This window comes from Paenibacillus aestuarii, assembly GCF_027789125.1.
GTDB lineage: Bacteria > Bacillota > Bacilli > Paenibacillales > NBRC-103111 > Paenibacillus_E > Paenibacillus_E aestuarii.
This window is the reverse complement of sequence record NZ_JAQFVF010000022.1, coordinates 1-230,686: the sequence shown is the minus strand read 5'-3', so window position 1 is coordinate 230,686 and position 230,686 is coordinate 1. Positions and strand designations below refer to the sequence as shown.

Here is a 230,686-nt window from a genome sequence, read left to right as displayed (position 1 = left end):
AGACCAAGTAATCGCCGGTATCCTCATCCAAAAAGGAGGCAATACCCAGATAGATTGCTTCCTCTCTGCGCTCTCCTCGCTCGACAAAATCGATCCGCCCAAAATAGGGCGTGCGATACAGCCGCTTTAGCTTCATGAGCGCGGCTGACGAATGCCGGTGGCTCCGCTCCCGTTCCGAAAGCATCTCCGCTTGCTGCTTCAAACTGGCGATCGTCTCAACCGCACCGTCCGTCGTACTGAAGTCGACCGTAACCTCATCCCAGAAATGTTTGCGAATGCTAACCACGTCCGACCGGACCAGACCGACTTCCGCTTCAAGCCGCTCCATATGCACGCCGATTTTCTCCGTGACCTTATGAACACGCTGCTCTTCCTGGGTCCAATCCTGTTCACTCAGACTCATCCTATCGCCTCTTACGTCTCATTTTGGGGCATCCTTGACACGCGACTCATTTGTTGATATAATTATATTAGGATAAAAATGTTATTATTTCCTAATATAAACAATCACTCTTTATTGTAACAAGTTCTTGTGAGAATGACAATATGGAAATAAATAGGGCTGTCTACGGCGCAGATCATCTGCTCCATGGACAGCCCTTTTGTATGGTTTAACGATTCCTTGCTTTCACTCGTATGCGTGCGATGGCGCGCTGATGATGCGCCGCATGCCCAGACATCATGCTCAGCAGTCTGGCAACCGACTCCTCGCGAGTCGAAGTCACGACGGTCCGCTGCAGCGCTTGCGGCAGGTGTTTGCACAAGCCGACGATATGCTGCCGCATGGCACGGAACATCGCCAGCTCCGCGTCAATCGGGCGGTTCGCATAATCGAGACCTGCACACCAGTCATCCTGGGAGAAGGCGTTGCCTTGGTACAAGCGGCCAGGCTCGGCCAGAGCAAACTTCACTTTGTGGATCGTCACCAGCTCCAGGTCAATGACATGCAGCACATGCTGGCGAATCGACCATTTGCCGGGCGCTTCAGCCGCATCCAAGTCCTCTCCCGTCGCCTCCTTGAGCGAATCGATAAACTCCTCGGCACCGCTCGCGTAGATCGCCAACGTTTCTTCATCAGTCTGAAACAGTTCCTCCCAATAAACGATCGTATATCCGTCCGTGGCCGGCACAAATAATTTGCGGATTGCCCCAGCATCGTCTTCATCGTAGAGAGGCCCGAAGCCGCGTTCCTGCAAGTCACGCTGCACATCGGCAACGGAGGCGGCACGCATGTAGACAAGCCCCCCAGGCTTCGGGCAGTGGGCTTGCTTGCTGAGCCAAGAGCTGAGATTCAGCCGTCCACCGGACGCCTTCAGCATGACGTAATAATCCGGCGCCGCTTGCAGCATGACGGCCTGCCCAGAAGGGTCTTCGAATACCTTCTCCCATTGCAGATTTACGGCATAAAAGGCCAAAGCAGCCTGTAAATTGTCAACTTGCAGCAGCAATTTTGCCTGCTTGATTCTCACGCAGCGGTTCCCCCTTACCTCCCCGCGATTAAAAAAATACGCTCCACCTTATTTCAATGGAGCGCATGCTGATTCCTACTTCTTGGCTGCCCGGTAGGCCTCGATATATTGAGCGGCCTTCTTCGCTACAAGGCCGTAATCGCCGGTTTTGACCGCTTCGCTGGTCAAATCGGATCCAATGCCGACGGCAACAGCGCCGGCTTGAATCCATTCGCCCAGGTTACTCAAGGAGACGCCGCCTGTCGGCATAATGTTCGCCTGTGGCAGCGGACCTTTAATGGCCTTAATCATCGACGGCGAGTACAGATTGCCTGGGAACAGCTTCACGATGTCGACGCCAAGCTCCAGCGCCGCCTGAATATCCGCAATCGTCATGCAGCCCGGCATGACGGGTACACGGTAGCGGTTGCAGAGCGCAACCGTACTAGGGTTCAGCGATGGGCCGACGACGAACTCGGCCCCGCTCAGAATCGCTGCCCGCGCTGTCTCCGGGTCGAGTGCCGTGCCGACCCCGATGATCGCGTACTTGGCAGCGTCCTGCGCGCTGCTGGAGTAGCGCTTCGCCAGCTCCTCGATGGCGCGCAGCGCGAACGGCACGGTCATCGTCACTTCGATGACCTTGATGCCGCCGGCAATGGCTTGCTCCGCCATTTCCACGACTTCCTCAGGCGTCTCGCCACGCAGTACGGCGACAACGCCTTCGCTCGTTATTTGTTGAAGCAATTTAATTTTTTTCATCGCAATGAACACCTCTTTCGTAGATTGGCCAATATTTATCGTTCGATATGTTTAACGTCGTTAAGGATAGCCTCGACCTGTTCCCATGTAGGCGCGCCTTCCCAGTCGCCTTCTGTCTGCACGATGAGCGAACCGACGAGATTGCCGAGACGAACCGCTTCGGTGTAATCATAGCCTTTGACCACACCGGTCAAAAAGCCTGCACAGAAGCCATCCCCTGCGCCAACTGTATCCACAACCTGATTCGCCTTGAAATAAGGCACCGCTTGAATGGAATCGGCATCCACGACATACGTCTCGTCGTCTCCGCCCTTCACAATGGAGATCGCCGGCAGTTCGCGCAGCTTGGCGACGATTTCATCCCAATCCTCGGTCTGGTACAGCAGCTTCAGCTCGTCCAAGCCCGGCAGGAATATATCCGCCAGCTTCGCCATTTCCAGCAGCACCTCACGCGCCTCGTCCAAGCTCCAAAGCTTTAGCCGAAGGTTCGGATCAAAGCTGACTTTCACCCCATGCTTGCGCGCCATACGAATCGCTTCGAAAGCGCTCTCCCGGCACGACTCGCTCAGCGCCGGCGTAATTCCCGTTACGTGGAGGATTTTGGCCTGGGCGATATAAGCCTCATCCACATGCTGCGGGGTCATGCGGCTGGCCGCCGAGTTCCTCCGGTAATAGTAGACGGATGTCTTGCCCATCAGCACCTCGCGCATCATCAGTCCCGTCGGGGCTTCCGTCGTTAGCTCAGCACGGGAGACGTCGACGCCTTCACCACGAATTTTCTTAAAAATCATCCGGCCAAGCGGATCTTTGCCCAGGCGGCCGAACCAGCCGGCGCTCACGCCGAGACGGGACAAGCCGATGGCCACATTGCTTTCCGCTCCACCAAATAAGCTGTGCAGCTCAGATGAATATTCCAGACCCTTGCCGCCCGACGGCATGAGCAGCGCCATCGTTTCGCCAAAAGTTATAACTTCAGGACCGTATTCCAGGTGATTCTGCTTATTCATCTCAGGACCTCTCCATCCATTTGTTTGTCAATCACGCGGGTGCGTGCCCAGTTAATTGAAACGTTTAAATTAAGCATATTTCCTATTATAGAGCATGTATTACGATTGTACCAGACTTGTCTGCACGCGGATGATTTAAAAAAGAGCCGCGTCCAAGACGCAGCTCCATGCACACTTAAGCGGTCTGTTCCCGCTTCTGTTTATAGCCCATTGTCGCTTGCACAGCGGCCTGCCACCCGTCATATAACTCCTTGCGCTCGGCCGCTTCCATCTCGGATTCAAACGTCCGCTCGATGACTTTGTTTTGCACGATTTCCTGCTTGCTTAACCAGAAGCCGACCGCCAAACCAGCCAAATATGCCGCACCTAGCGCCGTCGTCTCCAGCACGCGCGGACGGTCAACGGCTGCCCCGAGCAGATTCGCTTGGAACTGCATCAGAAAGTTGTTCGCGACCGCTCCGCCGTCAACCGCAAGCTTCCGGATTTCGATGCCGGAGTCCGCTTCCATCGCCTTCAGCACATCAATCGTCTGGTAAGCCAGCGATTCTACAGCTGCGCGGATCAGATGGTCCTGTGTCGTGCCCCGCGTCAGGCCGAAAACGGCACCACGAGCGTCCATGTCCCAGTAAGGCGCGCCCAGCCCGACGAAAGCCGGCACGAAGTAGACGCCATCTGTGCTCGGCACGGACTCGGCGTGCTTCGCGGAATCGGATGCTTTCTCAATGAGCTTCAATCCATCCCGCAGCCATTGAATCGCAGCCCCGGCCACGAAAATGCTGCCTTCCAGCGCATACTCCACCTTGCCGTCGATCCCCCAAGCAATGGTCGTCAGCAGCCCATTCTGCGAAGCTACGGCTTGCGATCCTGTGTTCATCAGCATGAAACAGCCGGTGCCGTACGTATTCTTAGCCATGCCTTCCTCGAAGCAGGCTTGGCCGAACAAGGCCGCCTGCTGGTCGCCGGCAATCCCGGCGATCGGAATCGGCGCGCCCAGCAGCGCTTCCGCCGTATGTCCGTACACTTCGCTGGATGGCCGAACTTCAGGCAGCATGGACGCCGGTACGCTTAGCATGTCAAGCAGTTCCTGATCCCACTTCAGCTCATGAATGTTGTACATCATCGTTCTGGAAGCGTTGGAATAGTCCGTGACATGCACGCTTCCTCCAGTCAGCTTATAAATCAGCCAAGTATCCATCGTTCCAAACAGCAGGCTGCCGTTCTCCGCAAGCGCTCTGGCCCCTTCCACATGGTCCAGAATCCATTTTACTTTGGTGCCTGAGAAATAAGCGTCAATGAGAAGGCCTGTCTTCTGGCGCACTTTGGCGTCGAAGCCCTGCGCTTTCAGCTCGTTGCAAATATCCATCGTTTGCCGGCTCTGCCATACAATCGCGTTGTATATCGGCTTGCCAGTATGCTTATCCCATACGACAGCCGTCTCGCGCTGATTCGTGATGCCGATGGCTGCGATTTGCTGCGGCTGAACATTCGCTTGGTTCAGCACGTCTTGGACCACGCTTAGCTGAGTCTCCCAAATCTCTTCAGCATTATGTTCGACCCAGCCCGGCTTCGGGTAGATCTGTGTGAACTCTTGCTGCGCAATCGCGATAATGCTCCCTGCTTTATCGAAAATAATGGCACGACAGCTTGTCGTCCCCTGATCTAATGAAAGTATGAAATGATTGCTCATGGCCAATCCGCCTCCCAACATGATCTTGTCTACTGCTATTTTATATGTCTTTCCCTTGCAAGACTATAACAAAATTTCAACGCTTCTAGAGAGCTTATAGAAAGGATTCATTCCGTAAAAAAGAAAAGAGCAAGCCGCTCCCACGGCTTGCTGCGGCGAACAGCTTGCTGCTGCGCTAGCGGTTGGAACGAACTTGCAGATGAATGCTATTAAATTGAAATCAGATCTTTAACTTCAAATTGCACGATAACCTCATAGTCGCTAGCCAGCGGCTCATATTTCATGCGCGCTGTCTTGCTTTCCATGTCATAGTACCAGCCCGCCTCAGCGTTGCCCCACTCCTGCTGGCTCAAGAACATCGGCAGTTTGCGGCCGTCCAGCTGAATTTGCACCGGAGCAATCGTTTTGCATACGACATCCACCACCATTTGCTCCACAGTTGAAGTGTGGCTGCCTTCGCGTGTAAAGCTCAGCTTCGTTTGCTTGCCGGCTTGCAGTTGAATGGTCGTTTTCAAGTATTCACCGTTCTTGTAGTTGTTCGTCACACCGTCATCCTCGTACAGCTCGAAGCTGCCATGCTCCGAAGCCTCGACCAGCAGATGAAGCTTCTTCACCGTCTCTTGGTGAATGTTTTTCAGCTGCGGGGTCATCGGGATGATCGCCCCGCTGCGGATAAACATCGGAATCGAACCCAGGTCGACCTCGACTTCAATCGTTTGCCCGCCGCTGTAGCGCTTTTTGCTGTACCAGTCGATCCATTCGCTGCCTCGCGGCAAGTATACCTTTCTCGTCGTCGCCCCTTCTTCAATCACGTTAGCAACGAGTAAGGACCTGCCCAGCATGAAATCAAAGCTCTCTTCCCACACTTTATCGTCTTGCTGAAACTCATAAACAAGCGGACGCATCACCGGTGAGCCTTCTACGGAAGCTTCGTAGAGCAACGAGTAGAAGTAAGGCACCAGCGTGTAGCGGAGCTGGATCGCATCGCGTATGTAGCGCGTGTAAGAAGGATACATCCATGGCTCAGTCACGGTGTTGTCCGTATTGCAGGAATGAATGGAGAAGCGTGGCTGGAAGATACCGTTCTGCACCCAGCGGACGAATAGCTCCGGCTCCGGCGCAGGTCCGAAAAATCCGCCGATATCGCAGCCCTGATTCGCCACGCCCGACAATCCTAAGCCGAGAATCGTTGGGATATTGAACTTCAAGCTCTTCCAGCTTGTATTATTATCGCCGGCCCATGTCTGCGCGTAGCGCTGAATGCCTGCAAAACCTGCACGGTTGACGATGTAAGGCCGTGTATTCGGCTCCACCTCGCCGATCGCTTCTTTGGCCATCTGAGCCATTAAGTTCGGCATGATCGGACGCAGCGCGCTGATCGCTTCTCCCTTACCCTCGAAATCACACTGCGCATTGGCGTTATTGATTTCGTATTCATTGTTGTCGTTCCAAATGGAGGTAACTCCCAGTTCAATGAAGGAAGCTTTCAGATGCTTCTTCCACAGCTCTCTGCCCTTCGGATTCGTGAAGTCCACGAACGAGGCCGGGCCTCCCCAGTAGCGGTCCTTCTCCGGCTGATCGCCGGTTTCATCCTTGATGTAGGCGCCACTAGCCGCAAACTCCTGATAATGCGGATGGGTCAGCAGCATGCCCGGCTTAATATTCGGAACGAGCGCTGCGCCTTTCTCCATCAAATCGCCGATAAACTGCTTCGGATCCGGAAAGCGGTCGTAGTTCCAGTTAAAGACGTAGCGCTTACCGTCTTGTCCGGTTGTATACCCGGAAGACATAAAGAAACCGTCGCACGGAATGTCTTCTTCCCGGCACTTATCCATAAAGCCGAGAATCGCCTGATCCGAGTTGTGCTCAAGCTCCGTATAGAACATCGTCGATCCCATATAACCGATGGAATAGCGGGTCGGAAGAATCGTTTTGCCAGTCAAATCCGTGTAGCGGCTCACGACATGCTTGATTTCAGGCCCGTAGATGAAAAAGTAATCCAATTCCCCGCCATCTGCGCAGAAGTAGCTATAAGGCGTCCAATAGCCGCTGCGCTCGCAGCCCATATCGAAGACGGAATCGTAAGCATTATGGTAGAAAATTCCAGTAGCCGCTTGGCTGCCGCCATTCATTTTGATATAGAACGGAATGTGCTTGTAGAGCGGATCCGCCAGTTCAGCATCATAACCGATCGTGTCTACGTTGTGCATGCGCATTCTGCGTTTCTTCTTGTTCAGCTGGCCGCTTTTTTCTCCGAAACCATAGAAATAATCATCGTCCAGCATGCACGCGTAGTGGTAAAGCCGGCCGTGATCGTCCTTGACATAGGAGCGTTCCTTCACATCCGCATGCAGAACGCGACCCTCTTTGTCCTGAATCTCGATGGCAAAAGGCGCCTTGTGGATCACGACGTTCAAACGCTCTGTCGCCAGCAGCACATGTGTGCCGTGATCCGTATAATCCGGTGCCAATGCTGTAATGCGGCGGCGGTCAGGGACAATCCCGTCCAGCTGATCGGCCCATGCCGTTGTTGCTAAAATGTAGGAGGCTTCCTCGCCGAACTGTTCCTCGAACGTGCAGCGCACGCGGATAACGTCATGATTCATCACGTAAATGCGATACAAGGCCGCATCTGTTTGAATATCCAGGTAACCCTCGCCTGCGATAACTTGTTGTAGTGTTTTACTCACTTTCATTGCTGATTACCTCTCTCTCCTAGCGTCTTACTTCATTCCGGAAGTAACCATGCCGCTTACAAAATAACGTTGGAAAATCAAGAATACGATAAAGACAGGGATCATGGTGATGACGGACATTGCCAACAAGCTGCCCCAATCCACATTAAACTCACCGATAAAGTTAGAAAGCGCCAATTGAATCGTGTACTTCGACGGATCGCTGATCCCGATCAGCGGCCATAGGAAGTCGTCCCAGCGCCACATGAAGGAGAAGATCGCCAACACGGCCAGAATTGGTTTACACAAAGGCAAAATAATTCTGGAGTAAATCCGCCACTCCGAAGCTCCGTCCATTCTTGCCGCTTCCAGCAGCTCGTCAGGCACGGACAGCAGGTACTGTCTGAGCAGGAACACCCCGGTCGGTGTTGCCGCTGGCGGAATAATAATACTGAGCAGATTATTATAAAGCCCGAGGAAACTGATCACTTTAAAAATCGGAATCATAATAACCTCAAGCGGAATCATCAACGTTGAAATAAAACCGATCAACAGGACGGTGTCGCCTTTAAAACGATACTTCGCAAGAGCGAAGCCGGCCATCGAGTTGATGAACAACAGCAAGAGCGTGGAACTGATCGTCACGATCGCACTGTTCAGGAAGTACTGGCCGAAATTCCCTTTTTCAAAGGCTTGAGCAAAATGCTCGAAAGTGACCGGCTCCGGCCAAAATTTTGGAGGGAAGGCATATAAATCGTTATTGGTTTTAAACGCCGACAGAATGACCCATAACACCGGGAACACCCAAATGACTGCAAGAACGGCTAGCAGCAGGTACACAGTAACCCGCATGGAAGGCTTTAGTTCCATTAGTTCTCGCCTCCTTTAGAAACCTTGAATTGAATCACGGTAAAGATCGTAATAATCGCAAACAGAACCACGGACATCGCGCTGGCCATACCCAGCTCCTGCTTCATAAAGCCTGTTTCATAAATGTACTGCACGATAAAGGTCGTTTCTTTGCCCGGACCGCCTCCCGTCAGGGAGAACATCAGCGGGTAAGCTTTGAACGCATCGATCAATGCGATCATGATGACAAGCAAGCTTGTCGGTTTCAGCAGCGGCACCGTAATCTTACGGAACACGTGCCACTTCGATGCGCCTTCCAAGAAAGCCGCTTCATAGAAATCTTTAGGAATGACTTGCAAGCCGGCGACGAAAATAACCATGAAGAAACCGACTCTGGACCAAACCGTAGCAATGATGACAGACATGTTGGCGAAAAATGGATCAGATAAAAAATGAACGGACGTGATGCCAAGCAAATTCAATACATGATTCAAAATACCGAAATCGGCGAAAATCCACTTCCAGGACAAACCGACAATGATAAAGGAAAGCAATGTCGGCAGGTAAAACACCGAACGGAACAAGCCTTTAAGCTTGATGTTCTGCACCAACAGCACGGCGACCGCCAAAGAAACACAGTAGATCAAAGGAACTACGATTAGCGCATAGAGACCTGTCTTGCCTAAAGCCGTCCAGAACTCGCTGTTGCTGAGAACTTCTTTATAGTTATCGAACCCTGTGAATTCCATCGGATTGAGACCATCATACTCGTTAAACGAATAGACGAAGCCAATGATTGTGGGAATGACGATAAACACGGAGAAAATGAGGAAATTCGGCAATACGAACAAATAAGGAGCTACTTGAAATTTTTTCACCTTCGGCTTTGCAGCTTTCTTAGCAGCCGTTTGTACAGTATGGGTAGACATCTCGCATCCCCTTTCTTGTGAAAATCAAGGGCTGCCCATCTAGCAGCAGCCCCTGTTTTCATCTATTTTTTATCGGCAATCGCTTTATCAATCGTTTTCGCTACTTTATCCATCGCATCTTTAGCTGTTGCTTTACCGCTGATAACATCAACGATTGCGTTCTTCAGATCATTGCTGAATTTAGGCACAACATCTTGCTTGGACCAGTCTTCTGCAGCTGCAGGAACGGTATTGCTTAATTCATTTGAAAATACTTCGAACATCTCTTTGCCGTAAGCGTAATCCAGCTTCGCGCTGTCTTTACGAGGGCTCATGAACAAAGCTTCTTGGTTGTACTTGGAGTTCACTTCTTTGCTGGACAGATATTGAATGAAATCTGCCGCTTCTTTTTCTACACCGCTTTTATTAAACGCCATCACGAATTTACCGCCCGGTACGGAGGAACGTTGCTTCGCTTTAGGCATGTACGTTACGCCCCACTCAAAGTTCGTAATGTCTTTGTAGTTGCTGATCATCCAGTTACCGGCAAAATGTGCGGCAACTTCACCAGAGCGGAACAGGTTGTTCGGATTCTCGCCGCCCAGCCATACGGAAGCCGGCATTACACCATCATCATGCAGTTTCTTGAAGTATTGAACCGCGGCTACACCCGCATCATCATTAATCGTTGCTTTCGTGCCATCTGCATTCATCATGCTGCCACCGTACTGATAAAGAAGCGTGGACCAACGATGCGGTGTGAAGTCCCAAACGAGACCGTATTTAGCGCCGCCTTTTTGCATAACTTGCTTCAATGCTGCAGAGAACTCATCCCAAGTCCATACGTTGTCCGGAGAAGTAGGCACTTGCACGCCTGCTTTGGCAAACAAAGTCTTGTTGTAGATCAAACCGTTTGCTGTAACATCCATCGGTGCTGCAACGACTTTATTTTTCACTACATAGTAAGGTTTAAGGGAATCCAAGAATTGCGAAGTGAACGCGTCTACGCCGCCCAGCTTCTCAGCCAAGTCAACCGCGGAATTGGAGAATGCGCCAATTTCCGTTGTGCTGATCCGCGCCAATGCCGGCGGCTTGCCACCGGAGACCATCGTTTTCAGCTTTGTGGACAAATCTTTATAGGCAACTTCTATCAAGTTGATTTTGACATTCGGATTTTTCGTTTCGTAGTCTTTAATGATCCCTTTCATGACATCGCCTTCATTGCCATCAGAGAACCATACAAAGTCTAAAGATACATTTTTCTTCGCTTCAGATGCACCCTTCGTCGCGGAATCGCTTCCTTTGGAGGAGCAAGCAGCCGCCATAATAGCGAACATTACAAGAACGAGCGTCAGGGAAACCCATTTAAATCCTTTTTTCATTAATCATTCACTCCTTTGTAATTCTACAAGTGTCTGTCACTAGCCGCTTTTCTAAACGCTTGCGGGGATGCCCCGGCAAACTGCTTGAATGTTCGGCTGAAGTGTACGGATGTGTTGAACCCAAGCTGCTCGGAAATGCTGCCAATCGCTTGATCGCTAGAGATCAGCAGACGTTTGGCTTCTTCTACACGCCGGCTCATAAGGTAGTTGTTAATCGTGTAGCCCGTCACTTCCTTGAAACTGTGACACATGTAATATTTGTTTAAATGAAGCGCTTTCGACAAGCCGGCAAGACTAATCGTTTCTGTAAAATTTTGATTCAAATACTGCAAAATCCGTGTTACATTCGCTTGGCTGTGTGTCGGCTGCCGCGTGATGGAGAGATCCAGCAAATGCTTCGATTTGCGGTAAATCCGAATCAGCATCTGGATCAGATGCGTAGCTACCATCCATTCGAATCCAAACGTCTCTCTCTCCCGCTCGGTACATATGGTTTGAAAAAAACGCTGTATTTCTTCTCTCTCGTCTGGAGACCACCGAATTAATAAACCGCTTGCAGATTCGAATAAGGCTAGCAATTTTCTCGACATTTCTTCAGGCAAGTGCTGTTCAATCAGTCGCGGCATGAAATTCACATAACTGCGGACGTAAGGAACGTCTTGGGACGGGTTCACACGGTGAATAGTATCTCCGCGGAACAAAAGCATGTCTCCCGGCTGCAAATCGAAGATATTATCTCCGATGACATAATGGGCTTTGCCTTGCGTGAAATAATAGATCTCAAGCCCCTCATGCGTGTGCAAGGGCCATTGAAATTGCCAATCCGTTGCATTCGCACGTGCGTAAACACCGGACTCCTTAAGAGCAATATTCGTCGGTGTATGTATCATCAACGAAACGGGAATCCCCTCCTTAAGAACTATTTTACGCCATAATATCAATGTTTTCGACAAATATCCGCCTTACGAATTAGATCTTACCACACATATCGTGCTGTTGTTTATCAAATATTGCTGTTAATTTATACAAAATTGCTGAAAGGCTGCTTTTCCTTTTTTCAAAATAAAAAACAAGCCCGCACACTGCGCCCTCTTGGACTGCGTGTGTGGACTTGTTCTGTTGGTTGAAAATGCTGTTAGAACTGGCTATCCCGCTGCTTCCGCATCGGCAAGCTCACGCAGCAGCTCATCGTGGATATGACCGTTGGTAGCAACAACATTGCGCACCCCGAGATGGTACGGCGTGCCTGACGTGTCGCTTACCTTGCCGCCGGATTCCTGGATCAGCAGAGCGCCTGCCGCAATATCCCATGCATTGAGGCCGATTTCCCAAAATCCGCTTAATCGGCCTGAAGCGACATAAGCCAAGTGAAGCGCGGCAGAACCTGCGACACGAAGATTTCTAACCTTCGGCGCCAGCGCCAGCGCACCTTGCATATTGGTCTTCAAAGCGTACTCCCGCTCCGCGGGAAATCCGGTGGCCAGTAGGCTCTCCGACAGGCGTCCATCCAGCGAGACTACCGTCTTCTTGCCGTGCATGTAAGCGCCTTTGCCGCGCTCCGCCACGAACAGCTCATCGCGGGTCGGATCATAGACGACACCGACGATCACTTCGCCTTTATGCGCAAGGGCAATGGACACCGAGAAAAACGGAAACCCATGGACAAAATTCGTCGTTCCGTCAATCGGATCCACGATCCATAAGTACTCGGCATCGCTGGCTTCCTTCAGCGCTCGGGCGGAAGCCTCCGGTCCGGGCTCGACACCCTCTTCACCTAGAAAAGAGTGTGACGGAAAATGCGTCATGATCAAATTGCGAATCAGCTTCTCTGAACCTTTATCTACTTCTGTAACAAGATCATGTGAAGAGTACTTCGTGTTCACGTGATTGATATCGCCAAGCTTGCTCTTAATCCATTCCCCCGCTTTCGCAGCTGTATTAATTGCCACTGCTGTGAAGCTTTTGCTGCCGACTACAAAAGACTCCTGTGTGCCATTCGCCATTTATATCAACTCTTTCTTTGTCGTTGGTTTTTGTCACCAGTTTCAGTATAGTAAATTATACGCTTTAAATTCTAGAGAGTTTCATCCCAAAATATTCGTATACTTTTACATATCTTACAAAAGATGAGAGCTCCGTAGTCTTCAAAGACTCACGGAGCTCCTCTTTTATCATGCCTTATGGTCTTTTGCTTAAACGCCGACGATATGGTACCCGCCATCCACATAGATGACTTCGCCGGTAATGCCGCGGGACAAGTGGCTCATCAGGAACATCGCTGTGTCGCCGACCTCTGCGGTCTCCGTTGTGCGGCGAAGCGGCGCTTTTTCCTCCACTTGGCGAAGAATGGAGTTGAAATCTTTGATGCCTTTCGCAGCCAGTGTACGGATCGGACCTGCCGAGATGCCGTTCACGCGAACGCCGTATTGGCCGAGATCTGCGGCCAGGTAGCGCACGCTGGCTTCCAGCGCGGCTTTGGCAACGCCCATGACATTATAGTTCTTCATCGCGCGCTCAGCACCGAGGTACGTCATGGTCATGATGCTGCCGCCTTCTGTCATCAGCGGGTAGATGCGCTGGGACACCGCAACCAGCGAGTACGCGCTAATGTCATGCGCCAGCGCGAAGCCGTCGCGGGACGTGTCTACATATAAGCCATCCAGCTCTTCCGTTCTAGCAAAGGCAATGCTATGTACTAGGCCGTGAACGACGCCCAACTGGTTCTTCAGCGTTTCGGCCAGCGTATCGATTTCTGCATCAACCGTCACGTTGCAAGCCATCAGCGTCGATCCCGGGATCGTATCGGCTAATTTGCGCACGCGCTCTTCCACACGTTCGTTTTCATAAGTAAAAACCAGCCTAGCGCCTTGCGCGGCCAGGGATTGAGCTATTGCCCAGGCGATGCTGCGGTCGTTGGCGACCCCCATCACCACAATATTTTTTCCGGCTAACAGTTGACTCATCGTACAAAAAACCCCTCTCACCATGGTTTGTACTACGATCTTTCCACTTTTGAAAGTAACCCATTTTGGCAAACATTTCAAGGGAAAAATCTAGTGAGTGGCTTCGCTGATAGAGTCGCTGCTTATAATTCAAAAGAGGCTTGGTTCAGGACCGTGACCCCAGGCAGCTGCTTCATATCTTCCATAAGCTTAAATAGAGCGCCATCCTTCATTTTCGCTTCGATCATAATGTCGAGCTTTGGCGTGAGCGGTGCAATTTCCCGTAAAAATGCATAAAGTGGCCCCGCCTCTACATAATCGGCATGGCTGCGCGGGGAAGACTCGCTCTTAGGGCTAGAGACGTGAATTTTCGGGGGCAGTTCAGGAGCGCCCGGATCCGCCTGTGACAGCTCTTCCGCCTTGGGCTCCCAAGTGCGCAATATTCTCGGCCATAGCTCGTGCGCCTCTTCGCCGTTATTGTTCACTTCGTGATGATGGATGTCCAGCACCATCGGCGCACCGACTCGCTCGGCAATCTCCAGCGTTTCCAGCGAGTTGAAGGTTTTATCATCATTTTCAAGAGTGACGCGTTTCTGAATTTCAGGGCGCAGCGATTGAAAATTAAGCACGAACCGTTCGCCCGACTTCTCTTTATCGCCGTAGGCGCCGCCGACGTGGATATTGCTTAGTGCCTCAGGACCGAGCCCCATCGCGTCCAGCATGGCGGTGTGCCTTTCCAGATCGGCGATGGAATTCGTCAGGACGTCCTCGCGCGGCGTGCTAAGCACAGTAAAATGATCGGGATGGAAGCTGACACGCATGCCATGCTGCTTGACGTAGTCGCCGATCTCCCTAAATTCGTCGGCCAGGATTGCGATCGGCTCCCAGCCTTGAAGCAGCTCATGACCGATTAGCGGAATGAGCTTGGATGAGAAGCGGAACACCATGATGTCATGGACGCGATTGTGCTTTAACAGCCTCAGCGAATTGTGCAAATTTTCCGCGCCGAGGCGCTCCAGCTTGCGGATGGCCGCTTCGCGATCCGCGATTTTGCTGAAGTTAGTGGCCGTCATCGTTCTGGACGGGGACGCATTTTCGATTACCGTGGACATTGCCACGTAGCCAAGTCGAACGATCATGGGCGTCATACCTCCGAAGTATAGGTAAAAGTACTCCCATAGCGTTCCCGAGCGGGAACGGGAGCATTCGCTTGAGCGGGGTATCAAGGGACCTGTTCATGCCGCGCGTGACGCAAGAATGCTTCCTGCGATTATTCTGCAAAAACAGTAGGATAATCGCGCAAAACTCACCAATTTGACTACAATGGTCTGGAAAATCCTACAGACAGTGCAGGATAAGCAGTTCCCTCACATACGGCGCGCTGGAAGCACAAAAAAGAGGAGGATGTCCTCAGCCAAATATCTTGGCTTATGGACACTCTCCTCTTTCCCTCTATATCACGCCTGCGCGCGCTCACCGAAAAACATTTCATCCGCCAGCGCCGTCTGAATGCGCGCTTCCTCTTCAGTCAGCCTGCGCACCAGCTCCATCTCCACCTGGGTCACTTCCTCGCCCTGGAAATTAATTTCCGCGATGGAAGCAACGATCTTGACGATGGCGATCGCCTCATTCTGCGGCGTATAGGCAATTACCTTCTGTCCCGCAGGAAATACGCGGAAGCCGCTTTTCACCATTTTACCGCGGCCGTACTCCAGCAGTTCATAGAGCTCCTGCTCGGATTTGAACTTGCAAACGGAATTGAATTCGGTTTGGAATCCCATCGTTATCTACTCCACATCAAACGTATATTGGATGGATTGCTTCGCTGCATGCCGCTCGATCGCCAGCTGGATCAAATTGTCCAACAGCTCGCCATAAGGCTTGCCGGTTTCTTTCCACAGCAGCGGGTACATGCTAAACGGTGTAAAGCCAGGCATCGTATTAATTTCGTTAATGTAGATCTTCTGATCCGTCTTGCCGAGGAAGAAGTCCACACGGGATAAGCCGCTGCCATCAATCGCCAGAAAAGCTTTAATCGCCAGTTCTCTGATTTCGTCCGCGATTTCATCCGGAATCTCTGCAGGGATAATCATTGCTGACTTACCGTCCAAATATTTTGCCTTATAATCGTAAAATTCATTCGAAGACACGATCTCGCCAGCCACAGAAGCAATCGGCTCATCATTGCCCAACACCGCAACCTCAATCTCTCTGGCGTCGATATTCTCTTCCACAATCACCTTGCGGTCGAATTGGAAGGCCAGATCAACAGCGTCGATAAGCTCCTGCTGGTTTCTCGCTTTGGAGATCCCCACGCTTGAACCCAAATTCGCCGGTTTGACAAAGCACGGATAGCCAATCGCAGTTTCTAGCTCCAACAAATGATACGAACGATTCTTATTCCATTCCGTACGGGTGAAATGACGGAATACGCACTGCGGAAGCCCTTCCTGCGCGAAAACCTTTTTCATCATCACTTTATCCATACCTACTGCAGACGCTAATACGCCGCCCCCTACATAAGGGACATTAGCGATTTCCAGCAAACCTTGAATCGTGCCATCTTCACCGAATGTGCCATGCAGCAGCGGGAAGATCACATCCAGCCCGGCATCCGCTGCATTAGCAGCTGCTCCGCTCGTGGAAATGCTGACTTCGCCTTGAGGCTGAACAGAGCCGAAGATCGGCGCCAGCGCGTTGGAAGCATGCGGCTCCGCGTCTGACGATGCGCTGAACGTCAGCGCATCCTTGGACTCGGCTGGTGCCAGCAGCGGCGCGCCGCTCTTCCATTCCCCTTTTTTGGTAATATAGAACGGGGTCACTTCATATTTATTGAAATCCATAGCCTTCATTACTGCAAGTGCGGTTTGCAAGGACACGTCATGCTCTCCGGATTTGCCTCCGTAGATGAGTCCTACTCGAATTTTGCGGTTCATTACGTACCCTCCGTCTAGTGGTTCTATCCTTCATGTCTTACATTTCATCGATTACGCGAACGAAAATATATTTGGTCCGCTCCGTGTAAGCGGGTGAATCTTTATACGCCCAATACCTGTGCCGGGCGTTGTACGTATGCGCGTTCACGAGAGGCATTCCGTTCGCATCTTTGGCCGTCACGATGACATTATGCTGGTACCGGCCATCGCCGTCCCAATCGTAGCTGATCGTGTCGCCAGGCTGAAGTTCACGCGGATCTTGGACAGCATGACCGCGAAGCCCTCTGCGGCTATGCGAGATATAAGATTGGAGGCTATTGGCAACTGCCCAGCTGAAGCTCCACAGCTCATGCGAGCCCTGCTTCCCGGCATACCACCAGCCCAAATCTCTTTTCCCAGTATAGTCCATCGGAGCCCCGCCTGCAAAGAGGCACTGAGACACAAAATTAGTGCAATCGACTTCAAATTGTTCATATCTAGGGTTGTAACTATTCCACCAAGTTTCCGCATATTCGACAACTTTCTCGCGGTTGTACTTAATTTTTCTGTGTGTGGATTCCGATGCACCGCTCTGGAGAATACTATGATTAATGAAAGGAAGCGACGGTGTTCTCCGGATCATACCGGAGTCTTCCCCATCACTTGGCATAAAGATACCCCGCGGCTTGACGGGGAGCGATCTTTCCGGTGAGAGGGTCTCTGCGCGACTGACCAGCCATCTGCCGGATGATGTTTCTTCTATTAATATACGCTCCGGTTCTATGCGTTCCTCGATATGATCAACGGATCCAATCCGGTAATGAATGGCGCGGCGAAGCTGAATATCAGCCAGGATCCCTTGTGTGGTCTCTTTCACGCCGTTTAGACGCAATTTCGTTTCACTTCGTCCAGGCTTCACTTCGCGCTCCAGGTTGCTCAACTTCAGCCTGCTCAGCCGGGCCTCCTGCTTCCGTATATAAGCGCTGTCTGAGACGTGAGCTTCCATCGGTGCAGACGAGCCTTCGAGCTCCGCCTGATTTTTGGCGTGAACGTAGTTATAAAGCGCTGTTTTCCAGGACATCGGGATGACCTCCTATGCTGATTTGGCTGTTCAACAAGTTTAACTTGTTTCAACATAACAAGCTTCCTAACAATATTCGGGCAATTTTTAGTCAAGGCGTACAAGCATGATCCGACAATCTTGAAGGCATTATAATCTAGTAAATGAATTGTGCAGCGACGATGACACACAGGACAGGCTTTTACGGGCTCTTAATTGTTTCAATATATGACTTCACGGCGGTAAAAATGATTGAAATAAATCTTTACGGAAGCATAGGGAGAAGGTATACTTGGAGTAGAGGGATTAATGAAATTGAGTTTCACTAGTTGAAACCAATGGAATGAAGATATTTTAAGGAGGAACTCACATGTCTAACAAAGACAATTTTTCCGTTCGTAAGCAGTTAAACGTCGGAAGCAAGTCTTTCCAGTACTACAGCCTTCCTGACTTTGAAGGTCAAGGCCATGGCGCAATCAGCAACTTGCCTTTCTCCATCAAAGTTTTGCTGGAAGCCGCTGTTCGTCAATTCGACGGCAGAGCTATTACTAATGAACACGTAAGCCAAATCGCCGGTTGGGCTAACAACCGTGATGCAAATAAGGAAATTCCTTTCATCCCTGCTCGTATCGTTCTTCAAGACTTCACAGGCGTACCGGTTGTCGTTGACCTTGCGGCCATGCGTGCAACCGTTGCTCGTGAAGGCGGAGATCCGAAACAAATCAACCCGCTAGTTCCAGTTGACCTGGTTATTGACCACTCCGTCATGGTTGACGCATTCGGTTCCCCAGACGCGCTGGAAACGAACATCAACCTTGAGTTTGAGCGTAACGAAGAGCGCTACCGTTTCTTGCGTTGGGCACAAACAGCGTTCGATAATTTCCGCGCGGTTCCACCATCAACAGGTATCGTTCACCAAGTTAACTTGGAGTACTTGGCTTCCGTAGCCGCTACCAAAACGGTTGACGGCGAAACTGTCGTATACCCGGATTCACTCGTAGGTACGGACTCCCATACAACGATGATCAATGGTCTTGGCGTAGTAGGCTGGGGCGTTGGCGGTATCGAAGCAGAAGCTTGTATGTTGGGGCAACCTCTGTACTTCGTAGCTCCTGAAGTTATCGGCTTCAAATTGACAGGCAGCCTGGCAGAAGGCGCAACAGCAACGGACTTGGCTCTGACAGTTACACAAATGCTGCGTAAAAAAGGCGTAGTTGGTAAATTCGTAGAGTTCTACGGTCCTGGTCTGAGCAACATCTCCTTGGCTGACCGTGCAACTGTAGCGAATATGGCTCCTGAGTACGGCGCAACAGTCGGCTTCTTCCCGGTTGACTCCGAAACATTGAACTACTTGAGAGGCACTGGCCGCGAAGAAGAGCAAATCGCCCTGGTTGAAGCTTACTACAAAGCACAAGGCATGTTCCGCACAGATGCAACTCCAGATCCAGTGTTTACAGACGTGATCGAGCTTGATTTGAGCACAGTTGTACCAAGCTTGGCAGGCCCTAAACGCCCTCAAGACCGCATCGAGCTGACGAACATGAAGGAGTCCTTCAACTCCATCATCCGTACGCCAATCGACAAAGGCGGATACGGCTTGACAGAAGAGAAAATCGCAGAAGTTGTGGATGTTAAATATCCAAGCGAAACTGTGAAAATGGGTACAGGTGCCGTTGTCATCGCAGCGATCACATCTTGTACAAATACATCTAACCCTAGCGTTATGCTTGGCGCAGGACTTGTAGCGAAGAAAGCTGTCGCACTCGGCCTGAAAAAACCAGCATACGTGAAGAGCTCCCTGACTCCAGGTTCCCTGGTTGTTACCGACTACCTGGTCAAAGCTGGATTGCTGGAGCCGCTTGAAGCGCTTGGCTTCCACGTTGCAGGCTACGGCTGCGCAACTTGTATCGGTAACTCCGGTCCGCTTCCAGATGAAGTGAGCAAAGCGATCGCTGACAACGATATGACGGTAGCGGCAGTTCTGTCCGGTAACCGTAACTTCGAAGGACGCGTTCACGCTCAGGTTAAAGCGAACTACCTAGCATCTCCTCCACTGGTTGTAGCTTATGCGCTGGCTGGTACAGTGAACATCGACTTGGCGAAAGACCCTATCGGTTACGACCAAAACGATAAGCCTGTCTACCTGAAAGACATCTGGCCTACGAACCAAGAGGTTCAAGAAGCACTTGGCATCGCTCTTAACGCTGACATGTTCCGTGAGAAATACAGCAACGTATTCCGTGCGAACGAGCGATTCAACCAAATCGCAGTTCCAGAAGGCGACCTGTACGAGTTCGACAAGAACTCCACATACATCCAAGAGCCTCCATTCTTCACTGATTTGGGCACAGTGCTTGACGATATCGCTGATATCCGCGGCGCGAAAACTTTGGCACTCATGGGCGATTCCGTAACAACGGACCACATCTCCCCTGCGGGTAACATCAAAGTTGACAGCCCTGCGGGTAAATACCTGATCGAGCATGGCGTGAAGAAAGAAGACTTCAACTCCTACGGTTCCCGTCGTGGTAACCACGAAGTGATGATGCGCGGAACGTTTGCGAACATCCGCATCCGTAACCAAGTGGCTCCAGGTACTGAAGGCGGCGTAACAACTTACTTGCCAACAGGCGAAGTCGAGTCCATCTACGATGCTTCCATGAAGTACCAAGATGCAAACACGAACCTGGTTGTTATCGCTGGTAAAGAGTACGGTACAGGAAGCTCCCGTGACTGGGCGGCTAAAGGTACGTTCTTGCTGGGCGTTAAAGCTGTAATCGCAGAAAGCTTCGAGCGTATTCACCGCAGTAACTTGGTGGGCATGGGCGTTCTGCCGCTTCAATTCGTGAATGGCGAAAGCTGGAAGTCCCTGAACATCACAGGCCGTGAAACATTCGATATCACAGGTCTGAGCAACGATGTTCAACCAGGTTCCACAGTTCAAGTAACAGCGACTCGCGAAGATGGTTCCACATTCGAGTTCAGCGCACTTGTACGTCTGGACAGCATGGTGGATGTAGACTACTACCGTAACGGCGGTATTCTGCAAACTGTTCTTCGTCAAATGATGGCTGAGAAAAAATAATGCATACCGATCTGGAATTGCCCCTGCGGCAGTTCCAGATTTTTTTATTGCCAATAACTGCGGGTTGAGACCAGTCCCCCCTGCCCCTATAATAGACAGGAGCGAAAGGGGAGATGATGATGAAATCTTTAAACAAGTTCGTCCTTATCATGCTGATCGCGGTTATTGGGATAACCTCTGGTTTTGGCAGCTTTACGACGCAGACTACACACGCGGCAACGGCGATCCTTAAACGTGGAAGTCAAACCGGCGATGTGTGGGACCTTCAATTCCGGCTAAAAATGCTCGGTTACTATACCGAACAAATTGATGGCATATACGGAGCTTCAACAACGGCTGCTGTGCAAAACTTTCAGCAGAACTACGGTTTAACACCGGATGGTATCACTGGCACCAATACGTGGAACGCTTTATTCAAATTCTCGGCGAATCAAGCCGAATTGGATATATTGGCCAAAGTTATCTACAGTGAAGCACGCGGTGAATCCTATGAAGGGCAAGTCGCGGTAGGCGCTGTCGTCATGAACCGTTTGAAATCAGGCAATTATGGCAAAACCATTCAAGATATCGTCTTCCAGCCTGGCGCCTTTACCGCTGTCAGCGACGGCCAATATTGGCTTACGCCAGACAGAACTGCGTATTTGGCTGCACAAGATGCTGTGAAAGGCTGGGATCCAACCTATGGCTCCCTCTACTACTTTAATCCCAATACAGCGACTAGCTCATGGATTTGGTCGCGTCCGCAAACTGTGAAGATTGGCAATCATATTTTTGCAAAATAACAAAGAGAGGTTACCTGCCCCTTATGGGGGTGTGGTAACCTCTTTTTGTGCATCAGGGACATAGGGCGGCTGCGTGTCTGCATACCAAGGATTCAAGTGGACGAGCACCTCGTCTACATCCGTATACGTATCTTTAATTTTTTGCTTAATTTGGCGGCTGATATCATGCCCTTCCTGAATGGTGAGTGTGCCGGAAACACCAATCCTCGCATCGACCAAAATATAATGGCCATGCTCACGGGCCCGCAGCCGGTCAATTCTTTTTACTTCAGGTACAGTACGGATCATGGAGGCGTACTGGGCGATATGCTCGCTGCTGACACTTCGCTCCATCAACACATCGAAGGATTCTTTTCCCATTTCAATAGCTAATTTCAAAACCAATATAGAAACAATGATGCCCGCAACAGGGTCACCGTAGGCCAGAATGCCGATCCCGTACAAATCGCCGAGCAGCGCCAGCCCGATCCCTACCGAAGCGGCAATCGAGGCATAGACATCCGCCAGATGATCATAGGCGGTAGCAATCAGCCCTTTGCTGTTCATGCTCCGACCGATCCGCATCGTATACACATAAAGGACCTGCTTCCAGATCAGCGATACCACCGCGGCGAAAAAAGCGATAAGGTGCGCTGGCTCCGGCGGCTCAAAAAGCGCATGAATAGCATGATACCCCATATAAATGGACGCGCCGCCCAAGATAATAGCGACAATGAAGGCACCGAGCACCTCGGCTTTGCCATGTCCGTACGGGTGGTCTTCATCCGCGGGCTTGTTGGACACCCTCATGGAGCTGTAAGCCGTCGCTGTCGCAATCACATCCCCGGCATTATGGATGCCGTCGGCGATTAGCACTTGGCTCTTAAATAAGAAGCCAACGACAATTTTCATGGCCGTCAGCACGACATTGCTGGCCAGACTGATCCAGATGGCTAGCATCGAGGCCGTTTTGCTCATCGGGCCTGCCCCCTTTCCTTCTAGTAGTATGACCGCCTAGAAGCAAAAAATCCCCCGATCCGCGAGGGATCGGGGGACGTGCGGGACGATGCGCTTAACGCAGCATCGTGCCCATGCGCCGCGCCGCTTCCATAATGTGCGGCGCCTGCTCTTGCATCACTTCCAGCGTCAGCCTGTTCGCTGGACCGGAAACCGCGAGCGCGGCGACAAGCCGCCCGCCGCGGCCGATAATCGGCGCGGACACGGCTGCCGCGCCGGGCTCGCGCTCTTCGACGCTCGTGGCGTAGCCCGCGCGTCTTGTTTCGCTGAGCTGCTGCACGTAAGCCAGCATGTCTAGCCCGCTCGGCCAGTCGGCAGAGGCCAGCAGCTGGTCTTGCACGGCGGGCTCGGCGAAGGCGACGAGCACCTTACTCGAGGCGCCGACGTACAACGGCATGCGCGACCCAACAGGAGCAACACGGCGGATCGCGTGGTTGCTTTGCACCGCTTGGATGCGCACGCGCTCCAGGCCGTCCTGTACGTACAGCGAGATCGTCTCGCCGAGCTGATCACGCAGCCGTTCCATCTCCGGCAGCAGAATGATGCCGGGGTCGCTCTCCTTCGACAGGTTCGCAGACAGCTCCCAGAGCCGGTAGCCGAGCCTGTATTTGTCCGTAGCATTGTCGCGCATGATGAAGCCCTTGCCTTCCAGCGAAGCCAGCAGGCGGTGCACCGTGCTCTTGTGCAGCTCGACACGGCTCGCAATCTCCGTTAAGGTGAGCTCGGTCGTGTCTGTAAAACAAAGCAAAATATCTAAAGCACGCTCCACTGCGCGAACCGTAAGCTTAGCATCTTCCATAGCGCCACCACTCTCATTGTGCGGGTCGGTCACGAGCTGCCGGCGTGTGCCAACCCTAGTTTGTCAGTTATTCGGTTAACCGTATAGTTTCACCTTGTGAAACTGAGTTACTATCAGTATAACGAAACTGGCACGTATAGTAAAGGATGCCAGTCGTTTTTTTAATATTACAGAATCTTTACAGCGACCTTACAAATCTTGCACCACGATTGACTTGTAAGCGCATACAGTATACCATTAAGATAACGGGTTACTTATCTGAATATTCCGTCAAATTTCCTATTTTTCCCTGATACCTCGTCTTGCACCAGGGTACATGAGCTGTTTCGATTCTATGAGGGAGGGATATGCATGTCAACAACATCACTTACACCCGGATCTAGTTCACTGCAAACGCCACTGGATCAAACTGCGGCCGCGCCGCTCATTCGCAAGAAGAGGCTGGTTCCCACCATCCTGATCTCATTTCTTGTATTATGCACATCTCTGCTGCTTTCGTTCCATGCTTACATCGCCTGGACGCTGGCAAGACCGCATATCGATCCGCTGCACTCGAATCCGCTGCAAGCTGTCGGCCTTCCTTACAGCAGTGTTACATTCCCGAGCCGCAACGGGGAATCCAAGCTGGACGGCTGGTTCATTCCGGCGCACTCGGACAAAACGGTCATTTTCTCACACGGTTACGGCGGCAATCGCGAAGAGCTGTGGGTTCCGCTGTACAGCCTGGCCCGTGAGCTGCATCTGCAAAACTACAATGTGCTGATGTTCGATTACGGCTACGTTCATCCTGGCAGCGAACGTCTTATGACAGGCGGCATCCAAGAGTCGCAGGAGCTGCTGGGCGCTATCGATTATATCAAGAGCTTATCGAACGGTTCCATCTATGTTTGGGGATTTTCCATGGGCGCCGGGACTGCGCTGCAAGCCGCATTGCAAAGCGGCAGCGATATCGCCGGCATGATTCTGGATAGCACCTTCCTGTTAAATCCGGATACCCTTTACCATAATATGAAACAGTACGTCAATGTGCCGAAGTTTCCTTCACTTCCGCTCGTCCGGCTGTTCTTCCCGCTTCTGAATGGCGTCAGCCTCCATGAGGTGCCTTATCAGAAAGTAACGGACACCGCTTACTCCATGCCGATCTTCTTCATCCACGGCACAGATGACAGCAAAGCTCCTTACGAGCTCATCTATGATATGTTCCAGAAGCAGACCGATTCATTCGATCAACTCTGGATTATCCCGCAAGCGCAGCATGAGCTGCTCTACCGCGCAGAACCGCAAGCGTACTTAAGTCGTACTCTGAACTTCCTGCAGGAGATTGGCTCCACGGCCCATACCGACCTTGGTATTCCCTCCTCCCTATAAAATCGGCCCCTCGCGGGGCCGATATTTTTTTGCCATTTGTCTATTTAGTCCATTTCGTAAATCGAGCCTGACTTGCTGGCAAACAGCTCCGCGTACACTTTCTCCGCATAAGCGTCGGTCATGCCGGAAATATAGTCGGCGATGAAGCGCGGCCACGTCCATTTCCCTTTGTGCCGCTCATAGCTATCCATCCAATCCGGCGGCAGAATCCATTGACCTTTATCGGGATTGATAAAAGAGTCCCACAGCCGCTCAACGATGATTTCGCTGCGCTTTTGCAGACGCTGCACGCGAAAATCTTTAATCAGCGTCACCCACGCCAGCTTTTTCAATATTTCCATCGTCCGCAACAGGTCGAGATCTTCAGCTTCATTCCTGACTAATGTAACTTTTTTCCATCCTCTATCCAAATCATCGATGATGTCCACTCGGCTTGCGAACAAGCTCACCCAGCGCGCTTTCATCTCGCGGCGCGTCCTAGACGGCTCGCGGTTGCATTCGACGAAAATTTGCTGCCATTGCTCCAAATAATCGGACAATACCCGGCGGACCATCTTTTCCAAGTCCACCTGTTCCCATTCGAACTTGGCATTGTTCGGGTCGTTCAAAATCTCCATCACCAAGTGCCGCAGCAGCCGGCCATCTTCGAAGAACGTGGCGTTCATCTGAATTTTCCCAGCACGAATGCCGTCCTCGATATCATGCGTCGAATAGGCGATGTCATCGCAAAGATCCATCAGCTGCGCTTCCAGCGTGGAACATCCGGCCGGCATGTTCCACAACCTGCGGATCTCACGGATTGTCTCCCACTCCGCTCCATAGACCCCCTTCAGCCTGCCTTCTTCCTCGATCAGGAACGGATACTTGTTGATGCCTAGCAGCACCGCCGCTGTCAGATCCAGGCCGCTGTCGCTGCCTGCTCGCTTCTCCAGGAACATGAGGATGCGGAAGTTTTGCGCGTTGCCTTCATACTTGAGGCCATAATCTTTCATGAGGAGATGGTTTAGCACTTCCTCGCCTTTATGCCCGAACGGCGGATGGCCGAAATCATGCGCCAGCGAGGCACATTCGACGACCGTCGGATCGATAATCAAGCCGGGATGTTCCCGCTTTTGCAAAAAAGGATTTATGCGTTCCAGCCGCTTGGCCACTTCACGGGCAATCTGCGCCACCTCTAACGAGTGTGTCAGCCTCGTCCGATAATAGTCCCCTGAGCCAGCGCCAAAAACCTGCGATTTCCCCTGCAGCCGGCGAAATGCAGGCGATTGTATCAATCTGGCATAATCTCGTTCAAATTCATCCCGTTCTTCGTTCGCTTTTGAGGAAACGGCCTCTCCAGGACGCATTTTTCGGATATTATTCATTGGTAAGCCCCCTCTAGCTACGACATTCCTAGTAACAGTTTATGCCAGAGCATGTTCGATGTTTCAATCAATTCCATGTGATTCTATGATGATTATGTTAAAGAATACTATATACATCCGCTCGGCAACAAGTTATCTCGTGCCGATGGTAAGAAAAAAAGGGATGCTGCACAAGACGGTTGTCAGTGCTCACATCCCCGGGATCGCTCCCTTATTTAATTAGCGACAGAAACTCCGCTCTGGATCTGTGATCACTGCGGAACGTTCCGCGAACCGCGGACGTTACCGTTTTACTGCCGTACTTCTTGACGCCTCTGGAGCACATGCACAAATGCTCGCCCTCTACGACGACCATCACGCCATGCGGCTGGAGCACGTCTTGGAGAATATCGGCAATCTCGGACGTGATCCGCTCCTGGACCTGCAGCTTACGGGTCACGACGTCAACCAGGCGAGCGAATTTGCTCAAGCCGGCGACTTTGCCGCTAGGCAGGTAACCCACGTGCACTTTGCCGAAAAACGGCGCCATATGATGCTCACATTGGCTGTAATACACGATGTCTTTGATAATGACAAGCTCTTCATGCTGCTCATCAAATGTGACACCGAGGACGTCGCGCGGATTCGCCGAATAGCCGGCGAAAATCTCCTCATACATCCGGGTCACGCGCGCTGGTGTATCCAGCAGTCCTTCTCGATCCACGTCTTCACCGATCAAGCGCAAAATTTCTCTGACATGCTTCTCGATTTCTGCGCGATTCTCGGCGACTCTCTCATTCTTATATTCTATAGATGCCATCTTGTTCACTCCTCTTCGTCTAAACCATGCAGGTCATCAGCATCTTCATGCTGCTGCGAAGCGCTTTGCTGTCCTTGTGCGCTTTGGCGAGCAGGAGACTGCCCTGCAGCATCGATACGATGGGAAGGGCCGCTTCCTCAGGATTCAGCCCGTCAAGCACAAACTCGCCTTGTCTGCAGCCTTCCTGCAGGCAGCTGGCCACCCGCGCTTCCATTTCCGTGAAAAAGCTGCTGAGCGGCTTGCGCAGCTCCTCAGAGCGGTCGCTGAGCTCGAGGGCCAGGTTGCCGAAGAAACATCCTTTCCGGCATTCCTGCTCCTCGATGAACGCCAGCATCCGCTCGAACAAAGCGAGCACGCGCTGCTTCGGCGACAGCTGCACGTTTCCAAGACTCGGGTCCATGACCGTATCCCGCATCTCCTGCAGCTTGCGTTCGATAACCTTGACGCCAAGCTCTTCTTTGCTTTTGAAATGATAGTAGAAATTGCTCTTGCACACGCCGCTGGTCGATAAAATATCTTCAAGCCCCGTACCTTGAAAGCCGTAATCATGAAACAACTCCATTGCAGCATTCAAGACGCGGTCCTTATTGTTCGCCATGATACGCCACCTCTGGATAGTACTGGTACGTCCTAATCAGGCCCGATCACTTCCGGGCGCTACGAGAGTCGAGCGGATGGATCAAGTCTGCTATTCCGCTTAAGCAGAGCCTTGCTTCCTGGAAGGTGCACATGAACGGAAGGGCTCTTGCACCCTCCGTATGTACGGTCCGACTGCAAAGCCCTTTTGAACGATTCGTTATGGTGTTATTTCCACTTTTGATTCTTCATCATGCTTTGTACTTTAGCCATTTGCTGCTTATTCATGTTGTAGCCCATTTGCTTGGCCATCTTTTGCAGCATTTCCGGATTACTCTGCATTGCTTCCAGCTGCCTTTTCAAATAGAATACCCCGATGAAGAAACCTCCGACTAGGCCAACGATCAGCGTCAGAATCGGAATAATAATACTCCACATACCTTAGCCCCCTGCAACTACAATGTTTGAAAATAATTCTTTGGCTACATCATAGCATGTCTGTTCATGCCTTTACAAATGAGAATAAGACCAATTCACGGGCAATTCAATCTCGAATTATGTCAACACTTGGTCAATAAAAACTGTCGTATGTTTGGCCAAGTCGATTTCTTTCACATCCAGATCCTTCACGCCTGCTTCCTGCTTAATAATTCTGACGATCGGACGGCTTGGCAATCCGCGATGCTGCCCTACGACCACACCTGACTCCCGCGTAGTCAGCCTGACGGACGTGCCCGTCGGATAGATGGACACGATCTTCAAGAACTGGATCAACACGTCCCTGTCGAGCTTCGTTCCCGCCAGCGCCATCATATGCTCGCAAGCTTCATGCGGCTGCATGTGCTGTCCTCCGGCCACATGGGCCACGAGATTGTCGTACATATTCGCGACGGCGGTAATCTTTGCGTACAGATGTATCTCCTCGCTGGTGATGCCCCGCGGAACGCCGGTTCCATCCAGCGCTTCATGATGCTGGAATGCCACATGGGCGATCAGCAGGCTGAACTCCCGTTTGTTTTTCAACGTTTCAAACCCACGCCACGTATGATGCTTCTTCGGATCATCCGCCTCATCGTCGGTCAAGGACTCGATTTGGCCGATATCGTGAAGCAATGCGCCTACGGCCAGTTCTTTGAGCTGACTGGGATTCAGCCCCATATTTATACCGACCAGGATCGCCATCATGCTTACGTTCGTCGCATGAACATACTTCTCATTATCCTGAGTGCGGATATCGGATAATTGGACCAGCACATCTTTGTTTTTCATAACCTCATCCAACAAGGTGTTAATGGAAACATTGATCGCCCGGGTATCAAAATCTTTGCCGGAACGAATGGATGCGAACGTTTCTCCCATCTGTTTCATCACGGTCCGCTTCGTCTCCTCGGAGATTACTTCCGGAATCTCCACATCCTCCAAGTTCGGATCCTTGATATAAACCATCGTGACGCCAATTCGATTAAGCGTGCTAATCATATATACCGTTAATTGTACGCCTTCCGACAGCAACACAGCCCCATTGCTGGAAAATATCGTACGACCCAAGTACTGACCGGGCTCTACGGAGTCCATATGCACGTATTTCATAGGAATCACTCCATAACTATAGTTGTTTGCACTTGCACCACGATGCCCTCTAATTCCAACAGAAATACTTTGATATCGAGTCCTCCGCCATATCCGACAAGTTCGCCGCTTGCTCCAATAATCCGATGGCAAGGGATCAGAACGGGGATCGGATTGCGATTATTGGCTCCGCCCACGGCTCTGACCGCTTTAGGCGATCCGATCGCAGCGGCGATGTCCTTGTAGGAGGCCGTATGTCCGTAAGGGACTTTGAGCAGCGCCTGCCATACTTTTTTTTGAAATTCGGTCCCTTGAAGGTCCAGTTCTCCCTCGAAAGCAGCGCGCTTTCCTTGAAAATATTGCTCCAGTTGCTGCACGACAGGCGTAAGTCGCTGCCTGTCCTCTTGGAGCGTAAATTCCCCATACCACCGCCCGGCCCATGCCTCCAGCTTCTCCTTGTTGTCAATTAACGTGCCGAACTCAACCGCACACAGCCCCTGACTGCTGGCGACGAGTACGAGCGGGCCGATCGGCGAATCTATTTCCGCATAATGCAGAGCTTGTACACCTTGATCACGTGTCATGACTGCTTCTCCTCGGGTATCCATGCATGGTCTTTGATGAGCTCGACAGCCTTCTGTATTTCCCGCAACACCTCAGCCTCCAGCTCCTTGGCCGCAGCGGCCTCCAGAGCGGCCAAACTGTCTGTGCCGCCGATTCTCCCCAGCGCCCAAGCTGTCGTCGCCCGAATCTCCGGGCGCGTGTCCGTGCGCAGCAGCTCTGACAATACAGGTACCGCACTGCGGTCCTTGAAATTGCCCAAAGCGATGATCGCATTGCGCTGAATCGGCTTCTTGCCTCGCCATGAGGCGGAAATGCTGCCGTATTGTTCTTTAAACTCTTTATTCGTCATCGTTAACAGCGGAATGAGCAGCGGTTTGACCTTCTCCGGATCCGGCTGAAACTCGGGTTGGTGCGTCCAGTTTTTCCCTTTATTTTTCGGGCAGACGATCTGGCACGTATCACACCCGTACAAACGATTGCCGATTTTCACTTTAAATTCGTCGTCCACATAGCCTTTGGTTTGCGTGACAAAAGAGATGCAGCGGCTAGCATTGAGCTGCCCGGGACCGACCAGCGCCCCCGTTGGGCAAGCGTCGATGCAAATCGTGCAATCTCCGCATTGATCCATAATAGAATTATCGGCTGGAAACGGGATATTTGTAATGATCTCCCCTAAAAAAACCCACGAGCCCCACTCCGGCGTTATAATCGCGCAGTTCTTGGCGCTCCAGCCGATGCCGGCACGCTCGGCGACGGCACGGTCGACCAGGGCACCTGTGTCGACCATGCTCTGCATCCGCGCGTCAGGCACGCGCTCCGCGATGAATGCTTCCAGCTTCGCGAGCCGATCGCGCAGCACGTCGTGGTAATCGCGCCCCCATGAGGTGCGCGATATGATCCCGCGGTAAGCCCCCGGCTCCGAGCGCGGGGGATCCGCCAGCTTCGACGGGTACGCGATGGCGATCGCAAGAATCGATTGCGGCGCTTCAAGGCTGAGCTCCGGGCGAACCCGCTTCTCGATATCCGGTTCCTCGAAGCCGGATTCATACCCCTTCTCCCGGTGCTGGAGAAGGATGTCTTTCAGTTCTATGAACGGCTCTGCCGAAGCGAAGCCGATTTTATCAATGCCCAGCGATGGCGCGGCTTCCACGATTTCTTGTTTGAGTTTGCGCCAATCCGCATTTGTTCCTGCTGTTAGGGAAACCGCCATACCTTCACCTTTCACCTCATATTTAAAGCTTTCCCGCCACGGCTAACGGCCAAATGACATACTCCGCCCGCCCCTGAATCAGACTGGACGGCACAGAGCCGAACCTGCGGCTGTCAGTGCTCGACGCCGGATGGCGATTATCGCCCATCACAAACACCTGCTCCCGCCCGACTTCCAGCGGGCCGAAATCCCCGTCGCCGATGGGCGCATCGGTGTACGGCTCCTCAACTTCGTCGCCGTTCACGAACAGCGCTCCGCCGCGGCCCTCGACTTTATCGCCGGCTATGGCGACCACCCTTTTGACCAGAAAAGGGTGGTCCTGGGCGAACCGCTCTTCCGGCTCGGCCAGAATCACGATCTCTCCGCGCTTCGGCGGCGCCAGATAGGTGATCGCTTTATTCACGAACAGCCAGTCGCCTTCCTGAAGTGTCGGCTGCATCGAACTACCCTGCACGAGGGAGAGGTTAAAGCCGAATTCATGTGCCAGAATGACGACCAACAACGCCACCAAAATGGATTTGGTCCAGTCCCACAGTTCATGGCTCAAGCTCTTTGTTTCCAACAGTGCAGCCTGTGCAGCTGCGGATCTGCGCTTTGTCTCGCGTTGTACCAAGAAGCTCAAATCAGGCCCCTCCGCTCTTTTGCTTTTCCCATTGCTCGTAATAGTAAAGCACATGCGCGTCGTGAAACGGCGGTCTGCTCTCATTCGCCAGCTCCAGCACGGCAGCCAGTCCTTCCTGCACTTTCTCTTCGACGAGCGGGGAATAATGATAGTTCAACTTGTGCCGTTCATATTCTTCCTCATCGACGAGATGCACGGATCCATCCGGCATTCGAATCACATCCAGATCGTAATCAATGTAGGTCAGCACTGTGCCTGACACATACATGGGAGAGGCCACATTGCAGTAATAGCGGATGCCGTGCTCCTCAATGAGCGCTACAATATTAAACCACTGATGCGGTATGAAAAAAGAAACCCCAGGAATGCGGCTGACCCATTCTTTGCCGTCTGCTTCCTGAATTTTTGTTTGGCTGTTGATGAATACCATCATGTGTTCCTTCTGATGATCGGGATGGAGCAGCTTCTGCGGCACGCGCCAATTGCTTAACCACATACGGTGAAGATGCCCGTCGTGTTTGAAGCTTTTTATCACATACGGTGTAAATACATCCATGTCCAAAGCCCCTCTATATCTTCCTGCCGATAAAAGTACCGATTATATATAGAAAAGCATATCTCCTCCCCAATTGCAACGGCGGAAAAGATATGCTTTCATCTTATGCTGTCAAAAGATGGCGAACCATCTGTCGACGGGCTATACGCTAATTTTTTTCACGATGCTGAGACGGTGCGCAGCACGAGAGAAGTCCGATGTGCTGTAACCTGCGGATTCATAAACAGGAAGCACCATTTCGTTGTGAACGTCGACGGTGACCATAATTTTGTGCACGTTCCGTTGAAGGAACCGCGACTTCATGGCTTCGATCAATGCTTTGCCGATACCTCGGCGTTGATGTTCTTTGGCTACCGCGATGCGGTAGTAGTATCCATTGTTATTATCAATCGTGCCGATAATCATACCTGCAAGCTGCTCTTCTACTTCGGCGATAAGGACGAGATCAGTATCCCAGGAAAGCTGCCTGGCGAAAGCCTCCATCGTTTCTTCATAGCAAACTTCGGATAAAACGTCTTGCAAAAGCATAGTTACCGATGAGGTATCTGAAAGCTGAAATGAACGAATGCGCATACGGTTCACTCCTATTATCCTATTTTTTCGACTCTTTTTCTGGTAACTTATTAAATACGACAAAAAAAGCCGAAATCCTGCTGAAAAAGTGTTAAATTTCACAAAAAACTGCGTTTTTTTATGGTTTTTCGTGAAAACGCTTTAATTTAAGCGTTTTCATGGATGATGCTGGCGAAATCCCATTTCTATCCGTGCTTTCGGTGTGCCTCTCGGATGATCCGGAAAGCAAAAGGGGGCACCTCCGCCCGCTTCGGGATGTGCCTGGACCAACTTTTGCTGTAATCCGATCTGGCCGAACTAATTAGCCGCTAGAAGCTCATCGCGTGGCTGCAGTCCGAATTTGCCCAACTATTTCGCGCTTTCGGTTTCAATGGCGGGGAAAGCCCACACTAGAACGGTAAAACCGGACTGCAGCTTCCTCAAGTAGGCGGCGTACCTCTGTAATTGGGCAAAGCCGGACTGCAGCAACTCCAGCACGATCTGCCCCTCTTCTCGTCAGTCCAAGACGCGCATACTCCCACCTTTTGCTGTAATCCGAATTTGCCCAACTAATTAACCGTTAGAAGCTCATCATGTGGCTGTTGTCCGAATTTCCCCAGCTATTTCGCGCTTTTCGGCCCCGCCAGCGGTCAAACTACGCTCTAAGTCCGCGAAATCGGACTGCAGCTGCTTCTAGTAGTCGGTGTGCCTCTGTAATTGGGCAAAACCGGACTGCAGCAACTCCAGCACGATCTGCCCCTCGTCGTATAACTATAACTACCATCCTCAGCCCACTTCTTGTCGATCTCGGCTGCATCCTCACGCACGCATCGGGGCATTCGCCTCTCCAGGTCCCTCTGCGCCAAATGCCCAATCGATGAATAAAAAATGTCAAATCTTCCAAGCTTAAAATAAGTATGCAAATTTAACAATGAAGGAGGTGAAACCATGGAACACATCCGCCAGCCAAGAAGCTATGAATCCCGGGATTTCCAACAGCTTAGCTCCGTTAAGCCAAGCGAATGGTCGGATATCGAACTTCGCACCAATCACCGGATTATGAGCGACTTATCTCCTTGGCTCAACGAACAAGGCACACATATTCACAGTCAGATCATCCAGGAAATCGAACGGCGCGGGCAACTGACTTAGTAAACATAAATGTTGATTTATTAGGTGCATTCCTTCATAATGAAGAAGTTGAAACTACATAATTTTGGGAGGTATTTTGAACAATGGCACATCAATTACCAGCTCTACCTTATGCACACAACGCGCTTGAGCCGCACATCGATGCGACTACAATGGAAATCCACCATGGTCGTCACCATAACGCATATGTAACTAACCTGAACGCTGCTCTGGATAAGCACCCTGAGCTGCACGAGAAATCCCTGAACGATCTGATCGCTGACCTGAACAGCGTTCCTGAAGATATCCGCACAGCTGTTCGCAACAACGGCGGCGGTCACGCGAACCACTCCCTGTTCTGGGAAACGATCGGTCCAGAAGCTGGCGGCGCACCAACAGGCGATTTGGCAGCAGCAATCGAAAGCGACCTTGGCGGTTTCGATAACTTCAAAACAACTTTCGCCGCTGCAGCAACAACTCGTTTCGGTTCCGGCTGGGCGTTCCTCGTTGTTGGCAAAGACGGCAAATTGAAAGTGTACAGCTTGCCGAACCAAGACAGCCCAATCATGGAAGGCGAAACGCCAATCCTTGGTCTGGACGTTTGGGAGCATGCTTACTACCTGAAATACCAAAACAAACGCCCTGACTACATCGCAGCGTTCTGGAACGTTGTGAACTGGGCTGAAGTTGGCAAGCGTTTCGCAGCAGCTAAATAAGTTGCAGCCTTCTAATAAAGAAGCGATCCTTAGGGATCGCTTCTTTTTTTAGGTAAATCGACAGAACTAGTCATTTTTCACTAAAGGTTTTGTTGCCTGTGACAAAGAAATATCATAAGGCTTACTTCATCTTCATAGATGCCGATGAATTGAAAGAGGGATAACGAGATGCGAATCATTCCAACTGCTCTGTGTCAGCCGGGCATGAGGCTGGGCAAAGCGATCTTTACAGAAGAAGGACAAATTCTGATCGGGTATCAAGTCGAGCTCTCCAGCCTAATGCTCAAAAAACTGAAGCAGCTAGGCATCCACCACTTGTACATCGAAGATCCGCGCACCGATGATATCGTCATCCAAGATCCGATACAGGAAGAAACTAGGGCGACCGTCCGCTCTTCACTCGGCAAAATATTTGAAAAGTTCAGCCCCACTGCCGGACTATCCTCGTCCTCCTCCAAGAACTCCGCTTCGTTGGCCAAAGCTTTTACGGATAGCATGTCACAAATCCTCGACGAACTCTACGAACGCAAAAAAGATCCCGTTATGCTCACCATGCTGAATATGCTGCCGCCTACGAATATGGAACAGCATTTTTGCCAAAATGCGTTGAACGTATGCCTGTATGCGACCAAGCTCGCGATGGCGCAAGGTTCATACAACTATGACGAACTCATGGCCATCGGCCTGGGCGCGCTGCTGCATGATGTAGGCAGCATTCATGTCCCTGTTCAACTGCTGCAGAAGAGCTCCGGGCTCACATCCAGCGAATACGTCGAAGTGCAAAAGCACGTCATGTACGGCTACCATATGCTAAAGAACGAAACCAGCATTCCCGCGATTGCCGCACAATGTGCACTGCAGCACCACGAACGGATGGACGGCAGCGGCTATCCTTACAGCTTGCAAGGCGAGCAGATCCATCCTTACGCCCGCTGGGTCGGCATGCTCGACTCTTACGATGCCATGATACATGCCCGCACCTACCGCCAAGCAATCCCTCCGCACCATGCGCTCGAGGTTCTTTACGCCAACGCCGGAAAGCTGTACGATATAAATATGGTCAAGCTGTTCCGAAACAATGTCGCGATCTACCCGTTAGGGTTGAGCGTTACTTTGAGCAACGGCGCTGAAGGCATCGTCTCCCGGCTTAACAGCCACAGTATGCAGCGGCCCGTTGTCCGCATCTTGAAGACGCCTTCCGGCCAAGAGCTGAAGGAGCCTTATGAGGTGGATCTATCAAGTACGTTGAACGTGATGATTGAAGGAATCGGAGAAGCAGCTGGTCGAGTCCTATGACCGAAAAGAGATGAACCCCATTGGTATCTATTGCTCCTCTACTCCAACATGTGCCTCTCTTTCAGGAATTATCCGAAGAGGAACGGCAAGGGCTGGCCCCGCTGTTTACTGAAAAAAAGATTAGAAAAGGCAGCGTGCTTTTTCTTGAAGGCGATGCCGGCGAGGAATTATTCATTATTAAATCAGGCGTTGTCAAAATCTATCGTTTGGACGAAACCAAGGAGATCATTCTCGCTTTATTCCGTGAAGGAGACTTTTTCGGGGAGATGTCGCTGATTAGCGCCGGGCTTACAAGATCGGCCACAGCCGAAACGCTGGAAGCCTGTACGCTCTATGCTCTGAAGCGCTCCGCCTTCGTGGAATACATGGAAAAGAGCCCTAAGCTATGCTTAAAGCTCTTAGAAACCACGATGGAACGCTTGCGCAAAGCCAATGAGCAGATCTACGATCTCACGTTCTTAGGCGTACGGTCGCGCGTGATGAAAACGATTATCCGCCTGGCTGAGCAGCACGGTGTTCCCAGTGAGGAGGGCTTGCTCATCAACATCAAGCTTACGCACCAGCAGTTAGCCAACATGGTTGGAACGGTGCGCGAGTCGGTGACCAAGGTCCTTCAGGAAATGCAGGAAGAAGGCTCCTTATCGATCGATAAGAAGATGATGACCATCCGAGACCTTAACGCGATCAAGCGGGTGATTCGTTAGGATTGTGCGTCTTGCAAACACTAAACGCAGCTATCCATGGCTTCTCTCCTGCCATGCTTTCATAATGCGGATAAACACGTTAGGGAACGCATATTGGCTCAGCTCGTCGCTCCCGACCCAGCGGTAATGGAACGGCACCCAGTCTCCCCCGTCCCGCAGCCGGCCGCCATCGCCTAACCGGGCACGGAACACTTTCATGTTCCACACAATATGGCTGAACACATGCTCTGTATCCATGAACCATGCTGCAGGGCTTATTGTCATTTGCTCCTGTTCGGCTATAAGGCCGCGTAAGCTGTTCATCGTCTCCACAGGATCTTCGGGCCATTCGGACGAAGGCCACTCTACGTGCGGCAGCTCCCACATTTTGGCAAGAAGCCCTTCCTGCGGACGCTGGCGAATGAGCCATTTCCCCTCATGTTCGCCTGTTCCTTCAATAAGCGCGACAGCCCGCAGTTCCGGACGTGGCGGCTTCGCCTTCTTTTTGATCGGGAGCGACTCCTCCATACCGGCCTCACGCGCACTGCAATGAGCCATCACCGGGCAGGTCAGACAATGCGGTGAACGCGGTGTACAGACCATCGCGCCCAACTCCATCAACGCCTGATTGAACTCGCTCGCAGTGCCTTCCATAATCAACTGTTTGGCCAGCTTCTCCATACGGACCCGCGTCGCAGGCTTCATGATATCCTCTTCTATTAGAAAATAGCGCGACAACACCCGCATCACATTGCCGTCTACAGCAGGCTCAGGCTTGTTATACGCGATGCTTAAGATCGCGCCTGACGTATAGGGGCCGACCCCTTTCAAGGAGGAAATCTCCGCCTTCTCCTGAGGCACCACACCGCCATAGCGCTCATGGACCTCTCTCACCGCACTTTGCAGGTTGCGCGCCCGCGAGTAGTAGCCAAGACCCTCCCAAGCTTTCAATACATCCTCTTCAGGTGCCAGCGCCAGCGCTTCAACCGTCGGGAACTGTTCCACGAACCGATGGAAATAAGGAATGACCGTATCGACGCGAGTCTGCTGCAGCATAACCTCGGAAATCCATATATAATAAGGGTTTTTACTTCTTCGCCAAGGTAAATCACGTTTATGGGTGCGATACCAATCCAACAAGTTACTGGAGAAGTATGACATTTGTTCTTCGCTATACATGCGCTCTCCTTCTCTATCTGCCGCGATCAAGTTATAATGGATAAATGGGCATGTTCCCATTATACGAGAAGTGCGGAAGATAAAACTAGAGGTGAATGTATGCAAAACGCCAGACCAACGGATATATCCGATAAAAGAAAAGCGTGGATCGGCGAAGCCCGCGCGCTCCTGCCGCTGCTTGCCATTTGGGGCGCGGAATGGATATTCAGCGCGCTTGTCGATTTCGCCATCATATGGCGGGACCTCAGCTGGCTGAAGCAAGCCGCGCTCATTACGGCCGTCGCAGCCAGCTTCGTGCAAATATGGAGCTTGCGCAAGGATCTGCGCAGCGACAGCGGCACCGTTACAGACCGCAGCGGCTGGGGGCACCCCGTCTTCCTGCTGCTGCCCGGCGCGCTGCTGATTGCAGCGGTAGCCTTGCTGGAAGCGATCGGCGCTGTCGGACCGCTCTTCACCCCTGTGCTGCGGGCGTTCATCCTGGCGATCGGCTTCGTGCAGGTGGGTCTGCTGCTGGGCAGACCGTTCGTCTACCTGGGCTTGTGGCTGTTTGCCCTATCCGCCATCATGGGCGTATGGTATCTCGGCTATTCAGCCATCGTATTAGAAGGCATGGGCGGCATCAGTCTGATTGTCAGCACTTATATGCTGCGAACATGGAGCAAGTAAGCCAACTAGGGTGATCTAGCGAACAGCGAACTACATATCGGGAGTGAGGAGCTTTCCTATGAAGCAGATGAAAAGAATAGGCACAGCACTGGCCATAGCGCCAATGCTGCTCATTTTGGCCGCATGCGGCGGAGGCGGCTCCGGCTCCGGTGCTGCGAAGCCGACGGTAACGCCAGCCGCAACTGCAGCGGAAACCAATCCTGCGTATGTGAAGGCGCAGGAGATGTTTGAGACGAACCGCTGCATCAGCTGCCACGGCGTGAATTTGGAAGGCAGAGCGGGTCCAAAGACGAATCTGCAGAAGGTTGGCAGCACGTTCAGCAAAGAGCAGATTGCGAATCAGATCAAGAATGGCGGCGGGGGTATGCCTGGCTACAAGTCCAAGCTCTCTGACGAAGAAGTCAGCCTGCTTACAGACTGGCTGAGTTCAAAAAAATAGAGCAGCCTCTACAGCTGCTCAACGATGGCATAAGCGGCAGCCATCGATTCCGTATGCGTAATGCTAATATGGACGCGGTGGCTGCCGTTGTTTAGTCCTGCGCGTTCGAGCGCCGCCGCACTCATATGGCAGACCGGCTTGCCGAAGGCATCCGGCAGCACTTCCACATCCTGAAAGCCAATCTGTTTGCCGATGCCGCAGCCAATCGCCTTAACAATCGCTTCCTTGGCGGCAAACCGGCCGGACACAAACTCGGCCAGCCTGCCCCTGCGCTGCATGGCCAACTCTCGTTCTTGCGGAGTGAGTACCCTCTCCATAAACCGCTCGCCTGCAGTCCCCTCCAACATTTTGCGCACTCGTGCTATTTCCAATAAATCCGTACCGACACCAATAATCATGCGCTGCCTGTGCCCCGCTTCCTTTTTTATGTAAAGAAGGCCGAAAGCCAGCCTCTAACGAGAGGCGACTTTCAGCCTTTATAGTTAACCACCTTAAATACCCGGGATCGGCTGGCGTTTATGCTCCGTTTTCAGATACTGCTTCTCCAGCTTCTCCTGCGCTTCTGGATTAATTTGTTTGCCTTCGAGATAGTCGCTGTTGTCGGCATAAGTGATGCCCAGCTCGTTCTCGTCCGTCTGCCCTTCCCATAGCCCCGCTGTCGGCGCTTTATCGAGGACGCTCTGCGGAACGCCCAGCTTCGCCGCCAAGGAACGAACCTGGCGCTTATTCAATGTGCTTAATGGCGTAATATCGACTGCTCCATCGCCATATTTGGTAAAGAATCCGGTAATCGCTTCGGAAGCGTGATCGGTTCCGACAACGATCAAGCCCAGTTCGAATGCGATGGCGTACTGCATCACCATGCGCGTCCGCGCTTTGATATTGCCTTTACCGCCGCGGCTAACGTGCTGATGCACGCCGATGTGCTTCAGGCCGTACTCCACTTCGATCGCAATCTCGTCGACGGCCTCCTGGATGTTATTTTCGATTTGATATTTCAAATCAAACGCTTTGGCTGTGGCATAACTGTCTTCAATGTCCACTTGCTCGCCGTATGGCTGGAATACGCCGACGGTCTTATATTCCGTGCCGGTTTCAGCCGTCAGCTCATCCGTCGCTTTTTTGCATAGTCCAGTCGCTACCGCACTGTCGATACCGCCGCTGATCGCGATCAATAGACCTTTTGCTCCAGCCTTCGTGATATAATCCTTCAAAAAGTTAACGCGTTTGCGAATTTCCTCATCAATGTCAATCTCCGGCTTCACGCCTAGCTTCGCAATAATTTCCTGTTGCAGGCTCATACTTCTCTCCACCTTTATCTTCGATTATCGGGCAAATCCTTCCATTAACCACTAGTATAGACTTAAGCGCAGCAAAATTCAAAGTCTTGCCCAGAAAAAAAGCCCGCTCTGCATGACTGCAAAACGGACCTTGTGTAACGATGAAATTATTTGCAGAATTCGTTGAAAGCACCGATCAGATCGCCGGCAATCATATCTGCGGAGCGGTCTTCGATTTGGTGACGTTGAATGAAATGCGCCAGCTCACCGTTCTTGAACAGGGCGATGGATGGAGACGAAGGCGGGTAAGGTGCCAAATATTCGCGCGCTTTTGCCGTAGCATCCTTCTCTTGGCCTGCAAACACCGTGTATGTGTACGTAGGCAGAGTATCGTTCTGCAGTGCTTTCGCCACGCCTGGACGGCATTGGCCTGCTGCGCAGCCGCAAACGGAGTTGATCACTAGAAGCATCGTACCGTCTTGGGACTTCTCCATAGCTTCTTGCACTTGCTCAGGAGTTAATAGCTCCGTAATGCCGAGACGAGTCAAATCCTCTCTCATTGGTCTAACCATATCTTTCATGTAAGCATCAAAAGACATTGCCATATGTGCCACCCCTTAGGATTTTATAGTTAATAGTAAATTGTAATCTTTATCGTTATTATACATCCGTCTGCAAGGAAAGCAAAGAGGAATGTAACCCGGCTAAAAATAGGAAAAGGCGAAAGCTACGCTTCCGCCTCATCTTGTTTCTTTTTGGTCGTCGCTTGACCCGGCTCGAAAGACACGTCTTTGTCCGGATGCGTGAAAATTCCGCTTTGCGGCGCGATCCCTTTTTCAAAAATATCTCTGTTCTCTGCGCTTTGAAAACCGATATCCTTGTAGGGATGCACCCACTCATCCCCCGCCATGACGAAGGGATCCGTTTCCGCTGTCCACTGTTCGAGCGGCGAGTTCTCGGACGCATACTCATGATCGCCAATCACGACGCCATGCTCATTCACGAAAGCATCGTGAGGGCCGCGCCCCTCCTGAAATTGCGGGAGGAAATTAATCTCGAACGGGTCTAACTCGCTGTTCATCTGTGCGGAAGTGGCGGGTTGCCGGTTCTTGTCTTGTTTACTCATGCTGCTCTCTGCCTCCCTTGGATCTTTGTCTTAAACGGAAGGCCGGTTCGGACCATCCAGCTTTTTATCGACAAAGCCTTCTTTGCCAGCGGCAGAGGAAAACTCTTTATGCTGTTTGTTTTGCTGTTCTTGCTGTTCTTGCATTTTGGAATCGTTTTGGCTCATGGGGCTCAGCTCCTTTCTGCCTGTATTATGCGCCATCTGCGGAAGAAGCATTCCGATGACAAGCAAACAAAGGAAAACGAGCTGATCCCAGCTGAGATAGATGATGGTCGGGGACTCGTTCATGAAGAAGCTGACCAGCATGCCTGCCGTGCCGCCGTACACCATTGTCGCGCGCAGCAATGAAGGTCCGCCACCAGCGGCCAAACGCCGGCGCGGGTGAATGAACTGCTGCCAGACCAGCAGCGGGAGCAGCAGCAGGGCCAAATACGCATGAACCGGATGAAATCGGCTTATGGTGCCCTTAACCCCTATGCCCCACGGAAGCCCTGTGGGGCCGCCAAATTCGGCAATCAACGCACAATACACGATAGCCGCAGCTGTGATCCCGCAGGCCAGCGCATCCAGCATCCTCATGAGCGGGATGTGGTGCTTGCGCTTCTGGCGCGCTATGAACAGAACAGCCAGCGCTATTCCGATGGCGAGCTCGGCGGCAGAGCCGCTCACGAGCAATAATTTGGCTGGCTGGGTCCAAAGTATGGTCGGATCTGTGAGCAGCACGCCGAGCTTCCAACAAACCACAACGATAAGGAAGCCGTTGAGTAAAATATCTGCGATAGGCGGCGGATTGGTTTCACCGCCGGACAGGCTGACCTGCCTCTTCGTCAGCCAAAAGGCAGCCAGAGTGGCCAACAGCAGGGCTAGCAACCGCCCCTGGAGCTGCAAATGCCCTATTTGTACAACATCTGATAGCAAATCAAATCCCTCATTTCCCGCTCTTCTTATAGCTTCATGGTAGCGAGTTCAGGATGGATTGACAAGCAAGTGTGCGCAACGTCTAAGGTTCTAAAAAATGAAAGGCAAACGAATTCTTCGACAACTTGCCGAACGTAAACCCGGCTGCTTGCAGCCTTTTGATAATGACAGGCAATGCTTCTACTGTCGTCGTTTTATAAGTGTTGTCATGCATCAATACGATGATGCTTTGCTTGCCCCGGCTCGCGCTCATGACGGAGTCGATGATAAGAGACTTATCCTGCACAGGAGCAGCCGCGTCCGTCGAGCTGACGTTCCAGTCAAAATACTGGTAGCCGTCATCCTGGACTGCCTTCGCCGCTCTATACATAATACCTCTGCCCCCGGACTTCCAGCTGAGATGATTGTTCGAACCGCCTGGGAAACGGATGATATCGGGCCGATAGCCGACGCATGACTCCAACAGCCGGCCCAGCTTGTCAACATCCTTGCGGAAGGCCGCTGTCGAGCGATAAATCGCCTTGTAGTCGTGTGAATATGTATGATTGCCCAGGGCATGCCCTTCAGCGGCGATTTGTTGATACAGCGCTCTGCCTTCGGCCGAATCCGATCCGACGACAAAAAAAGTCGCGGGGACACCATAGGTTCTCAATATGCTTAATATTTTACGCGTACTCCCAGAGGGGCCGTCATCAAACGTTAAATAGGCTACTTTGCCGGATGAAGCGGTCGGCGTGGACGAATGAAGAGCTTGCGGCCTCCTAGGTCCTGAATAGGTATGCCGGGTCTCAACGATATCGTCATCTGGATTCGCGGGCGATGTCGGCACTTCGGCAGGCGCATGCGGCGGCTGCGTTAATGGCTGTGCACGCGACTGCGGAATTTGACGTGCTTGCGGTGCGTCGGTCCGGCGATGCATGATGGCGAATCCGATGACGGACACGAGTACCAGCATGACCGAAATTTTGATCATTCTGCTCAATATAAACCAGCCCCCTAAGATGAATGTCAGCATTAGATGCAAGCTGAAGCTCACCTTAGTATTCCTTCCTTCCCCTTCCATTTCGCTGGTATTTTTTGTAACTAACAGCATATCTGAACGCGTGCAACCGCCCCTTCGACACGGTGCAGCATTTCCCGGGAAATTTGTTGAATCGTATGCATGGAGGTCTAAATAGCGCGAAAATGGAGCTGGCTGGAATGCCCATATGCGGAGGCGACTGCATGCAGGAAACAAAAAACGGCTGTGCAGGGATCTTCTCCCCACACAGCCATCTTCACTGGCGCTTCTTATTACTCAGCTGCGCTGCCGTTTAATTTTTCTTTAAGCAGGTTCAGCTGCTCATCAACCTTCGCTTGCTTAGCCACATCAACCGGTGCGTAGCTGCTGATGGAACTTGCCGAAACGTATGGCTTGCGCGCAATTTCCGCTTCAACTTCCATTTGCATGATTTTCTCTTCCATGCGTTGGAAACCGCGGGACGCGTTGCCGCTTTCGATGACGCCGTTATACGAAACTTGCGCCATTTGCTTCTTCGCTTTAGCCAGCTGTGCACGAGATACAAGCTCGTTGCGCTTGTTGCGCATTTTGTAGAATTCATCTTTCATTTCATGCAGCTGCTGAGTCAATTCGTCGGCTTGTGCTTTCGATGCGGCATGCATTTCTGTATATTCAACGATTTTCTCCTCGTGGTACAGCTTCTCTTCAAGCGCTTGACGGGCAATGGCTTCCTGACCGTTCCTCAGTGCTGTCGCTGCTTTGCCTTCGCGGTCAGCCACAAGTCGAACGGATTCTTCCAGGCGTTGTTTCAGTTTGCGCTCATTGGCGATTTGGCGTGCTACAGTTACTTCCGCTTGAGCAATCTCCTGCTCCATATCGCGCAAATATTGGTTAAGCATGACGATCGGGTCTTCGATTTTATCCAATACTTCGTGAATCGATGCTTTTGTCATATCTTTCATTCTTGTAAATACTCCCATGGTTTACACGTCCTTTTTATTAGTATCGTTCATATTTTCAAGGCGAGCGACTTTGGCTCTCAACTCTTCAAGTTCTTTTTGCAATGCTTTCTTCTCGATATCTTTCATCATCTCGTCAATGCTGCCTTCTTTGGTTGCTTGATAAGCGGATGATGGCTGGTAAGGCTGAGCGGCCGGGCCTGGGTATGGCTTGTGCTGCTGCCAGCTCCCGCCGCCGGAATATGGTTGGTGGCTGTAAGATCCCATATAAGGATCGTATGGTGGCTGATCGTAGCCCGGTTCCTTCGGAATGACGACGGCGGCGATGAAATAGATAAAGATTACCGTGCCTCCCGTGAAAAATGTCGTGATGACCACCAGCAAACGCAGCAGCGTTGCATCCACATTCATTGCTTCGGCTAAACCGCCGCATAACCCGGTTACTTTCTTATCTCGACGTGAGCGATAAAGTTTGCTCATGATTGATTTAACCCTCCTGCTTCAGTTTGCTGCGCAAGGCCTCGATCTCAGCGTCGACGGCTGGATTGCCCATCGCGTAGTAGCTTTCACGGCTCATGCGTCTTACATCGCGGAGCGTTCTGGCATGAAGCTCCATGTCGGACACGCGCTCTTCCAGGCGGCCGAACATACGCGGCGCCGCATCCTGCGACATCCCGCCCATCCGGGCATGCAGTCTTTGCTGCAAGCGGGCGGATTCCATTCGCGCCAAGTAGTAGCTGCGTTTATCTGCCACTTCGTTGTAGTCGGCTTTCATTTGCCGCAGCTCGTCATCCAAATCAAGGATGGACTGCTTCGCTTGCTCATACAGCTCTCGGTATTGCTCGCTCTTCTCTTCGGCTTGAAGCTTCTCTTGCAGCACGATCCGCGCCATTTGCTCTTCGCCGGCTTTTAAGGCTAGCATTGCTTGATGCTCGCGCTTCTCTTTGTTCTCCAGCGCCGTCAAGTACTGCTGACGAAGCGCAGCAGCGTGGCTTACACATTGCTGGTACAGCTTCTCGGATTGCTGCAACTGCTCACGCTGCGCCGCTAAGTATTGGTCGATCAAGCGGACCGGGTCTTCCGCCCGTTCCAGATGCTCATTCAGTGTTGCTACGGTTATGTCTCTCATACGCCTGAGCAGGCTCATTTCACATACCACCTTTTTCAAAATCTGTATATTGGGAAACTAGGCATTCACCATCGTGTTACACATGTGATCTTCTCGACAACATCGATATGCCATAAGCGATCAAACCGATGGCGAGCAGGATAACCAGCCAGCCGGCCAGTTTACCGAGCAGGATGATGACGCCGAGTCCTGCAATAATCCAGGCAAACTTGTTGCCGTTCTTAATACCCACATATCCTAATCCGACCATTGCAAGCGGAACGATATATGACATTAACGAACCGATAAAGGGACCCATATGAATGCCGACCTTGTTCAGCAAAATCAACGCACCGAACGCGATCAACAGAACCGCCAAACCTGTGTTTCTTCTCATCGCTTACCTCACCGCCTTTCGTCTTGTTTGTGTTGCTTTTGTTCATGTCTTTATTCTAGGTAAAATCGCAGTTTGCCAAAACGGACCCGCGACGGTTTTTGAACCTAGACCAAAGGCGGGGCAGAGGTCGGACTTGCGGATAAGACAAGCCTGGACCCCCTTGCCCAGCGCCGGTTTCTTGGCGCTTAATCGCCTCTTATATGAAGCGTCGAAGGCCCCTTTTGGGCAAGAACAAAGTCAACTTACCGCATAAAGCGCTCACCTTCGCGCACACTAACACATCATGAGGGAAAGCAGGTATATCCAACCATGACACCTTTTAGAAAACGAATTGCCATCCATCTACTGTTTCTGGCATGCGTTTTGCTTCCGGCCTGGCCGGTCTATGCAGCGGCTCAACAAACCGAATCCGAAGAAGCGCCGCTATTCTCCTTCTCTGTTCTAAGCGACGCCCACATTATGTCCTGGGATACGGATTCGCAGAGACTGCTTCGTCAGGCGCTAGCCGATCATCATGCGCTGCGCCCAACCAGCAAGCTGCTGGTCTTGAACGGCGATCTGACGAATGGCGATGAAGCCGACTATCGCAGCCTATTCGGCGTACTGAACCGCCAGCCCCACGCACCGGTGCATGCCACGATGGGCAACCATGACTTTTATGGCATGTGGCGCACGACGGACGGACGGTTGGATACAAGAAAGCTCAATCCGGATTGGTCCAGCGCCAAAGCGGTTCAACTGTTCGACCGGATGTTTAAATATGAGAAGCCGTATCACGAGCTAATCGTTGAAGGCTACCGCTTCTTGTTCCTCAGCGGCGAGGCGTACCGCGATGTGGACCCGTCGATCGGCGAAGATGCCTATCTGTCGCCGGAGCAGCTCGCCTGGCTGAAAAGCCGGCTGGAAGCGTCTGCGGCCGAAGACGGCGGCAAGCCGGTCTTTGTCTTCCTCCACCAGCCGCTGCCGCAAACGCTGGACGGGACCGACCTGGAGCGCAACGTGGTCCAGCATCAACAAGTGCGGGCGCTGCTCGAGGCGCATCCGAACGTCATCTTATTCAGCGGGCACACCCATTGGAATCTGGAGACGACTAAACAGGTCAAGCAGCTGAAGTTTCTCGCCGCATCCAGCGCATCCATCCGGCAAGTCTGGAACGCTCAAAATGAGCCGGAGACGAAGTCGATCAGCCAAAGTCTGATCGTAGATGTCTACCGCGATCATGTCACGATCCATCGCCGCGAACATTCAGAAAGGCGCTGGATCGAACCGTCAATTGTCAAAGGATACGACGTAAAATAAGCCCAAAAAGCCACCGGACAGCGATGATCTCCTGTCTGATGGCTTTTTTTGATCTATGACAAAAATCCCATTACTCTACTCTAACTCATGTAACCTAACATGACATGTAAATTATTATTGCCCATTCCCTTACAACAAGGTAAAACTATAATAATAGAAATTTTTCTACTAAACTTTACCATAAAGGTGGATGAGCTAGTGAGTGTTCAAGTAGACAAGGATACTGTTGCAAGAGAGTATGTACACGCTGTATACGAAACTGTAGTCAAACGCAATCCTAATGAGCATGAATTTCATCAAGCTGTGAAAGAGATTCTGGAGTCATTGATCCCTGTCTTCGCCAAGCATCCGAAATACATGAAGCATGGCATCCTTGAGCAGCTCGTTGAGCCGGAGCGTTTGATCACCTTCCGCGTGCCCTGGGTGGATGATCAAGGCGTTACGCGTGTGAACCGCGGGTTCCGCGTACAATTTAACAGCGCAATCGGGCCGTACAAAGGCGGATTGAGGTTCCACCCTTCGGTGAATGCAAGCATTATTAAATTTCTCGGATTTGAACAAACGTTCAAAAACTCCCTAACAGGCCAACCGATCGGCGGCGGTAAAGGCGGCTCCGATTTTGATCCGAAAGGAAAATCCGATCAGGAAATCATGCGCTTTACCCAAAGCTTCATGACCGAATTGTACAAATATCTGGGTCCGGACACGGACGTTCCGGCGGGGGATATCGGGGTAGGCGCACGGGAAATCGGCTACATGTTTGGACAATACAAGCGGATCAGAGGCGCGCACGAGGCTGGGGTTCTAACAGGCAAAGGAATCATTTATGGCGGCAGCTTGGGGCGCACCGAGGCGACTGGATATGGCTGCGTATACTTTGTGAACGAAATGCTGAATGCCAAAGGCTTGAGTTTCGAGGGCAGCACCGTCGTCGTCTCCGGTTCCGGCAACGTGGCGATCTATTCGATGCAAAAAGCGACTCAACTAGGCGCCAAGGTTGTTGCTTGCAGCGATTCCAACGGCTATATCTATGATGAGAACGGTATCTGTCTGGAAACGGTTAGACGGTTGAAGGAAGTGGAGAGAAAGCGAATCAGCGAGTATGTCAAGGAACATCCAACTGCAACCTACCAAGAAGGTTGCGACGGCATATGGTCGATTCCTTGTGATATTGCGCTTCCAAGCGCAACGCAGAATGAGATTAATGAGGAAGCAGCGAGGACGCTTGTCCGTAATGGCGTCAAAGCCGTCGGCGAAGGCGCGAATATGCCTTCCAGCTTGGAGGCGATTGAGGTGTTCCTGCAAGCTGGCGTGCTATTTGGACCGGCCAAAGCTGCGAACGCTGGCGGTGTCGCTGTATCCGCGCTGGAAATGTCCCAGAACAGCATGAGATATTCCTGGCATTTCCACGAGGTGGACGATAAACTTCATGCGATTATGAAAAATATTTACAAAAGCGCCGTCCAAGCGGCAGAGGAATACGGCCATCCAGGCAACCTCGTTGTTGGCGCCAATATTGCAGGCTTTACCAAAGTAGCCGATGCGATGATTGCGCAAGGTGTTGTTTAGGGGAGGATCTTAGAGTAAACCCGGACTGCAGCGTGACGTAAGCGGGTCGTTGTCGGCACGTCAAAATCGCGAGTCCAGCGTGCACACGCCTCTAAAGCGACTTTCTCGCTTTAGAGGCTCCACTCGGACGATGCCCCTTTTGCCACGCCATCGGTATCGCGCTGTAGTCTGGAAATACCCGGTTGCTGCGCCCTCTTCGGGGCGCCAGCCCCACGACTGCTCAAAACTTGCTGGACGGCATCGCGTCGTGCACATCCATGCGGTAGCCGACGCCACGCACCGTCGTAATCTGGAAGCCTTGGCCAAGGGCGCTTAGCTTATTTCTTAGCCTTTTGATATGGACATCCACAGTACGTTCGCCTCCATCATAATTCATCCCCCACACTTGCTCAATGAGCTGACTTCTCGTCAAAATCTGATTGGCATAGCTGGCCAGCGTGAATAGCAGTTGAAACTCTTTGAGCGGCAATATGAGGCTTTGACCTTGCACGCTGACCTCATGAGTCGCCCGGTTAATCATGAAATCCCCGAACTGGATCGGACTTAACGAGGCCGACCGGAACCGCCTCAGCAGCGCTTTAACGCGCATAACCAGCTCTTCCGGATGATACGGCTTCGCCATGTAATCGTCTGCGCCAAGCCGAAAACCCCGCATGACTTCATGATGGTCCCCTCGACCGACAAGCAGCAGCGGCAGCCGGATATGTTTGCGCAGATTGCTCACTAATTGCCAGCCAGCCGAGCCGGTTACGTTCACTTCGAGAATAACGGCATCGGGCTCCATTTGCTCCAGCAGCAGCGGCACTTCGCTGCAATCCGCCGTACATTTCACCTCGAAGCCCTCCCGTTGAAGGGTATATTGAAGCAAATGCCGAGCAGGACTTTCCTCGTCAATGATAAATATTCGAGCCATCATTCATGTGTCACCTCTTTATGTATAAGAATAAGACGCCTATACGCAGGAAGCATACAGGCGTCGTTATGTCCATCATTCGTTCAATTAATGGAATTGCTTGAGCAGGCGTTTTGCCGTTCCGTTCGGAGTCTGAATGACTTCGTACATATTGACCTTCACACCGGAATCCACTTGCTCATCCTTCAAGCCGGTTACGACAATTTTTTGTTTACCGCTGGTCAGTTTGCCGGTTCCCAGCATGCTGGACGTTTGTGTACCGACGATACGGCCAAGCGAGTCTACCATATCGAATTCGATAGTCGAGAACGTAGAGTCAATGATGACTTGATCCTCATGGGTAACGTCAAGATCCAAATTCAACTGATAGGAATAAGTGCCATTGTTGTATAACCAGCTGATCGAGCTGCTGTTCACTTTGATCGAGAACGGATACAGTTGCAGGGTATCACCTTCATCTTCTGGTTGCAGGGCAACCTGGTAAGTGCCGATCGAAACCTTGCCTTCGGAAACCGACTTATCATCATAAACATTCAGCGCAAAAGCCTCGTCATCGCTTTCGCTTTGATTCGGGAGCAAGTAAGAATAGCTAACTACATAGGAGCTTCCAGGTGAAATCTGCGTCGCTGCATTGGTTTGGCGAATTCCTGTATAGGAGTTGCCTCGGCTGTCAATGAGCTCATTTTGCAGCTCAGGCAGCGCCAGCGTGCTCGTTCCATTATTTGTAATTTTATATTTGGCAACAGCGGTCTTATAGCCCAGATCATCATTCTCATGAGCGTGGAGCTCGACGAGCGAAACATCCAGATTTTTGTTAATCACATCGCTGTTGTTGAAATTCAGCTTGGCGCCCAAATTGTAGCTGACCGCTGTCGTAAACCCGTTCTGCGCCTGAGTTGCGCCCTTAAGCAGGAAGACGGCGACAGGCATCTGCCCAGTGGAACCGGAGCTTGCGTTCGTATTGCTTGATGCCGTTGACGATGAAGATGCCGTCGATGTCGATGCGGTTTCGGTGCTGGAGGTACTGGAATTACTAGAAGTACCGGAAGCGCCGGAAGTCGCGGACGTATTCGAAGACGAGTTGTTCGAGCCCGATGAAGCGGATGATGTCTTCTCCCAGAGGACAAGCTGCGCTGTGTTCGGATCTACGCCACTAGGCAGAATTGCATTGAAGTAGTACGAGATCGTCTCCTTCGGCGCCAAATAGTCGTTCCTGGCCATGTTATCCGTAGCTTTCACCGAAGAACCTGTATCACCGAATTGGTACGTGGCGCTAAAGGAAGGCACTACAGCAGCCGCATCGCCTTCGTTGCTGAGCGTAACAACCGTCTGAACGTGAACGCCGTCATTTTGCACCGAGTACTGCGAGGAGCTAGCTTGAACGGTCAGATTTTCGCCGTTCTGCTGGCCGGCATACGATGTTTTCGTAGCCAATGCGGTCGTTTGCATCGACGTATTCATACTCATCGTCCCGAGCGTGACATCTTCCGTTTGATTCAAATAGAAAAACTCCATGGACAAACCGTCGGAAGCCGCTTGCTTGGAAATTGGCGTTTTCAAGGTCAAAGTATCCGCTTCATTAGGCAGGAATGTGGTATTCGAGCCGTCAGCAATCGTTGAGGTATATTTCAAACCGCTCGCGTCCACCAGACGAACCTGCATAGCAGATGGCAGCTTGACGCTGCTGGAGCCGAGATTTTTCGCGGACACTTGCGTGTACATATACCACTTGCCGTTTTCCGATACACGCACGCTCTGACCTAGCTTGAAGGACATTGCCGCATCGCTGGCTAGCGTGCTATCGAGCGTACGTAGTTGGATAATCTCCTCCGGCGCACTCACTTGTCCTTGTTGAACGACCGAAGCGACCGGCAGCTGGCCGAGATCCGTCATAAAGTCAGCTTTGCTGGAATCCCAGCGGAAAATGTCAACCTTCAACTGATCCGCTGTTTCGCCAGCGGTGATGCTCGAATAGAACTGGAAGCTTTGCTCCTGGCCCGGAAGGACGCTTCCGCTCTTTTTCTCGCTCAATTTTGCCGTGTAGCTGTGCCCTGAAGTGTCAGTGACACGAACGCCATATTGGTTAAAATCAATAGGCTGGCTCTCCCCGTTATGCAACAATACGGAGAACTGCAAGGTAGAAGAAGAGAGTTCAGCTTGGCTTAACATAAAGTACGTGGAGTTGGAAATGAAAACCCCTTCTGATGCTGCATGCGCAGCCGGAGCCGGTGCGGCCCAAGAACCGACAGCCAAGCTGCCCGTAAGCAGCAAGGCCAGACTTGTTTGTTTCAAAGAAATTGATTTAAGTTTACGTATCATGATGACTACCTCCTGGCTTGATTGATGTGAATCGTTTAGTCAAAACGCAGCGCGTCGATCGGCTTTAATTTGGAAGCTTTGTTGGCCGGATATAGACCGAAGATAACGCCGACAAGCGCTGAGAATAAGAAGGCGTATAGCCCCACGTTGAGAGAAAGGCTCGTTTCTTGGCTCGGGTTGATATACGGCCAGACTAGCGATAAGGCAACCCCCAAGATGAGTCCGATAAGCCCTCCCATACCACTGATCAATGTCGCCTCGACGAGGAATTGAAGCAAAATATTGCGACGCTTCGCGCCAATCGACTTCCGAATCCCGATCTCCCGCGTACGTTCGCTGACGGTAACCAGCATGATGTTCATAATGCCGATGCCGCCGACTAATAAGGAGATTGCCGCTACTGCAACCAGCTGATTTGTCAAAGTGCTGGAAGCCGTCTGTCTGGCGCTGATCAACTCGGAAGAGTTGAAAATATTGTAGCCTGTCGTGCTTTTGAATTTATTGGCCAAGTACGCCTCCAGAATCACCTGTACCCGGTTCACATCGTTGCCGGAAGCCGCTTCGACATAGGCCGTACGAATGGTGCCCAGCTTAAAGTCTCTGGTCATGGTCGGCAGCGGTACGATGATTGCGCTGTCTAGCGAAGTGCCGCTTGTGTTGGAGCCTTTGCTCTGAAGCACCCCGATGATCGTGTACATGTACCCGTTGACATTGAGTTCTTCATTCAAAGGATCCTCTGTACCAAAAAATTCCTTCGCCACATCACTGCCAATGATAGCAACGTGGTTGCGGAAATCGAGATCGGCTTCTGCGAGGAAGCGGCCGCTGGCCATTTTTCCTTTTTGCAAGTCTAAGTATCGATCGTTAGTTCCGATTACGTTATAAGTCTCTTCAGTATGTTCATATTTCACATTCGTGCTGTTTCTCGTCATCGTTGGCGCGATGGCGCTAATGCCCGGCGTGCTTTCGAGCTGCATGAGCTCATCGTAATTGAGCTGCGTGGCGCGACCGTTTCCCAGCAAATTGACCGTAAGCAGGTTCGTTCCAAGCCCTTCGTACTGTTTCTCAATCGATTTGGACGTTCCCTGTCCGATGGAAACGAGCGTAATAACGGAGCTGACCCCGATAATGACACCCAGCATGGTCAAGATCGTCCGCAGCGGATTCGACCGTACAGTGGCTATCGCCATTTGAAATAATTCCCAAATTCTCATATCGACACCGCCTCTTGCGACTGCGGGATTAAGGGTTCATTGCGCACGTCCTTGATGATTTCCCCGTCCCGTAAAGTCACGACACGTTTGGCGTTATCGGCAATATGCTGGTCATGCGTAATCAACACAATTGTGTTGCCTTGTTGATTTAGCTCCTTAATTAACTCCAGCACCTCGATACCGGTCTTGGAATCCAGCGCCCCTGTCGGCTCATCCGCGAGGATGAGCGAAGGCGAGATCGCCAGCGCTCTGGCGATGGCCACCCGCTGCTGTTGTCCGCCGGACAGTTCGCTGGGCTTGTGGTGACCGCGCTGCCCCATGCCGAGCTTCTCTAGCATCCGTTGTGCCTGCTCCCGGCGTTGTTTAGTGGGGATACCCGCATAAATCATCGGCAATTCGACATTCTCGATAGCCGTCAGCCTTGGCAGCAGGTTAAACTGTTGAAAAATAAAGCCGATCTTCCTATTCCGCAGCTCCGCCAGCCCGTTATCCGACATCTTCTCCGTCGAGACGCCGTCCAGCTTGTAGCTGCCGGATGTCGGTGTATCCAGCAGCCCGATCGTATTCATGAGCGTCGATTTACCCGAGCCGCTGGGCCCGATGATAGCAACAAAGTCACTCTCTTCAATGACTAGGGAGATGCCCTTCAAGATCTGCAGCTGCTCTTCGCCGCGCGTGTAGCTCTTTGTAATTTGATTGAGTTCAATCATCGATTTCATGGATTTAACTCCTTTCCAGCAAGCGGGCTATAATTAACGCCCGTTTCCTCCGCCGCCCGAGAATCCGCCACCGCTTCCTCCGGTGCCACCGTTTCTGCCACTGAAGCCTTGACCGCCTCCCGGGAATCCACCGCCGGGGAAGCCCTGCATTTGCTGCTGGTTGTTGGTCGTCGTTTTACGCGTCGGCATGACCACTTGGTCGCCTTCCGCCAAACCGCTTACGACCTCAACTTGCGTTTTGCTGCGGATACCGATCTTAATCTCGTGCCCTTCTTCCACTGTACCGTCCGCTTTCTTCACGGAGACGGTCGACTTCCCTTTCGAAGTCGTGACAGCCTGGATCGGCAACACTAAAATATCCTTTTTATCCTGAATATAAATTTCAGCCGTAGCTGTCATCGCGTATTTCAAGTCATTCGCTTCTGTGTTCGGAATCGAAACGACCGCATCATACGTGGTCACACCGTTCGTTGTCGTACCCACGTTAGAGACGGAGGTCACTTCGCCATCGAACGTCTTACCCGAGATCGCATCCACCTTCACCGTTGCCTTTTGGCCGACCTTAATGCTTGTCAGATCGAGCTCATCAACAGCGATAGCCAGCTGCATGGTGCTCAAGCTCGCAACAGCACCGAGCGTTGTATTGGCTTCAATCGACGCACCGGCTGGATAGTTACGCAGCACGTTACTTTTACTGTTAGCAAAGTCTGCGGAGAACACACCGTCAAACGGCGCTTTGATCGTCAATTGATCCAGCTTTTGCTGCGCATCTTCCACCTTGATCTTCTGGCTGTCGATGGCTGCTTGCTTGCTAATAATATTGTTCTGAAGATCATCGTTAAACATGGTTGCGATGGTATCGCCTTGCTTGACGGTATCTCCATCTTTGAATTTCATCGTTTTGATCGTGCCGCTGGCCTCTGAGAATACAGGCGTGGTCCGCACGTAATCCAGCGCAGCATCTGCGGATGAATCAATTTCGCTGCCGCCGCTAGTGATCTTACCTTTCACCTTCAAACCTGCGGATAGTGTGCCGTCATTGTCGACCAGCACTTCGACAGTCACGATTTTATTGCCATTAGCATCTGCATTAACGTCTCGGCTGACCGTATTCACGGTTCCGACCTTCGACATCAGGTACCCGTCGACTGAGAGCTCGACGTTATCGCCTTTCTTCAATTGCACAGCCTCTTGCAGCGGGAAGGACAGCTTAACCTTGTATTGCGACGTATCGGAAATCGTTCCGATTTTCGTTGTCTTGCTCACTTGGCTGCCCACATCCAGATTCGTGCTGAGCGTCAGCTTTCCACCCATCGTAGCCGAGATGCTCATGTGGCTTTGTTCGCCTTGCAGCTCCGCCAGCTCGCTCTGCATTTGATCCAGGCTGACCTGAGCCTCCTTCAGGTTCGTTTCCACCGATGGCACGGAGAGCTCTACGAGAACATCGCCTTTTTTCACGGCCTGATTTTGCGTAACATTCATCGTCTTAATAACCGCATCCACAGGGACGACGATGTTTTGTCTGTCCTTCGCATCCAGTTGCGACGTTCCGGAGACTGTCGAGCTGATCTCCCCCTTCGTCACTTTCATCACTGTCTGCTGTGCCGATGCTGCCGCTGGTTTTGCTTTAAAATGAAAATAGGAATAAGTGCCCGCTCCACACAGCATGGCCGCCAGAACAACAATGATCCATTTCTTATTTTGTTTCCACTTCATGGATATCTCCACTCTCCTGTACCCAAAGTCTCCGTCTATTTCACAAGACCAAGTGTAAGGGGCAAGGCTGAAGCCTATCTGAATCCCCGCTGAAAAGAAGTTGAATGCTAGCTGAGCGTTTGCTGAAAATGGCGGCAAGATGTGGCATCAAGGGGATATGGTGGGGATATTGGCCTTAAAAAGCGCAAAAAAGCTGTCCCTCATCAGTCAGGATGACAGGGGACAGCCGTGTTGTCAGCTTATCTTAAAAAGGATTCAAAACATGATAAAACACATTTGGCGAAGCCATCCGGTAGTAGAAGCTGCACCAGCCAACGCCTCTTTGGTTAAAGCGATTCGCCGTGCTGTACACCAGACGCTCCTGCTCCAGCTCCTCGATCTGCTCCAATTGGCCTTCCACATACGCCATCAGCCTGTATGCGGCCGTGTCCAGCCTATTGATCACACCGCCGTAGCGAATGTCGAGAACTTCCCAGCCGAAAGGCTTGAACATGCTGAGCCACTGCTTGCGGTGCGCAGCTCGCAGCGCTTGTACAGCAGCTGCAATGGCTGGCAGCGTTTCAAGGGCAATCCTGCGCAGCGTCGCTTTGTCACCGCTGTCGTAGGCTCTCTTCAGCTCGATGCCGATCTCGCTCTTGAGCTTCAAGACGCCGCACAGCTTCTCCGGCACGTCGAACAAATAATCGAGCGCGGCATCGCCGTCACGCCGGTTGTGGATAGCCTGCTCCACCTTGGCATAATGAGCGGCCATCTCCAGACCTTCGATCTGCTTGTCGAAGAGCCCCAGCAGCACGTCCTGATACAGCAGAAACTTCGACGGGTTACTCTGTTTCCGGTTGTCCGGCTCGGAGCCTGGCGTCTCATCCAAATATTTCAGTTGGAGGAAAGCATCGGCCTCAATGCCGGTACAGAACTTGATCCGCTCCGCGACCTGCGCCCAGTCAGGGCTTCCTTCCGTATAGGCATGCTCCGCATATAGCTGCAGACCGAGCAGCGCGATGAACGGGTTGCTCTCCATTCCGTCATCTCCCCACATAGTGGCGTAGACTTCACGGATGCCTTCTTTTTTGCATACCTGGAGCGCTGTATCTGTGGCATTCAGCGACAAGCCATAGTTCACCCCGAAGGTGTTGAATACCCAAACGGCGCCTGCGAACACCAAATTGCAGCCAAGCGGCCTGTGCTTAGCGATCAGGCTTTCATATTCTTCGCTCTCCAGATGGTTGTAGTCCCAGTAGACCATATCGACATCTTTCGGAATACGGCGCGCCATCTCCTCGGGAATTTGCGTCCCGGCATCATAATATTCCTCACCATTGGCCGAAGCCAGCTTCAGGAACATATCGCTCCACATCATCGGCTTCAGCCCCCGGCTGCGAACCACATCCAGCACTCTTTCCAAGTGCGCCGTCATAATCTCAAACCGGCTCACATAGCCATTCTTGTCCAAAAATTTCCCGCGGCCAAGCTCTTCCGCTTCGTCCATGCCGATGTGGATTTTGCGGCTGCGAAACGGCGCGCTGACAGCATCGATCATGTCCGCAACCAAACGGTCCGTCCGCTCATCGCCTACAAGCAAAGCACCTTTCGTATCTTTGTAGTGCTTCACGGGCTCCCATTTCAGGAACTCCTCCAGATGCGCGAGCGTCTGAATGCTGGGAAATGCCTCAATGCCGAATTGATCGGCGTAATCGTCGATCGCTTTGAGTTCCGCTTGCGTGTACCGTCCGCGCATGTAACCAAAATACGCCTCGCCGCTGATTTCATACGTATCTTCCATATACAGCATGACAGTGTTAAGCCCCATCAGTGCCATTTTATTTAAAATCTTTTTAAACCCGTCCAGCGTAAAAACCGCATTCCGGGACATATCGAACATCGGTCCGATCGTATCGAACTGCTGCTTCTCGCGAATTTCAAAAGAGGCGCCTTTGCGCAAATGCTGGATGAGAAGTCCGAGCCCCCGAAAAAACTGATGCTTTTGACCATATCGAATATAAGCCTGCTCCTGCTCGTAGCCGACCTCCAAAACGCCTGTGGATTGCTCGACGCTCACCGTAATGCCATCTTCCACTACGATGAACTGGAGCTCTTGTGATAACATTTGCACACCATCCCGCAGAGCGGTCATCTCACCTACAAAATGCAACTTCAATTCTTTTTCCCCCTGCCCGGTTCATAAATGTGCACTGACAAATGGACGATTGCATGTCCAACAATCACTATTTTACACGTTTCGAGCAATTTTGGTCAAAAAAATTGTTTTTACAAACAAAAAGATGACGCTACCCCGCATCTGGGCAGCGCCATCTCTTCTATTAGTTCGCAGCTGGGGCTGTGGTAGTTGGAGCCGCAGGAGCCTCGCCATCTGGACGGGTATGCTTATCTTCAACAAACTTCTTGATGGAATCGGTCATACTGTCTTTGATTTTGCTGATCAGGTCTTCTTCGCTGATGCCTTTGGACGCTGCAATGTCAACGATCGATTTGCCTGCGTCAAGCTGCGTTCTCATCTCGTCCACAGTGACACCCAGAATCGTTGTCAATGTGTCAGGATTGCCAATACCCAGACCGCCAGGACCTGCTGGGCCTCCGTGTCCACCACGACCTATAGGACCCGTGTTTTCGACTTGCTTCGTCAATCGGCCAGAGAGGCCGGACAGCATTTTATCCGCTTGATCTTGCGTCAACTTGCCCGCAGTCACCTCTGCGTTAATAGCCGTTGTCTCAGCAGCTACAAGCTTCTGCACGAAGTCCGCTTCGCTGACACCTTTCTCTTGAGCAAAAGCCGCTAATGTTTTGCCGGCATGAAGCGCCTCATCAACTGCACTTTGCTCAACGGCGAGCACGGAAGCTGCTTGTTCTGTCAAACGGATGCCGCCGAAACCGCCACCACGTTGACCGTCGCCGCCAGGGAAGCCACCTTTGCCGCCTACGCCTTTATTTTCAATTTGCTTTGTAAGTTGATCGGATAATCCGGAAATGATTTTATCTGCTTGATCTTGTGTCAGCTTGCCTGCAGTCACTTGTTCATTGATTGAAGCTGTTTCGGCAGCAACCAGCTTTTGCAAGTAGTCCGCTTCTGTCAACCCGCTAGCTGTTGCGATTTCCACTAATGTCTTGCCTTCTTTCAAGCTTGCGGAGATCGTAGCTTCATCGGTGTTAAGGATTGTAGCTGTTTCTTTGATGACATTGCCACCGAAGAACCCGCCTTGACGTCCGCCGCGATGGTCTTGTCCGTTCATGCCCCAGCCTGCTTTATCCGATTTTTGCGTTGTTGATGTGGTTGGTTGTGAAGCTGTTGCAGCAAAAGCATTATTATGTAAGGCGCCCACCACTCCAACTCCAAGTACAAAAGAAGCGATTAAAGAACCAGTTAATATTTTTTTACCGATAGTTTTCATAATGTGTTATCCACCTTTATCGTTTTATTTTGTGTTTCCTGCTTACAAAACCAAGTATAGACCCCTTACCTGAATTCCATCTGAGTGCAAACTGAACGTTAGCCTAGAATTACCTGAACATTGGCTGAAAAAACCAATTGGAAGCGTGCTGGACGGCCCGCGTGCAAACAAAAAAAGCCCCACCATAAGTGGGACTTCCCTCTTCTCCAGCCGCTATGACCGCGGCAGCAAGACCCGGAACGTGCTGCCTGCACCGAGCTCGCTATCGACATTGATCGTGCCGCCGTGCAGCTCGACGATCGACTGCGTGATCGACAGCCCCAGGCCGGCGCCGCCGCTCTTCCTCGCACGCGAAGTGTCAACGCGGAAGAAGCGGTCGAACAGGCGCCCCAAGTGCTCGGGCGCGATCCCTGGTCCGTTATCGTGCACAGCGATCTCAACTTGATTTTCGAGCTTAGCCAGCTTGAGCGTAATCTCCCCCGTCATGGGATGCGTATGCTGGACCGCGTTATGGAACAAGTTGAGCACGACCTGCTTGATTTTATCGGAATCGTACATACATAGTGTCTGCGGCTCCAGCTCGATCGTGATCTTCCGATCTCCAGCGAGCATCCGCAGCTGCGGTTCCATCTCCCGCAGCATTTCATCCAGCGCGCCTTCCGCCTTTTGGAAGGAAGGCGTGCGATCGAGCCGCGCGAGCATCAACAAATCCTCTACGAGCTTATTGATCCGCACCGATTCGCCATGCATGCTCTTCAACGCTTTCAGCAGCTGCTCCGGCTGGTTATACGCCCCCCGCAGCAGCACTTCCAGAAAGCCGTGAATCGAGGTCAGCGGCGTTCGCAATTCATGCGAAGCATCAGCGGCAAAACGGCGCATCTGCTCCTTGGCCTCTTTTTCAGCTTCGAAGCTAACTTCCAGCCGCTCCAGCATCCCATTGAAGGAGGTCGCGAGACTGTCAATTTCTACCTGCCCCTGATTGGCGGGAAAACGTTCATTTAAACTGCCGGCATCGATACGCTTCACCGTATCCACCATATTAGACAACGGAACGAGCGTACGGCGCAGCACAGGCAGAAATCCGAGCAATCCAAAAACCAGCGCAAGCATCGATAACAATAAGAACGTGGAAAGCTGACGGAACAGGACGTCCTTAATCGGCTGCGTGCTCACACTCGCCTGAATGATGCCTTTCACCTCTTGGGAACGATCGGGGTTACCGCCGATTTGATGAAACACGATTAACTGCTCGCGGCCCTCACTATCCTTCATGATCCGGTACTCGAGCTTCATCCTCGTTTTCATCAGATTCTTGTAATCATCCTCCGACAACTTCGGCGTAGCAAGCCCTGACTGGGTGGAGACCTGAGTGAACGTACCTTGTTCATCGATAATGGCGATAGATAATTCAGGTATGAAAACGCGTGGAACCTCGCCAGTCGAATCGTTGCCGTTGCCAACCCGCGGGCCTACGAAACCGTGCTTTGTATCAAAGGGGTTTCCATCACGCTCCGGAGATCCCATCACGCGCTGCCATCCCTGGGGTGGGAAAGTCGCCAGTTGATTGCGAACAGTCTCCGCTTTGTTCCGATACAAAAATTGCTGCATGAAAATATATTGAAACACGCCGATGAGCAGCAGCAAAGCTGACATCACAAGCAGCGACCGGGATAACAGCTGAAATTTTAACGAGCGGTGCTCGAAAAATTTAGCAAACGGACTTTGCTTCTTCATGTCAAATCCATCCGGTAGCCCGCGCCGCGAATCGTACGGATCAGCTTATGCTCCTTGTCGCCCAACTTGTCACGCAGTGAGCGAATATAGACTTCAACAATATTTTCTTCCCCGCCAAAATCATAGCCCCATACTTTATCCAAAATCATCGTCTTGCTAAGCACAAGCCCGTGATTGATTGCCATAAACTTCAACAGCTCATATTCAGTCGGAGACAGCTCCAGCACTTTATCGTGCAGACTGATTTCCTTGCGCCGGTCGTCCATCCGCAGCGGTCCGATAACAACCTCGCCGAACAAGTTCGGGAAATGATTGCGGATGCGCGCATAGATGCGCGCCAGCAGCTCCTCGAAGCTGAATGGCTTAACCATGTAATCGTCCGCGCCCAAAGTTAAGCCTTTCACCCGATCTTCGACTTCGTCCTTAGCTGTCAACATAATAACTGCAACGTTATCGGTTTTTTTGATCATCCGGCATACTTCAAACCCATCCATGCCCGGCATCATGACATCCAGGATCGCGATATGCGGCTGGAATTTATTGCAAATAGTAATGGCGCTGAGGCCGTCCTGGGCGGTCATTACTTCAAAACCTTCATTTTGCAAGCCGAGCTCCAAAAATTCAAGAATATGCGGCTCGTCGTCGACCAGCAATATTTTAATGCCTTTTAGTTGGCGCATGTGTGTATCCTCCTACGGAATCTTTGCAAATTAATCTCTTCTATAGGTATTATCCCATATCCTGCCTAAAAGCTAGCTGAGAAAAAACTGAAAGATTCCTGAATGTTCCTCCAGCAAGGTTAAGCTGCCCGTTTGGCGCGAAAAACCCACAAACGGCTGCCTGCATAATTCAAAATACTCCCGCAACCCGTAGCGGCCAGCTTCGCCAGCCATAAAGGCCACACGAGGATTTCGATGCAACCATGCAAGATAACAGAAGTAAATAAGAGCATAACAGCATTCACCGCAAGGAACCGGAATAGGTGGCCTTTGTCAGCCGCGCTGTCCTTAAACGTCCATGAACGATTCATCAAGTAGCTGTTCGCCACACCGCATGTATACGCTGCGCACTGTGCCAGCAGTTCTTGCGAGCCCAGAAACAGCAGCAGCGCGAAGACGGTAAAATCAATGCCTGAGTTCAATGCGCCGACAAATCCAAACTTGATAAACGAAGGCAGCGAGTTTTTAGATAACATGGCGAATACCGCGCTCTTTTTTCTTTACCCCGTGGCAGTCAGACACAATGTAAAGCGGACGGCCTTTGGCCTCGTCATAGACGCGCCCGATATATTCGCCGATAACGCCAAGGACAATCAGCATAACCCCGCTGACGAGCAGTTGGATCATCGCGACCACATTCCATCCAGCCACAGCAGTATCTGTGAATAACTTCATATAGAAAATAATTAGCATATACAAGACGCCTGCCAGTGAAAGCGTCCCGCCCAAATAAGAAGCCAGCTTCAGAGGCTTGAGCGAAAAGGACGTGAGGCCATCCAAAGAAAGCTTCAGCATCTTCTTCAGCGGGTACTTCGTTTCACCCGCGGCTCGTTCATCGCGCACATATTCCACTGAGGTCTGGCGAAAGCCAACCCAACTGACAAGCCCGCGGACAAAACGATTTTTCTCCGTCATTCGGCACATCACATTGCAGACCTCACGGTCCATCAGGCGAAAGTCCCCGGTATCCACCGGAATGGCGATATCCGTTGACGCCCGCAGGATGCGGTAGAACAGCCGTGCCGTCTGCTTTTTAAAGAAGGTCTCGCCCTTGCGCTCCGTCCGCTTGGCGTAGACAACATCGAACCCTTCCTTCCACTTCTTAATCATCTCAAGAATAAGCTCCGGCGGGTCTTGAAGGTCAGCGTCAATGACGATGACCGCAGCTCCGCTGGCATAATCCATCCCCGCCGTGATAGCAATCTGATGGCCAAAATTCCGGGAAAAATTAATGAGTTTGATCGCGGGATCCTTTTCGCTATAAGCCTGAAGGATAGCCGCCGTGCGATCACGGCTGCCGTCATTGACAAACAGTAGCTCATAAGGTTCGCCCGTTTGATTCATCACCTGCTTCAGCCGCCGATACGTCTCATGAATGACTTCTTCCTCGTTGAACACGGGGATAATGACGGAATACCGGATAAACTCGTTCATCTTGATCAACCTCCTGAATTATAGAGAATCGTAATTAATTTCATATAAAGTTGCAGAACCGCCCATGCCGCCCATGCCGCCCATACGACCGTCGCGGCCATCGCGATCCGTTTGACCGTCTCGGTTGCTTTCACTGTTCGAACTCGTCGTTGTTGTCGGCGACTGATATTCGCTTTGCGGCACTTCGGTGCTGTGCGCCTTGACCCAAGCAGTCACATCGGAGCTAGTCTCACCGCCACCCCCGAAGCCGCCTCCGGCATTAAGGAGGAAATATTTGATTTCATGGTTAGCTACCATTTGCTTCAATTTCTCTACAGTTAGAATCGGGTCAGAGCCTGAGAAGCCGCCCATCGCCATCACAGCTTTGCCTGTTTGGATAATATAATTGGAAGCCTCTGTCGCCCGAGATACGGCAAACAAATAGGTTTCACCTGTATTGTTTTTGGTTACATAATCAAGCAGCTTGGTATCCACTTCACTTGAGCCGCCCATCCCCATACTCGCGCTTTGCTTCAAGTTCGGCCCCGCTTCAGGCAGCATGCTGTTGCCGCCGTACAGGAGAGGTGTTGCCGCCCAGTAGAGCGGTGCCACGAGCAAGACGGCCAGCGCTAGCACAGCCGCCCTGTGAGCCAGCTTTTCCTTCTTCACAGCAAGCAGAAGGAAGAACAGGCATGCCGCGCCGGCAGCCCCTACGCCTATCGCCCAACTTGAACCGATTTGCTGGCGATACGGCATGATCACATAAACTTCAAACGCTGTTGTCGCAGCGATAGCAGCTGGCAGCAGCCACATTTTCCAGCCCGCTCTGTCGCGGTAGTAACTCCAAAGCTCGGTCCAACCCGCTCCTGCCAGCGCGGCGATCGGCGCAGCCAGCATAATGAGATAGTATTGATGGAAGAAGCCAGCCACGCTGAAAAAAGCAGCGGCCGGCAGCAGCCAAGCCAGCCAAAAGAGAGCTTCGAATTGCTTAGCAGTTAGCGCCTTCTTACGGCGAATGCTTAAGAGCAGAGCCAATGTGCCGATCAGGGCAAATGGCAGCAACCAGCTGATCTGACCGGAAAGCGAAGACTGGAATAGCCTCAGAGGTCCTGGTGTTCCTGTGTTGAAGGCACCGCCGCCGTTGCGGCCATCCTGACCCGGACCGCCCCCTGGGAAGCCTGCGGGTGGATTGCCCGTTCCGTCGAAGGCCGGCATCTGGCCATTTTGGGCAGGCGCGCCATCTTGACGGGCTGCCGCGGTGCCGTCATTGCCGACGCCGCCATCCGCTTTACCGCCGTCGCTGTTCGACGCTTGAACGCCGTCAGTCCGGCCCGTCTGACCATCGCCTCTTGCCGGCATCTGGCCGCCGTCCGGTCTAGCGCCGCCTCCACCGCCCGGACCTTGATTCCCCGTTAGGCGGGATACGCCGTTATACCCGAAAGCCAGCTCCAAGACGGAGTTCGTCTGGCTGCTTCCCATATAAGGCCGTTTGTCGGCAGGGATCGAATCAACAATCAACGCCCACGATAAGGACAGAACGACAAGCACGACGGTAGCGCTTGTTAATACCTTCAGCTTGTTTTTCCAATTCACTTTGCTTGCAAATAAATAAAAGAGATAAAAAGCAGGCACGACCATATAAGCTTGAAGCATCTTCATATTAAAGCCGACGCCGATCACGGCAAATGCGCCGACGACAAACCCCCACTTGTTGTTTCGTACACCCTTCATCAGCATCCAAGTCGCCAAAATGAGTGTAAACACAAGCATGCTGTCCACATTGTTCGTCCGGCTGACAGCCGCAGCGATCGGTGTGCAGGCAAAGATTAAGCTGGCCAATCGGGCAGCAGTCCTGCCGAATGTCGGTTTGATAATGGCATACAGAAGAAGCACCGATCCGACGCCCGCAAGAGCTTGCGGCAAAATCACACTCCAGCCATGCAAACCAAACACATAGGCACTGAGCGTTTGGATCCAAAACGTGACCGGAGGTTTATCAACCGTGACATATCCGCCAGGATCAAAAGAAGCAAAGAAAAAATTGTGAAAGCTTTGCAGCATACTCGTTACAGCCGCTGTGTAATAACCGTTAACAACGTTGTCCTTCCAGATGCCGTATATGTTCAAAAAAGCGGCAAGTAATGCTATAGCAACGAGGATGAAATCCATCCGCTGTGTCTTTGGTGTCTTTTGCTTTCTCATCTTCAGGTACCCACTCCTTTATCATCATTCTCGTCCGGTTCGCTCTCTGTTGGCGCCGGATCTATTGCTTACAATTTAACCTTCTAAGCTGAATATGAACTGAGAGCGACCTGAGCATTCCGTGAATGTTACGAGCATGAAAAAAGCGATAGCGCCAGAAGCCCGCGCAGCTCCTTGGTTCTATCGCTTTTAATGTGAAACGCTGATGATTAGCTTTGCTGTGTCTTTCTTGCGCCGTACGCCCGTTGAAGCAGTTCTTGCATATGGGAGGAGCTCGATGAAGTCGTGGCGCTGTTCTGACTGCTGCTGTCTTGACTGCTGTCAGTCGTATCATCATCGTCCTCGTCCGTAAGAGCTTGCAGAATTGCCTTCAAATCCGTTCCATCCGTAGACGAAGTGGAATCCGATCCGCCGGGACCGCCTGGGCCACCGCCAGGGGGAGGTCCACCAGGAGGCCTTCCCCCTGGCGGAGGTCCCATTGGCCTTTGGGTACCGTTAGATGCATCTATACCTTGGCTGCTCAGTTGTTCCAATAATTCATCGAGGTCTTCCGCAGAGATCTTGGTCGTACTGGATGGACTGCTGGATGTGCTGCTGGTTGAATCGGTCGCAGAGCTAACCGAATCGCTGCTGTCGCTGGAATTATCCGTTGTTAAGTCTGCAGCTGAAGCATAATTTCTCAGCTTCGCCAGCAGCTCCTGCGCCTCCGGACTCAGTTCGAGGGAATCACTGTCAGACTTCTTGCTTTTCGCTGAATTCGTGGTTGAACTGCTGCCCGCCGAACTGCTCGAGAAGCTGAGTGAGTGCTGTTTGTACAGGGCGTTCGTTGTAGAACTGGATATTTGCATAAAACACACCTTTCTTATGTATTCATGTAATTTTCGCTCACTTTCGTAAGCTCAATATTACAATCATAGTGCGCCCAAATGAACACCCGATGAACAGAAGTTGAAAGCCGGTTGAAAGTTAGCTGAGAGTTTCCTGTCCTTTCGTTTTGAACTAGGCGCAGTGCGTGCTATGATGATAGAAAATATAGATGTAGGGGCTTTATGAACATGAAATATGATGTGATTGTCATCGGCGGCGGTTCTGCCGGCTTGATGGCCAGTGTTGCCGCAAGTGCGGAAGGCGCGAAGGTGCTGCTTGTGGATAAAGGCGACAAGCTCGGCCGCAAGCTCGGCATCTCCGGCGGCGGGCGCTGCAACGTAACGAATAATAAAGACATGGATGAGCTGATTAAGCATATTCCGGGCAATGGCCGCTTTTTGTACAGCGCGCTCGCTCATTTCAGCAACAAAGATATCATCGCTTTTTTTGAGAATCTCGGCATCGCCCTCAAAGAAGAGGATAACGGGCGGATGTTTCCCGTCAGCGACAAAGCCAAAACCGTCGTTGACGCCCTCATCGGCCAGGTACGCCGGCAAGGCGTTGAGATCCGGACGAACAGCCCGGTCCGGCAGGTGCTCTACCAAGACGGGCGCGTCGAAGGTGTTCGCCTGCATGCCGGCGAAACGCTGCGCAGCGACGCGGTCATTATCGCCTCCGGCGGGTGCTCCGTACCCCACACAGGCTCAACAGGCGACGGGTACGCCTGGGCTGAGGCTGCGGGGCATACGATCACGCCGCTCTTCCCGACCGAGGTCCCGCTGACCTCGAGCGAGCCTTTCATCCGCAGCCGCGAGCTGCAGGGGCTTTCCTTGCGTGACGTGACGCTATCCGTCTGGAACGCCAAAGGAAAAGCGCTGATCGCCCACAACGGCGACCTGCTGTTTACGCATTTCGGCCTATCGGGCCCAATCGCGCTCCGCTGCAGCCAGTTCGTGGTCAAAGAGCTGGCGAAATCGGACCGCAAAGAAGTGATGCTCACCATTGACCTCTTCCCTGAACTGACGGTCGATGAGATTTACCAACAGAGCATGGCCCTGGCCAAAAACGATGCCAAAAAAGCGATCAAGAATGTGCTCAGAAGCATGCTGTCTGAGCGCTTGATCCCGCTTCTCTTGAACAAAGCTGAGCTGGACGAACTGCTCACGTATGATAACATCCCGAAAGCGAATTGGCTGACGCTGTGCCGAATGATAAAAGCTTTTCCGGTTCATGTAAACGGGACATTGTCTTTGGAAGAAGCGTTCGTCACCGGCGGCGGCGTTCATCTGAAAGAGATCGATCCCGGCACGATGCAATCCAAGCTGATGAGCGGATTGTTTTTCTGCGGCGAAATTCTGGACATCCACGGATACACTGGCGGTTACAATATCACCGCAGCTTTCGCCACCGGTTATACGGCGGGCAAAAGCGCAGCAGCGCTGTAAACAAAAAAGGCACCGCATCCAAAAGATGCAGGTGCCTTTCTATCCTTTTAAGCTGTCGCAACTTCAAGTTCGTCTTCTTCATCCCGATCGAAGGCTTCCCGATCAAATTCACCTTCGGATTCAGCGACCAGAAGTGATGTAACCGTTGTACCCGTTGCGTTAACTGCCGTACGGCCCATGTCGATCAGCGCTTCAACGCCGAGCACAAGACCCATACCTTCAAGCGGCAGACCCAGCGCTGTCAATACAACCGTTGTGGAGATCGCTGCCGGACCCGGAACCCCAGCCACACCGATGGACGAGATCACAGCTACAAGAATCAGCAATACATATTGCGAAGCGCTCATTGGCAGGTTGTATACTTTTGCCACGAAAACCGCAACTACTGCCGGCCATACCCCGCCGCAGCCGTTAAAGTTCATCGTTGCGCCAAGCGGAGCCACGAAGCTGGCGATACGCGGGGAAACGCGCAAGCGCTTCGTAATGACTTCCAAGTTAACAGGCAGCGTCGCGTAGCTGCTGCGTGTAGTGAAAGCAACGGCAATCGTCGGATACGCCTTTTTGAAAAACTTAATCGGGTTAACTTTCGCCACCAGCAAGACTAAACCACCAAAGACGAGTACGAAGTGAATAATTAATGCCACGTAAGAAGTTAAAATGACTTTAGCAAGCGGGGCCAATGTTTCCAAGCCGTATTTGCCGGCCATCGCTGCAATCAAAGCGTACACACCGTATGGTGTCAAGCGGATGACATATTTAACAACTTGATGGATCACTGTTGTCGCCGATGTGATCAGTGCTTTGAGCGGAGCCACAGCTTCCGGCTTTTTGGAACCTACATGGACAATCGCTACTGCCACGAAGATCGCGAAGATCAGCACCGGCACCACTTTGCCGCTAGCTGCATCGCTGAATGGGTTGGAAGGTACCAGATCGAGAATAACTTGCGAGAACGTCGGAATTTCTTTTGCTTTAAAATCTTTCGGCACCGCCGCTGCAATCCCATTACCTGGATCGATCGCGAGCGCAACCACCAGACCGATAATGGCGGCAATACCGGTTGTCAGCAAGAACCAGCCGACTGTTTTGAGACCAAGCTTGCGCAGTTGGCCCAAGCTCGATAGAGAAGCAATACTATTGATAACTAGGATAAAGACCAATGGCATGACGAGCATTTTAATCAAATTGACATAAATCGTACCCAGCGTACTTACGCTTTTAAAATCGAGTTTAGTCAGGTTAAAGATAATCCCTGCGACCAGACCAAGACCTAAGCCGATAAAAACGCGGGAACCGAAGCTCAATCTCTTTTTCGCCAAGAAAAAGAGGAAGGCAATAATAACGATGGATACAAGCAAGCTAACCCAGTTCGTCTGAAAAGCTGTGACTAAGTTGTTTTTCACCAAAATCATCCCCTTTAATTCCAATGTTGTTACTTGGTTTTATTGAAATAAGAATATGACAACTGTTGTGAGCTGTCAATGAATTTTTTAATTCTATTTTAATCTTATTTTAATATAGCTTTAACTATTACATTGGCATTAAAGTTTAGCCGAGGCTTCTACGAGAGAAGCCACAGCCAGATATAGAGACCTGTCAAGGTGATTAACAGTGTGGGTATCGTCAATAAAAAGCCCATTTTACAATAGTAGCCCCACGTAATGCGCACATCTTTGCGGGAAAGTACATGCAGCCACAAAAGCGTAGCCAATGAGCCGATCGGGGTCATTTTCGGACCGAGGTCGGTGCCGATCACATTCGCGTAGATGAGCGCTTCGCGCATTACGCCTTCCGCCTGTGTACCATGAATCGCCAGCGCGTCAATCATCACCGTCGGCAAGTTGTTCATGAAGGATGACAACAGCGCAGCCACGAAGCCCATGCACAGTGTCGCCGCATAGAGCCCATGGTCCGCAGCCGCTTGGAAGACCTTGCCGAGAAGCGCGGTGAGCCCGGCGTTCTTGAGACCGTAGACGACGACATACATCCCAATGGAAAAAATGACGATCGTCCATGGCGCTTCTTTGATGATTTTGCGCAAGTCCACCGCAGTGCTGCGACGCGCCGCTACCAGGAACACGAGCGTGGCTACGCCGGTGATGAGGCTGATCGGCACTGCGATCCATCCGCTGGCCAGAAAAGCCAGCAGCATGACGCTCAGGACGATCCATGAGAGGCGGAACAGCCGCACATCTTTGATCGCTTCGTGCGGCTGCTTCAGCATGTGCACGTCGTAGCGCAGCGGGATTTGGCGGCGGTAGCAGAGATACAGCATGCCAAGGCTTGCGGCAATCGAGAATATATTCGGCACCAGCATGCGTGACGCATATTCCACAAAGCCGATGCCAAAGTAGTCGGCCGACACGATGTTGGTCAGATTGCTGACCGTCAGCGGCAGCGAGGCCGTATCGGCAATGAATCCGCCCGCCATAATGAAGGGCACGATCATCCGCTGCTCGAATTGCAGCGCGCGGACCATCGCCAGCACGATCGGCGTTAGAATGAGCGCCGCCCCGTCATTGGCGAATAAACCGGATACGGCTGCACCGAGCAGGATCACGTACACGAACATGAGCAGGCCGCTACCGCGCGCTAGCCGCGCCATATGGAGAGCCGCCCACTCGAAGAAGCCGATTTCGTCGAGCAGTAAGGAGTTAAGAATAATTGCCACAAAGGTGAGCGTTGCGTTCCAAACGATATCGGTCACCTCGATCACGTTGTGCCACGTAACAACGCCGAGCAGCAGCGCAAGCAGCGCGCCTCCCGACGCTGTCCAGCCGATGCCGAGTCCTCTAGGCTGCCAAATGACGAGTGTGATTGTCACCATAAAAAGCAAACAAGCAAGTATGATCATTTGAATCTAGTCCTCCGTTTTGCCTATGAAGCATGTATTTAGAATGAATTGACAGGTAGAATTGGTAGAACGGTAAAATGGTAAAATGACAACCTCTTGATCATAACGCGTTGTCTGCTAGTTGTTAAGATGGTATCCAATAATTGCGTGGCTCTATTCTGCGTGGAGATAACGCTGTTTGTCTCCTTGGAGTGGACACGTTTATTGGTTGGCGATGCCTTGCGAAATTGAGTAAACCCCATCAGCCACGTTCTGTGTGAAGTACAAGATGTGGTCTCCTTGGCGTGGACGGTGTTATTGGGTTGGGACTGCCTTGCGGCGGCTTGCTCCGGTGACATGGGGGTGGGGCTCGAATAGTGTTTTGTTCACAAGTTGGCGGGGCTTGCGGGGACTTGTGCGTGGGTCTGCCTTAACAACGCGTTGTTGGCCGGCAGTTACGATGCTATTCTATAATTCATCAGCATATTCTGCGTGAAGCACACGCCGTTTGTCTCCTCGGAGCGGACGGCGTTTTATTTTTTTATAAGGAGGATTGTATATGAAGGTTGAAAAGAAAATTGAGAGTTTCATAGCGATGCAGCGTCGGTCTGCCACGGGCTTGCGTCTTGAACAACTTCACACGGATTTAACGGGGACGACAGCTTAAATACTTCCTTTTTACATGGGATAAAATGGATAAAATGGTAAACACATGTCACCTCGTCCAGTGCACTGTACTTGCTCTAAAGCAGATTTATCTCTTTCGAGGCTCGCGAGCCAGCGCTCCCCTCACGGCTAGCCCCGGCCGCCCGCGCGCCGCTCCACCCTGCGCAAAACAAAAGACCTATCCCCCAAGTGGATAGGTCCGCAATAGCGGGAGCGTCCTAATGCCCTACAGCCGGATACCTGCGCTGAAGTGGTTGTAGTCGTCTGCCGACGGGTCGAACGCGGCTTCATCTTCGCTCGGGATCGCATCAGCGTCCCTCCAAGCTGAAGAGGATGCCGTGGCGTAGCTTTCCGTCCAATCCTCATTCACCGTATGTGCAGGAATACGGATAGAGTTCTCCAAGTCGTACGCCATGGCATATACGGCAGTCTCCGTCGTCTCCACGTTGCGCTCCACTAAGCGCCCGCCGTGAGCTTGGGCAATCTCGATCGCAGACGTCATCTCCTGATCGTCAACATGAATATGCAGGATCGGCTTGGCTTCGGTGATCATGTTCGGCTTGTAGCCGAGCTCCTCCAGTGTATCCAGTGCGAGCAGGGCTTCCCGCTCTTGATCGAATTCAAAAAATATCGGAATCGCATTATTATTCATGGCAAAACATCCTTTCTTCCACAATTGAAAAAGTTTGCCATTAGCATCTGCAATTGCCGCCTGTGCTATACACCCATTTCCTGAACCAGCTTTAACAGCTCTTGATGGTATTCCGGAACAGCCGCCACCAGATAAGGAGCCTTTCCCTTTCCGTTCCCCTCACCCGCATGTCCGCCAACAAGCGTCACTGGATTCCCGGCAAAATCCGTCACTCTCACACCTGCCTCCTGAGCAAGCAGCAAACCGGCATACAAATCTTCCCCTTCGGAATTGTACAGCACAATCCCGTGCAAGTCCCCGCGGGCCAGCATCGCCCAGGTGATGGAGGGCGCCCAGACGCGCAGTACTCTTTTGATCTGATGCTCCAGATGGTGCCGCAGCTTCAATGCGCCGTTGTCGTCTTTGCCCACTCCATGGCCCTGAATCCACGAGATCGTGGATTTGGCCAGAGGGCCGCCAGGCTTCGCTTCCAGCCTCGTCTCGCCCAGCCACGCGCCTTCACCGTGAACGGCCGTGTACGTCAGCTCTAGCGCTGAGTCATGGACGACGCCAAGTACAGTTTGTCCCTGAAAGCCAAGCGAGATGGACACCCCGTACAGCGGAATGCCCAACGCAAAATTGTTCGTGCCGTCGAGCGGGTCCACGTGCCACACCCAGTCGCTTGCCACTCCGCCTTCCCCCGCTTCTTCACTATAGATCCGATGATCCGGGAATACGGCGCGCAGCTCTTCTACAATCAAGCGATCGGCCTTTATGTCAACTTCTGTGACCAGATCACCGCGATCTCCCTTCTGCTCAATATGCAGCTTGCCGCCGAAGCTTGTCCGAGCTAATCCGCCTGCAAGCCTCGCCGCCTTCACTGCCGTCTCCTTCGCCTGCCGCATCACGTTCTCCTCCATCGCCATCTCTCCCTTTTGCATGCTCAGTCGCTCAGTTACCCAGTTGTATGAACTTCTTCTCTTCATCATAGCACAAGCCCCCGTGCAGCAAGCACCTTAAGCCACACCACGCACCACAAGTGCGGATGGCCTAACGTGCACGCTAATTCACAAGAAATAACATAATAATCACAAGAATGTGCGCAATAACGGCTGCCACAGCAGGTTATAGCGGATTACATTGACAAGCCTGCTTGAATTAAGTGATAATATTATATCAAATTAGAAGCGATTATGAGCTTGGGAAAGGGGCATTACGAGCATGGTAAAGCAGCATCAACACAAGATTATAGATTGTACGATTCGCGACGGCGGTTTGGTGAACGATTGGGATTTTAGCGTAGAGTTTGTCCAAGACATGTATCGCGGTTTAAGTGCAGCCGGCGTTGAATATATGGAAATTGGCTACAAGAACTCTGAGAAGCTGCTAAAAGGCGGAGCCTCCGGTCCATGGAGATTCCTGAATGAATCCTTCCTGCGTGACGTAATTACCCGCAAAACCGATACGAAGCTCTCAGCGCTTGTAGATATCGGCCGTGTCGATGAGAAAGATATTTTGCCTCGTGAAGACAGTCTGCTGGATTTGATTCGGGTGGCTTGCTACATCAAAGATGTAGACAAAGGTCTGGATCTAGTCCAAAAATTCCATGATATGGGCTACGAAACGTCCCTGAACATCATGGCGCTCTCCCACGTAATGGAGAATGAGCTAGTGGAGGCTTTTGAAGAGATTAACAAAAGCCCAGTTGACGTCGTGTACATCGTCGACTCCTACGGCAGCATGGATAATAAAGATATTGATTATCTCGTAACGAAATTCCAACGCCTGCTTCCGGAGAAAGAGCTCGGCTTGCATATGCACAACAACATGCAGCTGGCGTTCTCCAACACGATTGCAGGAGCTTCCAAAGGCGTAACCTTCCTGGACTCTTCCGTGTACGGAATGGGACGCGCAGCCGGCAACTGTACGACAGAGCTGCTGCTTAGCTATTTGAAAGGCGCGCGCTACGACGTTCGCCCTGTGCTTGAAATCATTGAGAAGCATATGGTTGCCATGCGTCAAAAATGGGACTGGGGCTACCTCATCCCTTACATGATCGTCGGTGCGCTGGATGAACATCCACGTACGGCAATGGCACACTTGAACGGTCCGGACCGAGACAAATATGTGGATTTCTATGATCGCTTAACATCTGTCGAAACCGCACCATCTACAAGAAACTAATAGCTCCACCTAATGAAACACCCCTTCACTGGTTGAAATGAGGTCTTGCCTCACTTCATCCGGAAGGGGTGTTGTGCATTATTTAATAATTTTGGCGGACACAATATAATCCTCAGCCACGGAACGGTCAATAAGGAAAATAAAGTCCTCGCCCTTTCGTCCTGTACTCTTTTTGCTGAAAACTTCAATGTACTCACTGTCGATCGGATCTGTGCAGCCTTCATTTGCATAAATGATGCCATCCTGCAGCCGCTTAATAGCCTCAACCATCATTTCCTTGGAGGACAGCTTGCCCTGAAGCTCTACATAGACTTTTCCCGAAGCGTCGTGATCCTGAAGAATGATCGCAACCTTTTGACTAGTCTTTTTTTTAGAAGAAACACTCATGTCTCCGACTCCTTCATTCAGCTTATACACGATTATCATATGAGCATGAGGATGAACGTGGACTAGGCTAACGAACAAAACATGCGAAGCTGTCCCACGTTGTTCCCCTGCTGTCCTCTTCCTGCCCGCTACCCGTTGTCCTTGATGGCCTCGGCTTTTTTCTTCGCTCGAAACCGGCGAACCTTCATGAGATTGCCGCACATTTTATCATCACAATACCGCTTGGTCCGGTTCCGCGTATCGTCATAGAATACCCATCTGCAGTCGCTGTTCTCACAGAACCGAATCCGCACCGTTTCTCCCTCTATCACAGTTCCGGCGAAATCAGCGGCGACCTCAGCCATCACTTGCGTCCACTCCTGCTTAGCAGGCACCATGCTCAAGTGCAATTCGCTCCCTTCACCCGCAAGCTGCCGGGTAATAAGTCCCCCAGACATCGCCGCATTGAGCCAGTCCCGGTCAGCTTGAGCCATGGCCCCTCCTTCTGACAAATCAGCAGCCAACTGCTGCAAACGCCCGCGAAACTGCTCTAGAACACGAATATCGTCTTCCAAAGCAGGGATTGGCGCAGACAAACACCATTTGCCCAAAAAGGCATGCTGCCACGATGACAGCACAAGCCGATTCTCCGAACGCCCGCTCCCCCGCCAGTCATGATAGTCGCTGTTTACAAAATCTGTCCAGAGTGATTCCATATTTCAACATGCCCCCATACCCATACAACCACGTAACCACCTAATGCGAGTTACAGTTGTTACCAAAATAAATCTATGCTATATTTTCATTGTAACGCCTTAACCAACTATTAGCTAGTTACATTTCAACGCCCACACCCAATTTCCCCAATGAGGAGGCCATCCAAACATGAGTCAAAATCAAGTGAATCAGCTTGTCCTGCAATGGGATCACATCTGGGAAAAGGAAGAATGGATCGTTCCCGTCTCTGTCGCCTTAAACGGGCTCACAGCCAAAGAAGCAGCCTACAAGCCGGTCGGCGGAGCCAACAGCATCTGGCAAACGTTAAACCACATGAACTATTACAACGAAAGATTGGTAAGCCGTCTAACCGGTTCAGCCTTTGACAAAAGCGCAAGCAACAATGAGGAAACCTTCGGCCCCCCGGGCAACCCGGACGACGCGGAAAGCTGGCAAGCCACCGTCAAGCATGCGCATGCCATCGCGAAGCAACTACGCGCAGCGATCGGCGCACTGACAGATGCCGACCTTAGCCGCCCCTATGGCGCCTCCTCCACGCTCGGTCAGGAGTTGCCGCTCTGGATCCTGCATGATGCCCATCATGCCGGGCAGATTGTCCTCATCCGCAAGCTGCTCGGCGCTTGGCGGTCACCATCTTAATACCACTCTTTGTGCAGAGACGGACTTTGCAGAGGATACTTTCAGCCCGGATTGCGGATATTAACCAAAAAAGGTAGGGAGTGTATACCCGCATGAGCCGCATTCTGCTTATTGAGGATGAGGATCGTATCGCCCGGGTGCTGCAGTTGGAACTGGAGCATGAGGGGTATCAGGTTCATATTGAAACCGACGGTCGCAGCGGCTTGCATGCCGCTTTAACAGAATCGGACTGGGCACTAGTCTTGCTGGATATTATGCTGCCCGAGATGAGCGGGCTTGAGGTGCTCCGGCGCATTCGGCAAGTCGATGCGCTTCTTCCCATCATCCTGCTGACTGCACGAGATGCGGTGCCTGACCGCGTCAGCGGCCTGGATCAGGGAGCAAACGATTACGTGACCAAGCCGTTTGCCATCGAGGAGCTGCTGGCCCGGGTGCGCCGCTTGCTCCGCGAGAGGGAACTGCAGGAGCAGCCTGTCGATGCCAATGTCCTGAAGATCGATGACCTGACGATGGACTTAAAAAGCCGGGCCGTCGTTCGCGAAGGCAAGCCGATCGAATTGACGCCGACCGAGTTTGATTTGCTCCGCTTCCTCATCCAGCATCAAGACGAAGTGATGTCCCGCGAGCAAATTATTTCCGAGGTCTGGGGATACGATTTTGTAGGCGATACCAACGTAGTTGATGTGTACATCCGCTATTTGCGGCAAAAGATTGACAAACCCTTCTCCTGCAAGCTGATCCAGACGATTCGCGGTGTCGGTTATATGCTCAAATGCGAATCTCTAAACAAAGAAGATCCGGATGCTGAAGGGACCGCCCCTGCGAAGGGCGAGACAACGCAACGATGAGTCTGAAGGTCAAGTTCACGCTTTGGATGACCGCCGGACTCATGCTAATCCTTTTTTTCAGCTTCACCTTCGTCTACTACATGTTCATTCGTGTGACGACCAACGGCGAGATCGAACTGCTGAAGGAAAAAACGCGCGCGCTGCTGCAGCGTGACTTGCCTCATCACCCGGAGTACTGGACAGATAACAGCCAGTTGGATGAGTTCCTCATTCCGCAGGAAATGCTGCGCTACATTACTCCGGATTCCAAAGTGCTCTACCAGATTTATACAGATGTGAGCTTGCTCCGCTATCACGCAACTTATGTAAACAAGGAAACCGATACGGTCGAGACGGCCAGCGACGGTATTTACATATTCGTCAGAGTTCCTGTCTTTGACCAAGGCCATCAAGTGGCCACGTTAGAGATTGGTCGGAGCCTAAAAAAGTTAGGCGAATACTCCAACACGCTCATCTCGATTCTGCTGCTAACTTCGGTCGGGGCGCTTCTCATTGCTCTCATAGGGGGCTATCAATATACCAAGTTCATCTTCCGGCCGCTCCTCCATCTCATCGGCACGATGCAGAACATTGAGAATAGCGGCGCTTTCCGCCGCATCGAACTGTCAGAGAATCGGCCTAACGACGAACTTTATCGGCTGGGGGCGACGTTCAACCGGATGATGGACCGCCTGGAGGAAACGTTCGAGAAGCAGGAACAGTTTCTCGCCGACGCCTCCCATGAGCTCCGCACCCCGCTTACGATTATCGACAGCTATGCGAGCTTGCTTCGCCGCTGGGCCCTCAGTGATGATAAGCTGCGCGAAGAAGCACTGGACGCGATTCAGTCTGAGGCCACCCAATTGAAGCTCCTCACCCAACAGCTGCTGTCCTTAACCAGTATGGAACGTGAAAGCTGCGAACAAGCCGTTCCCTTTGATCTGCTGCATCTCGCCCGGCAAACGGCCTCGTCGCTGCGAGTGTCCTCCGGCCGCAGCATTGAAGTTCACCTGCCGCCGAATATGGAAGAGCTGCAGATCACCGGACACCCTGCCAAAATCAAGCAGCTCCTCGTCATTCTGGTCGACAACGCGCTCAAATACAGCAAGCAGGCCGTTGAGATTCGCATCGAACAGGAGAACGCTGAATCCGTCAAGCTGCTCTTTATCGATCAGGGCATTGGCATCGCCGAGAAAGATCTGCCCCACCTCTTCGATCGCTTTTACCGGGCGGATAAAGCAAGGAATCGCAAGCAAGGCGGCGTAGGCCTCGGCCTCGCGATCGCCATGAACATCGTCCAGCAGCATAAGGGAACGATCAAGCTTCAAAGCCAACTCGGCCGCGGCACTACAGTGATCGTCACACTGCCGATAACATGTGTCTGACCCAGCGCGCCGTCTATCACAAAGCCCTGTCCCCCCTTATCAGGTGGTACAGGGCTTTTGATTTCCGTCCGGCTAGAATCGAATAAACGCCTCGACATAATGCTCTTTGAGCCCGCTTTTCCGCACCCGGATCTCCAATATCCGCTGCTTGTAGGTCACCCGCGTAGATCGCGGCAGCACAAGGGTCGGAAGCTTAACAGTCTTCTTTTTGCCGCTCAAATAACCTGTGATCTTAATTTGATTGGATTTCACGAATACACGCATGGCTCTCGGATCTTCGTCTTTGGGCAGCTTCACTTTGACGATCACATGTTCGTGCGTCTCAAAGGTTTCCGTCGAGGTGGATCCGGCTCGAGAGGATGTGTTGACCTCCGTGTTCGGCATCGCTTTTTTCAGCATGTCCTGTACATATCCTTCAACCCACGACATATTATCTAGAAAGGTCTGCCCTTTTTCACCGAAAGGCAGCTTTTGCCCTAAAAACTTTTCAATCTGCTCCCATTTCAGCCAAGGGTGGCGGCTAAACCCGCTCAAGCTCATCACCTCATTTTCATAAACAGTATATGTGTATACGTGCGGATCGTGACAACAGCCCGCCCAAAAATCAGGGCACCTCTAGGCGAATGTCCTCATATACTGAACGTGAAGGCTTGAAGCAAGGAGGAGCATCTATGCCGTCCATCGTAGGCGTTGTCAAAATTCTCACCGTGGGACCCAGTTCTGTTGTACATTTCGGCGATTCCGTCATCATCAGCCCCAACAGTTCTTCCAAAACATTTGCCGGCGCAGGCTCTTTCAACACTGGGGACTTTCCTCGTATCTATAATGCTTACAGCAATACGGTAACGAACGACTCCGATCTGATCGAGAACAATGCAAGCGGAGTGATCATCTAACAAAGCGAGGTGTTCACAAATAGATGAATTGCACGATCCATCAATCGATCATGATTCAATATTTGAAGGTGGGCTCTGTCGCCAACTCCTCTGTTCTGCAAATCGGCAGTGCGGGATCGATCCGTTCCTTATCCAACCTCTATAACACAGGAGGCTTCGTCGAACCAGCCGCCCAGCTCGGCACGAGCGCGACCAACCCGTTGTCCCTCGTTCCCCTGCCGCCTCCAACGTGATTCCGCTTAAGCGTCCATCACCGCATCCATTAGCGAAATAAGAAATGAGGTGCACCTGAAGATGCACAATCCCGTCACTTGGCAGCAATGGGCTCAACAGATCTGCACCTGCCTGGAAGCACAGCAGAAGCGTATCGATCAACTGGAGCAGACCGTGAACCAATTGCAGCAAACCGTGAACCAACTCCAGCAAACTATGGGCAAAATGCAAACCGACATCAGCAGTGCCAAAGAGCAATCCAAGATTCATATTGATAAAATCGAATACAATTTTGACCAGCTTAAGGTCGAGAAGCTCGATGGCACGCTGACCATCGGTCTCAATCCCAGCACCTTGAAGGGGATCGAAGATTTCTCTGTGAATGGGACTCCTGTCGGCAGTGACGGTTTCCCCGGCTTCATGAACGAGGGTATGGCCGAGGCTGGTCCGGAATCAGGTCCGGCGGGAATATCCGGACAGCCGGCGGCAGCGCCAGGCTCCTCCATCCAACAAGATGTGTCCTCAGGCATCGATCAGTATTTGCAGCAAGAGGTGCAGGCCGATCTGCGGAGCCTGGAGCAGAAATACCGGCAGCCGCTCGATGATGGCTACAAAGAGCTGATTCTCGACGATATCCGCAAGCAATTGGATACCCGCATTCAACATTATGTGAATCAGTACCGCGGCGTCGGTTTTAAAGAACCGATGGAAGCGATCACCACTAGCATTATGGAGAAAACGAAGCAGGATATTTTGAGTGCGCTTGAAACATACATAGCCAGCTTACCCAAGAAGGAAGGATGATGACTGATGATTAACTTCTGTGTGGAAAATAAGCAGCTAAACGTCGGCAACGTCCGCATCATCGGGGTTGCGAGCTCCTCGATCTTTTTGATTGGCGATACGAAAAATATTACGCTGTCATCGATGTTCGATACGCCGCCTGAATCCGTCATTATTTCGCCATTTGTGCCGCTGCCTGCGGAGAGGTAAGCAAATGGCGCGCATCTCAATCGTTGATTCCGTCGACATCAACGGCATCAGCTCAAGCAGCATCTTACATATCGGGGATCATGTCCGAACGGAGCTGCACACACAAGCCCTGGCCGTCCAGAGGGAAATTCCTTATTTCTACGGCAATGAGGGCAATTTCGACGTTTACCCGTTCTTCCGTAGGCCTTTCCCTGTCCCCCAGCCGCCGGAACCCGTCCAGATGACGGTCAATAACTGGGGGTCGTTCATTTGTGTCGGACCCGTGCGCATTCTCGGTGTTTCCTCCTCCGCACTGTTCCAGATCGGTAGTAATGTGACCTCGCAATCGGAAACAAGGATCAAACACTTCCGGCAGTCGGTCACTAACAAGCCGGGACCGAAGCAGCAAACCACCTTCGTGAAGCTCGGCGATGACGTCGGCGTCGGCGACTTCGAAGACGCGCTCCACCCCCCGCGGCCCCCACGGCCGCCGCGGTAAACGCCAAGAAGCCTGCGCACCTAAGATGCGCAGGCTTCTTCATGTCGCTGCTCACTTCGCGAGCAGCGGTGCGACGCGGCTGAGCAGCGTCGCCATCTCGGCGCGTGTCAACGACGCGCCGGGGCGGAACGTGCCGCCTGCGTAGCCGTCGACGAGGCCGTTGCTGCTCATCGCAGCAATAGCCTCAGCCGACCAGCTGTCTGCTGGCACGTCGGAGAACTTTGCAGCCGTTCCACTCTTCGGCTGCAGCTTCAGCACGCGGGAGAGGAGCACGGACATCTGCTCCCGCGTAATGCTTTGATCCGGCGCGAAGCGATCGTCGCTGATCCCTTGGATCAGCCCGTGCTGCTTCGCGATCAGGATGTCCTGCTGCGCCCAGTGGGAAGCAGGCACGTCTTTGAAGCCAGCGGCGGATGCAGAGACCGATTCGCCGGAAAGGCCCAGCACGCGGACCATAATGGCCGCGGCTTGAGCCCTGGTGAGCGCCGTGTCAGGCGAGAATGCACTCGAGGAAGTGCCGACCATCCAGCCGCGGTTCGCTGCGGCGAGCACGTCCGCTTGAGCCCAATGCTTCTGCATATCGGCAAAATAGAAGCCGTCCACCCACAGGCTGTAGTAATCCCACGTAGACGCGAGCTCCTGATTCAAGCTCCAACTTCCTGTTCCTTTCAGCTTGTACTTGTTAACGAGCTGAAGCTTGGCTTTCAACGACTGCTCGTTCTCGTACCAGACCGTGTAGGTGCCGGCAGGGAGCGTTTTCCCGCTAATCGTCGTTTCCTGATCATTCGGTTGAATCACGAACGTAGCCACGGGTGATTGGCTCGCGGAGTCGTACCGGGTCGTTCCCTGATACGTCTGCATCAGCTTATTCAACGTTTGCAGGGAAACCCCGGAGCCATTGAAGGACGCGTCCTGGTTCCAGTAGCGCCCGTAGAACGGAACGCCGAGCACCAGTTTTTCAGACGGCATCTGGGTCAGCGCATACTGAATGGATTTCTCGACAAAGGGCATGCTAGCCACAGGACCGGGCGTCGGATCACCCGGGTAGCTCTCATCGTATGCCATTAGCATTAAATAATCACTGACAGCAGACAAAGCTTTGTAATCATAAAGACCGATCCAGCTCTTGGTCGTGCCTGTCGGGTTTGCCGCTACCGCCACAGATACTTCCTTGCTGCTCGACAGCTTGTCCCGAAGCATCTTTACGAAATCCGTGTATTGATCACGGTAAGCCGCATCCACATTTTCAATATCCATATTAATGCCATCCAGATTATTGGATTGAATCGCCTGCACAAGTTGATCAACTAGCGTGTCGCGGTTCGTAATGGCTGCAGCTCCGACCGCCGCATCGAAATCGTTGCTCAGAAACGGGACTACCTTTTTCCCTTGCGCATGCATCTCCGTAATAAAAGAGGCCTGCAGCGAATCATCCAGTTGCAAACTGCCAACGCTATCTAAATGAAAATAACTAGGAGATACCACATCCAGTGTTTGTCCGCTTTTGTTCACTTGGGACACATACGTGCTCGGACTCCCAAAATACATATATGACATATTAAATTTTCCTTGAGCGGATATTGCCTCGGCTTTCACTTGCCCGTCCTGGCTCAGCCAAGTCGTCATTAACGCTGCAATGGAGACTACAGCAGCAAGCTTCGTGAGCTTCCTTCGAATTTTCAATAACATCATCTCCTTACCCGAGGATTTGAAAAACTTCGGCACATTAACTTCTATTTTGCAGGAATGTATACCGTTAGGGCTACGAGTAAATATTGGAGACAACAAAAAAACCGCTGTAAGTGCTCCGCACATCACAACGGTTGTATTTAAGTCTGCCGCTCATTCGGCATCGAATTCATTTGAAAAAGCTGAAAGTTTCTTTTGCCCCTCGTTTTCACCTGATAAAGCGCTACGTCCACTTGCTTCATGATGCTTGTCCCGTCACTAAACTCATTGTACAGCGTAATGCCTATGCTAACGGTTGCCCGAAATGAATGCCCTTTAACCTCCCAAGGCTGTTCCATACAGCTTACAATCCGCTGAGCAACCCCGTTCACTTGCGCCTCGGAGTCGATGGCATGCAGCAGGATGGCGAACTCGTCACCGCCCATGCGCGAGAAAAAGTCTTTGTCGCCTAAGCACCCTTGAATCCGCGTCACAAACTCCTGCAGGAAGCCGTCGCCGACATCATGACCCATCGTATCGTTGATCGTCTTAAAATCATCGATATCACAGTATAATAAGGCGAATGGCGTGCCGTTCCGCTTCGTGCCTGCAATCATCTGGCTCAACTGATCCTTAAACAGCCTGCGGTTAGGCAATCCTGTCAGCGGATCGTGATAAGCCATCGCAATCAGCCGGTTTTCTTGGTGTTTGCGCGTCGTAATATCATTAAGCCCATATGTAATCTGCACCAGATTACCGTGGTTGTCCTTGATTGGAATCGCTGTACATTCCAGCCATACATGGCCTTCGGCTGCGCGTTTGGCCCGGAACTCCAGCTTGCTGCTGCTCAGGCTCTGCATCGTCTTGATGAACAGCTTATGCAGATCCATCCGATATTCGGAGTCAACAAGCGCAAAGATATGATCCAGTGTCATCGGATGAAACCCGACAACACGTTCGAAACTCGGTGAAGCATACAACAAATCGCCCTGAATATCGATCACGCAGAAGAGATCCCAGGCTTGTTCGATAAATTGATACATGAATCGGTCTGTTTCTAACCATGCCAGCTTCGTATTGTCCGAATGTGCCATGCCGCTCAGCTTCGCCGCCACCTTTTTTCCACCTCAAATAGAGACAAAAGTAGCGTAGCATGCAAACATAAAGATTCTATAAAGATCTTACAAAGATTAGGTCAATTTACGTCGAAAAATGACAGATGATTTATGCTTTTCCTCTATCTGGACCAAGATTTCAATTATACCCTAACATTTTCCAAGAAAAGGTTAGAAATCTACAGGACAATCGTTCTATAATAAAAGTAAAATTTGAGGTGATAGGAGTAATTGCCTCAAACAGGAATATAGCTTCTTTCCGTAACTGAGGAGGATTTTAAGTATGTCAGGTGAAAAAATACTCATCGTCGATGACGAGCCTGAGATTGTCGAGTTAATACAACTCTACCTCGCCCGGGAAGGCTATCAGGTTATAACCTCAAATAATGGGCAAGATGTTTTCGAAATCGTTCAAGAGCACAACCCCGATCTCATCATTCTGGATATCCTGTTACCTGGACTTGACGGTATTGAGGTGTGCCGCCAACTGCGCAAAACGAGCAACACGCCTATTCTGTTCATTTCCTGCAAGAGTGAGGATATCGACATTATTCTAGGCTTGAGCATGGGTGGCGACGATTATATGACGAAACCGTTCAGCCCTAGCCAGCTTGTCGCCAGAGTGAAGGCTCATTTGCGCCGTTATTCGATTCGCGAGCAGCATAAGGACGACCCGCAGATCGTGAAGTTTCCCGGTTTGGAAATTGACTTGGTCAGCCACATTGTCAAAGTGAACGGCCAAACGATCTCGCTATCAGCCAAGGAATTCGACCTGTTGTCGCTCATGGCCAAAACGCCGAATCGCGTCTACAAAATCGAGCATCTCTTCGAGCTGGTCTGGAGTCTCGATAGTGTAGGCGATCCACGAACGCTCATCGTACATATCAGTAATCTGCGCAAAAAGATTGAGTCCAATCCGGCTGAACCCCGCTATATTATTACGGTGAGAGGCGTCGGCTACAAATTTAATGGAACTCCCGCTTAAGCAAAACGGTTAGAACCAGCGATGGAACCACTCCAGCAGCACGTTTTGCAGCGGGACGAATACCGCTGCGATCAGTAAGGCCGGCAGCATATTGGCTACATTGAACTTTTTGATTTGTAAAATATTCAAGCCAACACCCAGAACAAGAATCCCGCCTACGGCTGTAATTTGCACGATCATCGCATCCAGGGATGCCTGGCTGAAAGCCATCGCAATCAGCGTCGCCGCCAGCGCAATCATTCCTTGCAGCACGAACACGGACACAGCCGAGAACATGACGCCAATGCCCAGAGTGGAAGCCAGAATAACGGACAGGAAGCCGTCAAGTAACGATTTCGTGTACAAAATGGTATGATTATGCCGCAGCCCGCTGTCGAGCGGCCCCAGAATAGCCATGGCCCCGATGCAATAGATGAGCGTGGCCGTAACGAAGCCTTCGGAAATGCTCCCCTGTGCGCCGGACCCGATTCTTTTGCGCAGTGAGCGCTGCAACCAGTCTCCCAGTTGTTCAAGGCGCTGCTCGATCCGCAGCAATTCGCCGATCATGCCGCCAATGACGAGACTCAGAATGATTAGCACAATTCGATCCGATTTAAAAGCCATTGTCAAACCGAGCACAGCGATTGCGAGCCCAAGGCCCTGCATCACTGTGTTTTTTATTCCTTCCGAAATGCGCGGCAGCATCATTCCGAGCAAAGCCCCGACGATGATCGCGAGCGCATTCACAATAGTTCCCCATAAAGCCATGTTGATTATACACTCCAATCCCAGTTTGTCTGCGTTAGCCTCATACCATTCTACATGTTCTACTCATAATTTCCTACACCCCAGGAGAAAGTAATGGATAGGCTATGCGAAAGGAGGAATGCGGCATGTCTAACGATAAAACCATGGACCCTATGAGCGGCGAAAGAGTCGAGACGGATGGCGTTTATGCGGACGAGGCTGGACGCGAAGTTACGTTGAAACGCGGCGATGAATTCCCCGCCGATGTCATTCTGGGACAGACGACTTGGGAACTGAAAGGCTTCTCGATGAACGAAGCAGAAATTGACCACGATCAAAAAGAGAATACAAAGGTGCGGCGTCGTGTAACTTCGACGACTTAAGATTTTAAAGATTTTGAGCCTCCGAGCTGCGCTGCTGCAGCTCGGTTTTTTGTCCATTTATGGTATAATGAATGGATATGAACTAGAGGAGACGGAGCTGGAATGAAGGACAAACGGATTGTTATCGTAACGGGAGGAACTCTCGGCGAATGGTTTCGGCAAGAGCTGCATGAGGGCGATATACTTGTCGGCTCGGATCGCGGGGCGCTCTTTCTCGTCGAGCACGGGTACAAACCGCACATGGCTCTCGGAGACTTTGATTCGGTCAAGGAGGAAGAAAAAGACCGTATCCGGGCTGCAAGCCAGGCGTTCATGGATTGCGACCCGATCTATAAGGATTTGACCGACACGGAGATGGCCTTTGAATGGGCATTAGCCCAGCAGCCTTCTCATATTGTGCTGTTGGGTGCGCTGGGGACCCGCTTCGACCACTCGCTTGCAAACGTTCACTTGTTGCGTAAAGGGCTGGAGCAAGGAGTCACCTGCAAGATCGTGGATGCCAGCAACGAAATCATTGTCATTCATCAAAAGACACGCATCTTGCGTGGTCGGTATACACACGTATCTTTGCTGCCCCTCAGTTTGGAGGTGACCGGCATTACGCTCCACGGCTTCCAATACCCGCTGCATCAGGCAACGCTGCAGATCGGCCAATCCCTTGGCATCAGCAATGTGCTGCTGGAAGAGTCCGGTCTCATCGAGCTTGCCACTGGGCTTTTGCTTGTCGTCCAAAGCAGGGACTAAGGAAAAATTCTAAAATTCGACAAATGTTCAGTCCACCAACAACTGTCGATTCTGATAAGATTAAATTCGTTATTTTATAAATTTGGTATACTGGGGTTGTTCGTGGATGCAACAATTACAAGATAGCCCGGTGCCCGACGGATGTCCAAACAACAATCATGCTGTTATCAAGCGGTTTGCCCAGATTCATCTGCTGACCAATCGGGAAGCGGAAGTTGTCAGCCTTATCGCCTTAAGAGGATACAGCAATAAAGAAATTGCGCTGCATTGTACCATCAGCGAGAAGACCGTGAAGGTGCATATTGATAGAATAATGGACAAGGTCGGAACGAGATCGATGCGCAAGCTGCTTGCTTCCATCATCAGCACAACCTTATAGAGGAGCTGCCTTGCAGCGCTGTTCAAGCGTGGCAGATCTCCTCAAAGACAAAAGGAGCTAGGCGTCTTATACGCTTAGCTCCTCTTTTTATTATTGCGGATATGCGGCAGGCGCTCGGCCGCCCCGCCGCTGTAAATTTTTCCCATCCAACAACTGGCATAAAACAGTTCAATATGACTAGAAATTATAGTATAATTGACCTACCATTCTCTAAAGGTCGATGATTATGCCATTCAATAAACGGGAAAGCTTCCGAATCAACCTTCAGATTCCGTTATCCGCAAAGTTCAAAATCATAGGCATTGAAAATAAGGCCACCGACACGAAATATACCAAGATCTCGATCAAGGATATCAGTGCAGGCGGTGTTCGTATGCACACGCCGTTGGATCTTCCAGTGAATATGAACTTGCTGCTCGAATTTACATTCCAGCTCTTTAGTCAGGAAATGAAGGTGCTCGGTACCATTACCAGAAAAAATATATTACAAAGCACGCTATATGAATATGGGATCAAGTTCAGCATCGCCGATCTGACGCTTGAGAATCAGCTGACAAGGCAGCTGCAGCTGCTCAGCACCCGCTTGCGGAACACGAACATTTTGACAAGCTGCAGCTTCTGCTCGGAAGAAGAACTCGCCGAAATCTATTCAAACTATCCGCTTACATAGCGGCAGCCAGTGCCTGAACGAATTTCTCCAGGTACTGCTGATCGGTTTCATCAAAGCGGTTTTTGATCGGGCTGTCGATATCCAGCACTCCGAGGAGCTCACCGTTTTTGACAATGGGCACTACGATCTCCGATTGGGAGGCTGCATCACAGGCAATATGTCCCGGGAACTCATGCACGTCAGCCACGCGGACGGTCTCCTTGGCCTGTGCCGATGTCCCGCATACGCCTTTGCCCAGCGGAATCCGCACACATGCCGGCAGTCCTTGGAACGGCCCGAGCACGAGGCCTTTCTCTTCCTCATCCAACAGGTAGAAGCCCACCCAGTTAATATGTTCCAAGAATTGCTGAAGCAGCGCTGCCGCGTTGGATAAATTCGCAATCCGGTTGTGTTCATCGTGAACCAGCGCTTCCAGTTGGCTGATCAACAGTGTATAATTTTCTTCCCTTGTTCCCTCATACATAGACTTCGCAAACATTCACCAACACCCTCGCTTCCCATGAATACAACATACTTTAATTACGTCTACTATGATACCAAAAATTTAACTGACAGCCAAAGCCGACAAAGCCCCTCGACAATGCCACTTTTCTCCTGCATAAACTATCACGACCCTCGACCGGGTCAAAGGCTTTCAAATGCAGCACATTACACCATGCGGTGAGTCTGTCGTGTAAAAAAAGACAACTAGCCTCTCAGCTAGCTGCCTGCCTCTTCCTTAAGTCCAACAAACTACTGCCCATCGTCGGCGCTGTGGACAACGTTGTGCGGCTCCTTGCCCCAGCTGAACGTCACGTAGCAATTAACCAGCACCCCCTTGATCTTCGCCAAAATGTACATGCCCGCTTGCGCCCAAGTCGCCGCCTTATTATTTGTGAATAATAGAGAACACGAGCGTCTTACCATCCGGCTCTAGACGCGTTTCGACCGAGTAGCTGCCAATCTGCTGCGTCGTTGTCTCCAGCATGCCCTTGGCCGCCGCCGTCGCACACGCATCGCTGAATGCTCGGAAAAACGTCTCAGCGTCATACCCGAACAGGTAATCCGTAAACTTGCGGATGCTTTCCATATTCCGCGCCAGCGTCCCGTCCTCCAAGCGTACAGTCACGCCGTATGTGGCGAATTGCGGATCCAGCCACAAGGACGCCTCATTGCTGTTGCGCACCGCCGCCGTTGCGCCGCCAACCGCTAAGCTTTTGGCATTGGCATCCTTGAACAGCCGCAGCGTCGTCTCTTCCAGGTCATAGTTCGTTCCGCGCAGCTTGCCCGCCTCTTCCATCACCTCGTAAGCCTGCAGCATGCGCTCATCAGGGAAGATCAACTTCTTATAGCTGCCGTCCTTCGTCGGCACTACTTTCACGAACCCGTCGCCAGCATTGCCGACGTTCAGGCGCTTCGCTTTATTTTGCAATCTGGCGATGATTTGCAGCGCTTCCGCCCTCGTCACATAACGGCCTACGCCAAAATACCCATTGGGGTATCCTTCCATAATCCCTTTCGTCAACGACTCACCGATAAATTTCTGCTGCCTCGCGCTCGCACTTTGCAAATCCCCGAACCGGGACGCCATCTTTTGGCTGTAGACCTCGTCCTCCAAATACTCCGTTTCTTTCAGCAAATAATATAAAATTTCCGCAACATCCTCACGCTTGAGCTTGGCCTTGTAATCGACGAACTGGCCTTTTGTTATGAAGTGAAGGTCGCTGGCCAGATCCAGGTATGGCTTCGCCCAATAGCCCACTGTCTCTGGTTTGAACGTAAAATCCCGGTAATCCTGCTGCAGAATGCCTTGATTGGCGGCGCTCAGCGATTGGATAAAGGACGGTTTCCAATTGCGTTCCCCATTCGGATATATATCCGTATAGGCTAACAGAACGATCTTCACGAACTGGTCCGCTGTGACGGATTCATCCGGTCTGAAAGTTCCATCCGGGAACCCGTCCAAAAGGCCCTGCTGCGCCATTTGGCTTATCGTCTGCTCCGCCCAATGACCATGAATATCCGTAAAACCCGCTGCCTCCGCTTTCCCTTGTACGACACCAGTTAACATGATACTGCATAAAGCGATTATTGCCAGACATCTCTTCAACCTTATCATTTGTGACTCTCCGCTTCTCCATAATTTGAGGTTCTATCTGCATAACACATAGGATAAGCCTTCCCATCCGCTTTGAAAACCTGCTAGAAGCCTAGACGTATCCAAGAAAAGGAACTACGCCCGTTGGGACTATAGCTTCACTATTGAATAGCTCTCCCAGCCTTCCTTTGTGCGAGATGAATAAAAAAGACCCCTTGCGGGGTCCTTCTTGTTTATCCGGTCAAAGACGTTTGTTGTCCAATGACCCTAACGGAATTATAATAACGAAGCCAGTCAGTGATATACATCATTTTGGTCAAATAATCCGGTACGCTTCCTTGCAAATAAGCATATTTGTCCTGCTGGAGCAGTTGATGCATCTCCCAGCTTTTCATATAGATCGCTTTGATGAAGGCCTCTTCCGTTTGCGGCTTATGCAGGTCCGTCCCCCGTGAAAGCTCAATTTCCTCAATGATGGCCCCTCGATAATAAGGATGTACATTGACCTGATAGCCCGTATCCCTGTACACCAGGCCTGAATATTCAAAAGGCAGCCAAAATAAATTCGTCTTCTTATCGCTAAGTTTCACTGTATACGCAAGTCCCATGTTCAGTGCGACCGGCTGTGGATAGTTGTTAATTTGTCCGGAGCGAATATGATCCCAGACATGCTCAACGAAATTCATGCGTTCTCCTCTTCCCCTGGGGCTTGATTAGGTAGACAGCGTCCTGCGTCCATACCTACATATTGCGGCTGGGACGGGAAGTTGTCAAGATTGTCGCAGGCGTTTATTAGGCCATCATGCATGACTTTAGCCATGATTTCCCATACTAACTGAAACACTTCTAGTGTCGAGAGGAAGGTCCCTGTGAGTCACCATTCGAACCCAAGATGGCCGCTCGTTTCGATCCGACGATTCGATATTGTCTATCTACAACGGCAAAATCCGTATATGGTCGCTTGGTGGTCGGCCTCGTTCCCCGGATTCAGTCACCTGCTTTTATACAAGAACTCCATCGGCATTATTTTGACCCTGTCAGAGGTATTTATTAACTCATTTGCCAGCATTAATATTGGCATGGTGTATTCATTTTGCGGCAATTTTGAAATGGCTAAACAAGCTGTCCAGCCTTTATGGGCGTTCGGGTATATGATTATTTATCTTTTTGCTATCTGGGACAGCTATCGCTGCGCGCTCGAGATGAACAAACAATATGAATTGGCTGTTCTCGAGAACGGTCGCGTTTCTAATTATTTACTCAAATCAACAGGCATTCAATATATCGAAAAAAAACACCCGCTTGCAGCAGCGGCCTGCTCTTTCTTCTTCCCAGGCCTCGGCCAGTTGTATAACAAGCACATTTGGCTTGGCTTCTACGGGATATTCTGGTGGTGGTTTTATCTGACCTTCTCCCACACCTATGAGGCTGTTCTTGCTTTCCTTACACACAACGGACACCTTGTCAAAAGCATCTTGCACCCGCAATGGCTGATGTTTATGCCTTCCGTCATTGGCGGAGCCATGTATCATGCTTACACGAGTTCCATCGAACAGAATCGATTGTTCCGTACGCTGCAGCGCCAGTATTTAACAGACCGCTATGACAATTCCCAATGCGTGTTATCCGGCTTCTCGGGAGGAGAACAACCCTTGTGGATCGTAGGCACATTTGAGCACTCTATTGAAGTCGAACAGGCGTTATCCAACCTGGAGCACAGCGGCATCGACAAGAGCCGAATCATTCCCGTCCTCATGGATACCGATTCCAGCCCTGCGATTCGCTTCACCAACCAGCGCTATGATCAGATGTCCAGGCCTATAGAAATCGGGATCGCCTGCGCGACAGCTGCCAGTGTCATCGGGATCAGCGTCGGGTTCATCCTCGAGTGGGGGCCAATTATTTGGGGCATTGTGTATGCCATCGGCGGGTTCACTGCCGCCTTCGCCGTTAGTTATTTGCTGAAGCCCAAACAACAGCGCACAAGGAAGTCTGACAAGCTGCCGGAAGTGACCGTACTGGTCCAGTATGATAAAGAGGAGGAAGCATCCTCGATCAAGGCGATCTTGTGGCAATACAACGCGCTGACTGTAGGAAAACTAAACAATAATCATCCCGTTTTGAATTCTCCGGCCCGCTAAGGATCTCCTCCCCATTGCGATCTAAGCAACCCCCTACCACAATTTCCGCAGGAAAGACTGACTGATATCCAGCCCTTCTTTCGAATGGTATATCGAAGGAATGGGCTTATTTGTTCGTTTTGAAAAGATCCAATTTATCCGGATTTCGCATAAAATACAGACGGTGCACACTGCCTCGCTCATCCAGCTCGAGATTTATCGCCGCTACCACCATGCCATCCTCTGTAATCACCATGCCATTTTGGCCGTTCATTGGTATCATCTGATACTCGTAATTGCGCTCCTTATACTTAGAACGAATCCCCAGTAGAAACCGGATCACGCGCTCACGGCCCAGAATCGGATGCAGCGCCGCCAGCGCTTTGCCGCCGCCATCGGAGTACATAACGACGTCTTCCGTCAGCGAGCGGATCAGCCCTTCCAGGTCGCCTGTGCTGGAAGCGTGCAGAAACTGCCGCGCTAAGCTGCGCGCATGCTCATCCGCCTGGACAACAGGGGCCTCTTCATCCTGCAGCTTCCGCTTGAGACGGCTGAAAATTTGCCGGCAATTCGCTTCGGATTTACCCACAATGTCGCTAATATCGGTATAATCATATTCGAAGGCTTCGCGCAGGATGAAGACAGCCCGTTCTACAGGCGTCAGCCGTTCCAGATATACCATGAAGGCATAGGAGAATGTCTCATCGCGCTCGATCGCATGCAGCGGATCATCCGCACTAACGATCAATGGCTCCGGCAGCCATTCGCCGACATACAGTTCCCGGCGCTTGCGCGCAGACTGCGCATAATCGATGCAGCGGTTCGTCACCATTTTGCACAGATAGGCTTTGACATGGCGCACTTGATCGTCTGGCAGCTGCTGCGCATTGACGAACGTGTCCTGAACCATATCTTCAGCGTCGGCAGCCGAACCGAGCATCCGATAAGCAATTGAAAATAATAGAGGCTTATATTCATCATATAGATTGGCAATATTCACGGTCTTATCACTCCTTTAAGCGTAGTATACTCCTTGCGGTTTACCACGCCAATAAAGACGAAATGCCACCCTTGATTGTGACCATAATTATTTTCATTTTTTACGAACTTTTTTCCGCTTGCTACGTCTAATTTTTGGAGAGGTGAGAGTATGGAGACGACCGGTGTCCATGTATTTGAATATTTAAAGTACGTATCTGAAACGACCGATCAGAAAGCAATCCTGCGCAACTTGATGGAGGCTTACGGCAATGACGTATGGAATTATGCGTTCAGTATTTGCCGAAATATGGACCTTGCCGATGACATTACCCAGGACGCTTTTTTGAAAGTATACCGCAACCTGACAACTTTCCGGGGCGAAGCCTCCGTCAAAACTTGGCTGCTTACGATTACCCGGAATACAGCATATGATTATTTACGCAAAGCATTTTGGCGCAAGGTTACCTTGGTTGGTTTCATTCAATCCACCGGTACATCGCAGTCCGCGGAGAATGAAGCGATGGAGAAGCTATATGCCAGTGATATATGGAAAAAAGTGATTTCCCTACCCCCAAAATATCGGGAAATTTTGATTTTGCACGCCCATTATCAGCTTTCGACGAAAGAAATGGCCGCTGTGCTCAATATTTCAGAAGGGACCGTCAAATCAAGGCTCCATCATGCCAGACTGAAGGTAATGAAGGAGCGTGAAGCGCTTGAAAACTCCTGATCCGGATGATATGCAGGAAGATTTGGAGTCAGGACCGCTCAAGCAAACAGGGTTTACGTCCAAACTCCAACGTGAGATTGAACAAGCGATTGACCGTAAGGAACGCGCGAAGCCACGCATGAAGCCTTTTCTCGTCATCGCCGGAATCGGCGCTGTGACAGCTGTCTTGCTGTTGTATCCCTGGAATACGATACATACGAGAAGCGAGGCCCTTATGGCCATGGAAGCACCGATCCCCATGGAGGCCCAGTCGGCTTCCTTGGTCGCGCCTGCGGCCGTTAACACGGCATTATTAATCGGGTTAAGAACCGACCATGAGGAAACGGACAGCAACCGGGCGGTGAAGACGATCCGGTTCAGCACGTACCGGACGATGCTGATCGCCCCGGTTCGCGGCAAATTGCAGAAGACTTCGGAAGGGGACGGCATTCTCATGCCGTACAAACAGAACTTCTGGAAGATCGACTCGCTTGTCGCCAGAACGAAAACGGATGAGATTCATTATTTATCGGCGCATTTGGCTGATCAGCCTGCAAAAGCAGAAACGTTCACCGACGATCCGAACGAGAAGCTCAACCATGTCGAGACGCTGCGTTTTGTTGGCAACCAATATTTGTCAATCGCCGAATCCGAAGAGGCTTTGGTGGGCAACACCTCTTACCAGGCCGACCGCGTCTGGGTACGTACCCTCCCCCAACTGAAGGAAGGGCATACGATGCACCTGTACAATAAGCCTGTTGATAAGAATCATGTATCGCTTTCAGACCTGTATGATTCATCCATAAACGGCGTGCTTTCCAACATGCGACTCTCCCTTAAAGGTGCAGCAGCACCGCAAGCGTTGACGGTGTCTGCAGCAGCATCCGCTACCCCTACGCCGGCGGCAGATCAAATTGGCGAGCTCACTGGCGAGAGCTGGTCGATTGAACGGGCCCCCGGCCGTTGGGTCGGCAAAGTCGCGGAGACGACTCGCGCCGAAGCCGGCACCTCGGAACGTTACAACCTGCACGAGCTCCCACGTGACCTGCCGGACAAAGTGGTCAACCATGACGAGCTCTGCTGCTCTTGGGGCGACATTAAGGCCAACTGGCCGAACGCCACCGATGCCTTGACCTCGCCGATGAACGATATGATGGTCATCTTCGAAGGCGGTAAGCTGAAGTTTTACTCCTATGGCCAGGCGCCGAACAGCGCACCCGAACTGACGCTGGACCTCCAGCAGCGCGAGCAGCTGGTCATGGCGCAATGGGCCACTGATCACTATGTGCAGGAGTGGATCGATAAAGTTGACCGTTATTTGCCTAGTAACACCAATCACGATTAAATCAAACACCCCCTTGACCCATTATGGATCAAGGGGGTGTTCATCTTTTACCAGCCCATCCGGTCGCGCAGGCGCGTGATGTGGGCGATATGATGGTTGCCGTGCCAGGCGTAGATGCCGACATTCCGGTCCAGACGGATCGTCGCCCCCGATGCCGGATGGACGAAAGCACGTGCCAACTGCTCCTGATGCAGCGCACGCAGCAGCAGCATCCAACGGCTGTGCAGCGCGTCCAGCAGCGTCAGCGACAACTCGACCGGCGCGGTGCGGCCATCGCTCAACTCTGCCCAGCGCTCTTCATAATACGGCCTTATCGTTGGCTCTTCTTCCGTCAGCGCGAGTTTAAAGCGCATGTAGCTATTGATGTGGCTATCAGCCACATGGTGCACCACCTGGCGCACCGTCCAACCCCCAGGGCGGTACGGTGTGTCCAGCTGCTCGTCGGATAAGCCGCTGACCGCATCACGCAGCCGGTTTGGCGTCGACTCGATGTCAGCCATCCAGAGCTGAAGCTGCTCCGCTGAAATATCCCCTTCGTGTTCAAACTCGCCAATCGGATAACGTAAATCTTCCATACGCTCATCTCCTTATGCTTTTCTTACTTTGCAGCTGCATACATCCATTGCACTCATCAATCGCCAGCAAAATGCAGCTTTTCCTAACTATTTAGCCGTATTACCCCGTTTATCCTGCACGACGAGCAGTGAATTCCACCGGATCGCCTTTTCTGACTAGAATATCAAACAAAAATCCCCCGCACAGGGGGGATTTCCATTTCCGACTATTCCTCTATTCTTTCGAACTCACATCAGCAGCCGGCTTCAGCGCTTGATCTTTGCCCAAAAAGGCCCTGGCCAAATCCGTCACGGTTTTGCCGGTTAAAGTTTGCGTGATCTCCGGTACTTGCGCAATCATTTTGGTAATATCGCCGGTGAGGCGATTGACGCCGGATGTCTCGCCGTCTGAGGAGATGACCGTAATCTTGTCTACATTGCTTAGCGGAGCCGCAATTTTCTCAGCCAATTCCGGCAGCATGCGCAGAATCTCCACCGTGACCGCCGCTTGCGTGTACTGCTTGTAAGCCTCCGCTTTCTTCTCCAGCGCCTCAGCTTCCGCAATACCGGCCAAACGGATGACCTCGGCGTTCGCCCGTCCTTTGGCCAGCTCCGCTTCGGCCATCGCTTCCCCGCGCTTGCGCGTCGATTCCGCCTCTGCCTCGGCCTCGAGAATCTGCCGCTGCTTGCTTACCTCAGCACGCAGAATAGCGGCCTGCTTCTCCGCTTCAGCCGGCTTAATGACCGTCGCCTCAAGCTCTCGCTGCTTGAGCTCAACTTCGATCTGGCGAACATTCTTATTCGCCTCGGCTTCCATCTGCTTGATCCGCACCTGCTCGGTTACGAGCGACTGTTGAATTTGATTTTGTTTCAATTCATAGGCCAGATCGGCCTCCGCCTGACGGCTCGTCGTCTCCTGCTTGAATTCGGCTTCCTTGATGTTCAGCTCTTTGCGGTACTGCGCTTCCTTGGCGTTGGCTGCCGTTTCCGCCTCGATTCGCAGCTGGTGCGCCTCCGCTCTGCGGATTGCCGCCTCCTTCTCTGTCTCTGCCTGGCGAATCTGAATATCCCGCTCGACTTCCGCCTTGGCGATGCTGGCGCTTTTGCGGATGCGCTCCACCTCCGGCACGCCGAGATTGGCAATGTAACCTTGATCGTCAGCCACACGTTTCAGTACGAAGGAGATCAGACTGAGCCCCATTTTGTCCAAATCGTCAGAACAGGTCTCCCGCATCTTGCTGTTGAGCTCATCCGGATTTTTGAGAATCGACTCCACGGGAAGCTGCCCAACCAAACCGCGCAGGTGCCCTTCCACCGAATGCAGAATAATCGTCTCCCGTTCAGCCAACGAGTGATCCAGGAACTGCTCGGACGCAGTCGCTATGGCGATCGGATCACTTTGGATTTTGATCTGAGCGACAGCTTCAATCTTCAAACGAATGCCTTGCTGAGAAAACATCGGTTGATCCGGCTTCACATCGAAGCTCATCAGCATCATGGAAATTGTCTTGTAACTTTGAAAACCAGGAATAACGAACGAACCGCCGCCCTGCACCACCCGCTTACCACCGAGACCGAACACAATCATCGCTTCATTCGGCGGAACCTTCTTGTACGCTTTCACAATCGAGATTAGTAAAATAAAAACAACAATGACAATTGCCGCAACGCTGTACAATACTGTTAACATGCTTCCCTGCCTCCTCTACTCTCCGTCCAAATCACCGAGCGCGTCCTTAATTGCCATTACAGTCGCTACCCCATGCTGCATCTTCAAAATGACGACCTTCGCTCCCTTTGGAATCGACTCGCCATTGTCAGACTTGGCGCTGACTGTGCGCTTCGTGCCCTGCAAAACGAATTTCATTTCACCCATTGCCTTACCATGAATAGGAATGGTTAATTGCCCCAACTGGCCATTCAAGTCGAAATCGCTCTCTTTCATGCTGTGATCATGTTTGTAAATCACTTTGGCATAAAAGATAAAAAACAGCCACCCGATCAACACCCCCGAAACGATGGCAATCAGCAAAATCCAGAGCGAATTCTCCATACCGACGGTCCCCAGCATGTAGCCTACACCGCCAAATACCGTCATGCTGGCTAAAATCGAAGACAGATTAAATACCGTCGGCCCTCCGTGTCCATGTCCGCCTCCGCTGTCGACATGAAATTCAGAGAGATCCCCTCCAAAAAACGTGACGAGCAGCGTAAGAGTCAGGCCTGCCCAAAAACATATGGCGAACAAAGTCATCATGCGCCTCACCTCCCGTGCATGGAATAGACAGACAACCATTCCAACATTTAGAAGTCTCACTACTTATAGACGTATCTCGAACAGAAAGGTTTCGGAAGTGCCATGATTTGTAAACTTTTCATATTTAAAACGAATCGTTCCCGCCTGCCATGCGTATAATCTTTCAGCGCGGTCTCTTGATTGCTCTATTAACTATGAAGGAGTAGATGAAGCACATGCCCAAGAAACGATTATCCTGGTGGCTCTCCACCGCACTTGTTGTCCTTCTCTTCGCCCTAACGGGCTGCCAAGCTGTACAAGGCCTGGATATCGCTCAAGCCATCCAGAACAATGCCAGCATCACCTCAGGAGCTTCCAACACTTCAATTCAATTCGAGCTGGTCCCAGGTACTAAACCGCTATCAGCCGATGAACAAGCACTCGTTGATACGTTTAATCCTCTGAAGTTGGAAATCACGCATGCAATCATGGAAGACAAGCAGCACTTGTCAGCAGACGGTACCTTGACGTACAGCAAGGGCTCCATTCCATTCAAGCTGAATCTCTTGGACACCCAATATGTCATCCAGATCGAGGGGGCTCCGAAACCCGTTGTATTTGATCCTTTCGCCGCACAAGGCGGAACAAGTGCACAAGCGGCGGCACTTTTGCCGGAAGGCATCCAAAGCAAGCTGGGCAGCGCGATACAGCAAATCCAACCCGCATTAGTCAAGCTGCTTATAGCCAAAATGCCCAATCCGCAGCACATTACGGTAACTTCAGTATCCGATACGATTAATCAAGAACCTTTGAGTTTGCAAAAAGCGCATATCGAAATGAACGGCACTGAGGCAGCGTCGCTCCTGTCAACAATGCTGAGCGGCCTGCTTGAAGACGAAGAAGGGCTGCAAGATCTCATCGGTCAGCTGTATGACGCCATTCTCCCCGTCATTCAACAACAGGCCGGAGCTGATTCGCAATCTTCCGTATTCCTCTCTTTGCTGCAAAATAAACAAGTAGCGGTTGGGTTCGCCTATTCTGCTGTACGAAGCTTTCTAGAGAAGGCTGTCGCCGATCTGGGGCAAGCGAGCCAAGATAGCTCATCTTCATGGTTTAGCAGCAAGGCTACCCTCAGCTTGGATCTGTTCATAGACGGTAACAAGCAGCTGCGTAAACAGGCCGCTGAACTGTATATTCCTGCCCCCGAGCCTGATGCAGACATTGCTGCGTACAAGCTGAGCTTTGCAGCAGAATCGTGGGACCTTAACAAGCCGATGAAGCTGAACCCTATTGATACGTCCGGCGGTACGATGAAGATTACTTCTGAGCCTAGCTCACTCTTTGTTTTCCTCAGCCAACTAGATAAACAATCAGCGATTTACAAGCTTTTGAAAGACGATTTGCATGTTACGCGAAAAGTCATTCATCTGGCCATGAATCAAAGCGGTGATGCCGAGGAAGGCTCCTTGCAGCCTTTCATTAATGCCGATGGTGTCACCATGGTGCCGGTTCGATTCATCTCCGAGCAGTTGGGCGCCGAAGTGAAATGGAACGGAGATCTGCAGCAGGTCACGATTATCGATGCGCTGACAGGCAAGACGATTGTCCTGACACTGGATAATAAGATTGCGAGCGTGAACGGAGCTAACATTCAACTAGAAAGCGCAGCAACGCTGCACGACAGCTCGACTTTCGTCCCTGTCCGATTCATCGCCGAGACGCTGGGCAGCAAAGTTGAATTTGATGATGCAACAAGGGTTGTCACCATTAAACGAGACTAAAAAGAAATTGCCGGCGGGTATGCGTGCACCTTTTACGAACTGTTGAATAGGTTAGTATGGAATTCTAGGCGAACAACAGGCTGCTCAAGCAGCGATACGAAAAGGAGGGAACACATGTATACCCACCCGTCCTACCCCCTGGGTCATCATGGCCCGCAAACCATTTATCAGGCTGATCCTTCATGGATGCCATTACTCAAACAAAAAAGAGACCAGATCTACGGCGCACTGCACCCCCATGTCGGGCACACGATCCGCGTTACGACAGTAGACGGACATACGTACGAAGGCACACTTGTGAATGTAGACGGTCACCACGCATACTTGCAAGTCCACTCGCACGGCCATCAACATGGCGGCCAACACCGTCCGATCTATACACCTGCGCAATACAACCAAATTTTGACCCTGGTGCTGTTCGAACTGCTGGTCATCGTCCTCCTGTCAATGTAAGTACAAAGCTCGCTCCTGAGGCTGTTCAGCGGCCCTTAGGAACGAGCTTTTCTTGTGCTTTGTGCTCATATAAAAAATCCTAACTACGGACACAATATAAATTGCTTATATTGTCTTCGTAGTTAGGATTATTGATGGCATACGCATGCACGTATGCGGTTTGTGAAAATGACTCAGCTCGGTCTTTTATGCATAAACTGGTCGTTCAGATAACGCATCAAATCGCTACGGCTTATAATGCCGGCCAAGTAGCCGCCGTTCTTTTCCACGACAACTTTCTTCAAGTTTCTTCGGCCCAGTATTGTTGCCACATCATCGATCGCCATATCCACATTGACGGTGATGGCTTTTTTCGTAGCGAACTCCATCACATTCGAGGTAATGACGTCCCGATACTTCTCTTCAATCGTCTGCGTGTCCAGCCAGGTTGAGGAAAAAAATGGAGATACCATCATCACTTTCGTCTGTGAGCCTAACGCACGCATAATATCGCCGTCACTGACATATCCTTTGATCTGATTACAGTGATTGACCACAGGCATGCTGCCTACGCGATATGTGACCAATTTCTCGATAACGGTCCGAATTGTATCCCCTTCCAAAACTTTGACGACTTGGGAAACCATGATGTCCGACGCTTTCATCGCACATCCCCCCATTCCAAAGGATGCTCACAATTTAATTGTAAGTCCCCCGCCAATCTTACGTCAATGGACGTTTCTTCCCTCCCCAGCCTTTTTTTGACGGTAGACAAGCTCCGACACATTCCCTTGCTTACCGCTCAGCAGACTAGCCATGTCCCAGGTTAACTTGCGGATGTGCAGCCCCACCTTGCCCGTTAATACGAGATTCATGCCCCATTTCTGAAGCCATACCAACCCTCGATCTGGTCCTAGACTGATACAGAACACGTTCGTATAGGACGCATGCTGCGGCCCGTTCATGGAGGCGAGTTCCGCCTTGATAATTTTGGCCAATCGCCCCGCTTGAGGGATAGCTTCCTTACAGGTCATCCCATCCGCGGCGCCGGAGACCGGATCCATAATATGCGCGCAATCGCCAATCGCATATATACCGTCGCTGCCATGCACATGGTACTGGGCATCGACCTGCAGCTTCCCGTCGCTCGTTATGGGCAGTCCGAGTCGCTGTACTAGCGGATTCGGACGGAGCCCGAGCGTCCATACACAGGCGCCGACCGGCACGAGCTCGCCGCCGCGCAAAGCCAGCTCGCCGTCGCGGAATTGCTCCGCCCTGGAGCCATGCTTCACGCGGACGCCGATCGCGCTGAGCTCCTGCTCCAGCCGCCGGCTCACATGCGGCGGGGCTGCTTCCAGCAGACGCTGCTGCGAGTTGATCAGCGTCACCGCCACCTCTGCCGGATCGAGTCCTGCGGCTGCCGCCTTGCGGCGCAGTCCGCTGGCCAGCTCGCCGGCGGTTTCGATGCCGGTGATGCCTCCGCCCACGATGGCGACCGACAGGAGCCGCCGTCGCTCAGCCTCGTGCACGGCACGGCGCGCATCGCTAAGGTTCTGCTCGAGCTGGCGCCTGATGCGGTCGCCGCTCTCCATGTCCGTTAGCGAGATCCCGCCCTGTTCAGGGGAAGCTGACACAACCTTGCTGCCCAGGCACAGGATGAGCCGATCGTAAGGCTGATCTTCATAAGCGCCGTCCGGGCGACAGATTCGGATCTGTTTGGCTTCTGGCTCGACAGCGATAAGCTCCGCTTGAATCACCTCGACTGTGTCGCCAAAATAATCCGAATAAGGCACTTTAATAGGCGTCTCTTGCACAGCCCTTTGAAATAGCAGCACTTTCCGCAGGTGAAAGCTTTCCTTATCTATTAATACAAGCTGAATCCGCGGGTCTGAGGCAAACTGCTTTTGCAGGGCGTTCACGGCGTTGAGCCCCGCATAGCCTCCGCCGACAACAACAATACGCTGTTCCATCTTCATTACCCCTCTCGTTTCCGTGATACCTCTAAGACGGAGTGCGCGTTTTTTTTGTGACACGTTAAGGCATTGTGAACTTTTAGTTAAAAGTGGAATAAGCGCTCGAGAAACTGGATATATTATCAAAGCTGCGTTAACAAGTTGTCCGACCAACGAGTCGCCGGCGCAGCATAATTATTTGTTGGAGGTTTTTGTAAACATGGAAACAGGTACGGTAAAATGGTTTAATGCAGAAAAAGGTTTTGGGTTCATCGAAGTTGAAGGCGGTAACGACGTATTCGTCCATTACAGCGCCATAACTGGTGATGGTTTTAAAAGCCTGGACGAAGGCCAACGCGTTCAATTCAATATCGTTCAAGGCAACCGAGGGCCACAAGCTGAAAATGTAGTCAAGCTGTAGCCCCCTCACCTCATATACTTCAAGCTGCTTGCGAACCAAAGTCTACTTTCGACAAGGAGGCGTTCGTTTTGTATTTTTCAAAGAAAACATTAGAACCTGTCCAAGAAGAAGAAACAAGCATCTGGTCCTGCAGTACAGAACAGTGCACTTGCTGGATGAGGGATAACTTCTCGTTCAATGAAAGCCCCGTATGCCCCATCTGCAATTCGACCATGGTTAAGGACACAAGAATGCTCCCCGCCTTGACGAACACAAGCAGCAGAAGATGAACAAAAAACTGCCCTTCTCGGTTGAGAGGGGCAGTTTTTTGTTTTGCGGCGCTTGTGGATGGGCGGCGACGGGCGACGGCGCGCGCGACAGTGTGCAGCGTACGTGTATGCGTGCGGCAAGTGCGGCGTACGCAGACATGTGGAGGCGTGTGCAGCCGTACACGACAAAATATGCTGCAGTCCGGTTTTGCACAACTAAATTACATATGATTGCGCGTGTCGTGGCTGTAATCCGAATTCCCCCACTTAATTCGCACTTTTGTGCCCGGCCTGCAGCGAAACCCCCATTTAAGCGGGCAAAGTCTGACTATAGCTGCTTCGCGCGGGAAAATATGTCGCTGCAATTAGGCAAAATAGGGCTACTGCCGTTTCAAACGGAGGATGCCCACGCTTGGGCGCGCGATCGGACTGCTGCGACTTCAAGCGAGGGATGCCCTGATGCTTGGGCGCGCAACCGGAAGCTGCGGCTCCCGCAAAGGAAGCGACCGAGTTGCTAATCGCTCCGCCTATTCTTTCGGATGAACCATCGCCTCAGGGCGAACGTAGCTGTCGAATTGCTCTTCCGTTAAATAGCCGCTGCGAATCGCCGACTCCTTCAGCGTCAGGCCCTCTTTGTGAGCTTGCTTCGCGATGCTGGCGGCTTTCTCATACCCGATATACGGGTTGAGCGCCGTCACCAGCATGAGCGAACGCTCCAAATTCCGCTCGATCACTGGACGATTCGGCTCCATGCCGACTAAGCAGTTATCGTTGAACGAGCGCATACTGTCAGCAAGCAGCCGCACGGACTGCAGGAAGTTATGGATGATGACCGGCTTGAACACGTTCAGCTCAAAATTGCCCTGGCTCGCGGCAAACCCGATCGCCGCATCATTGCCCATTACCTGACACACGACCATCGTCATCGCCTCGCTCTGTGTCGGGTTGACCTTACCCGGCATAATAGAGCTGCCAGGCTCGTTCTCAGGAATCGTAATCTCTCCGATTCCGCAGCGGGGACCGCTCGCCAGCCAGCGCACGTCGTTGGCGATCTTCATTAAATTCGCCGCGAGCGCCTTGAGCGCGCCATGCGCGAAAACAATCTGATCATGGCTCGTCAGCGCATGAAACTTGTTGGCCGCCGAGACGAAGCGTGTGCCTGTCTCGCCAGACAACGCTTCGGCGACGCGAGCGCCGAATTCGGGATGCGCGTTCAGGCCGGTGCCGACCGCCGTCCCACCGATGGCGAGCTCGCGCATCGCATCCACACTGCTGCGGATCATGCGTGCAGTCTGCTCCAGCATCGCCCACCAGCCGCTAATTTCCTGCCCCAGCGTAAGCGGAGTAGCGTCCTGCAGGTGGGTGCGGCCGATCTTGACGATATCAGCATATGCCTCCATTTTGCTGCGCAGCGTCTCCTGCAGCAGTGCCAGCGCCGGCAGCAGCTCTTCCTCGACGGCGATTACACCCGCTACGTGCATAGCCGTCGGAAACGTATCGTTCGAACTCTGCGAACGGTTGACATCATCGTTGGGATGGATGCGGACTGCACCAGCGCCGTCACCGTCGAGCAGCTCCGTCCCCCGATGAGCGATCACTTCGTTCACGTTCATATTCGACTGCGTTCCGCTGCCCGTCTGCCAGACAACGAGCGGGAACTCGTCGTTCCAGCGGCCTTCGACAATCTCGTCGGCCGCTTTGGCGATGGCATCCGCCTTTTCAGGCGTTAAGCCGCCCAGCTCACGGTTCACCTGCGCAGCCGCCTTTTTCAATAAAGCAAAAGCCTGAATCAGCCTCAGCGGCATCCGCTCGGTCCCAATCTTAAAATTCTCATAGCTGCGTTGGGTTTGAGCGCCCCATAACTTATCCACAGGTACTCTTATTTCCCCCATCGTATCCCGTTCTATCCGATATCCTTGCTCTTCTGCCATCATCTACACCTCTTATCATCTCAGTCTCGCCATAGCTTTCCCAACTTGTGGAGATCTATCAGCCCATCATATCGCTCATCACTGCCGCCTATTCCGCTACTACAGAGGATGTCCCCAGCAAACAAGTTATCCTATAACCTCATGATATCAGCCAAATCCGCATAAACTGGCTTTCACTTTCGGAACTTCGCTATAATGAAAAAAAACACCTGCCTCAATCACAGGTACGTCTGAAGGAGCTTTTGAACTATGACAGTCAAATCGAAGTTGGACATCACCGTCCGTTCCACTGAAATCGATGTGAATGGGCATGTCAACAATGCCAAGTACTTGGAATATCTCGAATGGGGCCGTGAGGAATGGTACGAGCTGTGCAAGCTGCCCTACGAAACTTTTGGTGCAATGGGAATCCAAACGGTAACGGTGAACATCAGCATCAATTATAAAAAAGAATGCAAGCAGGGCGACAAACTAACCGTGACATGTCAGCCTGAGAGGATCGGCCGCTCCAGCTATGTGCTGAAGCAAGAAATCGTCGATGAGCAAGGCGAGCTGCGCGCAGACGCGCTGGTAACCAGCGTAACGATGGACAGCGCGACGCGCAAAAGCCGTGAAGTGCCTGCAGAGCTCAGACAATTTTTTGTATGAGCCTACAAAGTGTTTGTGGATAACTTTTGACCGATCGTCGTAACTAAACCGTCCATGCTGAGGGTGTTCTTTTCTTGGCGGTAAGCTACAAGTCCCTCTTCACCCTTTTGAACGGCCCACTGCTGCAGTGTCGGCCGTTCCCCCTCATAACTGAAATAAGGCACGCTAAAGCCGCATGAAGTTTTCACCACTTCCACTTGAATTGCAATGATTTGCCGTGCTCCCGGCAGCATGGTGAACTGTGGGGCAAGCGTCTCCCACTCGGGCGTGCCAGGCAGAACGACGCGGCCCTTCCCGTACAATCGCAAGATCATCGGCGGACCTTCAACCGCCATGAACATAAGCGTAATTCGCCCGTTTTCCTCCAGATGCGCACTCGTTTCATTGCCGCTTCCCGTCAAGTCCAGATAGGCCACTTCGTTCGCGGAAAGCAATCGCAGTACATCATGCCCTTTCGGCGACAGGTTCACATGCCCTTCCCCATCGAGCGGCGCGGAGCCTACAAAAAAGATATGCTGCTTGGCAATGAACGCCAGATGCTCCGGATGCATAAAATCGAACACTTTTCCCATACTGAACCTCCTAGTTAATCCCATTTATCTCTAGTATGATGGATGAATCTCCGCTTGTAAAATATATAATTAATACCGCCTTCATAGGCTGTGCCTATGAACCATCCGCCCATCCTCCGAATAGGGTGTAAAAAATGCAAGGATGGATGATGAAAATTGGATAAGCCCGTCAGTATAAAAACATACCAGGTACACCGAGATAAGCTCGACCTGTTGTACCCCGCCGTGGAACAGTTGATGCCTTACGCCGTCCAGTATCAAATCAATACCGCCATTGTTAATGAGGTTAATCAAATGCTCCACGATCAAGGATACCCGCAGAATCCGCAAACGGATGTCTCCGCTTTTTATGAACTTAAATCGAATGAGAAAAACATCTTGAGCCTGTCGCTGATCAACTACGCGTTCTCAGGTGGTGCTCACGGATTGACGGTTCAAAAATCGTTGACCTTTGACACCCAAAACGCCAGGCAGTACGCGCTCAAAGATCTGTTTAAGCCGGGCAGCGACTATATCGGCAGGCTCTCGGCGATCATTACGGCCCAAATCAAACAGCGAAACATTCCCTTGTTAGTCGATTTCAAAAGCATTCGTCCCGATCAGGACTACTACATTGCGGACAAAGCGCTCGTCGTTTATTTCCAACTCTATGAGCTGGCGGCTTATGTGTACGGTTTTCTGTATTTCCCGATCTCCGTTTACGATATTCAGGACATTATCGCCGAAGATGGCCCTCTAGGCAAAATGCTCGGTTAAGTCTATTTACAGACGAGCACCTGTCTGCTGAATTTACCCTTGCGGACGATGCAGTGCTCAGCGACGCTGAATCCAGCCTGCGCCACTAACGGCTCGATCGGTTCAGTCGTGATGATCACCGCCCGTTCTGCAAGGCGTCTGGCGCTGGTAAGCATCTCGAGCTGTTCGGCCTCCGGCAGCTTCGAGCAAAGGTTATACGGCATGTCCAGGATGAGCGCTTCATAGCGCCCTGACCAGGTGCGCATATCAGCAAGGCTCACCACATTCGGCATCCCGAAGTGGTCCAGATTGACCCGCGCGCCCCGCACAGCCAGCGGGTTGATGTCACAGCCGACGATGTCGATCCCCATCGACATCGCTTCCACCAGCACCGTGCCGATGCCGCAGCACGGGTCAATGACCCGCGTGCCCGCCGTCTCGGGCACGGCGATGTTCACCACCGCCCGCGCTAAGCGCGTACTGAGGGCGGTGGAGTAGTTCTGCGGCTTCTGCTGGTGCTGAAGCCAGACGGCTTCGCCGTAGCTGCAGGGGCCGAACAGCCATCGGCCCCCGAGCTGCGTGACGGCGAACCACTGCTCTGGCCGCCGCATCTCGGCTTTGCCGCGCAGGTGGCGGCCGATTTCGCGTTCGATCTCGCGCTGGCGGTCATAGCTGACCTCAGCCTCGGTCTCCACGAACGCGACCTTGAACGTTGACCCCGCCGGCAGGGTCAGCGTCTGCACGTACCCGGCCAGCTCCTGCAAGCTGTCGGCCGTGAACTGCACGTCGAGCCGCAACTTCAGGAACGGGCTGCGGCTCGGCGGAATGCAGCGCGCGCTCTCCACGTAGCGCACAAGGGGAGCCTTGTCGAGCAGTGTGCGCAGCTCCAGCTCGCATAGCGCTTGCTCGTCCTCATGGCAAGCGTAAGTATAAATATATGTCATCACACGACCCTCTAACTTTAAGGAATAATCTCCATTGTATCCGAATGGCCGAACGGGTCAAGTCAGGCTGCTCAGATCATGCCGCGTCTTTGAAGTACAACGAGCAGCCTGTAAAAATCATAACTCGCACCCTCGGGCTTATCGATCAGACCAGCCTCTACGGCGGCTTCCACCGCTTTGTTCGCCCACATCGGCACCGGCAGTCTCTCTCTAAGCTCCAAGGCCTGGATGCGATCCTCGTGGGCTTCGACCTTCCCCATTAGCGCTTGATAGAGGGAGTGCATGTCCTTCAGTTCTTTTTGTATATTCATCTGCATGTTCTTGTCCTCCTTGAGTTAGATGGGGCATCCGCATTCCCTAAACAGTCATTTTCCTGGTCGCAGCAATCATTTCTTATCTTTGCCTTTCTGCAGCTGCCGTAGAGCGTTACGTATAGCCGGCGGCCACGGCACGCCGATTGCACCGAAATGTTCAATTAATGCCAAACCCTCACGCCCGGCATAAAAATAAATCGCCAAGTTGCGGAACACGGGAGCTTGCCCGCCGCCGAGAAGCTGGTCGAGCTGCGCGGCTATACAAACCACACTCAGCACACCTCCCTTCCGAATGGCCTCCCAGAGCATTGCATGGCCGCTTAGTTGCTTGGCCTTCAAAGCCGCCAGAACCCCCATGACATAATCAGCTATCATCAGGTAAACAAGAAGCCTGAGCGGTCCTTCCCAGCTGCCTGCCTCTATATGTGTAAGGCGCCCTAGATAAACCATTGATGCAGCCAGTCCTTCTAACCATTGTGAGATCATAAAAGCACTCCTCTCCTCGGTTCGAGGCTTAACTCAGCTTCATTCATCTTGTTTTGAATTTCAAAACACTTTCTTGAATCAGCATCCTCACTCCTTTCCAGCAGCTTTTCTAAACATGTTGTTCTAAAGGCTCACCCCCTCATGAAATACGAGCACGTTTCTCCAGCTGGAAAAGTTTTGAACCTCTAGACCAAATATTACCGAAATCCGTTTTGAATTTCAACACATTTTGTTTAGATTAACAAAACTTTTTTTTCGTCCCCCTCTTGTCATCCACTCTTCTAAGCAATTACAATAGAAGCAGGTGATGAAGCGATGAAAGACATGATTCAATTCGGCAATCGCATCCGACAGCTGCGGCAGCTGCGTAATTACTCACTGCGTGAACTGGGTGCTTTGTCTGGCGTTAGTTATTCATTCATTAATTCCATAGAAAACAATCGCTTCCATCCTTCCAGAGAAACGGTCATCGCTCTAGCGGATGCCTTGAGCGCCCCTGATAAGGACGAGCTTCTATTGCTTGCCGGATTCGCTCCCACTGAAGGAGTCGATTCCGCTGAAGCCGTTTCGTCTTCGGTACCTGCTGAATCGCAGGGCAGACTTGAGGGCAATGAAGTAGACGATCCGGAGATCAGCCTGTTTTTTAAAGATTTCAAAAGCGCCCCGAAAGAGCGTCGTGACGAGATGCTTCGTTTCTGGCAGTTTATTAAAGAGAACGAACAAGCCCGCAAGCCCGGCAGTGAACAGTGACTTTGTTGCTCAGCTTTTCAGCCCGACTGGGCTTTTCTTTATCCCTTTTTTGCGAACATACATTCCCACATGAAGAAGGTGCCGCATGTTTTCTGCATACCAACTGACTCCGCTGGAAGCCTGGATTGAACGTTTATATACCCAACACGGAATTACCGCCCCTGAGCATTTAACGATTAGCCATTTGTCTGCCAAGCTTGGCATCTGGACTTATTATATGGATATGAACAGCATGGCGGTTGAGCATGAAGGCAAGGTTAGCATTAATGTGGATCGCCGCTTATCGGCGAGGGAGCAATGGGAAGATTTCCTGCATGAGGTCTGCCACGTGCTGCGCCATTCGGGCAATCAGATGATCATGCCGGAACCTTACACCGATTGGCAGGAGCAGGATGCGGCAGCTTTTCAACTCTATGCAGCGCTACCCTTTTCCATGATTCGTCATCTTTCATTGCCCGAGCGCACTTCTGAAATGATCGAGGTGCTGTCCGAGGAATTCCAAGTGACCTACAAGCTTGCTAAAGTACGGCTCGAGCAGATCCAGCGCCGTGTTCTTCAAGGCATGCTTGATCAGAAATATCATCTGCACTTGCAGAGCCCGTTTCCCAGATCCGCGCCAGCGCCATGGTCCGCTGCAACCCGCGCGATTATGGACAAGCTCGATTATTTGCAGAAGCAAAGGAGCCTTTGAACAATGGGAAAGATCACGGTCTTTTACGACTTCCATGAAGAGAGGAAGCACCCCGTTCTCATGTCGATCCGAATTGCAGATGGAGCGCTGGATTGGAGTCGCACCATGTTATATGTGAGGCTGACGGCACCTTTCCAGGAATTACACCTAGAGGAGATTCCGGAAGATGCCGCCGGACTTTCAGTGCTGCTGGAAGACCTTGTTGTCAGCGACAAGCATTCCCATAGCGTAGGCATCCACCTCACTGCCCTAAAACAGCGGCATGCCCATCTGATTGCTGATTTTACTTCAATCGATTATCTTTGGCTGCGCATGTACGACATCGAGGAGGTGCTGGAGGCTACCTATCCCTTCCAATCCTCACTTACAGAAGAGAGCGAAAAATAACCCTGAACACCTCATCAGCCTGCAGTGCTTGATGCATATCTCCGGCAATGACATTTTGAACCCTAATGCCGTAAGTAAACGTCATGAAAATCGCTGCAGCTCTATTCGCATCGATATCCGGCGGAATCGCACCCGCCTTCTGGCCGACCTCCAGCCAGCTCGTGGCCATGCGTAAAGAGAAGTTATATAGATCCGTCAGCATTTCCGCGATTTTGGGATTTTCATTTTGGCTGAGCAAATAAATAAAAATCTTGCTGCCGACATCGTTCTTATCCGTATTTGCAATCATACCTTGCGTAATCGTTTGAATCGGCGGAACGGCATCCGGACCAACCGTCCCGGCTACAGCCGCTTGGAACCGCTCGTTCATTTGCTCGGCTTTGGATTTCAGAATGAGTCCGAACAACTCATCTTTACCGGATACATAATGATAGATCGCCCCTTTGGATAGCCCTGTACGGTCGATAATATCCTGCAGTGTCGTCTGACGGCACCCTTTCTCTTTGACCAGTTGTTCGGTCGTATCCAGGATGAGTTGAAAGCTTGCGCTGCGTTGTGTGGTATCTGATGTCATAGGAGCGCCTCCGTTATGTTATCTTTTTAATCTCTTTATTGTATACCAACCGTCGGTATGGTCAAGTGCCTAGGAGACCATTATCATTTTGAGCCTACCGGGCACGATGATGCTTAAAAGTTCCGACTGCTGCGGCTCTCATCTGCTCGGGGTATAGAAGCGAGAGCATCAACACTTTACCAAGCAAGATTCCGGCAATCGAGAACAGGAATGGCACATATGCTTGGGCCCCCGTCAAGACCACGTCTATTCCGGACAGCTCCACAAACCCGTAGCGAACGATGAAACGCAAAGGAATAGAGAGCAGCCATACAGCCAATCCAGCCCATGAGCCTGCCATCATCCAAACCGAGTTATCCACATATACTCTTGTCAGACGTCCTTGAAAGAGACCTACACCGCTGCCAAGCAGCGCGCTCAAGGCCAGAGATATTCCCTCACCGGGCTGCACATGGGCTTGAGCGGCCAAATAGATGGCATAGAACAATAGCAATAACGGCAAAGTGAACAAGCTTCTTCTCAAAGGCTTCACTCTCAGCTGGCTTCTAACGATGAGCAGCAAAATGATGAGACATAGGAATATATTAGACATTTCGGAGTGCCTCCCTTGTCAAAAAAACTGCATAAGAGCCTGGACAGCTGCCCTTCAAAGTCGCACAAACCATTTGCGCCACTACGTTATAGCCTTTTAAATTCCCTTGCTGTTGAGTCAACTTCTAACATCTCCTTTTCTGAAAATACCGTACACAGCTCATCGTGGGACCGTCGGTCGGTATGTACAAGTCTATCCTAGTACCATTTGTGATCTCTGTGTAAGGCCTTAGTTCGTGGCCGGCTTCGTGCATGTTATTGTGCTTGGCCTTGCCACAAACCAGTCATTATGGTTTGAGTACGCATTGTGCGACCCTGATGACATTGTTGTCACTGCATGTCATTGTTTTTACTGCTGCCACTGTTGTCACCGCTACCCCTGTCTGCTAAGTAATTGCGGATTGCCTTAAACTCCTGGCCTAATTTGCGCTGAAGCCCTGCTACTCGCATGTAAAACCAGACTCTCTCACCAGAGCAAGCCCTCTAAGACGTATATTGGTGCACCCAACATCCAACCGACCACTGGTGTGTCGATAGCTCTATATTACATACCGACCGACGGTCTGTCAAATGCTTCGAGATTTTAGTTCTACTGGTATTGGTAAGCGGTGGAGTTACTCCCCAGTTATGACCACTCTAATTTCCTCCAAGAGAACCAAGTCGCGCCGCTGCAAATGTAAAAACTCACTCTCAGCCACCCGCGCTCAGCCTCTAAAGCGGATTTCTCGCTTTACTCTCACTCGCAGCCGCTCACGCGCGGCCTTTAAAGCAGTTCGCCCGCTTTGCATACACTGCTTTGGGCGTCTCCTAGCACCACCTCCAGGCGACCCGGGCACCTTGCCTTGCCTTGCCCTTCCTTGCTCTTCCCTTCTCTGCCCTGCACTGCTGAGCCCGCCTCCCCCGCGCCACAGTTCTTTCGAGGCGCCTTTAAGCGGACGCTGCCGGCGGACGCTGATTTGCCTTTCGCGATCGGATCACGGCCTCGATGACCAGCAGGTTCGGGATCCAGCACAGCCAAGCCACAAGCCGGTAGCCCGTCTCGAAGTCGCCGAAGGCCATTACCAGCGGCGCCAGCCATACGCGCAAAGTTACGGCTGCAAAGGTTAGCGCGTAGCTGCGCAGCATCCACGCTTTATGCGCCGCCACATCTTTGAGCATGATTTTGCGCAGGGCCACCCATGTTGACGCGAGCCAGCAGGCATCGAGGCCCAAAAAGCCCAAACTGGCCAGCCAACCGCCTGTTGCATACAAGGCCAGGTACACGCTGACCAAGCCGCTTACCGTAATTGCAGCGACATACAAATAGCCGAGCAAGCGATGCCGCTTCACTCTGGTGCCGGTCGGTTTGCGGAACAGCTGAATCGGTCCAATCACCAGCGCTAGCACCGCAGTCACGATATGCGCATAGAGGACATACACCCAAGGCGCCAGATGAAAGTCAGGCTTCTGCAGCTTGAAAGCAACAAGCCCTGCCTGATCAGCACGAAAGAGGCCGTATTGAACGATGGCATAGAAAGCGACAGCCAAAGCAAATACAACTACAAGTGCACGGACAATCTTTTTCCCCATTAGAGCACCTCACTTTTTAAACATAAAAAAATCATACCACGAAACTCTATTCTCGTCTGTAAAATAATCCCAAAAGAAAAACTGCCCTCTACAGGCAGTTCCCCTTCAACTCACTTATGTATCGCGACGCCCAGCCTCTCCCTCGCTGTCGACCAGCTGCGCCTCAATGTCAATGACATCCTGGCTTTTCACTGCTTCCTCGCCAAAAAACTCGTGTAGCTTGTCTTTCGCCTTCCGCTTCACGTCATCGTCGATGCTCTTCGCCACAGCGCCGAGCGCAAGCGCCAAAGCACCAAGATCGTCCACATAGCCTACGACCGGCAGCACATCGGGGACAAGATCCAGCGGCAAAATCAAATACCCCAGCGCGCCGTAAATCTGCACTTTGGCTTTCAGCGGCGTCTTCTTGCTTTCGAGTGCGTAAAACAGCAGCAAGCCGGTATAGATGACTTTGATACCCGCGTCTTTTGCGCCTTTTTTCAGCTTCGCCCAAAAGCCGTCATTGGAGAAATACTTTTCATACTTGGAATTATCCATGCAGCACCACCCCATTCCAGATCCTATTTTTCTCGCGCGCCTTCAGCTTACAGCCAAAGCTATCATCGTCTATAGGGTTGTCACTAAGTACACAGCCGCTGCCCACATGACGAGCGCCGAGATTTTATTCAAGTATGCGATTAGCTTGCCCGATTTATCCTTTAGCCCTACGAGGCGCCCCGTCAAAGCAAGCATAAAAAACCACAACCATGAGACCACAATGCATGTCAGGGTGAAAGCTACTTTTTCCGCCCCTGTATAGCTTAGCGAGCTGGTGCCGATCACGCCTACCGTATCCAGAATCGCATGCGGATTCAGGATGGAGATCATCATCGTGAATGTAATCATTTTGCCTAGCCTTGTATGCTCCTGCACCTGCTTTTTGGCCTCCGGCTTCGTCCTCCACGATAAAAAGCCCATGTAGAGCAGGAATATCGTACCGCCGATGACAAGCAGCGTTTTCATCCACACGAAGCTGAGCACGACGACCGAAAGTCCAAGCACGGCCACCAGAATGAGCACCGTATCGCATAACGAAGCGGTCAGCACGATTGGTAGCACATAAATCCATCTTTCCCTGACAGCCCCTTGTGAAAACACAAAAAAGTTTTGCACACCTAAAGGCATAATCAATCCAATTGCAAGTAAAAAAGCATGAATAATTGCAGATATCATATTCTTGCTCTTAATCCCCCTTCATAATTCCCAGCAATGCTAGAATACCAAATATAATGACGATGGAACCCGAAATGCGGTTAATCCATCGAAAAGCCTCTGTATGCAGCCGCTCTCGCAGCAAACCGACGGCAAGGCACAGCATCAGCCACCACAGCGCTGAGCCGATGAAAACGCCCGCAACCAATGAGGTTGCCGACAACCAATTCCCCTGCTCATGGCCGATGCCCAACCCGGCAAAGACGCCGACAAACGACAGAATCGTCATCGGGTTGGTAATCGTTAGCATCAAAGTCGAGGCATACGACTTGAAAAGAGTCTTACTGCTGGCTTTAGCCGGATCACGTGCGGGGTTAGCGCGATAGGTTTGAACACCAAGATACAGCAGAAACAAGCCACCTGCGCCCTGCAGCAGCATGCGCTGATCCAGCAAAAAACTCGTGACCAGCGTCAGTCCGAAGCCGGCCATGAAGCCATAGCACGCATCCGCCGTGGCTGCGCCCAATCCCGACAGAAACCCGTGCAGCCGACCAAGCGTTAGTGTTCGACGTATACAGAGTATTCCGATCGGTCCTACGGGAGCCGCAATGGACAAACCTAGTATAATACCTTTCAGCAGTGGATAAAGCATAGGCTGATCTTCCTTTTTCGAAGTTTGCAAAAAGGGCAGGTCCCCCTAATGATGGGTAGCCTGCCTCATTTTACTTATGATCTTATAGTACCTGATTCCCGTCGTACGTAGCGATGGCCTTGTACAAATCCGGACGGCGATCGCGGAAAATGCCCCACTCGATGCGCTGAACTTCCAGCTGATCCAGATCGAATTCAGCAACCAGCGTTGTCTCTTCGATACGTCCGGCTTCCACAATTTTATTGCCTTGCGGGCCGGCGATGAACGAAGAACCGTAAAAATCAATGCTGGACTCATCATCGGTCTCCTTGCCTACGCGGTTCGACGCGATGACAGGGATAAGGTTCGCCGCGGCATGGCCCAGCATGCACATTTGCCAGTGATCCTTGGAGTCGATCCCGCTGTCTTGCGGCTCGGAACCGATCGCTGTCGGGTAGAAAAGCAGCTCTGCGCCCATGAGTGCCATACATCTCGCTGCTTCAGGGTACCACTGATCCCAGCAGACGCCTACGCCGATTTTGGCGTAGCGGGTTTTCCATACTTTGAAGCCCGTATCGCCAGGGTTGAAATAAAACTTCTCCTCATACCCAGGACCGTCAGGGATATGGCTTTTGCGGTAAAGGCCCAGCACTTCCCCGTCAGCATCGATCATAGCGAGCGAGTTGTAACGAGCATAGTTCTTTTTCTCGTAGAAGCTGATCGGCAGCACGACTTGCAGCTCTTTGGCAATTTGGCGGAAATGGTTAACCGCCTTATTATTTTCAAGCTCCGTAGCGTAATGGTAATAATCGGACTTCTCTTTTTGGCAGAAATACGGAGTCTCGAAGAGCTCCTGAATCAAAATAATTTGTGCCCCTTCGGCTGCCGCTTTGCGAACCAAAGCCTCGGCTTTACGGATGTTTTCTTCAATATTGCTGGTGCAGCTCATTTGGGTTGCCGCAACTTTCACCATTCTCATTTCATTCACCTCATTAAATACTTATGTCATAAAAAGTCTATCGCTTAGCCTCTGCCGCTGGCCGGCATTTGCTGCGTCGTACAGTGGACGTTGCCACCCTCTTTAATAATGGACATTCCGTTAATTTTGCGAATTCTGCGATCAGGGAACACCTGGCTCAGCACTTCTTCTGCTCTGCGATCCGTTTCTTCCGCAGTACCCCCGAACACCGGCAAAATAATACCGCCGTTTACGAAGTAGAAGTTCAGGTAGCTCAGCGTCAGGCGCTGATCGCCAAAAAACGTTTTCGGCGGCTGTTCAATCTCAATGATCTCCAGTTTACGCCCTTTCGCATCCGTCGCATTGCGCAAAATTTGCAAGTTCTCTTGCGTAATAGCGTAGTTCTCATCGGCTGGATCGTAGCACATTTGCAGGATCACTTTGCCAGGTGCTGCAAAACAAGCAATATTATCAACGTGACCGTCTGTTTCATCGCCATCCAAGCCTTTATTCAGCCAAATAATTTTGTCCACGTTCACGAAGTTTTTCACATGGGCTTCAATCTCTTCACAGCTCAACTCCGGGTTGCGGTTCGTATTCAACAGACATTCTTCTGTTGTCAGCAGCGTGCCCTCTCCGTCCGTATGAATAGATCCGCCTTCCATGACGATCGGAGCATCAAAGCGCTTCACGCCGTAGGTCTCCATAATTTGCGGAGCGACTTCGTCGTCCAAATTCCAAGGTGCGTATTTGCCGCCCCATGCATTGAACTTCCAGTTCACGCCAGCAATCTCTTGCTGCTCGTTCAGCACGAAGGTTGGGCCGTTGTCGCGGAACCACGCATCATTATGCGGGATCGTCAAAAACTCCACGTTCGTTTCATCGAAAAGAGCTTTCACCTGCTCTGCATCCGAGGGATTCACAATCACGGTCACCGGTTCAAACTCGGCGATCGCTTTCACCAAATCCGCGTAGCCTTTTGTCACAACCGCATAATCTTCAGGATAAACCATGGAAGCTTGTACCGGCCAAGAAATGAACGTACGCTCATGGTTCGTCCATTCTGCTGGCATTGTATAGTGTAAATCTCTAGGGTTCATCTCATCCATCTCGCTTTATCTTAATTTTAAGGTGATTTCCAAAAACGCAAGTACCGACTATCATCATATACTAAATGCCGTTCAGGCTCAATGCCGGTTGACGTTTAACGCCTGTCGAGCACTGGGTGCCGAGGCTGAGTTCGAATTTTCACACAAAAAAACACCTATGCGAAATAGGTGAATGGCCATTCGTTATTAAATCCGCTGCCGCTTTTGCAGTTCGGAGGATTCATCAAAGATTTGTTTGAAAATATTTTTAATCATCTCATCGTCAAAAGGCCCTTGATTTCGGCGCGTCAGATACTCGAAACTTTCGCGTTCACGCTTAGGATCATAGACATCCAGCATGCCTGCGCTGCGCTTGTACTCACCGATTTTCTCCACAATTCGCGCGCGTTCATTTAATAACTCCAGCAATTTAACATTAATTTCATCGACTTGAGCTCTCAGCTCATTCAACTCCCTGTGACTCATGCGGTGTCTCTCCTTTTATGCTTGTTCATTTTGAAGCCCGCGATATCGCCCTGTTCGCAATTCGATCACATAAGGATCCAAAGCCGGCATCTCTTCATCAATCGCCTGCTGAACGGCAAGCTCAATATCGTAAGGCACCCGGATGAGCTGAATGTTCAGCGCCGCGGATTTTTTGCCCTGGTATTCGCCTTCAAGAATTGCATACGAGGCTTGTGCCATATCCAGCGGATTGCCAACGCTCCCGGCATTAAAGAGTGTGCGGCCTTCCAGGTTTTGCAAATAAGCATTATGTACATCGCCATACCCCGCTACATCCGCCTTGCGCGGTTCCGCGCTGCGGACTGAGGGCTCAAACATCGACAAGCGGCTTTCCATCGGGTCCCAAGGCTGAATCCGTTCGTAGACGCTTCGCGGCGATGCGTGAAACAAGCGGACAAACTTGCCGCTCATCCAAAACTCGCAGCTAAACGGCAGCTCCTTCAGATACGCCATGCGCCCCCCGCCCAAACGCTGCTGGTGCCAGCTTAGGACAGGATCAGTAGTCGGATTGCCGATGAAATCATCCCAATTTCCTTGAATGACCAAGTCGCATACTTCCCGGATACAATCGACCACCTGATCGGGGTGAGGGCCTTTGCCGACCAAATCGCCGAGGCAGATGATCCGGGAAATGCCGCGCTGCTGAATATCGGCTAAGACGGACTCCAATGCAGGCATGTTGCCATGTATATCGGAAATAACGGCGATTTTATCCATATCATCTGCCACCTTTCAATTCTAGCTAAAATTTCTTCACCGCAAGTTGGGAATCCTGCCCTTTATGTACTTCATGCAACAGATGTCCCGCACGGCCAACCAGATACGGATACGTTCCATAGAGTCCACCGGCGTATAATAGAACCGCGATATATAATGGAAGCAAATGCCAAAAGTCGGTGTAGCCAATATGAATGTGAACGAGCAGACCCGCAGCAAAGCCAGGCAGCCCACCGAGCAAGAACGTCCACCACAGCCACTTCTCTCCCTGATTGACTCCCCATAGCGCCGAGCCGGTGATGGCTACCGCGAGGGAGAGCAGCGCTCCGCCGAAGCCCGCACGGTCATGGGCGATCAAGGGAATCAGCCGGTCATTCCAGGCGCCAATCTGCTCGGCAGACAAACCGATATAATCCAGGTCGGTTGGTACGAATACGGAAGTGATGCCGATCCCCGAGATGACTAAACCTCCTATCGCCAACGCGAATCCGAGCACAACCCAGCAGCACTGCCCCCATTGGGCCCTGCGCCAAATCCGGTCATTTGTTAGGCTTGGGGGCTTGCGTGAAGGACGATCCTTCCAGCCGCGCAGCGACAGCAGCAGCATCGGCAGCAGCATCACGGCAACCGCCGCGTGCAAAGGATCGAAATATCCGTAACCGAGATATAGAAAAAAACTGCTGAAGCCGACTGCACAAGAGGTATATACCGCCGTACGTGCCCAATGCAGTCCATATTGCAGGCCGTGATGCGCCAATTGATAGTAAAAAATGCCGATCGACAGCATCGTGCCCGCCAGCGTAATCCGATCGTGGGTCATGAAATGCAGAAGATGCGGGCTGAATCCCCGGATGACGCTGCGGCTCACGCCAAGGAACTCTTCATCGTAGGGCAGGAGCACGGTCGTCGCCGCAATCAGCCAGGCCAGCACGCCACCGATCAGCATGCCGATGCCCAGCAGCGCCATCCAGCCCCAGCTGGCCCAGAACGAAGGCGGTTCCGGCGCCTGTGTCTCCCGCAGACGCTCATAGAGAACCGCTTCGTTCACGCGCTTCGGCAGCCCGGGGCCGGCAAATACCAAGCCGCTGTGCAGCTGCACAGCGCTGGCTCCGGCAGCCAGCAGCGCCAGCGCATCCTGCGGCGCATGCACACCGCCGGCCGCCACGATCGTGCTCCGCGCACCTAGCACCTCGCGGAGCAGCCTCACCTGGCTCAGCGCTGCCTCGAGCGAGCCCGCCCCGCCGACGCGGATGCTGGGCTGTCCAGCCTCGCACATCGCGTCGCCGACAACGACGCCGTCCCAGCTGCGCAGCGGGACGGCCTCCGCAAGCTGCCGCACCATCTCCTGAGGGAGATGCAGCGGCAAATAGAGCAGCAGCGGCTTCCCTGCAGCCGCTGCCAAAGCCATGCCGCGTACCTCCGCCAGGTACGCGGCTGCATCCGCCAATGACCAGCCTTCGTCGAGGCCATCGATGTAGAAGCCGGCCGCGTACGGCGCCAGTCGCGCCAGCAGCTCCTGCTGCTGCGACAGCGCCTCGCGCGGCGTGCTCCCGGGCATCGGCCGCAGCCGTATGAAGTGCGGCAGGCGACGCCCAGTACCTTTACCCAGGCGCCTCGCCAACGCATCGAGGCCGTCGTTCGCATAGCCATCGGGGTATGCGATGGCTTCCTGCTCCCCGTAGCGGCCGATCGCTGCGGCAGTTTCATGGACGGGCTGCACGGTGACAGGCCCGATCTCGATGAAGCCGAAGCCGAACTGCGCCAGCGCCTTCTGGGCTATGCCATGCGGGTCCAAGCCGCCGCCCAGCCCGACAGGGCAAGGCACCGTTAGTCCCGCAAGCTCTGTTGATAAAGGCTCCGGCAGCTCGATGTGCCCCATGGTCTTAATGACGAAGGTTCCGCCGGGAACACGGCTGAGCCCCCCGATCGCCTGCAATGTCCAATTACGCGCCGTTCGGGCCGGCAAGCGGAATAACAGCGGGCGAAATAGCGAATGATACGACCAATCCGGCATAGGCAGCCGCTCCCCTGTCCATAGGAATTTTGGTACCGTTTCTCTTTAGTATACCAAAGTCAGGGCTAATGAAAAAAGCGTAAGCACATGGTATGCTTGCCGCTTTTCCTTCCTTTTATAGCTCTCTTTTCACGGATGCAGACACCTTGGACGTAAACCGCTGTACAAACAGTACCCATTTCTGCGGCACTGGCAGCACAAGCTTCTCCAACCTGCTGATGAGCCAGATAGGAACGAATAAGCCAAGCAGAGAGGTCAGAACTGTCACTGGCAGCAGCCAGAGGTGCGCCGGATGCGCAAAGAATGGGATGAATGATACCGATAAGATTGGAGCAGCATTCCATTTAAAATATTTGATAAGCAAAATCATCAGAAGTGCGGTCACGAAAAACGAGAACGCCCCTGTACTGATCAAATATCCAAGGCAGCCGACGACAACGCCAACGAACGCTCCCAGCATAATGCGACCGATATCTTTGATTTGCTCCACGCGATGCATAAATAAGAAACTGAATGCGCCCAATGTCGGATAAAAAATCATTTTCATTGACGGATAATGGCAAGAAACCCAGTAGGCCAGCATCAAGTACGCACAAAAAATTAACGAACGCAGAAACAAGGTTCGTTCTCCTCCTTTTTGCATATCCATTGCCGTAAAAAACTCAGCAATATCCATTTTACAAAGGGGGACCTCAAGGGTCAACGCCAATTCCATGCAGAATGCGGCGCTAAGCTTTGTTATTTCTATGGTTTTTAACTACTGAGACAGTCTAGACGGATCTGAAGCTCGAATTTCGCCTCTCAGGCCGCCGCTTTGCATTCAACCACTGTGTTCAACCGACACTTGCGATGAGGCGAAGAATCTGGCAATCGCCATTGTGGAGGCACCCAATACCGTCGATCCGTCGCCCAGCTTGGAGAACTCCACATTCAGCTGCTTGCGAGGATGCGGCAGCGAGCGTTGCTTCAATAGCGACTGAAGCGGCTGCATAAGCCACTTCTCCGCACCGGCTAAGCGGCCGCCAAGAATGATGAACTCCGGATTGAAGCCGTTCACGATATTGACGACGCCGACACCCAAATAATAGCCCAACTGTTCAAAAAGCCGGATCACGGATTGCTCGCCGGCATCCGCCTGCTGCAGCAGCGTTTCCAGATCGACGGCTTCGCCTCTTTCAAGCCGCGCATGCTCGAGCAGTGCATGCTCCGACGCGAACAGCTCCCAGCAGCCCAAGCTGCCGCAGCGGCATTTGGGACCGTCATGCTGGATCGAGATGTGGCCGATCTCGCCGGAGAAGCCGGTCGCGCCTCTATACAGCTCGCCTTTAATGATGATCCCGGCCCCGATGCCGATGCCGATACTGATGTAAACCAAATTCGCCGTGTCCTTGCCGGCGCCGAACTGTTTCTCGCCGACGGCTCCTGCATTCGCCTCGTTATCGATCACGACCGGGATGTCGAACTCCGCTTCCACCAGCTGCTGCAGCGGAACGTTCTCCCATCCGAGATTCGGCGCGAACAGCAGGTTGCCGTCCTCGTCGCAAATGCCCGGCAGCCCGATGCCGATGCCGATAATACCGTAGACGCTGTCCGGCGCGCGTCCGATTAATTCGCGGATGCTGGCTTTCAGCAGCGCGACCGTTGCTTCCAGAGAGGTATTGTCATGCTCCACTCTGTATTCTTCAATAACCTGGCCTGTCAGATCGGTCAGCACAGCCAGTATGTCGGTCACCCCGAGATCAACGCCGATGGCGTATCCCGCCGTGCCGTTGAAGATCAGCATCATCGGCTTGCGCCCGCCGCTCGACTCGCCAACCCCGATCTCATCGACAAGGCTGCTTGTGATCAGCTCATTGACCAGGCTCGACACCGTAGCCTTCGTCAGCCCTGTCACCTCCGCGATCCTTGCGCGGGAAATCGGCGAGTCCGTGCGGATATGATGCAGCACAATCGATTTATTTATCTTTTTCACCAGGTTCAAATCCCCTGTTTGTTTCATCTTATAGCCCCCAACTACCGTAAATCTCGGTTGATTGTCCTGATTTTAACACGAATCAATTAGGGATGCACGAACTAAGTTTGTTTAATGAATTTACAAACTTTCTGAATGATGTTATGATGACTACATAAGCAGTTACAAACTCTATTTTTGGAGGCTGAATTCATGAGCTACTTTAACAACATTCAAAAAATCCAGTTTGAGGGCAAGCAATCGACGAACCCGCTTTCTTTTAAATTCTACAATCCTGAGCAAGTTATTCTAGGCAAAACAATGCGCGAACATCTGCGCTTTGCAATCGCTTACTGGCACTCCTTCTCCGCTAACGGTTCCGATCCGTTTGGCAGCGGCACTGCTCTTCGCGACTGGGATAAATTCTCCGGCATGGATCTGGCCAAAGCCCGCGTTGAAGCTTGCTTCGAGCTTCTGAACATTCTGGACGTTGATTACTTCGCATTCCACGACCGTGACATTGCGCCTGAAGGCGACACTCTGCAAGAAACGAACCGCAACCTGGACGAAATCGTTGCTTTAATCAAAGACAACATGAAAGCTTCAGGCAAGAAGCTGCTTTGGAATACAGCTAACATGTTCACGAACCCACGCTTCGTGCATGGCGCAGCGACAACGAACAATGCTGACGTCTTCGCTTATGCAGCAGCACAAGTGAAGAAAGCGTTGGAGCATGGTAAAGAGCTTGGTGCTGAAAACTATGTGTTCTGGGGCGGCCGCGAAGGCTACGAAACGCTGCTGAACACGGACCTTGGCTTGGAATTTGACAACCTGGCCCGCTTCTTGCACATGGCTGTTGACTATGCCAAAGAAATCGGCTTTGACGCCCAGTTCCTGATCGAGCCTAAGCCAAAAGAGCCATCCAAGCACCAATACGACTTCGATGCGCAAACTACGTTGTCGTTCTTGCAAAAATACGACCTGCTGCCGTACTTCAAATTAAACCTTGAAGCGAACCATGCGACACTTGCCGGCCACACATTCGAGCACGAGCTGCGCGTAGCGCGTGTGAACGGTGTGCTCGGTTCCATTGATGCGAACCAAGGCGACATGCTGCTCGGCTGGGATACAGATGAGTTCCCTACGGATCTGTACTCCACAACGCTCGCTATGTACGAAATCTTGTCCAACGAAGGCGGCATCGGCCGCGGCGGCGTAAACTTCGATGCGAAAGTTCGCCGTACGTCCTTCGAGCCGGTTGACGTCGTTTACGCGCATATCGCAGGTATGGATTCTTTTGCCCGTGGTTTGCAAGTAGCAGCGAAGCTGATTGAAGATCGCGTCTTCGACAACGTCTTAGACACACGTTACGCTTCCTTCAAATCCGGCATCGGTGCCGACATCGTGTCCGGCAAAGCGAACTTCAAGACGCTGGAAGCTTACGCGCTTGAGAACAGCCACAACATTACGAACCAATCCGGCCGTTTGGAATTGCTTAAAGCAACGTTGAACCAATATCTGATCAACGCCTAATAATATGAAAAGGACCGCAAGCCCGAGGTAATAATCTACCAGGGCTGCGGTCCTTTTGTATTGTCAGCTGGGCATATAGCGAATTTCCAGCGATCCTTGCGGCATGAAGACGAGCACATTGTCGCCGTTCGTCAGTGTGTAGGAATTCACGAGACATCCTTGGCCTTCGTAGATGCCGTCAACAATTTCAAGCCTGAGCTTGTTTCTGTGGATCGCGTTCCAGACATCTACGATCGTATCAAAATCGCTGTCCCCTTCGCGCAATTCATATTCCTGATGCAGGTAGCACAGCTTCTTCTCCGTTAACACAAAAGGCCATTTGTGATCAAAGCATGCTTTGATTTCCGGCCATGGAAACCCTTCCGAACCTAGCCGGTAAAACTCAAGGGTAAGCGGTTGGCTAACGGGGGGGTAGAAAAACAACACTTTATAATTATCGATAATTTTCTCTAAATAGCCTTCCTGCGCAGCTACGATTTGGCCTTCCGCTTCTCGCACCATCGAGACGATCTGCCTCGTCTTTCGCGCCAGTACTGGACCGATGAACAGATTGTTCGTATCCTGATGATCCCGCCAAGCTTGCTTCAACAGCTTATGACCGTTAATGGCAAAACCGTACGTTTCGGGCTCCAGAAGCTCATCAGCACCCAGTATACCAATAATTTGTCGAATATGTCCTTCTTCCACAAGATCACCCCAAGGCTTATGCTGGCTTATAGATACAGCATTCCATCACCATGTGGAAAATTCCTCCAAAAACAGACACACATACGCCGTTAAGCAGCTTTCGGAATGAAAAGTTTGATAAAATAAAAATCAAAACAAAACAACCTCTGGCCTAACAAATAAGCGTCGAGGTTGTTTGTTTTTTTACTTCTTATGCTTATACCACACGCCTGCGAACTCAGGCACAACCCCCCATTGCTGTGCAGCGACCTTATCCGCCAGCTCCGCACCAAAGAAGTACCTCGTCAGCGACTCCGCTTCCTTGGCGTCCCGGAACTTATAGTCCATCCGGATGGACTCATGCTGAAAGCCGTATTTATGCTCAAGCTCATGGAAATAGGGCTGCAAAAAATCATACCGAACCGGCTCTTCATAGCCTGTCCCTAACGTTTCGAAGATGATCGCCGTGCCGCCGGGGCGCAGGATGCGATCGATCTCAGCCAGCATCTGCTGCAGGTTGGCCTGCCAGTCCGCATGGTTGTTGCTCGCCAGATAGCACAGACTCCAGCCCGCTACGACGAGATCGACGCAGGCGGCCTCCAGCGGCAGCTGGCGATGATCCGCCACTGCGGTCCTGCAGTTGGCATGCATCTGATCCTGCAGCCGCTTCTCCAACTGCTGCAGCATCACCGGCGAACTGTCGAGGCTGACCACCGACTTCGCCGCATCAGCCAGAGCCAGCGTCAATCGGCCTGTCCCTGCCCCGAGATCGGCTACATCCTGATCCCGATAAGGTCTTATTTCATGAATGACGTTAGCTAAACTGGGTTGATGGCTAATCAGGGTTTCATACATATCCGCCCGGTCTTGATAAATGCGTTCGTCTCTTGACATTGTGCAATACCTCCTTCGTTTGTTCTAACGTAAACCCTGACGCAAGGTTAAGGTCAAGAAAAAAAGCGCCTGCCGGCCACCAGCCGCAGACGCTTCCACATTTTATACCTCTTCCCCGGACTCCATGTGAACATGAAGCGATCCTTCGTCCTCCGTGTTATCGCGGATCGTTTTTTGCAATACGAAGGATGACATCGTCAGGAACAACGCTGTAACGGCGTAGTAACCTTTGACCGAAAGCGGCTCCTCCAGATTGATAATGCCGATGAACATCCCGAGAAGCGCCAAGCCGAACGAGCTCCAAGCCAGGAATGTGAAGGACGGTGTATTCCTTTTACGCCCATTATTACTGTCTTCCATATTATCTCGCACAACTTTCTGCAGCACGAAGGAGGACATGGTCAGAAACAGCGCTGTTACCGCGTAATAGCCTTTGACGCTGAGCACTTCATCCAACGTATAGATGCCGATGAACATCGCCAAGAATGCCCCTATAAATGACGCCCAAGCCATGAATGTAAATGCAGATGTATTTCGCTTCCCTTTTGTAAACATATGCGTTAACCTCCCAGCCGCCCGTGCGGCTTATTGATTTCTTGTTCTTGATGTAATCATAGAAGATAAAGCATAAGCCAACTAGTACTATTTTCCAGTAGTACCGAAACCTGAATATACAGGACATACACCTATTGCGTCGGCAAGGAATAAGGTAAAGCAATGAGAAGCGACAGCCCAAGGAGGAGTTCCCATGCAAATTCACGTTGTCCAGAAGGGACAAACGTTATATCGCATATCGCAAGAGTATGGCTTACCTGTGGACACAATCGCCGCGGCCAATGAAATCGACCCCAGTCAAACGCTGGTTATCGGACAGGCATTGGTCATTCCGATCGTCGGATCGTATTACTGGGTGCGACCCGGCGAGAGCCTGTACCAGATCGCCCGCAAATTAGGCGTTGATTTGCAAACGCTCATCTCGGTCAATGGCTTGCGCCCGAATCAATCGTTGTCAGCGGGCTTCCGGCTCTATATCCCCCCGTTTCCGCGGACCCAGGCTGAAGTCAATGCCTATCTCGAACCCCGGGGAAGCAGCGTATCCCAAACGCTGATCAATTCAGCCAAGGAAGCTGCGCCGCATCTTACCTATCTGGCCCCTTTCAGCTTCCGCATTCAAAGAGACGGCACCCTTCACGCGCCGCCGCTCGATGATTTGCATGCAATCACCGCGCAGCAAGGCGTGACGCTGATGATGGTCGTAACGAATCTGGAGCATGACCAGTTCAGCGCCGAGCTCGGACACATCATCCTCACGGACCAGACTGTGCAGAATCGCCTGCTCGATACGATTAAATCCACGGCCAAGCAATACGGGTTCCGGGATATTCATTTTGACATCGAGCATCTGCACCCGAGCGACCGCGAAGCCTACAACGCGTTCTTGCGCAAAGCGGCGGCACAAATTCATCAGGAAGGATACCTGATGTCCACCGCGCTTGCCCCAAAAACGAGCGCGGCGCAAGCCGGAGAATGGTATACGGCCCACGATTATAAAGCGCATGGCGAAATCGCCGATTTCGTCGTCATTATGACGTATGAGTGGGGCTTCAGCGGCGGCCCGCCGATGGCCGTATCGCCGATTGGCCCTGTACGCAAAGTGCTTGAGTACGCCCTGACCGAAATGCCATCCTCGAAGATTATGATGGGGCAAAATCTGTACGGCTACGACTGGACGCTGCCTTATGTCAAAGGCGGGCCTTTTGCCAAAGCGGTCAGCCCGCAAGCGGCGATCGCTCTCGCGCGCAGGTTCAACGCACAGATCCTGTACGATCAAACCGCGCAGGCGCCGCATTTCAATTATTGGGATGACGCCGGCAAAGAGCATACGGTGTGGTTCGAAGATGCACGTTCGATCCAAGCCAAGTTCAATCTGCTCAAAGAACTGAACCTGCGCGGCATCAGCTACTGGAAGCTCGGGCTGAGCTTCCCGCAGAACTGGCTGCTGATTGATAATAATTTTAATGTCGTCAAGCGGTGAGTCGTCAATTATACCGAAGCATCTTCTCCTCCGGGGGGGGGATGCTTTGGTGGTACACATAACTTTCAATAGGAAGAGGAAAGCTAGCCATACCTGCATGGGTTCATGCAATACAGATATCGTTGGAGGTATGCGCATGTTTTCCCGTTTCCTGAAGCTTGCCTCAGTTTCGTTCTTATCGTTTTCGGCTCTGCTTGGAGCCCACTATCAGCACACGCATCCGCACGCCCAGCAAGTCGTTGCGCAAGTGGACCGCTGGGAGGCGGCAAAGATTGGCTCGCCAACGTTCTATGATACGAATCCGTTCGGTATGCCGGGGGCCGAAGCCAATGTTCGTACCTTATCGAGCGAGGGCGGACGAGCTGCCTCATTTGGCGTGACACCGCCGACAGCATACCGAACACTCAGCGACACAGCGAATCAGTCTCCCGCTAGCCACAACTATTGGGGGCTGCTCGGCCTCTTCGGACTGTTGGGACTATTCGTCAACCGTTCACGAAATTCACGTGTATAGCTAAGGGTTGCTCATGAAGGAGCTTGTTTCCGCTTTATGGAACAAGCTCCTTTTCCCTTTTCTCTTCCCACTCATAAACATATGTTTATCATATAGACAAATGTTTAGAGTCGCGTTACACTATATTTATCAGACACAAGGAGGGAGCCGCTCATGGATCGGGAACAGCAAATTTTAACGCTTATCCGGCAAAATCCGTTCATCTCCCAGCACGAAATCGCAGGTGCGATCGGCATTTCGCGCTCCGCTGTCGCTGGTTATATCGCCGCGCTGACGAGAAAAGGCGTCATCCGGGGCCGTGCCTATATCACAGCGGACGACAACACGGTCATGTGCATCGGCGGCGCCAACCTAGACAGCAAAGCAAGCAGCAAGCAGGCGATTCGTCTCGCCTCCTCGAACCCGGTCACCGTCAAGGAATCGTGCGGCGGCGTTGCTCGCAATATTGCAGAGACCCTCGCGAAATTAAGCTGCAAGGCAGCTTTGCTTACCGTCGTCGGTGATGACAAAGCCGGACAGTGGGTGCTGGAAGAAACGAAGACGCGCGGCGTTGACGTCAGCCAATCGATCGTACTGCCCGGTGAACGGACCGGTATGTATACGGCGCTGCTGGATGCAACGGGCGAGATGTTTCTCGCTTTTGCCAACATGGAAATTTACGACAGATGCTCTCCTGACCTCCTGCGGGAAAAATGGTCGCACATCGCCGCAGCGGCGCTGGTCATCGCGGATACGAACCTGCCTGCCGACACGCTCGAAGAGCTGGTGAAACGATGCGGCGAAGAAGGTGTTCCCCTTTTCGTAGACCCCGTGTCCTCGGAAAAGGCCAAGAAGCTCCCGCTGAACCTGCAAGGCGTAACCGCCATCTTTCCGAACCTCGAGGAAGCATGCCAAATGGCAGGCATCGCGATTACAGCTGATCCTGATCTGGCCGAGGTCGCGAAGGCGATTTGTGAACGCGGCGTGAAGCATGTCTTCATTACGCTGGGCAGCCAAGGGGTGATGTACCATGGCGAAGAAGGCAGCCGCCTCTTCCCGCCGATTCCGACCCAGGTCGTGGAAGTTACAGGCGCAGGAGACGCGCTTGTCGCCGGTGTCGCCTATGGTGTCCTGCATCACCAGTCTTATATGGAAGCTTGTCTTAGCGGGATTGCCGCCTCGCATATCACGCTGGAAACTGCGGAATCCGTGGCCAGCGAGCTCAGTAAAGAACGATTAACTCATATCACAACTACTTATAAAGGAGTCTGAACCCTATGAAACAATACCTGACTTTTACCGATGAAGTGAAAGCGGCTTTAGCCAATAACCAACCTGTTGTCGCTCTGGAAACGACAATTATTTCCCACGGCATGCCTTACCCGCAAAACATGGAGATGGCCAAAAAGGTCGAGCAAATTATTCGCGACAACGGCGCGGTTCCGGCCACGATCGGCATCATGGGCGGTAAAATTAAAATCGGCCTGAATGATCAAGAGCTCGAAGAGTTTGCCACCAACGCGAACGTTGAAAAAGTGAGCCGCCGCGACTTCGCGCACATATTGTCATCCGGCAAAATCGGTGCAACGACGGTATCGGCTACGATGATTGGCGCTGCGCTGGCCGGCATTAAAGTGTTCGCCACAGGCGGCATCGGCGGCGTACACCGCGAAGGCGAAGTGACGATGGACGTCTCCGCCGACTTGACTGAGCTTGCTCAGACCAATGTGGCTGTCGTCTGTGCCGGAGCGAAGTCGATTCTCGACATCGGCCGCACGCTGGAGTTTCTCGAGACGCACGGCGTACCTGTTGTCGGCTATAAGACGAGCGAGTTCCCGTCCTTCTATGCCCGCGAGAGCGGCTATGGCGTAGACTTCCGCCTTGACGAGCCGTCCGAAGTAGCGAGCATGCTCCGCACGAAGTGGGAGCTTGGTCTGAACGGCGGCGCGATTATCGCCAATCCGGTTCCGGCGGAATCTGCGATGAACCATGATGAGATCGAGGGTGTCATCCAGCAGGCGCTGAACGAAGCGAAGGAGCAGAACATTACCGGCAAAAAAGTAACGCCGTTCCTGCTCGCCCGCATCAAGCAGTTGACTGAAGGGCGCAGCCTGGAAACGAACATTGCCCTCGTGTACCACAACGCGCAAACCGCGGCGCAAATCGCTGTTGCGCTGAAATAAAGAAAAAAATCCTCCAATCCCACGGTGATCGTGGTTTTGGAGGATTTTTTGTTATTTACTCACTCACCCAAACTGTTTTCTGTGCGAAAGGCGAGCGCACGGCTTTAGGTGCTGACGGCATATCGGGGTACCCGATATAAATGAATCCGACGAGATCCTCTTTGCCTTGGAGTCCGAACGTTTCTTTCATTTTCGCGTGATAAGTCGGTTCCCCGGTGCGCCATATTGCCCCCAAGCCCAAAGCATGGGCGGTCAGCAGCATGTTTTGGACCGCTGCATGCGCCGCGGCGTATTCTTCGATCTCAGGAACAACCCGATTCGCTGACGGCGAGACGGCCACCGCGATCACGACAGGCGCACGAAACGCCTTTTTTTCCTGATTGGCGTGAATTTGCGCGGTCTCTTCTTCTGTGAGGGTCCCCGATTCCGCCATCGCAACCTCCGCATAGCCGCGGGCGAGCAGCTTGCGTCCTTCCCCTGTCATCACCCAGAAACGCCATGGCTCTGTATGTGCATGGTTAGGCGCCCATATAGCCGCCTCAAGGATTTCTTCAATTAATGCTTGATCAACAGGATCGGATTTAACTTTACCAATGCTGCGTCGCTCCAGGATGGCTTGTTTCAAATCCATCATGAACGGATCACTCCCATTCTTATAAAGAATCAATTTCTTCTTATCATATTTATATTGTGCATGAAGGATTTAGGTTTCGCAAATAGGCTTTTCAAAGCAAAAAATTTCCGCCGAATGATAGATTCGCAGCATCTTTTAGACTTAGCACTCTTATTCCCGGACTGCCAAGAATTTGACAATGACTTACTTTATCCTGCATTGTATAGTTATAAGCACAGAGCAAGTGCACGAAGCAATAAGGCATTCATCCAATTCTATTATACTTCAACTATTAGGAGGTACTATGAAAAACACATTGAAAACCATCGCTTTGACAGCAGCAGCATTGTCTATGCTTTCTTCGACGGCTTTCGCTGCTAATTCTTCTGCGGACTTCACGGATTTGAACGGCATTGACGCAGGTTTGAAAGCAAAGATTGACGCGATGGTATCCGCCGGCATTTTCGAAGGTGTATCGAATGATACTTTCGGTATTGACCAAAATATGACACGCGCACAATTCGCAAAAGTAGCGACACTGATCTACGGCATCAACGTGGACACTTCCGTAAAAGTTTCCAGCTTTAGCGACGTTAAAGCAGACGATCCTGCCAACGGCTGGGCGATCCCTTATATCGAAGCTGCGAAAAAGGCCGGACTCATTGACGGCGTGACGGACACAACTTTCATTCCAGGCGACTCTGTAACGACAGGTCAGTTAGATACAGTTCTGCTTAAAGGTCTCGGCAAAAAAGTGAACGTTAGCGGCACGCCTTGGTTTGCAGACGCTGTGAAACAAGCGACAGATCTGGGCATCCATGCTGCCGGCAAAGCAGGCGATCAAGCGGCGACCCGCGCTGACCTTGTTCAAAGCTCCTATGCCGCACAACAAGCTTTTAATGACCAAAACCAAACATTGGTTTCTGTAACTGGCGCACAAGCTTCTTCCGACCTGCTGAAAGTGACAGTAACATTGAACAAACAAGTGGATACTAGCAAAGCTACGCTGGCCTTGAATAAAGATACTTCTGCGGTCAATACTACAACCGAGTGGGCTGCTGACGGCAAGTCCGCAACACTGACAATAACAGGCGGCGCTCTGGCTGCAGGTAACTATACCGTTACTTTGGGCGGTTTGGATGCGAGTACGATTAAAACAGCGACGGCTACCTTTACCGTCACGACAACTCCGGTTTCCGATGGCAATATTGCCGTAGATGGTGACTACACAATCGCCAATGTCATCGATAGTGGTTTGACGGCTACAGCGCCTGATCAAGCGTCTGCTGAAGATCCTACGAAGAGCATGTTGGCTAAAGAAATCAAGATTAAAGTGAAAAATGCAGCCGGTGACGATGTTGCCGTCCCAGGTATCGTTCAATCCGTTCATTCTTCGGATTCCAGCATTGCCAAAGTCGGTCTATCTGCTGACCATCACGCCTATGTGATTGGTAATAAAGTAGGTACAGCGGTCGTTACCGTAATGGTTCAAATCGGCAACAACGATCCTAAGCAGCTTAGTGTGACAGTTAACGTGAAGAGCGATGCCGTAACAGCATCGACCATGAAAGCTGACAACACTTCTTTTGACCGTACAATGACTGTTACAGGCGGCGTATATTCCGATATTTTCGATGCATTTAATGAAATGAAACTTAAAGTAACAGACAACTATGGTATCGAGTATGAAAATAGTGAAGTTGAAGATTACAACTTCGCATTGGGGAATGTTTTCACGGTAACTCATATCAGTGGTGACGATGCGCAAGGTGCTGTTGGAACAGTAACGGTTGATACAAATGGAATCGTTCGTGTATCTGGCAACGTAAAATCCTTCGAACTAAACGCTGTATCCCCTACAGGTAAAACGGCAACAAGCTTTGTAACCATGAAACGTCCATAAGTTGACTTATTTGCAGCTGGCCCTCTTCGGAGGCCAGCTGCTTTTGCTTTGACGTGCACACCAGCCTAGGGCTCACATATATTGATAGGGTGTATTGAAGTTAGAAACTTGAAGGAGCACACCGATGAACTATCCTCCCGCTTATTACTGGGACCCTTTCCGCCATACTTATTATCCCTATGCCAGCTACCCGCCCGAGCTGTTCGGTCACCCTCCCTCCTATCCGGAATCGAATCGGGAAATGCCGCCGGTAAATACGAATATGCTCGAGCATTCCGTTACTTCTCTTCAAAAAATCGTGAACGATGCCACCATCGTACTAAGCAAGCTCAAAGATAAGCAAATCGCGCACCAGCTGATGACAGCGGCTCAAGCCGGCAATCAACAGGAAGTTGAACGGATCGTACACACGTTTGGGATTGCCGAGCCAATCCAAACGACGTATACCCCTAGCGCGATTCAGTTTAAAATCGATCCGGTGCCGCAGGAGTCGCACTGCTGTTCGTTAACGATGATGCTGAAATGGGGCCGCTAAACGCCCAACGCGAAAAGCAATCTCATCTTGGTGAAACCTGGGTGAGATTGCTTTTTGCCGTTAGCAGCTACTGGAATTTGACTAATCTACCCCATCAAACTACAATATGTAGTGTACATTCTTATACTTTTTACTAATCAAAAAGGAGCATAACACATGGAACAAACAAGCTTGCAGCAAGGATCGGTTTGGATGTCCGTTTTACTCTATGCCGGCATTGCGATCGTTGTTTTAGCCGTTGTGGGCTATGTTCTTGCTGCACGGACGAACCAAGCCAATTCAGCCCGGTTGAAGAAGGCGGAGAAGCAGGCTCTGCATAAGAAGCAGAAGCAGCTGATGATGATTTCGCATGTGCTTACGACGCTGGCCGTTCTGTTTATCGGCACGTCGCTAATTCAGCAAGCCTCCAGCAAATACAGCATCGAGAAATTGAATTTCAATGCGCCGATCGAGGTCACGACGGATAAAGATTATGGACGCGACCACTCCGAAATGCCGTTGAAATACGAAATGAAGATCCCGACATCGGGCACACACAGCCCTCACGATTTGAAGTTCGGCTTTTACACGGAGAAACCGCCGTATGAGAAGTTGGTCCATAACCTGGAGCATGGCGATATCATTATATATTTCCATCCGGATGCCCCTGCCGAATTACAGGACAAACTGAAATATCTGGCCAATTTCAAAAAAGCCGGTGCCGGCGTTCTCGCTGTACCGAACCCTGATGTGCCAAGCGACAAAGAAGTGGTCGTGAATGCTTGGACCAAAACGATGCAGCTGACCACATATGACGATGCCAGTGTCGGCACATTTATTTACCAGTACATCAATAAAGGTCCAGAACAAATCCCACCGGAAGTCAGACGCGGCGGAGGCACGATGTAAGACCTATTTGCGCACGACTTCCCGATCTGCCACCAGATCGGTCGGCACGAGCCCGGTAAGGCGCCTGAATACCCTATAAAAGTACGACGGATCGCTGTAGCCGACGAACTCTGCGATCTCTGTTACAGTCAGTGCCGAATGCCTGAGCATATAGACCGCCGTCTTCATGCGAGTCGTGTTCACGTACTCGCTAATCGTCTGGCCGGTCACCTTACTGAATAAGGAGGCTGCATAATTCGGCGACTTGCCTGTGCAAGCGCCAAGTTCCTCCTTGGTCACGTGCTCCCGATAGTGACTCTGGATATACGCCTTCATTTGCTCCACACATTGCATGGCGGCATTCGGGATCTGCCCTTGATCCTGCTCCCTTTGCAAATGCACAAACAGCTCTTGCAGCAGCGCTTCGCACAGCGTCTGGTAATAGGGCTGTTTGTCGTGCCATTGGCGGTACATCGAGCGCAGCCGATCGAGCATATAGTCATATTTGCCTGTCGAGCCGCTGATCAGCTGCATGGACGAAATGAGCGGGAGCGGTTCCAGCATGCGGTTTGTCGCAAATTGCACGACGTATTTCTCATGCAGCTGCGTGGGCACGCTTTTGCCGTAGTACGCCATCCCGCAAGGAATCAGCAGCCACTGCCCTTTCTCCAGCAGCTGTTTATGCTCCCCTCCGCTTCCCCCCACCCAATACACACACTTCCCATACGTCATTAGGACAAGGGTCCAATAGGGAGCAGCTTGTTCTTCGAGATACCAGTTGCTCGTTTTGTCATAGATAACCTTAATCACCTGCACGCCAACCACACTCCGTACTATAGTACATATAGCATACTATATTTCATGGATGTACGGGGAAATTAAGACTACAATAAACATAAATCGATATCTAATTTCCGAAAGGGAGACTACACCCGATGCGTAAAACGAAAATCATTTGCACAATGGGACCTGCTTGCGATTCCGTCCCTACCTTGAAACAATTAATCCTTGCGGGCATGAGCGTCGCCCGTTTAAATATGGCTCACGGCGATTTGGACGAGCACCGCGGCCGTATTGCCCGAGTTCGCCAGGCTGCCCAAGAGCTTGGTGTCACCATACCCATTCTCATGGATATCAAAGGGCCAGAGATACGAATCGGACAATTGCAAGGCGCTTCCTACGACCTGCAAAAAGGCGACACCATCGTGCTCACCACCGAACAAATTATTGGCGATGGCCAGCGTGTATCCGTCAACTATCCGGGTCTTCCGCAAGACGTGCAGCCTGGCAATCTGGTGCTGATCGATGACGGCTCCATTGAACTGCGCGTAGAAATGGTGGACGGTACCGAAGTGACGTGCACCGTGCTGAACCAAAGCGTGCTGAAACAGCGCAAAGGTGTCAACCTGCCTGGCGTTCGCTGCTCCCTGCCGGGAGTTACGGAACGGGATATTATGCATTTGAAATTCGGCGTCGAGGAAAATATTTCGATCGTCGCCATGTCCTTCGTGCGCAACGGCGACGATGTCCGCGAAGTGCGCCACATTCTGGAGCAGCACGGTGCCGGCTTCACGCCGATCGTATCGAAGATCGAGAATGAAGAAGGTATCAACAACTTCGCCTCCATTCTCGAAGCTTCCGACGGCATCATGGTAGCGCGCGGCGACCTCGGTGTGGAGATTCCAACCGAAGAAGTTCCGATCGCGCAAAAAGATATGATCCGCGCTTGTAACTTGGCCGGCAAGCCGGTTATTACCGCAACGCAGATGCTCGACTCGATGCAGCGCAATCCTCGCCCGACACGCGCCGAAGTCAGCGACGTGGCCAACGCGGTACTCGACGGCAGTGACGTCGTCATGCTGTCCGGAGAGACAGCTGCCGGCAAGTATCCCGTCGAGGCTGTAACGATGATGGCGCAGATCGCAGAGCGCGTCGAGCAGACGATGGAGCACCGTTCTGCCCTCGATGCCCAACTGCAATCGAATAACGAGGTGACCGAAGTACTGTGCCAATCGGTAGTCTCGACGTCCAATAAGCTGCACGCCGCGGCGATTTTGACGCCAACCGAGAGCGGCTTTACTGCCCGCATGATCGCCAAATACCGGCCGGAAGCGCCGATTCTGGCGATCACGTCAAATGAATACACAATTAACTACCTGAGTATGGTGCAGGGTGTCATTCCGATTCGCGGCGAAATCAGCGACTCCACGGATGCGTTGATACGCCAAGCGATCACCCAAGCGGAAGCACTCGGTTACGTGAAAAAGGACGACCTCACGGTCGTATCCGCCGGTATTCCGATCGGCAAATCAGGAACAACGAACCTAATGAAAGTGGAAAAAGTTTAGAACTTGAAAGCCCCTTGCCTGATCCATCAGGCGAGGGGCTTTCAAGTTCATATTTCCATAATGATCGGCAAAATAACCGGCCTTCTCCCCGTATGTTCATACAGGTACCGCCCTAACGCATCCTTGACGCTTACCTTGATGGTATTCCACTGATTGACATTCTCCGCTAACAGCTTAGAGATCGTCCCCGAAACGATCCGCGACGCTTCATCGAGCAGCCCCTCCGATTCCCGTACATAAACAAACCCCCGCGAGATAATATCCGGGCCCGACAAAATCTTACTATCCGTTTTGCTCAGCGTGACGACCACGACGAGAATACCGTCTTCGGACAGATGCTTGCGGTCGCGCAGTACAATATTACCGACATCGCCGATCCCCCAGCCGTCGACGAGCGTATTCCCCGCTGTAATTTTGCGGGCCTGCCGTGCGAGGCCGTTCTCGATATCTACGATGTCACCGTTGTTTAGAATGAAGGTGTTCCCCGGTTCGACGCCGACCGCTTCCGCCAGAAGGCCATGCTGATGGAGCATGCGGAACTCGCCGTGAATCGGAATAAAATATCGGGGCTTCATGAGCGTCAGCATGAGCTTGAGTTCTTCCTGGCTGGCATGACCCGAGACATGCATCCCGGTGACTGTGCCCGAGCCATAGATCACCTTGGCGCCTAAACGCAGCAAATTATCTACGGTTCGCGCCACATTCCGTTCATTGCCCGGAATCGGGGTGGCCGCAAGGATGACGGTATCCCCTGCCAGCACCTCGACCTGGCGGTAGCTGTTGCTGGCCAGCCGCGACAACGCCGCCATCGGTTCTCCCTGGCTGCCGGTACAGAGGATCGCAACCCTTTCCGGAGCCAGCCCGCCCACCTCATTCGCTTCGATCAAGAGGCCCTCGGGAATCGTCAAATAACCGAGCTCAGATGCGATCCTGACGACATTCACCATGCTGCGCCCCAGCAGCGCCAGCTTGCGATTTGTCAGCATCGCCGCATCAATGACCTGCTGCAGCCTGTGCACATTGGACGCGAATGTGGATAGGAATACTTTTTGCTTTGCTTTAATGAAAGCTTCTGCAATGGATTCGCCTACAATTCTTTCTGACGGTGTGAAGCCGGGACGCTCGGCGTTGGTGCTCTCGGAAAGCAAGGCGAGGACGCCGCTGCTGCCAATCGTGGCCATCCGATGCAGATCTGGATACTGACCGCTTACCGGTGTCAGATCGAATTTGAAATCGCCTGTATGAACGACAGTACCTTCCGGTGTGTGAAAGGCTACTCCCAGACAGTCGGGAATGCTGTGGTTTGTCCTGAAGAACGTAGCTGTTAACGCCCCTAATGTCAGGCTTGTCTCCGCATGAATCACATGCCGCTCCGTATCGGCAAGCAGCCCGGCCTCTTTTAGCTTCACCTCAATCAACCCCATCGTTAACCGGGTCGCATAAATCGGTATATTTAACTGCTTCATGACATAGGGAATCCCGCCGATATGATCCTCATGCCCGTGGGTAATGATCAGCGCCCGGACTTTCTCGCTGTTTTCGATCAGGTAGGTAATATCGGGAATAATCAGATCAATGCCTAACAGGCTTTCGTCAGGGAATTTGGAGCCGCAATCGATCACGGCGATATCGTCCGCATACTGGATGGCATACATGTTTTTTCCGATTTCCCCTACGCCGCCTAAAGCGAAGATGGACAATTGCTTCGTTTGACTTTTCAAGATCAAAAGCCTCCATGTGTGACAGTTTTTTATAATTTCCCCTTAAATGAGAGGTTTTACTCGAACAAAAAAGCTGTTTGAACATCGGCATCCGATCTTCAAACAGCTTCTTAGTTATATCGCCGGCTTACCGGTCAAACTGGCCTCAAACATATCAATAATTTCCAAAAATCTCTCCGCCTCTCGGAACACGTGATCCGCGAGCAGCGGGTGAATAATGCTTTTGATTCGACAGGCGTCGATTAACTCGCTGGCGGTTTTCTTGAAATCACGCAACGACTTGACGGAGACCCGGTTCTGGTCAAGGAATTGATCGAGCAAAGGCTGTGTTTGCGATTGTGGCCGCATCGAACTCAGGTCAACCGCTTGGTACAGCAGCTGGTCAAAATCATGGCTGAAATTCCTCGCCTGCTCCACAAGCGAGCGCTCCGACGGATCCAACAGATGTCCGATGAATTTGGCATGATCGGCCATAATCCGTAAAAAGAACACGTTCTCATCAATAATCGCGTCTGGCAGGGGCTCCAAACGGCCTGCATTTAGCTCTTCCAGACGATTTCTGAAATAGTAGGCCTCCCTGCTTGTGTGATCAACAAGCAATGGGAAATTGTTGGCCCCAGGAAGCTGGCACTGAAGAATGAGGCCCAGCACCCTTCTTTTGAAGGCCCAAATATAGGTGATTGAGGTATGTACTTCAATATTAAACCGTTTGATCGTTTCAGGATCCGTCTGCACAGTGAACGCTTGCGCTTTGGCCTCAATCTCCTCAAAAACGCGGTAAAATTGATTAGCCTCCTGAATGAGCTGCGTATCATCACAGCGGAAGCCCAGCTTCAAAAAGAGCGAGTGTTCTTTCATAATGCGCGACCAAAAGCGAATCTCATCCAGCGAACGTGCAACAAACGCATTTGACACCAGGAACACCTCCCCATAATACCCTCCGCTTCTAAATATATTAGCTCATGGAAGGTCTATGTCTGTCCCTGATGGCAGACTTTCAATTCTTTTGCAATCGGATGTGCCGTAAGGCGTTAATCTCCCCGCCGACAATGATGAGAAGCGCTGATATGTAAAACCAGGTCATCAGAACGATTACGCCCCCTAGACTTCCATAAGTGGTGCTGTAGCTCGTAAAATTATTAACATAGTAGGAGAATCCCAAAGAAGTTGCCTGCCAGCCGACACTGGCGAACAGCGCCCCTGGGAGCACGCTTTTACAGGTCAAACAGGTGTTCGGAGCAATGTAATAGATGCCGATAAAGACGATGGACACGATAATAAAGTTGACAATCCAACGTAAATTGTTCCACACATCGACATGCGTCATTGGAATATGAACGTGAGCGTGCATCCAATCGCCGATATAATGGCCGAACACGCTCAACACCAGCGCCGAGGCAATGACAATGAGCATGCCGATCGTCAGCATGACAGCCAAAAAACGTGAGTGGATGAAGCTTTTTCGTTCGGGCAAGCCGTAAGCTTTATTGACGGCAAGGACGATTGCATTCATCGCCGCGCTGGCACTCACCAACGAGAAAATTAAGCCAAATGACAGCGTCCCGCCCCGCTTCACATCCAACAAGCTGGATAGCGTATCTTCCAGCCATCCGGCGACCGCCACAGGCGTATACTCATGAACCAGAGCAATGACATCCTGGGTTGTGAACGGCAAGTAACCGAGCAAGCTGATCACGAAGATTAAGAAAGGAAATATCGATAGCAAAAAAAAGTAGGAGCACTGCGCGGCCAGTCCCAGCGCATCATCCCGCAGAAATTGGCCCCATAGCAATTTGATATAAGCGATCATGAGTTCAAACCTCCACCCTTGCAAAAAAATGGAAAGTATTACTTGTATGATGACATGCCCCTATTGCGTTTGCAAATGTGATAGAATGGATACTCCTAGAAACGCATGAACAGGTGATACATTTTGCATACACATACGTTATACCCTACTCCCTTCGGTACCGGTCACGAGGCCAAGCGGCCGATTCCGCATGCCCGTATGGCCCAGCTGTCTACCAGCCAGGACTTCATCTCTGATGAAGAGACCGATGCGGGATTCTTTCGCGAGCTGGAGCGTCAAGGCATTCATTTGAACCGGCCTCAAGTACAGGCGGTGCGTCACTTCAAAGGTCCGCTGCTTACTTTAGCCGGCGCCGGATCCGGCAAAACAACCGTCCTCGTCTGCCGGGTCGCCTATTTGCTATCCGTCCATCGCATTCATCCGGGCAATCTGCTGCTGATCACGTTTTCCAAAAAGGCCGCTGAAGAAATGCGAGAGCGGATCACCCGGATGCCGGGTCTCGGTCCCGGTGTTTCCGCGATGATGCAGGTGCGTACGTTTCACGCCTTCTGTCTTCGCACGCTGCGCATGAACGGCTGGGAGCAGGAAATCATTAGTGACAGCCGCTACCAGCAAATCGTCATCAAGCGCATCTTGCTCAGTAAGGGGCTGCAAGATACGTATCAGCCTGAGGTGCTGCTGTCCCTGCTGTCCTCTTACAAAATGCAGCTGATAGATATCGCTACGCTCCCGGAAAAGACGGAAGAGGAGCAGGAAATCAAGCAGATTTTTCAGGCATATGAGCAATGGAAACTCGAGCAGCACAAGATGGATTTCGACGATATTTTGGTCAAGGCGCACGAACTGCTGCAAACGAATCCGGATGTGCTGCGCTCCTTGCAGCGCAAGTTCACGTATATAAGCGTCGATGAGTTTCAGGATACGAACACCGTGCAGTATGAGATCATTCAAATGATCGCTCAGCACCATCATAACCTGATGGTCGTCGGCGACGATGACCAGACGATCTACTCGTTCAACGGCGCACGGAACGAATTTATTTTGCAATTCCATGAGAAATATGAATCGGCCAAAACGGTTACGCTGGACATCAATTACCGGTCCACGGCCAGCATTGTCGGGCTGGGGAACGCCATTATCCGGCATAACGTGCAGCGTAAAAACAAAACGCTGCTCGCCACGCGTCAAAGCGAATGCAAGCCGCAGTACATCCGGCCGGTCAGCAGCGACGACGAGGCAGAATGGCTGATTGACGATATCCGCCAGCGGATCGAAGCGGGCGGTCGCTACGGCGACATGGCTGTCCTCTACCGCAGCGCCAGCAACAGCCGCGCGATCATTGAGCAGCTGATTTTGCACAATTTGCCGTTTATCGATTATGGCAGCAGTGATTCCTTTTACGAACAATGGATGGTCAAGCCCATCATCGATCACCTCCGCCTATCTCACGAGCGTCGCAATTTTGAAGCTATGGAAGGCGTGCTGCCCAGCTTGTACATCGGCCGTGAGCAAGGCATGCGAATCATTCAGGAGCAAGAGGCGGTTCAGGCGAAAAAGTGGCCGCTTATTCATCTGCTCGGGCTGCCGCTGCTGAAAGAATTTCAAAAAGAAAAGCTTAAAAACCGCATTAAGCTGATCAAATCACTGGCTGATATGAAGCCTCTGACGGCTATTCAAGCGATCCGCAAAGATTTCTATGATTCGTTCCTGGAAACGAATAAGCGCAGCAAGCTGTCGCATCACAAAGAAATGCTGAAGGAAACGCTCGATGAGTTGGAAGCATCCGCCAAGAGATTCGATACGGTGGAACAGTTTCTATATTTTATCCATGAAGTCGCAGAAAAACGCAACGAAATGCATGCCGCCAAAAGAGAACACGGCGCAGACAAAATCGCGCTTATGACCATTCACAAATCGAAGGGTCTTGAGTTCCCGATTGTGTACCTGCTCTGTGCGATCGAAGGCAACATGCCGCACAGCTCGGCGCTTGCGGCCGACCAGCTGGACGATGTCCTGCTGGCAGGAGCCACGCGGCGCGACAAGTCGGACGCCGCGTTGGAGGAGGAACGGCGGCTCGCTTACGTCGCCGTCACTCGGGCTAAGGCGGAGCTGCTGATCAGCTCGCCGGTGTTTTTTCGCGGGAAGAAGGCGGAGCCTTCCCGCTTTCTTGTGTCCGCGTTCCCTGGCGCGGACAAAGCTGTGGCGGCCAGCCCGGTAGGGGCTGGCCCTGTGCGCGCGGCAGCCGCCCCCAGCAAGGCGGCTGTTGCGCGCGTGAAGAGCGCCGCGGGCGAGCGCGTCGCGGCGTGGGTGTGCTCAAGCGGGCGGTGCAACGCTTGGGCGCGGATCTCTTCGCCGCAGGAAGCGCAGCGTGCGGCGAAGGCGTGTCCCTTGTGCGGCGAAGCCATGCACAAGGGCAGCAAGCTGGTTTAGCGCGAGGAACGCTGCTTCTGAAGTCCGATTTTGCTAGGCTACAGCATTGCCGACGAGCGGGGCCCCGCACATACAAAAAAGGCTGCCAACAATGGCAGCCTTTTTCTCATCTATATTAAACAAGCTCCTTCAAAGCAGCCAAAGCCGCGTCATAGTTCGGATGCTCGCCCATCTCCGCCAAGTACTCCACATAGCGGATTGTGTTGTCAGCATCCAAGACAAAGACGGCTCGTTGATCGAGCTGCAGCTCTTTAATCAGCACGCCATAGGCTTCGCCGAAAGAGCGGTGCTTGTAATCTGTCAGTGTTACGACTTTATCGATGCCAGCTGTTTCGCAGAACCGGCCTTGGGCAAACGGAAGGTCGACGGAAACGGTCAGGATGACGACGTTCTCGTCCAAGTTAGCCGCTTCAACGTTAAAGCGGCGTGTCTGTGCGCTGCAAGTCCCTGTGTCCAGGGACGGTACGACGGAAATCAGCTTTATTTTGCCATCGTAATCCGACAAGTTAACCTCAGTCAGCAAATCTTTATTTAACGTAAAGTCAGGAGCTTTATCCCCTACTTTCAATTCCGGCCCCACCAAAGTAATAGGCTGTCCCAGCGCTGTTGCTACACCTGTGCGTTCTACTAATTGTTTCATGATAAAATCCTCCTTATTAATTATTTCTAATTGGAATTACAATTGTTCAACGATGGATTTGAGCGTTTGCTTGGACTGCACGCCTGTTAACTGCTCAACAACTTTGCCGCCACGGAACACCATAATCGTCGGAATGCTCATGATCCCGTATTTTGCGGCGGATTCCGGATTGTCGTCGACATTGATTTTCACAATTTTGACGGCGTCGCCTAGCTCTGCGGACAGTTCATCGAGAATCGGCAATTGTATTTTGCAAGGTCCGCACCAAGGTGCCCAAAAATCAAGGATAGCCGTACCTTCAAAAGCTTCTACTTCTTTACTGATTGTTGCATCGGAAATTGGTGTCACTGACATCGTTCATTCCTCCTTTGGGATATTAAGCGTGTAATTGCAATTCAGTTAAATATCGCTCTGCATCCAGAGCGGCCATGCTTCCGCTGCCTGCAGAAGTAATCGCTTGGCGATAAATGCGGTCTTGCACGTCGCCGCAAGCAAATACGCCGGGGATCGCCGTTTTGGAAGTTCCGGGAATAACCTGCAAGTAGCCCAGCTCATCCGTTGGCAGCTGTCCGCCTAGGAAGCCTGTGTTCGGCGTATGGCCAATTGCCAGGAAGACACCGTCCGCTTCCAACAGCTCTTCTTCGCCGGTTTCGTTGTTCAGCACTTTCAGGCCGGTTACGCCCATCGGTCCCGACATCACTTCAACAGGTGTGCGGTTTAAGCTCCAGGCGACTTTGGCATTGCCGCGGGCATGATCTTGCATGATTTTGGATGCTTTTAATTCATTTCTGCGGTGTACAACGCGCACCTCGGAAGCGAATCGGGTCAGGAACTGCGCTTCTTCCATTGCGGTGTCGCCCCCGCCGATGACGATGATTTTTTTATTGCGGAAAAAGAAGCCGTCGCAAGTCGCGCAAGTACTGACACCGCGGCCGATATTCTCCGATTCACCGATAATGCCGAGCTTCTTCGCCGAGGCGCCGGTAGAAATAATGACGGCGTCCGCGGTCAGCGTCTCTCCGCCTTCAAGGAAAAGGGTAAATGGACGCTTGGACAGATCGACTTCGGTGACACGGCCGGCTGTCATATTGGCGCCGAACCGCTCTGCCTGTCTACGCATGTTCTCCATCAGCTCAGGCCCCATAATGCCATCCGGGAAGCCTGGGAAGTTATCGACCTCGGTTGTTGTCGTTAACTGACCCCCTGGCTGAATACCGTCAATAACAAGCGGTGACAAGTTGGCTCGCGCCAGATAAATCGCCGCGGTCAATCCCGCCGGCCCGGTTCCAATAATAACGGCTTTTTGATGCATATGAATGGCCTCCTTTGAACTGCTGCATTTTATTTTTCAAAATTAATTTGTATGCAATCTTTACGAGTTCATCATACTCCCGTTGAATATCTTTGTCAACAATTAATTTGCACACAAACTAAATGGACGCGCTGATGTGCAACAGGAAGATTTTGATCCTCCCCCCTCATGAAGCCTTAAGCCAGTCTTCAGCTTATTTTAAGGTTAGACAGGCATAATGGGGTCCTGAACAAAATAACAGCTCGTTGAAAGGAGCACGAAGGAATGACTATTAAACAAGCGGATCGCAAATGGATGTGGGTTTCGGTCCTTTTAGTAGCTGCCCTCATCATCTATGCCGTCCTCTTCCCTCCTGTGCATAAGAGCACAGGTGCAATTTCGGATAAAGCAGTCGCCACAGTCAATGGCGTCAATATAACTTCAGCACAACTTTATGATGCTATGGTGGCAGGCGGCGGTGCGCAAACTTTAGATTCTTTGATCAGTGATGAACTTATTAACCAGGAAGCCAAGAAAGCAAACATCACGGTTACGGACGAAGACATGAACAATGAATTGGCATCTGTGAAGAAATCGTTCGGTTCAGAGAGCGAGTTTCAGCAAACACTGACTTCATACGGCATGACACTGGATGATCTGAAGAAAAATATGAAGTCGCAAGTATTATTGAAAAAGATCCTGTCCCCGCAAGTAAACATTACAGACGATCAAATCAAGCAATACTATGATCAAAATCTCGAATCGTTGAAAACGCCAGAGCAAGTCCAAGCTGCGCACATCTCTGTCGCAACGAAGGAAGAAGCCGACGCGATTAGTGCTCAACTGAAAAGCGGCGGTGATTTTGCCGCAATTGCCAAAGAGAAATCGACCGACACCGCTACGAAGGATAAAGGCGGCGACCTTGGCTATGTAGCCAGCGGCAGCGAATCTCTGGATCCGGCTGCGGAGAAAGCGGCCTTTGCCTTGAAAACAGGTACAATCAGCGATCCGGTGCAAACGGCGTCCGGCTATGACATCATTAAAGTGACAGATCATAAAGCCGCGACTACACCTACTTTAGACGAGAAAAAAGCTGACATTAAAGACACGTTGACGAATCAACAAATCTCTACGCTGTCTACGACATGGCTGCAGCAGAAGAAGACTGATGCCAAGATTGAAAACTATTTAACACCAGCGAAACCAGCCGGCGCTTAAGCATCCGATTGGCAACAAAAAAACTCCTTAGCTGTTTGGGGGCTTCCCCCTTAGCTAAGGAGTTTTTTGCGTTAAGGCGTACGGACTTTCATTTCGTCGAGGCTCTTGAACTGATATCCCTGACTGCGGGCGTCATCGATAATTCGCGCCAACGCTTCCGTATTATCTTTGGATACGGAATGGAGAAGAATAACAGCGCCCGGATGAAGCTGGGCCATCACATTTTTATAGGCGTATTCCCAGCCTTTCTGTCTTTTCGGCTCCCAGTCCCGATACGCAATAGACCAGAACACATTCGTATACCCAAGCTGCTGGCTGACGGCTAACGACTGCCCGTTAAAGATTCCCCGCGGCGTGCGCAGATACCGCATTTCTTTTTGCCCGGTAACCGCCTCAACCCCGCTCTTCACTTGGTCCAGCTCTTTGCGGATGCGGTCCGGGGAGATTTGGCTCATATCCGGATGGTTCCACGAATGATTGCCGATTAAGTGGCCCTCATTCGCCATGCGCTTCAGTAGTTCAGGCTCTGTCTTGATATAGTGCCCCGTCACGAAGAAGATGGCAGGTACCTGCTTTTCTTTGAGAACATCGAGAATTTTGCCGGTATAGCCTTCTTCATACCCATTGTCGAAAGTTAAATACAATTCCTTGGCAGTTACATCGCCTGTAAAGATGGCGCCGTACTTTTGCAGCAGCGGCTTAAAGCCTTCCTCGTCTATGGACGGCAGCCGGCCGTTCGCGCTTTTTTTGAAACCGAAATGATACGTCCCGTCGGCGGAAGCCAGTGAAGATGGCCCCAGACCCAGCAGCACAACCAACACGATAGCCACAACACGAATGTAGTACACTAGCCCTGTTCACTCCTTGCTGTTACTTGGATATGGTACTAATATGCCACTTTCTTGGCTGTGTTTATGTGACGGGAAGCTGCTTCACCCGCAGGGTTTTCTTGGAAAGGCGATAAAATACCGTTGTTCATTCTTATCCGGGCAACATCCATCAAATTCTCATCATTTGACCGATTCAGAGCTAGAAGCCCGCGTTGATCACGTCCGCAACCACCTTGCACAGATTGCACGGGTTAGAGAGGTGTATCGCCGTACGTAAGCGGTAGATACGGTTTTGCACAGCAAATAGCGGGAGATCATCTCCCGCTATTCGCCGTTTGCGTTAGCCCCTGCACTTACCCAACGCGTCCGATATTCGTAATTGTTTTTGCACAACTGCAGCAGCTCAAACTTGATTCCGCGCCTCGGCAGTGTGATCTTCGGGGCCCCTGCGCCTCCGCGGCGCAGCGCGGATCGCACTCTTGCCAAATCACCGATCTTGTTCAAGATGATTTCCTCCGGCCTCTGCTCCAGGGCGTAGAACGAGAGAAGAAAGCGGTCGCTCGCGAACCCCTCCGTCCCAGAAGCCAGCTCCACGAACCGAAAATCACGGAGCATCCCTTCCTTCACCCTCGCGACCATCACGCCATGCTCGCCGAAATAAAGCACATCCTGATTGTTCCCGTCCTCCCGATCGACAATTTGCTTGTCCGGCACCTGCTCCAAATTACGAATGTGCTGCAGCATATTTTGCGCTTTTTCAAATTCCAGCCGCGCCGCATACACTTCCATTCTTGCCGTCATGGCCTCGATCAGCGCTTGTCCTTCATTAGCCAGCATCGCAGCCGCTTGCTGCGCTTTATCGGCATAAACCTCTTCGGACACCATGCCCGCGCAGACACCGCTGCACTTGTGAATGTGGTAAAGCAAGCAAACTTGCTTGGGCATCGTTTCACACGAACGCAGGCCGTAGTGGTCCGTAATAAACTCCAGCAACGCTTCCAGGAAGTATTTACTCCGAAACGGACCTAACCGCTGCGAAGCAGCGTGCGTATCGGCGGCAGACGCTTCCGCTTCATGGTTATGGCGCTGGCTCCTGTAATGAACTTCAAGCCGCGGCACGCGTTCCTTCGTCAACTGCAGGTACGCGTAGCCGCTCTTTTCTTTTTTTAGAGCCCGATTGTAGGGCGGTTTGTGCAGTTTGATTAAATTATTTTCGAGCAGTAAGCTCTCTGTCTCATTGTTGACAATCACAACTTCAATTCTGGCAATTTCCCTGACTAGATTGCGAGTTCGCTTGCGGGTATGTGTTTGTTGAAAATACGATCGCAGCCGGTTCCGCAACTGAATGGACTTCCCCACATAAAGCAAATCCCCTGCTTCGTTATACATCATATAACAGCCCGGCGCTTCCGGATAATCAAGGGCATTAAATATAAACGGCACGAATCAATTCGCCTTTCCTAAATTCTATAGTTGTCATCTTTCCACTGCCGAATCGACTTCTTAATGGCGTCAGGCGATAATTGCTCGGCTGCAGCACGCTGACACAATGCAGGAAATTCACTGTCTGCTGCGAAGCGAAGCGCTACAATCTGCCCAATCGTAAGCCGTGGATCGAGCAGCTTGTTCGTCAGCACGTAGTGCCGCAGGCTCTCCTCGGCGCGGATTGCGCGATCCTGCGCTTTTAATGGATAAGAACGAATGAGAAGGAAGATAACGACCACAATGGCGGAAACGATGACATAAATGAATGCCGGTAAAAAGCGCTCTCCTGCTTGCATCAATCGGATGAACTCTGTCACGGAAGAGACGAGAAGCACAAGCGTCAACAATAGCAAAACAAAATGAAACAGCGGATGGAGTCGGCGATGATTCGCATAGCCTTGATTCGGATTGCTCAATCAGAATACCTCCTTTTTTTCTCTAGCATATAACGCGATTTAGGGGATTGCAATAAATAGGTGACAAGGTCTACACGGGGCTTTTCGCGTGAGAATATGAATGAACAGAATTCAAAACAAGCCGCAAAAGGGGAAGTGGTTGAATGAACCCGGGTCTTTCACGCTTTGCGAGTCAACTTCAACAAAGCTCCAGCCAGGCACACCGTTTTATCAAAAAGCTCCGCTACAAAGAAACCGATCACCTTCGCTTTATTCTGGTCCATGATGCCGAGCGCAATAAAAACAATTCTGACACTTCCACTGACAGCAAGTACGCCATGACACTGTACAAACCGCTGCGGCTTATCGAGAAATCCGTCGCCCAAATCCGCTTGAACAACGACAAGCGCCAATCCATTCATGTACTCAGCCAAAATGCCAAAGGATACGCGATTTTTATGGGCATTAATCAAGGCGGCTTGAAAAATAGTGAAATCAATGACATTCGCGCTCAATTTATCGATGTTGATTTTAACAAAATTTCGGAACGTTTTCCCACACAAGCACTGGCCAGACAAAGACTGAAAGCAATTCAGTCCGATCCTGCCGAGCAAATTCAAGCATTCAGCATAACCAAGCATGCTTCCGGCCAGTTCCAGCTTCTCGTTCAACGAACGGAATCTCGCATCCGGAAGTTAAAGAAAGCCTTTATCGCCAAGCACTGGCCATTGATCAAAGATACCATGATTGTCGAGACTTACAGCGGCTTCCACATTTACTGGGTGATTCGAAATGGTGCTGTCAGCAAGTTCGTGCCGATTCAAAACGCGCTTGTCAACAAGTTCCACTCTGACCCGATGATTACGAATCTCGCTCGAGTCATGCGCATGCCTGGATTTTATCATATGAAAAATCCAAATAGACCCTTCCTCGTTCGCGTCGTTCATTGGGGAAGAAAGCAGTCATTTACCCAGAATGAGCTCATCCGCGCTCTGCAGCTGAAGCCATAATCTGTCGACGAATCGCCATCTTGTACGCTATCATGACCCTCGACCGGGGCACAGGCTTTCATACGCAGCACGTTGCATCAAGCGATGGTTGAGGCTATACATGCGGACAGTGCCGCGATGAGTGGCGGTAGCCAGGATTTGTACCATTTTCAGAGTGCAACATGCTTCGTAAAAGTTTTCATAAAAAAGAGCTCCAGCTTAAGCTGGAGCTCTTTGTATTTTATTATTTCACTTTGCTTTGCAGTAGTTCAACAAGTTGCTTGCCTGGGTCTTTCATCTCTCCGGCTGGACGATTGCCGCCCGCACCATTGCCGTTACGGCCAGGACCACGTTGGCCTTGTTGGCCTTGTTGTCCTTGTTGGCCTTGCTGCGCTTGTGCGCTGCTGTCCGCGTTCGAGGCATCCGGCTTCGCAGACGCAGACGCATCGGTGCCCTGAGCCGCGCCCGCCGCATTGGCATTTTTGCCGCCACCGTTGCCATTGTGGCCGGCACCACGATTGTTCATGCGGCTCGCTGCGTCGTCAATGAACTTCTTCTGAGCGTCCGTAAGCTTCTCCAGCAACTTGGTCTTGTTGTCATCGGACAGCTCCCCCTTGCTCTCGATGTCCTGCGCGACCGGCAGCATCACTTCCGCCTGCTCCTTCGTGATGGCTAGTCCATCCGCTTTATCCATCTGGATCAGCGTTTGGAACGTACCGAACATTTGGAACTTGGCTTGGTTCATTACCGGTTTGTTTTGCCCGGAACCATTAGCCCCTTGCTTCTGGTCCTGCGATTGGGATGGCTGCGTGCTTGCTGCAGGTGCCGCACTTTGCGCCGCCGGCTGGCCGCAGCCGCTTAATAATACCGGAATCAACACGCAGATGCCGGTTAACTTTTGAATCTTGTTCATTATGTAATCACTCCTACCCTTTGTCTATATGAACAGCTTACTCCCCATTTATGAAGAAACTGAGAATACAAGCTGAAATCTAGCTAAATTTTCGATGAAAGATTTATGAGTACATGAACCTCCCTGAAATACCTCCGTTACGAATTGCGGATGAGTTATACCCTGTGGATATCTCCAATTGTGGATATGTTGACATCTGCGCCAAAGGTTGTACACAGCAAGGTTTTAGACTCTGTGGAAAATGTGCACAAAATTGTGGATATGTGCAGAAGGCCAAAAAAGCGCCTTTTAGCGGAACTCTTCTACCGCTAAAAGGCGCTTCACCCTCCCTCAGGCTGTCGGCCCTTGTCAGGTCTTCACGAATTACTTCGTTTTATAAGTGTTAATAATGTCTTGCAAATCCTGAGCAATTTCAGCCAGCATCTGCGAGGAAGAAGTCACTTCTTCCGCAGAAGCCAACTGTTCTTCTGTCGCGCCGGCTACTTCCTGCGCCAGCCCCGCAGTCGTCTTGGACGCATTCTCCATGTTGGCAACAGTTGCTGCCACTTGTTCGGAACTTGCAGCCATTTGCTGTGCAGCCGCAGCTGTCTCCTGTACTTTACCGGCCACTTCTTGCGCGGAGCGGACGATCGCATCAAGGCTCATTTCCGTGCGGTTCACCGATTGAAGCCCTTGCTGCACTTCTTTCAGTCCCACCTCGATGGCCTGAACCGCTTTATGCGTATCCGTCTGAATGCTTGTCACCACTTGCCCGATCGCACCGACCGACTGTTCGGTTTGCGATGCCAGCTTACGCACTTCACCGGCTACGACAGCGAACCCTCTGCCGCTTTCCCCTGCTCTGGCAGCTTCAATGGCCGCATTCAGCGCCAACAGATTCGTCTGCGTCGCAATCTCTCCGATAATCTGTGAAACTTGTCCGATATTTTTCGAGTGCTCCGCCAGTTGACGAATCGTTTCGCTAGCCCCTTCTACGGCCGAACTCAACGCCTGCATGCTTAGCGTGACTTGGTTAATATTCGCTTGTCCCTCGATCGCTTGGTCGGAAGCATGCGCGGATAAATCCGATACTTCCGATGTGGTTTCGGCGATCCGTTGAACGCCAACCGCGATTTCATCCATGGCTCTTGCACATTCCAATGCGCCTTGGCGCTGCGTCTCGGCTTCAGCCACAATCAGCTGAATCTCTTCAGCAACTTGCTGCGAGGCCGAACTGTTTTGCTCCGAGCTCGCATACAGCTGTTCAGAAGAGGAGGCGACTGCGTTCGAGGAATCTTGCAGGCGCATCATCGCTGTTCTCAGCTGTGTGGTCAGTCCGTTGACCGCTTGTACGAGCACACCGATCTCATCCTTATTTTTGAAACGTAACTCATCCACAGTCAGATCTCCGTCTGCAATTCGATTCAGCGCTTTGGAAGCGGCGATGACCGGACGGCTAATATTGCGGATCAAAGCCCAAATAATGAGAACCGAAATCAAACATACAAAGCCGAGCATGAGGAGGGCATTCCTGATCGTCGAACGATACAGCGCGTCGTTCTCAACGACACTCGCATCCGCCCCCTTTTGGTTGAACGATACCATGAGGCGACTAACGTTCTGAAGATCATTGTACGTTTCTACGAGAGACGCATAGATGGCTGCTTCTTCGGTATCGTTGGCTGCCTTCTGATAGGTCTCAAAACCTGTCTTCAAATCCGCCCATCGCCCCTGAAGCACCTTAAAGTTTTTGGTATCCTCTTCACCTGAAAGTGTATTTCCATAAGCTTCAAGCACCTTATCTCCTCTAGCCAAAGTTGCATTCAAGCTGAGTGTCAGCTCACTTTTGTCCGAAGTGTTCACGAGATTATGTACGCCCAACAAATCCTTGGCGAAATGCTCAGTCATATAGCTGAATTCATCAATCTCCTGCGTACCTTTCATCCAATGGTTGGCCATGTCATTGATGTCCTGCTTCATTTGCTTAATTTTCATGATGTCCGAGACGCTAAGTACTGCCAAAAGCAGGAGAACGATGAGAAAGGAGCCCATCAGCTTCTGCCGGAGGCTAAATGTTGTTGTAGTGTCCTTAAGACGATGAAATAAACGTACTTTTTTCATACCTGTCCTCCAAATGATGTTTTACCGGATTTTACCCTCTTGTATCCTATCGGCAATATATTAAGAGAATTCGAGAACCAATATTAACCAAATGTTAGATTCCTCTATTTTTCTTAACATTTTAACGAGTACGCCAAGTTGGGTTCATAACTTGTACGTATGGATCATATGGTCTAATAACTTCTATTAAGGGGTGTTATCCCATGATCGATCACTCACTTGCTATTCAAATAGGAAGAATTTTGCAGATCGCCTCGGGTGGTTTTTGGATTATTGCGTATTTACTCATTCTTTACAAAGGCTTTCAAGATCGTAAGTCCGGTATGCCTTTGGCAGCCATATGCGCGAACATTACATGGGAGGCCATTTTTACATTACTGTTCCCGATTGATGCCACGCAAACCATCATTAACTTCGTCTGGCTGGCCTTGGATTTCCTCATTCTGCTTCAATACTTGGCTTACTCTAAAATGACCCCTAACAAATACTTCATAGTAGCCGCCTCGCTCGCCGCCGCTTTCCTGATTAATCTGGGAATCACAGTTGAATTTCAAGACTGGATTGGCAGATATACCGCCTTTGGCATGAACTTCATGATGTCTTTACTTTTTATCCTTTTACTGCAAAGCCAAGGAACGCTTGGACAATCCATCTACATCGGATACGCCAAATTTTTGGGAAGTTTGTGTGCATCGGTCATTTTTTATTATCTATTTCCGAACTCCTCCCTGCTGCTCATCCTGATCTCGTTCATTACCATCCTTGACATTGTCTACATCATCTTGCTCAAGCAATCAGCCGTGAAGCGCGTCGGATATATGTTCCATAAATAAAACTAAAAGCGCGTGCTGCCACAGAAATCGTAACAGCACGCGCTTATTTTCCCATTGGGGTACCCCTCAATCATACCGGCGCTAACCAGCCTGTCAGCTGGGGTCAACGGTTGCAGCTTGCACCGCGGCGGGTGCCGCAGTGATCTGATGTTCTACTCCTTTTAATCCATCACAATACCCGCTCGCAATCGATTGATGCCGAATTCCAAATATCCTTTCAGGCAGGTTAACACGTAAACCCAACCCTCCTTATTGCCGATCATTTTATGCAAAAGCTCAGGATCGTTCTCATCGAAGCCTTCTTCATTGATTTCAACGATCGTACGGGAATCTCCCATGTCTCTAAAAAGAATCGTCACTGTATTCGCTTCCCCGCCCCACTGGAAGAGGATCTTCTCATTGGCTGCGACCTCTTTGACGGCAATCTCCACTTGCGCCTGGTATTCGTCGTATCTTAAGGTAAACGTTTTGCCGGCTTCCCAGCGTCCGGAGCTTGATGAAAACCAGAAGTTGCCGATCTTGCCCGGGTCTACGAAAGCTTCGAATGCTTCGTGAGCCGGCTTAAGGGTACTCATCTTCGTCAAATTGTTCACTGCGAAAACCCTCCTCTTAGATTAGGTCACATTTTAAAAACGTACTATTTTACCATGATTTCCCGCGAGACAAATTCCAAACCACCATCAATTCGGCAAAATCGGCAGCTTCACATGGCTCGGATATTCAGATGAATGATACACCGTCTGCCTGACGATAACCGGCTTCGGATCCTCGTACGGATTCAGTCCCGTATTGGTATTTGGAAATGCCACCATTTTGCTCGATGAAGTGACGGTGAAGCGGATGCGGTGGCCCTGACGGAACGTATGCGCAATATTTTGCATAAAAATCGTATACTTCTCCACCTGCCCCGGCTTCAGCAGCTCCGGCGCATCCAAACCTTTGCGATACTTTGCTCGGACAATGTAGTTGGATAGCTTGATGGAATTGCCCGCCTCATCGACATCGCTAAGGGTCACGACCCAGTCCGTGTCAACGCCCGTACTGGAGGCGTACAGCTCGCAGCTCAGCTCGCCGGCAACCGTCACGCCGTGCTCCAGCTGCTCGCTCGTGTACACGAGAATATCGCTGCGCAGCTCATGCTTGCGCATATTCTCCGGCTCCCGCTCGCCGCTGTCCGCCACAGGATCTTCCGGATTGTAGACATACGTATCCGGATCCCCTTCATGCGGCGGTGCTGCAGCCAGCGTGCCGTCGCCATGGCTCGAATTCGCCCGGCCGCCGCTGCCCAAGTACCAATCCGTCACCTTCGCTTCTACAGGTGTCCAATCTTCCGATGTGCGCCACTCGTTGGCTCCGACGACATAGTAGGACGCTCTCGGCTCCTGATCGATGCCGTTCATCGTCCCTTTGAGGAACCGGTCGAACCAACGCAGTACGGAGACGTCATAGTTGTACACGACCGCGTCGTTGCTGAAGCTGGCGCCTTGATAATCACGCGCACGATTAGGGCCGTGCTCCCAGGGGCCGAGCCAGATTTTGCGGTTCGGCACGTCATGCTGCGTCAGCATGCGCCACGTCTCCGAGACGCCGGCGCTATCCCCGTCATACCAGCCGGAGATGACGAACATCGGCACCTGCACCTGATCGCCGCGCTCTGTAAACGTGCAGTTGCGCCAGAAGTCGTCATAATCCGGATGCTCGCTCCACAGATCCCACGGACCGGACGCCCGGCCGATCGTCTGCTGGGGTATCTCGCGAATCGGCCTTGCATCGACCGCCTGCTCCGGATTCACCGTAATGCCGCCGAAAATGCTAAAATCCGTGCGCGTCCCGACAGACTGCGCCAACGTCCAGCACAGCAGCGGCCAGGAACATACGGTTCCGCCCTTGCGCACCGTATCCACAAAAGGCGAGCCTACGTTGACTTCGTTCACGACCGCCTGCAAATTTGGATGCCCGCTAGTCGCCGCTGCGGTAACCACATAGCCCAGGTAGGAGGCGCCCCACATGCCCACCTGGCCATCCGACCACTCTTGCGCAATGATCCAGTCGATCGTGTCGTAGCTGTCATCACGCTCATAATAGAAGGGAATAAGCTCCCCTTCGGAATCCGCACGCCCGCGTACGTCCTGATTGACAACGGCGTATCCCTTGTTCGTCCACCGCTTGAAAAATTCCTTACGCAAGTTACGGTCATAGCACGTGCGAATCAGGATCGTCGGGAGCTTTCGCCCCGTTTCCACGCCCTCCGGCAAGTACACATCCGTCGCCAACCGGACACCGTCCCGCATAGGAATCAAATCCGTTCCGAGATCATTGATCCCATATAACGGTTTGGACAGCTGAGGGTCGTCATACACAGTCAGCGGAGTCAAAGACTCGCAGCCTTTAGCCACAAGCACCTCCATCCCGTACCGGTTAGGTGCGACAAAAGCGATGATCTGCCCGTCCAGCGTAACGACGTCCAAAGCCGTATCTTTACGCAAGGCCCACACTTGCGAGGTCAAGGCCTTACCGCCAACTTCAGCCGTATAACGAATATGTTTCTGATACAAGTCACCGTTAGCCAGCTGAACTTCTTCCCCCTGCCATTCGGCGTTGGCGAAGTCTGACAGTGCTTGTTTGATTTTTAGAAAAGGGAGGATATAGCTTGTCTTCTCAGGGAGGACATTTTCCTGCATTTGTGTCCGTCTGCGGGAATCCACCTTGGCGTGCATGATGCTCTCCTCATCTCTGCCAAAACGAATCTTACCTTCATAGACACCGGAACAATAAAAATTAAACGTCATTGCCTCTAAGCCTGTGCTCATCTTCATTGTCTCCTATCCCCATACAGCTTCAAATACACGCATCCAGTTGCCGCCTAATATTTTGCCGATCTCCTCGTCCGAATAACCCCGTGACACTAAGCCGCGCGTATAATTGATGAAATAACTGTACTTCTCCAGCCCTTTCACGGTCTCCGTAGACGGCCCGTCCCCTTTGGCAAACCCGATTCTCGGCGCAATATGCTCTTTAAAATAAACTAAGGACCATTCGACATCGCTCATCGGCCAATCTGTCCCTATGCCAACATGGTCGACGCCAACCATTCGAACGACATAGTCAATGTGATCGAGCACATGCTCTATTGTCGTTTCATTCGGATCCTCGTAGACGAACCACGGCATCGCAAAAACGCCGATCACACCGCCCGTGGCGGCAATCGCCTTCAGCTCCTCATCGCTCTTGCAGCGCATATGGCCGAACAACCGCTCGACTCCCGTATGCGAAGCGATGACCGGCTTGGTCGACAGCCTGCATGCATCGAGCGTCGTCTGTTTACCGCAATGACTCGTATCGACGATGATGCCGAGTTCGTTCATTTTGGCAATGAACTGCATGCCGAACTTGCTTACACCGCCATTCGCCGGCTCCGCGCAGCCGGAAGCAATAAAATTCTGATTGTTATACGTCAGCTGTAGGATTCTCAGGCCAAAATGGTACAACGCTTCCAGCAGCTCCAAATTTTTACCGAGACCGTCTGTCTCTTGTGCCGTTACAATGCCTGCCTTCAAATTGCTGCGCTTGGCGCTTCTGATGTCTTCAGCAGTGAGCGCTTTCACGAGCCAATCCGCCGTATCGAACTGGCGTTGGACTTCGCCCATGCTCGTCACCAGGCTTTCGATGCTCGAAATGCTCAGTTGGCGATTGCCCGCCGTAATCCCCGAGCGGTACCATTCCTCTTGAAAGGCCGGCATCTCTCCGCGGGCCGCCATGTCATGAATGATTTTGCTCGGCATGCCGCTGTACACCATGGGATCTTCGCGATACGGCTCACATTGCTCACGGATGCGAGAGGATACTTCTTTCGAAATCGCTTGGGGCGACAACGGCCCCTGAAAAAGCAAATCAATAATGATGCTGCTGGCATGCAGCTGACGCGCACGCGCTTCCTGAGCTTCAGTAAGATTGAACGGGTAAAGCCCTTCCATGACATTGATGTCGAGATTCATCGGCTATCTCTCCTATAAAGAAATATGAGTTCCTTTGCTCAGTCGCATCGCTTCTTTGAAAATATAGCTGGCTGCAGCCAAATCTTCACTTGCCAGCCCTAACGCCTTAAAAAGCGTGATCGCCTCTGCCGAGCGCCGCCCTTGCAGTTGGCCCGTCAGCAGCTCGCCGACTTCCCCGAGCAGATGCTGCTCGCTGATCACGCCTTCTTGCAGCGGAATCAAATAATCGCCCGCTTCGTTCACCGCAGACTCCCGGCGGTCGACGAACAGCTCCGCACGGCGCACAAGTTCTGAATCAAGCTCGCGATCCTTGGCCCGGCAAGCGCCGACAGCATTGATGTGCGCACCTGCCTGAATCCATTCGCCGTGCACGACTGGCGTCGTGGATGCCGTTACCGTACAAATCATATCTGCATCCCGGACGGCCTCCTCCGCTGAAGCTGCTACCCGGACAGCAACGTTGTAACGGCTCTCCGTCTCCGCCTTCAGCTTCTCCGCATGGGCCGGATTCGGGCCCCATACGCGGATCAAGCGGATCGGGCGAACGAGCAGCATCGCCTCGATATGGCTGCGTGCCTGCTCTCCTGTCCCGATGACAGCCAGCGTCTGCGCATCAGGGCGCGCAAGCAGTTTGGTGGCGACGGCGCTGACGGCAGCGGTGCGAATGGAAGTGATTGTTTTGCCATCCAAAATTGCATCTAATTTACCATTGGTCGAATTAAATAAAGCGACAAAGCCTTGATGGGAAGGCTGCTGCTTCACATGGTTATCCGGGAACACTGTGATGACCTTGGCTCCCACCGTCTCTTCCCGCTTCAAATATGCAGGCATGAGCCCCATCAGATTGCCTCCTTCAACGGGGACAACGCTTCGCAGGGACTGCATGGCTTGTCCGGTCGTCAAATCGGCGAGAACAGCCTCCATAATGGCGATGCAGGCTTCCATCGACAGCAGTTCTTGAACTTCATTGTGCGTGATCACGAGCATGGGGAATCACCTGCTTTATGTTATTTTTTCCATTATACCTGCTAGTATGGAGGTATTCATACTTTAATTATTTTATGAGATATGGGAATAAGTCAGAGTTAGTAAAAATTCGCGGAAGCGCATTCATCCAGTGACATACAAGCTCGGCGAGCACCGAGAGGCGCAGGCACGGAGGCGTGCAAAGCGGATTTGCCGCTTTAGAGCTACTCCTGAAAGCTCGGGGGTACCTCCCAAGCGACTTTTCCGCTTTGGGCGCACCGCCGGAGGCTCGCGCCAAACCACAAAAAGGCCCTCCTTTTCAATATACTAGGAGGGCCTTTCTATGAGCTTCGGTTTAATGACTAAAGAACACAATCTGAATAAAAAACAGTACCGCAAACAAATAAAAGATCGGATGAACATCTTTCCGTTTGCCGCGGATCAGCTTCAGGATCGGGTACACGATGAATCCGATGCCGATACCTGTCGCGATGCTGTAAGTCAGCGGCATCAAGACGACGATCAAAAACGCTGGAAAAGCTTCTTCCAGATCGCTCCACTCGATTTTGCGCAGCACATTCATCATCAGAAACCCGACGATGATCAACGCCGGAGCCGTAATCGCCGGAATACCCGCCAGCACGGCCACGATCGGCGAGAAAAACAACGTAAGCGCCAGCAGCACGCTCACGGTCAGCGCCGTCAGCCCTGTCCGCCCTCCGACGGCAACCCCCGAACTGGACTCGATGTAGGCCGAAGTCGGACTTGTGCCGAGCGCAGCTCCCACCGTGGTGCCGATTGCATCTGCAATCAGTGCGCCGCGCGACCTCGGAAACTTGTTATCTTTGAGCAATCCCGCCTGTTCGGCAACACCCAGCATCGTCCCCGTCGTGTCGAAGAGGGTGATCAGCAAAAACGTAAACACAACGGCATACAAACCATGCGAAAATACGCCGCCAACATCAAACTGGAACGCGGTCGCCGACAGTCCTGTAGGCAGAGCGATCCACGCTTGCGGCATCTGCAGCAATCCGAGACACCAGGCCAAAATCGCAGTAATGATCATTCCGATAAACAAGAAACCTTTTACCCGGTACGCCATCAAGATTAGAGATATGATTAATCCGATTACCGTTAAGTACGTCATCGGCTTCGTCAAATCGCCCAGCGTAAGTAAAGTGGATGGTGAGGCGACGATAATTTGCGCATTTTGCAGCCCGATAAATGTAATAAATAACCCGATTCCCGCCGTGATTGCATGTTTCAAGCTGGATGGAATCGCATCCAACAGCATATAGCGGAACGAAGTCAAGGATAGCAAAATAAACAGCACGCCAGCGACGAAAACGGCTCCGAGTGCCGCTTGCCAGGAGACTCCGCTCCCTCCCACTACGCTAAAAGCAAAATAGGCATTCAAGCCCATGCCAGGCGCAATGACAATCGGATAGTTGGAGAAAAAACCGATGATCAGTGTGGCAGTAATGCTGGCGAGCACTGTGGCTATGAACACTCCGTGGAAATCCATGCCCGCCTTGCTCAGAATGCCAGGATTCACAATGACGATATACACCATGGTCAAAAATGTTGTCACACCAGCCATGATTTCCGTCGAGACCGTGGTGCCTCGTTCTTTAAGTTTAAAGATGCTTTCCATGTCACTTGCCTCCAATGAAATGTGATCCTTCTTACCATTATTTCCTACTGAAAAAATAAAAAACCTAACCTGCGTATATAGGGAATCCGTCGTAAGCAGCAAGAAAGCAGCTGCACGTCTCCCCTATTCGTAGTTAGGATTCTTTGGCTCCTTGTAGAAACCCTCAAACCATATTATTGAGGATATACGAATGTAGCATTTTCGATAATTTCAATTGTGCCTGTAATAGAATATAGGATGGTCGGCTGCCCCGTCAATAGTTTCCGTCCTAAATTTCTGCATTTTTCCGAACTATACTAATAAAAAATCGATAAATGTTCGCCTTTATCCAAAATTGAACTTTACGTTTACATATAAATTGGACTATGGTCAATTCATCCTGCCTTCAGTTATAATAGCCTGATGATGCCTGCTAACCGCACCTTTTATCAGGTCTTATTTCTATGCATCGGAGAATGCTTACATGAAAATCAGAGATTGGGACACGAATTTAAAAATCCGCCTCGGCGGAGAAGCCGCATTTAACGTCATCTTTTGGGCATTTTTCCCTTTTTTATCCATCTACTTCTCTCATTCGTTCGGCAAAGGCTGGACCGGCCTGCTGCTCATCTTGTCGCAAACGCTCTCGGTCATCGCCAATTTGCTTGGCGGTTATTGCGCCGATCGTTTCGGGCGGAAGCGCATGATGGTCGTTGCCGCCTATGGGCAAGCCGTCGGGTACGGGATTTTCGGCTTCGCCGCCTCCCCGTGGGTATCCCTCCCGTTTGTCGGCTTCTGCGGCTTCAGCTTCGCCAGCTTCTGCGGCGCGCTGTACTGGCCGGCGAGCCAAGCGATGGTCGCGGATGTCGTGGAGGAAGAGCACCGATCCAGCGTTTTCGCCATCTTCTATACGGCTGCCAACATCGCTGTTGTGGCCGGTCCGCTGCTGGGCTCCCTCCTGTATGAGGACAACCCCTACATGGTATTGTTCGCTGCCGCAGCGTTCTGCATCCTGCTCGCGCTAGTGATGAGCACCCGCTTGCACGAAACACTGCCGCAGCATGTCGCCGACCGCCACGAATCCCACTCCGAAGTTCCGTGGTACCGCTTTTTAACCGTACAGCTGCGCGACTACCGGGTCATCGCCACCGACCGGGTATTCCTGCTGTTCGTCATCGGCGGCGTCCTGCTTTCGCAAACATTCATGCAGCTGGATCTGCTCTTTCCGGTATTTCTGCAGGAATCTGTCGCGACGACGACGGTCTTCTCTATCGGCGATTGGAGTCTGCAAGCTTCCGGCAAACAGTTGTTCGGCATGATTGTGTCTGAGAACGGACTCTTCGTTGCTTTGTTCACCGTGATCGTCACCAAGTGGATGGCCGGTTTCCGGGACCGGTATGTGTTTATCGGCGGCGCGCTCTTTTATGCGATAGGCATCATCCTCTTCGGCCAGATGTCCACCTTCTGGGGCTTTACGCTGGCCATTGCGGTATTTACACTGGCTGAGCTGATGTCAGCAGGCCCGCAGCAGGCCTTCGTGTCCAGGCTCGCCCCGGAGCATATGCGTGGCCAATACTTTGCGGCGGCCAGCCTCCGCTACACGATCGGTCGGACAATCGCGCCGCTTTCCATCCCGATCAGCAGCTGGATCGGCTTTAATTGGACATTCATAGTGCTGGCGGTATTAGCTGTGTTGGCGGCGGTCATGTATAACATGATGTTTAACCGATTTGATCAACAACCGTAGACGTCCCGCCCTACTGACTTGTTAACACAAATCAAAACACCTTCAAGAGATTGAGCCATGTCGTAAGACGTGTGGATCACCTTGGAGGTGTTTTTGTTTTGGCAGCGAGTATGGGAAGTAAACATAACGATTAAATCATTTTCGCCGATCGTCATGTTCGCCGTTTCCACAGCGCAAATCTATCATATTTTAATAATATGAAAGGAGTGTGATGATAGGATGAAGCTGGCTATGATATGCACCGAACGCCTGCCAGTACCGCCGCTTCGGGGAGGAGCCATTCAAATTTTCATGAATGGTGTAGCCCCCTATCTCGCCGCCAAACACGCATTGACGATTTATTGCATTGACGATCCCGAACTGCCCGATAGGGAAACCGTTCATGGCGTGCGCTACATCCGGGTTCCCCGCGAAGATTATGAGCTCCAGGTCGCCAAGCAACTGGCACTGGAGGAAGTTCCTTATGACCTGATTCATGTATGCAACCGGCCGAAGCATCTTTTACTGTACAAACACGCGATGCCCAGCAGCCGCTTTGTGGTCAGTCTTCATAACGAGATGTTCAAGGAAGCGAAAATATCCCGTCAGATCGGAGAGCTCGCCATCCAAATTGCCGACGGCATTATGACGGTCAGCGATTACATCGGCCGCACGATCACCGACAGGCTTCCTTCCGCCAAGCCGAAAATAAGTACCGTTTATTCCGGAATTGATCTGGATATATATCGTCCGATCTGGGACGCAAATGTGCAGCCGTTGCGGTCCGCGCTTCGCCAGCAATTCGGTGTCGATCATAACAAGGTCGTCTTGTTTGTCGGGCGGCTCAGCAAGGTGAAAGGCCCTGATGTGCTGATACAGGCGATGGAACAAGTTATCCACAAGCATTCCGACGCGGTTCTCGTCATTGTCGGAAGCCGATGGTTCAGCGACGACCGTATGGACGAGTACACGCTGAAACTGCGCCATCTGGCGGAAGCCCTCGGTGAGAATCGTGTTGTTTTCACGAATTTTGTGGCGCCCAGTCAAATTCCGGAGCATTTTCTGCTCGGCGACCTGTTCGTCTGCTGCTCGCAGTGGGAGGAGCCGCTGGCCAGAGTCCACTACGAGGCCATGGGCGCCGGTTTGCCTATTGTGACGACGCGTCGAGGCGGCAATCCCGAGATCTTCGATCACATGGTTAACGGCATCGTGATCGATGACTTCACGAACCCGCAAGCGTTCGCCGAAGCGATTAATTACCTCTTCGACCATGCGGAAGAGGCCTCGCGGTTGGCTCAGGCAGGCCGTGCCACAGCTGAGGCAAACTATGGCTTCCAGCATGTGGCGCAGCGGTTGGAGCAGTTATATGAGCAAGCGATTTCATCAAGTTAGGAGGACGATCTATGGATACTGTATTTGCCGAGACGGTCAAAAAGGTCATTGCCCATTATCCCTTGGAGACTACTCATATTTCTTTATTATCTTACAAAGGTAAAAAAGCTGTCTGGTCGATTCTGACTTCCCAAGGTGAGTTCATTTTGAAGAAAGTCCCTTTTGCGGAAGATCACATTCAATTCATGACGCATGCAATCGATTATTTAAAAGCCCATGGAGTCCGCACACCTGGTGTCATGAAGGCAACCTCCGGGGAAGCGTATGTCAAATCGGACGATGAATTTTTTGTCTTGTTTGAATGCGTGCACGGGCGGTCGCCGGAGTATGAAATCGAGGAAGAGTTGGTGCAGATTTTGCAGGGGATGGCGGCATTCCATCGCGCTTCCAAGGGCATCGAATCCCCAACCGGTTACTTCCCCTCCTTCCTTCTGGAAGAGTGGCGGGAGGATTACCAAAGACGAGCTGCGCTCATCTTGAAATGGAAAACAGCGCGCACTGGCGCTGCCGATTTGAAAGCGTTCGACAAGCTGTTCCTGCAGCATGCCGACCACTTCCTGCAGCAATGCCAGCAAGCGCTTGACGTTTTGAACCACTCTGATTTTGACCGGTGGGCTGCAGAAACCCGTACAACCAAGACGCTGTGCCATCAGGATTACGCTGCGGGGAATTTGGCGATCGGCGATGACGGTCATCTATACGTCTATGATATGGATTCTTTGACGGTGGACCTGCCTGTCCGCGACTTGCGGAAAATTTTGAACAAGGTGATGAAAAAAGAAGCGCAATGGAACTTGCCGCAAATGATGACGATGATTAAAGCCTATCAGTCCGTCAACCCGCTAACAGCCGAACAATACAGGGTCCTTGCAGCGGATATCCTGTTCCCGCATCTCTTTCTCGGCCAAGCTTCCAAGTACTATGAGCATCGTGAGGAGAAATGGCCGATCCAGAAGCATGTCTCCCGCCTGCAGGAAATGATTGATACCGAATTAAGCAAGGAAGCCGTGCTGCAAGAGTTCCTTGCTAGACTGGATGAGGTGGTTTAATGTCTGCGACGAATGAACTTCAAGCGCTCGGGGAGAAGCTGATGGCGTCACACTATTCCCATATTCAGGTAAATCAAATCGAGGTTATTCAAAGCGGCGGCATCAAAACGATTTGGAAAATGCAATCCGCTGTGGGGACGATCTGCCTGAAAAGGATTCGCAAGCCACTTCCAATCGTAAAATTTACAACTGCAGCGCAAGCTTATTTGGCCGGCAGAGGCGCCTTGGTCGCCTCCATCCTGCCTACCAAGAGCGGCGAGCTGTATTTCGTGCACGAAGGCCATGCGCTTGTGTTGTATTCTTGGATTGAAGGAACGGATCTGGACATGGAGCGAAACGAAGAGCACCTGCGTGCGGGCCTTCGCGGCATTGCCCGTTTCGAACGGGATTCCCTCGGCTTCCAGCCCCCGTCTGACTGCGAAGTTTATGATAAATTGGGCAAGTGGCCGCTCCATTACGCGAAGATGACACAGGAACTTATAGACTGGAAAGCGATTGCCGAGGAGGAATCGTCCAAATTTCACGAGACTTATGCGCAATTGGCTGTGGTTATGATCGCAGCCGCTCGGCAAGCGCTAGATTTGCTGCGTACGTCAGCTTACGCCAAGTGGGTTGCAGCCGTCGAGCCTTACGGATATTTGAGCCACCAAGATTACGGCAAAGGGAATGCGCTGCAAACCGAGCGTGGCGTCTATATTTTGGACTTGGATAATTTAACTTACGACCTGCCACTGCGCGACCTGCGCAAGCTGATCACCAAGCGCATGGATGAGCTCGGAACTTGGACAGCCGCAGATCTCAACACGTGGATCTCCTATTTCGAGGAAGAGCTGCCCTTAACGGATGAGCGGCGGCGAGTCCTCTACATCGACTTGTTATTTCCGCATACTTTTTATGGCGAGGCGAAAAAACCGTTCAAAAAGGGCGATACCGATTATGAGCCAGAAAAGCTTATCGAGAGTTTCGAGTTTGAAATAGCAAAAAATGCCGTTCTGCAGCAATTGCTTGCATCCACTCAATAACCAAGGGAGGTGCCATCTATGCGCATAGAGGAAGAGTTTGTCGGCAACCGGCAGCAGTTTGCCGAACTGCTGCGGCGCACCGCCGAGCAGCTGGAAGATGACCAACTGCATATCCGCGGCCGCCAAGTCCAACTGCCGGATGCCGGCATGGAGTATAAAATCAGCCATAAAACCGATGGAGGCAAAAATAAATTGACGCTGTCCATTGAGTGGCTTGATTCAGAAGAAGACTGATGTAAATCTCCCCCAGTATTTGCTATACTCATAGGAATATTACTTGTGCGTTCCTAAACAGAGAATAGGTAGTGGCCCTATGAATATTCAACTGGATATGATTACGATGTTCGTCGCCCTCGTCGTCGGGCATTTGTTTACTGCTGTGCTCATCTTTGCCTACTGGCGCGGCCAGGTTAAGGACAAATCTTTAAGCACTTTTTTTTCTGCCAAATGTGTACAAGCCACGACTTGGTTTCTGCTTGTTGTCAGCCACGATGTCCCGGATAAGCTGACCTTATCGTTATCCAATTCCTTTCTCATCATTGGTGTGTGCCTGGAAATCGCCGCTGTGCTGATGCTGCACCACGCCTGGAGCGGAATGGCCAAAACTTTAGTCCTCACCTTTACCGCCTGCAACTTAATCGTGTATCAGCTTCTCCTGTTTTTGTTCAACGATGAGAACTTGCGCATTATCTATGCTTCCATCGCTCTCTCCGCTACGCTGATGATTCCGGTTTACCTGCTGATTCGCGATGGCTCCGCCTCCATGCTGAGACGCATCATGGGGTATTTTTATTTGTTTGTGATCACCACACTCCTTGGGAGAGCGCTGCTGACCCTCTTTTCCGGTCAATCGATGAGTTTTTATAACAATGGCGGCTTTCAGACCCTTTCATTCCTGGCTTTATATCTCGTCATGATTTCAGGGAATACCGGTTTCGCCCTGCTGATGAAAGAACGGTCCGATCAGGAGCTCCGCCGCTTGGCGAACTTCGACGATTTGACGGGGACGTTGAATCGGCGGACGTTTGCTGCCGAAGCCCAGCGCCTCCTGGGCGTTTATGCACGCAAGAAGCAGCCGGTTACGCTGATGCTTTTTGACATTGATCATTTCAAAACGATCAATGATACCTACGGCCACCTCGTCGGCGATCAGGCGCTGCAATATTTGGCGCAGCAGATCCGGCGCTGTCTCCTTGCCGAGGACTTGTTCGCGCGGTTCGGCGGAGATGAGTTCGCCATCCTGCTTCCTGGGCGGGATGCGGCCAAGGCCGCTGCGAAAGCGGAGGAGATTCGGCAAAGCACGCATAACGCCATCCTGGCCGGGATTCCGCAGCCATTTACCATCAGCCTCGGCGTCCTCACGGTTATTCCGCAGCCGACGACGCAGCTCGAAGCCCTCTACAGAGATTGCGACGAAGCCTTGTACCGGTCCAAAAGAAATGGGCGTAATAACGTCTATCACGTGTAATCGAAAAAAGACATCCGCTTACGGCTTGAGACCGCGCGAATGTCTTTTTTATTGGTTGAGATGATTCACGTTCCACATAGTGGAAACTTTGCTGCGCACCAGGAGAGCGGCTTGAATCACATAATGGGATAACACGATGCCGGCCGAATCGATCGCCATATCATAGATTCTGCCGTCGCGGTTGAAATACAATTGGCATATTTCCGATAGGACAGCCAGGAAAACGGCGATGATCAGCGCCGGCTTTTGCCTGCGCAGCAAGTTGAACAGCAGCAGGTCCATGATCGCGAATCCTAGAAAATGGCCGAATTTCACCAGCACCCATTTCGGGTGAATTTGCGTCAAATCGACCCGAAGCAGCTCCGTAAATTGCGGATGCGCATTAAAATCAAATTCAAGCGTGTGCTGATACAATAAAGCTTCCAGATTCACGGTGCAGGTTAAAATCAGCAGAACGATGAACCACGAGCTAGCCAGCAGGAACCGGTAAGGTGTTCGCATTCTAAACATGCACGAGATGCTCCGTCATCTCATGCTCGTTAGACATAAAGCTCATGTCCGCGTCGTGCCGGCTTGTCCACGCTTCTCCGGACTTGTACTCTTGTGAGTCGGGGACTTTGCTGAAGCGGATAACCGGAAATTCAAAAGCGTTCAGCACCTCGCGGGCTTGCGAACCGGTAAGAGAAGTCACCTGCGCGGCGTTGTAATGTTTATGGTAAGTGAAAGCGCCTTGGATATCTTGAGCAGCCTTCGTTTTCGTGTTCATGGATTTCATTGTTGTCATAGGATTCACCTTGCCTTTCGATATTTGCTTTACAAGGATGAGTATAACGGGTGAACCTGAAATCCAACTGAGGCTAAGCTGATCACCATATAAAAAGAAGCTGAAAACTTGCTGAAATCCGGGATTATTCCGCTATCCGCTGGGCGTGCCCCTGCATAAGCTAAAAAAGGCTGCCAGGAAGTCATAGACCTTCCGGAACAGCCTTTTTCCATGCTTTTCGTCCCTAATTATCCTTGGGGCCTTTCGGATCTTTCGGGCCTTTCGGTTTCCCATTGTTCGTATAAATCACTTTTGGCGCCTGCAGCTTGCCCGCAAGGACCGTGTTCCGTATATCCTCGCCCAGGTAGAAACTTAAATGCGGCGGCTGATTATACGCCGAGTTCTGCCAAGCGATACCGTTGCGGTACAGAGGATCCTGCATAAGCGTGTACAGCCTGTACGCCGTCGGAGTCGTCGTGCTGAAGATGCGCAGCTCCGAACTATCGGTCGTTGGCAGCAGAACCTCTTCGCGCCAATCGCCCAGAATGTCGGCTTGCAGAGTCGGCGTCGCCTTGGTGCCATTGTTGCTGACAACCCCGTCAAAGCTCGCTATCGTCTCCGCAACACCTTTACTTTCGTTATACTTCGTGATCGACGTATTATCGAGCAGCTCACTCAGCAGGTCGCCGTCCCATAGCAGCGCGAAATTTATGGAAAGCCCTGCCGTGCGATAACTGTTGGCGACGACGTGACCCTGCACGTTGTAAATCCCTCCGCCAGACGCCGCGGTCGTGCCCCCCGCTCCCCAGAATTCAAACCCGGGTTCGGAGGTGATATTCGCAGCCAATCCCCGCCCTGTATCCACATAGGCATTGTAGGACATCAACGTTTCACCGGTTCCAGCATCATGCAGCTCAACGGAGGCGACAGCCGGCACCTCATGCACCGCCATAACTTGCAGCCCTTCACGAGCCGGGTCAAAAGCTCCTACATGCAGCGCATCCCCATGTGAACCTTGCTCGCGCTGCATCTCACCATCCATCGCATAGAGGATCGTGCCATCCTGATCCAACGTCAACGAGCCGGCGATGATCTCATCGAATCCATCGTTATCCACATCGGCTGTGGCCAGATTATGAAAGCCTAAGCCGCCACCGCGTCCCACTTGCGCGGAATCGAACGTCCACTGCGCTTGCAGCTTGCCTTTTACCAGATGGTACGCCACAAAAGTAGTCCGCTCATAATATCCTCGGCCATAGATCGCACTCGGCGTCACGCCGTCCAAGTAAGCCAACCCCGACAGGAAGCGGTCGGAACGGTTATACCAAGTGTCGCCCCACGACGCGACATCACCCAGCGGGAACGCATAATTCACCGTGTCGATAACCTTGCCGGTATCTCCTTGGAAGATCGAAACATATTCTGGACCGCCGAAGATATGGCCGGTATCATTCACCCATTTGCCATTGTCCGCCGCGTTGCCGATGACACTGATCACTTTGCTGCTGTCGAACTTGCCGTCTTTGGCCCCGTAGACCGTAGTCGCATCCGCAGTTTTAATAAAAAACTCACTCTTGCCGTCCCCATCAAAATCCGCGATTACAAATTGATTGTAATGTGCGCCAGATGTCAGATTCAGCCCCATATTCATGCGCCATAACAGCGTACCGTCCAATTTGTACGCGTCGAAAATCGTCGGTCCTGTCATCCCTGTCTGCGAGCTGTCGATCGCATTCGATGGGTACCATTTGACGACAACTTCGTACTCGCCGTCTCCGTCCAAATCGCCGACACCAGCGTCATTGACACTGTACGTGTAACTGCCCGTAGCCGTCGTTCCTCCTTCCGGTTTTTGCATCGGAATGGATAGGTAGTCGTTGCTGACCGCTTTTGCTGCTTCTTTGCCGTCAGGCTTTCCGCGGTCCAGTGTTTCCACTTGATAGGTATCCCCTGGAACGCCGGAAGTATCCAAATAATTGGTTACTGACAAAGGTGTAGCATTTACCTTTTTCCCGTTGCGGTACAGATTAAATGTCACATCCTGATCGTACTCATCGGCAAGCAGGCGCCAGCTGACAAACACGCCGTCCGCCGATTTGAGTGCGATCAAGCCGCGATCCAGCCATTGCGTCTGCCGCGCCATATTTGTCGGAGCGAGACGGTTATTCACATATAGCGTCGCATAGCGGCCAAAGCCGTTCTCCAGACTTTGAGGAACAGCAAGCGTTCCTTTGAACGTGTAGACGCCGGCTTTATGCGGATTCCATGCTTGATCGGTGGCCGTCCATTCACTTACCGGAACGTCCGCTGTCGTATTATTGGCAAGCGAAACTTGAACGGTCGCCGGCAGCCCGAGCGAATGGATATCGCTTGTCGTTTGATCGACATACACCGTCCGGTAAGGCAGCTTTTCCACTTTTGTAATCCGGTTATCCGGGATCGACACATGATAGACGCTGAAGTTGTCCAGGAACGTCGTCCAGGAAATATTATTCCCCGATGTCCGCATGCCGACCAGCTTCACGGAGGCTACAGAGCCGTCGAAAGCCACACCGTTCAAGCTCGATGAATAGCTTTCGCTTGTGCCCGTCGCTTTGTCCGTCAGTTTTAACCCGACGACATCGTTCTCCACGTCCAGATTGATCCCGACGGTGTACCACGTCAAAGGATTGGTGAATCCAGTGCTCGCAGCGGGCTGCTTCCCAGCAAAATACTGCAGCGGCGCGAGGTTGGTATTGTTCAAAGTGAATACCGTGTTGCCCGAGCTGTCCATCACTCTGAACTCGCCGCCATTTTCGCTGGGATTGCTAGCGCTTTTATCATTCACTTTGCCAGGGTACCAGTCGAATTGAACAAGGATTTGGCTGCCTTTAACGGATGTGCCGAAGGTCTTTGTCGCCACGCGGCCCCCCGTTTGATTCGTTTGCGTAAACTCCAGCTTCGGTGTGCTGTTGCCTGTGATCGCATACGTGTTTGTCGTGACCGTCGCATTCGCGGTCGTAAAGCCCCAGTTTACCGGATCGACCGCAGCCGAATCGCCAAAGTCCGTCTGATAGACCGCTTCGAGCTCGCTGCTGTCAATCGCGGCTGCTGTGCCGCTGGAGCCATCCGCCGATACCAGATTTGGAACCAAGAGGGCTCCTGCTAAAAGCAAGGAAACGATTTTTTTCAATTGTACGCCATGTCTCACTATCCCTATCACTCCTTCAGTTACGTTACGGTTCATTCGTTCTCAATCATGCAGCTCCTTCTCTTTTGCAACCGTTTACAAATCGGTTTATACTTGCCACGCAGAATCGTTCAGCCACCATCTCCTCGCCTAACATTCTCGGCCACATCATACTCCTATGGACGAAGCCATCCATGTCCTAACTGTATGCCGTGCATACATTACCGTCTATAGCACATTTTTTGAAGCCTATCACCTTCTTGCTATCAAGGTTTTACGGTGGATTTGCACATTTTTGATGGTGATTCTCTTTTTTTGCTTATAACAAAAAGACACCCTTTCAGGTGTCCAACTCATCTAGAATGGTTACCGGCTCAGCGGTACCGCTTGACGCATAGATCCTGTTTGCGCATACTGCGTATGCCAGGACAACGCCTTTTCAAGGACATGCGGGGTTTGTCCGCCCCTGGTCAGCGCTTCCTTGTAATAGTCCGCCAAACTTTCCCTATACATCGGATGCGCGCAGTTGCGGATAATAAGCTCAGCCCGCTCTCGCGGCGCCAATCCGCGCAGATCCGCATAGCCTTGCTCCGTGACCACCACATCCACATCGTGCTCGGTATGATCCACATGCGAAACAAAGGGCACAATGCTGGAGATGTCGCCATTCTTCGCTATCGACTTGGTGACAAAGATCGAGATCCGGGCATTGCGGGCAAAATCGCCGGAACCCCCGATGCCGTTCATCATTTGCGTTCCCAGCACATGCGTGGAATTCACATTGCCATAAATATCGAATTCCAGCGCGGTATTGATCGCAATCAGCCCCATACGGCGGATCACTTCCGGGTGGTTGGAAATTTCCTGCGGCCTTAGCACCAGCCGATCCCGGTACTTCGCAAGATGAGGGAACACTTCATCCATCTTCGATGGGGACAGCGTGATCGAGCAGCAGGAGGCAAAGGCAACTTTGCCAGCATCCATTAAGTCAAACACGGCGTCCTGTAAAACCTCCGAATACACTTCCAAATCAGTAAACTCGGACTGCAACAAGCCATGGAAAACGGCATTGGAGACCGAGCCGATTCCTGACTGAAGCGGCGCCAAGCGATTCGTTAACCGGCCTGCACGCACTTCCTCCCGCAGGAAGCCGATGAGATGCCGCGCGATCGTCTCCGTCTCTTGATCCGGCGCGGTAATCGTCGAAGGGGAGTCGCTCTGGTGCGTGAACACGATGCCCTTGATTTTATCCGCATCGACGGGGATGCCTGCGATACCGATACGATCATCCGGTTTGGCGATCCCAATCGGCGACCTTTCACCCTGCTTGCCGGGCTCATACAAATCGTGCAGCCCTTCCAATAGCTGCGACTGCGCCAAGTTAATTTCAACAATGATAGCTTTGGCATGCTGCGCAAAAACCATGGAATTTCCTATAGACGTCGTAGGGATAATCCGCTGGTCTTCGGTAATCGCAATCGCTTCCAATATTGCAAAATCAATAGGTGCCAGCACATCGCCGCGGACCATCTCCGCCGTTTTGGATAAGTGCTGATCGACGAAGTAGAACTCGCCCTGATTGATTTTTTTGCGCATCGTCGGATCCGCCTGAAAAGGAAGGCGCTTACGCAGCAAGCCTGTTTCTGCAAACAATTTATCCACATCCGACCCCAGCGAGGCACCGGTATATACGTTCACTTTCAATTTCTCTTGTTTAGCGCGCTCTGCTAAGGCGACAGGCACCGCTTTGGCATCCCCTGCCCGGGTAAAGCCGCTTAAACCAAGTGTCATACCATCTTCGATCCAGGAAGCCGCCTCCGCAGCAGTCACAACTTTCGCTTGAAGATCAACGTTTCGGATTCTCTCGTAACCGTTTTCCATTCTGCATACCCCCTGCTCCGTATCGTTACAGCCATTTTAACAAATGGCTTGCGGGCAGCGCGTTTTTTCGATTGAAATAGGGAATATTCAGGACGAAGCAGGAAAAATCGCGTTTGAAACCGTACCCATTCAGAATCCGAGCAGCTTGCGAAAATAACTCGTGTACGATTGACTGACCGGAATTCGGCTTTGGTTGTTCATGATCAAGATAAGCGTAGAATGTGTATCTGGATAAATCTCTTTAATATGATTAACATTCACGATGAAGGATCGGTGGCAGCGCACAAAATCTTCCTTAGGCAGAAGAAACTCGAATTCATTCAAAGAATATTTATGCGTACCGGTTAGTTCTTCGGTGATCACGTGCGTTTTACGCTCACTAGCTTCCACATACATCACTTTCGAAAAAGAAACCGGAATCCAGCTGTCCTGATGCTTCACCGTTACGACGGATTTCCCCGAGGCAAGCGTTGGAAAAATAGCGGAGACGCAGCCCTGAATTTCCCCGTCACGAAATAACGGAACGGCCATCCCATAGTACGGCACGCCGAAGATGTCGCGGTCAATAAACTCCGACACTTTGTGTTTGCCGGTCAGCGCTTTGAAGGCAATCGTCCCCTCTTTGACGGGATCGCCGACGCTAATCTTCAGATCGATCCTTTTGCTTGGTTGATAGTAGATGTACTCCTTAGTATTCGCGACCGCTATCGAGGTTTCATCAGAGAACAGCTCGCCGATCGCCGCAAAAATCGTTTCCATTGGAAAGGCATCCATGCCGGGCACCCGCCTGTCTGCAGTATTTGTTGTCTCTCCAAACTATACAGAAAGTTCCTTCTCATGGGAAGTTGACACTGAGAACGGTTATCATTTACAATTCACCCTAACTACGACTCTATTCCGTTAGGAGGTGAAGCCGGGTGGAAATGACACAGCCGTTTCAAGGCATCACGCTCCAACTGCTGGACGCGCAAGAATACAAACTGGAAGGCAGGAGCACCCTGGAGTTCACGAACGATCATCAGCCCCTCTTCGGTTTCGTACATAAGGGAGCTATTAAAATCACTTCGCATGCAGAGCTTCATCGCCGAACCGCTACGGTCACGTACGGGGACGTGTTCCTGCTGCCATCCGATTGTCACAGCTCCATCCAAAATAGCGACAAATGGCCCTCGCAGCTGATCCTGCTCCGTTTTCAATGCCTGGAAGGTCCAGACAGCGGTCCTTTGTCCATTTCGCATCTATTCTCGGCTGGCCAAGCTCCGCCACGGCTTGTGCATTTCCGCATGCCCCGCTTTCGCAACTGGGTTCAGGACCTCGTCTGTGAAAGCTGGCGCAGCGACGCTTCCGCCTACTTCATCGCGCAATCGTTTACCTTTCTTGGGGAATTTATCCAAACAAACAAAAAACGGGCAAGCCGTACTGCAGCTCGCCCGTTACTCTATTTCAACTTAGTTTGCACTAAGATATTTTACAGCCCAAGCACCGTAATCCGCCTTGAGCTTTGCCGCATCATCCTTGCTTATGGCTCCCGCGCCGGCAAAACCGTTGATCTCTTGGTTGGCATGTTTCAGCAGGTTATAAAGCAGTGAATCCGGATCCTGATTCGCCGCTTGAGCTAATCCTTGACCCTGCGCAAGCCGTTTAAGCAAATCGGAAGCTTCGACGCCGGAGACCGCAGCGACGTCATCGATGATTCGATCCGAGCGGTTAGCCAAATATTGCTTGGCATCCACTTGATCTTTATAGCCCACGCGGCTAATCGCGTCCTGTACAAGGCTGTCAGACTCCGATTCTGTCGCGGACTGATCAGCAGCATTTAGCCAGCCTTTTTGCACCGCCTGTTCAATATAAGCATGTGCGTTTAGCATTAAATAGCTGCTTAAATCCGCCTCGTCTTTGCCCGTTGCTTCAACTAGCGTATGGCCATCAGCCAAGGACTGGCGCAGATCCGTTACAGCGGCTTCAGCATAATCCGCACTTGCTTCTACAAGAGATTGAATGCTCTCCTCTGCGATCGCATGATTGCTGCTGCCTTGAGCCGGTTGGCCGTATCCGTCTTGGTCAATGGCTCTGTCAATCGTCTCAGCCGCACGCTTCTTCAACTGATCACGCAACAGTGCAGAGAGGTTGCCCGCACTCCATTCATTGTCCAAATCCCGGCTTACCGTATCCAAAAGCTGCGCAGATAAATCTCCGGATGCCAGGCCGGAAGCTTCCACCAAGCTTTGGCCTGCTTTCAGTCCGTCTATGATATCCTTATAGTCTTTACCCGCGAAGGCAGCTGTTGCTTGAATGATCATGTCAGGGGCCAGCTTATCATTGAGCAGCGCCTGGCCGTATTTCTCCATCCATGGCGTTGCTCGCTCGTCATAACCTTTTTGCTGAAGGACCGCCCAAAGTTGATCTGCCCCGGAACTCGCAAGCTGGTCCCGTTGCTCGGCCTTCAGGCTTCCCGCACTAACAGCAGCATCCAGGTCTCCGCCCAGCAATGCGTTCAAAGCGTCTCTTAACGCCTGCGCGTCCATCCCAGTTGCCTCAACAATCGAATGTCCGGATTGAAGCGCCTGCCGGATATCGCTTTCTGCGACAGCCGACGCAGTAGCAGCATCTGAGACGATATGGTTCAACCGATTTTGGATAATGCTCTTTCCATCCTTAGGCAGGTAAGAAGCCGCACTGGCCCACGGCCAAGATTGCTGAACCCAATTCGCAATATTGTCATTGAACTGCTGCTGCAGACTAGCTGCTTCTTGGTCCGTAAGCGTGCCTTGCTTCACTTCATAAGCAGTATCAAGTGCGAACTGGCTAATAAGCGCAGATGTCAGCTCCGATAAAGGAAGACCCGAAGCAGACGCAAGGCTCGATCCATTATGTAACAAATCACTAAAGTCACTCGTATTTATTTTTGCCGCTTCTGCGGTATGCACATCCAACTTGCTTAGCCAGTTATTCAAGAACATCGTGCTAAAGTCTACGGTTGATGCCTGTGCATCAGACTTCTCTGTATTTGCTTGCGCCGTTGTATTCACAGCGGTCATGGCTTCATCCGCATAAGCTCCCCGCGGAAGCACGATTCCGCTTGTGGATGTAGCCAGAATGGCAGCACCCATCAATACCATAAGTTGTTTTCTCATCCTACTCCTCACCTCTCCGATCATATCGGTATGCCACTTGCTTTTGACATAATGAAGTATAGAATGGCTTCCTGAAATTTACATGAACGGTCCCTTAAATTGGAATAATTATCCGGTTAAAATCAGCTTAATTTCTGCTCGTCCATACTGAAAATGGGCTGAAGATAGGCCAAATACTGGCCGAAACTCATTGCGCCGTTTCCGAAATGGTCACTTTTTTGATGCTAATCGTGTCAACAGGCTTGCTCTGTTCCGTATTGTTAGCGTTGTATTCGACCGGAGTGGACGCCAGCGCAGTAACGACATCCATCCCTTCCACCACCTTACCGAAAATCGTATAGTTCGGCATCTGATTCAAATAGTCGCTCTCTGCGCCTGTGCAAATGAAGAACTGACTGCCATTCGTGTTAGGCCCTGCGTTCGCCATGGCAACAATGCCAGGCTCATACTTATGTCCGTTATTCAGCTCATCTTCGAACCTATACCCAGGTCCCCCGCGGCCAGTCCCGGAAGGGTCACCGGTTTGGATGACGAAGTCTTTCAACACGCGATGGAAAATAACGTCGTCATAGAAGCCCTCTTTGGCAAGGAAGAGGAAATTGTTGACCGTTTTCGGCGCGTCTTTGGCATAGAGCTCAATACGGAAGCTTCCTTTTGTCGTTTCAATAGTAGCCTGATAAGAATGGTTGGTATCAATACTCATAACAGGTGCGCTAGTATAGCGGTCCCCGACCCATATCGTATCGTGATTCGCATCATACTGCACGGTTTTCCCGAGCGCTTCACTCATAAACCGCAGCGGAACATAGGTCGTACCTTCATAAATAAACGGCTTGCCTTGATCGGTACCAATGGCTTTCTCCTTGCCATCAAACATAAATTTTAGCTGCTTAAAATAAACCTCAATCTGGCTGCTCGCACTAGCCGCACTTGCAGCGATCGACGTGGTCAATGTTGCCCCTATGATAATACCTATTGATAGCATCTTCAATTTTTCTTTCATACTTCTTGTCCTCCATCCATATATCCAGATACCTCTGATTATACTGTACAAGAATTGGGTTGAGTACCTGTTTGTCAGACCAAGTCGAACCTTATCTATTCCTGTAACGCAAAAAGGAGCCTGCCACCGGATTCCAGCGGCAATGCTCCCTATTGTTCTATCAGCCTTCCTCACACCGCTGCTGTGCCTACCCAAGATTCAAGAAAGCTTTCGTCCGCTCGTGCTGCGGATTGGTAAACAATTGTTGCGGATGGCCAGATTCGACGATTTCCCCTTTATCCATAAACATTACCCGGTTGGCCACTTCTCTGGCAAAGCCCATTTCATGGGTGACGACGATCATCGTCATGTGCTCTTCGGCGAGGTTCTTCATCACCTGCATCACTTCCCCCGTCAACTCGGGATCGAGAGCCGAAGTGGGCTCATCGAACAGCAAAATTTCCGGATTCATCATCAACGCCCGCGCAATCGCCACCCGCTGCTTCTGGCCGCCCGACAGCTTAGCCGGATACTCCGATGCCCGAGCGGACAGGCCGACCTTATCCAGCAGCGCCATGCTCCGTTTGCGGAAATCATCCGCCGACTCCCCTTTCACAATGCGCGGCGCCAGCTCCAAATTTTCTCTCACCGTGAGATGAGGGAATAAATTGAAGTGCTGGAACACCATCCCCATCCTGGAGGTGATCCGTTTAATATCCGCAGGCTTGGCGTAGACGCCGTCCTGGACCAATGCCTCTCCAGTCACGCGAATCGTACCGCCATTAATCTGCTCTAGATGAATGAGGCTTCGCAGCATGGTGCTTTTGCCGGAGCCTGAGGGACCGATGACCGCGACGACATCTTTCTTTTCTACTTCAAAAGTCATATGCTTCAGCACGTTCAACTCGCCATAGGACTTACTGAGATTAGCTACTTCTATGATTGCCACATGCGCCATCCCTTTTACTCAAATTTAAATCTCCGCTCCAGCCATTTAAACAAGACCGTCAGCAGAAGTGTCATGATTAAATAAATAACACCCGCGATAAAGAAAGGCACGATCGTGAAATCACGATTGACCGCTGTCTGCGCATAATGCAGCAATTCCGGTACGGCAACCGCATAAAGCAGCGCGGTATCTTTAATCAGCGTAATCGATTCATTGGAGACGGCTGGCAGAACGACCCGGAACATCTGGGGCAGAATGATGCGTGTCATTGTCTGCCATCTGCTGAAACCGAGCACCTGCGAGGCCTCATATTGGCCTTTATCAATCGCAAGCAAACCGCCTCTAAAAATTTCGGCAAAATAAGCCGCATAGTTTAAAATAAATCCGATACATGCCGCGGTAAACCGGTCTAGCACCAAATATTGGCCAATCCCCGGCAGCATCGGAAGCCCGAAGCAAATGACGAGTAATTGCAGCAATAATGGCGTGCCGCGCATGATATAGATGTACGTATGAGCGAACCCGGAAATCCCCTGATTACGGCTGTTCACCGCTAAGGTAAGAACAAAACCTAACGGAACGGACAGCACGATCGCAATCAGAAATAACAGGACCGTCATCTCCGCTCCTTCGAGCATCGGGATCACCATCGAAGTGAAACCATCAACAGACATGAAAAATACCCCCAAGAAACAAAAACGGGATTCCCCAAAAGAAACCCGGTTTTTGCATATCTTCATTAAGCTATTTCAAAACTTTGTCTTCGCCAAACCATTTCTGCGAAATTTTCGCCGCCGTACCGTCTTGATTCATATCATCAAGCGCTTTTTGCAGCTTTTGAAGCAGTGCTTCATTGCCTTTTTTCACGCCGATTCCGTATTCTTCAGGAGCCAGCGACTCATCCAGCAGTTTAAAAGTTCCTTGTTCTTTGGCCATGTAGTACTTGATGACAACTTCGTCGATAATGACCGCATCGATGCGGCCAATTTTCAAATCGTTAAGCGCAAGCACGTTATCGGCATATTCTGTAACGGATTTGACTTTGGACTTTAGTGGGCTGTCGTTAAGCGCATCTGCCGCTGAGGAGAGGGATTGCAGCCCGACCACTTTACCATTCAGATCATCCAGCTTGGTAAAGTTGGATTTAGCCAACGTCACCGCCACTTGCGAATTTTTCAAATAAGGCTTGGTAAAAAGAACTTTGCCTTTACGCTCGTCCGTAATCGTATAGCCGTTCCAAATCAGATCGATCCTGCCGCTGTTCAGCTCTGATTCTTTAGTCGACCAATCAATCGGTTGAAAAACCGCCGTTGTCCCCATTTTCTCAGCCGCAGCTTTGGCATAATCGATATCGAAACCAACAATCTCATTCTTCTCATCCCGGAATCCCATTGGCGCAAATTTATCATCAATTCCGATCACCAGCTTCTTCGCGTCGCCAGCGCCGCTTTTTGAACTTGAACAGCCTGTAAAAATCGAAATCGCTGCTGTAATCACTAATGCCATTGTTGCTAGTCGTTTCATCAAACCCACTCCACCCTTAGTCTTGTTGTATAATTCGCTTTAGTGCGTTACCACTTTATCAAGAACGAAGTTTATAATACCATATTTCCTCAGTTTATGTCGATAGAGTTGCTGATAGAGTTGTTGGTAAATGTTCCAACGTAAAAAGAAAGACGCCTAATGGGCCTATATAGGTTATGAATAAAATACTGCGTTCAACAGCGCCCGCGACTCATCCGAAAAGCGCCCTAGCTTCTTCCAACGCATGCTCATCAACACTTTTTTACAATTTAGTATCTGGTCGGAATTTTCTGAAAAGTGATTGCTGAACAAAATGTAATATGTTAGTATTTTAACATAAATATCCAATAAATCTAGTAGTTTTCAATTATGCAAACATAGAATGATATTCAATTCAATTAAAATGCTGGCCAGCTTTTAATAAAAAATAAAACCCTAAGAGCGTTCTATTTAGTAAGGGGACATTACGAATGAAAAGATCAGTGATCCTATTAGCTGTATGTCTGACATTTCTTATTATTTGTGGTTGCAGTAAAGCAGGTTCGGGTAATTCTCATCACGGAGATGATGCCTTTCTTAACATAGGAACTATCTACCCCGGGGATATCTCCAAAGTTGATTACATCGAGATTCGCAACGGTACTAACGGGGTATTAACAACCGTTTCTGACCCCAAAGAAATACATGACTTAATAAGTAAGCTTACAACTTTGAAGCTAGAAGTAGACCGAAATCAAGGTGAACGGACAGGTTACTTATATTCCGTCAAGCTATTTCAAAACAAAGAAAAAAAGCTTGAGTTCACTACCACAGAAGCCGCAGGGACGTATTACCTGCCAAATGAGGAGTTAAACAATTCCATTCGTGATGTTGAAAGCAGGGAACATCTTTAAGCGGTAAAAGAAACGAGGGATAAGAAAGAATCCTTCTTTATCCCTCGTGTTTCTGAAATTTCAAAGCAGTCTAGCGACTCCTATCCCCTATAAACTCTCTCCAACTCCGCAATATTAAACTTCTTCATTTGCAGAAACGCCTTCGTTACGCGCTCCATCTGCTCCGGTGTCCCCTTGTTCATCATCTCGTCCATCTCCCTGGGAACAATTTGCCAGGACACTCCGAATTTGTCTTTAAGCCAGCCGCATTGCTCAGCTTGAGGAACCGCGGAGAGCTTTTCCCAGTAGTTATCAATCTCTTCCTGTGTGTCACAATAGACCATGAAGGAGATAGCCTCGTTGAAACTGAACTTATGCTCGTGCGCGCTGTCCATTGCCGTAAACCACAGATTTTCAAGCTGAAAATCAGAAAACATAATGGTTCCTTCTTTGTCAGGTTCCATGCCTTGTGGGTAACGAACAAGAAGTCCCTGCTTGGAGTTTTTAAACACAGATAAATAAAAGTTCATGGCCTCTTCCGCTTTGCCACACTGATCGCTGACAAACAAAAGTGAAGGTATAATCGCCGGGCGCTCATCACCTTCAGGATTGGTAAGCATCAACTGCCACGATAATCCGTACTTGTCCTGAATCCAGCCATACCTCTTACTAAAAGGATACTTATCAAGCGGCATTAACGCCACGCCACCATCGGATAACTTGTTCCAAACCTCATCGATTAACGTTTCTGCGTCCTTGTCCCGCGATGGGTCAAAATTGACGATGAAAGACACTGACGGATTGATCTTAAAATAAGGCCCCGCGCTGATGGCCATCATCTTCTGCCCCCAGATCTCAAAAGTGACGATATCGCTGTCGCCCGACGGCGTGCCATGGAGTGTCGTTACGTTCGTAATTTTAGAGTTTGGGAAAATAGAAGTGTAAAACTCGGCTGCTTCTTTAGCTTCCTTGTCATACCATAAGTGCGGAACGATGGTTTGATTTGTTATTGGCATTATGAATCCTCCTCAGCTTATTCTGTTCATTTTCATTTCGGCATTCATCCAAATTTTTCCTTTCATTATAACAGCCTCCGCATTATTTTGTGATTTTAAGCAAACGGTATAACTTTTCACAACAAAAAGAAGCCTGCCATTTGTGGCAAAGCCCCTTTTTCCCAGCATATGCAGCAGCTGTTGTCGATTTATTCTGACTTCACGGTATGCACGATTATTAAGAAGTTGTCAGTCTTGTGGAATTCATCTGAACACTTTTCCTAATCGCCTTTAATTCATCATTAGAATTCACTAATAACGGCAGCATTTTCATTTTACTGACCATTGGAGATGAACATAAACAACAAACAGGTTGGTACTCAAATGTAAAGTTATCCCTCATCCATCCCTTACATCCTTCTTTCGTGCAAGACCAAATTTGCGTGTTTTCAACGGGGAGAGCCTCAAAATACTTGTTACGCGCACTAAAATACATATTTATCCCCCTCTTTTTGTTCTACCTAAAAGAAGAAGCTGCCCCTAAAAGTTAAGAGCAGCTTCGCGTTCGTTTAGTAAATTTTTGTGACATTCTCAGCTTGCGGTCCACGATTACCTTGAACCACATTGAATTCAACGCGTTGGCCTTCATCCAACGATTTGAAACCATCGCCCTGAATCGCACTGAAATGTACAAAAACATCACTTCCACCTTCAACTTCAATAAAACCAAAACCCTTTTCACTGTTGAACCATTTTACTGTACCTGTTTGCATGGTATAACCTCCACAAATCATTTTTAACATGATCATTTTCTGTTAAAAAAAAATTCACACATTGGAAAAAGAACCATCATAAAATGAGACCTTTTCCAATATGCGAATTAGTTTTCATTTATCTAATTGAATTAATTATAACACTGCCAGCTCCAAAAAGCCAATTCATTAACCCCAATCCTTCATTTACCTATCCGGTCATTATCCGAACTTCAAAGAAGTGTGCTACAATTGGATAATTCGATACATGAATAGGAGCTCTTGATGACCAAATTAAAACAAACTACAGGCTTTAAAAAGATGATCGCCCCTTATGAGAAATCAAGCATTTTGAAGAGCGTTTGGCAAATTTTCAATACCTTTACTCCTTTCTTTGTTCTTTGGTACGCAGCGTACTGGTGTTTATCCATTTCCTACTGGCTTACGTTGGTATTGACGATTGTGACAGCGGGCTTACTGGTAAGGATTTTCATTATTTTCCATGACTGCTGTCACGGCTCTTTCTTCGCTAATCGAACAGCAAACGAGATTGTCGGCACAATCGCTGGCATCTTGACTTGTAGTCCTTTCTACCAATGGAGATTCAGTCACTCCGTCCATCATGCAACCAATGGTAACTTAGATCGACGGGGAACCGGGGATATTTGGACTTTGACTGTTCAGGAATATTTGGATTTACCTTGGCAAAAGCGGCTAGGTTACCGTTTGTATCGAAATCCACTAATATTATTCGTCCTAGCTCCTATCTATGTCTTTCTAATCGAATACCGGTTTAACCGCAAAGAAGCTAAAATTAGAGAACGTCTTAATACTTATACGATTAATCTTGGAATAGCGGCTCTAGCAGCACTTCTATGTTGGATAGTTGGATGGAAGGCTTTTCTGTTGGTTCAAGGACCGACCTTCCTGATATCGGGTGTTGCCGGTTTTTGGCTTTTCTACGTACAGCACCAGTTTGAACATAGTTATTTTGAGAGGAATGAAAACTGGAGTTATGTTGACGCCGCTTTACATGGGAGCTCATTCTATCAATTACCCAAAGTACTACAATGGTTTACGGGGAACATTGGCTACCATCATATTCATCACCTTAGCCCTCGTGTCCCCAACTATTATTTAGAACAAGCACATGTCGAGAATCCGATGTTCCAAAGCTCGCACCCCGTTACCCTTTTATCCAGTCTGCGGTCGATTCACTTCCGTATTTGGGATGAACATCGAAAGAAATTATTAGGGTTCGGTTATATTAAACGTTTTAAAATGGAACAAAACAAACGCAAAAGCGCTTAAGTTTAAAGCATTTAACGCACAAAATGATGTAAAAAAACTAGATGGGCAGCTTAATAAAGCTGTCTTTTTGCTTGCGCGGCTTCTTCTCTACGGCAACTGCTTTTGGCTGAGCATGTCCGCTTGTCACTAATTTCAGTATTCATCTTTATGGTCTATGTTCCTAAATTGTATTTCGATTTGCGTACCTTGTCCAGATTGGCTTTGCACACGGATTTTGCCGCCGTGCGCGATGACAATATCATGGGCAATCGCCATGCCTAGCCCTGATCCTTTGTGCAATTCACCCGTATTTGTTCCGCGATAATAGCGATCGAATATCCGCGCAAGCTCCTCTTTGGCAATGCCCTTGCCAGTGTCTTCGATACGGATCCGTGTATAGGAATCTTTCTCTACACTCACCTGAATGCCGACACTTGGCTCATTATGAACGATGGCATTATAAATCAAATTACTGATTGTTCTGCGAAACAGTATGGCATCCACTTCCAAATGGATCACTTCGTCGCTGCAATAAAATTCGAGATTTCGATCCCTATAACGCGTATCATTCAAAATATCGATGACAATATCACGAAGAAGCGCAGCGACATTCACACGCTGCTTGTTCAAGATAAGCTCCTTGTTCTTCAGTCGTGTTGATAAATTCAAATCGTCGATCACATCTTTTAAATAGACTGACTTACGCTCGATGATCCCCGCGTATTCCCTCATTTCTTCCATAGAAAACTGATACTCTGTATTTTCCATCATTTCTGCATAGCCTTGAATGGATGCCAGCGGCGTCTTCAAATCATGCGAAATGTTGGCGATCCACTCTTCCTTCATCCGATCAAGTTTCTTACGCTCAAGCTCGCTTTGTTCAAGCACGTACGAAAGATTCTTGACGTTGGCTTGAACTCCTTTATAGATCCCTTTTGGTTCCAAATGGATGTTGTAATCATGATTCGCCAGCTTACGAATGCCCTCCATGACCACATAGAGCGGTTTCGTCAATCTTTTACTGAAAATATACCCAATAACAAGCGCAATCACGGAATCTAAGATGAGAATTAGCACACTTCCAACTTGAAAAATCCGGGTAATATCACGGGAATCATACATTAAAATTAGACGTTGGTAAGTAGAATTTTGAAACCCCATTAAATAACTAAATGTCCGGTCTCCTACTTTCTTTTCTCCAATATATATCGTAGTATACCCATCAAGTTCTCTATATTTGTAATAATGAATAACATCCATGGGTGTATACTTGTCTTTAACCCCTTCTGGTGTTCGGTAACTAAAGATTTGCTTGCCATTCTCGTCGAGCACCTGAATCCATGCCTGAAGATTGACGAGGGTGTCTTTGCCTTGATCCGTTAGCGTAATTTGATTGTCAGCAATATTAATTTGCTCATGAAAATTTCTCGTTACACTTTCGGGAGAATTGGCTTTTCGAAAAAAGGGACCTTTCCAATCCGGTTGCATGAAAAGCACAGCGAAAAAGAGAATCATATTCATGACCACAACTAAAATGACAATTGCTACAACAGATACCAGGAATCTTCCCGTCAATCGCCACTTCATGAAGCTCCGCCCTTTACTGAAAGTTTGTATCCCAACCCTTTAACAGTTAACAGGTACTGTGGATTGGAAGGATCATCTTCGATTTTTTCCCGCAGTCTACGAATATGAACCATCACCGTATTATCCGATCCGTAGAACTCCTCTCCCCAAACGCGATCATACAGCTTTTCTTTGCTAATGATCTGATTCTGGTGCTTCAGTAGCAGCATCATAATCCCGAGCTCTTTGGGCTTAAGCTCAATCAATTGACCGTTCTTAGTCAGTTCCATCCGCTCTTCATCAAATTCGAAAGAGCCTGCTTTAATAACAGGCTTCACTTTCTCTTCGATCTGCTGATAATTGGCTCTTCGAAACTGTGCTTTAATTCGATACGCAACTTCCTTCGGGCTAAAAGGCTTCGTAATATAATCATCGCCGCCAATGGCAAGCCCTAATAGTTTATCAACTTCTTCTGTTTTGGCAGATAGGAACAGAATCGGAACGTGTGAAGTTTCACGAATACTTTTACATACCTCGTAACCTTCCCCGTCTGGCAGCATGATATCAAGCAGCACAAGATCCGGCTGTACAGCACGAAATTGTTCCAATCCTTCTACCGCAGTACCCGCTGTAAACACTTCTGCAATTCCTTCCTTAAGGAGCACCGTTTGCAACAGCCGCGAAATATCCGCTTCATCTTCTATAATTAATATTTTTTTATTCAGCGACATGAGACCGTCCCCCCCGGAAGTTAAACCATCTACAAAATGTTTACCACATCCAATTTATTTCATGCAAAGCTTACTTTGCTTTCAGCTTCTCTAAAGCTTTACTTGGAACTTCATCTTGTTTCACTTCTTCATAAGAACTTACACCAGAACCTTTCGTATATACACGAAGATAAGCATCTTTTCGAAGCATTTTTATAGCGGAGAAATCAACCGTTTTTTCACTTCCGTTTTTGTCGTATGCTTTTGTATGATATAAGTAAGAATCAACCATATCCCCGCCAGAAGTTCTCACTTGAACTTTTTTGCCCTCCTGGACTTGAACATAGTATGGATCCGCACCGATTCGGTTTACGTTAAAGTTTTTAATGAGCATAAAGAACCCACCAACAAAAACAGCAAGAATAGTTAAAGTAATAATTAACTTTTTCACGACAAAATCTCCCTTAGCTGTAAATTCATTTCATTTGGGTTGTGTGACGACAATCTTGTAATAAGACTGTACGGTGAACAAATAGTAGACAAAATAAATCAATGAATACACACTAATACAGATTAGAACGGGAACGGTTAAGTTCCTTTGCAGAACGCTCGATAGTACCGATAAAGCAACGGAGCAATGTGCGATCCCCGCGAATAACGGGAGTGCGAAAATAAAGGCAACTTGTTTCGCAATTGAACGTTTAATTTCTTTCTTATTCACACCAATTTTGTGCAGAATCTGATAACGACCTTTGTCTGCGTTCGCTTCCGTTAACTGCTTGAAGTAAATCATACTACCCGTCGCCGCTAGAAAAACAAGTCCAAGAAAACCGGCCATATAAATCAACAATCCTGAACTTTGAAGCCCCTGCGAATAGTCTCGATAAAAACTCGATAAACTCGGCATCTCCTCACTTCTCGGCAATAGCTGCTCAATATCCGTCGTCAATTCCTCAGCCTTTGTATCATTCGATATGCCATAAGTCTCTAACTGAAGAGGTTTCATTTTTTTGGCAAGACTTGCAAAGAGCTCATCACTGACAACAAGAGTGGAAAAAGTTATTTCAACATTTAGTAAGGTATATGGTTTCAAGCCTGAGAAAGTAATCGTTTCACCTTTATGACCTGTTAATAATTTGATTGATTTCCCCAAGTAATCCGGCGATTGACCTTCCTTGTAGAACGGAATCAATATAACGGTTTCGTTACCCGTTAAAGATAGGGTATCCTTCTTCTTGTGTACCGCTGCCAACTTGTTAAAACTCTCGCTTGAAATCAAGGTGAACGTCCGTTTCGTACTTCTGCTGCCGCTCATTATGTTGCTCGTATCCGCATCGATCTGAATCGCAGGAACGGATAGATGGTAGTTTACCTTGTGATTCGTATTGGCCGAAATAACATCCTGCACCTTTTGGGCTTGATTTGGACTATTTGCGATAAACATATAACTGTTCGGACTCATTAATTCGGACATACTTCGGGAATTATAATACAAGCTATAGGCCGTACCGACAGCCGTTAAGGTTGTTGCACTAAGCACCGCAATAATCGTAAGTGTTCGTGCGTTCCCTCGGATCCGATAAAAGAGCTGCGACCTTCCGATTAAACGAATTCCTTTCCAATAGCGCTTCTTATTCTTCATAGATAGCTTCAACAACGTTAGGGTTAACGTGCTAAATAAGAAATAAGTGCCAATGACAACCAAAATTAAAATAAGAAGCGCAGTTGTCCCCATTCCAAGAGTTCCCCAAATCTTGGACTTCCCAATGTCTTGAAGCGCAATCCAGTAGCCACAACCGATCATCAAAACCGAAAGCAGCGCAACCTGAATCGAAGTCTTCGGTTCTTGCTCGCCTTCTGCATCGGCACGGAACAAATCGATTAACTTGAAACGATAGATTAACAAGTAGCCTTGAATCGAATTGAATAACGCGATAATCAAGAAAACAATGGCTGTATTGACGATTGCCGACGAAGAAATAGCGAATTTCGCAATCACATCATAGCCCATCAGCTTCATCAACAGCTGCACAAACCATTTGGTTAAAAAAGAACCCAATCCAATCCCGATAGTAAGCGCAAACAAGCTCATCAGGAAATTTTCATAAAATAGCATGCGTCCAATCTGCTTATTGCGTAAACCTAGGAGCGCATAGAGTCCAACCTCTTTTTTCCTTTTTCGCGTAAAGAAAGAATTCGAATACCCAATAAAGATGGCGACAAAAATAAGGAGCACGACGGATGCCCCGCTAAATGCCGTGTTAATTTTAGCCGAATCTGCCATAGCCGATTGCGCCGTTTGATCGTACTTCAGTGACACGAAAACAAAATAAATCAAGATACTAAAAATCATCGAGCCGAAGTATAAGAAGTAGTTAATAAAGTTGTTTTTCATATTTTTGCGGGCCAGACTAAATAGTGTCAAGGTGCCCACCCCCTAATGCTCCGAGGACTTCAAGTATACTTTGGAAAAACGCTTTGCGCGACTGGCTGTTTTTATACAACTCCTTATAAAGCTCGCCGTCTTTAATAAAAATGACGCGTTTGCAATAACTCGCGGCATATGCATCGTGCGTGACCATCATAATAGTAGATTTGTGTGTTTCATTTAAAGTACGCATGCTCTCCAGCAGGCTGGATGCTGATTTGGAATCGAGCGCTCCCGTCGGCTCGTCCGCCAAGACCAAGCTTGGTTTCGTGACAATGGCGCGTGATGCTGCAGTACGCTGTTTTTGACCACCGGAAATATGGTATGGATACTTGTTCAAAATATTGCGAATCCCGAATATATCCGCAATCTCATCGACTCTTTTTTCGATCTCAGCCGCAGGTACTTTCGAAATCGCGAGCGGCAGTAAAATATTTTCCTTCACCGTCAACGTATCGAGCAAATTATAGTCCTGGAAAATAAAACCCAGCTTCTGCCGACGGAAATCTGATAACTGCGCGTCTTTCATTGTCACGATATTTTGACCGGCAATGATCACATCTCCGGAAGTTGGCGTATCAATCGTAGAGAAAATGTTGAGCAATGTCGATTTCCCCGCACCCGATGGACCCATGACACCGACGAATTCACCCTCTGTTATTTCCAAGTTGATGTCTTTTAGAGCCGTATAAATGTTATCCCTCGTACCGAACTTCTTCTGTACATTATTAGCTTGCAAGATCGTTTGCATGTTCTGTACTACCTCCATCAGTTCGTATTCTCTATGAAACCTATTTTAGAGGGCCAACCTTACAACAGTTTAATCTTAACCTTACAACAACCTTAAATATTCAAGCCCAATCTAACAAATAAGCACCCATTCCCATGACTACATTAATTACAAAAGCAGAACGTTCAAAGCCGCTGTGCTCATGTCCATACTATTGCTTGTCATAGGATTTGAATTGACAGAAATATAACAAAAAGACCGCTTAAAGCCATATCACAGGCAAAAAGCGGTCTTTTTCCATATTAGAAAACGTCATCTTTTTCAGTGGTCTACTAATTAGGGCCCTACTTTTAATGACTCTTTATCTTAATCCCAAACAATCAAGTACGCTAGAGGGCACCAGAGAATGCAAAAAAGTGCCTTTGCAGGCACTTCTTCACAACATAAGTATGGAGGTGAGGGGAGTCGAACCCCTGTCCGAAAATATCGCCACACAGGCATCTACGGGTGTAGTCACAGTTTTGATGTCACCAAGGCCAGCGCCCCGTAACCGGCTCTGTCCAAGGTCAGCCTGATTATCTTCTTCCGTCGACCCCAGGCGTAGACCGAAGCGGCGTATCCCACTAAAGTTGGGCCCCTATCCCGGCACATGGGCGATGCAGGGTAGAAGCTAGCTCACAGGTTATTAAGCTGCGAAAGCTAAGTTGTTGTTTTGTTTGCCATTTAATAGGCTTTAGCGTTGTTATAGTGGCCGCGTCCCCACTACCCGCAACCCATGCTCAAACTATCCCCGTCGAATCCAAGAACACCCCCGAATTGTCTTCAACTTCACCATAAGTGAAGGAAGATAAAAGGAACATTTGGATCAACTCAATTACTTGAGCAATTTGTTGCTGTTTCCTGACTGCTTACTTAGTATAACACAAGCCAAGCAAAAGTGAATCACTAGCTTCATGGAAGCTCAGGTGTCACTTGCCAGTACTGCCATCCAGCAAGGCTTACCTTGCCACCTTCTGCTTCTCGCGCAGAGCACGCTGAATATCACGCTGTGCATCCTTCTTCGCCGCGCTTTCACGCTTATCATACTGCTTCTTCCCTTTACCTAGCCCAAGCAGCAGCTTCGCGTAGCCATTGCGGATGTAGATCTTTAAAGGAACAAGCGTATATCCTTCCTGCTTGGACTGTCCCAGCAGCTTGGCAATCTCGGCCTTCTTCATGAGCAGCTTGCGCGCTCGCGTCGGATCGGACGGATTGCTGCGATTCCCCTGTTCGAAATGACTGATGTGCATATTATGCACAAAAGCTTCCCCATTGCGAATAGTCGAAAAGCTGTCACCCAAATTCGCTCGCCCGGCTCGCAAAGACTTGATCTCCGTACCGGTTAAAACGATGCCACATTCATACGTGTCTTCAATAAAATAATCGTGCGACGCCTTCTTATTCTGAGCGAGCACTTTACCGTCGGCTTTCTTCGTAGCCACGTGAGATCCTCCTTCCGCACGCACGTGCAAAACTACATTTGGTGCAACTAATTGTAGCAAGTCTAGTGCGGAAAAGCAAGAAGCGGCGATTATCTCCGCCGCTTCTTCCCATCGCCGCCATCACGACGGCGACCGCCCTTGGCGAGCGCATTCACGCCGCTCGCCCAATCAATGCCGCTAGAGCTGCCTCCGCTCGGCGTCTCACCGCCAAGCGCGATGCCGCCACGGCCCCTCGCGCGCCCTTCACTGCGGCCGCTGTCCACACGGCCCGCGCCAACTGCTTGCAGGCGCTCGCTCAAGCCGCCTCCGCCGCTCCTCGCACCGCCGCCTGCACCTCCAGCGCTGCCGGATCCGCCCTTGCCGCCAGCTCCGCCTCGGCCACCGCGTCCAGCGCTCGCCTTGCCTTTGCCCTTGCCGCCACCGGTACCGCCCGCACTGCCACCAGCGCCTGCCGCAGCGCCAGCAAAACCACCGCGGCCGCCAGATTTGCCGCGACCACTGCCGGCACCACCCTTACCGTTGCTGCCACTGCTCTTGCCGCTGCCGCCGCCAAAGCCGCCGGCCTTCCCGCGCCCGCTGCGCCCGCGATCGTCACGGCCACGCTGTTCGCCGCGGCCACCACGGCTGGCGCCATCTCCGCCGCGCAAAAAGCCCGGCTTGCCGCTGCTGCGCGGCTTCATATCCACCATCTCAAAATCGATGGTTCGCTCATCCATATTCACACGCGCCACGCGTACCTTCGCACCATCACCAATCCGGTAAATGCGCGACGTCCGCTCACCGATCAGCGCATGCTGCATCTCATGATAATGATAATAATCGTCAGTTAGATCACTGAGCCGGATCAAACCTTCTACAGTGTTGTCGAGCTCCACGAAAATACCAAAGTTCGTCACACTGGAGATAATGCCTTCGAATTCTTCGCCAACTTTATCCAGCATGTACTCCGCTTTCTTCAGCGCTTCCGTCTCCCGCTCCGCCTCAACCGCTACGCGCTCCCGTTCCGAAGACTGCCGCGCAATGTCATCCATACGGGACGCCAAATATTCCTGACGCTGATCGGTCAGTATTCCGCCGCTTTCCAGAACCTCGCGGATGACGCGATGAATAACTAAATCGGGATAACGGCGAATCGGCGAAGTAAAGTGGGAATAAAACTCGGCCGCCAAACCGAAATGCCCTAAGCTTTGCGCATCATAGCGAGCCTGCTTCATAGAGCGCAGCATGACTTTGCTAATGACCGTTTCTTCCGGCGTATCTTTGATTTCCTCCAACAGCGACTGCAAAGCTCGAGGATGCACCGTGTTGCCTTTTCCGCGGACTACATAACCGAAGTTCGTAATAAATTCCATGAAATGCATCAGCTTCTCCGCATCCGGGTCCTCATGAATCCGGTACAAGAATGGCACCTTTAACCAATGGAAATGCTCCGCAACGGTTTCATTTGCTGCCAGCATGAATTCCTCAATAATCATTTCTGCGATGGACCGCTCTCTCTTCACGATGTCAGTCGGTTTGCCATCCGCATCCACGAGAATTTTCGACTCTTCAAAATCAAAGTCAATGGCACCGCGCTTCATCCGCCGACCGCGCAGCTTCATCGCCAGCTCTTCCATCAGCTTGAAATCGTTCAGCAAGTATGCATACTTGTCAGCAATTTCAGGCTCCGCTTCATCTCTCAGCAGCTTCCGAACATTCGTATACGTCATTCGTTCACTTGTTTTGATCACACTTGTAAAAATATCATGCTTCACCACATTCAACTGCTCATCGAATTCCATCTCGCAGGACATCGTCAACCGGTCAACCCGCGGATTCAAGGAGCAAATGCCGTTGGACAAACGGTGCGGCAGCATCGGAATGACCCGATCCGTTAAATAGACCGAGCAGCCTCGGTTATAAGCTTCGCGATCCAGCGCCGAGCCTTCGCGCACATAATAGCTTACGTCGGCAATATGCACGCCAAGTACGTAGTGTCCGTTCTCCAGAAGCTCTACGTTGACCGCGTCATCAAGGTCCTTGGCATCTTCGCCGTCAATTGTCACGATGCGCTTGCTGCGCAGATCACGCCGGCCTTGCTGCTGGATCTCTTCTTCCGTAATCGCATCCGGCACGGCGTCCGCTTCAAGGATAACTTCCTCATGGAAAGCTTCGGGAAGCTGAAATTTACGGACAATGGCCAAAATATCCACGCCAGGGTCATCTTTATGCCCCAGAACTTCAATCACTTCACCCTCAGCCGCCGCGCGCCCTTCTGGGTAGCTGACGAGCTTGACGACGACCTTTTGCCCAGTGACCGCACCCATAAACGCATGCTGAGGGATAAAAATATCCCGTGTCACCCGCTTATCGTCTGGAATAACGAATGCATAAGTCTCCTGACTTTGAAATGTCCCCACGATCTGTGTATTCGCACGGCTGATAACACGTACGACTTCACCTTCCATGCGGCCGCCGGCCTGCCCCTTCGTGGTGATTCGTACAAAAATCATATCTCCGTTCATGGCCGTATTCATATCATTTGCGTGGATATACACGTCTGGGTGTTCCCGGTCATCCGGGATTAGAAAGCCAAATCCTTTGGCATGCGCCTGCAGTTTGCCCCGCAGTAAATTCATCCGTTCAGGCACACCGTACCGATCATTCCTTGTCCGCAGAATCAAACCTTCCTCTTCGAGGTGGTTGAGCACTTTCAAAAACTCTTTAAATTCCTCTGCGTTACCGATGCCAAAGTGCTTTTCAAGCTCCTGATAAGTCATCGGCTTGTACGCCGTCTCTTGCATAAAGCTTAAGATCTCTTTTTCCGATATCATCTACTTTTCACCTTCTTGTTGTTCATTAACAATCTTATTCTATTTCGCAGCCGCACCTGCCTCCTTTACTTCATAGTATTTCATCTGCAGCGACTGGATAAACGATGAAATATCTTCATAGACCTGCTCTTTTTCCTGATCTAGCAGCAGCCCATGGGAGGACTCTTCATAATAATGCAATTCTTTCAGCGGGGATTGGACATTCTGATGCAAGAATTCGGCGCTTTCTTGCAGTACGATCGTATCCCTCTTGCCTTGCCCGATCCAAATGGGCGCTTCAATCCGCGGCAGAATGACTTTGACCTGCTTTAATAGTTTACGCAAACTGATGACACAGCGAATCGGCGTTTTGGTATACGCACATGACTCATCTAACACAATCGGCGTATCTTTGGGCTTCTTCTCAACATAATCCATGAAATGCTGCATCACCGCAGCAAAGACGATCCTTCTCGTTGCCAAAAAGATAGGTGTCGCGATCGACACAATGCCTGACGTCTGGCGCTCTACTGAGAGCTTCAGGGCGAGCAGCCCGCCTAGCGAATAACCCATGACGACTACGTTCTTGCATACGCCTGCAAGCTTATCATAGCTCTCCAGCACATGCCCATACCAATCCGTCCATCCGGTGTGCATCATCTCCTCGGGGGTTGTACCGTGTCCAGGCAGCCTAACCGCATTCACGGTATAGCCCTGATCCTGCATTTTATACCCGATTCGTCTGAACTCCATTGGTGTTCCCGTAAATCCGTGAATCATTAAAATTCCCATATCCCGATTCGTTCCACTGCCAAGCCAAAAGAAAGGGTCGGTTGAATTGTACACACGCTCTTCGATGTCGTCCAACTCCTCACATGCGTGAATGGCTGAGTAAAATGAAAAAACAGCAGGAGTAGATTTCCCCTGCTGTTATCGTTTTATGTGTGTTAGCCTTTCACAATGTATGCGACGACAATCGACAGAATGAAAAATGCAGCCGCAAGCCCCATCGTGAAACGGGATAAAAACAATTCTAAACCGCGCGCTTTTTGCTTACCGAACAGGTGCTCGGCACCACCAGAGATCGCACCGGACAAGCCTGCACTCTTACCTTTTTGCAGCAAGACAACGCAAATCAATCCGATCGAAGCTATGATCAACAAAATTTTCACAAAAATTACCATGTTATTAGCACCTCAATTGCCTGTTCTTTGGTTATACAACTAGCATGAGTATTTTAGCATAGTTTGTCCCCAATTACAAGAAAAGGAGACCGCCCCTTCAAAATCGCCCACTAAACTACTCGCGTTTATATGGAACAGGTACTTGCTTGCCGCGCACCCGTGATCCTTTGTTGCGGCCAAGGAAGGCCTGCACGGCTTGCTTCGCACACCATAGCGCAAATAAAGTAAACACAACAGCCCACACGATGGCAGGAATTCCCGTGTAATTCGCCAAATTGCTGGCATCCCCTGCCTGACCGGCATTGCGGGACGCGTACAGAATCAACGAGAACGGTCCAAACACCGATTCCTCCAGACAAATGAACGCGACCAACAAGTAATAAAAGTCCCTCAGCCACTTAGGCGTCAACGCGAGCACAAGGATGGTCAGCACGATAAAGCCGATCAGCCACGTCACACCGAACGCATTGCGGACAAAAAGCACCAAGGACAGCACGGCCAGCACCGTCATCACCTGCAGGCCTAACCGCTGCTTACCTCGGGAATAAGCCGAGAAGAGGAACCAGGCGAATAAGGAAGCCGTGAAATAGCCGGCTAATGAGACAGGCAGGAACGCCCAGGACTTCGTCAAAGATGAGTAGGTCACCCCGCTATGATCAGCGTACAGGTTGATGTACATCACTTTCCCCGAAAGCGCCAGCGTGACGACCGCATGCCCAAACTCATGCACCATCGTATCTAGATTGCGAAAAAAAGAAGAGGGGATTAGCGGCAAATGGGTAAGCAGCGCTGATCCTATTATAAATAAAATAGTCTTCAACCAATTGCTCATGCCGGTAGTCCCCTCTCGGAATATTTAGTTATACAATACGCACGAAGCTTACTTGAAGTTTCTCAAGTTGTAAAAAGCTTTTTTGCCTGCGTATTGAGCTACGGAGTGCAGCTCGTCTTCGATGCGAAGCAATTGGTTGTACTTCGCTACGCGGTCTGTACGGGAAGGTGCACCTGTTTTGATTTGACCAGCGTTTGTTGCAACCGCGATGTCAGCGATTGTGCTGTCTTCGCTCTCACCGGAACGGTGGGAGATAACCGCTGTGTAGCCAGCGCGCTTCGCCATTTCGATCGCGTCAAATGTTTCAGTCAACGTACCGATTTGGTTCACTTTAACAAGGATGGAGTTACCGATACCTTGCTCGATACCTGTGGACAGACGGGATGTGTTCGTTACGAACAAGTCATCGCCAACGAGTTGAACTTTTTTGCCCAATTTCTCAGTCAGCAATTTCCAACCTTCCCAATCGTCTTCGGAGCAGCCGTCTTCGATAGTGATGATTGGGTATTTGTCGACCCAAGCAGCCAAGAAGTCTACGAACTCAGCAGGTGTGTAGGATTTGCCTTCGCCCTCAAGGTGGTATTTACCATCTTTAAAGAACTCAGTGGAAGCAACGTCCATACCCAGGAATACGTCTTCACCTGGTTTGTAACCAGCTTTTTCGATCGCTGTGATGATTGTGGAAAGAGCTTCTTCGTTGGAACCGAAGTTAGGCGCAAAACCGCCTTCGTCGCCAACAGCTGTGTTCAAGCCTTTTTCTTTAAGAACAGATTTCAAGCTGTGGAAAATCTCTGCGCCAATGCGAAGCGCTTCTTTGAACGAAGGTGCGCCAACTGGCAGAACCATGAACTCTTGAACGTCAACGTTGTTGTCCGCATGCGCGCCGCCGTTGATGATGTTCATCATAGGAACTGGCAATTGCTTCGCGTTGAATCCGCCAAGGTATACGTACAGAGGCACATCCAGAGCGTCAGCAGCTGCACGAGCAACCGCCATGGAAACAGCTAGGATCGCGTTAGCGCCCAATTTGCCTTTGTTTGGCGTGCCGTCGATTTCGATCATTTTGTTGTCGATGCCAACTTGATCCAAAGCATCCAAGCCAATGATTTCTGGAGCGATGATTTCGTTCACGTTCTCAACAGCTTTCAGAACGCCTTTACCCAGGTAACGGCCTTTGTCGCCGTCACGAAGCTCAACAGCCTCGTATGCGCCTGTGGAAGCGCCTGAAGGTACGATAGCGCGGCCGAATGCGCCGGATTCAAGATACACTTCAACCTCAACTGTAGGGTTACCGCGGGAGTCCAGTACTTCGCGTGCGTAAACATCAGAAATAATTGTCATCGTAGATTACACTCCTTTTAATAGTTAATAATTAGCGTTTAAGAATCGTTGCCCCAGTCATTTGCTCCGGTTGTTGAACACCCAAGAAATCAAGCATTGTCGGGGCAATATCTGCCAAAATTCCACCGTCTCTTAGTGTAACAGATTTGTCCGTCACAATAAAAGGCACGGGATTTGTCGTATGTGCGGTATTGCGCGTGCCGTCCGGGTTGGTGACAACGTCAGCATTTCCGTGATCGGCTGTAATGCAGACAACGCCGCCTTTAGCGATGATAGCGTCAACGACCTTGCCCAAGCACTCGTCTGTCGCTTCGATCGCTTTCACCGTTGGCTCCAGCAGACCGGAGTGACCTACCATGTCAGGGTTAGCAAAGTTCAAGATGATGACATCTTGACGCTCGGCTTCGATTTCCTTCACAGCTGCTTCTGCTACTTCGTATGCGCTCATTTCCGGCTGCAAGTCGTAAGTCGCTACCTTTGGCGAAGGAATGAGAATACGCGTCTCGCCAGGAAGCTCGACATCACGTCCGCCGCTAAAGAAGAACGTAACATGCGGGTATTTCTCTGTCTCGGCGATGCGCAGCTGTTTCAGATTATTCTGAGCGAGCACTTCGCCCAGCGTGTTATCCAGATCCTTAGGCTTGTATGCGACGAAGCCGTCTACGGACTCGCTGAACAGCGTCAGACATACGTAGTACAAGCTTTTTGGTGCCTTGTCGCCGCGATCGAATCCGCGGAAGTCTTCGTTCGTGAACACTTGCGAAAGCTGAATCGCACGGTCCGGACGGAAGTTGAAGAATACGACAGCGTCGCCGGATTCAACCAGACCGACAGGCTTGCCATCTTCGCCTGTAATGACCGTCGGCATGACGAACTCGTCATAGACCGACTTCTCGTAGGATTCAATGATCGCTTGCATCGGATCCGTGTAAGTTGGACCTTCGCCGTACACCATGGCGCGGTAGGATTTCTCCGTACGCTCCCAGCGCTTGTCGCGATCCATTGCGTAGTAGCGGCCTTGGACAGTCGCTACTTTGCCTACGCCGACTTCGGCGATTTTGTTCAGCAGCTCTTCCATGTACTTCTTCGCGGAGTCCGGCGCTACGTCGCGGCCGTCCAAGAACGCGTGGATGTACACTTCTTGCAGCTCTTCTTTTTTCGCCAAGTCGAGCAGTGCGAACAAGTGCTGAATGTGGCTGTGTACGCCGCCGTCGGAAAGCAGGCCGTATAAGTGCAGCTTCTTGCCGTTCGTTTTGGCATGGCGCACCGCGCCGAGCAGCGTTTCATTGTCGTAAAATTCGCCATCACGAATCGATTTCGAGATCCGGGTCAGGTCTTGGTACACGATACGGCCTGCGCCGATGTTCAAGTGCCCTACCTCAGAATTCCCCATCTGGCCTTCAGGCAAACCTACGGCTTCACCGCATGCCGTCAAGGTTGTATGTGGATAAGTCGACCAGTAACGGTCGTAGTTGGGCTTTTTCGCATGAGCAACCGCATTGCCCTGCTCGTCTGCTCGAAGCCCGAAGCCGTCCAGAATGATCAACGCTACCGGTTTCGGTCTGGACATATTACTTCGCCCCCTCGATGAGCTGAACGTAGGAAGCCGGCTCCAAGCTTGCTCCGCCTACAAGTGCGCCGTCAATGTCCGGCTGTGCCATGTACTCCGCGATGTTGTTCGGCTTCACGCTGCCGCCGTATTGGATGCGAACCGCTTCCGCTACGCCTGCGCCATACAAGCCGCTAACCAGCTCACGGATGTAACCGATAACGTCTTGTGCATCCGCTGCCGTCGAAGACTTACCTGTGCCAATCGCCCAGATCGGCTCGTAAGCGATAACCACTTGCGCCGCTTGCTCTGCGCTAAGGCCTTGGAAAGCCGCTTCTGTTTGCACTTTGCACACGTTCTTCGTTTCGCCGGCTTCACGCTCTTCCAGCTTCTCGCCCACGCACACAATCGGCGTCAAGCCGTGTTTGAATGCTGCCACTACTTTTTTGTTGACGATCTCGTCCGTTTCAGCGAAGTACGCTCTGCGCTCGGAATGCCCGATAATGACATATTCCACACCAAGCTCTTTCAGCATTACGCCGCTGATTTCGCCCGTGAACGCGCCGTTGTCTTCGAAATGAAGATTTTGCGCGCCAACATGCAGAGTCGTGCCTTTCACTGCTTCAACAAGCGCAGGAAGGTTTGTGTAAGGAGCGCAAATCACGCTCTCCACGCCGTCCACTTCCGCTTGGCCCTTCACTTCGTTCACGAAGCTGACCGCTTCGGAAACCGTTTTGAACATTTTCCAGTTACCTGCGATAATCGGTTTTCTGCTCATGTGTAACTCTCCTTAGCCCAAAAATTATTTGTCGTTCAGAGCCTCAACGCCCGGAAGTGCCTTGCCTTCCATGAATTCCAGGGAAGCACCGCCGCCTGTGGACATATGATCCATTTTCTCAGCCAAATGGAACTTTTCAGTCGCAGCAGCAGAGTCACCGCCGCCGATAACGGTATAGCCTTCAGTTGTTGCACAAGCTTGCGCTACCGCACGTGTACCGTGGGAGAATGGCTCGATTTCGAATACGCCCATTGGTCCGTTCCACACAACTAGCTTGGATTTAGCAATAACGTCAGCGTACAATTCACGTGTTTTTGGACCGATGTCGATGCCTTCCCAGTCAGCCGGGATGCCGTCGATGCCCACGATTTGCGTGTTCGCGTCTGCGCTGAATTTATCCGTTACCACGATGTCAACTGGAAGCAGGAAGTTTACGCCTTTTTCTTTCGCTTTCGCCATGAAGCTAAGCACAAGATCCAGCTTGGAGTCATCCAGCAAGGATTTGCCGATTTCGTAGCCTTGTGCTTTCAGGAATGTATAGGACAGACCGCCGCCGATCAAGACGTTGTCTGCAATGTTCAGAAGGTTTTCGATCACAGCGATTTTATCTTTAACTTTGGAACCGCCGACGATCGCAGTGAAAGGACGTGCAGGGTTGTTCAGCGCTTTGCCAAGAACGTCCAGCTCTTTTTCCATCAACAGACCGGATACAGCTGGCAGGTGGTGAGCAATGCCTTCAGTGGAAGCATGTGCACGGTGAGCCGCACCGAATGCGTCGTTAACGTACAGGTCAGCCAATTCAGCAAAAGCTTGCGCCAATTGCGGATCGTTGTTCTCTTCGCCTTCGTAGAAACGCACGTTTTCCAAAAGCAGAACATCGCCGTTTTGCAGGGCTGCAACTTGCGCTTTCACAGCTTCGCCAACTGCTTCGTCCGCTTTGGCAACAGGCTTGCCAAGCAACTCGGACAGTCTTGCAGCAACTGGCGTCAAGCGAAGCTCTTCCACAACTTGACCTTTCGGACGTCCAAGGTGGCTCGCCAGAATGACTTTCGCGCCGTTCTCAATCAAATACTTAATCGTTGGCAAAGTCTCTCTAATGCGCGTATCGTCCGTAATTTGACCATTTTCCAAAGGTACGTTGAAATCAACGCGGACAAATACTCTCTTACCTGCTAACTCACAATCGCGAACACTTTTCTTATTCATGAACAGACCTCCCGGGGCGGATTATGTACAAGCATTTATAGAGGAAATCAGACATAAAGAGGAGAATCGCTTCTCCTCTTTATGTGTTAGTGTGTGAAATATGAATTACAGGCCTTTGCTTGCGATGAAAGCTGCCAAGTCAACGACACGGTTGGAGTAGCCCCACTCGTTATCGTACCAGGAAACAACTTTCAGCAAGTTGTCGCCAACTACCATTGTCGACAAAGCGTCGATCGTGGAGGAAGCAGGATCGCCGTTGAAATCGCTGGATACCAATGGCTCGTTTGTGTAGTTCAAGATGCCTTTCAGGGAACCGTTAGCTGCTTTTTGCAAAGCTGCGTTAACTTCGTCAACAGTTACGTTTACTTTCGTTTCAACAACCAGGTCAGTTACGGAAACGTTAGGTGTAGGTACGCGCATTGCCATACCGTTCAGTTTGCCTTTCAGTTCTGGCAGAACCAAACCGATCGCTTTTGCTGCACCAGTGCTGGAAGGAATGATGTTCTCAGCAGCTGCACGAGCACGACGAAGGTCTTTGTGCGGCAGGTCAAGAACGGACTGGTCATTCGTGTAGGAGTGAACAGTAGTCATCATACCTTTAACGATACCGAAGTTATCGTTGATTACTTTTGCGAATGGCGCCAAGCAGTTTGTTGTGCAAGAAGCGTTGGAGATTACAGTGTGAGCTGCTGGATCGTATTTATCTTCGTTAACGCCAAGAACGATTGTGATATCTTCGTCAGTCGCTGGAGCGGAGATAATAACTTTCTTAGCGCCACCTTTCAAGTGAAGGGAAGCTTTCTCTTTCGCTGTGAAAATACCTGTGGACTCAACAACGATTTCTGCGCCTACAGAAGCCCAAGGCAGGTTTCCAGGGTCACGCTCAGCGAAAACTTTGATGGAACGACCGTTAACGATCAATTCGCCATCGCCAGCTTCAACTGTTGCATTCAACTTGCCGTGAGTTGTGTCATACTTCAACAGGTGAGCCAATGTTTTAACATCTGTCAAATCGTTAACAGCAACGATTTGAACTTCAGAGCTGTTCAAAGCTGCGCGAAACACGTTACGACCAATACGACCGAAACCGTTAATACCTACTTTTACCATAGCGAATTCCTCCTAGTAGTGAAAAAATAATTTATTTCAAGACTCGCACCCAATGCCGATGTGTATAAAGCGACGACAAGCTCGCAATACCTCAGTATTGAAACAGCAATAATGGACTTTATAGACACCTGGGTGTTCGTCATGATGTCACTTTTTGACGTGCTCCATAACTTCAATAGCCGCCGCCTCATCGATGACAAGCACATCTTCCTGCCCGTATCGAAGTACAGACGCGATGGCTTCTCCCTTGCTTTTGCCTCCGGCAACGCCGATAACGACTTCGACCCGCTGCAAATCTTCCAGCCTAAGCCCAACGGTAGGCATCTTGTGCACGACATTCCCCTGCCGGTCAAAATAATACCCGAAGGCTTCTGCCAGCGCACCGTCATTCTGCAGACTGCGTGTCGTCTCCGCATCAACCTTTCGTCTGCGTGCCATGACCATAGCATCTCCGATTCCGTGTACAACAATGCGACAACTGCGCACGGCTTCTACAACTTCCCGGATTTGCGAGTCCTGGATCAACGATTGGTAAGCTTCTTCGCCGAGATGATCAGGAACATGAAGCATTCTGTATTTCCCGCCGGTTTTCTTGGCCATGGTGGAGGCAATCGTGTTCGCTTGCATATCCACGCTTTCGCCAAGTCCACCGCGCGCCGGAACGAATAAACTTCCTTTCATCTTCGAGGAGATTGCCAGATTGTTAGCGATCTGCGCCATCGTCGAACCGCCGGTGACCGCAATGATGTCATCCTTGCCTACGTACTTGCGCAAGGCTGCTGCCCCCGCTCGTCCGAGCTCCTTCTTCGTGAAACTGGACTGATCCGAATCACCCGGAACGATAATGACCTGCGTCAGGTTGAACGCCTTGCGGATATTCTCCTCAAGGTCGGTCAGACCGAAGGCGACTTTCACAATCGGCTCCATCGCTTCAAGGAGCTGACGACCTGACTCACTGATCTTCATGCCTGTCGCATCAGTCTCCAGCAAGCCCTGCTCTTTGAGGAAATCGACTTCACCGCGCAGCACCCGCTCTGTCATATCCAAGGAGGAAGCTAATGTTCTTCGTCCGACAACGCCGGAAACAAGAATATGGTGCAGAATCGAGTACCGTTTCTTCATAATATCCATTAAATCCGGCAAGAGCTGTTTTTGAATGTCAAGTATCTCTCTCATAATGACCGCCGTCAACGCTCCTGCTCCATCAAATGGACGTTTTGTGTCCCGGGTATACATTTTACGTCCCACCCGGGCGAAAAAAAATCGCCTTACACCCTCATTATAACCAAATGATTCTCGATATACAACATTTGTTCAAACTTTTTAACGAATTTAGGCTGTAAGGGTTTACAGTCTTGCTTTTTTATTCAGCCTGTCATATAATAACCCTTGCTCCGGTAATTTCATAAGCATGCGCCCGTGGTCCAATGGATATGACGTAGGCCTCCGGAGCCTGAGATAGGGGTTCGATTCCCTTCGGGCGCGTCCATCAAGATGAATCAGTTGAAAAACTGATTTTTTTTGTTTTTAAGTTTGACCTTTATTGACCTTTACAGGTTTTTTCGTTATCATACTTGTAGATACTGTTAACAGTATGTACTAGCATGCATGATTTGAACCATGCACCTATCGAAGGAGGTAATTCCCATGAGTTTTATCCCTATGGTTGTCGAACAGGACGCGCGCGGCGAAAGAGGTTATGACATCTACTCCCGCTTGCTGAAGGACCGCATCATCTTCCTTGGCACTCCGGTGAACGATGTTGTCGCTAACTCCATTATCGCACAGCTGCTTTTCCTGGCCGCACAAGATCCTGATAAAGATATCAGCCTTTACATCAACAGCCCTGGTGGCTCGATCACAGCCGGTATGGCGATCTTTGACACCATGCAGTTCATTAAGCCGGATGTATCTACCATCTGCGTAGGTATGGCCGCATCCATGGGCGCATTCCTGCTCACAGCAGGCGCCAAAGGCAAGCGTTACGCCCTGCCTAACAGCGAAGTCATGATTCACCAGCCGCTCGGCGGCGCTGAAGGTCAAGCTTCCGACATCGAGATCCGCGCGAAGCGCATCTTGAAGATGAGAGACAACTTGAACAAAATTTTGGCCGAGCGTACCGGACAATCTTTCGAGCGCATTGAGAAAGATACAGATCGTGATAATTTCATGACTGCTGCAGAAGCCGCAGAATACGGACTTATCGACAAAGTTATCGAGCGCGTATAACCCTGTCATTGGCAATAAAAAAAACCAGCCGCATAACAGCTCTTATGAGCAGTTATCGGCTGTTTTTTTATTTTACTTTTTATCTTCCAACGGATAGAAAATCAAATCAATTGGGAACGCGGAGCCTGCCGGCGGCGTGAACTCGATATCAAGCGAGTCCTCCGTTCCGGTTGTACGCGCCAATACTTCCATTCCGTCGAAGGCTGTGATGACGCCTGAAGCCGGCACAGGAATAATTTCGCCGTTAATTTTGAACGGGCCTTTGAAAATGCCGCCTTTCGCCATAATCATCACGGCCATTTTACGCGGCTTGTCAGCATGAATTTTGTACACAACGCCGTAGTTGCCGCTGTTTTCCGCGTCTGACTTGCGCATCACGTCATATCCTTTAACGAACGGATCCGTCTTATTGTCACCAATGGTCAAGACAGACGTTTTGGTGAAAGAGGATGCATCGATCTTCCAATTGATTTCGGAAACCGGGAACGACCCGCGCACGTGGCCGTTAAACGCCAAGTAAGGCAGTTCCTGAACCGTTGTCGGTGTCAGCCTCTGATCAGTCACACCGAACGTCATTTGCAGCTCTCCGTCCGTTTCTACATCGTAGAACAGGTTAACGCCTTGCCCTGGGTAGAAATCAGGCAGCTTGGCATATACATACGTTTGGTGCGGTGGAACTGTCAGCTTTTGATCATAGACATTGTTCAGCAAGAAGTCTACAGAAGCTTCGCTGCCAATCAAGTTCGCATAAACCGAAGGGTACACTTCCCCTTTGTTCGTCGTTTGAATCGTTACCGGCTTGTCACTGTTATTCGTGGCGAAGATCGCCATCGTCATCTTTTGCTTCGTTCCATTCACATGGTCGGCGTACAGACGGGCCTTACCGTTGATCGTATCCTGGTACAGGATCCCTTTCTCCGTGAATTCCTCCGGACTGTCGCTGACGAGCAGCTTTCGGTCGGTGACTTGCGTCACTTGCTTAGCTATCGGCTCCATGTTGTTGAAATGAGACCAGATCGTGCCCCAATCCGATTTAATGAATCCGCCTACCGGTTTCATATAGATCGGATACTCAACTTCGCTCAAGTACGGTTCATCGACAACAGTCACGTAGCTTGTGTACACATCGCTCACATGTCCGTGACGATCGGAAACTTTCAAACTCACCGGATATTTGCCAGGCTTGAAGAAAGCCTCCTGGTTACCTGTCCAGTCATACGAAACAATGCCTTCCGCGTCCGGATCATAACTCAGATCCACATACTTCACAGGCTCTCCAAGACGGTATGTAGGCTTCGCTGTCGTAAACTTGGCCACCGGTCTGGAATTGCTGTCCTGATCGACATAGATCCCTTCTGCTGGCGGTGTATAGACGATCTCTACACGACGCAGCTCTTCATTGTACGTGTATTTCGCGCCCATATAATCGGCCAGCCAAGTCAGCTTCACGATCAGCTTCCCATTCACGATCGCTGCGACATCATCGAATGGTGTGTTGATGCCATTCGTCGTTACTGTCTTATGATCAACATCCAGCACGATCAAATTGCCTTGCGGCGACATTGTAATCGTACGGGTAGCGTCACTCCACTCTACATTGAAATTCATGGAATCACCCAGGAACTTCGCTGGAACAAAGGTGCTCCCTTTAATAATTGTTGCTGGAGCGTCCAAGTGAATTTGATCTTGATTCACAAAAGCTTCGGACTTATCGATATAAAGTAGGATAAAGGACGAACTTGCCGATACAGCCTGTGCGGCTGGGGCGGTAATTGTGCTGGCTAGAAAAACGAGGAACGCTAGCAGCACGGAACTTACTTTCCAATGCGATTTCATTACTCTAACTCCTTTTTCTGTTGATTAAATTGCGCCTGAGGTTAGATGGATATACATGCCGATAAGAACGGCAAATAGCCTTTTCCTTCTAGGACCACGTTTATATATAGACGCGTCACTGAGGAAAAGGTTGCTTACTTCCATGAATTGTTAACAAGCTCGCCATAAATTCCTACCGCTGAGTTGCAAAAAAGCTCCCTCGAAAGGAAGCTTCTTAAAAATTATTGGTTCTCCAACTCTTCTTTGCTTACCAATGTGACTAAAGCGTTTACAGCCTGCTCGGCGTCCGAACCTTCTGCGCTTATGAAGACTTCGGTCCCTGTGCTGATCGCAAGGCTCATAATTCCCATGATGCTCTTGGCATTCACTTTCTTCTCATCTTTTTCAACGAAGATCTCAGATGAAAACTTATTCGCCTCTTGAACAAACAATGCCGCAGGTCTGGCATGAAGTCCTGTTCTCAACTTCACAACGACTGGCCGTCTGGACATGGAACTAATTCCCCCTACTCGAGCTTATAGAAGCTACTACTGATAACAGTGCATAAAATCCTATGTTTTAACATTATACCATTATTCCCTCAAGTACACTAGTAAAATGAGAAAAACTTGCGTATGGCTGGTTCGAATGCTGCCAAACTCAAGAATTTCGCAGTTTTTCGGCTAATTCATCAATTTTTCGAAGTCGATGATTAACGCCGGATTTACTAACGTTGCCTTTGAGCATGTCGCCGACTTCCTTGAGGTTCATATCCGGATGCTGAAGCCTAATCTCGGCAACTTCCCTGAGTTTCTCCGGCAGGCTCTCCAAACCGACCTCCCGCTGCAGCAGACGAATGTTATCGATCTGTCTCACCGCCGCGCCGATCGTCTTGTTCAGATTTGCCGTCTCGCAGTTCACAATGCGATTCACCGAATTGCGCATATCCTTCATAATCCGGACATCTTCGAAGCGGAGCAGCGCCTGATGAGCGCCGATCAGGCTCAGGAATTCGATGATCTTCTCACCTTCCTTGATGTAGAACACGAAGCCTTTCTTCCGCTCGATGAACCGCGCATTCAGATCGAACTTATTCGCAAGCTGCGTCAGCGCACGGCAATGCTCCTCATAGATGGAAGCGATTTCCAAATGGTACGAAGAACCTTCCGGATTATTCACCGACCCCCCGGCCATAAAAGCGCCGCGCAAATAGGCGCGTTTACAGCAGCTGCCGCGAACGATCTCCTTCTCAATCCCTTCCGTAAACATAAAGCCTTCGGAAACGATTCTCAAATCGCTCAGCAGCTCCTGTACCTGCCCTGGAACCCGAACGATATATACATTATTCTTCTTCAAACGCATTTTTTTACGCACCAGCAATTCGGTATGCAATTTATACGTTTTCTTGATAAGCGTATATATTCTTCGCGCTATAGCTGCATTCTCGGTGGATATGTCAAGAATGACCCGACCGTTCGACAGCTGAACAGCACCATTCATCCGGATGAGGGCGGACAGCTCCGCCTTCTCGCAGCAAGCGTCCGTTTCGATCAGCGTTAATTCTTTTTTCGTTTGTGCCGCAAAGGACAAGGGTCTCACCTCTTCCTTAACAACCAGCTACTCACGAGCTGATAAATATGGTCACTCAGCTTCTCCGCATCGTGCCGCAAGTAAGTTCGGAACAACACCAGCCGGTCGGCGATGACCTGATATCCCCGCTTCGTTACTTCATCCAAATCCAAATGCACAGCTTTTGAACCTTGTTCCGCATATTTAGCTTGGACTTGGGGAGGTATTTCACCGTTGTTCACGATAACATAATCGAATAAATGATGGCCCAAGTGGTCATAGATTGCGTCCAAATGATCGCTGACCGAATAGTCATCTGTTTCTCCGGGCTGTGTCATCACATTACAAATAAAAATCTTCACTGCTTCGGACTTCATGATCTCTTGTGCGACTTGCGGAACAAGTAAATTCGGCAGCAAGCTGGTGTATAAGCTCCCTGGTCCGCACAAAATCGCATCCGCCTCGCGTATGGCATGGACGGCTTCGGCCAGCGGCGTGACGTTCGCAGGTTCAATGTACACGCGCTTGATCCTGCCTTCAGCCAGCGGAATCTTGGACTCGCCTGTCACCAGGGTCCCGTCTTCCATTTCCGCTTTCAGCACGATGGCGTGACTCGAGGCAGGCAGGACTCTGCCTTTCACCGCAAAGACACGGTTCATCTCCTGCACCGCAGTCACAAAGTCGCCAGTAATATCGGTTAAGGCTGCCAAAATTAGATTTCCCAGACTATGCCCGGCTAATCCCGTTCCCGCTTGAAACCTGTATTGTAAAATCATTGAAAGCAGCGGCTCGACATCAGCAAGCGCCGTCAGCACGTTGCGAATATCCCCAGGCGGCGGCATCTGCATCTCGTTTCGGAGAATGCCCGAGCTTCCGCCATCGTCCGCTACGGTTACGATCGCCGTGATGTCGACCGGCTTCTCCTTCAAGCCTCTGAGCATGACGGAGAGCCCCGTACCACCGCCGATCACGACAATGCGAGGGGTACGCTGCAAGTTATCATGATCCATCTGTCTTTCCCCCTCTTCATCGTGTTACTATCTATCCGCGATCCCGCTCCGAGTCCCGATGGCTTACACGTACCGCAGCCGTCTCACTGTTCCCCAGCGCCTTGCCAAGGTATTCCGTAATCGCCACCGACCGGTGCTTGCCGCCCGTACAGCCGATGCCTACCACGACCTGGCTCTTGCCTTCCTTCTTGTATTGCGGCATAAGAAAGTTCAGCATATCCAGCAGCTTCGTGAGGAACTCTTGCGTCTCGGTCCACTTCATGACGTAATCGTACACATCCGGATCCTGGCCCGTTAACGGCCGCAGCTGATCGACGTAGTGCGGGTTCGGCAAGAAGCGCACATCGAAGATCAAGTCAGCGTCAATCGGCACGCCATATTTAAATCCAAAGGAGATTACATTTATAGATATGCGGTTGGACTCTAAATTGGTAAAGCGGGAAATAATTCGTTCCTTGAGCTGCGCAGGCTTCAATGTGCTTGTATCAATGACTTGTGTAGCCAAGCCTTTGAGCTCCTCCAGCAGCTTGCGCTCCAGACCGATGCCTTCCAGCGGCACGCCGTTGGGTGCTAGCGGATGCCGGCGACGACTCTCTTTGTATCGCTGAACGAGGGCGGCATCCGTTGCATCCAAGAAGAGGATCTCATACGTAAGCGTATAGTTCTCTTTGATGTCCCGAAGCGATTCCTGAAGTGCCGTAAAAAATTCACGCCCCCGCAAGTCTATGACCAAGGCGACTTTGCCGATTTTGCCCATCGACTGCTCGATCAGCTCGGCAAACTTAGGGATGAGCACTGGCGGCAAATTATCTACACAGAAAAATCCGAGATCCTCAAGACTCTGTACCGCGATTGTCTTCCCGGCACCCGACATTCCTGTGATTATGACAAGCTTCGCTAAAGGGTGGATTTCTTCCATCGTTTGCACCTTCCTTTGCATGCGTGTGCCAGGCTATCGGGCTGTCAGGCCCGGTCCCTGCACGTACTTCAACCTGGACGGTTAGCGTAAGTTCAGACCGGCTGCACCCACGACACCTGCGTCATTACCCAGCGTAGCAGGAACAATTTCAACACCTTCTGCTGCTGCCTCCGGTGTGTATTTCTTAAATGTTTCTCGAATTGGACCAAACAGGATTTCTCCCGCCTTTGATACACCGCCGCCAATGATGAAACGCTTCGGATTGACAATCACAGCTAGGGTAGCCATGGAACGTCCGAGGTAATACGCAGCGCGGTTTACGATACGGAGAGCAACCTCATCGCCCGATTTCGCTGCATCGAACACATGTTTGGCTTCAATTTTCTCATGCAAAGCCAGGGACGTATGCTCTCCGCGTTCTACAGCCTCTTTGGCCATTCGCACGATGCCTGTGGCTGAAGAAACCGTCTCAAGGCAGCCTAATTGACCGCAGTTGCAATTGATCGCTTCGATATCCGGAACGATTGACATATGTCCAAGTTCACCGGCCATACCGGTTGAACCTTGATAAATTTTGCCGTTAATGATGATACCGCCGCCAACACCTGTTCCTAGTGTATAGCAAACGACATTGGGAATACCCGCTCCAGCTCCCGCCCAAGCCTCGCCCAGTGCAGCAACGTTAGCATCGTTATCGATTTTAACGGTTTTGCCGAGGAGCGCTTCCAGCGTTTTCTTCGCAGGGACGTTATGCCATAGCAAATTTGGAGAGAATTTGACGAAACCTTCAGGAATATCCATGAATCCTGCTAGCCCAGCACCGATGCCAGCCACTTGCTCCCACTCGAACGGAGAATCTTCGACAATCTGACGCACATACTGCGCGATGCGTTCAAGCACGGCTTCAGCGCCAAGTTCTGTACCTGTAGGTCCCTCAAATGTCTGGAGCAGCTTACCCTGCTCGTCGCAAATACCAACCTTAATATTGGTACCGCCTAAATCCACACCGATATAAATTTGATTTGACATTGCAAGGTCACCTCTACGAATAATCTTGATAATTTTCGGGCAAATGCTCCTGTTCCAACTATAAGTCAAGGTTGTATACAGGTCAAGGAGCAACTAAACGTCTACAACAATGAGAAAACGTGGAAAGCATAGCCCTCCACGTTCGGCAGTTATACAAGGTGTCGAAATTAAACAGTCTGGCTCCAATCGTGCACCATATGTCCTTCAAGGAACTTCTCGCATTCCAAGGCAGCGGCACATCCGCTTCCCGCAGCTGTAATCGCTTGGCGGTATTTGGTATCCTGCACATCACCGCAAGCAAATACGCCGGGAATGTTCGTTTCTGTCGTACCTGGCTTCACCACGATATATCCATGCTCGTCAGTTTGGATCTGACCGCCGAGGAACTTCGTATTCGGCGTATGGCCGATCGCCACGAAGATACCGTCAGTCTCAATGATCTCTTCTTCGCCGGTCGTGTTGTTTTTCACCTTAAGGCCAGTCACGCCTCTATCGCCGGAGATAACTTCAAGCGGCGTATTGTTCAGCGCCCATTTCACTTTCTCGTTGCCCCGGGCGCGGTCTTGCATGATTTTGGAAGCGCGGAGCTCATCACGGCGATGAACCAGGCGAACTTCCGATGCGAAGCGCGTCAAGAAGTTGGCTTCTTCCATCGCTGAGTCGCCACCGCCAATGACGATAATTTTTTTGCCGCGGAAGAAGAATCCGTCGCAAGTTGCACATGTGCTGACACCGCGTCCGATATTCTCTTTCTCGTTGCCAATGCCGAGCAGCTTAGCGGAAGCGCCTGTAGAGATGATCAGAGTTTCGGTCTCGATCTCGCCGAGGCCTTCAACTTGCAGCTTGAACGGGCGCTCTGTCAGCTCGACGGAGTTGACCCAGCCGGTTTTGAATTCCGCGCCGAAGCGTTCTGCTTGCTTGCGCATATTTTCCATTAATTCAGGGCCCATAATGCCTTCAGGAAACCCTGGAAAGTTCTCAACTTCGGTGGTCGTGGTCAATTGGCCGCCTGGTTCCGGACCTTCGATTACGAGCGGGCTCAAGTTGGCACGTGCCAGATAGATGGCCGCGGTCAAACCGGATGGCCCTGTTCCTACTACGACTGTTTTATACATATGGTTTCCCTCCTGAGTGGTTCATTTTATGTATGAAAGCAGGGCCTTTCCGAAGAGAAAGGGCCCGGCCGATATCATATACTAGTAAATTTAGGGAAGATCGCTTCCATCTTCTCACGCAAACCGCAGGCTTCATCGATCAGCTTCACATTGCGGCTAATCGTCGATACGGTCACACCGTAACGAGCCGAAACCTCCTGATACGAAATGGCGCGCCGATGCATCTTGGCAATCAAATACTCCAGTGCAGCCGCCCAGCCTTCCGACTTCTGAATTTTGGGCACGTTCGGGTACATCTTGGTCAGGAACTCGACCCACAGAATTTCCAAATCATACTGCTGGATCATATCGTATCGCTTATGCATATGTGACAAAGCTGTCTCCATCACATGCTGCCATCTGGCATCCCATACTGGCAATTGCGGCGAATACGGCGATGCTTCCACCATGATCTCCTCATTCTCGATAACAGCGGGCAGCGGATCGCGAACGCCCATGGAACGAAGGACGAAGATCGCGACTTTCTTCAAGTAGTCGTCTTCCTTCCGTTCCAAGATAAAGTCCTGCAGCGCGTCTCTGACTTCATTGTCCGCAATCAAGCCGAAAGCTTGAATGACCTGCAGCTTCGTCTCGATATCGCCATGGCGCAGCGCCCAGAAGAAGGACGAACGCACAAGCGGATCTTTCTTCATTTGCTCTGGAATGCCCTGCGCCGACTTCTCCAGCACACGGAACTGCTCTTCGAATGGCAGGTGGTAGTGGTAGCTCCAGGTCGGCGCCGTATCGCTCGTTTCGCGATTGCGCAGCTGCTCGAGATAGAACTTAGAGATGTCCGCACCCGGATCCAACTTCTCGACTTGCTTCCACTGCCGGTACGCTTCCGCGTAACGGCCAATATGGCAGGCCGCGACGGCCGCATAATGGTACAGGCAAGGATCCTCTGTGCCTTCGCCGGCTTTGAGCAGACGCTTGAACAGATGGTAAGCCTTCTCATGCTCGCCTAGTATCCCCATTGTTGTAGCTAGCTTAAACACATGATCGTGCTGGTACGGGAACGTTTTGCGCAGCAGCTGAATCAGCTCTGCCAGCTCCTCTTTGTTGCCGAAATGCTGGTGAAAAATAGCCAGGTTGCACAGCGCATGCAAGTTGCCCGGATCAATCTCCAGCACGCCTTGAACGGTTTCGAGCGCTTTCTCGAATCGGCCCATATAGTAGTACGCCAGGGCCAGATTATTGCGCGCCGCAGTGAAATCGGGATGTTTCTTGGCGATTTTCTCCAATTGCCGCACAGCTTCGGCGAACTTGCCTTCTTCCAGCAGAGCACGCGCTTTATCATGCTCGAAGAGCCCTTCTCGACTCTTAATGCTAGTGAGAGGGGCCGGGCGTTCGAGCTCATAGCTGAGCATATCCATCATTTCTTCGGCCTCGTCCATGAACTGGCCGGTAGGGTCATTCTCCAAGTAGCGAACTAACGATTGTTCCGCCGACTCATAATTCTCCATGTTGGCATAGTTATTCGCCATATAAAAGTAGCATTCCGTCATCGTCGGATCGATGTCATCCAGAATTTGCTGCAATATCCGGTTGGATTCTTCGTAATTGCCCATCTCGGAGAGCACTCCCGCAAGATTGCAATGGTTGACAGGGTTATCCTGTTCGAACTCCGCTGCGCGCCGGAAATATTTCAATGCCTTATCATAGTGAAACCGATCCAGGGATTGAACCGCTCTCTCGAAAAAGAAGGCGGCATCCATGTTCAGTGAAATGACTTTCGGTTTAGTAGTTGGGGACACGCGCTTAATCTTTTCCATATAGCAAGACACCTCCGGCGTTGTTGGTTATGATCAAATTATAGCATAGATCGCCCCGAAGCCAAAAACTTTATCCGAAGGTATACGTTGCCACATTTTAGAATAACAATTATTCCTTATACGCCGCCGTATTTGAATAGCGAGGACAAGGATCCGCCGTCATTAATAATTCGGATCGCATCCGAAAGCAGCGGAGCTACGGAAAGCACTCGGAACTTTTCGGAGTGATCTTCTGGAATCGCGATCGAATCCGTGATGATCACTTCCTTGATGTTCGGGTGATCCAAGCGCTGCAGCGCAGGACCGGAGAACACAGGGTGCGTCGCGCAGATGTACACGTCGTTCGCGCCTCTCTCTTTAAGTCCTTCGACAACATTAACAATCGTCGTACCTGTATCAATTAAGTCCTCGATAATAATCGGCGTACGGCCGGCAACATCACCAATCACGTGCGTGATAACGGCTTCATTATGGGCTGGGCGCTTCTTGATCATCATAGCGAAAGGCGCATCGAGAATGTTGGCCATTTTCTCAGCTGTTGTAGCGCGTCCTGCGTCAGGGGATACGATAATCGGATCCGGCAGGTTTTTCTTCTTAATGCAATCACTGATCAGATCCAATGCTGTCAGATGATCCACAGGAATATTAAAGAAACCTTGGATGGCAGGGGCATGCAAGTCAATCGTGACAACACGATGCGCACCCGCAGCGCTAAATAGGTCGGACACTAATTTCGCGGAAATTGGCTCACGCGGAGCAGCTTTACGCTCTTGACGGGAGTAACCGTAGTAAGGAATGACAAGGTTGATTGTTCTAGCCGATGCTCTCTTCGCCGCATCCATCATTACCAAAAGCTCCATCATATGCTCATTGATCGGATGAGAGAACGTTTGTACCAGGAATACGTCACAGTTACGAATCGTTTCTTCGTAGAGGCAGTAGATTTCTCCGCTCTTAAAACGGGATAATTTGATTTGTCCAAGCGGCTGGCCGAGTTCTTTACAAATACGTTCCGCGAGCTTCGGATTCGAAGATCCGGAAAATATTTTAACATTGTCGCTATACATGATTAACGGTTACCTCCGAGGATTATGAATTGATGATCTGACCTATTCATTATACATGATAGGTGTCGAATTTAAAAAGTAACAAGATGTCGTTTTCTCGCGGAAAATGTGGCTATTTCGTTAAATCCGATCATTTTCAAGAGGTTGCGGGCCTCGTCCAAATATTGGGATAGCCGTTCCGGCTGGTGGGCATCGGAGCCGATTGTCAGTGGAATTCCCACCTTATGGCAATATTCGAGCATGCGGCGGCTCGGGAACATTTCTTCACATGGCATCCGCAGACCGGACGCATTCAATTCGATGGCAAGCCCATAAGCTTTGACGGTGTCCAACGCTTCCTTTTCCAGCTCCCATGGATCGCGGTCGGGCTTAAAGCCAAAACGTTTGATCACATCGATATGGCCGATATAATCATAGAAGCCCGTGCGCACCGCTTTCTTCACTGCTTCGTAGTATTGCGTATATACGGCATAAATATCCTTACCTTCCCAACCGGCCACCTGTCTGAAATCGGAGATATCCCATTCACCCAAGAAATGGACGGAGCCGATTACATAATCCCATGGGTAAGCGTCGACAATTTGCTTGATTTGCGCCTCATAACCCTCGATATAGTCACCTTCCAAGCCGACACGGATATCGATCTGGTCTTTGTACTTCTCCTTCAGATAAAGGCATTCTTCCACATAGCGAGGAAGCTCTTCCATCGGCATGGCCATCTCGGGCCAATACGTCTGCGGGTCCACATGCAAAAGCGGCATATGATCGGACAGCCCCAGTTGCGTAAGCCCGATCTCAATGCCGCGTTTGACGTATGCCTCCAGTTCCCCGGAGGCGTGACCGCAGCGTACATGATGTGTATGATAATCAATCAACATCGTTGTATCACTCCAGGTCTGATTATTGTTTTTTTACATGCCGGTTCGCGAGTTCCTTCATAATATCATCCAACGGCAGCTTGCTGTTGCGCAGAAGCACCATGAGGTGGAAGATAAGGTCGCTTGCTTCGTAACGGAGCTCGTCATTATCTTTGTTTTTCGCAGCAATAATTACTTCTGCCGTCTCTTCCCCGACTTTCTTCAAAATCTTATCGACACCTTTTTCGAACAGGTAAGTCGTATAGGCGCCTTCAGGACGCTCCGCATCGCGTGAAGCGATGACAGCTTCCAGCTCGGACAGGATTGCAAAACGGTCCCCTGCCACCGCTGCAGCAGGCACTGAGGCACCCTCGACCGCGGCTACCGGAATATTCCCCGTAAAGCAAGTGTAAGTGCCATTATGGCATGCAGGCCCTGTTTGCTCCACGAGCACCAGCAGCGTATCGGCATCGCAATCGTAGCGCAGCGCTTTTACTTTTTGCGTGTGGCCGGAAGTTGCGCCTTTGTTCCACAGCTCGCCGCGTGAACGGCTCCAGAACCAGGTGTCGCCAGTCAGAATCGTCCGCTGCAGCGATTCGCTGTTCATGTACGCCAGCATCAACACTTCTTTACTAACCGCATCTTGCACAATCGCAGGCACAAGCCCTTGTGCGTCATATTTAATCGTATCGAATGCGAAAGTCATCGGATTTCAACTCCCTTGCTTTTGAGGTCGTCCTTAACCCCTTGAATTGTTAATTCTTTATAGTGAAAAATCGTGGCCGCCAGGCCCGCATCCGCTTTACCTTCGGTGAATACATCGTAGAAATGATCGGCGCGGCCCGCTCCGCCCGAGGCAATGACCGGGATCGTGAGCAGCTCGGAGACCGCCCGCGTCAGCTTCACATCGAAGCCATCCTTCGTGCCGTCGGCATCCATGCTGGTCAGCAGAATCTCGCCTGCGCCCAACTCTTCCATCCGCTTCGCCCACTCCAGCGTCTTGATGCCAGTGGCATTGCGTCCGCCGTGCGTGAACACTTCCCACTCGCCCCACTCAGGGTTAAACTTCGCGTCGATGGCGACAACCACACACTGTGAGCCGAACTTGCGGGCTCCGTCAGAGACCAGCTGCGGATTGCGAACCGCCGCCGTATTAATGCCAATCTTATCGGCTCCGGCCCGCAGCAGACGCTTCATGTCGTCCACGCTAGAGATCCCGCCGCCGACTGTAAAAGGAATCGTGATCTCGCCCGCCGTTTGCCGGACGACCTCCACCATTGTCGCACGGCCTTCAACAGAGGCCGAAATATCAAGGAATACGAGCTCATCAGCGCCCTCTTTATCATAAATGGCTGCCAGCTCCACAGGGTCACCGGCATCGCGCAAGTTGACGAAATTGACACCCTTGACGACCCGTCCGTCCTTGACGTCCAGGCAAGGGATAATTCTTTTGGCTAACATGATGGGCACTGCACCTCCATTGACCGGGCAAGGGGCAACCCATGCCGGCATGTTTATTTTGCGAAGCGCTTTACAGCTTCTTCCAGTTGAATGCTGCCGGTATACAGCGCTTTGCCGACGATGGCTCCGCCGACACCGTTGTCCGCCTGCTCGGCCAAACGCACGAGATCATCCATCTTGCTGACGCCGCCGGACGCGATAACGGTCTGCCCGGATACCTTAGCCAGCTGCGTGATCGCCTGCGTATTCGGTCCTTCCATCATGCCATCGCGGGAAATATCTGTGAAAATGAACGTTTTCGCACCGCGCTCGGCCAACTCGACAGCCAGATCCTCGGCTTTCACCTGCGACGTTTCCAACCAGCCGCGCGTGGCGACATAACCGTCGCGCGCGTCGAGACCGATCGCGATTTTCTCGCCATGCTTCGCCAGCAGATTGTACACGAACTCGCGATTCTCAATCGCCGCGGTTCCAATAATCACACGTGAGACACCTAAGGACAGCATGTGATCGACATCCTGCTCCGTCCGCAGACCGCCGCCGATTTGCACAGGCACCTTTACCGCCCGGGCGATCTGTCCGATCAGCTTATCGTTCACTGGATAGCCTGCTTTCGCACCGTCCAGATCGACCAGATGGATCCATTCCGCTCCTTGAGCTTCCCAAGCTTGTGCCACTTCCAAAGGGTTCGTATTATAGACAGTTTCTTGATTATAATCGCCTTGTACGAGACGCACGCACTTGCCGTCCCGAATATCAATAGCCGGATAAATGATAAAAGACATAATGCCGTAATCGCTCCCTTACTTGCACATTTTCAAAAAGTTATCGAGCAGGCGCATGCCGGTCTCCCCGCTCTTCTCCGGGTGGAACTGCATGCCGAATACGTTATCCCTGCCGACAATCGCCGTCACCGGCTGATAATAATCCGTCACAGCCAGCAGATCGCTTTCGCGCTCCGGCTTCGCATGGTAAGAATGCACGAAATAGACGTGCCCTTCTTCGATGCCTTGAAACAGCGGACTGCCGCTTTGCTTATAAGTCAGCTTGTTCCATCCCATATGCGGCACTTTATAATCGCCGCGAAAGCGCACGACCGCGCCTGGCAGCAGGCCCAGGCCTTCGTGGTCGCCATGCTCCTCGCTGCTGGCAAACAACAGCTGCATGCCGAGACAAATGCCGAGCAGCGGCTTGCCGGACTCCGCGTACTGAATGACCACGTCGCGCAGTCCCGACTCGCGCAGATGCTCCATCGCGTCGCCGAATGCGCCGACACCGGGAAGAATCGCGCCGTCTGCACGCAGAATATCGTCGGCATTCCCCGTCACGACCGCTTCATAACCGAGGCGCTCGACGGCTTTGCTCACGCTATGCAAGTTGCCCATGCCATAATCAATAATTGCAATCATTCTAGAGCACTCCCTTCGTCGAAGGAACCCCCTGCACGCGAGGATCAATCGATGTCGCTTCATCCAACGCGCGTCCCAGCGCTTTGAACACCGCTTCAATCATGTGATGCGTATTTTGGCCGTAGTGCACGATAACGTGCAGCGTAATTCGCGCTTCAAGTGCCAGCTTCCACAGAAACTCATGCACGAGCTGCGTATCGAAGCTGCCCACATTCTGGGAAGGATACTGTGCCCGGTATTCAAAATGCGGACGATTGCTGATATCAATCGCGACCTGCGCCAGCGCTTCATCCATCGGAATAAATACGTTGGCATACCGTTTAATCCCTCTTTTGTCCCCTAGCGCTTCACGCAGTGTTTGACCGAGGCAAATCCCGATATCTTCAACCGTATGGTGATCGTCGATTTCAATGTCGCCCTTAGCGTCAACTTTCAAATTGAATTGACCGTGCTTCGTGAACAAATCCAACATATGGTTCAAAAAAGGAACATCGGTTTGAATCTCCGAAACACCTGTTCCATCCACATCAAAAGATAAGGCGATATCCGTTTCGTTCGTCTTGCGGGCAATGCTTGCCGTACGAGCCCGCTGCACTTGCTCTTGCTCAGCCATCTATTTCAACTTCCCTTCCTTCATAAGTCGGATCTCAACCGCTCGGGCATGACCTTCCAGCCCTTCGTTGCGCGCCAGGGTCATAATCATTTCGGCATTGGCGAACAGCGCTTCCTTGCTATAATGAATCACGCTGGATTTCTTGATAAAATCGTCCACGTTCAGCGGCGACGAGAATCGTGCCGTGCCGTTCGTCGGCAGCACATGGTTCGGACCGGCGAAGTAATCGCCAACCGGCTCCGTGCTGTAAGCGCCAAGGAAAATCGCGCCGGCATTCTCGATGCGCGGCAGGAGGTTGAACGGCTCCTGTACGAGCAGCTCGCAATGCTCCGGTGCCAGGCGGTTCACCACGTCCACGCCTTCATCCAAGTTATCCACAAGGAGTATAGCCCCTTTAGTGGATGTGGATACGGCGGCGATCGCTTTTTTCGGCAGCCGGTCCAGCTGGCGCCATAGCTCCTGCTTTACGGACTCGGCCAGCTCTTGCGAAGGCGTCACCAGAATAGAAGGAGACATCTCGTCATGTTCCGCCTGCGCCAACAAATCGGCGGCAATGTATTCCGCATCGGCGTGCTCATCGGCCAGGACGACGATATCCGTCGGACCGGCGATCATGTCGATATCGACGACACCGTACACGTAGCGCTTCGCGAGCGCGACGTAGATGTTGCCCGGCCCGACGATTTTATCGACCGCCGGGATCGATGCTGTGCCGTAGGCCAGCGCGGCCACCGCCTGCGCCCCGCCTACGCGGTAGATCTCTTTCACACCCGCTTCGGCGGCAGCCACCAAAATATGCGGGTTAATGCCTGCCTCGCCCGCGGTGGCCGGAGGCGTCACCATCGCGATCTCCGGCACCCCCGCCACGATAGCGGGGATGGCGTTCATCAGCACGGAGGACGGGTACGCCGCCTTGCCTCCGGGCACATACAGGCCGACCCGCTTCAGCGGTCGGATGATTTGGCCCAGCAGGCTGCCGTCCGGCTGCAGGTCCATCCAGGACGTGCGTTTCTGCTTCTCATGAAACGCACGGATGTTGGCAGCGGCTTGGCGCAGCGCCGCTAGGAAGCCGGCGTCGACCTGGGCGTACGCCGCCTGAATCTCTTCGTCGCTGACACGCAGCTCCGCGACGCTGACGCGATCGAACTGCTGCGCCATCCGCCGCAGCGCTGCATCCCCGTCCTGCCGCACTTCCTCGATGATGCGGCGGACGGTTTCATTTTGCTCGGGAGAGCCGTATTCGACCTCACGTTTCAACTCAAATGCCGAGGCGGGAATAATCCGCATGTCCTTCATCCTCTCATGTTTTCCCTATTCGGTATGATCTATATCTTGCCGGCCACAGGCAGAACCGCCTGCAGCATATCACATAAGCGCTGAATCGAATCGTTTTTCAGCCGATAACTAACCCGATTGGCAATCAATCGGCTCGTAATTTGGAAAATCTCTTCCTGCTCCACAAGTCCGTTCTCCTTGAGCGTCTGCCCCGTCTCGACCATATCGACGATGCGGTCTGCCAAGCCAATCAACGGCGCAAGCTCAATCGATCCGTTGAGCTTAATCACCTCAACCTGCTGCCCCTTCTCGCGGAAATATTGCGACGCAACGTTCGGATATTTCGTCGCCACACGCGGATTGATGACCGGCTTCCAATCCGGCAGCCCGATGACGGACATGCGGCAGCGCGCAATGCCCAAGTCCAGCAGTTCGTAAACGTTACGGTTCTCTTCCATTAACACGTCTTTGCCGACGACGCCAATATCGGCGACGCCATACTCGACATAAGTCGGAACGTCGACGGGCTTAGCCAAAATAAACTCCATTTTCGCCTCTGGAACAGGAATAATTAATCGCCGTCCCTCTTCTAAATCTTCCGGAATCGGCAAGCCCGCCTTGTGGAACAGCTTGGCTGCTTGTTTATAAATACGGCCTTTCGGCATCGCTACTTTCAAAATGTCTTCCATCCCGCTAAACCTCCTCAACCTTCCGCAACGTTAGCCGCTTTGACCCGCTCGCTTTAGCGAATCAAGTTGATGACCTCCTGATATACAACCCCTTGAAGCTCATACTGTCCGTCATCCCGTTTATGTATGGCTTCGCTCCATGCCGCCTTATCCGTAATCAGCTGTGTAGTCACTACGGCGTTGCCGCTTTCGCGCGTGCTTTTGGCCCGTTTCAACGCTTCCTCCCGATGCTCAGCATCATAGGCAATGAGTATACGAGTCGGCCGATCAACGGCTACTTTGCCAATGACCTCAAGAATGCGATTCGTCTTCAAAGCAAATCCGGTTGCCGGTGCAGGACGCCCGAACTGGCTTAGCAGGTTGTCGTAACGACCGCCGCTGCATACAGGGAAGCCTAGTTCTGCGGCATATCCTTCAAAAGTCATTCCTGTATAATAAGAGAAGTCCCCAATCATCGTTAAATCAATGACAACATGTTCACTGACGCCATAAGCTTTCAGCACGTCCCATACTTCGCACAAGTGGCGAATCGCATCCTGGGCGATAGGGTGCTTGGAGACCATGCGAGCCTGTGCGCAAATTTCGTCGCCGCCGCGAAGACGGAGCACACCGATGAGCTCACGCTCCACTTCCTCCGGCAGCGCCAACGCTTGGATCGCTTCCCGATAGCCGACATAATCACGACTCAGCAAATGTTCCTTTAGCGTCTGTTGATCTTCCAGGCGGCCTTCCAGCGTTTCCTGGAACAGGCCGTTCAAGAAGCCGACATGGCCGAGCGCGATTTTAAACGTGCCCACACCAGCTGCTTGCAGCGAGGCGATCGCCAAAGCAACGACCTCCGCATCCGCTTCCGAAGAAGCGTCCCCGATCAATTCTACACCGGTCTGAAAAAACTCCGCATCCCTACCCGCTTCCTCCTCAATGGCGCGGAATACGTTAGAATGATAGGAGAGGCGCAGCGGAAATGCGTACTCTCTTAATAAAGACGAGGCCACACGGGCTATAGGCGCGGTCATCTCTGATCGCAAAACAAGCGTGCTCCCCTTGCGGTCCAGCAGCTTAAACAGCTTTTTATCCGCTGTGGAGCTGGCAACGCCAACCGTATCGTAAAATTCGAGTGTAGGCGTAATAATCTGGGTATACCCCCAGCGCTCCATACAGGCTAGTACGCAAAATTCAATGTTCCGCAGCTTCGTAACCGCCTCAGGCAGGTAATCCTTCACGCCGATCGGCTTTTCAAACACTTTTGGCTTTGACACCTGTCTCACCTCTATATCCGGAAATTCTTTCACCATCTATAACAGCTAAATTAAATCTTATATCGCAAAACGCTTTAGTACGCTACCATACTACCAAAATAAAGAATGATGCTATTTTAACACGGAACCCTATTACCGTCAATCAATAGAAGCATGTCCTCGCCTGACAGGACCGATAAATATAAAAAAAGAGCTGCACTCCTCGTACAGCTCTTAACTTTGACCCTTACCTTCCCGGATGACTTGAAGCGGATTGCCTGCTACAAAACTATGAGGCGCTACGTCTTTATGTACGACCGACCCTGCGCCTATCACAGCATGATCACCGATCGTCACTCCGGGCAATATCGTCGTATTCGCGCCAACCATCACGTTGGATCCAATATGTACCTCGCCCAACCGGTATTCTTTCGTCAAATACTCATGGGCGAGAATTGTTGAATTATAACCAATAATGGTGTTCGTCCCTATATGGATCTTTTCGGGAAAAAAAACATCCACCATGACCATGAGGGCAAAAGCGGTGTGTTCCCCGACCTTCATGCCCAGGACATTGCGGTAAATCCAATTTTTCATCCGCAGCGAAGGCGTATACCGGCTGATTTGGATAAAAATAAAGTTGCGGATCGCCTTCCACTTGCTTACGGTGTGGTAGATCTGCCATAACGCGTTAGGTCCTTCTACAGGAAACCTGTCCGTTTTTCTCAATCCGCCGACACATCCGATGTCAGCCCCACGATCGGCAGCAGCTCCATCGCATCGTCGATTAAGTAGTCCGGCTTATATGCTTCCAGATAGGAACGCCCTTTCCATGACCAGGACACGCCTACCGAGACGACGCCGGCATTTTTCGCCGCTTCGATGTCATAATGGCTGTCGCCCACCATCATCGTTTCTTCCTTGGAGCTGCCCAACGTTGCCAAAGCTGCCAGAATGCCTTCCGGACTCGGCTTCGGTTCCTTGACATCTTCGACGGTGACAATCGTGCTCACATACGGATCCAAACCGACCAGTTTTAATCCCATACCTGTGGTCAGCCGAATTTTGCTCGTAACGATTCCGATCTTAATACCATTCGCATGCAATTTCTGCATGGCGGTGCGCACATTCGGAAACTCTTTCACCAGCTCATCGTGTTTGGACACGTTGAACGTCCGGTACTTGTTAATGACGTCTTCCACTTCGTCTCTTCCGGTAAATAACTTCATTTGTTCGATTAGCGGTCTGCCCATGTTCGGAATGATGACCTCTCTCGTCAGAGGTTCAGGCGTTTGACCTTCTAAGCTGTGTAAAAAAGACTGCACAATCAGCTCATTTGTATCTACAATTGTTCCGTCTAAATCAAATAATACCGTGCGAATCATAGTTGGCTGTCGGCTCCTTTGGTGTCAAATTCTTCCTCAAGCCCGGCAGCTTTAGCTGCTGGCGCTTTCGTCGAAACGATCGGATCTGCGTAGTGCGCATTCGCGTAGCCTTTCTTTCTTCTTACGATAATAACGACGATAGCCGCGATAACGAGTAGAACGGCAAGCAGCTGCGAAATTCGCACATTGCCTCCATAAGTCATCACGCCTGGCTCAAAGACAAGCTTCATTGGAGACCAGAGCGCATTCATGAAGGCTGCTAGCCACGTTGGGCCTGTGAAATCCAGACTGTCTGTCCGCAAGCCTTCCACAAAGAAACGGCCAATGGAGTACCAGATCAGGTAGCTAAAAAACAGTTCTCCAGCCCGCAAGAACGGTCTGCGGCGCAGCCATAAGAGCAGGAGCAAGCCAACGACGTTCCATAGCGACTCATACAAAAATGTAGGATGATAGAACGTGCCTTCGATATTCATTTGCGTCACGATAAAATTCGGCAAGTGCAGTGTGTTGCGAAGAAACGATTCATCTACAGGACCGCCGTGTGCTTCCTGATTCATAAAGTTTCCCCAACGACCGATGGCTTGACCTACGATCAAACCTGGCGCACATATATCAACCAGTCTCCAGAACGGATACCCTTTTGCTCTAAAGTAAAAGTATCCGCCGATGATCGCTCCGATCAGCGCTCCGTAAATCGCGATACCGCCGTGCCAGATCATAAAGATTTCCGCTAAATTATTCTTATAGTCGGACCATTGGAAAGCCACGTAGTAAATGCGGGCTCCGATGATCGCGGACGGCACGCCAATCAATAATAAATCCATAAAGAAATCAGGTACGATGCCGAAGCGCTTCCCTTCTTGTATAGCAAGCAGCAGTCCGACCAAAGCAGCCGTACCTAAAATAATGCCGTACCAATGCACATCAATAGGTCCGATAGAAAATGCAATCTTGTTCAGCATAATGAACGTTATGCTCCCTTCTTCAATTCAGCATTAATCAAAATCTTCGTAATCCTCAGACAGCGATTCTGTCAGTTTGTTCGTAAACTGCAGCGCCGCGTTATACCCCATCTGCTTCAAGCGGTAGTTCATCGCAGCCACTTCCACAATAACCGCCAAGTTTCGCCCTGGCCTTACTGGTATCGTCACGAGCGGCAGCTTCGTATCAATAATTTGCGTCAGCTCTTCATCCAGCCCTAAGCGATCGTATTGCTTGTCCTGCTGCCAGTTCTCCAGCTTCACGACCACCGAAATCTTCTTCACATTACGAATCGCTCCCGCTCCGAACAAGGTCATCACGTTGATGATCCCTACGCCGCGGATTTCAAGCAAATGCCGGATCAGCTCAGGCGCGTTGCCTGTCAGCACCTTGTCGGCCGTTTGCCGGATCTCTACCGCATCATCGGCAATGAGACGATGGCCGCGCTTCACCAGCTCCAAAGCCGTCTCACTCTTCCCAATGCCGCTGCTGCCGGTAATGAGCATCCCAATCCCGTACACGTCGACGAGTACACCGTGTATGGTCGTGCTCGGCGCCAGCTTGTTCTCCAGGAAGCCTGTCAGCCGGCTTGCATAGATCGTGGTGCTCATCTGTGTTCGCAGCAGCGGCAGATCCCGTTTGCTCGCTTCCTCCAGCAATTCGTTCGGCACATCCAGCCCTCTCGTTACGATAATGCAGGGCGTTTCCTCCGGTGCACACAGCTGCTCAGCCCGATTACGGCGCACGCCTGTTGTCAGCATCTCCATAAAGGTGATTTCCGTCTTTCCGAGCATCTGAATACGTTCCCGGGGATGATAGTTGAAATATCCGGCCATCTCCAAGCCCGGACGGTATAGATCCGCCGTTTCAATCGGACGCTTAAGCCCCGCTTCCCCAGCAAGTACTTCCATATGGAATTGTTCCACCAATTCGGAAACTTTCAGTTTTTTGGCCATCCGCTATTCTCCTTCGGCATAATCTTCAGCAGATCGAATTAATCGCATGTTGTATGTATGATATAGGATCCAATGGTTTCATCGTAATGGAATCCCTATACAAAATCAACTAAAGTGTTGATGAAGCGCTCTGCACTTAAAAAACCATATAAAAAAGGCCAGCCGAATACGGCTGGCCCATCTATCTGAAACATTTATATTAGTTAGCCAAGATGGACAATGTGGACTCTTTGTCGAAGAAATGAACTTTGTTCATATCCAAAGCCAATTTCACATTTGTTCCTTCTTTGATGTTTGCGCGACCGTCAACGCGGGCAATTACAGTGCCACTGCCGATACCGTTGAGGTACAAGTACATTTCGTGACCAAGGTTCTCCGTCAACTCAACGTTTACGTTCACGATGGATTTTGGAGAAGCTTCCAGGAATACTGGCTCTTCGTGGATATCTTCTGGACGAACACCCAGAATTACTTCTTTACCTACATAGCCTTTATCTTTCAAGCTTTGTGCTTTGCCAGCTGGAACTTCAATGTTGAAGCCATTGGACTTGAAGTATACCGAACCGCCGTCAGCAGCAAGTGTACCGTTCAAGAAGTTCATGGAAGGAGATCCGATGAAGCCTGCAACGAACATATTCACTGGGTGGTTGTAAATTTCTTCAGGTGTAGCAGCTTGTTGAATGATACCTTTATCCATAACAACGATGCGATCGCCCATTGTCATAGCTTCTGTTTGGTCATGCGTTACGTAGATTGTCGTAACGCCAAGACGCTTAGTCAATTTCGTGATCTCTGCGCGCATTTGTACGCGAAGTTTCGCATCCAAGTTGGAAAGCGGTTCGTCCATCAAGAAGACTTGCGGCTCACGCACGATCGCACGACCCAAGGCAACACGTTGACGCTGACCACCGGAAAGAGCTTTTGGCTTACGATCCAGCAAGTGAACGATATCCAGAATTTTCGCTGCTTCGCGAACGCGTGCGTCGATATCTGCTTTTTTGAATTTACGAAGTTTCAAACCGAACGCCATGTTTTGATAAACTGTCATATGCGGATAAAGGGCATAGGATTGGAATACCATCGCGATGTCGCGATCTTTAGGAGCTACGTCGTTAACAAGGCGGTCGCCGATGTAAAGTTCACCTTCTGTGATTTCTTCCAATCCAGCGATCATACGAAGTGTAGTGGATTTTCCGCAACCGGAAGCACCGACCAATACGACGAACTCTTTATCTTGGATTTCAAGATGAAAATCTTTTACAGTGGATTCTTCTGCACCGGAATATTTTTTAACGATATGGTTTAAACGTACGCCTGCCATGGTTTCATTCCCCCTACGATTTATCGAGAATTCGTTTATCAAAAATTAACTATCCTCATCTTACCCTACAAGCTCACAACTGACTATGCACAATCCTCACAAAAAAATCACTTTCTTTTCGTTACTTTGTACAATAATAAGGCCAACCTTACCAAAACGGCATGATTGAAGGTGCGGACATCCAGCCCGGTCTCCTGCTTGAACTTGTCCAAGCGGTATAAAAGCGTATTCCGGTGAATATAAAGCTTCTTCGCCGTCTCGCTGACATTGCAGTCCAGCGCGAAGAAATGCTCCAGGGTGGTCACCGTCTCCGCATCTAGCGCATGGTCCGTGCCGCGGAGCACCTGCTCCATGAATTCCGCCTTCTCCTCTTCCTGCACCAGATGCAGCAGCTTTTCCAGACGGAGCTCCCAAGGCAGGTGCATATTGCTGCTGACGTGGAACGACCGGCCCAGCATGATCGTCTCGCGCAGCTGAAGAATCGCCGTGAGCAGCGATTTGGCCGGCTTGACCGGGTAGTTAATCGCCAGGTGACACTCGCCGATCCATTCATTGGCCAGCATCTCGTACAGCCCTGAACCAAGCGCGTCCAGCGTCTGTTCAATGCTTTCCTCCTCATCCAAATCCCGCTCTTCACTGCCGCTTGTGAGCAGCCCTTCCGGGGCTAGAATCAGCCATTCCTTGTCCAGCAATGGAATCAGCGTGATCTCCGCTTCAAAGAAAGATTCCAGCAGCTTTTTCAGCTCGGTGTAGGATACGCTTTGATTTTGCGAATAATCGCCGTAGAGCAAGAGCGGGATCTTCGTCGAATACAGCGAAGATTGCGATGCCAGCGTATCCGGCAGCTCCGCGTGCGTTAAGCCGCGTTCCATCTGATGCAGCAGCCATTCTCGCAATTGATGGGCCTTTCTCTCATCCTCGGATAAATAAGAGCCCCACACTTTCCGCTCCTGCGTCTGTTTGGATTCCAGCATTAACTCTACGAGTTGGCGCTCAGAGGATGACAATGGAACCTCAGAAACCTGCAGAATGCGAATTTCCTTGTTTTCTTTTGCTAAATAAAACAGTACATCCTGGCCACGAATCACACTTCGGCTGAAGCTTCCTTGACCTTCATGCTGTTCTCCCGCCAAACGGTTCCATTCCGCTTCGGGTAACAAATAAATGTGCATAGGTGCCTGTAAAACCGCTTCCAAACGCTCTTTGATTCGTTCCCAATCCATGAGTTCCTCTCTCCCAGTAATTAATGTGTATCTCTATATCTATCTTTTTATTGTAACATATGCGGGCGCCGAAATGGGAAAGAACCCTCCACACCTGCTGCAGAAGGGTTCTCGCTTTATCTATTTCAAAATGCGACGAGCCGTTACATAATGGTCCGCCCACCATGCTTTGTTGATCGAAGTAAATTTCACGCCGCCTTCGCCGTACGTATGAATCATCATACCATCGCCGATGTAAATGCCTACGTGACCAATATTTTTACCTGAATCCGGGGTTGTAAAAAAGACTAGATCCCCTGTTTGCAGATTGCTTTTGCTCACATAAGTACCCTCTTTTGCTTGGTCGCGGGAAACGCGCGGCAGGGTGATGTCATATTGGGCAAACACCGTTTTTACAAAAGAGGAGCAGTCCATCGTTTTCGTCTGGCCATATTTGGCGCCGAATTCGTAAGGAACTCCTAAGTATTTTTGAGCGGTCAGGACTAGTGCAGCCTTCGTTTGATCATTGGCTGAAAGCACTCTTTTCCCACTGATAAACTTGGATGTATAATCGCTCACATTGCGTGTAATGACTTCGTCTTTACTTTGGGAAGACATCACCATTTTACCTTGTCCCACATAAATCCCTGCAAAATCCGGCTGCTTGCCGCTGCCGAAAAATAAAACATCGCCTGGCTCCGCTTTGGAAATGCTAGTTACCGAAGGCTTGTTCATTTTCAACTGCTCGGCCAGCGTTCTAGGCACTGTATAATCCAATGTTTGAAATACGTAATAAATGAAACCGGAAGAATCAAAACCTGCAGATGGGGACTCGGCGCCTCGGGAATAATCGACACCGATCATCTTTTTAGCCAAAGAAACTGCATCCATGTCATCATTAGCCGCAAATGCGGATACACTGGTAGTTGCTGTTAGTGCAATTGTCACTGCGGCGGTAATACCTAACGCTCGTTTTGCCAGATTCCTCACCATAATTATTTCCTCCGTTGCATGATTAGTTGTATTAATGGGAAAGTTCACACTCACTAGTAACAGGTTACCATGGCAAATAAATGACTTTCATTCCTAAAATGTTTCCTCTGTATCTAGCTAGCTGGTAGCCCCCCCAGATTAACCTATGGAATCTCTACCATTCCTTACATGCTTACCCTGTAAAAGATCAGCTCTGCTCATAATATCCAGTTACTTGGAAATAACTAGATGTAGATAATTGGTAAGGGAGGTCACCTTATTTACACGTTACCTTATGGGCAAGGGAGCGTTCAGCTGACGCTTCCTCATGCTGCGGCGGATTCCATCGTCTATCAGCGCCCGGTTCTTTCCTCTCCTCCTTGCATGGATCATGTTCTGGACCATCCGATCGACAGTTTACGCATCCAGGAGGCTGCAAAAGGCTGCCAAAGCGCTGTCATCCTGATTAGCGATTCAACGCGCTTATGCCCCAGCCACCTATTTCTGGGCTCCGTCATTCATCGCTTAAATCTCGCAGGCATACCGGATCAGCAAATCCGAATCATTGTGGCACTTGGCATCCATCGCAAACAAAGCGAGGACGAACTCATACAGCTTGTCGGCCCTGAGATCTATCGACGTGTGACGGTCATGAATCATTCATCCCTATCCGAGGACTGCATCCTGCTTGGGCATACGTCTCTCGGAACGCCTGTTGAGATCAACAAGTCCGTGGTGGCCGCTGAATTTCGAATCGCCACGGGCAATATCGAGCCGCACGCGTTAGTCGGCATCTCCGGCGGGGCCAAAGCCTTGTTCCCCGGTACGGCGTCGGCGAGAGCGATTGAACATAACCACAGCTTGTCTCAACGGTATACTGCGGCGCTTGGAGACCCGAATAATGCGATCCGTGCAGACCTTGAAGAGGTTCTGCAACTTGTCCCCATTCACTTCATGCTGAACGTGATTGTGGATCATGAACGCCAGCTGCTGGGTGCGGTTGCCGGCGACATCATCGCCGCTCATCGCGCAGGCTTAGAGCTAGTTCGGCAAATCTTCTTCGTCAATGTGCCGCAACGCTATGATTGGGTGATCGTCTCTCCCGGCGGACACCCCAAGGACGCTCAGCTTTATCAATCTGTAAAAGCCTTAAAAAACGCCGCCGCCATCACAAAGCCTGGCGGTTCCATTGTCCTCGTTGCACGCTGCGAAGAACATTACGGCAACGGCACCTTGCAGACCTGGATCGAAACCATTCAGGATCGTGCTGTGATGACGCAAAAGCTCAAGCAAACATTTGTTCTGGGCGCGCACAAAGTCGAACATATCGATCATGTGCTGAAACAACATGACGTTTATATGTATTCAGAGATGCCGCCTGCTGCCGTTCAGCTCATCGGCATGCATCCCATTGCCAAACTGGACGCTTTTCTGGCCGAGCACCTGGCGGATTCATCGCTGGAGATTGCGATTATGCCTTACGGGGGAATGACGTTCCCACAAGTGAAGCCACCCCATGCGCAGAAGCTGCTTTAAGCGGAGCCCGATGGGCCGGGAGGCGTGCAATGATTTTTTTTCAACTGGGACTTATAGCTGTCAATGGAGAGTGAATTTACTATGGAACATCGTTCACACTACCCCGCTTACGACGTTACAACCGAGCAGGAGCACTGGGATGCACATACCCGCTCGATTGTGAATGCCCGAATGGTTCGTGAACATCATTATCATTTTCTGAATCATTTGGAGGCTGAGACGCTGCGCGTGTGGTGCTCCCTGCTAATGGATGACAAGCGCGGAGAGGTCATTCAGTTCGTCCTTTGCCATATCGATCAAAGCTTATCGGATCACAAAGGTGAAAGTCAGCGTAAGACCGGTGTACCAGCTGCTAAGATTTTACTGCGAGAAGGGCTAAAAGCCATTGATCAGACAGGCTGGTCAGCGAATAGCTGCCCTTTTTTCGAGCTGGATGAGAATTCGCAGCGGCAGATTATGCAGCAAATCAGTGAGAATGTCTATCCGCAGAGCGAAACTTGGGACGGAATCCCACAGAAAGAGCTATTCCAAAAAATTCTTACGCTTACCGTAGAGGCTTATTATTCTCACCCTCTGGTGTGGTCAGAGATCGGTTTTGGCGGCCCTGCCTATCCGCGGGGCTACGTTAGAGCCGCAATCGGCCAGCACGATCCTTGGGAGGCGACAAAGCCATGAAATGGAGACACGAAAAAGATGAGGTTGATGCCGTCATCGTGGGGGCTGGTGCCGCAGGCGGCGTGCTCGCGAAGGAACTGAGCGAAGCCGGTTTGAAGGTCGTCGTACTGGAAGCAGGACCTTGGCGTGACCCGCAAAAAGATTTTGCCAGCGACGAGCTGGCGATGAAATGCCTGGCCTGGGAGGATACCCGGTTCGTTGATGGCGCAGATCCCATGACCATGGGGCACAACAATTCAGGTAGAGGTATAGGCGGGGGAACCCAGCATTTTACGGGGGTTTTCTTACGGTTTCACGAGTCTGACTTCAAATCCAAATCTATCGACGGCGTCGGCGAGAACTGGCCGATCCATTATAAGGACCTTGAGCCCTACTATGCCAAAATCGAAAAGGAAATCGCTGTATCTGGACCGAAGCATTTTCCTTGGGGCAACTTCAACGGGCCTTATCCGTACCCGGAACGGAATCCTTTAAGCCCTAACGCTTATTTGTTTCAAAAAGGCTGTGAAACGCTTGGTATCCAATCTTGTACGACACCGTTAGCGATTCTATCCGCACCTTTTGAAGACCGTCCGCCCTGCATCAACAGGGGCTTCTGCAATCAGGGCTGCATGCCGAATGCCAAATTCAGCACGCTCATCGTGCATATCCCGAAAGCGGTTAAAGCAGGTGCAGAAGTGCTCCCAGACTGTATGGTGACGCAAATCGAAGTAAATGAATACGGAAAAGCGACCGGCGTCCTCTTCGTCCACGAGGGAGCGACATACCGCCAACGGGCAAAAGTCGTCATTTTATGCGCCAACGTCGTAGAAACACCACGTCTGCTGTTCCACTCTGCGAACGCTCAATTCCCTGACGGTCTTGCCAACAGCAGCGGCTGGGTAGGGCGCGCGATTATGCCGCACAGCAGCCACGATGTATATGCCAAGTTTGAACAGGAAGTCCGTATGTACAAAGGCTCCCCTGTATTAGCCTCCACGCAGGACTTCTATGAAACCGACCAGCGACGTGGCTTTGCCCGCGGCTATACGATTCATGCCCACGGCTCCAGACCTGTCGCCATGGCGAACGGCATTAGCAAATCGCTTGAAGGCCCGATCTGGGGCGAAAAGCTGCGGCAAGTGATGCTGAACTATAACTTTTATGGGCGGCTCACCATGGTTGGCGAGGTTCTCCCGAACCGGGACAATCATGTGACGCTTTCCGATGAAAAAGATGATAACGGCATGCCGCGGGCCAAGGTCACTTTCAGCTATGGCGACAATGACCGCAAGCTGATCGATCATGCCATCGATAACATGAAGCTGATCCTGAAGGCAGCTGGTGGTCAAATCGAATATGTCGTCCCGGATACCGCTCATATCATGGGCGGCTGCCGCATGGGCAATGACCCGTCAAGCTCTGTTGTTAATGCATATGGGCAATGCCACGACATTCCCAATCTGTACATCAGCGATGCCAGCACGTTTGTTACATCAAGCGGAGGCAATCCTACCAATACGGTCATGGCCCTGGCGGCCCGAACCGCTGATGCGATCATCGAATTGGCTGCCTCATGGAGCTGAATGTATGTTAACCTTGCAAAAATTGCGCTAGCGTTGTCAACTCATCTACAATAAAAGAAAACCACTTTCATCAACCAAGGAGATGAGTTATCCAATGGCAATTGCCGAATTTACAATCATCCCGATCGGCACAGCAACGACCAGTCTCAGTGCTTATGTAGCTGATCTGCATAAAGAGCTCGAAAAGCACACTGACATAAAATTCGAAATGACGCCTATGGGCACCATTCTGGAAGGTCCGTTGGATCGTTTGTTTGAGGTTGTGCGTGCCGTGCATGAAGTGCCTTTCCTGCAAGGCGCACAGCGCGTATCCACATCGATCAAAATCGATGACCGCCGCGACAAGCAAGCATCTATGGCGCAAAAAATGCATTCCGTCGCAGAGCGATTAAACTAAAAAAGCATCCTTTATTAGGATGCTTTTTCTTTGCAGCAAAAAAGACCCTTGCGGGTCTTCAGTTGTTCATTTGAAAGTGAGCCATGTAGGACTCGAACCTACGACACCCTGATTAAAAGTCAGGTGCTCTACCAACTGAGCTAATGGCTCTTAGGGAAAATGGAGGCTGATGGATTCGAACCACCGAACTCGGAGAGAGCAGATTTACAGTCTGCCGTGTTTAGCCACTTCACTAAGCCTCCAGATCAGAGATGACTATGCCACGCTATCGTAACACAACCATCTCAATGGCTCGGGACGGAATCGAACCGCCGACACGAGGATTTTCAGTCCTCTGCTCTACCGACTGAGCTACCGAGCCTTATGTATGTATCTATAGTTTGTCCCATTTGGGCAAAAAAATAATAAGTGGCGGAGCCGACGGGATTCGAACCCGCGGTCTCCTGCGTGACAGGCAGGCATGTTAGGCCTCTACACCACGGCTCCGCGCTTGGTATAAATGGTGCCGTCGAGAGGACTTGAACCCCCAACCTACTGATTACAAGTCAGTTGCTCTACCAGTTGAGCTACAACGGCATATGATGGTGGAGGCTGACGGGATCGAACCGCCGACCCTCTGCTTGTAAGGCAGATGCTCTCCCAGCTGAGCTAAGCCTCCATCTGGGTAATCATTATGGTAGCGGCGGAGGGGCTCGAACCCCCGACCTTACGGGTATGAACCGTACGCTCTAGCCAGCTGAGCTACGCCGCCATACAAAATTGATATATATTTGGAATACTGGCGGAGAGAGAGGGATTCGAACCCTCGCACCACTTACGCAGTCTAACCCCTTAGCAGAGGGTCCCCTTATAGCCACTTGGGTATCTCTCCAAGATATATATCGCAGGTACTATTATTCCCTGAAAACTAGATACGAAACTTGGCGTAAAGTGTGTTGCTTCTTTATTAAGAAACTTTTGGTTAAGCCCTCGACCGATTAGTATTCGTCAGCTCCATACATTGCTGCACTTCCACCTCGAACCTATCAACCTCGTCGTCTACAAGGGGT

228 protein-coding genes, 9 tRNA genes, 1 rRNA gene, 1 other RNA gene, 2 pseudogenes and 1 riboswitch (1 of these 242 cut by a window edge) are annotated in these 230,686 nt (G+C 51.1%); of the genes and pseudogenes, 66 read left to right on the top strand and 175 right to left on the bottom strand.

Features of this window, described 5'->3' with window-relative positions; all coding sequences use genetic code 11:
- The 16 genes from helD to O9139_RS08405 all read right to left on the bottom strand — a co-directional run.
- Window positions 1-403: the beginning of an RNA polymerase recycling motor HelD gene (helD, locus tag O9139_RS08480; protein ID WP_270879018.1), read on the bottom strand. 1,952 nt of this gene lie to the left of the window's left edge; 403 of the gene's 2,355 nt are visible here — the first part of the coding sequence; the start codon lies at window positions 401-403; the stop codon falls past the left edge of the window.
- Between the two features lie 208 nt (window positions 404-611).
- Window positions 612-1,469, bottom strand: coding sequence for a DinB family protein (locus tag O9139_RS08475; protein WP_270879017.1), 858 nt, complete (start codon window positions 1,467-1,469; stop codon window positions 612-614).
- A gap of 75 nt (window positions 1,470-1,544) precedes the next feature.
- Window positions 1,545-2,207, bottom strand: a complete 663-nt coding sequence (locus tag O9139_RS08470; RefSeq protein ID WP_270879016.1) for a bifunctional 2-keto-4-hydroxyglutarate aldolase/2-keto-3-deoxy-6-phosphogluconate aldolase — start codon at window positions 2,205-2,207, stop codon at window positions 1,545-1,547.
- Window positions 2,208-2,242: 35 nt separating this feature from the next.
- Complete coding sequence (locus O9139_RS08465; protein ID WP_270879015.1) at window positions 2,243-3,214, bottom strand: sugar kinase; 972 nt, start codon at window positions 3,212-3,214, stop codon at window positions 2,243-2,245.
- Between the two features lie 175 nt (window positions 3,215-3,389).
- On the bottom strand, window positions 3,390-4,901 hold the full coding sequence (gene glpK / locus O9139_RS08460; protein ID WP_270879014.1) for a glycerol kinase GlpK: 1,512 nt from the start codon (window positions 4,899-4,901) through the stop codon (window positions 3,390-3,392).
- A 209-nt stretch (window positions 4,902-5,110) separates the two neighbouring features.
- Window positions 5,111-7,597, bottom strand: coding sequence for a glycoside hydrolase family 31 protein (locus O9139_RS08455; protein WP_270879013.1), 2,487 nt, complete (start codon window positions 7,595-7,597; stop codon window positions 5,111-5,113).
- A gap of 27 nt (window positions 7,598-7,624) precedes the next feature.
- Window positions 7,625-8,446: a carbohydrate ABC transporter permease gene (locus O9139_RS08450; RefSeq protein WP_270879012.1), complete on the bottom strand. Its 822-nt coding sequence runs from the start codon at window positions 8,444-8,446 to the stop codon at window positions 7,625-7,627.
- Window positions 8,446-9,354, bottom strand: coding sequence for a carbohydrate ABC transporter permease (locus O9139_RS08445; RefSeq protein ID WP_270879011.1), 909 nt, complete (start codon window positions 9,352-9,354; stop codon window positions 8,446-8,448). The genes O9139_RS08450 and O9139_RS08445 overlap by 1 nt, the downstream gene beginning before the upstream one ends.
- Window positions 9,355-9,416: 62 nt before the next feature.
- Window positions 9,417-10,715, bottom strand: a complete 1,299-nt coding sequence (locus tag O9139_RS08440; protein ID WP_270879010.1) for an ABC transporter substrate-binding protein — start codon at window positions 10,713-10,715, stop codon at window positions 9,417-9,419.
- A 23-nt stretch (window positions 10,716-10,738) separates the two neighbouring features.
- Window positions 10,739-11,605, bottom strand: a complete 867-nt coding sequence (locus tag O9139_RS08435; protein ID WP_270879045.1) for a helix-turn-helix transcriptional regulator — start codon at window positions 11,603-11,605, stop codon at window positions 10,739-10,741.
- 255 nt (window positions 11,606-11,860) lie between these two features.
- Entirely contained in the window at window positions 11,861-12,718 is an 858-nt protein-coding gene (locus tag O9139_RS08430; RefSeq protein WP_270879009.1) for an inositol monophosphatase family protein, read from the bottom strand.
- A gap of 189 nt (window positions 12,719-12,907) precedes the next feature.
- Window positions 12,908-13,678 carry an enoyl-ACP reductase FabI gene (gene fabI / locus O9139_RS08425; protein WP_270879008.1) on the bottom strand — a complete coding sequence of 257 codons (771 nt, stop codon included), beginning with the start codon at window positions 13,676-13,678 and terminating at the stop codon, window positions 12,908-12,910.
- A gap of 122 nt (window positions 13,679-13,800) precedes the next feature.
- The gene (uvsE, locus tag O9139_RS08420) at window positions 13,801-14,796 is read right to left on the bottom strand and encodes a UV DNA damage repair endonuclease UvsE (RefSeq protein WP_270879007.1); all 996 of its coding nucleotides are present in this window, start codon (window positions 14,794-14,796) and stop codon (window positions 13,801-13,803) included.
- A gap of 318 nt (window positions 14,797-15,114) precedes the next feature.
- The gene (locus O9139_RS08415) at window positions 15,115-15,438 is read right to left on the bottom strand and encodes a hypothetical protein (RefSeq protein ID WP_270879006.1); all 324 of its coding nucleotides are present in this window, start codon (window positions 15,436-15,438) and stop codon (window positions 15,115-15,117) included.
- A gap of 6 nt (window positions 15,439-15,444) precedes the next feature.
- Complete coding sequence (locus O9139_RS08410) at window positions 15,445-16,593, bottom strand: D-alanine--D-alanine ligase (protein ID WP_270879005.1); 1,149 nt, start codon at window positions 16,591-16,593, stop codon at window positions 15,445-15,447.
- Window positions 16,594-16,630: 37 nt separating this feature from the next.
- Complete coding sequence (locus O9139_RS08405; protein WP_270879004.1) at window positions 16,631-17,653, bottom strand: amidase domain-containing protein; 1,023 nt, start codon at window positions 17,651-17,653, stop codon at window positions 16,631-16,633.
- A gap of 349 nt (window positions 17,654-18,002) precedes the next feature.
- On the opposite strand from O9139_RS08405, the gene acnA reads away from it, so the two are divergent.
- A complete protein-coding gene (gene acnA, locus O9139_RS08400) occupies window positions 18,003-20,717 on the top strand; it encodes an aconitate hydratase AcnA (protein ID WP_270879003.1) in 2,715 nt (904 codons plus the stop codon).
- A 119-nt stretch (window positions 20,718-20,836) separates the two neighbouring features.
- Window positions 20,837-21,499, top strand: coding sequence for a spore cortex-lytic enzyme (sleB, locus tag O9139_RS08395; protein WP_270879044.1), 663 nt, complete (start codon window positions 20,837-20,839; stop codon window positions 21,497-21,499).
- Between the two features lie 21 nt (window positions 21,500-21,520).
- On the opposite strand, the gene O9139_RS08390 is transcribed toward sleB, so the two are convergent.
- Both O9139_RS08390 and O9139_RS08385 read right to left on the bottom strand, forming a co-directional pair.
- Complete coding sequence (locus tag O9139_RS08390) at window positions 21,521-22,456, bottom strand: cation diffusion facilitator family transporter (RefSeq protein WP_270879002.1); 936 nt, start codon at window positions 22,454-22,456, stop codon at window positions 21,521-21,523.
- A gap of 94 nt (window positions 22,457-22,550) precedes the next feature.
- Entirely contained in the window at window positions 22,551-23,294 is a 744-nt protein-coding gene (locus O9139_RS08385) for an IclR family transcriptional regulator (RefSeq protein WP_270879001.1), read from the bottom strand.
- Between the two features lie 351 nt (window positions 23,295-23,645).
- Between O9139_RS08385 and O9139_RS08380 the strand changes: the two genes are divergently transcribed.
- Window positions 23,646-24,662, top strand: coding sequence for an alpha/beta hydrolase (locus O9139_RS08380; RefSeq protein WP_270879000.1), 1,017 nt, complete (start codon window positions 23,646-23,648; stop codon window positions 24,660-24,662).
- A gap of 44 nt (window positions 24,663-24,706) precedes the next feature.
- On the opposite strand, the gene O9139_RS08375 is transcribed toward O9139_RS08380, so the two are convergent.
- The 10 genes from O9139_RS08375 to O9139_RS08330 form a co-directional block, all read right to left on the bottom strand.
- Window positions 24,707-26,026, bottom strand: a complete 1,320-nt coding sequence (locus O9139_RS08375; RefSeq protein WP_270878999.1) for a deoxyguanosinetriphosphate triphosphohydrolase family protein — start codon at window positions 26,024-26,026, stop codon at window positions 24,707-24,709.
- A 211-nt stretch (window positions 26,027-26,237) separates the two neighbouring features.
- Window positions 26,238-26,825 (bottom strand): GTP cyclohydrolase I FolE, encoded by a 588-nt coding sequence (gene folE, locus O9139_RS08370; protein WP_270878998.1) that lies wholly within the window; start codon window positions 26,823-26,825, stop codon window positions 26,238-26,240.
- Between the two features lie 19 nt (window positions 26,826-26,844).
- Window positions 26,845-27,423, bottom strand: a complete 579-nt coding sequence (locus O9139_RS08365; protein ID WP_270878997.1) for a TetR/AcrR family transcriptional regulator — start codon at window positions 27,421-27,423, stop codon at window positions 26,845-26,847.
- A 206-nt stretch (window positions 27,424-27,629) separates the two neighbouring features.
- A complete protein-coding gene (locus O9139_RS08360) occupies window positions 27,630-27,839 on the bottom strand; it encodes a YneF family protein (RefSeq protein WP_270878996.1) in 210 nt (69 codons plus the stop codon).
- A 117-nt stretch (window positions 27,840-27,956) separates the two neighbouring features.
- Entirely contained in the window at window positions 27,957-28,991 is a 1,035-nt protein-coding gene (locus tag O9139_RS08355) for an HD-GYP domain-containing protein (RefSeq protein ID WP_270878995.1), read from the bottom strand.
- Between the two features lie 5 nt (window positions 28,992-28,996).
- Window positions 28,997-29,554, bottom strand: a complete 558-nt coding sequence (locus O9139_RS08350) for a methylated-DNA--[protein]-cysteine S-methyltransferase (RefSeq protein WP_270878994.1) — start codon at window positions 29,552-29,554, stop codon at window positions 28,997-28,999.
- A complete protein-coding gene (gene queG, locus O9139_RS08345; protein WP_270878993.1) occupies window positions 29,551-30,744 on the bottom strand; it encodes a tRNA epoxyqueuosine(34) reductase QueG in 1,194 nt (397 codons plus the stop codon). The genes O9139_RS08350 and queG overlap by 4 nt, the downstream gene beginning before the upstream one ends.
- 22 nt (window positions 30,745-30,766) lie before the next feature.
- Window positions 30,767-31,450, bottom strand: coding sequence for a signal peptidase I (gene lepB / locus O9139_RS08340; RefSeq protein ID WP_270878992.1), 684 nt, complete (start codon window positions 31,448-31,450; stop codon window positions 30,767-30,769).
- Window positions 31,368-31,922: a DUF402 domain-containing protein gene (locus O9139_RS08335; protein WP_270878991.1), complete on the bottom strand. Its 555-nt coding sequence runs from the start codon at window positions 31,920-31,922 to the stop codon at window positions 31,368-31,370. Before O9139_RS08335 ends, lepB begins: the two co-directional genes overlap by 83 nt.
- Window positions 31,923-32,063: 141 nt before the next feature.
- The gene (locus O9139_RS08330) at window positions 32,064-32,495 is read right to left on the bottom strand and encodes a GNAT family N-acetyltransferase (RefSeq protein ID WP_270878990.1); all 432 of its coding nucleotides are present in this window, start codon (window positions 32,493-32,495) and stop codon (window positions 32,064-32,066) included.
- 927 nt (window positions 32,496-33,422) lie between these two features.
- On the opposite strand from O9139_RS08330, the gene O9139_RS08325 reads away from it, so the two are divergent.
- The 4 genes from O9139_RS08325 (at window position 33,423) to O9139_RS08310 (ending at window position 36,321) form a co-directional block, all read left to right on the top strand.
- Window positions 33,423-33,626 (top strand): hypothetical protein, encoded by a 204-nt coding sequence (locus tag O9139_RS08325; protein WP_270878989.1) that lies wholly within the window; start codon window positions 33,423-33,425, stop codon window positions 33,624-33,626.
- Between the two features lie 83 nt (window positions 33,627-33,709).
- Window positions 33,710-34,321 carry a superoxide dismutase gene (locus O9139_RS08320; protein WP_270878988.1) on the top strand — a complete coding sequence of 204 codons (612 nt, stop codon included), beginning with the start codon at window positions 33,710-33,712 and terminating at the stop codon, window positions 34,319-34,321.
- A 168-nt stretch (window positions 34,322-34,489) separates the two neighbouring features.
- Entirely contained in the window at window positions 34,490-35,617 is a 1,128-nt protein-coding gene (locus tag O9139_RS08315) for an HD-GYP domain-containing protein (RefSeq protein ID WP_270878987.1), read from the top strand.
- Window positions 35,618-35,637: 20 nt separating this feature from the next.
- Window positions 35,638-36,321, top strand: a complete 684-nt coding sequence (locus O9139_RS08310) for a Crp/Fnr family transcriptional regulator (RefSeq protein WP_270878986.1) — start codon at window positions 35,638-35,640, stop codon at window positions 36,319-36,321.
- A 30-nt stretch (window positions 36,322-36,351) separates the two neighbouring features.
- Here the strand turns inward: O9139_RS08310 and mutY are convergent, their stop codons facing one another.
- The gene (mutY, locus tag O9139_RS08305) at window positions 36,352-37,479 is read right to left on the bottom strand and encodes an A/G-specific adenine glycosylase (RefSeq protein WP_270878985.1); all 1,128 of its coding nucleotides are present in this window, start codon (window positions 37,477-37,479) and stop codon (window positions 36,352-36,354) included.
- 99 nt (window positions 37,480-37,578) lie between these two features.
- On the opposite strand from mutY, the gene O9139_RS08300 reads away from it, so the two are divergent.
- Window positions 37,579-38,145 (top strand): hypothetical protein, encoded by a 567-nt coding sequence (locus tag O9139_RS08300; protein WP_270878984.1) that lies wholly within the window; start codon window positions 37,579-37,581, stop codon window positions 38,143-38,145.
- 58 nt (window positions 38,146-38,203) lie between these two features.
- Entirely contained in the window at window positions 38,204-38,584 is a 381-nt protein-coding gene (locus O9139_RS08295) for a c-type cytochrome (protein WP_270878983.1), read from the top strand.
- A gap of 8 nt (window positions 38,585-38,592) precedes the next feature.
- On the opposite strand, the gene acpS is transcribed toward O9139_RS08295, so the two are convergent.
- From acpS to O9139_RS08245, 10 genes are all read right to left on the bottom strand, one after another.
- A complete protein-coding gene (acpS, locus tag O9139_RS08290) occupies window positions 38,593-38,982 on the bottom strand; it encodes a holo-ACP synthase (RefSeq protein WP_270878982.1) in 390 nt (129 codons plus the stop codon).
- Between the two features lie 93 nt (window positions 38,983-39,075).
- On the bottom strand, window positions 39,076-39,885 hold the full coding sequence (gene nadE, locus O9139_RS08285; RefSeq protein WP_270878981.1) for an ammonia-dependent NAD(+) synthetase: 810 nt from the start codon (window positions 39,883-39,885) through the stop codon (window positions 39,076-39,078).
- 146 nt (window positions 39,886-40,031) lie between these two features.
- Window positions 40,032-40,469 (bottom strand): BrxA/BrxB family bacilliredoxin, encoded by a 438-nt coding sequence (locus O9139_RS08280; protein WP_270878980.1) that lies wholly within the window; start codon window positions 40,467-40,469, stop codon window positions 40,032-40,034.
- Between the two features lie 122 nt (window positions 40,470-40,591).
- The gene (locus O9139_RS08275; RefSeq protein WP_270878979.1) at window positions 40,592-40,990 is read right to left on the bottom strand and encodes a DUF3905 domain-containing protein; all 399 of its coding nucleotides are present in this window, start codon (window positions 40,988-40,990) and stop codon (window positions 40,592-40,594) included.
- Window positions 40,991-41,020: 30 nt separating this feature from the next.
- Window positions 41,021-41,908, bottom strand: coding sequence for a prolipoprotein diacylglyceryl transferase family protein (locus O9139_RS08270; protein ID WP_270878978.1), 888 nt, complete (start codon window positions 41,906-41,908; stop codon window positions 41,021-41,023).
- An 82-nt stretch (window positions 41,909-41,990) separates the two neighbouring features.
- Window positions 41,991-42,881, bottom strand: coding sequence for a polysaccharide deacetylase family protein (locus tag O9139_RS08265; protein WP_270879043.1), 891 nt, complete (start codon window positions 42,879-42,881; stop codon window positions 41,991-41,993).
- Between the two features lie 320 nt (window positions 42,882-43,201).
- Window positions 43,202-43,888, bottom strand: a complete 687-nt coding sequence (locus O9139_RS08260) for a PspA/IM30 family protein (protein WP_270878977.1) — start codon at window positions 43,886-43,888, stop codon at window positions 43,202-43,204.
- A 3-nt stretch (window positions 43,889-43,891) separates the two neighbouring features.
- Window positions 43,892-44,347, bottom strand: coding sequence for a PspC domain-containing protein (locus O9139_RS08255; RefSeq protein ID WP_270878976.1), 456 nt, complete (start codon window positions 44,345-44,347; stop codon window positions 43,892-43,894).
- Window positions 44,348-44,354: 7 nt separating this feature from the next.
- Window positions 44,355-45,014, bottom strand: coding sequence for a PspA/IM30 family protein (locus tag O9139_RS08250; protein ID WP_270878975.1), 660 nt, complete (start codon window positions 45,012-45,014; stop codon window positions 44,355-44,357).
- Window positions 45,015-45,072: 58 nt separating this feature from the next.
- On the bottom strand, window positions 45,073-45,372 hold the full coding sequence (locus tag O9139_RS08245; protein ID WP_270878974.1) for a LiaF transmembrane domain-containing protein: 300 nt from the start codon (window positions 45,370-45,372) through the stop codon (window positions 45,073-45,075).
- A 309-nt stretch (window positions 45,373-45,681) separates the two neighbouring features.
- On the opposite strand from O9139_RS08245, the gene O9139_RS08240 reads away from it, so the two are divergent.
- Window positions 45,682-46,671, top strand: coding sequence for a metallophosphoesterase family protein (locus tag O9139_RS08240; RefSeq protein WP_270878973.1), 990 nt, complete (start codon window positions 45,682-45,684; stop codon window positions 46,669-46,671).
- A gap of 198 nt (window positions 46,672-46,869) precedes the next feature.
- Complete coding sequence (gene gdhA / locus O9139_RS08235; RefSeq protein ID WP_270878972.1) at window positions 46,870-48,240, top strand: NADP-specific glutamate dehydrogenase; 1,371 nt, start codon at window positions 46,870-46,872, stop codon at window positions 48,238-48,240.
- A 220-nt stretch (window positions 48,241-48,460) separates the two neighbouring features.
- Here gdhA and O9139_RS08230 read toward each other — a convergent pair whose 3' ends face one another.
- The 13 genes from O9139_RS08230 to O9139_RS08170 form a co-directional block, all read right to left on the bottom strand.
- Entirely contained in the window at window positions 48,461-49,156 is a 696-nt protein-coding gene (locus O9139_RS08230; protein WP_270878971.1) for a response regulator transcription factor, read from the bottom strand.
- Window positions 49,157-49,240: 84 nt separating this feature from the next.
- Entirely contained in the window at window positions 49,241-51,472 is a 2,232-nt protein-coding gene (locus O9139_RS08225; protein ID WP_270878970.1) for a hypothetical protein, read from the bottom strand.
- 35 nt (window positions 51,473-51,507) lie between these two features.
- Window positions 51,508-52,686: an ABC transporter permease gene (locus O9139_RS08220; RefSeq protein ID WP_270878969.1), complete on the bottom strand. Its 1,179-nt coding sequence runs from the start codon at window positions 52,684-52,686 to the stop codon at window positions 51,508-51,510.
- A complete protein-coding gene (locus O9139_RS08215) occupies window positions 52,683-53,405 on the bottom strand; it encodes an ABC transporter ATP-binding protein (RefSeq protein WP_270878968.1) in 723 nt (240 codons plus the stop codon). Before O9139_RS08215 ends, O9139_RS08220 begins: the two co-directional genes overlap by 4 nt.
- 33 nt (window positions 53,406-53,438) lie before the next feature.
- Window positions 53,439-55,121: an efflux RND transporter periplasmic adaptor subunit gene (locus tag O9139_RS08210; protein ID WP_270878967.1), complete on the bottom strand. Its 1,683-nt coding sequence runs from the start codon at window positions 55,119-55,121 to the stop codon at window positions 53,439-53,441.
- Window positions 55,122-55,365: 244 nt separating this feature from the next.
- The gene (locus O9139_RS08205) at window positions 55,366-57,276 is read right to left on the bottom strand and encodes a beta-N-acetylhexosaminidase (protein WP_270878966.1); all 1,911 of its coding nucleotides are present in this window, start codon (window positions 57,274-57,276) and stop codon (window positions 55,366-55,368) included.
- Between the two features lie 163 nt (window positions 57,277-57,439).
- Window positions 57,440-58,525: a hypothetical protein gene (locus O9139_RS08200; RefSeq protein ID WP_270878965.1), complete on the bottom strand. Its 1,086-nt coding sequence runs from the start codon at window positions 58,523-58,525 to the stop codon at window positions 57,440-57,442.
- 213 nt (window positions 58,526-58,738) lie between these two features.
- Entirely contained in the window at window positions 58,739-60,259 is a 1,521-nt protein-coding gene (locus O9139_RS08195) for a sensor histidine kinase (protein WP_270878964.1), read from the bottom strand.
- The gene (locus tag O9139_RS08190) at window positions 60,256-60,939 is read right to left on the bottom strand and encodes a response regulator transcription factor (protein ID WP_270878963.1); all 684 of its coding nucleotides are present in this window, start codon (window positions 60,937-60,939) and stop codon (window positions 60,256-60,258) included. The genes O9139_RS08195 and O9139_RS08190 overlap by 4 nt, the downstream gene beginning before the upstream one ends.
- 119 nt (window positions 60,940-61,058) lie before the next feature.
- A complete protein-coding gene (locus tag O9139_RS08185) occupies window positions 61,059-61,454 on the bottom strand; it encodes a GtrA family protein (protein WP_270878962.1) in 396 nt (131 codons plus the stop codon).
- The gene (locus O9139_RS08180; RefSeq protein WP_270878961.1) at window positions 61,444-62,412 is read right to left on the bottom strand and encodes a glycosyltransferase family 2 protein; all 969 of its coding nucleotides are present in this window, start codon (window positions 62,410-62,412) and stop codon (window positions 61,444-61,446) included. The genes O9139_RS08185 and O9139_RS08180 overlap by 11 nt, the downstream gene beginning before the upstream one ends.
- A gap of 18 nt (window positions 62,413-62,430) precedes the next feature.
- On the bottom strand, window positions 62,431-64,593 hold the full coding sequence (locus O9139_RS08175; protein ID WP_270878960.1) for a glycosyltransferase family 39 protein: 2,163 nt from the start codon (window positions 64,591-64,593) through the stop codon (window positions 62,431-62,433).
- A 209-nt stretch (window positions 64,594-64,802) separates the two neighbouring features.
- Window positions 64,803-65,441: a hypothetical protein gene (locus tag O9139_RS08170; protein WP_270878959.1), complete on the bottom strand. Its 639-nt coding sequence runs from the start codon at window positions 65,439-65,441 to the stop codon at window positions 64,803-64,805.
- Window positions 65,442-65,648: 207 nt separating this feature from the next.
- On the opposite strand from O9139_RS08170, the gene O9139_RS08165 reads away from it, so the two are divergent.
- On the top strand, window positions 65,649-66,905 hold the full coding sequence (locus tag O9139_RS08165) for a BaiN/RdsA family NAD(P)/FAD-dependent oxidoreductase (protein WP_270878958.1): 1,257 nt from the start codon (window positions 65,649-65,651) through the stop codon (window positions 66,903-66,905).
- Window positions 66,906-66,952: 47 nt separating this feature from the next.
- On the opposite strand, the gene O9139_RS08160 is transcribed toward O9139_RS08165, so the two are convergent.
- The 4 genes from O9139_RS08160 to O9139_RS08145 all read right to left on the bottom strand — a co-directional run bounded on the left by O9139_RS08160 (window position 66,953) and on the right by O9139_RS08145 (window position 72,024).
- Entirely contained in the window at window positions 66,953-68,308 is a 1,356-nt protein-coding gene (locus tag O9139_RS08160) for a dicarboxylate/amino acid:cation symporter (RefSeq protein ID WP_270878957.1), read from the bottom strand.
- Window positions 68,309-68,466: 158 nt separating this feature from the next.
- Window positions 68,467-69,765 carry an arsenic transporter gene (locus O9139_RS08155; RefSeq protein WP_270879042.1) on the bottom strand — a complete coding sequence of 433 codons (1,299 nt, stop codon included), beginning with the start codon at window positions 69,763-69,765 and terminating at the stop codon, window positions 68,467-68,469.
- Window positions 69,766-70,630: 865 nt separating this feature from the next.
- Complete coding sequence (locus O9139_RS08150; RefSeq protein ID WP_270878956.1) at window positions 70,631-71,056, bottom strand: hypothetical protein; 426 nt, start codon at window positions 71,054-71,056, stop codon at window positions 70,631-70,633.
- A gap of 65 nt (window positions 71,057-71,121) precedes the next feature.
- Window positions 71,122-72,024, bottom strand: a complete 903-nt coding sequence (locus O9139_RS08145; protein WP_270878955.1) for an inositol monophosphatase family protein — start codon at window positions 72,022-72,024, stop codon at window positions 71,122-71,124.
- A gap of 232 nt (window positions 72,025-72,256) precedes the next feature.
- On the opposite strand from O9139_RS08145, the gene O9139_RS08140 reads away from it, so the two are divergent.
- Window positions 72,257-73,219, top strand: coding sequence for an aldolase catalytic domain-containing protein (locus O9139_RS08140; protein WP_270878954.1), 963 nt, complete (start codon window positions 72,257-72,259; stop codon window positions 73,217-73,219).
- Between the two features lie 78 nt (window positions 73,220-73,297).
- On the opposite strand, the gene O9139_RS08135 is transcribed toward O9139_RS08140, so the two are convergent.
- On the bottom strand, window positions 73,298-73,606 hold the full coding sequence (locus O9139_RS08135; RefSeq protein ID WP_270878953.1) for a hypothetical protein: 309 nt from the start codon (window positions 73,604-73,606) through the stop codon (window positions 73,298-73,300).
- A gap of 128 nt (window positions 73,607-73,734) precedes the next feature.
- Window positions 73,735-74,301: a CGNR zinc finger domain-containing protein gene (locus tag O9139_RS08130; protein WP_270878952.1), complete on the bottom strand. Its 567-nt coding sequence runs from the start codon at window positions 74,299-74,301 to the stop codon at window positions 73,735-73,737.
- Between the two features lie 169 nt (window positions 74,302-74,470).
- Between O9139_RS08130 and O9139_RS08125 the strand changes: the two genes are divergently transcribed.
- From O9139_RS08125 to O9139_RS08115, 3 genes are all read left to right on the top strand, one after another.
- Window positions 74,471-74,962, top strand: coding sequence for a DinB family protein (locus O9139_RS08125; RefSeq protein WP_270878951.1), 492 nt, complete (start codon window positions 74,471-74,473; stop codon window positions 74,960-74,962).
- Between the two features lie 92 nt (window positions 74,963-75,054).
- Window positions 75,055-75,810 (top strand): response regulator transcription factor, encoded by a 756-nt coding sequence (locus O9139_RS08120; RefSeq protein ID WP_270878950.1) that lies wholly within the window; start codon window positions 75,055-75,057, stop codon window positions 75,808-75,810.
- Window positions 75,807-77,174 carry a sensor histidine kinase gene (locus O9139_RS08115; RefSeq protein ID WP_270878949.1) on the top strand — a complete coding sequence of 456 codons (1,368 nt, stop codon included), beginning with the start codon at window positions 75,807-75,809 and terminating at the stop codon, window positions 77,172-77,174. The genes O9139_RS08120 and O9139_RS08115 overlap by 4 nt, the downstream gene beginning before the upstream one ends.
- A gap of 72 nt (window positions 77,175-77,246) precedes the next feature.
- Here the strand turns inward: O9139_RS08115 and O9139_RS08110 are convergent, their stop codons facing one another.
- Window positions 77,247-77,708, bottom strand: coding sequence for an Hsp20/alpha crystallin family protein (locus tag O9139_RS08110; RefSeq protein WP_270878948.1), 462 nt, complete (start codon window positions 77,706-77,708; stop codon window positions 77,247-77,249).
- Window positions 77,709-77,845: 137 nt separating this feature from the next.
- Here O9139_RS08110 and O9139_RS08105 point away from each other — a divergent pair, with 137 nt between their 5' ends.
- The 5 genes from O9139_RS08105 to O9139_RS08085 all read left to right on the top strand — a co-directional run bounded on the left by O9139_RS08105 (window position 77,846) and on the right by O9139_RS08085 (window position 79,754).
- Window positions 77,846-78,070, top strand: coding sequence for a spore germination protein (locus O9139_RS08105; RefSeq protein ID WP_270878947.1), 225 nt, complete (start codon window positions 77,846-77,848; stop codon window positions 78,068-78,070).
- Between the two features lie 23 nt (window positions 78,071-78,093).
- Window positions 78,094-78,303 carry a spore germination protein GerPB gene (locus O9139_RS08100; protein WP_270878946.1) on the top strand — a complete coding sequence of 70 codons (210 nt, stop codon included), beginning with the start codon at window positions 78,094-78,096 and terminating at the stop codon, window positions 78,301-78,303.
- A 61-nt stretch (window positions 78,304-78,364) separates the two neighbouring features.
- Window positions 78,365-79,087 carry a spore germination protein GerPC gene (gene gerPC, locus O9139_RS08095; RefSeq protein WP_270878945.1) on the top strand — a complete coding sequence of 241 codons (723 nt, stop codon included), beginning with the start codon at window positions 78,365-78,367 and terminating at the stop codon, window positions 79,085-79,087.
- 6 nt (window positions 79,088-79,093) lie between these two features.
- On the top strand, window positions 79,094-79,276 hold the full coding sequence (locus O9139_RS08090) for a spore gernimation protein GerPD (protein WP_377525822.1): 183 nt from the start codon (window positions 79,094-79,096) through the stop codon (window positions 79,274-79,276).
- A gap of 4 nt (window positions 79,277-79,280) precedes the next feature.
- Complete coding sequence (locus O9139_RS08085) at window positions 79,281-79,754, top strand: spore germination protein GerPE (RefSeq protein WP_270878944.1); 474 nt, start codon at window positions 79,281-79,283, stop codon at window positions 79,752-79,754.
- A 51-nt stretch (window positions 79,755-79,805) separates the two neighbouring features.
- Here O9139_RS08085 and O9139_RS08080 read toward each other — a convergent pair whose 3' ends face one another.
- The gene (locus tag O9139_RS08080; RefSeq protein ID WP_270878943.1) at window positions 79,806-81,437 is read right to left on the bottom strand and encodes an S-layer homology domain-containing protein; all 1,632 of its coding nucleotides are present in this window, start codon (window positions 81,435-81,437) and stop codon (window positions 79,806-79,808) included.
- A gap of 146 nt (window positions 81,438-81,583) precedes the next feature.
- A complete protein-coding gene (locus tag O9139_RS08075; protein ID WP_270878942.1) occupies window positions 81,584-82,537 on the bottom strand; it encodes a sensor domain-containing diguanylate cyclase in 954 nt (317 codons plus the stop codon).
- Window positions 82,538-82,820: 283 nt separating this feature from the next.
- Here O9139_RS08075 and O9139_RS08070 point away from each other — a divergent pair, with 283 nt between their 5' ends.
- Window positions 82,821-83,522 carry a response regulator transcription factor gene (locus O9139_RS08070; RefSeq protein ID WP_270878941.1) on the top strand — a complete coding sequence of 234 codons (702 nt, stop codon included), beginning with the start codon at window positions 82,821-82,823 and terminating at the stop codon, window positions 83,520-83,522.
- 9 nt (window positions 83,523-83,531) lie between these two features.
- Here O9139_RS08070 and O9139_RS08065 read toward each other — a convergent pair whose 3' ends face one another.
- Window positions 83,532-84,269, bottom strand: a complete 738-nt coding sequence (locus O9139_RS08065; RefSeq protein ID WP_270878940.1) for a DUF554 domain-containing protein — start codon at window positions 84,267-84,269, stop codon at window positions 83,532-83,534.
- A gap of 125 nt (window positions 84,270-84,394) precedes the next feature.
- Between O9139_RS08065 and O9139_RS08060 the strand changes: the two genes are divergently transcribed.
- The 4 genes from O9139_RS08060 (at window position 84,395) to O9139_RS08045 (ending at window position 86,424) form a co-directional block, all read left to right on the top strand.
- Window positions 84,395-84,631: a hypothetical protein gene (locus tag O9139_RS08060; protein ID WP_270878939.1), complete on the top strand. Its 237-nt coding sequence runs from the start codon at window positions 84,395-84,397 to the stop codon at window positions 84,629-84,631.
- Window positions 84,632-84,733: 102 nt separating this feature from the next.
- Window positions 84,734-85,375 (top strand): thiamine diphosphokinase, encoded by a 642-nt coding sequence (locus O9139_RS08055; RefSeq protein ID WP_270878938.1) that lies wholly within the window; start codon window positions 84,734-84,736, stop codon window positions 85,373-85,375.
- 106 nt (window positions 85,376-85,481) lie between these two features.
- Window positions 85,482-85,754, top strand: a complete 273-nt coding sequence (locus tag O9139_RS08050) for a helix-turn-helix domain-containing protein (RefSeq protein WP_270878937.1) — start codon at window positions 85,482-85,484, stop codon at window positions 85,752-85,754.
- Between the two features lie 226 nt (window positions 85,755-85,980).
- On the top strand, window positions 85,981-86,424 hold the full coding sequence (locus O9139_RS08045) for a PilZ domain-containing protein (RefSeq protein WP_270878936.1): 444 nt from the start codon (window positions 85,981-85,983) through the stop codon (window positions 86,422-86,424).
- Here the strand turns inward: O9139_RS08045 and O9139_RS08040 are convergent.
- From O9139_RS08040 to O9139_RS08030, 3 genes are all read right to left on the bottom strand, one after another.
- Window positions 86,417-86,902, bottom strand: coding sequence for a GAF domain-containing protein (locus O9139_RS08040; protein ID WP_270878935.1), 486 nt, complete (start codon window positions 86,900-86,902; stop codon window positions 86,417-86,419). The genes O9139_RS08045 and O9139_RS08040 overlap by 8 nt on opposite strands.
- A 390-nt stretch (window positions 86,903-87,292) precedes the next feature.
- Window positions 87,293-88,522, bottom strand: a complete 1,230-nt coding sequence (locus O9139_RS08035; protein WP_270878934.1) for an S-layer homology domain-containing protein — start codon at window positions 88,520-88,522, stop codon at window positions 87,293-87,295.
- Between the two features lie 212 nt (window positions 88,523-88,734).
- The gene (locus tag O9139_RS08030) at window positions 88,735-89,187 is read right to left on the bottom strand and encodes a hypothetical protein (RefSeq protein ID WP_270878933.1); all 453 of its coding nucleotides are present in this window, start codon (window positions 89,185-89,187) and stop codon (window positions 88,735-88,737) included.
- Window positions 89,188-89,370: 183 nt separating this feature from the next.
- On the opposite strand from O9139_RS08030, the gene O9139_RS08025 reads away from it, so the two are divergent.
- Window positions 89,371-90,642, top strand: coding sequence for a hypothetical protein (locus O9139_RS08025; RefSeq protein WP_270878932.1), 1,272 nt, complete (start codon window positions 89,371-89,373; stop codon window positions 90,640-90,642).
- A gap of 106 nt (window positions 90,643-90,748) precedes the next feature.
- Here O9139_RS08025 and O9139_RS08020 read toward each other — a convergent pair whose 3' ends face one another.
- Window positions 90,749-91,621, bottom strand: a complete 873-nt coding sequence (locus O9139_RS08020; protein ID WP_270878931.1) for an RNA polymerase sigma-70 factor — start codon at window positions 91,619-91,621, stop codon at window positions 90,749-90,751.
- Between the two features lie 150 nt (window positions 91,622-91,771).
- Between O9139_RS08020 and O9139_RS08015 the strand changes: the two genes are divergently transcribed.
- Together O9139_RS08015 and O9139_RS08010 are read left to right on the top strand one after the other, a co-directional pair.
- Complete coding sequence (locus tag O9139_RS08015) at window positions 91,772-92,332, top strand: RNA polymerase sigma factor (RefSeq protein WP_270878930.1); 561 nt, start codon at window positions 91,772-91,774, stop codon at window positions 92,330-92,332.
- On the top strand, window positions 92,319-93,656 hold the full coding sequence (locus O9139_RS08010; RefSeq protein WP_270878929.1) for a hypothetical protein: 1,338 nt from the start codon (window positions 92,319-92,321) through the stop codon (window positions 93,654-93,656). The genes O9139_RS08015 and O9139_RS08010 overlap by 14 nt, the downstream gene beginning before the upstream one ends.
- A 47-nt stretch (window positions 93,657-93,703) precedes the next feature.
- On the opposite strand, the gene O9139_RS08005 is transcribed toward O9139_RS08010, so the two are convergent.
- The 3 genes from O9139_RS08005 to O9139_RS07995 form a co-directional block, all read right to left on the bottom strand.
- On the bottom strand, window positions 93,704-94,231 hold the full coding sequence (locus tag O9139_RS08005; RefSeq protein ID WP_270878928.1) for a YfiT family bacillithiol transferase: 528 nt from the start codon (window positions 94,229-94,231) through the stop codon (window positions 93,704-93,706).
- 214 nt (window positions 94,232-94,445) lie between these two features.
- Window positions 94,446-95,900 carry a flotillin family protein gene (locus O9139_RS08000; RefSeq protein ID WP_270878927.1) on the bottom strand — a complete coding sequence of 485 codons (1,455 nt, stop codon included), beginning with the start codon at window positions 95,898-95,900 and terminating at the stop codon, window positions 94,446-94,448.
- Between the two features lie 15 nt (window positions 95,901-95,915).
- Window positions 95,916-96,467: an NfeD family protein gene (locus tag O9139_RS07995; RefSeq protein ID WP_270878926.1), complete on the bottom strand. Its 552-nt coding sequence runs from the start codon at window positions 96,465-96,467 to the stop codon at window positions 95,916-95,918.
- A gap of 215 nt (window positions 96,468-96,682) precedes the next feature.
- Here O9139_RS07995 and O9139_RS07990 point away from each other — a divergent pair, with 215 nt between their 5' ends.
- Together O9139_RS07990 and O9139_RS07985 are read left to right on the top strand one after the other, a co-directional pair.
- Entirely contained in the window at window positions 96,683-98,227 is a 1,545-nt protein-coding gene (locus O9139_RS07990) for a copper amine oxidase N-terminal domain-containing protein (protein ID WP_270878925.1), read from the top strand.
- Window positions 98,228-98,341: 114 nt separating this feature from the next.
- On the top strand, window positions 98,342-98,680 hold the full coding sequence (locus tag O9139_RS07985; protein WP_270878924.1) for an LSm family protein: 339 nt from the start codon (window positions 98,342-98,344) through the stop codon (window positions 98,678-98,680).
- 173 nt (window positions 98,681-98,853) lie between these two features.
- Here the strand turns inward: O9139_RS07985 and O9139_RS07980 are convergent, their stop codons facing one another.
- Both O9139_RS07980 and O9139_RS07975 read right to left on the bottom strand, forming a co-directional pair.
- Window positions 98,854-99,324, bottom strand: a complete 471-nt coding sequence (locus tag O9139_RS07980) for a CBS domain-containing protein (protein ID WP_270878923.1) — start codon at window positions 99,322-99,324, stop codon at window positions 98,854-98,856.
- A 63-nt stretch (window positions 99,325-99,387) separates the two neighbouring features.
- The gene (locus O9139_RS07975; RefSeq protein ID WP_270878922.1) at window positions 99,388-100,629 is read right to left on the bottom strand and encodes an NAD(P)/FAD-dependent oxidoreductase; all 1,242 of its coding nucleotides are present in this window, start codon (window positions 100,627-100,629) and stop codon (window positions 99,388-99,390) included.
- Between the two features lie 202 nt (window positions 100,630-100,831).
- Here O9139_RS07975 and O9139_RS07970 point away from each other — a divergent pair, with 202 nt between their 5' ends.
- The 3 genes from O9139_RS07970 to O9139_RS07960 all read left to right on the top strand — a co-directional run bounded on the left by O9139_RS07970 (window position 100,832) and on the right by O9139_RS07960 (window position 101,798).
- Window positions 100,832-101,032, top strand: coding sequence for a cold-shock protein (locus tag O9139_RS07970; protein WP_270878921.1), 201 nt, complete (start codon window positions 100,832-100,834; stop codon window positions 101,030-101,032).
- Between the two features lie 68 nt (window positions 101,033-101,100).
- Entirely contained in the window at window positions 101,101-101,301 is a 201-nt protein-coding gene (locus O9139_RS07965) for a cold-shock protein (protein WP_270878920.1), read from the top strand.
- Entirely contained in the window at window positions 101,298-101,798 is a 501-nt protein-coding gene (locus tag O9139_RS07960; protein WP_270878919.1) for a hypothetical protein, read from the top strand. Before O9139_RS07965 ends, O9139_RS07960 begins: the two co-directional genes overlap by 4 nt.
- A gap of 9 nt (window positions 101,799-101,807) precedes the next feature.
- Here O9139_RS07960 and fumC read toward each other — a convergent pair whose 3' ends face one another.
- Window positions 101,808-103,211: a class II fumarate hydratase gene (gene fumC, locus O9139_RS07955; protein ID WP_270879040.1), complete on the bottom strand. Its 1,404-nt coding sequence runs from the start codon at window positions 103,209-103,211 to the stop codon at window positions 101,808-101,810.
- 249 nt (window positions 103,212-103,460) lie between these two features.
- Here fumC and O9139_RS07950 point away from each other — a divergent pair, with 249 nt between their 5' ends.
- Window positions 103,461-103,859 carry an acyl-CoA thioesterase gene (locus O9139_RS07950; protein WP_270878918.1) on the top strand — a complete coding sequence of 133 codons (399 nt, stop codon included), beginning with the start codon at window positions 103,461-103,463 and terminating at the stop codon, window positions 103,857-103,859.
- A gap of 2 nt (window positions 103,860-103,861) precedes the next feature.
- On the opposite strand, the gene O9139_RS07945 is transcribed toward O9139_RS07950, so the two are convergent.
- Window positions 103,862-104,431: a pyridoxamine 5'-phosphate oxidase family protein gene (locus O9139_RS07945; protein WP_270878917.1), complete on the bottom strand. Its 570-nt coding sequence runs from the start codon at window positions 104,429-104,431 to the stop codon at window positions 103,862-103,864.
- A 156-nt stretch (window positions 104,432-104,587) separates the two neighbouring features.
- Between O9139_RS07945 and O9139_RS07940 the strand changes: the two genes are divergently transcribed.
- Window positions 104,588-105,187 carry a DUF3298 and DUF4163 domain-containing protein gene (locus O9139_RS07940; RefSeq protein ID WP_270878916.1) on the top strand — a complete coding sequence of 200 codons (600 nt, stop codon included), beginning with the start codon at window positions 104,588-104,590 and terminating at the stop codon, window positions 105,185-105,187.
- 2 nt (window positions 105,188-105,189) lie between these two features.
- Here the strand turns inward: O9139_RS07940 and O9139_RS07935 are convergent, their stop codons facing one another.
- From O9139_RS07935 to O9139_RS07925, 3 genes are all read right to left on the bottom strand, one after another.
- Complete coding sequence (locus O9139_RS07935; protein ID WP_270878915.1) at window positions 105,190-106,110, bottom strand: TRM11 family methyltransferase; 921 nt, start codon at window positions 106,108-106,110, stop codon at window positions 105,190-105,192.
- A 71-nt stretch (window positions 106,111-106,181) separates the two neighbouring features.
- Window positions 106,182-106,427: a hypothetical protein gene (locus O9139_RS07930; protein ID WP_270878914.1), complete on the bottom strand. Its 246-nt coding sequence runs from the start codon at window positions 106,425-106,427 to the stop codon at window positions 106,182-106,184.
- A gap of 69 nt (window positions 106,428-106,496) precedes the next feature.
- Window positions 106,497-106,910 (bottom strand): phage holin family protein, encoded by a 414-nt coding sequence (locus O9139_RS07925; protein ID WP_270878913.1) that lies wholly within the window; start codon window positions 106,908-106,910, stop codon window positions 106,497-106,499.
- A 315-nt stretch (window positions 106,911-107,225) separates the two neighbouring features.
- Here O9139_RS07925 and O9139_RS07920 point away from each other — a divergent pair, with 315 nt between their 5' ends.
- The 3 genes from O9139_RS07920 to O9139_RS07910 all read left to right on the top strand — a co-directional run bounded on the left by O9139_RS07920 (window position 107,226) and on the right by O9139_RS07910 (window position 108,738).
- Window positions 107,226-107,660 carry a helix-turn-helix domain-containing protein gene (locus tag O9139_RS07920; RefSeq protein WP_270878912.1) on the top strand — a complete coding sequence of 145 codons (435 nt, stop codon included), beginning with the start codon at window positions 107,226-107,228 and terminating at the stop codon, window positions 107,658-107,660.
- An 85-nt stretch (window positions 107,661-107,745) separates the two neighbouring features.
- Window positions 107,746-108,351 carry an ImmA/IrrE family metallo-endopeptidase gene (locus tag O9139_RS07915; RefSeq protein WP_270878911.1) on the top strand — a complete coding sequence of 202 codons (606 nt, stop codon included), beginning with the start codon at window positions 107,746-107,748 and terminating at the stop codon, window positions 108,349-108,351.
- Between the two features lie 3 nt (window positions 108,352-108,354).
- Window positions 108,355-108,738 carry a hypothetical protein gene (locus O9139_RS07910; protein WP_270878910.1) on the top strand — a complete coding sequence of 128 codons (384 nt, stop codon included), beginning with the start codon at window positions 108,355-108,357 and terminating at the stop codon, window positions 108,736-108,738.
- Here O9139_RS07910 and O9139_RS07905 read toward each other — a convergent pair.
- The 13 genes from O9139_RS07905 to O9139_RS07845 all read right to left on the bottom strand — a co-directional run bounded on the left by O9139_RS07905 (window position 108,716) and on the right by O9139_RS07845 (window position 120,595).
- Window positions 108,716-109,312, bottom strand: a complete 597-nt coding sequence (locus O9139_RS07905) for a TetR/AcrR family transcriptional regulator (protein ID WP_270878909.1) — start codon at window positions 109,310-109,312, stop codon at window positions 108,716-108,718. The genes O9139_RS07910 and O9139_RS07905 overlap by 23 nt on opposite strands.
- Window positions 109,313-109,406: 94 nt before the next feature.
- The gene (locus O9139_RS07900) at window positions 109,407-109,904 is read right to left on the bottom strand and encodes a hypothetical protein (protein ID WP_270878908.1); all 498 of its coding nucleotides are present in this window, start codon (window positions 109,902-109,904) and stop codon (window positions 109,407-109,409) included.
- A 926-nt stretch (window positions 109,905-110,830) separates the two neighbouring features.
- On the bottom strand, window positions 110,831-111,472 hold the full coding sequence (locus O9139_RS07895; RefSeq protein WP_270878907.1) for a DUF2306 domain-containing protein: 642 nt from the start codon (window positions 111,470-111,472) through the stop codon (window positions 110,831-110,833).
- Window positions 111,473-111,586: 114 nt separating this feature from the next.
- Complete coding sequence (locus tag O9139_RS07890) at window positions 111,587-112,009, bottom strand: YkvA family protein (protein ID WP_270878906.1); 423 nt, start codon at window positions 112,007-112,009, stop codon at window positions 111,587-111,589.
- Window positions 112,010-112,078: 69 nt separating this feature from the next.
- Entirely contained in the window at window positions 112,079-112,684 is a 606-nt protein-coding gene (locus O9139_RS07885) for a LysE/ArgO family amino acid transporter (protein WP_270878905.1), read from the bottom strand.
- A 10-nt stretch (window positions 112,685-112,694) separates the two neighbouring features.
- Window positions 112,695-113,345: a LysE family translocator gene (locus O9139_RS07880; RefSeq protein ID WP_377525844.1), complete on the bottom strand. Its 651-nt coding sequence runs from the start codon at window positions 113,343-113,345 to the stop codon at window positions 112,695-112,697.
- Between the two features lie 52 nt (window positions 113,346-113,397).
- Window positions 113,398-114,273: an N-carbamoylputrescine amidase gene (gene aguB / locus O9139_RS07875; RefSeq protein WP_270878904.1), complete on the bottom strand. Its 876-nt coding sequence runs from the start codon at window positions 114,271-114,273 to the stop codon at window positions 113,398-113,400.
- 44 nt (window positions 114,274-114,317) lie between these two features.
- Entirely contained in the window at window positions 114,318-115,352 is a 1,035-nt protein-coding gene (locus tag O9139_RS07870) for an agmatine deiminase family protein (protein WP_270878903.1), read from the bottom strand.
- A 195-nt stretch (window positions 115,353-115,547) separates the two neighbouring features.
- Window positions 115,548-115,826, bottom strand: coding sequence for a chorismate mutase (locus tag O9139_RS07865; protein WP_270878902.1), 279 nt, complete (start codon window positions 115,824-115,826; stop codon window positions 115,548-115,550).
- 15 nt (window positions 115,827-115,841) lie between these two features.
- On the bottom strand, window positions 115,842-116,582 hold the full coding sequence (locus tag O9139_RS07860; RefSeq protein ID WP_270878901.1) for a metallophosphoesterase family protein: 741 nt from the start codon (window positions 116,580-116,582) through the stop codon (window positions 115,842-115,844).
- A gap of 25 nt (window positions 116,583-116,607) precedes the next feature.
- Window positions 116,608-118,596, bottom strand: a complete 1,989-nt coding sequence (locus tag O9139_RS07855) for a dihydroorotate dehydrogenase (protein WP_270878900.1) — start codon at window positions 118,594-118,596, stop codon at window positions 116,608-116,610.
- Window positions 118,597-118,711: 115 nt separating this feature from the next.
- Window positions 118,712-119,215 (bottom strand): hypothetical protein, encoded by a 504-nt coding sequence (locus O9139_RS07850; protein WP_270878899.1) that lies wholly within the window; start codon window positions 119,213-119,215, stop codon window positions 118,712-118,714.
- A gap of 201 nt (window positions 119,216-119,416) precedes the next feature.
- Window positions 119,417-120,595: an ROK family transcriptional regulator gene (locus O9139_RS07845; RefSeq protein WP_270878898.1), complete on the bottom strand. Its 1,179-nt coding sequence runs from the start codon at window positions 120,593-120,595 to the stop codon at window positions 119,417-119,419.
- 165 nt (window positions 120,596-120,760) lie between these two features.
- Between O9139_RS07845 and xylA the strand changes: the two genes are divergently transcribed.
- Window positions 120,761-122,080: a xylose isomerase gene (gene xylA / locus O9139_RS07840; protein ID WP_270878897.1), complete on the top strand. Its 1,320-nt coding sequence runs from the start codon at window positions 120,761-120,763 to the stop codon at window positions 122,078-122,080.
- A 63-nt stretch (window positions 122,081-122,143) separates the two neighbouring features.
- Here the strand turns inward: xylA and O9139_RS07835 are convergent, their stop codons facing one another.
- The 4 genes and pseudogenes from O9139_RS07835 to O9139_RS07820 form a co-directional block, all read right to left on the bottom strand.
- On the bottom strand, window positions 122,144-122,767 hold the full coding sequence (locus O9139_RS07835; RefSeq protein WP_270878896.1) for a hypothetical protein: 624 nt from the start codon (window positions 122,765-122,767) through the stop codon (window positions 122,144-122,146).
- A gap of 183 nt (window positions 122,768-122,950) precedes the next feature.
- Complete coding sequence (locus O9139_RS07830; protein WP_270878895.1) at window positions 122,951-123,640, bottom strand: class I SAM-dependent methyltransferase; 690 nt, start codon at window positions 123,638-123,640, stop codon at window positions 122,951-122,953.
- A gap of 102 nt (window positions 123,641-123,742) precedes the next feature.
- A pseudogene (locus tag O9139_RS07825) lies at window positions 123,743-123,946 on the bottom strand (YiaA/YiaB family inner membrane protein); the annotation flags it as partial.
- 15 nt (window positions 123,947-123,961) lie between these two features.
- Window positions 123,962-124,195 (bottom strand): annotated as a pseudogene (locus O9139_RS07820) (YiaA/YiaB family inner membrane protein); the annotation flags it as partial.
- A 193-nt stretch (window positions 124,196-124,388) separates the two neighbouring features.
- Here O9139_RS07820 and O9139_RS07815 point away from each other — a divergent pair.
- The 4 genes from O9139_RS07815 to O9139_RS07800 all read left to right on the top strand — a co-directional run bounded on the left by O9139_RS07815 (window position 124,389) and on the right by O9139_RS07800 (window position 128,351).
- Window positions 124,389-125,675, top strand: coding sequence for a glycoside hydrolase family 18 protein (locus O9139_RS07815; RefSeq protein WP_270878894.1), 1,287 nt, complete (start codon window positions 124,389-124,391; stop codon window positions 125,673-125,675).
- Between the two features lie 136 nt (window positions 125,676-125,811).
- Window positions 125,812-126,189, top strand: coding sequence for a hypothetical protein (locus tag O9139_RS07810; RefSeq protein WP_270878893.1), 378 nt, complete (start codon window positions 125,812-125,814; stop codon window positions 126,187-126,189).
- A 153-nt stretch (window positions 126,190-126,342) separates the two neighbouring features.
- The gene (locus O9139_RS07805) at window positions 126,343-127,440 is read left to right on the top strand and encodes a carbohydrate kinase (RefSeq protein ID WP_270878892.1); all 1,098 of its coding nucleotides are present in this window, start codon (window positions 126,343-126,345) and stop codon (window positions 127,438-127,440) included.
- A 5-nt stretch (window positions 127,441-127,445) separates the two neighbouring features.
- Window positions 127,446-128,351 (top strand): pseudouridine-5'-phosphate glycosidase, encoded by a 906-nt coding sequence (locus O9139_RS07800; RefSeq protein WP_270878891.1) that lies wholly within the window; start codon window positions 127,446-127,448, stop codon window positions 128,349-128,351.
- Between the two features lie 55 nt (window positions 128,352-128,406).
- Here O9139_RS07800 and O9139_RS07795 read toward each other — a convergent pair whose 3' ends face one another.
- The gene (locus O9139_RS07795) at window positions 128,407-128,982 is read right to left on the bottom strand and encodes a nitroreductase family protein (protein WP_270879037.1); all 576 of its coding nucleotides are present in this window, start codon (window positions 128,980-128,982) and stop codon (window positions 128,407-128,409) included.
- Window positions 128,983-129,268: 286 nt separating this feature from the next.
- Here O9139_RS07795 and O9139_RS07790 point away from each other — a divergent pair, with 286 nt between their 5' ends.
- The 3 genes from O9139_RS07790 to O9139_RS07780 all read left to right on the top strand — a co-directional run bounded on the left by O9139_RS07790 (window position 129,269) and on the right by O9139_RS07780 (window position 132,290).
- Window positions 129,269-130,867: an S-layer homology domain-containing protein gene (locus O9139_RS07790; protein ID WP_270878890.1), complete on the top strand. Its 1,599-nt coding sequence runs from the start codon at window positions 129,269-129,271 to the stop codon at window positions 130,865-130,867.
- A 124-nt stretch (window positions 130,868-130,991) separates the two neighbouring features.
- Window positions 130,992-131,402 (top strand): hypothetical protein, encoded by a 411-nt coding sequence (locus O9139_RS07785; RefSeq protein ID WP_270878889.1) that lies wholly within the window; start codon window positions 130,992-130,994, stop codon window positions 131,400-131,402.
- Window positions 131,403-131,558: 156 nt separating this feature from the next.
- The gene (locus O9139_RS07780) at window positions 131,559-132,290 is read left to right on the top strand and encodes a DUF3105 domain-containing protein (protein WP_270878888.1); all 732 of its coding nucleotides are present in this window, start codon (window positions 131,559-131,561) and stop codon (window positions 132,288-132,290) included.
- Window positions 132,291-132,293: 3 nt separating this feature from the next.
- On the opposite strand, the gene O9139_RS07775 is transcribed toward O9139_RS07780, so the two are convergent.
- Window positions 132,294-133,085 (bottom strand): helix-turn-helix transcriptional regulator, encoded by a 792-nt coding sequence (locus tag O9139_RS07775; protein ID WP_270878887.1) that lies wholly within the window; start codon window positions 133,083-133,085, stop codon window positions 132,294-132,296.
- Between the two features lie 119 nt (window positions 133,086-133,204).
- Between O9139_RS07775 and pyk the strand changes: the two genes are divergently transcribed.
- Window positions 133,205-134,617 (top strand): pyruvate kinase, encoded by a 1,413-nt coding sequence (pyk, locus tag O9139_RS07770; protein WP_270878886.1) that lies wholly within the window; start codon window positions 133,205-133,207, stop codon window positions 134,615-134,617.
- Between the two features lie 47 nt (window positions 134,618-134,664).
- On the opposite strand, the gene O9139_RS07765 is transcribed toward pyk, so the two are convergent.
- The 3 genes from O9139_RS07765 to O9139_RS07755 all read right to left on the bottom strand — a co-directional run bounded on the left by O9139_RS07765 (window position 134,665) and on the right by O9139_RS07755 (window position 138,148).
- Window positions 134,665-136,338 (bottom strand): ribonuclease J, encoded by a 1,674-nt coding sequence (locus O9139_RS07765; protein ID WP_377525855.1) that lies wholly within the window; start codon window positions 136,336-136,338, stop codon window positions 134,665-134,667.
- Window positions 136,339-136,452: 114 nt separating this feature from the next.
- The gene (locus O9139_RS07760) at window positions 136,453-137,253 is read right to left on the bottom strand and encodes a DUF2935 domain-containing protein (protein WP_270878885.1); all 801 of its coding nucleotides are present in this window, start codon (window positions 137,251-137,253) and stop codon (window positions 136,453-136,455) included.
- 82 nt (window positions 137,254-137,335) lie between these two features.
- A complete protein-coding gene (locus O9139_RS07755; protein ID WP_270878884.1) occupies window positions 137,336-138,148 on the bottom strand; it encodes a YihY/virulence factor BrkB family protein in 813 nt (270 codons plus the stop codon).
- A gap of 123 nt (window positions 138,149-138,271) precedes the next feature.
- On the opposite strand from O9139_RS07755, the gene O9139_RS07750 reads away from it, so the two are divergent.
- Entirely contained in the window at window positions 138,272-140,578 is a 2,307-nt protein-coding gene (locus O9139_RS07750) for a UvrD-helicase domain-containing protein (RefSeq protein ID WP_270878883.1), read from the top strand.
- Window positions 140,579-140,693: 115 nt separating this feature from the next.
- Here the strand turns inward: O9139_RS07750 and tpx are convergent, their stop codons facing one another.
- The 3 genes from tpx to trxB (O9139_RS07735) are packed head-to-tail and all read right to left on the bottom strand — an operon-like array spanning window position 140,694 to window position 142,530.
- Entirely contained in the window at window positions 140,694-141,218 is a 525-nt protein-coding gene (gene tpx, locus O9139_RS07745; RefSeq protein WP_270878882.1) for a thiol peroxidase, read from the bottom strand.
- Window positions 141,219-141,254: 36 nt separating this feature from the next.
- On the bottom strand, window positions 141,255-141,572 hold the full coding sequence (gene trxA / locus O9139_RS07740) for a thioredoxin (RefSeq protein WP_270878881.1): 318 nt from the start codon (window positions 141,570-141,572) through the stop codon (window positions 141,255-141,257).
- Window positions 141,573-141,594: 22 nt separating this feature from the next.
- Complete coding sequence (gene trxB / locus O9139_RS07735; RefSeq protein ID WP_270878880.1) at window positions 141,595-142,530, bottom strand: thioredoxin-disulfide reductase; 936 nt, start codon at window positions 142,528-142,530, stop codon at window positions 141,595-141,597.
- Window positions 142,531-142,794: 264 nt separating this feature from the next.
- Here trxB (O9139_RS07735) and O9139_RS07730 point away from each other — a divergent pair, with 264 nt between their 5' ends.
- Entirely contained in the window at window positions 142,795-143,727 is a 933-nt protein-coding gene (locus tag O9139_RS07730) for a peptidyl-prolyl cis-trans isomerase (protein WP_270878879.1), read from the top strand.
- A 71-nt stretch (window positions 143,728-143,798) separates the two neighbouring features.
- On the opposite strand, the gene pdaA is transcribed toward O9139_RS07730, so the two are convergent.
- The 3 genes from pdaA to O9139_RS07715 form a co-directional block, all read right to left on the bottom strand.
- Window positions 143,799-144,566, bottom strand: coding sequence for a delta-lactam-biosynthetic de-N-acetylase (pdaA, locus tag O9139_RS07725; RefSeq protein WP_377525905.1), 768 nt, complete (start codon window positions 144,564-144,566; stop codon window positions 143,799-143,801).
- Window positions 144,567-144,881: 315 nt separating this feature from the next.
- A complete protein-coding gene (locus O9139_RS07720) occupies window positions 144,882-146,000 on the bottom strand; it encodes a GIY-YIG nuclease family protein (protein WP_270878877.1) in 1,119 nt (372 codons plus the stop codon).
- A gap of 17 nt (window positions 146,001-146,017) precedes the next feature.
- Window positions 146,018-146,458 carry a DUF6526 family protein gene (locus O9139_RS07715; RefSeq protein ID WP_270878876.1) on the bottom strand — a complete coding sequence of 147 codons (441 nt, stop codon included), beginning with the start codon at window positions 146,456-146,458 and terminating at the stop codon, window positions 146,018-146,020.
- Window positions 146,459-146,601: 143 nt separating this feature from the next.
- Here O9139_RS07715 and O9139_RS07710 point away from each other — a divergent pair, with 143 nt between their 5' ends.
- Complete coding sequence (locus O9139_RS07710) at window positions 146,602-147,447, top strand: DNA-primase RepB domain-containing protein (RefSeq protein ID WP_270878875.1); 846 nt, start codon at window positions 146,602-146,604, stop codon at window positions 147,445-147,447.
- A 223-nt stretch (window positions 147,448-147,670) separates the two neighbouring features.
- Here O9139_RS07710 and O9139_RS07705 read toward each other — a convergent pair whose 3' ends face one another.
- Together O9139_RS07705 and O9139_RS07700 are read right to left on the bottom strand one after the other, a co-directional pair.
- The gene (locus O9139_RS07705; RefSeq protein WP_270878874.1) at window positions 147,671-148,339 is read right to left on the bottom strand and encodes a hypothetical protein; all 669 of its coding nucleotides are present in this window, start codon (window positions 148,337-148,339) and stop codon (window positions 147,671-147,673) included.
- A gap of 363 nt (window positions 148,340-148,702) precedes the next feature.
- The gene (locus O9139_RS07700; protein ID WP_270878873.1) at window positions 148,703-150,439 is read right to left on the bottom strand and encodes a methyl-accepting chemotaxis protein; all 1,737 of its coding nucleotides are present in this window, start codon (window positions 150,437-150,439) and stop codon (window positions 148,703-148,705) included.
- A gap of 203 nt (window positions 150,440-150,642) precedes the next feature.
- Between O9139_RS07700 and O9139_RS07695 the strand changes: the two genes are divergently transcribed.
- Window positions 150,643-151,272, top strand: coding sequence for a transmembrane-type terpene cyclase (locus O9139_RS07695; RefSeq protein WP_270878872.1), 630 nt, complete (start codon window positions 150,643-150,645; stop codon window positions 151,270-151,272).
- A 161-nt stretch (window positions 151,273-151,433) separates the two neighbouring features.
- Here O9139_RS07695 and O9139_RS07690 read toward each other — a convergent pair whose 3' ends face one another.
- The 5 genes from O9139_RS07690 to O9139_RS07670 all read right to left on the bottom strand — a co-directional run bounded on the left by O9139_RS07690 (window position 151,434) and on the right by O9139_RS07670 (window position 157,887).
- Window positions 151,434-151,865: an SRPBCC family protein gene (locus tag O9139_RS07690; protein WP_270878871.1), complete on the bottom strand. Its 432-nt coding sequence runs from the start codon at window positions 151,863-151,865 to the stop codon at window positions 151,434-151,436.
- A gap of 87 nt (window positions 151,866-151,952) precedes the next feature.
- Window positions 151,953-154,082 carry a CocE/NonD family hydrolase gene (locus O9139_RS07685; protein ID WP_270878870.1) on the bottom strand — a complete coding sequence of 710 codons (2,130 nt, stop codon included), beginning with the start codon at window positions 154,080-154,082 and terminating at the stop codon, window positions 151,953-151,955.
- Between the two features lie 12 nt (window positions 154,083-154,094).
- The gene (locus O9139_RS07680) at window positions 154,095-155,267 is read right to left on the bottom strand and encodes a dipeptidase (RefSeq protein ID WP_270878869.1); all 1,173 of its coding nucleotides are present in this window, start codon (window positions 155,265-155,267) and stop codon (window positions 154,095-154,097) included.
- Window positions 155,268-155,279: 12 nt separating this feature from the next.
- A complete protein-coding gene (locus tag O9139_RS07675) occupies window positions 155,280-156,254 on the bottom strand; it encodes an ornithine cyclodeaminase family protein (RefSeq protein ID WP_270878868.1) in 975 nt (324 codons plus the stop codon).
- 334 nt (window positions 156,255-156,588) lie between these two features.
- Entirely contained in the window at window positions 156,589-157,887 is a 1,299-nt protein-coding gene (locus O9139_RS07670; protein WP_270878867.1) for an NCS2 family permease, read from the bottom strand.
- A 110-nt stretch (window positions 157,888-157,997) separates the two neighbouring features.
- Window positions 157,998-158,097: riboswitch (purine riboswitch) on the bottom strand.
- A gap of 253 nt (window positions 158,098-158,350) precedes the next feature.
- On the opposite strand from O9139_RS07670, the gene O9139_RS07665 reads away from it, so the two are divergent.
- The 6 genes from O9139_RS07665 (at window position 158,351) to O9139_RS07640 (ending at window position 164,523) form a co-directional block, all read left to right on the top strand.
- Window positions 158,351-159,613: an MDR family MFS transporter gene (locus O9139_RS07665; protein ID WP_270878866.1), complete on the top strand. Its 1,263-nt coding sequence runs from the start codon at window positions 158,351-158,353 to the stop codon at window positions 159,611-159,613.
- Window positions 159,614-159,832: 219 nt separating this feature from the next.
- Window positions 159,833-160,984 (top strand): glycosyltransferase family 4 protein, encoded by a 1,152-nt coding sequence (locus O9139_RS07660; RefSeq protein WP_270878865.1) that lies wholly within the window; start codon window positions 159,833-159,835, stop codon window positions 160,982-160,984.
- Window positions 160,985-160,995: 11 nt separating this feature from the next.
- On the top strand, window positions 160,996-162,033 hold the full coding sequence (locus O9139_RS07655; RefSeq protein WP_270878864.1) for a CotS family spore coat protein: 1,038 nt from the start codon (window positions 160,996-160,998) through the stop codon (window positions 162,031-162,033).
- Complete coding sequence (locus tag O9139_RS07650) at window positions 162,033-163,055, top strand: CotS family spore coat protein (RefSeq protein WP_270878863.1); 1,023 nt, start codon at window positions 162,033-162,035, stop codon at window positions 163,053-163,055. The genes O9139_RS07655 and O9139_RS07650 overlap by 1 nt, the downstream gene beginning before the upstream one ends.
- An 18-nt stretch (window positions 163,056-163,073) precedes the next feature.
- Window positions 163,074-163,289: an amphi-Trp domain-containing protein gene (locus O9139_RS07645; protein ID WP_270878862.1), complete on the top strand. Its 216-nt coding sequence runs from the start codon at window positions 163,074-163,076 to the stop codon at window positions 163,287-163,289.
- A 79-nt stretch (window positions 163,290-163,368) separates the two neighbouring features.
- Entirely contained in the window at window positions 163,369-164,523 is a 1,155-nt protein-coding gene (locus O9139_RS07640; RefSeq protein ID WP_270878861.1) for a GGDEF domain-containing protein, read from the top strand.
- A 48-nt stretch (window positions 164,524-164,571) separates the two neighbouring features.
- On the opposite strand, the gene O9139_RS07635 is transcribed toward O9139_RS07640, so the two are convergent.
- The 10 genes from O9139_RS07635 to O9139_RS07590 all read right to left on the bottom strand — a co-directional run bounded on the left by O9139_RS07635 (window position 164,572) and on the right by O9139_RS07590 (window position 176,925).
- Window positions 164,572-165,033 (bottom strand): VanZ family protein, encoded by a 462-nt coding sequence (locus tag O9139_RS07635; RefSeq protein WP_270878860.1) that lies wholly within the window; start codon window positions 165,031-165,033, stop codon window positions 164,572-164,574.
- Window positions 165,026-165,307 carry a hypothetical protein gene (locus tag O9139_RS07630; RefSeq protein ID WP_270878859.1) on the bottom strand — a complete coding sequence of 94 codons (282 nt, stop codon included), beginning with the start codon at window positions 165,305-165,307 and terminating at the stop codon, window positions 165,026-165,028. Before O9139_RS07630 ends, O9139_RS07635 begins: the two co-directional genes overlap by 8 nt.
- A gap of 223 nt (window positions 165,308-165,530) precedes the next feature.
- Window positions 165,531-168,476 (bottom strand): rhamnogalacturonan lyase family protein, encoded by a 2,946-nt coding sequence (locus O9139_RS07625; protein WP_270878858.1) that lies wholly within the window; start codon window positions 168,474-168,476, stop codon window positions 165,531-165,533.
- Between the two features lie 345 nt (window positions 168,477-168,821).
- Window positions 168,822-170,336 carry an acetyl-CoA hydrolase/transferase family protein gene (locus O9139_RS07620; RefSeq protein ID WP_270878857.1) on the bottom strand — a complete coding sequence of 505 codons (1,515 nt, stop codon included), beginning with the start codon at window positions 170,334-170,336 and terminating at the stop codon, window positions 168,822-168,824.
- Window positions 170,337-170,465: 129 nt separating this feature from the next.
- Window positions 170,466-171,110, bottom strand: coding sequence for a LytTR family DNA-binding domain-containing protein (locus O9139_RS07615; RefSeq protein WP_270878856.1), 645 nt, complete (start codon window positions 171,108-171,110; stop codon window positions 170,466-170,468).
- Window positions 171,111-171,784: 674 nt separating this feature from the next.
- Window positions 171,785-173,470, bottom strand: a complete 1,686-nt coding sequence (locus tag O9139_RS07610) for a hypothetical protein (RefSeq protein WP_270878855.1) — start codon at window positions 173,468-173,470, stop codon at window positions 171,785-171,787.
- 187 nt (window positions 173,471-173,657) lie between these two features.
- Complete coding sequence (locus O9139_RS07605) at window positions 173,658-174,473, bottom strand: peptidylprolyl isomerase (RefSeq protein ID WP_270878854.1); 816 nt, start codon at window positions 174,471-174,473, stop codon at window positions 173,658-173,660.
- 187 nt (window positions 174,474-174,660) lie between these two features.
- Window positions 174,661-175,401 (bottom strand): amino acid ABC transporter ATP-binding protein, encoded by a 741-nt coding sequence (locus O9139_RS07600; protein ID WP_270878853.1) that lies wholly within the window; start codon window positions 175,399-175,401, stop codon window positions 174,661-174,663.
- 14 nt (window positions 175,402-175,415) lie between these two features.
- Window positions 175,416-176,075 (bottom strand): amino acid ABC transporter permease, encoded by a 660-nt coding sequence (locus tag O9139_RS07595; protein WP_270878852.1) that lies wholly within the window; start codon window positions 176,073-176,075, stop codon window positions 175,416-175,418.
- 70 nt (window positions 176,076-176,145) lie between these two features.
- Entirely contained in the window at window positions 176,146-176,925 is a 780-nt protein-coding gene (locus O9139_RS07590) for an amino acid ABC transporter substrate-binding protein (protein WP_270878851.1), read from the bottom strand.
- 470 nt (window positions 176,926-177,395) lie between these two features.
- On the opposite strand from O9139_RS07590, the gene O9139_RS07585 reads away from it, so the two are divergent.
- Window positions 177,396-177,818 carry a hypothetical protein gene (locus O9139_RS07585; protein ID WP_270878850.1) on the top strand — a complete coding sequence of 141 codons (423 nt, stop codon included), beginning with the start codon at window positions 177,396-177,398 and terminating at the stop codon, window positions 177,816-177,818.
- An 80-nt stretch (window positions 177,819-177,898) separates the two neighbouring features.
- Here O9139_RS07585 and O9139_RS07580 read toward each other — a convergent pair whose 3' ends face one another.
- The 3 genes from O9139_RS07580 to O9139_RS07570 all read right to left on the bottom strand — a co-directional run bounded on the left by O9139_RS07580 (window position 177,899) and on the right by O9139_RS07570 (window position 179,565).
- The gene (locus O9139_RS07580; RefSeq protein ID WP_270878849.1) at window positions 177,899-178,813 is read right to left on the bottom strand and encodes a VOC family protein; all 915 of its coding nucleotides are present in this window, start codon (window positions 178,811-178,813) and stop codon (window positions 177,899-177,901) included.
- Window positions 178,814-179,030: 217 nt separating this feature from the next.
- Window positions 179,031-179,288: a cold-shock protein gene (locus O9139_RS07575; protein WP_270878848.1), complete on the bottom strand. Its 258-nt coding sequence runs from the start codon at window positions 179,286-179,288 to the stop codon at window positions 179,031-179,033.
- A 73-nt stretch (window positions 179,289-179,361) separates the two neighbouring features.
- Window positions 179,362-179,565 (bottom strand): cold-shock protein, encoded by a 204-nt coding sequence (locus O9139_RS07570; protein ID WP_270878847.1) that lies wholly within the window; start codon window positions 179,563-179,565, stop codon window positions 179,362-179,364.
- A 264-nt stretch (window positions 179,566-179,829) separates the two neighbouring features.
- Between O9139_RS07570 and O9139_RS07565 the strand changes: the two genes are divergently transcribed.
- Window positions 179,830-180,855, top strand: a complete 1,026-nt coding sequence (locus O9139_RS07565; protein WP_270878846.1) for a fatty acid desaturase — start codon at window positions 179,830-179,832, stop codon at window positions 180,853-180,855.
- A gap of 132 nt (window positions 180,856-180,987) precedes the next feature.
- On the opposite strand, the gene O9139_RS07560 is transcribed toward O9139_RS07565, so the two are convergent.
- From O9139_RS07560 to O9139_RS07480, 17 genes are all read right to left on the bottom strand, one after another.
- A complete protein-coding gene (locus O9139_RS07560; RefSeq protein ID WP_270878845.1) occupies window positions 180,988-182,421 on the bottom strand; it encodes a sensor histidine kinase in 1,434 nt (477 codons plus the stop codon).
- Window positions 182,418-183,131: a response regulator transcription factor gene (locus tag O9139_RS07555; protein ID WP_270878844.1), complete on the bottom strand. Its 714-nt coding sequence runs from the start codon at window positions 183,129-183,131 to the stop codon at window positions 182,418-182,420. Before O9139_RS07555 ends, O9139_RS07560 begins: the two co-directional genes overlap by 4 nt.
- Before the next feature lie 70 nt (window positions 183,132-183,201).
- The gene (locus O9139_RS07550; RefSeq protein WP_270878843.1) at window positions 183,202-183,561 is read right to left on the bottom strand and encodes a YxeA family protein; all 360 of its coding nucleotides are present in this window, start codon (window positions 183,559-183,561) and stop codon (window positions 183,202-183,204) included.
- A 30-nt stretch (window positions 183,562-183,591) separates the two neighbouring features.
- Complete coding sequence (locus tag O9139_RS07545; protein ID WP_333742484.1) at window positions 183,592-185,544, bottom strand: ABC transporter permease; 1,953 nt, start codon at window positions 185,542-185,544, stop codon at window positions 183,592-183,594.
- Window positions 185,522-186,289, bottom strand: a complete 768-nt coding sequence (locus O9139_RS07540; protein WP_270878841.1) for an ABC transporter ATP-binding protein — start codon at window positions 186,287-186,289, stop codon at window positions 185,522-185,524. Before O9139_RS07540 ends, O9139_RS07545 begins: the two co-directional genes overlap by 23 nt.
- A 426-nt stretch (window positions 186,290-186,715) precedes the next feature.
- Window positions 186,716-187,081, bottom strand: a transfer-messenger RNA (tmRNA) gene (ssrA, locus tag O9139_RS07535).
- 185 nt (window positions 187,082-187,266) lie between these two features.
- A complete protein-coding gene (gene smpB, locus O9139_RS07530) occupies window positions 187,267-187,749 on the bottom strand; it encodes an SsrA-binding protein SmpB (protein ID WP_270878840.1) in 483 nt (160 codons plus the stop codon).
- A gap of 89 nt (window positions 187,750-187,838) precedes the next feature.
- Window positions 187,839-190,562, bottom strand: coding sequence for a ribonuclease R (gene rnr / locus O9139_RS07525; protein WP_270878839.1), 2,724 nt, complete (start codon window positions 190,560-190,562; stop codon window positions 187,839-187,841).
- A gap of 39 nt (window positions 190,563-190,601) precedes the next feature.
- Window positions 190,602-191,408 (bottom strand): alpha/beta hydrolase, encoded by an 807-nt coding sequence (locus O9139_RS07520; RefSeq protein WP_270878838.1) that lies wholly within the window; start codon window positions 191,406-191,408, stop codon window positions 190,602-190,604.
- Window positions 191,409-191,488: 80 nt separating this feature from the next.
- On the bottom strand, window positions 191,489-191,725 hold the full coding sequence (gene secG, locus O9139_RS07515; RefSeq protein ID WP_270878837.1) for a preprotein translocase subunit SecG: 237 nt from the start codon (window positions 191,723-191,725) through the stop codon (window positions 191,489-191,491).
- A gap of 115 nt (window positions 191,726-191,840) precedes the next feature.
- The gene (locus tag O9139_RS07510; RefSeq protein ID WP_270878836.1) at window positions 191,841-192,557 is read right to left on the bottom strand and encodes a M50 family metallopeptidase; all 717 of its coding nucleotides are present in this window, start codon (window positions 192,555-192,557) and stop codon (window positions 191,841-191,843) included.
- A gap of 48 nt (window positions 192,558-192,605) precedes the next feature.
- Window positions 192,606-193,898 (bottom strand): phosphopyruvate hydratase, encoded by a 1,293-nt coding sequence (gene eno, locus O9139_RS07505; protein WP_270878835.1) that lies wholly within the window; start codon window positions 193,896-193,898, stop codon window positions 192,606-192,608.
- Between the two features lie 31 nt (window positions 193,899-193,929).
- Window positions 193,930-195,468, bottom strand: a complete 1,539-nt coding sequence (gene gpmI / locus O9139_RS07500; protein WP_270878834.1) for a 2,3-bisphosphoglycerate-independent phosphoglycerate mutase — start codon at window positions 195,466-195,468, stop codon at window positions 193,930-193,932.
- A gap of 1 nt (window position 195,469) precedes the next feature.
- Window positions 195,470-196,225 carry a triose-phosphate isomerase gene (gene tpiA, locus O9139_RS07495; RefSeq protein WP_270878833.1) on the bottom strand — a complete coding sequence of 252 codons (756 nt, stop codon included), beginning with the start codon at window positions 196,223-196,225 and terminating at the stop codon, window positions 195,470-195,472.
- A 24-nt stretch (window positions 196,226-196,249) separates the two neighbouring features.
- On the bottom strand, window positions 196,250-197,431 hold the full coding sequence (locus tag O9139_RS07490; RefSeq protein ID WP_270878832.1) for a phosphoglycerate kinase: 1,182 nt from the start codon (window positions 197,429-197,431) through the stop codon (window positions 196,250-196,252).
- Window positions 197,432-197,536: 105 nt separating this feature from the next.
- Entirely contained in the window at window positions 197,537-198,541 is a 1,005-nt protein-coding gene (gap, locus tag O9139_RS07485) for a type I glyceraldehyde-3-phosphate dehydrogenase (RefSeq protein ID WP_270878831.1), read from the bottom strand.
- Between the two features lie 147 nt (window positions 198,542-198,688).
- Window positions 198,689-199,717 carry a sugar-binding transcriptional regulator gene (locus O9139_RS07480; protein WP_270879035.1) on the bottom strand — a complete coding sequence of 343 codons (1,029 nt, stop codon included), beginning with the start codon at window positions 199,715-199,717 and terminating at the stop codon, window positions 198,689-198,691.
- Between the two features lie 237 nt (window positions 199,718-199,954).
- Between O9139_RS07480 and O9139_RS07475 the strand changes: the two genes are divergently transcribed.
- Together O9139_RS07475 and clpP are read left to right on the top strand one after the other, a co-directional pair.
- Window positions 199,955-200,026: transfer RNA gene (locus O9139_RS07475), tRNA-Arg, on the top strand.
- A gap of 162 nt (window positions 200,027-200,188) precedes the next feature.
- On the top strand, window positions 200,189-200,770 hold the full coding sequence (gene clpP / locus O9139_RS07470) for an ATP-dependent Clp endopeptidase proteolytic subunit ClpP (RefSeq protein WP_270878830.1): 582 nt from the start codon (window positions 200,189-200,191) through the stop codon (window positions 200,768-200,770).
- Between the two features lie 72 nt (window positions 200,771-200,842).
- On the opposite strand, the gene O9139_RS07465 is transcribed toward clpP, so the two are convergent.
- From O9139_RS07465 to O9139_RS07345, 25 genes are all read right to left on the bottom strand, one after another.
- The gene (locus O9139_RS07465; protein ID WP_270878829.1) at window positions 200,843-202,606 is read right to left on the bottom strand and encodes a stalk domain-containing protein; all 1,764 of its coding nucleotides are present in this window, start codon (window positions 202,604-202,606) and stop codon (window positions 200,843-200,845) included.
- A gap of 221 nt (window positions 202,607-202,827) precedes the next feature.
- Complete coding sequence (locus tag O9139_RS07460) at window positions 202,828-203,097, bottom strand: HPr family phosphocarrier protein (protein ID WP_028555561.1); 270 nt, start codon at window positions 203,095-203,097, stop codon at window positions 202,828-202,830.
- A gap of 148 nt (window positions 203,098-203,245) precedes the next feature.
- Window positions 203,246-204,175, bottom strand: coding sequence for a DNA-binding protein WhiA (gene whiA, locus O9139_RS07455; RefSeq protein WP_270878828.1), 930 nt, complete (start codon window positions 204,173-204,175; stop codon window positions 203,246-203,248).
- Window positions 204,176-204,180: 5 nt separating this feature from the next.
- On the bottom strand, window positions 204,181-205,164 hold the full coding sequence (locus tag O9139_RS07450; protein WP_270878827.1) for a gluconeogenesis factor YvcK family protein: 984 nt from the start codon (window positions 205,162-205,164) through the stop codon (window positions 204,181-204,183).
- A gap of 31 nt (window positions 205,165-205,195) precedes the next feature.
- Window positions 205,196-206,083, bottom strand: a complete 888-nt coding sequence (gene rapZ, locus O9139_RS07445; protein ID WP_270878826.1) for an RNase adapter RapZ — start codon at window positions 206,081-206,083, stop codon at window positions 205,196-205,198.
- 81 nt (window positions 206,084-206,164) lie between these two features.
- On the bottom strand, window positions 206,165-207,112 hold the full coding sequence (locus O9139_RS07440) for an ROK family glucokinase (RefSeq protein ID WP_270878825.1): 948 nt from the start codon (window positions 207,110-207,112) through the stop codon (window positions 206,165-206,167).
- 167 nt (window positions 207,113-207,279) lie between these two features.
- Window positions 207,280-208,227 (bottom strand): thioredoxin-disulfide reductase, encoded by a 948-nt coding sequence (gene trxB / locus O9139_RS07435; protein ID WP_270878824.1) that lies wholly within the window; start codon window positions 208,225-208,227, stop codon window positions 207,280-207,282.
- A 74-nt stretch (window positions 208,228-208,301) separates the two neighbouring features.
- Window positions 208,302-210,038 (bottom strand): tetratricopeptide repeat protein, encoded by a 1,737-nt coding sequence (locus tag O9139_RS07430; protein ID WP_270878823.1) that lies wholly within the window; start codon window positions 210,036-210,038, stop codon window positions 208,302-208,304.
- Window positions 210,039-210,154: 116 nt separating this feature from the next.
- Complete coding sequence (locus tag O9139_RS07425) at window positions 210,155-211,105, bottom strand: ribose-phosphate diphosphokinase (protein WP_270878822.1); 951 nt, start codon at window positions 211,103-211,105, stop codon at window positions 210,155-210,157.
- Window positions 211,106-211,176: 71 nt separating this feature from the next.
- The gene (gene hisJ / locus O9139_RS07420; RefSeq protein ID WP_270878821.1) at window positions 211,177-211,983 is read right to left on the bottom strand and encodes a histidinol-phosphatase HisJ; all 807 of its coding nucleotides are present in this window, start codon (window positions 211,981-211,983) and stop codon (window positions 211,177-211,179) included.
- Between the two features lie 22 nt (window positions 211,984-212,005).
- Window positions 212,006-212,668 (bottom strand): bifunctional phosphoribosyl-AMP cyclohydrolase/phosphoribosyl-ATP diphosphatase HisIE, encoded by a 663-nt coding sequence (gene hisIE, locus O9139_RS07415; protein WP_270878820.1) that lies wholly within the window; start codon window positions 212,666-212,668, stop codon window positions 212,006-212,008.
- Entirely contained in the window at window positions 212,665-213,423 is a 759-nt protein-coding gene (gene hisF / locus O9139_RS07410; RefSeq protein WP_270878819.1) for an imidazole glycerol phosphate synthase subunit HisF, read from the bottom strand. Before hisF ends, hisIE begins: the two co-directional genes overlap by 4 nt.
- A gap of 53 nt (window positions 213,424-213,476) precedes the next feature.
- Window positions 213,477-214,208 (bottom strand): 1-(5-phosphoribosyl)-5-[(5-phosphoribosylamino)methylideneamino]imidazole-4-carboxamide isomerase, encoded by a 732-nt coding sequence (gene hisA, locus O9139_RS07405; protein WP_270878818.1) that lies wholly within the window; start codon window positions 214,206-214,208, stop codon window positions 213,477-213,479.
- 18 nt (window positions 214,209-214,226) lie between these two features.
- Window positions 214,227-214,832 (bottom strand): imidazole glycerol phosphate synthase subunit HisH, encoded by a 606-nt coding sequence (gene hisH, locus O9139_RS07400; RefSeq protein WP_270878817.1) that lies wholly within the window; start codon window positions 214,830-214,832, stop codon window positions 214,227-214,229.
- 1 nt (window position 214,833) lies between these two features.
- On the bottom strand, window positions 214,834-215,445 hold the full coding sequence (gene hisB / locus O9139_RS07395; protein ID WP_270878816.1) for an imidazoleglycerol-phosphate dehydratase HisB: 612 nt from the start codon (window positions 215,443-215,445) through the stop codon (window positions 214,834-214,836).
- Complete coding sequence (hisD, locus tag O9139_RS07390) at window positions 215,446-216,732, bottom strand: histidinol dehydrogenase (RefSeq protein WP_270879034.1); 1,287 nt, start codon at window positions 216,730-216,732, stop codon at window positions 215,446-215,448.
- 38 nt (window positions 216,733-216,770) lie between these two features.
- Window positions 216,771-217,409 carry an ATP phosphoribosyltransferase gene (gene hisG, locus O9139_RS07385; protein WP_270878815.1) on the bottom strand — a complete coding sequence of 213 codons (639 nt, stop codon included), beginning with the start codon at window positions 217,407-217,409 and terminating at the stop codon, window positions 216,771-216,773.
- Between the two features lie 53 nt (window positions 217,410-217,462).
- A complete protein-coding gene (locus O9139_RS07380; protein WP_270878814.1) occupies window positions 217,463-218,668 on the bottom strand; it encodes an ATP phosphoribosyltransferase regulatory subunit in 1,206 nt (401 codons plus the stop codon).
- Between the two features lie 213 nt (window positions 218,669-218,881).
- Window positions 218,882-219,376 (bottom strand): acyltransferase, encoded by a 495-nt coding sequence (locus tag O9139_RS07375; RefSeq protein WP_270878813.1) that lies wholly within the window; start codon window positions 219,374-219,376, stop codon window positions 218,882-218,884.
- Window positions 219,373-220,032 carry a pyrophosphatase PpaX gene (gene ppaX, locus O9139_RS07370; protein WP_270878812.1) on the bottom strand — a complete coding sequence of 220 codons (660 nt, stop codon included), beginning with the start codon at window positions 220,030-220,032 and terminating at the stop codon, window positions 219,373-219,375. The genes O9139_RS07375 and ppaX overlap by 4 nt, the downstream gene beginning before the upstream one ends.
- The gene (lgt, locus tag O9139_RS07365; protein WP_270878811.1) at window positions 220,029-220,994 is read right to left on the bottom strand and encodes a prolipoprotein diacylglyceryl transferase; all 966 of its coding nucleotides are present in this window, start codon (window positions 220,992-220,994) and stop codon (window positions 220,029-220,031) included. Before lgt ends, ppaX begins: the two co-directional genes overlap by 4 nt.
- 33 nt (window positions 220,995-221,027) lie before the next feature.
- Complete coding sequence (gene hprK, locus O9139_RS07360; protein ID WP_270878810.1) at window positions 221,028-221,969, bottom strand: HPr(Ser) kinase/phosphatase; 942 nt, start codon at window positions 221,967-221,969, stop codon at window positions 221,028-221,030.
- 199 nt (window positions 221,970-222,168) lie between these two features.
- Window positions 222,169-223,290, bottom strand: a complete 1,122-nt coding sequence (locus O9139_RS07355) for an ABC transporter ATP-binding protein (RefSeq protein WP_270878809.1) — start codon at window positions 223,288-223,290, stop codon at window positions 222,169-222,171.
- Window positions 223,291-223,397: 107 nt separating this feature from the next.
- Window positions 223,398-224,513, bottom strand: a complete 1,116-nt coding sequence (locus O9139_RS07350; RefSeq protein ID WP_270878808.1) for a PucR family transcriptional regulator — start codon at window positions 224,511-224,513, stop codon at window positions 223,398-223,400.
- A gap of 120 nt (window positions 224,514-224,633) precedes the next feature.
- The gene (locus tag O9139_RS07345) at window positions 224,634-225,485 is read right to left on the bottom strand and encodes a C40 family peptidase (RefSeq protein WP_270878807.1); all 852 of its coding nucleotides are present in this window, start codon (window positions 225,483-225,485) and stop codon (window positions 224,634-224,636) included.
- 234 nt (window positions 225,486-225,719) lie between these two features.
- Between O9139_RS07345 and O9139_RS07340 the strand changes: the two genes are divergently transcribed.
- From O9139_RS07340 to O9139_RS07325, 4 genes are all read left to right on the top strand, one after another.
- The gene (locus O9139_RS07340) at window positions 225,720-227,000 is read left to right on the top strand and encodes a nickel-dependent lactate racemase family protein (RefSeq protein WP_333742513.1); all 1,281 of its coding nucleotides are present in this window, start codon (window positions 225,720-225,722) and stop codon (window positions 226,998-227,000) included.
- A gap of 81 nt (window positions 227,001-227,081) precedes the next feature.
- On the top strand, window positions 227,082-227,675 hold the full coding sequence (locus O9139_RS07335) for a gluconate 2-dehydrogenase subunit 3 family protein (protein ID WP_270878806.1): 594 nt from the start codon (window positions 227,082-227,084) through the stop codon (window positions 227,673-227,675).
- Window positions 227,672-229,240 (top strand): GMC family oxidoreductase, encoded by a 1,569-nt coding sequence (locus tag O9139_RS07330; protein WP_270878805.1) that lies wholly within the window; start codon window positions 227,672-227,674, stop codon window positions 229,238-229,240. The genes O9139_RS07335 and O9139_RS07330 overlap by 4 nt, the downstream gene beginning before the upstream one ends.
- Window positions 229,241-229,334: 94 nt before the next feature.
- On the top strand, window positions 229,335-229,637 hold the full coding sequence (locus O9139_RS07325) for an MTH1187 family thiamine-binding protein (RefSeq protein WP_270878804.1): 303 nt from the start codon (window positions 229,335-229,337) through the stop codon (window positions 229,635-229,637).
- A 77-nt stretch (window positions 229,638-229,714) separates the two neighbouring features.
- Here the strand turns inward: O9139_RS07325 and O9139_RS07320 are convergent.
- From O9139_RS07320 to O9139_RS07280, 9 genes are all read right to left on the bottom strand, one after another.
- Window positions 229,715-229,787, bottom strand: a tRNA-Lys gene (locus tag O9139_RS07320).
- 10 nt (window positions 229,788-229,797) lie between these two features.
- A tRNA-Tyr gene (locus O9139_RS07315) sits at window positions 229,798-229,879 on the bottom strand.
- Between the two features lie 46 nt (window positions 229,880-229,925).
- Window positions 229,926-229,998 (bottom strand) — tRNA-Phe (locus O9139_RS07310).
- Between the two features lie 48 nt (window positions 229,999-230,046).
- Window positions 230,047-230,123: transfer RNA gene (locus tag O9139_RS07305), tRNA-Asp, on the bottom strand.
- Window positions 230,124-230,137: 14 nt separating this feature from the next.
- Window positions 230,138-230,213 (bottom strand) — tRNA-Thr (locus O9139_RS07300).
- A gap of 6 nt (window positions 230,214-230,219) precedes the next feature.
- Window positions 230,220-230,295 (bottom strand) — tRNA-Val (locus O9139_RS07295).
- A 16-nt stretch (window positions 230,296-230,311) separates the two neighbouring features.
- Window positions 230,312-230,388: transfer RNA gene (locus O9139_RS07290), tRNA-Met, on the bottom strand.
- Between the two features lie 28 nt (window positions 230,389-230,416).
- Window positions 230,417-230,508 (bottom strand) — tRNA-Ser (locus O9139_RS07285).
- An 86-nt stretch (window positions 230,509-230,594) separates the two neighbouring features.
- Window positions 230,595-230,686: ribosomal RNA gene (locus O9139_RS07280) — 23S ribosomal RNA — on the bottom strand; the annotation flags it as partial.

Coding starts and splice junctions, on each gene's coding strand:
- O9139_RS08050 (WP_270878937.1), top strand. CDS start 85,482: ATGCAACAATTACAAGATAGCCCGGTGCCCGACGGATGTCCAAACAAC.
- O9139_RS07555 (WP_270878844.1), bottom strand. CDS start 183,131: ATGTCGCTGAATAAAAAAATATTAATTATAGAAGATGAAGCGGATATT.
- O9139_RS08210 (WP_270878967.1), bottom strand. CDS start 55,121: ATGAAGTGGAAACAAAATAAGAAATGGATCATTGTTGTTCTGGCGGCC.
- O9139_RS08105 (WP_270878947.1), top strand. CDS start 77,846: ATGCCGTCCATCGTAGGCGTTGTCAAAATTCTCACCGTGGGACCCAGT.
- O9139_RS07755 (WP_270878884.1), bottom strand. CDS start 138,148: ATGATCGCTTATATCAAATTGCTATGGGGCCAATTTCTGCGGGATGAT.
- rnr (WP_270878839.1), bottom strand. CDS start 190,562: ATGATATCGGAAAAAGAGATCTTAAGCTTTATGCAAGAGACGGCGTAC.
- O9139_RS07795 (WP_270879037.1), bottom strand. CDS start 128,982: ATGGATTTGAAACAAGCCATCCTGGAGCGACGCAGCATTGGTAAAGTT.
- O9139_RS07970 (WP_270878921.1), top strand. CDS start 100,832: ATGGAAACAGGTACGGTAAAATGGTTTAATGCAGAAAAAGGTTTTGGG.
- O9139_RS07540 (WP_270878841.1), bottom strand. CDS start 186,289: ATGCAAACGATCTTGCAAGCTAATAATGTACAGAAGAAGTTCGGTACG.
- O9139_RS08410 (WP_270879005.1), bottom strand. CDS start 16,593: ATGAACCGCAAAATTCGAGTAGGACTCATCTACGGAGGCAAATCCGGA.
- O9139_RS08470 (WP_270879016.1), bottom strand. CDS start 2,207: ATGAAAAAAATTAAATTGCTTCAACAAATAACGAGCGAAGGCGTTGTC.
- O9139_RS08390 (WP_270879002.1), bottom strand. CDS start 22,456: ATGAGCAAAACGGCCTCGATGCTAGCCATCTGGATCAGTCTGGCCAGC.
- O9139_RS07665 (WP_270878866.1), top strand. CDS start 158,351: ATGAAAATCAGAGATTGGGACACGAATTTAAAAATCCGCCTCGGCGGA.
- O9139_RS07580 (WP_270878849.1), bottom strand. CDS start 178,813: ATGCCAATAACAAATCAAACCATCGTTCCGCACTTATGGTATGACAAG.
- O9139_RS07335 (WP_270878806.1), top strand. CDS start 227,082: ATGGAACATCGTTCACACTACCCCGCTTACGACGTTACAACCGAGCAG.
- O9139_RS08360 (WP_270878996.1), bottom strand. CDS start 27,839: ATGTGGAGTATTATTATTCCGATTCTGACGCTGATCGTTGGCCTAGTC.
- O9139_RS07615 (WP_270878856.1), bottom strand. CDS start 171,110: ATGGATGCCTTTCCAATGGAAACGATTTTTGCGGCGATCGGCGAGCTG.
- O9139_RS07330 (WP_270878805.1), top strand. CDS start 227,672: ATGAAATGGAGACACGAAAAAGATGAGGTTGATGCCGTCATCGTGGGG.
- trxB (WP_270878880.1), bottom strand. CDS start 142,530: ATGCATCAAAAAGCCGTTATTATTGGAACCGGGCCGGCGGGATTGACC.
- tpiA (WP_270878833.1), bottom strand. CDS start 196,225: ATGAGCAGAAAACCGATTATCGCAGGTAACTGGAAAATGTTCAAAACG.
- O9139_RS07975 (WP_270878922.1), bottom strand. CDS start 100,629: ATGGAACAGCGTATTGTTGTTGTCGGCGGAGGCTATGCGGGGCTCAAC.
- O9139_RS08070 (WP_270878941.1), top strand. CDS start 82,821: ATGTCAGGTGAAAAAATACTCATCGTCGATGACGAGCCTGAGATTGTC.
- O9139_RS08145 (WP_270878955.1), bottom strand. CDS start 72,024: ATGATGAAGAGAAGAAGTTCATACAACTGGGTAACTGAGCGACTGAGC.
- O9139_RS07465 (WP_270878829.1), bottom strand. CDS start 202,606: ATGAAATCGCATTGGAAAGTAAGTTCCGTGCTGCTAGCGTTCCTCGTT.
- O9139_RS07815 (WP_270878894.1), top strand. CDS start 124,389: ATGCAAATTCACGTTGTCCAGAAGGGACAAACGTTATATCGCATATCG.
- O9139_RS07490 (WP_270878832.1), bottom strand. CDS start 197,431: ATGAATAAGAAAAGTGTTCGCGATTGTGAGTTAGCAGGTAAGAGAGTA.
- O9139_RS08330 (WP_270878990.1), bottom strand. CDS start 32,495: ATGCGCATTCGTTCATTTCAGCTTTCAGATACCTCATCGGTAACTATG.
- O9139_RS08065 (WP_270878940.1), bottom strand. CDS start 84,269: ATGGCTTTATGGGGAACTATTGTGAATGCGCTCGCGATCATCGTCGGG.
- O9139_RS08120 (WP_270878950.1), top strand. CDS start 75,055: ATGAGCCGCATTCTGCTTATTGAGGATGAGGATCGTATCGCCCGGGTG.
- O9139_RS07630 (WP_270878859.1), bottom strand. CDS start 165,307: ATGACAACAATGAAATCCATGAACACGAAAACGAAGGCTGCTCAAGAT.
- O9139_RS07675 (WP_270878868.1), bottom strand. CDS start 156,254: ATGCTCGTGATCACGCACAATGAAGTTCAAGAACTGCTGTCGATGGAA.
- O9139_RS07635 (WP_270878860.1), bottom strand. CDS start 165,033: ATGTTTAGAATGCGAACACCTTACCGGTTCCTGCTGGCTAGCTCGTGG.
- O9139_RS07865 (WP_270878902.1), bottom strand. CDS start 115,826: ATGAGTCACAGGGAGTTGAATGAGCTGAGAGCTCAAGTCGATGAAATT.
- fabI (WP_270879008.1), bottom strand. CDS start 13,678: ATGAGTCAACTGTTAGCCGGAAAAAATATTGTGGTGATGGGGGTCGCC.
- O9139_RS08315 (WP_270878987.1), top strand. CDS start 34,490: ATGCGAATCATTCCAACTGCTCTGTGTCAGCCGGGCATGAGGCTGGGC.
- O9139_RS07620 (WP_270878857.1), bottom strand. CDS start 170,336: ATGGAAAACGGTTACGAGAGAATCCGAAACGTTGATCTTCAAGCGAAA.
- O9139_RS08440 (WP_270879010.1), bottom strand. CDS start 10,715: ATGAAAAAAGGATTTAAATGGGTTTCCCTGACGCTCGTTCTTGTAATG.
- O9139_RS07610 (WP_270878855.1), bottom strand. CDS start 173,470: ATGAGAAAACAACTTATGGTATTGATGGGTGCTGCCATTCTGGCTACA.
- O9139_RS07805 (WP_270878892.1), top strand. CDS start 126,343: ATGGATCGGGAACAGCAAATTTTAACGCTTATCCGGCAAAATCCGTTC.
- eno (WP_270878835.1), bottom strand. CDS start 193,898: ATGACAATTATTTCTGATGTTTACGCACGCGAAGTACTGGACTCCCGC.
- O9139_RS08045 (WP_270878936.1), top strand. CDS start 85,981: ATGCCATTCAATAAACGGGAAAGCTTCCGAATCAACCTTCAGATTCCG.
- O9139_RS08250 (WP_270878975.1), bottom strand. CDS start 45,014: ATGAGCCTGCTCAGGCGTATGAGAGACATAACCGTAGCAACACTGAAT.
- O9139_RS08240 (WP_270878973.1), top strand. CDS start 45,682: ATGACACCTTTTAGAAAACGAATTGCCATCCATCTACTGTTTCTGGCA.
- hisJ (WP_270878821.1), bottom strand. CDS start 211,983: ATGTTGATTGATTATCATACACATCATGTACGCTGCGGTCACGCCTCC.
- O9139_RS07730 (WP_270878879.1), top strand. CDS start 142,795: ATGACTATTAAACAAGCGGATCGCAAATGGATGTGGGTTTCGGTCCTT.
- O9139_RS08175 (WP_270878960.1), bottom strand. CDS start 64,593: ATGAGAAAGCAAAAGACACCAAAGACACAGCGGATGGATTTCATCCTC.
- hprK (WP_270878810.1), bottom strand. CDS start 221,969: ATGGCCAAAAAACTGAAAGTTTCCGAATTGGTGGAACAATTCCATATG.
- pyk (WP_270878886.1), top strand. CDS start 133,205: ATGCGTAAAACGAAAATCATTTGCACAATGGGACCTGCTTGCGATTCC.
- glpK (WP_270879014.1), bottom strand. CDS start 4,901: ATGAGCAATCATTTCATACTTTCATTAGATCAGGGGACGACAAGCTGT.
- O9139_RS08115 (WP_270878949.1), top strand. CDS start 75,807: ATGAGTCTGAAGGTCAAGTTCACGCTTTGGATGACCGCCGGACTCATG.
- hisD (WP_270879034.1), bottom strand. CDS start 216,732: ATGCGGATTATTCCCGCCTCGGCATTTGAGTTGAAACGTGAGGTCGAA.
- hisIE (WP_270878820.1), bottom strand. CDS start 212,668: ATGACTTTCGCATTCGATACGATTAAATATGACGCACAAGGGCTTGTG.
- O9139_RS07655 (WP_270878864.1), top strand. CDS start 160,996: ATGGATACTGTATTTGCCGAGACGGTCAAAAAGGTCATTGCCCATTAT.
- gerPC (WP_270878945.1), top strand. CDS start 78,365: ATGCACAATCCCGTCACTTGGCAGCAATGGGCTCAACAGATCTGCACC.
- acpS (WP_270878982.1), bottom strand. CDS start 38,982: ATGATTATTGGTGTCGGTACGGATTTATTGGAAATAGCACGAGTGCGC.
- O9139_RS07325 (WP_270878804.1), top strand. CDS start 229,335: ATGGCAATTGCCGAATTTACAATCATCCCGATCGGCACAGCAACGACC.
- O9139_RS07980 (WP_270878923.1), bottom strand. CDS start 99,324: ATGAAAGCGTCGGACATCATGGTTTCCCAAGTCGTCAAAGTTTTGGAA.
- O9139_RS07640 (WP_270878861.1), top strand. CDS start 163,369: ATGAATATTCAACTGGATATGATTACGATGTTCGTCGCCCTCGTCGTC.
- O9139_RS08220 (WP_270878969.1), bottom strand. CDS start 52,686: ATGAGAATTTGGGAATTATTTCAAATGGCGATAGCCACTGTACGGTCG.
- O9139_RS08060 (WP_270878939.1), top strand. CDS start 84,395: ATGTCTAACGATAAAACCATGGACCCTATGAGCGGCGAAAGAGTCGAG.
- O9139_RS07910 (WP_270878910.1), top strand. CDS start 108,355: ATGGGAAAGATCACGGTCTTTTACGACTTCCATGAAGAGAGGAAGCAC.
- O9139_RS08225 (WP_270878970.1), bottom strand. CDS start 51,472: ATGATACGTAAACTTAAATCAATTTCTTTGAAACAAACAAGTCTGGCC.
- acnA (WP_270879003.1), top strand. CDS start 18,003: ATGTCTAACAAAGACAATTTTTCCGTTCGTAAGCAGTTAAACGTCGGA.
- O9139_RS08255 (WP_270878976.1), bottom strand. CDS start 44,347: ATGAGCAAACTTTATCGCTCACGTCGAGATAAGAAAGTAACCGGGTTA.
- O9139_RS08275 (WP_270878979.1), bottom strand. CDS start 40,990: ATGAGTAAACAAGACAAGAACCGGCAACCCGCCACTTCCGCACAGATG.
- O9139_RS08055 (WP_270878938.1), top strand. CDS start 84,734: ATGAAGGACAAACGGATTGTTATCGTAACGGGAGGAACTCTCGGCGAA.
- O9139_RS07645 (WP_270878862.1), top strand. CDS start 163,074: ATGCGCATAGAGGAAGAGTTTGTCGGCAACCGGCAGCAGTTTGCCGAA.
- gap (WP_270878831.1), bottom strand. CDS start 198,541: ATGGTAAAAGTAGGTATTAACGGTTTCGGTCGTATTGGTCGTAACGTG.
- O9139_RS07870 (WP_270878903.1), bottom strand. CDS start 115,352: ATGAACCCTAGAGATTTACACTATACAATGCCAGCAGAATGGACGAAC.
- O9139_RS07680 (WP_270878869.1), bottom strand. CDS start 155,267: ATGAATCTCGACATCAATGTCATGGAAGGGCTTTACCCGTTCAATCTT.
- O9139_RS07785 (WP_270878889.1), top strand. CDS start 130,992: ATGAACTATCCTCCCGCTTATTACTGGGACCCTTTCCGCCATACTTAT.
- O9139_RS07705 (WP_270878874.1), bottom strand. CDS start 148,339: ATGAACAAGATTCAAAAGTTAACCGGCATCTGCGTGTTGATTCCGGTA.
- fumC (WP_270879040.1), bottom strand. CDS start 103,211: ATGGCAGAAGAGCAAGGATATCGGATAGAACGGGATACGATGGGGGAA.
- O9139_RS08430 (WP_270879009.1), bottom strand. CDS start 12,718: ATGGCGAATGGCACACAGGAGTCTTTTGTAGTCGGCAGCAAAAGCTTC.
- queG (WP_270878993.1), bottom strand. CDS start 30,744: ATGGCGGTTTCCCTAACAGCAGGAACAAATGCGGATTGGCGCAAACTC.
- O9139_RS07895 (WP_270878907.1), bottom strand. CDS start 111,472: ATGGGGAAAAAGATTGTCCGTGCACTTGTAGTTGTATTTGCTTTGGCT.
- O9139_RS08415 (WP_270879006.1), bottom strand. CDS start 15,438: ATGGGATTCCAAACCGAATTCAATTCCGTTTGCAAGTTCAAATCCGAG.
- lepB (WP_270878992.1), bottom strand. CDS start 31,450: ATGAGAGCAGACCGCCGTTTCACGACGCGCATGTGCTTTACTATTACG.
- O9139_RS08405 (WP_270879004.1), bottom strand. CDS start 17,653: ATGTCCTGGAAAACAGCGCTTTATAACTACGTTCACGCCAAAAATCAG.
- O9139_RS07790 (WP_270878890.1), top strand. CDS start 129,269: ATGAAAAACACATTGAAAACCATCGCTTTGACAGCAGCAGCATTGTCT.
- O9139_RS07890 (WP_270878906.1), bottom strand. CDS start 112,009: ATGGATAATTCCAAGTATGAAAAGTATTTCTCCAATGACGGCTTTTGG.
- O9139_RS07855 (WP_270878900.1), bottom strand. CDS start 118,596: ATGCCGGATTGGTCGTATCATTCGCTATTTCGCCCGCTGTTATTCCGC.
- O9139_RS08380 (WP_270879000.1), top strand. CDS start 23,646: ATGTCAACAACATCACTTACACCCGGATCTAGTTCACTGCAAACGCCA.
- O9139_RS07585 (WP_270878850.1), top strand. CDS start 177,396: ATGAAAAGATCAGTGATCCTATTAGCTGTATGTCTGACATTTCTTATT.
- O9139_RS08200 (WP_270878965.1), bottom strand. CDS start 58,525: ATGAAAACTATCGGTAAAAAAATATTAACTGGTTCTTTAATCGCTTCT.
- O9139_RS07670 (WP_270878867.1), bottom strand. CDS start 157,887: ATGGAAAGCATCTTTAAACTTAAAGAACGAGGCACCACGGTCTCGACG.
- trxA (WP_270878881.1), bottom strand. CDS start 141,572: ATGTCAGTGACACCAATTTCCGATGCAACAATCAGTAAAGAAGTAGAA.
- O9139_RS08280 (WP_270878980.1), bottom strand. CDS start 40,469: ATGGCAATGTCTTTTGATGCTTACATGAAAGATATGGTTAGACCAATG.
- O9139_RS07605 (WP_270878854.1), bottom strand. CDS start 174,473: ATGAAAGAAAAATTGAAGATGCTATCAATAGGTATTATCATAGGGGCA.
- O9139_RS07935 (WP_270878915.1), bottom strand. CDS start 106,110: ATGACATATATTTATACTTACGCTTGCCATGAGGACGAGCAAGCGCTA.
- O9139_RS08450 (WP_270879012.1), bottom strand. CDS start 8,446: ATGGAACTAAAGCCTTCCATGCGGGTTACTGTGTACCTGCTGCTAGCC.
- O9139_RS07945 (WP_270878917.1), bottom strand. CDS start 104,431: ATGGGAAAAGTGTTCGATTTTATGCATCCGGAGCATCTGGCGTTCATT.
- O9139_RS07685 (WP_270878870.1), bottom strand. CDS start 154,082: ATGAGCACAGGCTTAGAGGCAATGACGTTTAATTTTTATTGTTCCGGT.
- O9139_RS08090 (WP_377525822.1), top strand. CDS start 79,094: ATGATTAACTTCTGTGTGGAAAATAAGCAGCTAAACGTCGGCAACGTC.
- O9139_RS07830 (WP_270878895.1), bottom strand. CDS start 123,640: ATGTCAAGAGACGAACGCATTTATCAAGACCGGGCGGATATGTATGAA.
- O9139_RS08125 (WP_270878951.1), top strand. CDS start 74,471: ATGAGTCAAAATCAAGTGAATCAGCTTGTCCTGCAATGGGATCACATC.
- mutY (WP_270878985.1), bottom strand. CDS start 37,479: ATGTATAGCGAAGAACAAATGTCATACTTCTCCAGTAACTTGTTGGAT.
- O9139_RS08190 (WP_270878963.1), bottom strand. CDS start 60,939: ATGCGCCAACTAAAAGGCATTAAAATATTGCTGGTCGACGACGAGCCG.
- O9139_RS07650 (WP_270878863.1), top strand. CDS start 162,033: ATGTCTGCGACGAATGAACTTCAAGCGCTCGGGGAGAAGCTGATGGCG.
- O9139_RS07345 (WP_270878807.1), bottom strand. CDS start 225,485: ATGGTGAGGAATCTGGCAAAACGAGCGTTAGGTATTACCGCCGCAGTG.
- O9139_RS07710 (WP_270878875.1), top strand. CDS start 146,602: ATGAACCCGGGTCTTTCACGCTTTGCGAGTCAACTTCAACAAAGCTCC.
- O9139_RS07915 (WP_270878911.1), top strand. CDS start 107,746: ATGTTTTCTGCATACCAACTGACTCCGCTGGAAGCCTGGATTGAACGT.
- O9139_RS08245 (WP_270878974.1), bottom strand. CDS start 45,372: ATGAGAAGAAACACAGGTTTGGCGGTTCTGTTGATCGCGTTCGGTGCG.
- O9139_RS08035 (WP_270878934.1), bottom strand. CDS start 88,522: ATGATAAGGTTGAAGAGATGTCTGGCAATAATCGCTTTATGCAGTATC.
- O9139_RS08150 (WP_270878956.1), bottom strand. CDS start 71,056: ATGAATAATAATGCGATTCCGATATTTTTTGAATTCGATCAAGAGCGG.
- O9139_RS07800 (WP_270878891.1), top strand. CDS start 127,446: ATGAAACAATACCTGACTTTTACCGATGAAGTGAAAGCGGCTTTAGCC.
- O9139_RS07355 (WP_270878809.1), bottom strand. CDS start 223,290: ATGGCAGGCGTACGTTTAAACCATATCGTTAAAAAATATTCCGGTGCA.
- O9139_RS07570 (WP_270878847.1), bottom strand. CDS start 179,565: ATGCAAACAGGTACAGTAAAATGGTTCAACAGTGAAAAGGGTTTTGGT.
- O9139_RS07950 (WP_270878918.1), top strand. CDS start 103,461: ATGACAGTCAAATCGAAGTTGGACATCACCGTCCGTTCCACTGAAATC.
- O9139_RS07350 (WP_270878808.1), bottom strand. CDS start 224,513: ATGGATTGGGAACGAATCAAAGAGCGTTTGGAAGCGGTTTTACAGGCA.
- O9139_RS07480 (WP_270879035.1), bottom strand. CDS start 199,717: ATGAGAGAGATACTTGACATTCAAAAACAGCTCTTGCCGGATTTAATG.
- O9139_RS08015 (WP_270878930.1), top strand. CDS start 91,772: ATGGAGACGACCGGTGTCCATGTATTTGAATATTTAAAGTACGTATCT.
- O9139_RS07860 (WP_270878901.1), bottom strand. CDS start 116,582: ATGGATAAAATCGCCGTTATTTCCGATATACATGGCAACATGCCTGCA.
- folE (WP_270878998.1), bottom strand. CDS start 26,825: ATGGCATCTATAGAATATAAGAATGAGAGAGTCGCCGAGAATCGCGCA.
- O9139_RS07560 (WP_270878845.1), bottom strand. CDS start 182,421: ATGAAGTGGCGATTGACGGGAAGATTCCTGGTATCTGTTGTAGCAATT.
- O9139_RS08135 (WP_270878953.1), bottom strand. CDS start 73,606: ATGAGTGTTTCTTCTAAAAAAAAGACTAGTCAAAAGGTTGCGATCATT.
- O9139_RS08300 (WP_270878984.1), top strand. CDS start 37,579: ATGCAAAACGCCAGACCAACGGATATATCCGATAAAAGAAAAGCGTGG.
- O9139_RS08260 (WP_270878977.1), bottom strand. CDS start 43,888: ATGGGAGTATTTACAAGAATGAAAGATATGACAAAAGCATCGATTCAC.
- O9139_RS08325 (WP_270878989.1), top strand. CDS start 33,423: ATGGAACACATCCGCCAGCCAAGAAGCTATGAATCCCGGGATTTCCAA.
- O9139_RS08355 (WP_270878995.1), bottom strand. CDS start 28,991: ATGAAATACGTGCATATGGACTCCGTAGAGCCCGGTCAGTACTTGGGT.
- hisG (WP_270878815.1), bottom strand. CDS start 217,409: ATGGAAGACATTTTGAAAGTAGCGATGCCGAAAGGCCGTATTTATAAA.
- O9139_RS07575 (WP_270878848.1), bottom strand. CDS start 179,288: ATGTATTTTAGTGCGCGTAACAAGTATTTTGAGGCTCTCCCCGTTGAA.
- tpx (WP_270878882.1), bottom strand. CDS start 141,218: ATGAAACAATTAGTAGAACGCACAGGTGTAGCAACAGCGCTGGGACAG.
- xylA (WP_270878897.1), top strand. CDS start 120,761: ATGAGCTACTTTAACAACATTCAAAAAATCCAGTTTGAGGGCAAGCAA.
- trxB (WP_270878824.1), bottom strand. CDS start 208,227: ATGTATAAAACAGTCGTAGTAGGAACAGGGCCATCCGGTTTGACCGCG.
- O9139_RS07960 (WP_270878919.1), top strand. CDS start 101,298: ATGAACAAAAAACTGCCCTTCTCGGTTGAGAGGGGCAGTTTTTTGTTT.
- O9139_RS07845 (WP_270878898.1), bottom strand. CDS start 120,595: ATGAAACAAACAGGGGATTTGAACCTGGTGAAAAAGATAAATAAATCG.
- O9139_RS08170 (WP_270878959.1), bottom strand. CDS start 65,441: ATGCAAATATCCAGTTCTACAACGAACGCCCTGTACAAACAGCACTCA.
- O9139_RS08455 (WP_270879013.1), bottom strand. CDS start 7,597: ATGAAAGTGAGTAAAACACTACAACAAGTTATCGCAGGCGAGGGTTAC.
- O9139_RS08335 (WP_270878991.1), bottom strand. CDS start 31,922: ATGGATGTATTTACACCGTATGTGATAAAAAGCTTCAAACACGACGGG.
- O9139_RS08000 (WP_270878927.1), bottom strand. CDS start 95,900: ATGTTAACAGTATTGTACAGCGTTGCGGCAATTGTCATTGTTGTTTTT.
- O9139_RS08350 (WP_270878994.1), bottom strand. CDS start 29,554: ATGACACGTGATCAAGGTGTACAAGCTCTGCATTATGCGGAAATAGAT.
- lgt (WP_270878811.1), bottom strand. CDS start 220,994: ATGCTGAACAAGATTGCATTTTCTATCGGACCTATTGATGTGCATTGG.
- O9139_RS08265 (WP_270879043.1), bottom strand. CDS start 42,881: ATGATCAAAATTTCGGTCATGCTGGTACTCGTGTCCGTCATCGGATTC.
- O9139_RS08085 (WP_270878944.1), top strand. CDS start 79,281: ATGGCGCGCATCTCAATCGTTGATTCCGTCGACATCAACGGCATCAGC.
- O9139_RS08040 (WP_270878935.1), bottom strand. CDS start 86,902: ATGTTTGCGAAGTCTATGTATGAGGGAACAAGGGAAGAAAATTATACA.
- hisF (WP_270878819.1), bottom strand. CDS start 213,423: ATGTTAGCCAAAAGAATTATCCCTTGCCTGGACGTCAAGGACGGACGG.
- O9139_RS08295 (WP_270878983.1), top strand. CDS start 38,204: ATGAAGCAGATGAAAAGAATAGGCACAGCACTGGCCATAGCGCCAATG.
- O9139_RS08435 (WP_270879045.1), bottom strand. CDS start 11,605: ATGATACATACACCGACGAATATTGCTCTTAAGGAGTCCGGTGTTTAC.
- O9139_RS08130 (WP_270878952.1), bottom strand. CDS start 74,301: ATGGAATCACTCTGGACAGATTTTGTAAACAGCGACTATCATGACTGG.
- O9139_RS07780 (WP_270878888.1), top strand. CDS start 131,559: ATGGAACAAACAAGCTTGCAGCAAGGATCGGTTTGGATGTCCGTTTTA.
- gpmI (WP_270878834.1), bottom strand. CDS start 195,468: ATGTCCAGACCGAAACCGGTAGCGTTGATCATTCTGGACGGCTTCGGG.
- O9139_RS07925 (WP_270878913.1), bottom strand. CDS start 106,910: ATGATCTCACAATGGTTAGAAGGACTGGCTGCATCAATGGTTTATCTA.
- O9139_RS07510 (WP_270878836.1), bottom strand. CDS start 192,557: ATGAGCAATTGGTTGAAGACTATTTTATTTATAATAGGATCAGCGCTG.
- O9139_RS07695 (WP_270878872.1), top strand. CDS start 150,643: ATGATCGATCACTCACTTGCTATTCAAATAGGAAGAATTTTGCAGATC.
- O9139_RS08185 (WP_270878962.1), bottom strand. CDS start 61,454: ATGTTATCTAAAAACTCGCTGCCTTCGTTTATCAAGTTTGGATTTGTC.
- O9139_RS08230 (WP_270878971.1), bottom strand. CDS start 49,156: ATGATGGCTCGAATATTTATCATTGACGAGGAAAGTCCTGCTCGGCAT.
- O9139_RS07920 (WP_270878912.1), top strand. CDS start 107,226: ATGAAAGACATGATTCAATTCGGCAATCGCATCCGACAGCTGCGGCAG.
- O9139_RS07985 (WP_270878924.1), top strand. CDS start 98,342: ATGTATACCCACCCGTCCTACCCCCTGGGTCATCATGGCCCGCAAACC.
- O9139_RS08365 (WP_270878997.1), bottom strand. CDS start 27,423: ATGGCGAACAATAAGGACCGCGTCTTGAATGCTGCAATGGAGTTGTTT.
- rapZ (WP_270878826.1), bottom strand. CDS start 206,083: ATGGAAGAAATCCACCCTTTAGCGAAGCTTGTCATAATCACAGGAATG.
- O9139_RS07810 (WP_270878893.1), top strand. CDS start 125,812: ATGTTTTCCCGTTTCCTGAAGCTTGCCTCAGTTTCGTTCTTATCGTTT.
- O9139_RS07460 (WP_028555561.1), bottom strand. CDS start 203,097: ATGTCCAGACGGCCAGTCGTTGTGAAGTTGAGAACAGGACTTCATGCC.
- hisH (WP_270878817.1), bottom strand. CDS start 214,832: ATGATTGCAATTATTGATTATGGCATGGGCAACTTGCATAGCGTGAGC.
- O9139_RS07595 (WP_270878852.1), bottom strand. CDS start 176,075: ATGTCTGTTGATGGTTTCACTTCGATGGTGATCCCGATGCTCGAAGGA.
- O9139_RS08165 (WP_270878958.1), top strand. CDS start 65,649: ATGAAATATGATGTGATTGTCATCGGCGGCGGTTCTGCCGGCTTGATG.
- O9139_RS08100 (WP_270878946.1), top strand. CDS start 78,094: ATGAATTGCACGATCCATCAATCGATCATGATTCAATATTTGAAGGTG.
- nadE (WP_270878981.1), bottom strand. CDS start 39,885: ATGAGCCTGCAACAGGAAATTATTGCGAAGCTAGGCGTGAAGCCGGAG.
- hisB (WP_270878816.1), bottom strand. CDS start 215,445: ATGGCTGAGCAAGAGCAAGTGCAGCGGGCTCGTACGGCAAGCATTGCC.
- O9139_RS08320 (WP_270878988.1), top strand. CDS start 33,710: ATGGCACATCAATTACCAGCTCTACCTTATGCACACAACGCGCTTGAG.
- sleB (WP_270879044.1), top strand. CDS start 20,837: ATGAAATCTTTAAACAAGTTCGTCCTTATCATGCTGATCGCGGTTATT.
- O9139_RS07565 (WP_270878846.1), top strand. CDS start 179,830: ATGACCAAATTAAAACAAACTACAGGCTTTAAAAAGATGATCGCCCCT.
- aguB (WP_270878904.1), bottom strand. CDS start 114,273: ATGAGAATGGTGAAAGTTGCGGCAACCCAAATGAGCTGCACCAGCAAT.
- ppaX (WP_270878812.1), bottom strand. CDS start 220,032: ATGATTCGCACGGTATTATTTGATTTAGACGGAACAATTGTAGATACA.
- O9139_RS07900 (WP_270878908.1), bottom strand. CDS start 109,904: ATGTCTAATATATTCCTATGTCTCATCATTTTGCTGCTCATCGTTAGA.
- clpP (WP_270878830.1), top strand. CDS start 200,189: ATGAGTTTTATCCCTATGGTTGTCGAACAGGACGCGCGCGGCGAAAGA.
- O9139_RS07430 (WP_270878823.1), bottom strand. CDS start 210,038: ATGGAAAAGATTAAGCGCGTGTCCCCAACTACTAAACCGAAAGTCATT.
- O9139_RS07660 (WP_270878865.1), top strand. CDS start 159,833: ATGAAGCTGGCTATGATATGCACCGAACGCCTGCCAGTACCGCCGCTT.
- O9139_RS07995 (WP_270878926.1), bottom strand. CDS start 96,467: ATGATGACTTTGTTCGCCATATGTTTTTGGGCAGGCCTGACTCTTACG.
- hisA (WP_270878818.1), bottom strand. CDS start 214,208: ATGTCTTTTATCATTTATCCGGCTATTGATATTCGGGACGGCAAGTGC.
- secG (WP_270878837.1), bottom strand. CDS start 191,725: ATGGTAATTTTTGTGAAAATTTTGTTGATCATAGCTTCGATCGGATTG.
- O9139_RS08375 (WP_270878999.1), bottom strand. CDS start 26,026: ATGAATAATATCCGAAAAATGCGTCCTGGAGAGGCCGTTTCCTCAAAA.
- O9139_RS07450 (WP_270878827.1), bottom strand. CDS start 205,164: ATGGATCATGATAACTTGCAGCGTACCCCTCGCATTGTCGTGATCGGC.
- O9139_RS08385 (WP_270879001.1), bottom strand. CDS start 23,294: ATGGAAGATGCTAAGCTTACGGTTCGCGCAGTGGAGCGTGCTTTAGAT.
- O9139_RS07590 (WP_270878851.1), bottom strand. CDS start 176,925: ATGAAACGACTAGCAACAATGGCATTAGTGATTACAGCAGCGATTTCG.
- O9139_RS08030 (WP_270878933.1), bottom strand. CDS start 89,187: ATGAATTTCGTTGAGCATGTCTGGGATCATATTCGCTCCGGACAAATT.
- O9139_RS08465 (WP_270879015.1), bottom strand. CDS start 3,214: ATGAATAAGCAGAATCACCTGGAATACGGTCCTGAAGTTATAACTTTT.
- O9139_RS07990 (WP_270878925.1), top strand. CDS start 96,683: ATGCCCAAGAAACGATTATCCTGGTGGCTCTCCACCGCACTTGTTGTC.
- O9139_RS07700 (WP_270878873.1), bottom strand. CDS start 150,439: ATGAAAAAAGTACGTTTATTTCATCGTCTTAAGGACACTACAACAACA.
- O9139_RS08445 (WP_270879011.1), bottom strand. CDS start 9,354: ATGTCTACCCATACTGTACAAACGGCTGCTAAGAAAGCTGCAAAGCCG.
- O9139_RS07425 (WP_270878822.1), bottom strand. CDS start 211,105: ATGTATAGCGACAATGTTAAAATATTTTCCGGATCTTCGAATCCGAAG.
- O9139_RS07905 (WP_270878909.1), bottom strand. CDS start 109,312: ATGACATCAGATACCACACAACGCAGCGCAAGCTTTCAACTCATCCTG.
- O9139_RS07885 (WP_270878905.1), bottom strand. CDS start 112,684: ATGATATCTGCAATTATTCATGCTTTTTTACTTGCAATTGGATTGATT.
- O9139_RS08180 (WP_270878961.1), bottom strand. CDS start 62,412: ATGAACGAGTTTATCCGGTATTCCGTCATTATCCCCGTGTTCAACGAG.
- O9139_RS07440 (WP_270878825.1), bottom strand. CDS start 207,112: ATGTCAAATCAAATTTATATCGGTGTGGATTTAGGCGGTACCAATATT.
- O9139_RS08140 (WP_270878954.1), top strand. CDS start 72,257: ATGGTAAAGCAGCATCAACACAAGATTATAGATTGTACGATTCGCGAC.
- O9139_RS08215 (WP_270878968.1), bottom strand. CDS start 53,405: ATGAAATCGATGATTGAACTCAATCAAATTACAAAGAGCTACACGCGC.
- O9139_RS08005 (WP_270878928.1), bottom strand. CDS start 94,231: ATGGAAGATTTACGTTATCCGATTGGCGAGTTTGAACACGAAGGGGAT.
- O9139_RS07930 (WP_270878914.1), bottom strand. CDS start 106,427: ATGCAGATGAATATACAAAAAGAACTGAAGGACATGCACTCCCTCTAT.
- uvsE (WP_270879007.1), bottom strand. CDS start 14,796: ATGATCGTTCGACTTGGCTACGTGGCAATGTCCACGGTAATCGAAAAT.
- O9139_RS08195 (WP_270878964.1), bottom strand. CDS start 60,259: ATGAAGAAGCAAAGTCCGTTTGCTAAATTTTTCGAGCACCGCTCGTTA.